The 230,686-nt window shown below is 29.6% G+C and carries 202 protein-coding genes, 1 tRNA gene, 5 pseudogenes and 2 riboswitches (2 of these 210 cut by a window edge); of the genes and pseudogenes, 164 read left to right on the top strand and 44 right to left on the bottom strand.

Translation table 11 applies throughout. The features are described 5' to 3' along the window. The 3 genes from PZA12_RS15945 to PZA12_RS15935 all read left to right on the top strand — a co-directional run. Positions 1–16, top strand: partial view of a winged helix-turn-helix transcriptional regulator gene (locus PZA12_RS15945; RefSeq protein WP_103698345.1) — the 3' portion only. 275 nt of this gene lie to the left of the window's left edge; the window shows 16 of its 291 coding nt (coding positions 276–291); its start codon lies beyond the left edge, outside the window; the stop codon is at positions 14–16. Positions 17–157: 141 nt separating this feature from the next. Then, the gene (locus PZA12_RS15940; protein ID WP_103698344.1) at positions 158–667 is read left to right on the top strand and encodes a GNAT family N-acetyltransferase; all 510 of its coding nucleotides are present in this window, start codon (positions 158–160) and stop codon (positions 665–667) included. Between the two features lie 376 nt (positions 668–1,043). After that, a complete protein-coding gene (locus PZA12_RS15935) occupies positions 1,044–1,910 on the top strand; it encodes an SDR family oxidoreductase (RefSeq protein WP_103698343.1) in 867 nt (288 codons plus the stop codon). A gap of 357 nt (positions 1,911–2,267) precedes the next feature. Here the strand turns inward: PZA12_RS15935 and PZA12_RS15930 are convergent, their stop codons facing one another. Continuing rightward, on the bottom strand, positions 2,268–2,813 hold the full coding sequence (locus tag PZA12_RS15930) for a flavodoxin family protein (RefSeq protein WP_078116157.1): 546 nt from the start codon (positions 2,811–2,813) through the stop codon (positions 2,268–2,270). Between the two features lie 117 nt (positions 2,814–2,930). On the opposite strand from PZA12_RS15930, the gene PZA12_RS15925 reads away from it, so the two are divergent. Together PZA12_RS15925 and PZA12_RS15920 are read left to right on the top strand one after the other, a co-directional pair. Then, positions 2,931–3,272: a winged helix-turn-helix transcriptional regulator gene (locus tag PZA12_RS15925; protein ID WP_103698342.1), complete on the top strand. Its 342-nt coding sequence runs from the start codon at positions 2,931–2,933 to the stop codon at positions 3,270–3,272. Positions 3,273–3,386: 114 nt separating this feature from the next. Next, a complete protein-coding gene (locus PZA12_RS15920; RefSeq protein WP_103698341.1) occupies positions 3,387–4,406 on the top strand; it encodes an aldo/keto reductase in 1,020 nt (339 codons plus the stop codon). Positions 4,407–4,494: 88 nt separating this feature from the next. Here the strand turns inward: PZA12_RS15920 and PZA12_RS15915 are convergent, their stop codons facing one another. Continuing rightward, the gene (locus PZA12_RS15915; protein ID WP_103698340.1) at positions 4,495–5,382 is read right to left on the bottom strand and encodes a LysR substrate-binding domain-containing protein; all 888 of its coding nucleotides are present in this window, start codon (positions 5,380–5,382) and stop codon (positions 4,495–4,497) included. Between the two features lie 142 nt (positions 5,383–5,524). Between PZA12_RS15915 and PZA12_RS15910 the strand changes: the two genes are divergently transcribed. Then, complete coding sequence (locus PZA12_RS15910; RefSeq protein WP_103698339.1) at positions 5,525–6,556, top strand: YeiH family protein; 1,032 nt, start codon at positions 5,525–5,527, stop codon at positions 6,554–6,556. A gap of 94 nt (positions 6,557–6,650) precedes the next feature. Here the strand turns inward: PZA12_RS15910 and PZA12_RS15905 are convergent, their stop codons facing one another. From PZA12_RS15905 to PZA12_RS15890, 4 genes and pseudogenes are all read right to left on the bottom strand, one after another. Then, entirely contained in the window at positions 6,651–7,028 is a 378-nt protein-coding gene (locus PZA12_RS15905) for a hypothetical protein (RefSeq protein WP_103698338.1), read from the bottom strand. 50 nt (positions 7,029–7,078) lie between these two features. Next, positions 7,079–7,402 (bottom strand): hypothetical protein, encoded by a 324-nt coding sequence (locus tag PZA12_RS15900; RefSeq protein ID WP_103698337.1) that lies wholly within the window; start codon positions 7,400–7,402, stop codon positions 7,079–7,081. 131 nt (positions 7,403–7,533) lie between these two features. Beyond that, a pseudogene (locus PZA12_RS15895) lies at positions 7,534–7,715 on the bottom strand (IS1595 family transposase); the annotation flags it as partial. Between the two features lie 512 nt (positions 7,716–8,227). After that, complete coding sequence (locus tag PZA12_RS15890) at positions 8,228–8,968, bottom strand: GntR family transcriptional regulator (protein WP_026888883.1); 741 nt, start codon at positions 8,966–8,968, stop codon at positions 8,228–8,230. A 384-nt stretch (positions 8,969–9,352) separates the two neighbouring features. On the opposite strand from PZA12_RS15890, the gene udp reads away from it, so the two are divergent. The 16 genes from udp to PZA12_RS15810 all read left to right on the top strand — a co-directional run bounded on the left by udp (position 9,353) and on the right by PZA12_RS15810 (position 26,587). Beyond that, positions 9,353–10,138 (top strand): uridine phosphorylase, encoded by a 786-nt coding sequence (udp, locus tag PZA12_RS15885; protein WP_026888884.1) that lies wholly within the window; start codon positions 9,353–9,355, stop codon positions 10,136–10,138. A gap of 33 nt (positions 10,139–10,171) precedes the next feature. After that, positions 10,172–10,573, top strand: a complete 402-nt coding sequence (cdd, locus tag PZA12_RS15880; RefSeq protein ID WP_012059315.1) for a cytidine deaminase — start codon at positions 10,172–10,174, stop codon at positions 10,571–10,573. Positions 10,574–10,648: 75 nt separating this feature from the next. Then, positions 10,649–11,839, top strand: a complete 1,191-nt coding sequence (locus PZA12_RS15875) for a phosphopentomutase (protein WP_103698336.1) — start codon at positions 10,649–10,651, stop codon at positions 11,837–11,839. A 24-nt stretch (positions 11,840–11,863) separates the two neighbouring features. Further along, positions 11,864–12,547 (top strand): YczE/YyaS/YitT family protein, encoded by a 684-nt coding sequence (locus PZA12_RS15870; protein ID WP_103698335.1) that lies wholly within the window; start codon positions 11,864–11,866, stop codon positions 12,545–12,547. A 25-nt stretch (positions 12,548–12,572) separates the two neighbouring features. Continuing rightward, a complete protein-coding gene (gene deoD / locus PZA12_RS15865) occupies positions 12,573–13,286 on the top strand; it encodes a purine-nucleoside phosphorylase (protein ID WP_103698334.1) in 714 nt (237 codons plus the stop codon). Between the two features lie 23 nt (positions 13,287–13,309). Continuing rightward, the gene (locus tag PZA12_RS15860; protein WP_078116166.1) at positions 13,310–14,365 is read left to right on the top strand and encodes a BMP family lipoprotein; all 1,056 of its coding nucleotides are present in this window, start codon (positions 13,310–13,312) and stop codon (positions 14,363–14,365) included. 110 nt (positions 14,366–14,475) lie between these two features. Further along, on the top strand, positions 14,476–16,026 hold the full coding sequence (locus PZA12_RS15855; protein ID WP_280634256.1) for an ABC transporter ATP-binding protein: 1,551 nt from the start codon (positions 14,476–14,478) through the stop codon (positions 16,024–16,026). Then, entirely contained in the window at positions 16,001–17,128 is a 1,128-nt protein-coding gene (locus PZA12_RS15850; RefSeq protein WP_338481367.1) for an ABC transporter permease, read from the top strand. The genes PZA12_RS15855 and PZA12_RS15850 overlap by 26 nt, the downstream gene beginning before the upstream one ends. Continuing rightward, on the top strand, positions 17,118–18,002 hold the full coding sequence (locus tag PZA12_RS15845) for an ABC transporter permease (protein WP_105410993.1): 885 nt from the start codon (positions 17,118–17,120) through the stop codon (positions 18,000–18,002). The genes PZA12_RS15850 and PZA12_RS15845 overlap by 11 nt, the downstream gene beginning before the upstream one ends. A gap of 456 nt (positions 18,003–18,458) precedes the next feature. Further along, the gene (gene deoC, locus PZA12_RS15840) at positions 18,459–19,109 is read left to right on the top strand and encodes a deoxyribose-phosphate aldolase (protein WP_103699294.1); all 651 of its coding nucleotides are present in this window, start codon (positions 18,459–18,461) and stop codon (positions 19,107–19,109) included. 320 nt (positions 19,110–19,429) lie between these two features. Continuing rightward, on the top strand, positions 19,430–19,672 hold the full coding sequence (locus tag PZA12_RS15835; RefSeq protein ID WP_103699295.1) for a hypothetical protein: 243 nt from the start codon (positions 19,430–19,432) through the stop codon (positions 19,670–19,672). 343 nt (positions 19,673–20,015) lie between these two features. Continuing rightward, positions 20,016–20,489, top strand: a complete 474-nt coding sequence (locus tag PZA12_RS15830; protein WP_103699296.1) for a DUF2691 family protein — start codon at positions 20,016–20,018, stop codon at positions 20,487–20,489. An 842-nt stretch (positions 20,490–21,331) separates the two neighbouring features. After that, on the top strand, positions 21,332–23,041 hold the full coding sequence (locus PZA12_RS15825; RefSeq protein ID WP_103699297.1) for a methyl-accepting chemotaxis protein: 1,710 nt from the start codon (positions 21,332–21,334) through the stop codon (positions 23,039–23,041). A gap of 173 nt (positions 23,042–23,214) precedes the next feature. Beyond that, the gene (locus tag PZA12_RS15820; protein ID WP_103699298.1) at positions 23,215–24,465 is read left to right on the top strand and encodes an APC family permease; all 1,251 of its coding nucleotides are present in this window, start codon (positions 23,215–23,217) and stop codon (positions 24,463–24,465) included. Positions 24,466–25,374: 909 nt separating this feature from the next. Beyond that, positions 25,375–25,638 (top strand): glutaredoxin, encoded by a 264-nt coding sequence (locus tag PZA12_RS15815; RefSeq protein WP_103699299.1) that lies wholly within the window; start codon positions 25,375–25,377, stop codon positions 25,636–25,638. A 178-nt stretch (positions 25,639–25,816) separates the two neighbouring features. Further along, a complete protein-coding gene (locus PZA12_RS15810; protein ID WP_103699300.1) occupies positions 25,817–26,587 on the top strand; it encodes a hypothetical protein in 771 nt (256 codons plus the stop codon). 125 nt (positions 26,588–26,712) lie between these two features. Here the strand turns inward: PZA12_RS15810 and PZA12_RS15805 are convergent, their stop codons facing one another. Both PZA12_RS15805 and PZA12_RS15800 read right to left on the bottom strand, forming a co-directional pair. After that, positions 26,713–26,919 carry a capping complex subunit for YIEGIA gene (locus tag PZA12_RS15805; protein WP_012059301.1) on the bottom strand — a complete coding sequence of 69 codons (207 nt, stop codon included), beginning with the start codon at positions 26,917–26,919 and terminating at the stop codon, positions 26,713–26,715. Positions 26,920–26,934: 15 nt separating this feature from the next. Next, positions 26,935–27,840, bottom strand: a complete 906-nt coding sequence (locus PZA12_RS15800; RefSeq protein WP_077840499.1) for a YIEGIA family protein — start codon at positions 27,838–27,840, stop codon at positions 26,935–26,937. Between the two features lie 757 nt (positions 27,841–28,597). On the opposite strand from PZA12_RS15800, the gene PZA12_RS15795 reads away from it, so the two are divergent. Further along, positions 28,598–28,810, top strand: coding sequence for an alpha/beta-type small acid-soluble spore protein (locus PZA12_RS15795; protein WP_077840498.1), 213 nt, complete (start codon positions 28,598–28,600; stop codon positions 28,808–28,810). A gap of 216 nt (positions 28,811–29,026) precedes the next feature. Here the strand turns inward: PZA12_RS15795 and PZA12_RS15790 are convergent, their stop codons facing one another. Then, positions 29,027–29,269, bottom strand: coding sequence for a hypothetical protein (locus PZA12_RS15790; RefSeq protein ID WP_077840497.1), 243 nt, complete (start codon positions 29,267–29,269; stop codon positions 29,027–29,029). 92 nt (positions 29,270–29,361) lie between these two features. Next, a complete protein-coding gene (locus PZA12_RS15785) occupies positions 29,362–30,618 on the bottom strand; it encodes a PucR family transcriptional regulator (protein WP_206491038.1) in 1,257 nt (418 codons plus the stop codon). A gap of 229 nt (positions 30,619–30,847) precedes the next feature. Here PZA12_RS15785 and PZA12_RS15780 point away from each other — a divergent pair, with 229 nt between their 5' ends. After that, a complete protein-coding gene (locus tag PZA12_RS15780) occupies positions 30,848–31,801 on the top strand; it encodes a flavodoxin family protein (RefSeq protein ID WP_103699260.1) in 954 nt (317 codons plus the stop codon). Between the two features lie 449 nt (positions 31,802–32,250). After that, positions 32,251–35,385, top strand: coding sequence for an MMPL family transporter (locus PZA12_RS15775; RefSeq protein WP_103699261.1), 3,135 nt, complete (start codon positions 32,251–32,253; stop codon positions 35,383–35,385). A gap of 141 nt (positions 35,386–35,526) precedes the next feature. On the opposite strand, the gene PZA12_RS15770 is transcribed toward PZA12_RS15775, so the two are convergent. After that, positions 35,527–36,069 carry a TetR/AcrR family transcriptional regulator gene (locus PZA12_RS15770; protein WP_103699262.1) on the bottom strand — a complete coding sequence of 181 codons (543 nt, stop codon included), beginning with the start codon at positions 36,067–36,069 and terminating at the stop codon, positions 35,527–35,529. A 245-nt stretch (positions 36,070–36,314) separates the two neighbouring features. On the opposite strand from PZA12_RS15770, the gene PZA12_RS15765 reads away from it, so the two are divergent. The 7 genes from PZA12_RS15765 (at position 36,315) to metH (ending at position 46,929) form a co-directional block, all read left to right on the top strand. Beyond that, the gene (locus PZA12_RS15765; RefSeq protein WP_103699263.1) at positions 36,315–37,070 is read left to right on the top strand and encodes a molecular chaperone DnaJ; all 756 of its coding nucleotides are present in this window, start codon (positions 36,315–36,317) and stop codon (positions 37,068–37,070) included. A gap of 21 nt (positions 37,071–37,091) precedes the next feature. After that, the gene (locus PZA12_RS15760) at positions 37,092–38,057 is read left to right on the top strand and encodes a tRNA dihydrouridine synthase (RefSeq protein ID WP_077840491.1); all 966 of its coding nucleotides are present in this window, start codon (positions 37,092–37,094) and stop codon (positions 38,055–38,057) included. A gap of 402 nt (positions 38,058–38,459) precedes the next feature. Continuing rightward, positions 38,460–38,834, top strand: a complete 375-nt coding sequence (locus tag PZA12_RS15755; RefSeq protein ID WP_009170362.1) for a CopY/TcrY family copper transport repressor — start codon at positions 38,460–38,462, stop codon at positions 38,832–38,834. A 3-nt stretch (positions 38,835–38,837) separates the two neighbouring features. Beyond that, a complete protein-coding gene (locus PZA12_RS15750) occupies positions 38,838–40,682 on the top strand; it encodes a M56 family metallopeptidase (protein WP_103699264.1) in 1,845 nt (614 codons plus the stop codon). A 267-nt stretch (positions 40,683–40,949) separates the two neighbouring features. Then, complete coding sequence (locus PZA12_RS15745) at positions 40,950–41,483, top strand: RNA polymerase sigma factor (RefSeq protein WP_103699265.1); 534 nt, start codon at positions 40,950–40,952, stop codon at positions 41,481–41,483. Then, on the top strand, positions 41,480–42,886 hold the full coding sequence (locus PZA12_RS15740; protein ID WP_103699266.1) for a DUF4179 domain-containing protein: 1,407 nt from the start codon (positions 41,480–41,482) through the stop codon (positions 42,884–42,886). The genes PZA12_RS15745 and PZA12_RS15740 overlap by 4 nt, the downstream gene beginning before the upstream one ends. Positions 42,887–43,287: 401 nt before the next feature. Next, positions 43,288–46,929 (top strand): methionine synthase, encoded by a 3,642-nt coding sequence (gene metH / locus PZA12_RS15735; RefSeq protein ID WP_206491036.1) that lies wholly within the window; start codon positions 43,288–43,290, stop codon positions 46,927–46,929. 384 nt (positions 46,930–47,313) lie between these two features. On the opposite strand, the gene PZA12_RS15730 is transcribed toward metH, so the two are convergent. Next, positions 47,314–48,999, bottom strand: a complete 1,686-nt coding sequence (locus PZA12_RS15730; protein ID WP_181006061.1) for an IS1634 family transposase — start codon at positions 48,997–48,999, stop codon at positions 47,314–47,316. Positions 49,000–49,742: 743 nt separating this feature from the next. Further along, positions 49,743–49,904, bottom strand: coding sequence for a hypothetical protein (locus PZA12_RS15725; RefSeq protein WP_168981005.1), 162 nt, complete (start codon positions 49,902–49,904; stop codon positions 49,743–49,745). A 474-nt stretch (positions 49,905–50,378) separates the two neighbouring features. Between PZA12_RS15725 and hisS the strand changes: the two genes are divergently transcribed. From hisS to PZA12_RS15705, 4 genes are all read left to right on the top strand, one after another. Beyond that, positions 50,379–51,674 carry a histidine--tRNA ligase gene (hisS, locus tag PZA12_RS15720; RefSeq protein WP_103698591.1) on the top strand — a complete coding sequence of 432 codons (1,296 nt, stop codon included), beginning with the start codon at positions 50,379–50,381 and terminating at the stop codon, positions 51,672–51,674. Between the two features lie 651 nt (positions 51,675–52,325). After that, positions 52,326–52,481: a zinc-ribbon domain-containing protein gene (locus PZA12_RS15715; protein ID WP_008425645.1), complete on the top strand. Its 156-nt coding sequence runs from the start codon at positions 52,326–52,328 to the stop codon at positions 52,479–52,481. A gap of 166 nt (positions 52,482–52,647) precedes the next feature. Further along, positions 52,648–52,875: a hypothetical protein gene (locus PZA12_RS15710; protein WP_103698592.1), complete on the top strand. Its 228-nt coding sequence runs from the start codon at positions 52,648–52,650 to the stop codon at positions 52,873–52,875. 717 nt (positions 52,876–53,592) lie between these two features. Continuing rightward, positions 53,593–55,071, top strand: coding sequence for an Lsa family ABC-F type ribosomal protection protein (locus PZA12_RS15705; RefSeq protein ID WP_103698593.1), 1,479 nt, complete (start codon positions 53,593–53,595; stop codon positions 55,069–55,071). A gap of 64 nt (positions 55,072–55,135) precedes the next feature. Here the strand turns inward: PZA12_RS15705 and PZA12_RS15700 are convergent, their stop codons facing one another. Then, entirely contained in the window at positions 55,136–55,504 is a 369-nt protein-coding gene (locus PZA12_RS15700; RefSeq protein WP_041897547.1) for a metal-dependent transcriptional regulator, read from the bottom strand. A 674-nt stretch (positions 55,505–56,178) separates the two neighbouring features. On the opposite strand from PZA12_RS15700, the gene PZA12_RS15695 reads away from it, so the two are divergent. The 6 genes from PZA12_RS15695 to PZA12_RS15670 all read left to right on the top strand — a co-directional run bounded on the left by PZA12_RS15695 (position 56,179) and on the right by PZA12_RS15670 (position 62,658). Continuing rightward, on the top strand, positions 56,179–56,472 hold the full coding sequence (locus PZA12_RS15695) for a DUF2325 domain-containing protein (RefSeq protein ID WP_077840804.1): 294 nt from the start codon (positions 56,179–56,181) through the stop codon (positions 56,470–56,472). Between the two features lie 216 nt (positions 56,473–56,688). Next, positions 56,689–57,639: a helix-turn-helix domain-containing protein gene (locus PZA12_RS15690; protein WP_181006007.1), complete on the top strand. Its 951-nt coding sequence runs from the start codon at positions 56,689–56,691 to the stop codon at positions 57,637–57,639. A 135-nt stretch (positions 57,640–57,774) separates the two neighbouring features. Beyond that, positions 57,775–59,625, top strand: a complete 1,851-nt coding sequence (locus PZA12_RS15685; RefSeq protein WP_103698594.1) for an ABC transporter ATP-binding protein — start codon at positions 57,775–57,777, stop codon at positions 59,623–59,625. Then, entirely contained in the window at positions 59,622–61,373 is a 1,752-nt protein-coding gene (locus tag PZA12_RS15680) for an ABC transporter ATP-binding protein (RefSeq protein WP_103698595.1), read from the top strand. Before PZA12_RS15685 ends, PZA12_RS15680 begins: the two co-directional genes overlap by 4 nt. 477 nt (positions 61,374–61,850) lie before the next feature. Next, on the top strand, positions 61,851–62,111 hold the full coding sequence (locus PZA12_RS15675; protein WP_041897537.1) for a TfoX/Sxy family protein: 261 nt from the start codon (positions 61,851–61,853) through the stop codon (positions 62,109–62,111). A gap of 25 nt (positions 62,112–62,136) precedes the next feature. After that, entirely contained in the window at positions 62,137–62,658 is a 522-nt protein-coding gene (locus PZA12_RS15670) for a cysteine hydrolase family protein (RefSeq protein WP_103698596.1), read from the top strand. A gap of 805 nt (positions 62,659–63,463) precedes the next feature. Here PZA12_RS15670 and PZA12_RS15665 read toward each other — a convergent pair. Further along, positions 63,464–64,018, bottom strand: coding sequence for a nitroreductase family protein (locus tag PZA12_RS15665; protein WP_078116194.1), 555 nt, complete (start codon positions 64,016–64,018; stop codon positions 63,464–63,466). 158 nt (positions 64,019–64,176) lie between these two features. On the opposite strand from PZA12_RS15665, the gene PZA12_RS15660 reads away from it, so the two are divergent. From PZA12_RS15660 to PZA12_RS15650, 3 genes are all read left to right on the top strand, one after another. After that, the gene (locus tag PZA12_RS15660) at positions 64,177–64,530 is read left to right on the top strand and encodes a winged helix-turn-helix transcriptional regulator (RefSeq protein WP_078116195.1); all 354 of its coding nucleotides are present in this window, start codon (positions 64,177–64,179) and stop codon (positions 64,528–64,530) included. 110 nt (positions 64,531–64,640) lie between these two features. Beyond that, a complete protein-coding gene (gene idi, locus PZA12_RS15655) occupies positions 64,641–65,156 on the top strand; it encodes an isopentenyl-diphosphate Delta-isomerase (protein WP_103698597.1) in 516 nt (171 codons plus the stop codon). 418 nt (positions 65,157–65,574) lie between these two features. Next, on the top strand, positions 65,575–66,276 hold the full coding sequence (locus PZA12_RS15650) for a DUF421 domain-containing protein (protein ID WP_078116197.1): 702 nt from the start codon (positions 65,575–65,577) through the stop codon (positions 66,274–66,276). 186 nt (positions 66,277–66,462) lie between these two features. Here PZA12_RS15650 and PZA12_RS15645 read toward each other — a convergent pair whose 3' ends face one another. Further along, positions 66,463–68,061 (bottom strand): ClC family H(+)/Cl(-) exchange transporter, encoded by a 1,599-nt coding sequence (locus PZA12_RS15645; RefSeq protein ID WP_078116198.1) that lies wholly within the window; start codon positions 68,059–68,061, stop codon positions 66,463–66,465. 701 nt (positions 68,062–68,762) lie between these two features. On the opposite strand from PZA12_RS15645, the gene PZA12_RS15640 reads away from it, so the two are divergent. From PZA12_RS15640 to PZA12_RS15610, 7 genes are all read left to right on the top strand, one after another. Beyond that, complete coding sequence (locus PZA12_RS15640; protein ID WP_077842644.1) at positions 68,763–68,972, top strand: alpha/beta-type small acid-soluble spore protein; 210 nt, start codon at positions 68,763–68,765, stop codon at positions 68,970–68,972. A gap of 274 nt (positions 68,973–69,246) precedes the next feature. Then, positions 69,247–72,321 (top strand): PAS domain-containing hybrid sensor histidine kinase/response regulator, encoded by a 3,075-nt coding sequence (locus PZA12_RS15635; RefSeq protein WP_103698598.1) that lies wholly within the window; start codon positions 69,247–69,249, stop codon positions 72,319–72,321. A gap of 46 nt (positions 72,322–72,367) precedes the next feature. Continuing rightward, the gene (locus tag PZA12_RS15630) at positions 72,368–74,632 is read left to right on the top strand and encodes a PAS domain-containing hybrid sensor histidine kinase/response regulator (RefSeq protein WP_103698599.1); all 2,265 of its coding nucleotides are present in this window, start codon (positions 72,368–72,370) and stop codon (positions 74,630–74,632) included. A gap of 363 nt (positions 74,633–74,995) precedes the next feature. After that, on the top strand, positions 74,996–75,577 hold the full coding sequence (locus tag PZA12_RS15625) for a TetR/AcrR family transcriptional regulator (protein ID WP_103698600.1): 582 nt from the start codon (positions 74,996–74,998) through the stop codon (positions 75,575–75,577). Between the two features lie 103 nt (positions 75,578–75,680). Then, a complete protein-coding gene (locus PZA12_RS15620; protein WP_103698601.1) occupies positions 75,681–76,799 on the top strand; it encodes a GGDEF domain-containing protein in 1,119 nt (372 codons plus the stop codon). Further along, the gene (locus PZA12_RS15615; protein ID WP_103698602.1) at positions 76,789–78,543 is read left to right on the top strand and encodes a sensor domain-containing protein; all 1,755 of its coding nucleotides are present in this window, start codon (positions 76,789–76,791) and stop codon (positions 78,541–78,543) included. The genes PZA12_RS15620 and PZA12_RS15615 overlap by 11 nt, the downstream gene beginning before the upstream one ends. Positions 78,544–78,645: 102 nt before the next feature. Beyond that, positions 78,646–80,655, top strand: coding sequence for a PAS domain S-box protein (locus PZA12_RS15610; protein ID WP_103698603.1), 2,010 nt, complete (start codon positions 78,646–78,648; stop codon positions 80,653–80,655). 362 nt (positions 80,656–81,017) lie between these two features. Here PZA12_RS15610 and PZA12_RS15605 read toward each other — a convergent pair whose 3' ends face one another. Then, entirely contained in the window at positions 81,018–82,085 is a 1,068-nt protein-coding gene (locus PZA12_RS15605; RefSeq protein ID WP_103698604.1) for a galactose ABC transporter substrate-binding protein, read from the bottom strand. Between the two features lie 197 nt (positions 82,086–82,282). Between PZA12_RS15605 and PZA12_RS15600 the strand changes: the two genes are divergently transcribed. Continuing rightward, positions 82,283–83,557 carry a hypothetical protein gene (locus PZA12_RS15600; protein WP_103698605.1) on the top strand — a complete coding sequence of 425 codons (1,275 nt, stop codon included), beginning with the start codon at positions 82,283–82,285 and terminating at the stop codon, positions 83,555–83,557. A gap of 137 nt (positions 83,558–83,694) precedes the next feature. Further along, entirely contained in the window at positions 83,695–84,516 is an 822-nt protein-coding gene (locus PZA12_RS15595) for a GNAT family N-acetyltransferase (protein ID WP_103698606.1), read from the top strand. Positions 84,517–84,834: 318 nt separating this feature from the next. On the opposite strand, the gene PZA12_RS15590 is transcribed toward PZA12_RS15595, so the two are convergent. Further along, a complete protein-coding gene (locus PZA12_RS15590; RefSeq protein WP_103698607.1) occupies positions 84,835–85,881 on the bottom strand; it encodes a galactose ABC transporter substrate-binding protein in 1,047 nt (348 codons plus the stop codon). Positions 85,882–86,180: 299 nt separating this feature from the next. Beyond that, positions 86,181–86,582: a ferritin-like domain-containing protein gene (locus PZA12_RS15585; protein ID WP_103698608.1), complete on the bottom strand. Its 402-nt coding sequence runs from the start codon at positions 86,580–86,582 to the stop codon at positions 86,181–86,183. 351 nt (positions 86,583–86,933) lie between these two features. Between PZA12_RS15585 and PZA12_RS15580 the strand changes: the two genes are divergently transcribed. Further along, positions 86,934–88,271 (top strand): ATP-binding protein, encoded by a 1,338-nt coding sequence (locus tag PZA12_RS15580; protein WP_103698609.1) that lies wholly within the window; start codon positions 86,934–86,936, stop codon positions 88,269–88,271. A gap of 338 nt (positions 88,272–88,609) precedes the next feature. Here the strand turns inward: PZA12_RS15580 and PZA12_RS15575 are convergent, their stop codons facing one another. After that, complete coding sequence (locus tag PZA12_RS15575) at positions 88,610–88,930, bottom strand: hypothetical protein (protein WP_103698610.1); 321 nt, start codon at positions 88,928–88,930, stop codon at positions 88,610–88,612. Between the two features lie 549 nt (positions 88,931–89,479). Between PZA12_RS15575 and PZA12_RS15570 the strand changes: the two genes are divergently transcribed. The 14 genes from PZA12_RS15570 to PZA12_RS15505 all read left to right on the top strand — a co-directional run bounded on the left by PZA12_RS15570 (position 89,480) and on the right by PZA12_RS15505 (position 104,832). Further along, entirely contained in the window at positions 89,480–90,334 is an 855-nt protein-coding gene (locus PZA12_RS15570) for a DUF2334 domain-containing protein (protein WP_338481394.1), read from the top strand. Positions 90,335–90,706: 372 nt separating this feature from the next. After that, positions 90,707–91,210, top strand: coding sequence for a GNAT family N-acetyltransferase (locus PZA12_RS15565; RefSeq protein WP_103698611.1), 504 nt, complete (start codon positions 90,707–90,709; stop codon positions 91,208–91,210). A 194-nt stretch (positions 91,211–91,404) separates the two neighbouring features. Continuing rightward, positions 91,405–91,522, top strand: a riboswitch (yybP-ykoY riboswitch). A gap of 472 nt (positions 91,523–91,994) precedes the next feature. Beyond that, a complete protein-coding gene (locus PZA12_RS15560; RefSeq protein ID WP_103698612.1) occupies positions 91,995–92,726 on the top strand; it encodes a TMEM165/GDT1 family protein in 732 nt (243 codons plus the stop codon). A gap of 270 nt (positions 92,727–92,996) precedes the next feature. Next, a complete protein-coding gene (locus tag PZA12_RS15555; protein WP_103698613.1) occupies positions 92,997–93,935 on the top strand; it encodes a DUF2935 domain-containing protein in 939 nt (312 codons plus the stop codon). 242 nt (positions 93,936–94,177) lie between these two features. Then, complete coding sequence (locus PZA12_RS15550) at positions 94,178–95,623, top strand: FAD-dependent oxidoreductase (RefSeq protein ID WP_103698614.1); 1,446 nt, start codon at positions 94,178–94,180, stop codon at positions 95,621–95,623. Positions 95,624–95,863: 240 nt separating this feature from the next. Next, positions 95,864–96,310, top strand: a complete 447-nt coding sequence (locus PZA12_RS15545) for a MarR family winged helix-turn-helix transcriptional regulator (protein ID WP_078116379.1) — start codon at positions 95,864–95,866, stop codon at positions 96,308–96,310. A 254-nt stretch (positions 96,311–96,564) separates the two neighbouring features. Further along, positions 96,565–97,266 (top strand): pirin family protein, encoded by a 702-nt coding sequence (locus tag PZA12_RS15540; protein WP_103698615.1) that lies wholly within the window; start codon positions 96,565–96,567, stop codon positions 97,264–97,266. Between the two features lie 82 nt (positions 97,267–97,348). Continuing rightward, positions 97,349–97,969, top strand: coding sequence for a nitroreductase family protein (locus tag PZA12_RS15535; RefSeq protein WP_103698616.1), 621 nt, complete (start codon positions 97,349–97,351; stop codon positions 97,967–97,969). Between the two features lie 154 nt (positions 97,970–98,123). Beyond that, positions 98,124–98,303 (top strand): (2Fe-2S)-binding protein, encoded by a 180-nt coding sequence (locus tag PZA12_RS15530; protein WP_103698617.1) that lies wholly within the window; start codon positions 98,124–98,126, stop codon positions 98,301–98,303. A gap of 251 nt (positions 98,304–98,554) precedes the next feature. Next, the gene (locus PZA12_RS15525; RefSeq protein WP_103698618.1) at positions 98,555–99,772 is read left to right on the top strand and encodes an HD-GYP domain-containing protein; all 1,218 of its coding nucleotides are present in this window, start codon (positions 98,555–98,557) and stop codon (positions 99,770–99,772) included. A gap of 274 nt (positions 99,773–100,046) precedes the next feature. Beyond that, positions 100,047–100,322: a CD3324 family protein gene (locus PZA12_RS15520; RefSeq protein ID WP_078116224.1), complete on the top strand. Its 276-nt coding sequence runs from the start codon at positions 100,047–100,049 to the stop codon at positions 100,320–100,322. A gap of 153 nt (positions 100,323–100,475) precedes the next feature. Then, entirely contained in the window at positions 100,476–102,029 is a 1,554-nt protein-coding gene (locus PZA12_RS15515; RefSeq protein WP_103698619.1) for an ABC-F family ATP-binding cassette domain-containing protein, read from the top strand. Between the two features lie 425 nt (positions 102,030–102,454). After that, a riboswitch (cyclic di-GMP riboswitch) is annotated at positions 102,455–102,538 on the top strand. A gap of 126 nt (positions 102,539–102,664) precedes the next feature. After that, the gene (locus tag PZA12_RS15510) at positions 102,665–104,386 is read left to right on the top strand and encodes a methyl-accepting chemotaxis protein (protein WP_103698620.1); all 1,722 of its coding nucleotides are present in this window, start codon (positions 102,665–102,667) and stop codon (positions 104,384–104,386) included. A 278-nt stretch (positions 104,387–104,664) separates the two neighbouring features. After that, entirely contained in the window at positions 104,665–104,832 is a 168-nt protein-coding gene (locus PZA12_RS15505) for a hypothetical protein (RefSeq protein WP_181006008.1), read from the top strand. A 208-nt stretch (positions 104,833–105,040) separates the two neighbouring features. Here the strand turns inward: PZA12_RS15505 and PZA12_RS15500 are convergent, their stop codons facing one another. Further along, the gene (locus tag PZA12_RS15500) at positions 105,041–105,181 is read right to left on the bottom strand and encodes a hypothetical protein (RefSeq protein ID WP_181006009.1); all 141 of its coding nucleotides are present in this window, start codon (positions 105,179–105,181) and stop codon (positions 105,041–105,043) included. Between the two features lie 291 nt (positions 105,182–105,472). Here PZA12_RS15500 and PZA12_RS15495 point away from each other — a divergent pair, with 291 nt between their 5' ends. The 3 genes and pseudogenes from PZA12_RS15495 to PZA12_RS15485 all read left to right on the top strand — a co-directional run. Beyond that, positions 105,473–105,643, top strand: coding sequence for a Spo0E family sporulation regulatory protein-aspartic acid phosphatase (locus PZA12_RS15495; protein ID WP_103698621.1), 171 nt, complete (start codon positions 105,473–105,475; stop codon positions 105,641–105,643). Positions 105,644–105,656: 13 nt separating this feature from the next. After that, a tRNA-Ser gene (locus PZA12_RS15490) sits at positions 105,657–105,741 on the top strand. A gap of 99 nt (positions 105,742–105,840) precedes the next feature. Then, positions 105,841–105,978 (top strand): annotated as a pseudogene (locus PZA12_RS15485) (DUF5105 domain-containing protein); the annotation flags it as partial. Positions 105,979–106,211: 233 nt separating this feature from the next. Here the strand turns inward: PZA12_RS15485 and PZA12_RS15480 are convergent. After that, positions 106,212–106,529, bottom strand: a complete 318-nt coding sequence (locus tag PZA12_RS15480; RefSeq protein ID WP_103698622.1) for a hypothetical protein — start codon at positions 106,527–106,529, stop codon at positions 106,212–106,214. A gap of 538 nt (positions 106,530–107,067) precedes the next feature. Here PZA12_RS15480 and PZA12_RS15475 point away from each other — a divergent pair. The 3 genes from PZA12_RS15475 to ftsH all read left to right on the top strand — a co-directional run bounded on the left by PZA12_RS15475 (position 107,068) and on the right by ftsH (position 110,984). After that, entirely contained in the window at positions 107,068–107,955 is an 888-nt protein-coding gene (locus PZA12_RS15475) for a fructose bisphosphate aldolase (protein WP_103698623.1), read from the top strand. A gap of 371 nt (positions 107,956–108,326) precedes the next feature. Continuing rightward, positions 108,327–109,010 carry a zinc metallopeptidase gene (locus PZA12_RS15470; protein WP_103698624.1) on the top strand — a complete coding sequence of 228 codons (684 nt, stop codon included), beginning with the start codon at positions 108,327–108,329 and terminating at the stop codon, positions 109,008–109,010. A gap of 90 nt (positions 109,011–109,100) precedes the next feature. Continuing rightward, on the top strand, positions 109,101–110,984 hold the full coding sequence (gene ftsH, locus PZA12_RS15465) for an ATP-dependent zinc metalloprotease FtsH (RefSeq protein WP_168980967.1): 1,884 nt from the start codon (positions 109,101–109,103) through the stop codon (positions 110,982–110,984). A gap of 616 nt (positions 110,985–111,600) precedes the next feature. On the opposite strand, the gene PZA12_RS15460 is transcribed toward ftsH, so the two are convergent. Then, positions 111,601–113,034, bottom strand: coding sequence for a DDE-type integrase/transposase/recombinase (locus tag PZA12_RS15460; RefSeq protein ID WP_168983577.1), 1,434 nt, complete (start codon positions 113,032–113,034; stop codon positions 111,601–111,603). Positions 113,035–113,207: 173 nt separating this feature from the next. Here PZA12_RS15460 and PZA12_RS15455 point away from each other — a divergent pair, with 173 nt between their 5' ends. Then, the gene (locus tag PZA12_RS15455; protein ID WP_103699096.1) at positions 113,208–113,885 is read left to right on the top strand and encodes a cell wall-binding protein; all 678 of its coding nucleotides are present in this window, start codon (positions 113,208–113,210) and stop codon (positions 113,883–113,885) included. Between the two features lie 199 nt (positions 113,886–114,084). On the opposite strand, the gene PZA12_RS15450 is transcribed toward PZA12_RS15455, so the two are convergent. Next, positions 114,085–114,549, bottom strand: a complete 465-nt coding sequence (locus PZA12_RS15450) for a redoxin domain-containing protein (RefSeq protein ID WP_103699097.1) — start codon at positions 114,547–114,549, stop codon at positions 114,085–114,087. A gap of 265 nt (positions 114,550–114,814) precedes the next feature. Here PZA12_RS15450 and PZA12_RS15445 point away from each other — a divergent pair, with 265 nt between their 5' ends. From PZA12_RS15445 to nhaA, 9 genes are all read left to right on the top strand, one after another. Further along, the gene (locus tag PZA12_RS15445; RefSeq protein ID WP_017209231.1) at positions 114,815–115,270 is read left to right on the top strand and encodes a LytTR family DNA-binding domain-containing protein; all 456 of its coding nucleotides are present in this window, start codon (positions 114,815–114,817) and stop codon (positions 115,268–115,270) included. A gap of 2 nt (positions 115,271–115,272) precedes the next feature. Then, complete coding sequence (locus tag PZA12_RS15440; protein ID WP_168981064.1) at positions 115,273–115,971, top strand: LiaF transmembrane domain-containing protein; 699 nt, start codon at positions 115,273–115,275, stop codon at positions 115,969–115,971. 624 nt (positions 115,972–116,595) lie between these two features. Further along, positions 116,596–117,156, top strand: a complete 561-nt coding sequence (locus PZA12_RS15435; RefSeq protein ID WP_103699099.1) for a DapH/DapD/GlmU-related protein — start codon at positions 116,596–116,598, stop codon at positions 117,154–117,156. A gap of 288 nt (positions 117,157–117,444) precedes the next feature. Then, positions 117,445–117,921: a DUF2975 domain-containing protein gene (locus PZA12_RS15430; RefSeq protein ID WP_103699100.1), complete on the top strand. Its 477-nt coding sequence runs from the start codon at positions 117,445–117,447 to the stop codon at positions 117,919–117,921. A gap of 56 nt (positions 117,922–117,977) precedes the next feature. Next, positions 117,978–118,187, top strand: coding sequence for a helix-turn-helix domain-containing protein (locus PZA12_RS15425; RefSeq protein WP_065418213.1), 210 nt, complete (start codon positions 117,978–117,980; stop codon positions 118,185–118,187). A gap of 67 nt (positions 118,188–118,254) precedes the next feature. Then, positions 118,255–118,716 carry a DUF2975 domain-containing protein gene (locus PZA12_RS15420; protein WP_103699101.1) on the top strand — a complete coding sequence of 154 codons (462 nt, stop codon included), beginning with the start codon at positions 118,255–118,257 and terminating at the stop codon, positions 118,714–118,716. 24 nt (positions 118,717–118,740) lie between these two features. After that, positions 118,741–120,087: a B12-binding domain-containing radical SAM protein gene (locus PZA12_RS15415; protein ID WP_103699102.1), complete on the top strand. Its 1,347-nt coding sequence runs from the start codon at positions 118,741–118,743 to the stop codon at positions 120,085–120,087. A 274-nt stretch (positions 120,088–120,361) separates the two neighbouring features. Next, positions 120,362–122,971 (top strand): cation-translocating P-type ATPase, encoded by a 2,610-nt coding sequence (locus tag PZA12_RS15410; RefSeq protein WP_103699103.1) that lies wholly within the window; start codon positions 120,362–120,364, stop codon positions 122,969–122,971. Between the two features lie 281 nt (positions 122,972–123,252). Further along, positions 123,253–124,458 carry a Na+/H+ antiporter NhaA gene (nhaA, locus tag PZA12_RS15405; RefSeq protein WP_103699104.1) on the top strand — a complete coding sequence of 402 codons (1,206 nt, stop codon included), beginning with the start codon at positions 123,253–123,255 and terminating at the stop codon, positions 124,456–124,458. A gap of 106 nt (positions 124,459–124,564) precedes the next feature. Here the strand turns inward: nhaA and PZA12_RS15400 are convergent, their stop codons facing one another. Both PZA12_RS15400 and PZA12_RS15395 read right to left on the bottom strand, forming a co-directional pair. After that, entirely contained in the window at positions 124,565–125,233 is a 669-nt protein-coding gene (locus PZA12_RS15400) for a potassium channel family protein (protein WP_103699105.1), read from the bottom strand. An 11-nt stretch (positions 125,234–125,244) separates the two neighbouring features. Then, the gene (locus tag PZA12_RS15395) at positions 125,245–126,591 is read right to left on the bottom strand and encodes a TrkH family potassium uptake protein (RefSeq protein ID WP_103699106.1); all 1,347 of its coding nucleotides are present in this window, start codon (positions 126,589–126,591) and stop codon (positions 125,245–125,247) included. Between the two features lie 400 nt (positions 126,592–126,991). On the opposite strand from PZA12_RS15395, the gene PZA12_RS15390 reads away from it, so the two are divergent. Then, complete coding sequence (locus PZA12_RS15390) at positions 126,992–127,342, top strand: 1,4-dihydroxy-6-naphthoate synthase (RefSeq protein ID WP_078116245.1); 351 nt, start codon at positions 126,992–126,994, stop codon at positions 127,340–127,342. Between the two features lie 230 nt (positions 127,343–127,572). Here PZA12_RS15390 and PZA12_RS15385 read toward each other — a convergent pair whose 3' ends face one another. Continuing rightward, complete coding sequence (locus PZA12_RS15385) at positions 127,573–128,937, bottom strand: MFS transporter (protein WP_103699107.1); 1,365 nt, start codon at positions 128,935–128,937, stop codon at positions 127,573–127,575. A 5-nt stretch (positions 128,938–128,942) separates the two neighbouring features. Beyond that, on the bottom strand, positions 128,943–129,470 hold the full coding sequence (locus PZA12_RS15380; RefSeq protein WP_077844289.1) for a PadR family transcriptional regulator: 528 nt from the start codon (positions 129,468–129,470) through the stop codon (positions 128,943–128,945). A 301-nt stretch (positions 129,471–129,771) separates the two neighbouring features. On the opposite strand from PZA12_RS15380, the gene PZA12_RS15375 reads away from it, so the two are divergent. Next, a complete protein-coding gene (locus tag PZA12_RS15375) occupies positions 129,772–130,533 on the top strand; it encodes a SagB/ThcOx family dehydrogenase (protein WP_077844288.1) in 762 nt (253 codons plus the stop codon). 56 nt (positions 130,534–130,589) lie between these two features. Here the strand turns inward: PZA12_RS15375 and PZA12_RS15370 are convergent, their stop codons facing one another. Both PZA12_RS15370 and PZA12_RS15365 read right to left on the bottom strand, forming a co-directional pair. After that, positions 130,590–132,179 carry a nitrite/sulfite reductase gene (locus PZA12_RS15370; RefSeq protein WP_077844287.1) on the bottom strand — a complete coding sequence of 530 codons (1,590 nt, stop codon included), beginning with the start codon at positions 132,177–132,179 and terminating at the stop codon, positions 130,590–130,592. Between the two features lie 17 nt (positions 132,180–132,196). Further along, positions 132,197–132,742 carry a flavin reductase family protein gene (locus tag PZA12_RS15365; protein WP_023975469.1) on the bottom strand — a complete coding sequence of 182 codons (546 nt, stop codon included), beginning with the start codon at positions 132,740–132,742 and terminating at the stop codon, positions 132,197–132,199. 466 nt (positions 132,743–133,208) lie between these two features. On the opposite strand from PZA12_RS15365, the gene PZA12_RS15360 reads away from it, so the two are divergent. The 3 genes from PZA12_RS15360 to PZA12_RS15350 all read left to right on the top strand — a co-directional run bounded on the left by PZA12_RS15360 (position 133,209) and on the right by PZA12_RS15350 (position 135,660). Continuing rightward, positions 133,209–134,156, top strand: coding sequence for a methyl-accepting chemotaxis protein (locus tag PZA12_RS15360; RefSeq protein WP_077844286.1), 948 nt, complete (start codon positions 133,209–133,211; stop codon positions 134,154–134,156). A gap of 119 nt (positions 134,157–134,275) precedes the next feature. Beyond that, positions 134,276–134,617 carry a cupin domain-containing protein gene (locus tag PZA12_RS15355; protein WP_077844285.1) on the top strand — a complete coding sequence of 114 codons (342 nt, stop codon included), beginning with the start codon at positions 134,276–134,278 and terminating at the stop codon, positions 134,615–134,617. A 287-nt stretch (positions 134,618–134,904) separates the two neighbouring features. Beyond that, entirely contained in the window at positions 134,905–135,660 is a 756-nt protein-coding gene (locus PZA12_RS15350) for a DUF438 domain-containing protein (protein ID WP_077844284.1), read from the top strand. Positions 135,661–135,817: 157 nt separating this feature from the next. Here PZA12_RS15350 and cooS read toward each other — a convergent pair whose 3' ends face one another. Further along, complete coding sequence (gene cooS, locus PZA12_RS15345; protein WP_077844283.1) at positions 135,818–137,746, bottom strand: anaerobic carbon-monoxide dehydrogenase catalytic subunit; 1,929 nt, start codon at positions 137,744–137,746, stop codon at positions 135,818–135,820. A 315-nt stretch (positions 137,747–138,061) separates the two neighbouring features. Here cooS and PZA12_RS15340 point away from each other — a divergent pair, with 315 nt between their 5' ends. The 3 genes from PZA12_RS15340 (at position 138,062) to PZA12_RS15330 (ending at position 141,067) form a co-directional block, all read left to right on the top strand. After that, positions 138,062–138,295: a DUF2249 domain-containing protein gene (locus tag PZA12_RS15340; RefSeq protein ID WP_077844282.1), complete on the top strand. Its 234-nt coding sequence runs from the start codon at positions 138,062–138,064 to the stop codon at positions 138,293–138,295. 117 nt (positions 138,296–138,412) lie between these two features. Continuing rightward, positions 138,413–139,636: an NAD(P)/FAD-dependent oxidoreductase gene (locus tag PZA12_RS15335; protein ID WP_077844281.1), complete on the top strand. Its 1,224-nt coding sequence runs from the start codon at positions 138,413–138,415 to the stop codon at positions 139,634–139,636. A 240-nt stretch (positions 139,637–139,876) separates the two neighbouring features. After that, positions 139,877–141,067, top strand: coding sequence for a flavodoxin domain-containing protein (locus PZA12_RS15330; RefSeq protein ID WP_077844280.1), 1,191 nt, complete (start codon positions 139,877–139,879; stop codon positions 141,065–141,067). Positions 141,068–141,263: 196 nt separating this feature from the next. Here the strand turns inward: PZA12_RS15330 and PZA12_RS15325 are convergent, their stop codons facing one another. Beyond that, the gene (locus PZA12_RS15325) at positions 141,264–142,496 is read right to left on the bottom strand and encodes an FprA family A-type flavoprotein (protein ID WP_077844279.1); all 1,233 of its coding nucleotides are present in this window, start codon (positions 142,494–142,496) and stop codon (positions 141,264–141,266) included. 270 nt (positions 142,497–142,766) lie between these two features. Here PZA12_RS15325 and PZA12_RS15320 point away from each other — a divergent pair, with 270 nt between their 5' ends. Further along, positions 142,767–143,480: a Crp/Fnr family transcriptional regulator gene (locus PZA12_RS15320; protein ID WP_077844278.1), complete on the top strand. Its 714-nt coding sequence runs from the start codon at positions 142,767–142,769 to the stop codon at positions 143,478–143,480. A gap of 147 nt (positions 143,481–143,627) precedes the next feature. On the opposite strand, the gene hcp is transcribed toward PZA12_RS15320, so the two are convergent. Next, on the bottom strand, positions 143,628–145,274 hold the full coding sequence (hcp, locus tag PZA12_RS15315; RefSeq protein WP_077844277.1) for a hydroxylamine reductase: 1,647 nt from the start codon (positions 145,272–145,274) through the stop codon (positions 143,628–143,630). A gap of 446 nt (positions 145,275–145,720) precedes the next feature. Between hcp and PZA12_RS15310 the strand changes: the two genes are divergently transcribed. From PZA12_RS15310 to PZA12_RS15140, 35 genes and pseudogenes are all read left to right on the top strand, one after another. Continuing rightward, positions 145,721–146,596, top strand: coding sequence for a hydrogenase small subunit (locus PZA12_RS15310; RefSeq protein WP_077844276.1), 876 nt, complete (start codon positions 145,721–145,723; stop codon positions 146,594–146,596). Positions 146,597–146,666: 70 nt separating this feature from the next. Beyond that, complete coding sequence (locus tag PZA12_RS15305) at positions 146,667–148,058, top strand: nickel-dependent hydrogenase large subunit (RefSeq protein WP_078116247.1); 1,392 nt, start codon at positions 146,667–146,669, stop codon at positions 148,056–148,058. A 154-nt stretch (positions 148,059–148,212) separates the two neighbouring features. Continuing rightward, complete coding sequence (locus PZA12_RS15300; RefSeq protein ID WP_161223037.1) at positions 148,213–148,359, top strand: hypothetical protein; 147 nt, start codon at positions 148,213–148,215, stop codon at positions 148,357–148,359. A gap of 20 nt (positions 148,360–148,379) precedes the next feature. Continuing rightward, positions 148,380–148,853: a hydrogenase maturation protease gene (locus PZA12_RS15295; protein ID WP_078116248.1), complete on the top strand. Its 474-nt coding sequence runs from the start codon at positions 148,380–148,382 to the stop codon at positions 148,851–148,853. Between the two features lie 16 nt (positions 148,854–148,869). Continuing rightward, positions 148,870–149,130, top strand: coding sequence for a hypothetical protein (locus tag PZA12_RS15290; RefSeq protein WP_078116249.1), 261 nt, complete (start codon positions 148,870–148,872; stop codon positions 149,128–149,130). Positions 149,131–149,329: 199 nt separating this feature from the next. Continuing rightward, entirely contained in the window at positions 149,330–151,630 is a 2,301-nt protein-coding gene (gene hypF, locus PZA12_RS15285; RefSeq protein ID WP_103698181.1) for a carbamoyltransferase HypF, read from the top strand. A 160-nt stretch (positions 151,631–151,790) separates the two neighbouring features. After that, the gene (locus PZA12_RS15280; protein WP_077837920.1) at positions 151,791–152,018 is read left to right on the top strand and encodes a HypC/HybG/HupF family hydrogenase formation chaperone; all 228 of its coding nucleotides are present in this window, start codon (positions 151,791–151,793) and stop codon (positions 152,016–152,018) included. Further along, positions 152,015–153,094: a hydrogenase formation protein HypD gene (gene hypD / locus PZA12_RS15275; RefSeq protein ID WP_103698182.1), complete on the top strand. Its 1,080-nt coding sequence runs from the start codon at positions 152,015–152,017 to the stop codon at positions 153,092–153,094. The genes PZA12_RS15280 and hypD overlap by 4 nt, the downstream gene beginning before the upstream one ends. Beyond that, positions 153,095–154,096: a hydrogenase expression/formation protein HypE gene (hypE, locus tag PZA12_RS15270; protein ID WP_103698183.1), complete on the top strand. Its 1,002-nt coding sequence runs from the start codon at positions 153,095–153,097 to the stop codon at positions 154,094–154,096. It abuts the gene before it with no gap. A 166-nt stretch (positions 154,097–154,262) separates the two neighbouring features. Continuing rightward, positions 154,263–155,396: an ROK family transcriptional regulator gene (locus tag PZA12_RS15265; RefSeq protein WP_181005987.1), complete on the top strand. Its 1,134-nt coding sequence runs from the start codon at positions 154,263–154,265 to the stop codon at positions 155,394–155,396. 19 nt (positions 155,397–155,415) lie between these two features. Continuing rightward, positions 155,416–156,198, top strand: coding sequence for a prolipoprotein diacylglyceryl transferase (gene lgt / locus PZA12_RS15260; protein ID WP_077837924.1), 783 nt, complete (start codon positions 155,416–155,418; stop codon positions 156,196–156,198). A gap of 561 nt (positions 156,199–156,759) precedes the next feature. After that, positions 156,760–157,578, top strand: coding sequence for a sulfite exporter TauE/SafE family protein (locus tag PZA12_RS15255; RefSeq protein ID WP_103698185.1), 819 nt, complete (start codon positions 156,760–156,762; stop codon positions 157,576–157,578). 121 nt (positions 157,579–157,699) lie between these two features. Next, positions 157,700–158,566, top strand: a complete 867-nt coding sequence (locus PZA12_RS15250; RefSeq protein ID WP_173713854.1) for a 4Fe-4S binding protein — start codon at positions 157,700–157,702, stop codon at positions 158,564–158,566. Between the two features lie 47 nt (positions 158,567–158,613). Next, a pseudogene (locus PZA12_RS15245) lies at positions 158,614–159,018 on the top strand (rhodanese-like domain-containing protein); the annotation flags it as partial. 40 nt (positions 159,019–159,058) lie between these two features. Then, positions 159,059–159,946, top strand: a complete 888-nt coding sequence (locus PZA12_RS15240) for a prenyltransferase (RefSeq protein ID WP_103698186.1) — start codon at positions 159,059–159,061, stop codon at positions 159,944–159,946. A gap of 287 nt (positions 159,947–160,233) precedes the next feature. Beyond that, positions 160,234–160,590 carry an NADH-quinone oxidoreductase subunit A gene (locus PZA12_RS15235; RefSeq protein ID WP_103698187.1) on the top strand — a complete coding sequence of 119 codons (357 nt, stop codon included), beginning with the start codon at positions 160,234–160,236 and terminating at the stop codon, positions 160,588–160,590. Next, complete coding sequence (locus tag PZA12_RS15230; RefSeq protein WP_206490939.1) at positions 160,587–161,090, top strand: NADH-quinone oxidoreductase subunit B; 504 nt, start codon at positions 160,587–160,589, stop codon at positions 161,088–161,090. The genes PZA12_RS15235 and PZA12_RS15230 overlap by 4 nt, the downstream gene beginning before the upstream one ends. Next, a complete protein-coding gene (locus tag PZA12_RS15225) occupies positions 161,083–161,520 on the top strand; it encodes an NADH-quinone oxidoreductase subunit C (RefSeq protein WP_103698189.1) in 438 nt (145 codons plus the stop codon). Before PZA12_RS15230 ends, PZA12_RS15225 begins: the two co-directional genes overlap by 8 nt. An 18-nt stretch (positions 161,521–161,538) precedes the next feature. Further along, positions 161,539–162,651, top strand: a complete 1,113-nt coding sequence (locus PZA12_RS15220) for an NADH-quinone oxidoreductase subunit D (protein WP_103698190.1) — start codon at positions 161,539–161,541, stop codon at positions 162,649–162,651. A 284-nt stretch (positions 162,652–162,935) separates the two neighbouring features. Further along, entirely contained in the window at positions 162,936–163,970 is a 1,035-nt protein-coding gene (gene nuoH, locus PZA12_RS15215; protein ID WP_103698191.1) for an NADH-quinone oxidoreductase subunit NuoH, read from the top strand. 172 nt (positions 163,971–164,142) lie between these two features. Continuing rightward, a complete protein-coding gene (locus PZA12_RS15210) occupies positions 164,143–164,532 on the top strand; it encodes a NuoI/complex I 23 kDa subunit family protein (RefSeq protein WP_103698192.1) in 390 nt (129 codons plus the stop codon). Beyond that, positions 164,529–165,020 carry an NADH-quinone oxidoreductase subunit J gene (locus PZA12_RS15205; RefSeq protein ID WP_103698193.1) on the top strand — a complete coding sequence of 164 codons (492 nt, stop codon included), beginning with the start codon at positions 164,529–164,531 and terminating at the stop codon, positions 165,018–165,020. Before PZA12_RS15210 ends, PZA12_RS15205 begins: the two co-directional genes overlap by 4 nt. Then, entirely contained in the window at positions 165,021–165,329 is a 309-nt protein-coding gene (gene nuoK, locus PZA12_RS15200) for an NADH-quinone oxidoreductase subunit NuoK (protein WP_078116267.1), read from the top strand. 8 nt (positions 165,330–165,337) lie between these two features. After that, positions 165,338–167,191, top strand: a complete 1,854-nt coding sequence (gene nuoL, locus PZA12_RS15195; RefSeq protein WP_242984831.1) for an NADH-quinone oxidoreductase subunit L — start codon at positions 165,338–165,340, stop codon at positions 167,189–167,191. Beyond that, the gene (locus tag PZA12_RS15190; protein ID WP_103698195.1) at positions 167,192–168,715 is read left to right on the top strand and encodes a complex I subunit 4 family protein; all 1,524 of its coding nucleotides are present in this window, start codon (positions 167,192–167,194) and stop codon (positions 168,713–168,715) included. It abuts the gene before it with no gap. 2 nt (positions 168,716–168,717) lie between these two features. Next, positions 168,718–170,136, top strand: coding sequence for an NADH-quinone oxidoreductase subunit N (locus PZA12_RS15185; RefSeq protein ID WP_181005988.1), 1,419 nt, complete (start codon positions 168,718–168,720; stop codon positions 170,134–170,136). A gap of 371 nt (positions 170,137–170,507) precedes the next feature. Then, on the top strand, positions 170,508–171,191 hold the full coding sequence (locus PZA12_RS15180) for a response regulator transcription factor (RefSeq protein WP_017209181.1): 684 nt from the start codon (positions 170,508–170,510) through the stop codon (positions 171,189–171,191). Further along, a complete protein-coding gene (locus tag PZA12_RS15175; RefSeq protein WP_078116272.1) occupies positions 171,188–172,561 on the top strand; it encodes a sensor histidine kinase in 1,374 nt (457 codons plus the stop codon). The genes PZA12_RS15180 and PZA12_RS15175 overlap by 4 nt, the downstream gene beginning before the upstream one ends. Positions 172,562–172,853: 292 nt before the next feature. After that, entirely contained in the window at positions 172,854–173,357 is a 504-nt protein-coding gene (locus tag PZA12_RS15170) for a cupredoxin domain-containing protein (protein ID WP_078116273.1), read from the top strand. 173 nt (positions 173,358–173,530) lie between these two features. Beyond that, positions 173,531–173,761, top strand: a complete 231-nt coding sequence (locus PZA12_RS15165) for a heavy-metal-associated domain-containing protein (RefSeq protein WP_103698197.1) — start codon at positions 173,531–173,533, stop codon at positions 173,759–173,761. A gap of 30 nt (positions 173,762–173,791) precedes the next feature. Continuing rightward, the gene (locus PZA12_RS15160; protein WP_078116275.1) at positions 173,792–174,076 is read left to right on the top strand and encodes a hypothetical protein; all 285 of its coding nucleotides are present in this window, start codon (positions 173,792–173,794) and stop codon (positions 174,074–174,076) included. A gap of 217 nt (positions 174,077–174,293) precedes the next feature. Next, entirely contained in the window at positions 174,294–174,503 is a 210-nt protein-coding gene (locus tag PZA12_RS15155) for a DUF378 domain-containing protein (RefSeq protein WP_061114846.1), read from the top strand. Positions 174,504–174,728: 225 nt separating this feature from the next. Continuing rightward, positions 174,729–175,277 (top strand): TVP38/TMEM64 family protein, encoded by a 549-nt coding sequence (locus PZA12_RS15150; RefSeq protein ID WP_103698198.1) that lies wholly within the window; start codon positions 174,729–174,731, stop codon positions 175,275–175,277. Between the two features lie 568 nt (positions 175,278–175,845). Then, the gene (locus PZA12_RS15145; RefSeq protein ID WP_078116278.1) at positions 175,846–177,558 is read left to right on the top strand and encodes a methyl-accepting chemotaxis protein; all 1,713 of its coding nucleotides are present in this window, start codon (positions 175,846–175,848) and stop codon (positions 177,556–177,558) included. A 70-nt stretch (positions 177,559–177,628) separates the two neighbouring features. After that, on the top strand, positions 177,629–177,904 hold the full coding sequence (locus PZA12_RS15140; protein WP_242964509.1) for a YncE family protein: 276 nt from the start codon (positions 177,629–177,631) through the stop codon (positions 177,902–177,904). Positions 177,905–178,051: 147 nt separating this feature from the next. Here the strand turns inward: PZA12_RS15140 and ftsX are convergent, their stop codons facing one another. Both ftsX and ftsE read right to left on the bottom strand, forming a co-directional pair. Continuing rightward, the gene (gene ftsX, locus PZA12_RS15135; protein ID WP_103698199.1) at positions 178,052–178,945 is read right to left on the bottom strand and encodes a permease-like cell division protein FtsX; all 894 of its coding nucleotides are present in this window, start codon (positions 178,943–178,945) and stop codon (positions 178,052–178,054) included. Then, positions 178,935–179,620, bottom strand: a pseudogene (gene ftsE / locus PZA12_RS15130) (cell division ATP-binding protein FtsE). Before ftsE ends, ftsX begins: the two are co-directional and overlap by 11 nt. A 208-nt stretch (positions 179,621–179,828) precedes the next feature. On the opposite strand from ftsE, the gene PZA12_RS15125 reads away from it, so the two are divergent. The 10 genes from PZA12_RS15125 to ubiE all read left to right on the top strand — a co-directional run bounded on the left by PZA12_RS15125 (position 179,829) and on the right by ubiE (position 188,664). Further along, positions 179,829–180,932: an NlpC/P60 family protein gene (locus PZA12_RS15125; protein ID WP_103698200.1), complete on the top strand. Its 1,104-nt coding sequence runs from the start codon at positions 179,829–179,831 to the stop codon at positions 180,930–180,932. A gap of 349 nt (positions 180,933–181,281) precedes the next feature. Continuing rightward, entirely contained in the window at positions 181,282–181,422 is a 141-nt protein-coding gene (locus tag PZA12_RS15120; protein WP_171983641.1) for a hypothetical protein, read from the top strand. 42 nt (positions 181,423–181,464) lie between these two features. Further along, positions 181,465–182,298, top strand: coding sequence for a prolipoprotein diacylglyceryl transferase (gene lgt, locus PZA12_RS15115; protein ID WP_103698201.1), 834 nt, complete (start codon positions 181,465–181,467; stop codon positions 182,296–182,298). A gap of 320 nt (positions 182,299–182,618) precedes the next feature. Beyond that, positions 182,619–183,443 (top strand): polyprenyl synthetase family protein, encoded by an 825-nt coding sequence (locus PZA12_RS15110; RefSeq protein ID WP_103698202.1) that lies wholly within the window; start codon positions 182,619–182,621, stop codon positions 183,441–183,443. A 41-nt stretch (positions 183,444–183,484) separates the two neighbouring features. Further along, on the top strand, positions 183,485–183,979 hold the full coding sequence (locus tag PZA12_RS15105; RefSeq protein ID WP_103698203.1) for a DoxX family membrane protein: 495 nt from the start codon (positions 183,485–183,487) through the stop codon (positions 183,977–183,979). Positions 183,980–184,056: 77 nt separating this feature from the next. Then, positions 184,057–184,596: a FixH family protein gene (locus PZA12_RS15100; RefSeq protein ID WP_103698204.1), complete on the top strand. Its 540-nt coding sequence runs from the start codon at positions 184,057–184,059 to the stop codon at positions 184,594–184,596. A gap of 26 nt (positions 184,597–184,622) precedes the next feature. After that, positions 184,623–186,014: a 4Fe-4S binding protein gene (locus PZA12_RS15095; RefSeq protein ID WP_103698205.1), complete on the top strand. Its 1,392-nt coding sequence runs from the start codon at positions 184,623–184,625 to the stop codon at positions 186,012–186,014. A gap of 126 nt (positions 186,015–186,140) precedes the next feature. After that, a complete protein-coding gene (menA, locus tag PZA12_RS15090; protein WP_103698206.1) occupies positions 186,141–187,040 on the top strand; it encodes a 1,4-dihydroxy-2-naphthoate octaprenyltransferase in 900 nt (299 codons plus the stop codon). A gap of 176 nt (positions 187,041–187,216) precedes the next feature. Next, entirely contained in the window at positions 187,217–187,843 is a 627-nt protein-coding gene (locus tag PZA12_RS15085; protein ID WP_103698207.1) for a CPBP family intramembrane glutamic endopeptidase, read from the top strand. 116 nt (positions 187,844–187,959) lie between these two features. After that, positions 187,960–188,664 carry a bifunctional demethylmenaquinone methyltransferase/2-methoxy-6-polyprenyl-1,4-benzoquinol methylase UbiE gene (ubiE, locus tag PZA12_RS15080; RefSeq protein ID WP_078116292.1) on the top strand — a complete coding sequence of 235 codons (705 nt, stop codon included), beginning with the start codon at positions 187,960–187,962 and terminating at the stop codon, positions 188,662–188,664. 118 nt (positions 188,665–188,782) lie between these two features. Here the strand turns inward: ubiE and PZA12_RS15075 are convergent, their stop codons facing one another. Continuing rightward, a complete protein-coding gene (locus PZA12_RS15075) occupies positions 188,783–190,051 on the bottom strand; it encodes a hypothetical protein (RefSeq protein ID WP_103698208.1) in 1,269 nt (422 codons plus the stop codon). A gap of 208 nt (positions 190,052–190,259) precedes the next feature. Between PZA12_RS15075 and PZA12_RS15070 the strand changes: the two genes are divergently transcribed. The 3 genes from PZA12_RS15070 to trxA all read left to right on the top strand — a co-directional run bounded on the left by PZA12_RS15070 (position 190,260) and on the right by trxA (position 192,009). Next, positions 190,260–190,937 (top strand): cytochrome c biogenesis CcdA family protein, encoded by a 678-nt coding sequence (locus tag PZA12_RS15070; RefSeq protein WP_103698209.1) that lies wholly within the window; start codon positions 190,260–190,262, stop codon positions 190,935–190,937. Between the two features lie 9 nt (positions 190,938–190,946). After that, complete coding sequence (locus PZA12_RS15065; protein ID WP_103698210.1) at positions 190,947–191,546, top strand: TlpA disulfide reductase family protein; 600 nt, start codon at positions 190,947–190,949, stop codon at positions 191,544–191,546. Between the two features lie 145 nt (positions 191,547–191,691). Next, positions 191,692–192,009 carry a thioredoxin gene (gene trxA / locus PZA12_RS15060; protein ID WP_103698211.1) on the top strand — a complete coding sequence of 106 codons (318 nt, stop codon included), beginning with the start codon at positions 191,692–191,694 and terminating at the stop codon, positions 192,007–192,009. Between the two features lie 206 nt (positions 192,010–192,215). On the opposite strand, the gene PZA12_RS15055 is transcribed toward trxA, so the two are convergent. Together PZA12_RS15055 and PZA12_RS15050 are read right to left on the bottom strand one after the other, a co-directional pair. Beyond that, positions 192,216–193,112, bottom strand: a complete 897-nt coding sequence (locus PZA12_RS15055; protein WP_103698212.1) for a cation diffusion facilitator family transporter — start codon at positions 193,110–193,112, stop codon at positions 192,216–192,218. 512 nt (positions 193,113–193,624) lie between these two features. Beyond that, positions 193,625–193,930, bottom strand: a complete 306-nt coding sequence (locus PZA12_RS15050; RefSeq protein WP_103698213.1) for a hypothetical protein — start codon at positions 193,928–193,930, stop codon at positions 193,625–193,627. A gap of 242 nt (positions 193,931–194,172) precedes the next feature. Between PZA12_RS15050 and PZA12_RS15045 the strand changes: the two genes are divergently transcribed. The 5 genes from PZA12_RS15045 (at position 194,173) to helD (ending at position 201,076) form a co-directional block, all read left to right on the top strand. After that, entirely contained in the window at positions 194,173–194,760 is a 588-nt protein-coding gene (locus PZA12_RS15045; RefSeq protein ID WP_078116300.1) for a cupin domain-containing protein, read from the top strand. 431 nt (positions 194,761–195,191) lie between these two features. Continuing rightward, positions 195,192–197,300 carry a methyl-accepting chemotaxis protein gene (locus PZA12_RS15040; RefSeq protein WP_103698214.1) on the top strand — a complete coding sequence of 703 codons (2,109 nt, stop codon included), beginning with the start codon at positions 195,192–195,194 and terminating at the stop codon, positions 197,298–197,300. A 195-nt stretch (positions 197,301–197,495) separates the two neighbouring features. Continuing rightward, positions 197,496–197,969 carry a spore coat protein gene (locus PZA12_RS15035; protein WP_103698215.1) on the top strand — a complete coding sequence of 158 codons (474 nt, stop codon included), beginning with the start codon at positions 197,496–197,498 and terminating at the stop codon, positions 197,967–197,969. 425 nt (positions 197,970–198,394) lie between these two features. Beyond that, positions 198,395–198,517: a hypothetical protein gene (locus tag PZA12_RS15030; RefSeq protein WP_278045907.1), complete on the top strand. Its 123-nt coding sequence runs from the start codon at positions 198,395–198,397 to the stop codon at positions 198,515–198,517. A 291-nt stretch (positions 198,518–198,808) separates the two neighbouring features. Then, the gene (helD, locus tag PZA12_RS15025; protein WP_103698216.1) at positions 198,809–201,076 is read left to right on the top strand and encodes an RNA polymerase recycling motor HelD; all 2,268 of its coding nucleotides are present in this window, start codon (positions 198,809–198,811) and stop codon (positions 201,074–201,076) included. 237 nt (positions 201,077–201,313) lie between these two features. On the opposite strand, the gene PZA12_RS15020 is transcribed toward helD, so the two are convergent. The 3 genes from PZA12_RS15020 to PZA12_RS15010 form a co-directional block, all read right to left on the bottom strand. Beyond that, a complete protein-coding gene (locus PZA12_RS15020; RefSeq protein WP_103698217.1) occupies positions 201,314–201,679 on the bottom strand; it encodes a DUF4363 family protein in 366 nt (121 codons plus the stop codon). Between the two features lie 14 nt (positions 201,680–201,693). After that, a complete protein-coding gene (locus tag PZA12_RS15015) occupies positions 201,694–202,422 on the bottom strand; it encodes a DUF421 domain-containing protein (RefSeq protein ID WP_103698218.1) in 729 nt (242 codons plus the stop codon). 340 nt (positions 202,423–202,762) lie between these two features. Then, entirely contained in the window at positions 202,763–203,554 is a 792-nt protein-coding gene (locus tag PZA12_RS15010) for an SDR family NAD(P)-dependent oxidoreductase (protein ID WP_103698219.1), read from the bottom strand. A 428-nt stretch (positions 203,555–203,982) separates the two neighbouring features. Here PZA12_RS15010 and PZA12_RS15005 point away from each other — a divergent pair, with 428 nt between their 5' ends. The 13 genes from PZA12_RS15005 (at position 203,983) to PZA12_RS14945 (ending at position 220,765) form a co-directional block, all read left to right on the top strand. Beyond that, the gene (locus PZA12_RS15005; RefSeq protein WP_103698220.1) at positions 203,983–204,681 is read left to right on the top strand and encodes a FadR/GntR family transcriptional regulator; all 699 of its coding nucleotides are present in this window, start codon (positions 203,983–203,985) and stop codon (positions 204,679–204,681) included. A gap of 613 nt (positions 204,682–205,294) precedes the next feature. After that, positions 205,295–205,558 (top strand): YciI family protein, encoded by a 264-nt coding sequence (locus PZA12_RS15000; protein ID WP_103698221.1) that lies wholly within the window; start codon positions 205,295–205,297, stop codon positions 205,556–205,558. Continuing rightward, positions 205,559–205,957 (top strand): GNAT family N-acetyltransferase, encoded by a 399-nt coding sequence (locus PZA12_RS14995; protein WP_103698222.1) that lies wholly within the window; start codon positions 205,559–205,561, stop codon positions 205,955–205,957. A gap of 1,163 nt (positions 205,958–207,120) precedes the next feature. Beyond that, complete coding sequence (locus tag PZA12_RS14990) at positions 207,121–207,312, top strand: cold-shock protein (RefSeq protein WP_012059122.1); 192 nt, start codon at positions 207,121–207,123, stop codon at positions 207,310–207,312. Positions 207,313–207,560: 248 nt separating this feature from the next. Next, on the top strand, positions 207,561–209,135 hold the full coding sequence (locus PZA12_RS14985) for a DEAD/DEAH box helicase (protein ID WP_078116364.1): 1,575 nt from the start codon (positions 207,561–207,563) through the stop codon (positions 209,133–209,135). Between the two features lie 350 nt (positions 209,136–209,485). Beyond that, on the top strand, positions 209,486–209,689 hold the full coding sequence (locus PZA12_RS14980) for a hypothetical protein (RefSeq protein WP_241407889.1): 204 nt from the start codon (positions 209,486–209,488) through the stop codon (positions 209,687–209,689). Positions 209,690–209,717: 28 nt separating this feature from the next. Then, positions 209,718–210,704: an HlyD family secretion protein gene (locus PZA12_RS14975; protein ID WP_103698223.1), complete on the top strand. Its 987-nt coding sequence runs from the start codon at positions 209,718–209,720 to the stop codon at positions 210,702–210,704. A 15-nt stretch (positions 210,705–210,719) separates the two neighbouring features. Continuing rightward, entirely contained in the window at positions 210,720–211,373 is a 654-nt protein-coding gene (locus tag PZA12_RS14970; protein WP_103698224.1) for an HlyD family secretion protein, read from the top strand. 8 nt (positions 211,374–211,381) lie between these two features. After that, positions 211,382–212,929, top strand: coding sequence for a DHA2 family efflux MFS transporter permease subunit (locus PZA12_RS14965; protein ID WP_078116367.1), 1,548 nt, complete (start codon positions 211,382–211,384; stop codon positions 212,927–212,929). Between the two features lie 470 nt (positions 212,930–213,399). Next, positions 213,400–214,854 carry a sensor histidine kinase gene (locus tag PZA12_RS14960; RefSeq protein WP_103698225.1) on the top strand — a complete coding sequence of 485 codons (1,455 nt, stop codon included), beginning with the start codon at positions 213,400–213,402 and terminating at the stop codon, positions 214,852–214,854. Between the two features lie 174 nt (positions 214,855–215,028). Next, positions 215,029–215,727, top strand: a complete 699-nt coding sequence (locus PZA12_RS14955) for a response regulator transcription factor (RefSeq protein ID WP_078116369.1) — start codon at positions 215,029–215,031, stop codon at positions 215,725–215,727. A gap of 670 nt (positions 215,728–216,397) precedes the next feature. Further along, on the top strand, positions 216,398–217,660 hold the full coding sequence (locus PZA12_RS14950) for an efflux RND transporter periplasmic adaptor subunit (protein ID WP_103698226.1): 1,263 nt from the start codon (positions 216,398–216,400) through the stop codon (positions 217,658–217,660). 12 nt (positions 217,661–217,672) lie between these two features. Further along, a complete protein-coding gene (locus PZA12_RS14945; protein WP_206490934.1) occupies positions 217,673–220,765 on the top strand; it encodes an efflux RND transporter permease subunit in 3,093 nt (1,030 codons plus the stop codon). A gap of 260 nt (positions 220,766–221,025) precedes the next feature. On the opposite strand, the gene PZA12_RS14940 is transcribed toward PZA12_RS14945, so the two are convergent. Next, positions 221,026–222,618 carry an NHL repeat-containing protein gene (locus tag PZA12_RS14940; protein WP_103698228.1) on the bottom strand — a complete coding sequence of 531 codons (1,593 nt, stop codon included), beginning with the start codon at positions 222,616–222,618 and terminating at the stop codon, positions 221,026–221,028. Between the two features lie 519 nt (positions 222,619–223,137). Here PZA12_RS14940 and PZA12_RS14935 point away from each other — a divergent pair. Continuing rightward, positions 223,138–223,191: pseudogene (locus PZA12_RS14935) on the top strand (hypothetical protein); the annotation flags it as partial. Continuing rightward, a complete protein-coding gene (locus PZA12_RS14930) occupies positions 223,168–223,308 on the top strand; it encodes a hypothetical protein (protein WP_278286280.1) in 141 nt (46 codons plus the stop codon). The pseudogene PZA12_RS14935 and the gene PZA12_RS14930, both read left to right, overlap by 24 nt. 275 nt (positions 223,309–223,583) lie before the next feature. Here the strand turns inward: PZA12_RS14930 and PZA12_RS14925 are convergent, their stop codons facing one another. Further along, a complete protein-coding gene (locus PZA12_RS14925) occupies positions 223,584–224,636 on the bottom strand; it encodes a galactose ABC transporter substrate-binding protein (RefSeq protein WP_103698229.1) in 1,053 nt (350 codons plus the stop codon). Positions 224,637–224,890: 254 nt separating this feature from the next. Then, positions 224,891–226,909: a Na+/H+ antiporter gene (locus PZA12_RS14920; protein ID WP_103698230.1), complete on the bottom strand. Its 2,019-nt coding sequence runs from the start codon at positions 226,907–226,909 to the stop codon at positions 224,891–224,893. 695 nt (positions 226,910–227,604) lie between these two features. Between PZA12_RS14920 and PZA12_RS14915 the strand changes: the two genes are divergently transcribed. Both PZA12_RS14915 and PZA12_RS14910 read left to right on the top strand, forming a co-directional pair. Beyond that, complete coding sequence (locus PZA12_RS14915) at positions 227,605–229,605, top strand: methyl-accepting chemotaxis protein (RefSeq protein ID WP_103699390.1); 2,001 nt, start codon at positions 227,605–227,607, stop codon at positions 229,603–229,605. Positions 229,606–230,358: 753 nt separating this feature from the next. Further along, on the top strand, positions 230,359–230,686 hold the 5' portion of the coding sequence (locus tag PZA12_RS14910) for a GNAT family N-acetyltransferase (RefSeq protein ID WP_023975768.1). Its footprint extends 98 nt past the window's final position; 328 of the gene's 426 nt are visible here — the first part of the coding sequence; its start codon is at positions 230,359–230,361; the stop codon falls past the right edge of the window.

The following is a 230,686-nucleotide window of genomic DNA, read 5'->3' as shown; positions in this document are numbered from 1 at the left end:
CCTTTATGAAGATTAAATTAGAGTATATACATTTTTGTAAGACAAGATGGAAGGACAATTCTACAAACTTACCATATAACAATGACATGGTAAGTTTTGTTATATATCTATATAATATGGGTATATAATAATTAAAAAACTAAAAGGGGGATTGATTATGAATAAAAATTTTGAAATTACGGAAATAACACAAATTTTAGATGATCTTTTACAGGAGCTCTCACTTCTATTGATAAACGTAGTTGAAGGGGGTGCATCAGTTGGCTTTTTACCACCATTAAGCATAGAAGATGCAAAAAAATATTGGAGAGAAGCATTGACTACAGGAGTTGTACTTTGGATTGCACAAGTAAGAGGAAGGATACTTGGTACTGTGCAATTACATTTATGTCAAAAACAAAATGGAACACATCGTGCAGAAATTGCAAAACTTATGGTACATTCTGATTCCAGAAGAGAAGGATTAGGCAAGTACTTAATGGAGACTGCAGAGAAAAAAGCAAAGGCTGAACATCGAAGTCTTATCACATTAGATACAAGAGCAGGTGATCCTTCAAACTTGTTATATAAGTCTATTGGCTATATAGAGGTAGGGCGAATACCTAAATATGCAAGATCTGATAATGGTAATTTACACGAAACTGTTTTTTATTATAAGCAAATGTAGCTTAGCTATAGTAACCCATTGCATGATATGAAAAAATAATTAGCAGGTGTGAATATCAAATTATTATTAATGAGTTTGTGATATTTTTTGGTTACATAATACTAAAATAAAACTTAATAGTAAATTAAAATCAACTATATGTTAAATTAAGAAAAGGTAAAAATATAAAATAAAGGCACATATTATAAAATCGTATTATTCAGAAATTGAATTTGCGATTTTTTTAATGAGCTATGACGAGATATTACACAGTATGTAAATAGGGCGCAGTAAATTATAAAGCTTGTTCTTTGGAAATTGAATAATGAGATTTCACAATTTATGATATAATTGATCTGGAATAATATTAAATATAGAAGTAAGTGGGGAATTAATAATGGATAAGATTTTAATTACTGGAGGTAAAGGTTTTTTTGCATCCAGATTTAATGAATATTATAAAGATAAGTATGATATTATTTCCTTATCAAAGGAGGAACTTGATATAACAGATGAAAAAAAAGTTATATCAAAAATTAAAGAAGTTAATCCAAAGTTTATAGTTCATACTGCGGCTATTGCAGATACACAAGTTTGTGAAAAAAATCCTGAGTATTCTTTTGAAATAAATGTAACAGGAAGTAAAAATATAGCAAAAGCTTCAGATTTAGTAAGAGCTAATCTAATCCATATAAGTTCAGAGCAAGTTTACAATGGAAATTTAGAAGAAGGTCCATATAACGAAAATACAATACCTGTTCCAGATACAGTATATGGAAAGCAAAAGCTTCTTGGAGAACAAGCGGTCAGCAAAATTACAGAAGATGTATGGATTTTAAGATTTAATTGGTTATTTGGTTTTCCAGAAAAGTGTGGGAGGGTAAATTCTAACATCATATGGAATATTACACGTGCACTATTAAAAGGCGAAAATATCAGAGTTTCCTCAAATGAGTATAGGGGAATGACTTATATATATGATTTACTTAAAAACTTCAATAAAATATTTGAAATACCTTTTGGAATTTACAATACTGGTAGTGAAAATAATCTAAGCACTTATGATGTAGCAAAAATTATTTTAGAAGAGATGAATTTATCACATAAAGTTAACGAGATATTAATAAAGGATGAAGAAAGATTTAAAGAAAGAAAAAGGGATTTAAGAATATCAAATTTAAAATTTAAAAATAATGGTATTGTTTTTTTAGAAACTGAAGAAGCTATTAAAAGATGTATTAAAGATTTTGGATTTAAAATTTAAGCAATATGAAAATCTACTTTAACAAAGAGGCTGGATTATTTGTTAAACTGATAGTATATAACTATAAGTAAATATACATTCTACTACAATTAGAGACGCAATTTTTGTATATAATAAATTAATAAAAATAAATAACAGATTGTAAAATCGCATTATTCAGAAGTGATTGAATTTGCGATTTTTTATTGCGCAATACTAAAATAGAATGCATGAAGAGGAGTATATTAAGATGATTAGAAATTATCTATATATACTCCGTTTATTTTTGTTTAGGAAACTATAAAACTTTTAGAATTTTAAAGCTAGTTATATTAATGGTTAAAAGGTATGTTTTTTTATATTACCATTATTAAATTTCTATATATTTCTACCCATCATTTCTGCTTGGACGATATAATTAGTAGATAAGACATCTCCTTTATTTAATACGCCTGGAACAACTAGCGTTCCAACATCTGTCCATTGTTGGTAAGCATTGATTCGCTTATATGTGCTGATAATACCATCAAATGCAGATTCATCCTTTTCTTCTCCGCAAACTATAAGCATGCTTTCTTTAATGTTTATTTTCTTTTTTCCAATGATAAATGAATACAATTTATCTATTACTCCCTTGAGATTAGAAGGGAATGTATACCAATATAATGGAGTTGCAAAAACAATCACATCTGCTTTTTCTATTTCAGGAGCGATAGCGTTAAAGTCATCATCAAATGAGCAAGGAGTTCCTTTACTGAAGCAAGTATCACAGGCAATACATCCTTTTATATTTTTCTTTCCAACTTCATATTTGACTACTTCATGACCTGATTGTATTGCTCCTTTAATAAATGCTTCAGATAATAGATAACTATTACCACCAACTCTTGCACTACCAATCAACACTAAAATATTTTTTTTCATAATTAACCACCCTTTCAAAATTAATGCTATTGACAACAATCAAAGTATAATTTAGAATTTTGTGTTAGTAAAGTACGCACATAAAGGTAATGTACTAACCTGGAGGGAAGTGTAAAGATGTCTATAGAAGACTGTTTTTTAACTGGTGTAGATATAAAAGATACTGATTTTGGATATACATTATCCATTATAAATGGTAAATATAAAATGATTATTATGTATTGGCTTGCTGAATATAAAGAAGTTATGAGGTTTAATGAGCTACAAAGAGCCATTGGAACAATCTCTTGCAAAACTTTAAGTAAAACGCTTAAAGAAATGGAGGATGCGCAATTAATAATACGTGAAGAATATCCTCAGATTCCACTAAAGGTTGAATATAGTTTGTCTGAACGCGGGAAATCACTGATTCCTATTTTAGATTTGATGTGTGCTTGGGGTGGGGAAAATCGTCTATAGACATTTACTTAGGTTTTATTCTTGACTTGAAGTTAACTTTAGGTGATATAATATCAAGTAAATAGGTTAATATAACCAATATATTTATGGAATTGCGAGAAAGGCGATGATAATATGGTAAATGTTACGCTAGGAAGAACTGGGATAGTAGTAAATAGAAATGGATTTGGTGCTCTCCCTGTTCAGCGTGTCTCTAACGAAGAAGCAGTAAAATTGTTGAGGAAAGCTTACGATAATGGTATTAATTTTTTTGACTCAGCAAGAAGTTACACTGACAGCGAGTACAAAATTGGTCTTGCTTTAAGTGATGTTAGAGATAAAATAATTATTGCAACGAAAACACCATCAACTACTGTTGAAGGTTTTTGGAGTGATTTAGAAAAGAGTCTTGCTATGCTTAAAACAGATTATATAGATATTTATCAGTTCCATAATCCAAGTTTCTGTCCTAAACCTAATGATGGGACAGGTATATATGAGGCTATGCTAGAAGCAAAAAAACAAGGAAAGATTCGTTTCATAGGAATTACAAATCATAGATTACCAGTGGCTATAGAAGCTGTTGAATCAGGTCTTTATGATACATTACAGTTCCCATTTAGCTATCTTGCTGATAAAAAGGATGAGGATCTAGTAAATTTATGTAAAGAGAAGAATGTTGGATATATCTGCATGAAGGCATTATCAGGTGGGCTTATAACAAGAAGTGATGCAGCTTACGCATACCTTTCTCAATTTGATAATACTTTACCTATCTGGGGAGTTCAAAGAGAAAATGAATTAGATGAATTTATATCATATATAGACAATCATCCTGCAATGACAGAGGAAATTAAAGAATTTATTGAAAATGAGAGAAAAGAGCTTGTAGGTGAGTTCTGTCGTGGATGTGGATATTGCATGCCATGTCCAGCAGGAATAGAAATTAATAATTGTGCAAGAATGTCCTTGCTTCTTCGTAGATCTCCAACTGAGGGGCATCTTTCAGAGGAAGGTCAAGCTAAAATGAAAAAGATTGAAGATTGTATAGAGTGTGGTAACTGTAAGGCTCATTGTCCTTATGGTCTTGATACTCCAAATCTTTTGAAAAGAAACTATGAGGATTATAAAACATTTCTAAAAAATATAGGTTAAGTAATAAAATATATTTATAGCGAATATTGAGAATAAATAGAGTCCACTTTCTTTAAATCAGAAATGTACTCTATTTATTTTTCTATTTTTATAGATTTTCTACATAGCTTTTTAGCATATCTATAAAGACCAATGTTCCTTTTGAGGGGATTATACCTTTTTGCATTACATATGAGAATGGGCGAGTGTAAGTTTGTTTGGTTTTTAAAGTGGAAATTTCATTATTTTTTAAAGAATTCTCAATTACAAGTGAAGAAATAAAGGTTATTCCTAAATTGTTTTTAACAGCTTCTTTTACAGAATAATTGCTTCCAAAAACAATGATATTTTTAGCATTAATATTATTATTTGATAAGAAAAGATTCAAATATTGTCTAGTACCAGATCCTATCTCTCTACTAATCCAAGTCTGATTTTGTAAATCCTCAGCTGAAAAATAGTTATTAACTAAGTAGTGATTGTAAGGAACAGCAACTTCCATTTTGTCAGTATAAAATTTTTCAATCGTAAAGTGGGAAGGAGGAACAGTGCCCTCAACTAGAGCAATGTCAACTTGAAAATTCTTAACTTTTTCACATATGTTATGCGTGTTTTCGATTGTCACTTCTAATTCTAACTCAGGATAGGCTTTTGCGAATTTTCCTAAAAAGGCTGGTAGTAAATATTCTCCTATAGTAAAACTAGCCCCTATATGCAGCTGACCTTTTACAACATTTCCATAACCTAACAGATCATTTTTAGTATCATTTAGCAGCTTAACCATTTGTTTTGAACGTTCATAGAGTAAATACCCAGATTGAGTTATATTTATATTTTTCTGCTTTATTGAACGTTGAATTAAAGTTGTATTAAAATACTCCTCAAGATGCTTAATATGTAAACTTACACTAGGTTGGGATAGATTAATAGATTCTGCAGCTTTAGTGAAGTTTTTACATTCAACAACTGCTATAAAAGTTTTTAATTCATCAAGCATGGGATCATCCTTTCTTAATCATTAATATTACTAATCATTATTATAGAATATATATATTTTACTTATGATTATACACCTAATATACTAAAAATAGAAAAAGAAGTACTTCATATTCAGATAAATATTTTAGAAGGTGATATGAATGAGTTTAAATATAATTAGAGATAAGAAATTATCAAGAGGAATGGATAAGGTTTTAGAAGTTTTGCCAGGAATTATAATATGTACAATAATCGCATTTATCGCAAAGTATTTAAGTAATTATGTACCTAGCATAGGGGCAGCATCTCTAGCAATATTCATTGGAATGGCAGCAGGAAATACATTTTGCAATAGAAAAATATATGAAAAGGGATCAAAATTCGCAGAAAGTGAACTATTGTCATATTCTATAGTTCTGTTAGGCGGAACATTGGGAATTCAAACTATATTAAAATTAGGTTTTTCAGGAATATCATTTATAGTATTTCAAATGAGTATTACTATAGCACTTGTAATTTTAATTGGAAAAAGACTTAAATTCTCAGAGAATTTTAGTTTTTTAATGGCAAGTGGAAATGCAGTTTGTGGTTCCTCAGCCATAGCAGCTACCGCGCCAGTAATAGGAGCGGGAGATAGTGAAAAAGGCATAGCAATAACTATAGTAAATGTTACAGGAACGGTATTAATGCTTGTTCTTCCATTTATAGCTAAAGTGATATTTTCATTAGAAACAATAAGGACCTCTGCTTTAATAGGAGGAATACTTCAATCTGTAGGACAAGTTGTTGGCAGTGGAAGCCTAGTAAATGAACAAGTTAAGGATTTATCTACAATATTTAAAATAGTAAGAATAATATTTTTAGTTGTTGTTGTATTAATATTAGGAAAAATGAAAAATAAATCTAGGAGAGAAGAAAGCGGAACATTAAATTCAAAAATAAAAATACCTTGGTATGTATTGGCTTTTTTCATTATGTGCTTAGCATTTACTGCTGGAGTTTTTCCAATGAATATTTCTAATATATTTAAATTAATAAGTAGCAACTTTGAAGTAATTGCTCTTGCGGGAATAGGGATGAGAGTGAATTTTAGACAACTTATAAAAATAGGAAAGAAAGCTGCACTTTATGCCTTAGCAATTGCCTTAATCCAAATAGTTTCAGCAATTTCACTTATCACAATATTTTTATAAAATGCTATGCTTTAATATAGTGTTGAAATGTAGCGTTATAAAAATTATAGGTGGGATTGCCCACCTGTGATACTTAATATAACAACATTGTTTATCAGTTTCTGTGAAAAGTTCTTTTTGAAATATATTCTACAGTGGCAAATACTGCAACTAATATTAAACATTCAAATTCTAATAAGGCAATACTTATAGAATAATTTAATATTAGAAATATTATAGCAAGTATCAATGTGCATACTCCTGAAATACTCCATATTAAACCACATTTTCTATTAGTCAAAGCTAATGTTTCTGAAGCTTTAGAAAAAGAAGTCTTTTTATCATCTGAAAAGCCAGTAAAAAGCATTGCCATAGGCATAATTAAACCCAATATATTGTCTATTTTTTTATATAAATTGCATTGATATAAATGTCCTACGAAAATCATTATTACTGGAATACCTATGTTGCAAGTCAATGTTAGTATATTCATATGAAACCTCCATATATCTTTTTTGCTAATTCATAAATTAATATTTCATATTAATGCTTATCTATCTTAACTATTTTAGTCATATCTTCAAATAATATCTTTTCATCTATTGGACCTATTAACGTCTTTACCCTTGCAGAAGCTACAGCACCTCTAAAACTTCCTATTGAGTAAGATTTTATTCTACTATAATATTGATTTCCTGCTTCTATAGCTCTTTTCTTTAATTCAGGATCATTAGGAGATTTACTCAATTCTAAAAGAAGTTTATAATAAATCTCTTTATAAGGATTAGATTCCCACATCGTAAAAACTACTTGAAATATAACAACTGCAATAGTTGCAATACATGCTATTAATACTTGTATTCCCATATATACTCTCCATCCTATAAATACGTAATAATTAAATATTGTTTATCAGATTACAATTTTTTAACAACACTTATTATAACATAATTTACAAAATATCACACATGCTGTACATATAACGGCTCTCTATTTTTTTAATCGTTTATTTTAATATATGAATGTTTTTCATTACTTTGAACCACTTAGTATAATTTTACTTACTATATTTTGTTGCAACACCATTAAACCTATTCACCCATTTCTTTAAATCTCTATGGAGAACATTAATATGCTCAAAATAAGTTTTTTGATTTTTAACACGATTTAAGCGCTTATTCTATAATATATAATATAGTGTAGTTGAAATATTATTTCTCCTTATTAAATAAATTTCACCACGAACTTAGAATGATTTATTAATTTTAGTAAATCATTCTTATTTTAATTCCTAAAGCATATGGCCTGTGATATTAGCATACAATAATTACAAAACAAATATGTATTGAATTTCAGATGATATCCACATAAGTTCGACTCTCATTGCGGAAACCCGTATAGATGACCCAATTATAAGCTAGATTTATACTATGAAATATATCCAAACTAGAAATAAGAATTATGCTTTTGTGAAATGTTTCATTAGAAATTGGATGGTTTTGATTCTTAGATTAAAAGTTGTTCCAAGTATGCTGGTTCAAAGCTTGCCTTTGAGGCTAGCATCTTGGGTACAACTTGTGATCTTAGAATCATCCATCATAACTTCCTTAGAAACTGGAACAACAGCATAATTCTTATTTCGGCGAGATATATCCATGAGTTCAGGTCTTGGTTGTGGTATCTATAATTAACCTATTGTTTTTTTGGATGAAACTTAATTGAACTAGTTTTTATCGGTAAATAATGCTTATTAGAAGCAATAGGAAATTCTGAATCTTTATAAAGAGTTTCCTGTATAAGATGAAATTGATTTTCTGGCGAAATTGGATACGTTTTAGCAGCAAAGTTTCCAGAAGTTGAATACTTTATTTCAACTAGTATGTCACTAGATATTTCGTAAATATCCTTTTCTAGAAATTCTAAAATCATATCCTCATTGTTTAAATCAAGATTAAATTTTGAAATAGTTTCAATTGGCAGCAAAGTAAACGTATAAGCTATAGCTTGACCTTCAGATTTATACCATCTATCTATTAATACTACAGCAGCAGTTTTCTTTACAAGAATTTGATTAAAATAGTCAGTAGATGGCTCTATCCTTAATTGAATTTTAACTTCATCAATGACATCATTTATGCACTTGTATACGGGGTGTCCCATTGTTTCTAAACCAAGATCTTTTTTAGGTTTAGATTTTACTATAAAATTTCCCTTACCTCTTATATTATTTACTAATCCATCATCTTGTAGTAGTGCAAGTGCCTGTCTTAGCGTAGTTCTACTAACACCAATTAATTTAGATAGTTCAGGTTCAGAGGGTAATCTACTTCCTTCTGGAAAAGTACCTTCATTTATCATTTTAAAAAGTTGATTATATACACTTACATATCTTAATTCTTTTGGCTTTTCAACTATATCAAATTCATCATTCATAAAAATATCACCTTTCTACAGATATAACCCTGTCTAGACAAGTATACATATTGAATTACAAATTTTCAACTGAAATATTTGTTTTATACTTAATTATAACGTCAATTAAACAATATTGGCAATTAAATTATTAGAGTTATTTTGTGCACAGCCTGTCCTTCTAAAAGCTTGTACTAACAGGCTTTTGACATAGTTTTGAAATTGAATGAATTTTCGGAATTTATCATGAATAAAATGCTTGACATGAAATAACAGACATGCTATTCTTTGAGTACAAACAATAATACAACTTAATAGACAAGTATTAAGGATGTCCAACATTTTTTAACGTAATGTTGAAACCGTATTCTGAAAGCGAATCGTGAAATAAATGGAGGTATTATAATGAATTATTCACAAGGTTCTGGGAAACAATATCATATAGATGTGAGAGAAGGAGATGTAGGTAAATACGTAATATTACCAGGGGATCCAAAGAGATGTAAAAAGATTGCTGCATACTTTGATGATCCAAAATTAATTGCTGATAATAGAGAGTATGTTACTTACACTGGATTTTTAGATGGTGTAAAAGTAAGTGTTACTTCAACAGGAATTGGTGGACCATCAGCTGCTATAGCATTAGAAGAACTAGTAAATTGCGGAGCAGATACTTTCGTAAGAGTTGGTACATGTGGCGGAATGGATATAAATGTTAAAGGTGGCGATGTAGTTATTGCTACTGGTGCAATTAGAGCAGAAGGTACTAGTAAAGAATATGCGCCAATCGAATTTCCAGCTATTGCAAACTTTGATGTTGCAAGCATACTTGTGCAAGCGTCAAAAGATTTAAATAAAAATTATCATGTTGGAGTAGTTCAATGTAAAGATTCATTTTATGGCCAACATTCGCCAGAAACTAAGCCAGTAAGTTATGATCTTTTAAACAAGTGGGATGCATGGATGAAATGTGGATGCCTTGCTTCTGAAATGGAATCAGCAGCTTTATTTGTAGTAGGAAGCTATTTAAAAGTAAGAGTAGGTTCAGTATTTTTAGTTGTTGCAAATCAAGAACGTGAAAAGGCAGGACTTGAAAATCTACAAGTGCATGATACAGAAACAGCTATAGAAGTTGCAATTGAGGGAATTAGAAAATTAATAAAAGCTGACAAAGAGAGAGAAACTAAGTAAGAAAGTGTTTGATCTTTCGGAAAGGAATATGAAATGAAAGAGTATGAAGATATTTTAGAAAGAGCTTTTAAAGCTATGGAAAATGCATATTCTCCTTATTCAAATTATAAGGTTGGCTCTTGTGTTGTTACTAAAGATAATAAATATTTTATAGGAGCAAACATTGAAAATGCATCTTATGGTTTAACAAATTGTGCAGAGAGAAATGCAATCTTTCAAGCATATTCAAATGGATATCGTAAAGAGGATGTAAAAGCAATTGCCATTGTAAGTGATGGAAATACGCTAGCAACTCCTTGTGGTGCATGCAGGCAAGTTTTAGTGGAATTATTAGAAAAACATACTCCAATAGTTTTATCTAATAAAAAAACTGAAAAAATTACAGATATCGAAGAATTATTACCAATGTCATTTACAGAAGAAGATCTAAAATAATAAAAATTTAATTTTGGAATAAGTATTAAATATAAAATGAAATATAAACTTAATTGGTTTTGAAAGGATGGAGTTATGAAGAAATATAATAGAATTTTCACAATAGTAATAGATTCACTTGGAATTGGAGAAATGAATGATTCAAAAGAGTATGGTGATGTTAATGTAGATACACTTAAGCATATATCAGAGTCAGTAGATGAATTTAAAATTCCAAACTTACAAAGATTAGGATTAGCTAATTTACATCCAATCAAACATGTTGAAGCAGTTGAAAAGCCTTTAGCTCATTTTATGAAAATGAAGGAAGCAAGTGTTGGAAAAGATACAATGACTGGTCACTGGGAAATGATGGGGTTAAAAATAGAGACACCATTCCAAACATTTACTGATACAGGTTTTCCACAAGAGCTATTAGATGAACTTGAAAAAAGAACAGGTCATAAAATAGTTGGAAATAAAAGTGCTAGTGGAACAGAAATATTAGATGAACTTGGCGAACATCAAATAAAAACAGGAGATATGATCGTTTATACTTCAGCTGATTCTGTTTTACAAATATGTGGTCATGAAGAAACTTTTGGTTTAGATGAACTTTATCGTTGCTGTGAAATTGCAAGAGAATTAACTCTTAAAGATGAATGGAAAGTTGGAAGAGTTATTGCAAGACCATATTTAGGAATGAAAAAAGGTGAATTCAAACGTACAAGTAATAGACATGATTATGCTTTAAAACCATATGGAGCAACTGCATTGAATGCATTGAAAGATAATGGATTTGCTTCAATATCAGTTGGAAAAATAAACGATATATTTGATGGTGAAGGTATAACAGAATCAAATAAATCAAAAAGTTCTGTTCATGGAATGGAACAAACTTTAGAAATAATGGATAAAGAATTTAAAGGATCGTGCTTTGTTAACTTAGTAGACTTTGATGCTTTATGGGGACACAGAAGGAACCCAGTTGGTTATGCTGAAGAATTAGAAAAGTTTGATGTTAATTTAGGAAAAGTATTAGATAAATTAAAAGAAGATGATTTATTAATAATTACAGCAGACCATGGTAATGATCCAACTTATAAAGGTACTGATCATACACGTGAACATGTTCCTTTCTTAGCTTATTCGCCATCTATGACTGAAAGTGGATTAATGGAAACAAGCGATAGTTTTGCAGCAATTGGTGCTACAATAGCAGAAAACTTTGGAGTAAAGATGCCTGAGAATACAATTGGTGAATCAGTACTAAGCAAGTTAGTATAGTATTACAGGAAGGATATTTAACTAATGATGAGTACAGTTAATACGCTAAAGGAAAAATCATTTAAAGTTCTTCTTATAAATATTTTAATAGCGTTAGTTGGAGTTGCTCTTGTAGGATTTGGAATTGCATTTAATTCAGCTGCAATGCTTGGAAATGATGCAGTTGCAATTCTATATGATGGAGTTCGTAGTGCAATTGGTCTTCCACAAAGTGAACTTGGAATGACAACAAATGTGGTAAATTACGCAATAATAATATTATCGTTATTAATTAACAGAAAGTATATAAATATAGGAACATTTATATATACTATTCCAATGGGAACCTTCGTTGGAATAGGCTCAAAGCTTTATGAATATATGAATTTGCCTAATGTTTTAGAGTGGAGAATATTAAGTTCTGTATGTGGATCCTTAATGCTGTTTACAGGATTAGGAATCTTTATAGCAATAAATATTGGATTAGATCCTTTTACAAGTTTAGCTATGATATTAAAAGACAAAATGAAATCTCAATATAGAACGGCAAAAGTAATTTGTGATGTTACATCGCTTATAATTGGTTTTATACTAGGAGGAAAAGCAGGGGCTGTAACAGTTATTGCAGCCCTAATAGGAGGGCCTTGTATACAATTTGCATCAGAGCTATTTAAAAAGTCAGTTCTAATGAAGATTAAACTAGGTGAAAAGAACATTTTACAATATTAAAAACAAGATTTTGGAGGACAGAAATATGACAAATGTACCAACTCCCCATAATGGGGCAAAGCTAGGAGAAATAGCAAAAACAGTATTAATGCCAGGAGACCCTTTAAGAGCTAAATTTATTGCAGAAAACTTTCTTGAAGATGTTACTCAATTTAATACAGTAAGAAATATGCTTGGATATACTGGAACTTATAAAGGAAAGCGTGTTTCTGTTATGGGAGGCGGCATGGGAATGCCATCTATAGGTATTTATAGCTATGAATTATTTAATTTTTACGATGTAGATAATATTATTAGAATTGGAACAGCAGGAAGTATATCTGAAAAATTGCACCTACGTGATGTTGTAATCGGTTTAGGAGCATCTACTAATTCTAACTACGCACATCAATATGGTCTGCCAGGAACTTTTGCTCCTATTGCAAGTTTTGATTTAGTTAGCAGTGCAGTTGAAGCAGCAAAAGAAAACAATATAAATGTTGTTGTAGGAAACATATTATCTTCTGATACTTTTTATAGTGCTGATAAAACAGCAACAGAAAAGTGGAAGAGTATGGGAGTCCTAGCAATAGAAATGGAAGCAGCTGCACTTTATATGAATGCTGCAGAAGCAGGAAAGAATGCATTATGTTTACTTACAATTTCAGATTCAGTATTAACAGGAGAATCACTTTCAGCAGAAGATAGACAATTAAGTTTTACAGAAATGATGAAAATTGCTCTTGAAATAGCAAAATAATAAAGTTTATAGGAGGAAGTATCATGAAAAAAGTAATTGCATTATTAATGACAACAATGATTATGGGAACTATGGCTGGTTGCGGATCAAGTGGAGGAAGCAATACAACTGATAAAGGAACTACTGGTGGTAATAAGGAATTTAAAGTTGCAATGGTAACTGATACAGGTGGTGTAAATGACCAATCTTTCAATCAATCCTCATGGGAAGGATTGCAAAATTTTGAAAAGAATAATGCTGGAGGGAAAGCAAGTTATCTAGAATCTAAGCAAGAATCAGATTATGCTACAAATCTAGATAAAGCTGTTGATGCTGGTAATAAATTAGTTTGGGGTATTGGTTTTGCAATGTCAGATGCAATAACAAAGGCAGCTAAATCAAATCCAGATGTTAGTTATGCTATAGTTGATAATTCATATGGAGATGATACTCCAGCTAATGTTACAGGCGTTATGTTTAATGCACAAGAACCTTCATTTATGGTAGGTTATGCAGCTGCTAAAACAACAAAAACAGGTAAAGTTGGATTTGTTGGTGGTATAAAAAGTGGAATTATAGATCAATTCCAATATGGATACCAAGCTGGTGTTCAATATGCAGCAAAAGAATTAGGTAAAGATATTACTGTAGATGTTCAATATGCTGAAAGTTTCTCTGATGCATCAAAAGGTAAAGCAATTGCAAACAAGATGTTCTCATCAGGATGCGATATCGTATTCCATGCAGCAGGTGGAGTAGGAGTAGGTGTAATTGAAGCAGCTAAAGAAGCAAATAAATTTGCAATAGGTGTTGACCGTGATCAAGCATATTTAGCTCCTGATAATGTATTAACATCAGCATTAAAACTTGCAAGTGTTGCAGTTGAAAATGTTTCTAAAGAAGCTATGAGTGGAAACAAAATTGGTGGTAAAACTTATACTTATGGATTAAAAGAAAATGCTGTAGGAATTCCAACTGAAAACAAAAATATGGATCCAGCAGTATATAAAGCAACTATGGAAGTTCAAGACAAGATTAAAAATGGTACAATAGTTCCACCTTACAATGAACAAACTTACAATGATTTTTTAAAAAAATAATAATTTAAACTTAAAGTAGATAATAACTATTAAGACAGTAGTGGAGGTAGGCTTTGCTGGTAACTTAACGGTTTGCCGGCAAAGCCTTATATAATAGAGGAGGATTAGGTATGGAAATTAGCAAACAATATGCAGTACAAATGCGTGGGATTACAAAAACGTTTGGCTCGTTCTGTGCTTTAGATAATATCAACCTTGATATTAAAAAAGGTACAATTCATGCACTACTAGGAGAAAATGGTGCAGGCAAAAGTACCCTTATGAATATCCTTTATGGATTGTATCAAGCTGATCAAGGTGAAATATATCTTAATGGTGAAAAGATAAATATTAAAAATCCTAATATAGCTATTGAAAATGGAATAGGAATGGTTCATCAACACTTTATGTTAGTTGAAAATTTTACAGTAACACAAAATATAGTGTTAGGTAGTGAAATTACAAAAAAATGTGGAATATTAGACATGAAAAAAGCCAGAGAAGAAATATTAAACATTGTTAAAAAGTATGGATTAGATGTAGATCCAGATGCAAAAATTGAAGATATTTCAGTAGGTATGCAGCAGCGTATTGAAATATTAAAAGCTTTATATCGTGGAGCTGATTTATTAATATTGGACGAGCCGACAGCAGTTCTTACTCCACAAGAAATTCAAGATTTAATAGGCATCATGCATAACCTTATTGCTGATGGAAAAACAATAATTATAATTACACACAAATTAAAAGAAATAAAGGAGTCTTCTGATGTTTGCACAATAATACGTAGAGGAAAATACATAGATACAGTAAATGTTAAGGAAGTAACAAGAGAAGATCTTGCAACAATGATGGTAGGTCATGCAGTCAAGTTAATCGTTGACAAAGAAGCTGCAAAACCAGATGAGGTTGTTTTTGAAATAGATAATTTAACTGTAAAAGATGAAAGAAAGTTAGATGCAGTTAAAGATTTATCACTTAAAGTACGTAAAGGTGAAATCGTTGGTATTGCAGGAATTGACGGCAATGGACAAAAAGAATTAATTGAAGCTATAACTTGTCTTGCTAAATCCGAAAAAGGTACCATTAAAATAAATGGAGTAGAGATACAAAATACTACAGTGGAAAACGTTATCAAAAATAAAGTTTCAACAATACATGAAGACAGGCAAAAACGTGGGCTTGTACTAGATTTTAGTGTTGCTGAAAATATGGTAATAGAAAAATATAAAAGTGAACCATATTGTAAGAATGGATTATTGGTTAAAGATAAAATTATGGCTCATACTAAGGAGCTTATAAAGCAGTATGATATAAGGCCTGATAACTGTGAATCATTACCTATCAGAGGTCTATCAGGAGGAAATCAGCAAAAAGTTATAATTGCCAGAGAAGTATATAATGATCCAGACTTATTAATTGCAGTGCAGCCAACTCGTGGACTTGATGTAGGAGCAATTGAATATGTTCATAAAACATTAATAAGAGAAAGAGATAAAGGAAAAGCTGTTCTTTTAATTTCATTAGAGCTTGATGAAGTTATGAATGTTTCTGATACTATAGCTGTAATTTCTGAAGGAACTATTGTAGGTACTTTTAAACAAGGTGAAGTTGATGAAAATACAATAGGCTTGCTAATGGCGGGAGGTAAACATAGTGAAGATAGTAGTAAAAATTCTTAAAAAACCAGTTACTTCAACATTCATTGCAATATTTTTTGGATTTATTGTTGCATCAATAGTACTAGGTGTTGCTGGCTATAATCCTATAGATGCTTTTAGTGCACTTTTTGGAGGTATTTTTTCAAAACCTAAATATATATCTAATACAATTATTAAGGCCACTCCTATTATTTTAACTGGTTTAAGTGTTGCATTTGCTTTCAAAACAGGATTATTTAATATTGGAGCAGAAGGTCAGTATATAGTAGGTACAATTGCATCAACTATAGTTGGAATCAAATTAAATTTGCCAGCAGTATTACAAATTCCTTTAGTAATTTTAGCTGGTGTAGCTGCTGGAGCAGTGTTTGGCGGAATTGTCGGAATTCTTAAGGCGAAATTCGGAATACATGAAGTTATAACCAGTATAATGCTGAATTGGATTGCATTATATTTATCTAATTTCGTTGTATCAACAGATGTATTTCACCAACCAGATTCAACAAGTACTTATATGATTAATGAATCTGGATTTACTACTATACTTGGTAATTGGAAGACTTCTGATGCTGGAATGGAATTTCTTTCTCATCACAAATGGTTATCAGAAGTGTTGCTAAAAACAGATGTTAATATTGGAATCATCATTGCTATTATAATGGCTGTAGTTATATCGATTTTATTATATAAATCGGCAAAAGGTTATGAATTACGTGCAGTTGGATTAAATAAAGATGCAGCAGAATTTGCTGGAATAAATGTTAATCGTAATATAATTCAATCAATGGTAATTGCAGGTGCATTATCAGGTCTTGCTGGAGCACTAGCTATTACAGGCACAGCACCTCATAAGTTATCAACTATGGCTGCTTTTGAAAATAACGGATTTAACGGATTATCAGTTGCATTAATTGCAGGAAGTTCACCTATTGGATGTATATTTGGAGGATTATTATATGGTGGATTATTATATGGAGGTCAATCTGTACAATCTGCTATAGGTGCACCATCAGAAATAATAAATATAATGATAGGTACTATTGTATTTTTCGTAGCATTAACTAAGATCGTACCTGCTTTAGCTGACAGACTTTTAAAGAGAGGTGAAAAGAATGTTAAATAGTATTGCACTATTAATAGGTATTACACTAATGTACTCAGCACCGTTAATATTTGGAGCATTAGGAGGAGTTGTTTCTGAACGTTCTGGAGTTGTAAATATCGGAATTGAAGGTATGATGACTATAGGTGCATTTACTGGTGCGGCAGTAGGATATTATTCTGGAAATGCATGGCTTGGATTTTTAGCTGCAGGAATTGCAGGTGGAATAATGGCTTTATTGCATGCAGTTGCATCTATAACATTCAATGCGGATCAGACAATATCAGGTATTGCTATAAATTTATTGGGTGCAGGTTTCTCTTTATTTACATGTAGATTATTATTTGAAGGAGCTACTATGACTAAACCAGTAGCTACTAAATTACCTAAAGTATTTGGCGTAGATATTACAGTTTTTATAGCGATTTTAATTACAGTAGTTATTTGGTTTATTTTATATAAAACTAAATGGGGATTACGTATTCGTGCTGTAGGAGAGCATCCAGCAGCTGCAGATACTCTTGGAATAAGTGTAACTGCAACTCGTTACGTGTGTGTTATGATTTCTGGAATACTTGCAGGGTTTGGTGGAGCATCTATGACACTTGCAATAATAGCGCAATTTACTCCAACAGCAATTAGCGGTCAAGGCTTTATTGCATTAGCAGCAGTTATTTTTGGCAAATGGACTCCACATGGCGCATACGGAGCTTGCTTATTATTTGGATTTGCTCAAGCATTAACAGTTGTATTAGGAGGCGGAAACTTTGCTATTCCTTCGCAAATACTTGCAATGCTACCATACATTCTAACAATTGTAGTATTAATTCTTTTTGTAGGAAAATCAGTTGCACCAAAAGCTGATGGAGTTCCATACGAAAAAGGTACTCGTTAATAGAAAGAAGAAAGATTGTTATTTCACAGGACTGCGAAAATTTCGCTGAAAGTTCTAAATTGCAGGTTGCACCACTAATGCTTGCTCCCAATTTCCTAGGGAAGCTCGACTCATTACATTCGCTGAGGAAGTTCGACAACCCAAAAGAAAATTTTGGATTCTCACTTCACAAGCGTTAATTGAACCAACCGTTAGCGGAAACTCGACTCAGATACGTTCGTTGAGTAAGTGATAAGTGAATCACTTGTCACCTGTAATTTGTCACTAGTATCAACTTGTTATTTAATCAATCTAAACCATAAACTGCATGTTATAATTCGAATAATATTACAAGAATTTCATTCGTAATTGTGAATTACGAAATGTGCATTGTTCATTGTGCATCGTGCATTGTGAATTGTGAATTATGAATTGTAAAATATATAGTTATAAAATAAATTTAAGGAGTAATGAAATATGAATATTGCTAAATATATAGATCATACAATATTAAAACCAGAAGCGACAGTAGAGGATGTAAAAAGATTATGCAGAGAAGCTAAAGAATACAATTTTGCTTCAGTTTGTGTAAATGGATGTTATGCAAAATTAGTAAGTACTGAACTTGCAGGAAGTGAAGTAAAAACTTGTGTTGTAGTAGGATTTCCACTTGGAGCTATGACAAAGGAAGCGAAAGCATTTGAAACATCTCAAGCTATTGAAAATGGTGCGAGCGAAATAGATATGGTTATAAATGTTGGGGCATTAAAAGATAAAAATTATAGTTTACTTAAAGAAGATATAGAAGCTGTAGTAAATGCAGCCAAAGGAAAAGCGTTAGTTAAAGTTATTATTGAAACATGTTTATTAACTGATGAAGAAAAAGTTAAAGTTTGTGAGATAGCTAAAGAAGCTAAGTCTGATTTTGTTAAGACATCAACAGGATTTTCTACTGCTGGAGCAACTAAAGAAGATATAGCATTGATGAGAAAAACTGTTGGACCAGATTTAGGTGTAAAGGCATCAGGTGGAGTTAGAGACTTCAAAGCAGCTATGGATATGATAAATGCAGGAGCAAGCAGAATAGGCTCAAGTAACAGTATTGCCATTGTTAATGAGAGCAAATAATTTTTAGGCTATAATCTAAAGAAAAGATAAATTATATCTAGTAGTTAAATAGAACCATGAGACAAAAAATAACTCATGGTTCTATTATTTCTATTACTCTGCAAATGAAAGAAGGTTTAGTAAAGAGAATAGTTTAATTAAAAGAATGTGCCAAAGAAGTTGGAATAAGCATACCTACATCATTCTATTGGGTGTATAAGATTTTAGACGCTTTAAGAGCATATATGGGAATTTGAAGTGTAGGTGGTGTCATAGAAGTTGACGAGGCTTTTTTTAGAGAGTCTTTTAAGGGTGACCATAAGAAAAGTACCACTTTTACAATGCCACGAAAAGCCCATTCAAAGGCGTTAAGGGTATTTATAGCAATAAAGATGAAAAAAGAAAAAAGAGGAATATCAAAGGAACAAGTGAGTGTAATTTGTGCTGTGGATAGAACAGGAAACCTCATTACGGAACTTATATGCAAAGGAAGAATGAAACATACTGATTTAGAAACACTCTTTAGAGATAGAATTGATGAAGAAGCCATACTTTGTAATTACTTACACAAGAGTTACATTTAATTTGCACAAAACTTAGGTATAGAACTTCAACAAATCAAGAGTGATAAACAATAACGAAGGAATATAGTATATACAGTACATTAACGCTTTCCATAGCAAACTAAAGAAATTGATGGATAGGTTTAACGGTGTTGCAACCAAATATCTTGCTAACTATATGTATTGGTTTAAGTGATTAGAAGTCTTTAATACAGAAAAAGACACCATTAAGAGCAAAAATTTATTAGTGCAATCTCATACTTCTCATACTGATACAAAATTAAGAGATTTTAGTGTAAGAGAAGCAACTTATGTATAACCTATATAAAATGAATATTTACCAATAAGTTTGGAGGATAACTAAATGAAAAATATGGGAGTAAGATTTGAAATTCCAAATGAATACGGAAATTATCTATCTGATATATTACAACCCTTGCCAACTAATTATTATCAATGGTTAGTTGATAATGATGAAATACACCTACTACACGATAATGAATTTACAAATGCGTTCTTATTTGATGATGATGATAGAATACTATCTGGGGAGCGACTATTTGAAAGTTCAAAAAATAATACTTATTATATGGTATTTCTGACTTTGAGGGCTTTTTTAAAAGACGGAATTATTAAGGAAGTATCGAAATATGAAGAGTTTTTAGATAGTGATTGTCAGATTATACTTGCAGTATATGACTGCTCATATGTTATGTTTTGGTGTAAAGATAGCCAATTAGTATCGGATATGTATAAGTATGCTCTATCAAGGAGTTATAAAGATGTTAAGTGTATCAGCGAAGAAGATTTAATGGCACATAAATATTATATTGAGTAAATGTATTAATGAAGAAAATTCTTAAAATGTAAATTAAGGGAACCTATAAAAAGTTCCCTTAAAAATAATATAATATTATTCTTAAACATAGCCATAAATTAAAACATAAAATAATTTAAAAATGAACCAATAAAAAAGATAACAATATAAAAAGGTGCAGTAAATAGATGCATTTTAAAAAGAGAATGAAGCAAATTTAAGTTTTTGAGAAATTTGGCTTTACTGTAGAAAATGTTGTTCAGAAGGCTATGAATGTAATATTTATATAATATGATAAAGATTCGTAAATTTGTAACATTATTGATAAATCTCTGTTACAGAACTGTAACAATAATTTCCTATAATTAAACCGAACAAGAGATATGCATTAAAAAAAGATGTGGAGGAGCAATAACAGAAGATAAGGAAACTGCTGTTATAGAAGCTTTCACTCCTTCAAAATAAAAAAACACGCTAACAAAATTTGGAGAGTGGATTAATATAAATTCTATAAATGAGTAAAATTTTAAGGTTAGTTATGCAAATGAATAACTAGCCTATTTAATTTAATTGGAAAAAAATAAAACATTGTATAACGACACTCTATGATGCACACTTTGTGTAAAAAGGAAATGTATAGGTATATATGGTTAAAAACTAAATATTTATAATCTAAATTAGCAGCATGATAATAAAATTTATATAAATAAAAAAATATAAAATTGTCATAACTAGAAAAATTTATGTCGAAATGCTATTATATTTTAACAATTTTTGATAAAATATAATTTAGTAAAGGTTTGAAATAAGCTGCAAATTATTATAAACTTTAAAATTTTATTATAAAGGGAGATGGTATACTGATGATAAAGAATGTATCCATAAAAACAAAATTATTAATTGGCTTTATGAGTATGGTTATACTAATTGGTATAACTGGTTTCTTCGGAAAGTTTGGTCTATCAAATACTGAGAGCAGTATAGAACAAATATATTCTGATGATTTAAAAAGTATTGATGAAATACATTCGGTTAAAGAGAACTTTTTAATTGAAATTAAAATTGTTAATGATGTAGTTCTAGAACAGGATAATTCCAAGGTACAAACAGCGCTACAACAACTTGATCAAATCAAAACTAAAAATTCAGCTGTAGTTGAAGCTTTTGGTAATAGCAGCATGTCAAATGATGAGAAGAAAGAGTTTGATGATCTTAATTCTATTTTAGGAGATAAGTTTGCAACTGAAAAAGACAATCTTTTTGAGTTACTTAAAAATGGGAATTATTCAGAAGCAAAAATTAAATTATCTGAAATTAACCAAACTACAGAAATTATATCAAAACATCTTGATAACTTGGTTGAAATAAACCAAAAACAAGCAGATGAAGCTTATAGCAGTGCAAAAGAAAATTATCGCAAAACAACTAATATAATGCATGCAATTCTAATAGTGGGGATTATTTTGGCTATTGCCATAGGGACAGGATTATCAATATATATATCTATGATAATTAAAAAAGTTTTATTATTTGCAGAAGCTTTAGGAAATGGAGATTTAACATACTCAATAGAAAGTGAAAATAATGATGAATTAGGATTGTTAATTAGAGCATTAAATAATGCAAAAGAAAAAATCAAATCAGTGATTGAAAATATTGTGATTCAGGCTCAGGGCGTAACAGCATCTAGTGAAGAATTATCTGCTACATTAGAAGAATTATCAAGCAATTTTGAAAGCATAGATAAGAATACATCTGGAATAGTAGAAAATATACAAGGTATAAATTCAATTACAGAGGAGTTAGCTTCAACAATGGAAGAAGTTAATTCTGGAATAACTCAGCTGGCTTCGAATTCAACTGAAAGTAGTCATCAGTCTATCGAAATTAAGGAAAGAGCTACTGAAGTAAAGGAAACTGGAATTAGCTCTATGAAAGCTACAGATGAATTGTATGAAGAAAAGCAAAATAATATACTTAATGCAATAGAGCAAGGAAAAGTAGTTAGTGAAATAGGTATAATTGCACAATCAATAGCATCAATAGCAGAACAGACAAATTTATTAGCCTTGAATGCAAATATTGAAGCTGCAAGAGCTGGAGAACAAGGAAAGGGATTTGCGGTAGTTGCAAATGAAGTAAGGATACTTGCTGAGCAATCAGCAGATTATGTTAAGAATATTCAAAATGTAGTTTCAAATGTTCAAGCTGCCTTTAATAATCTATCAGGCAACTCAAAGGAGGTACTACATTTTGTCAATGAGAATGTTAAAAAAGATTATGATTTATTAATTGAGACAGGAAATAAATATGAAAATGATGCTGCATATATTAGTGACTTATCACAAAATATTGCATCAATGTCACAGGAGTTAAATGCATCTACAGAAGAGATTTCTGAAGTTGTACAAACTATTGCTGAAAATATGAAAGATACTAAAAACAGTTCGGAGGAAATTAAAGTAGGTATAGATGAAACTAATAAAGCAATAGAACAGGTTGCTAAAGTAGCTCAACATCAAGCAGAAACAGCAGAAAAATTAACTGAATTAGTTTTAAATTTTAAAATATAGATAGATTTAACAATCCAAGTGAATCCTAGGCATAACTAAGATCACTTGGATTGTTTTATTAGATAGAAAATTTTTAATCATCAAAATTATTGATATGCTGCATTTAAAATTTCAATTTTACAAATGGATTAACCCCTCTTATAATAAGATAATCAACATCAAGGAGGGGAAAAATGAATAAAAAACTAAATACTATTTCTATAAGTGGACTAATGATAGGTCCAATTTTAGGTTCAGGTATTGTACTCTTACCACCTATTGCAATTCATATGATTGGAGATAAAGCTATTATTGCATGGATAATAACTATGCTTATGGGCATTATATTTGCTTACATATTTACAAAAATGAGTATATTAACTTTGAGTAATGAAGGGGTGAATGTGGTAATAGGTGAGAAGCTTGGACAAAATTTTAGAGAATTATCTTCGAATTATTTGACAGCAGCTGTCTGCTTTGGACCTGTAGCTGTTTTGTATACGGCTTCTGGATTTATTTGCAATATGTTTCCGGGAGCAAATAATTATAGAACACTTGTTATTTTTATACTATTATTTCTTAATATAGTTGTACTATTAATGGGAATAACTGCAATGGGAAAGGTTACTTTAATACTTTCTTCACTTACTGGACTTATTCTTATTATAGGCAGTGTTTTTAATCTTTTAAAACAGGATAGTGTAACTTTTCCTAGTGGTATGCCACCAATTACAACTCTTGGCTCTACGCTTTTGCTATTATTTTGGGCAATTATAGGGTGGGAAGTAATTGGTAGTTATGTTGAAGAGGTCATGAATCCAGAGAAAACTCTTATGCGTGCTATGAAAATAAGTTTATCAGCTGTTATTTTTATATATTTATTGACTACTTTTGCTTTGCAGAACAGTTTAGGAAATCAAATTATTACAAAAGAAGCAGACATTAATGTAAGTTTAATTCTTATTCCTTTATTCGGTAACTTATCTTATATTGTTATGGGAATTGTAGCAGCAGGATTGTGTTATGCTACATTGATCATGATATTAGGTGCTGTTACAAGACAAATGGCTGCAAGAGCAGAAAATGGAATGCTTCCTGCTTTTTTAAGAAAGAAAGAGGAAGAAAGATCTCCTAAAAGAGCTTTATTAGTATTAACTATATTTCATTGCATACTTATTGTCCTCATTCACTACAATTATATTACTGTAGAATGGACAGTGGGAATTGCAAATACCTTTTTTATATGTAACGCACTTCTTGGACTTATTGCTAGTCTCAAATGTATAGATGGTATAATTTTAAAAATATCAATAATATTGCTTATTATAATATTAGTTATATTATTAGCATTTTCATCATTAATAGGATGGATACTATTGGTTGTAGTGAGCCTAATGAGCATGTATAAGAGCATGCCACAATTTCAGAAGAAATTAAAAAATTAGATTTTTAAAATAAAGCTAAATTAGCTGTTTATCATATAGATAACCTGATTAAAACCGGGTTTATGTGGTAACTTACCGAAATCATAAATATTTTGATTCCGAAAAACTATGAAAATATCGCTGAAGGTTCTAAGCAGTAGGTTGTACCCACTTTAGCATGCTCCCACTTTCAGTGTGACAAGCTAAAATGAAACAACCTACAGCTAAGGACCTTTACCAGCTCAGTTTCAAATGTTTTCTACACAAATATATTTATGATTTCTAGAGAAGATATTAACTTAAAGTTTTAGCAGCGTTATAAATATGTTCATCTAATAATTAGAGTTATAGTATTCAGCTGATGTTTTAAATTGGTCAAATAACAAGTTGACATTATTCACAAGCTTTTTGATATTTCAAATTTGATTTATGGTATCAAAAAGTATAAATATAATTATTTTGAAAAAAATAATTATTGAAGTATTGGGATTAGATTCTTTAGCCATTACCTTAATAAATATTAGATTTTGGCTGATATCTATATAAAGTTCGACTCTGATTGAGGAACCCTATGGATAACACAATCATTAAGTATACTTAGACTATGAAATATCCTCTAACTAGAAATGAGTAATATACTTTTGTGGAATGTTTCAGTGGTAATTTTGATGGATTTGATTCTTTGGCTATAAGTTGTTCCAAATGTGCTAGTTCAAAGCTTGTTCTTTGAGGCTAGCACTTTGGGTGCAACTTTATAGCCTTAGAATCACCCATTAGAATTACCTAGAAACTGGAACAAAAGTATGTTATTCATTTCGGTGAGGTTACGCATAAGTATAGATTATAGTTGTTTTATCTATATGAAGAATCATGAACCATAGTAAAAATATTTTAAGAAAGCAAAATATACAAATGAAAGGATGTTTTATTATGAAGATTTATGGAAGTAATGTGTGTCCATCTACATTAAAGGCTATAGAGGAATTGAGAGAAAAAAATATTAGCTTTGATTATAGAGATTTTTGCGAAGATATAAAAGCTTTAAAGGAATTTGTTGCAATTCGTGATGAAAATTCATTATTTGATGATGTTAAAGATGAAAAGAGAATAGGGATACCTTGTTTTATCTTGGATAATGGAGTTATAACACTTGATAAAAATTACGCAATAGAAGAATGTATGAAAAATAGATAGAGGAGTTTATACATAGTAGAGGATTTTTTTGATTGTATTCTAGTCAAATGGATAAAAAAATAGGATTTCATTATTAATAAATAAAGTTTTTATAAATTAATTTTATAGGGCTTTTAGTGAGCATAATTTAATAGTGATTCATACTATATTATTATATTAATTGTAATTAGGGATACATATGAAGAAGTGTAAATGTAAGAAAGATAGAAAATGCAGAGGTAGTAAAAAAACAAATAAACAAAAGAAATCACAATGCAATCCTAATCCATTTGCAGATGCAGTCATTCCACCATGCGCCGAATATTTAGAAAATGATAATGTATTGGTATTAGACGGTGAATTGATTTATAGAAGTGTTAATAAAATATATGTATTTATTACTACGAGTGCTTCAAATAATGGGCCTACAGGCAATTTAGGCGAAGCACTTGAAACTAATGTTGAGATTAGCATTACAACATTTATAATTGGTCTATTTATTAATCAAGTTCAAATGGGTGTCATTGAGTATGACAAAACAAAACCAATTCATCCAGATGAAAAGATTGATTTACTAATACATCAATGTCTTCAAAATATATGTGAAGAAGATAAGGAAGAAAATCAATCTGATTTAGAAATGAATGAAAAACCCAAGGAATCCGAAAAGGATGAAATGGGTAATAAATCAGATGAAAGTGAAGGAGCTAACGAGTCTCAATCACAGAATTCAGCAGAATTTAATTATAAATTAACATTCATTATATCTAATGGTAATGCTATTGCTACTTTTGTGAAATATCAAATAAATATAACAGAACTTAATTATACTATATTATTGGCATTAAATAGGTTAGAAGGAGATCCAGGATTATATTTTCCAAATAATAATTATGCAACACCTATCCCAGTGAATTTTTATTTAGCGGGATTGAATATAAAATTTCCAATAGATAAAAATTGTTTCTAATAGAACTGTGTATATGTGAATTATATATTTCTAAATGTTAAAGTATAATCACTGCTTTCAGCATTAGGTATTCAAATATCAGTTTTAATATAAATTACTTTTAAACTTTCTATAAGTTTATTTAGTTAGTTTTTACTAATAATCATATAATCGCCGCAAGTAAGTTGAACTACTTCTGCTCTTAAAGCCTTTGAAATATCATCAGTTAACTGCTTTTGCTCCTCTTGAGTTTGGGCAACTAAAATTAAGGGGTTTCCATTTTGTGCCCTATCTTTAGATAGGGTTATATATGCTATTATTTCATAACCAGTATTATAAAAATCTGTACCCATGGTATTCCTGCCTTTCTATTTATTAAGATTAGATTTCATTAAGCTAGAACTCTTTTTTATACTCTCTAGAAGAGGTGTTTTCTTTATTGTTTCTATAAAAGAGCCTTCATTATAAATTATTGGAACTAACATAATAGCGACTCTTCCTGTTTCGTAATCACATTTAGTATAGTGATATCTTTTTAGTCCTAACATTCTGCATGCTTCAAATATTATAGCCTGCCTTTGACCGTGGTGATCAATTATTCTGTTAAAGTGTCTTTCATTAGGATAAATTATGGCTGCCATGCCGCCATCTTTAACTAAATTTCTTGCTCTATCTGTACCTAAATGATTTGTAACAAATATATCATCTACATATAGTTCGGAATTTTTTACAGTTATCTTAGCTAGCTTTACTTGAGCAATATCTCCAATGGATTTACCTTTTGAAAAATTTTTGAGTATATAAAAAATTATGCCTCCAGCTAAAATGCCGCTTAATATATTTATTAGAATGATGTTATGAGGCACAAGGTGCATGGTTAAGCTAGTTAAAAATGAAACTAACAATGATAAATAATTTCTCGCTTCAAAAGTCTTTGCAATGCCGTCAATGTAAGCTTCTCCTCTAAAAACATGTTCCACATTATCAAGATCTTGAAGACTTTCTTTTTCTATTTTTCGTACTTCTCTAAACTGCTCAGTAGCAAGAACTAGGAAGGTTATTGCTTCAAAGTTCCTTTCGAGAATAGCTGGAATTGCAATAGCGCCTATTCCAGAAGATATGAATCCAGCTACTAAATGAATTAAATATCCATTTGGATAGCTGGGATACTGCCTGTAATCAACTACTAGGGTAATATATCTAGCAGCAGTACCACATAGTATTGGTATTAAGATTAGAAATATATAATACTGAGAAAGCATTTCTTTTTCCATATGAGCCTCCGAATATTTAGTAGTTAGAATATAAATAACCAATTTTATATATTAATTTTCTGCATTATATATAAAAAATATACAGTTATCTTGAAATTTGAAATCTATATAGATAACCCAACTAATACATGAACTTATGCATATAACTCACCGAAATCATAAATATTTTGTTCCGAAAAGCTATGAAAATATCGCTGAAGGTTCTAAGCAGCAGGTTGTATCCAATTTAGCATGCTCCAACTTTCAGTTTGACAAGCTAAATTGGAACAACCTACAGCTAAGAACCTTTAACAGCTCATTTTCAAATGTTTTCTACACAAATATATTTATGATTTCTAGTAAAGATATGAGCTTAAAATTCTAGCAATTTTGTAAATCTGTTCATCTAATAAGTCGGATTCTTAAATTGTTTATCTATATAAGTTTCAAATTTCTTTGGTAACTTACCAAAGAAATCATAAATATTTTGTTCCAAAAATCTATGAAAATATCCCTGAAGATTCTAATTGGTATGGAAATATTTCTATATTAGGATAAAAAATATGATCATAAACATCTATTAAAAAATTAATATTTAGAGGGCGAACTAATAGGAGATTATGGACTTAAATGAAATATAATTCTTAAACAAGGAAAAGTATGTAATACAAGCTATCGATGCTACTTTTACTAGTATTTTTATGGGTTATAATTTATCATACTGGTTAATATATTACTGCCAAGCAAAATTTATATTAATTAAGGGAGGTAGATGCATATGTCATCAAATAATAATAGTGGAAGAAATAGAACATTAGTACCAGAAGCAAAACAAGGATTAAACAGATTAAAAACTGAGGTTGCTTCAGAAGTTGGATTAAGCGATTATGAAAACATGGATAAAGGAAACCTTTCTTCAAGACAAAATGGATATGTTGGCGGATATATGGTAAAACATATGATCGAAAATTACGAACAAGGTCTTAAGTAATAAGCATAAGACTAAGAGAATAAAAATAGTTGTTTAAGATATAAAGCAAAATTTTATATCTTAAACAACAAGACCTAAAAGATTTAATTAATAAATCTTTTAGGTCTATTTTTTACTATAATATACTTGCCTTTATTTAAATTAATACAGAATTTAAATTGAATATACTTATGAGCGTATTAATAATATTGAGGATAAAATAATTATTAATATATTTTAAAGAAATAAAAATGGCCATAAATTCCAAGCATTAAAGCCGTTTCCGTAATATCCACCGTAATTACCGTAATTCATTCCATAGTTGCCGTAGTTCATGCCACAATTTCCGAAGTTTAAACCACAGTTTCCACCGCAATTACCATAGTTCATACCGTAATTTCCATAATTCATACCATAATTACCATATCCGTAATTGTTATTATAGCAAGGCTTGCAAGATTTTTTGCAACACTTTTTCATAGCCCATTTCTCCTTTGTTAATCAAAATCATTTGTTATACTAACAATATATTAGGCAGTATTAAAAGTTGTTACATAATATTTAGGTAAAGCTTAAGAAAATTTATTATAATTTAAAATCTTAATTGATAACTCTAATTTAAATAAGTTATTGCTGTCTTCCAAGGAAATATCAAGTAAGCTTTGAATCTTATTAAAGCGATAAAATAATGTACTTCTATGTATATTTAGTTTATTTGAAGTATAGTTGGCATTTCTATTACATTCTAAGTAGGTTTTCAGAGTTGTAAATAATTCAGTTTTATTCTTCTCGTCGTATTTAATAAGCTTTTTTATTAGAGGGTTAACTAAGGTTGTTATATCAATTCTAGGTAAATCATTATTTTCTTTTGAACTTGCAGATATATGAATAAGATAATATTCAATGTAATCTTCAAAATAACTTATATCACTATGGATTTTCATATATAATGATAGCTTTAAAGCGCATATTGATTGCTTAAAGTAATCTTTTATATCCAATAAATTATTAAAATTAATACTAGCTCCACATCTTAAATTGTTTAGTTTTAAAAATTCTAATAGATTTTCTTTTATGTACTCACTTATAATTTGTTCATTATCACTGCTAATAAGAAAAATAATTGTATCTTTATAATAGGTTGAAATACAATTTCCAAGTATACCTTTAAGTCTTTGAATTAAGTCTCTTAATCCAAAGTTATGTCTATAATCCTCATATTTCTGCTTGAAGGGTATTGAAAGGATTAAATTGTATTTGCTTAAAGTAAAGCTACTATATTTTAATCGTTCACTGGCATATTCTAAATTATCTATATCATTAACCAATAAATCCATCAAATAATATTCTTCATCTAGACCTGAGTTACTTATAAATAGATTATCTTTTTGTATTTGAATAGAAAGCAAATTGGATAATATATTTGTAAGTTCTAAATCTTCATCTTCAAAATCACGATTACGTTGAAGAACACTTATATATCCTATTGAAATTCCATTAACTTTAATAGAGCAAAATATTAAATTTTCATCGGAATAATGAAAAAATGAATTATTTGTTTTGTAAATAGTGTCCATACATTTATTTTCTTTCATTAAACTAATAATACCTGACAATAAATAATCTTCACCATTATGGGTTTCGATGCTTGAATTTTCACACTTAGCTAGATGAGAACGAGTGATGAGTCGATAGCTTGTATCTAAAATAAAAATAGGATTTCCTAAAAAGTTTTCAGCTATGCTAAGAATATCATCAATATTATTTTGAACAAATAAACTATCATAAAGTTCATATCTTTTCTTATATAAATCGTATTCCTTTTCCATTAAATTCTCCTTATTTCGCTTAAATTGAAAAAATGTCTAAACATTATAAACTTAAGAGCATTATTTTAAGACTTATTTTTGATGAATGACATTTTCTATAATGCTAAAATTATGATAAATCGTTTGTTTTTGCAATTCAAAACTAATTATCTTATTAAATTATAATTAGAAAATGCAAAAGTATAAACTAATTTTAACAAAATATTGAGCTATTAAAGGAGAAGTATTAATGAGTTTTACAGTATTAGGTATTACAGCAGGAAGAAAAGATTCAAATTCAGAAATCTTATTAAAGGAAGCATTACTTGCATGTCAGGAACAAGGTGCAGATGTTAAAATGATTAATTTAAGAGATTATAATATTATGGAATGTTCAGGATGTACAGCTTGTACACATGGAATGAGTAATGGAAAAAATGTTGGATGTACGTTAAGTAAAAAAGATGATAAGGAAGAAATTATGAAAGTGATGCTAAATGTAGATGCTATAATTGCAACTGCACCAACATATGACTTAATGCCAACAGCAACATTTTCAAAATTTATGCATAGAAATCTAGCATATGAATCAGCATTCTTAGAATTTATTGGCGCAATTGAACATAAGGATAGAGTTGCAGGTTTAATTGCAGTTGGGGGATCTACTCGTTCTTGGCAGTCAATGGCACTTGAAAGCATGCAGGCTACATGTTTTACAAATGATTTTAAAGTAGTTGATATGTATTTAGCAACAAGAGTTCCGGCACCAAAACAATGCTTATTACACGATGATATGATAGAACGTGCTCATAAAATGGGTGAAAATATAATGAAATCATTAAATACTCCAGTAGAAGAAAGAACTTGGCTTGGAGATGAAGGTATGGGATGGTGCCCACATTGCCATTCAAATGCATTAATTCTTGGAGAAGTGCAATGGGACGGGCTACATTATCCAGTTGAATGTCAAGTTTGCGGTGCTGGTGGAAACTTAGAGAAGACAGAAGAAGGAAAATGGAAATTTGTTATCCAAGAAGATGGATTAATTCGTGATCGTACATCTGTTGAAGGTAGAGGACATCATGTAAAGGAAATTATGCATACACAGGGCGGTTTCTATACAGACGAGAATTTGGCAGTTGTTAAAGAAAAATTTGCAAAATATAAGGAATTAAAATTTCCTACAATTGAAATTAATAAATAATTAATGCCGTATTACTAGAGATATATATTTTAAAAAGGTTATAGTATTAGAAAATGAATGATGTCATTTAATGGCGTTGTTCATTTTTTTATTTCGTAGAAAGCTGAATTAAAGTCAAGTACGAGTATAGTGTGGTCTGCTTACATAAATTATAAAGAATGCTGATTAAGAGAAAATATAGTCACATTTTTGAAAAAAATATATTAGGTTTTAAGTAGAAATTTATCATATAAATTTTCCTAAACAGGATATTCAATATTATTGATTCTATTCTTTTCATAAATTACTTAAATTATTATACATAGTCCTTCATAAGTTATTCGACAGTTTTTATTAATGTGTCTTATATCCAACAAGCTTTTATAATATTGATGATTGAAATGAGGAATCCATCAAAATATAATAAACACATGTCGACAAAACAATGACTATTAACGGAGGATGAATTTATGAGAAAAATATTAAAGCATCGTTTTAGTATATTGCTTATATGGATTATAGCTACAATAGTATTCGTAATTAATCAACCAAATTTTAATGCGGTACTAAGTCAAAAGGGTGGAGCGACCATAAGCGAAAACTCACCATCTGTAGTTGCTCAAGAAATGATAAATAAAATGGGTGATTCTAAGGGCGATTCATTGCTATTAGTATTTAACAGCGATAAGGAACTATCAGATGGTGATATGAATGATATTGAACAAGGTATAGATAAATTAAATGAAAATAAAGAAAAATTGCAGATAAATGATATTATAGATCCATTCAGTAAGCCTGAAGCAAAAGATCAAATGATATCAAAAGATAATACAACTGTACTCGTATCAATTTCCTTTGATAAAGGTGAAAGAGATAGTAATGCTGTAATAAAAGATTTTAATAATGAAATCAAAGATGTTAAGGTAAATCATTATATCACAGGCTCGCTTGCCATAAATAATGATTATCAAAATGAAGTCGGAAAGAGTGTTGATAAAAGTGCTTTAATAACTGTAGGATTTATATTAGTTGTGCTAGTGCTTATGTTCCGTTCAGTTGTTACACCTTTAGTAACGCTTCTAGCAGTAGGGTTATCCTATGTATCATCAATGGGGATTATAGGTGTGCTAGTTAATAAATTTAATTTTCCTATTACAAGTTTTACTCAAATGTTCATATGTTTAGTACTTTTTGGAATTGGAACAGATTATCATATACTCTTACTTAATAGATTTAAAGAAGAGTTATCTAATGGGCTAACTATAGATGAAGCTATTATAAACAGCTATAAAACTTCAGGTAAGACGATATTATATAGCGGCTTAACAGTTTTAATGGCTTTTGCAAGTTTAACTTTTGTACAATTTTCTATATATAGATCAGCTAATGCTGTTGCTATAGGCATAGCTATTCTTTTAATAGAAATGTTTACTTTTACTCCTATAGCTATGAAATTATTAGGACGTAAGTTGTTTTGGCCTTCTAAACAAGCAAGTGGTCATAAAGAAAGTGGTTTATGGGGAAGAATAACTTCAATGTCAGTAAAGCATCCAGTAGTTTCTTTGTTAGTTGTTGCAGCAATACTCACTCCTGTAATAACATTTAATGCAAATAAATTATCCTTTGATAATATTAAAGATTTAAGTGATTCAAATGAATCGGTAAAAGGCTTTAATATTATTACAGACAAGTTTAGTGCAGGAAAGGTTATGCAGACTACTGTTGTTTTAGAAAGTGATGAGCCTTTAGATAATAATGAAGATTTAGCGGTTATAGATAATCTTACTGAAAAGCTTAAAGGAGTAAAGGGAATAAAAGAAGTATCAGGACCAACTCAGCCTATGGGAACTATAATAGATAATTTTTATACAAATAAGCAGACAGATACTGTAGTGAATGGATTATCTAGTGCAAATGATGGAATTGGAAAGGTTAAGGATGGATTAAACAAGATGGATAATAGCCTATCAGCTCCAGATTTTTCATCCGTTAAAAATCTATCTGAAGGTACTGGTAATCTTGAAGGTGGAATGGATGCAATAACTAATGGATTGGTAAAAATCAATGATGGAATTGCACAAGGAGCAAATGGTGCAGATAATCTAGCATCAGGTATAGGGCAGCTTAAATCTGGCTTAGCTCAAATAAATGGTGGACTTAGTAATATTTCAAGCAAAATCACAGAAATAAATAATGGATATAGCACACTTGGAGATGGATATAAATCCTTAGATACATCTATAAGTCAATTAAAGCAGATTTCATCAATGATGCAGGGAAGCATCTCAAAAGTTGATGCGAAATTACCAAATGATCCAGATGTAGCAGCACTTAAAGAGATGATTAATAAATTAGGTTCTTCATTAGATAGTATTACTTCAGCTATGAATACTGCTAACAATAACTACGATAAACTTACTTCTGGCTTAAATCAAGTCAATGATGGTTTAAAAACAGTTATTGCTAGTACAAGTTCAGATTCAGAGTTTGCAAAAGGTATTAATGAACTTGAGAATGGTGCTAAAGCACTTTCTAATGGATTAAAGCAAGGTAGTGCTGGACAAGAACAAGTTATTTCAAGTATGTCACAACTAAGAAATGGTGCTGATAAAATTAAAACAGGACAAGATTCCTTATACAATGGATTAAATAATCTTAGTGGAGGAATGACAAAACTAAAGGATGGATTAAACGGAAGCAGTAATGGATTGTCTAGTATATCAAATGGAATTGATAAGAGTAACGATTTTTTAAATCAGCTTACTAATACAAAAAGTTTTTATATACCAGATGAAGCTTTTAGTAATTCAGATATAAGTAAAATGTTTGATGCATATATGTCTAAAGATAGAAAAATAGCGAAGTTAACTATAACTTTAGATTCAGAGCCATATTCTGATTCTTCAATTAATCTTATAGATAATATAAGTACTGTAGTTCAAAATAATCTTAGTGGTACAAAGCTTTCTAATGTAAAATATGGAGTTGCAGGGGCAACAGCTAATTCTAATGATTTAAGTAATGTTGCAACACATGATATAACTTTTACTCAGATAATAGTATTAGGAGCTATATTTATATTATTAGTTATCGTAATAAAATCATTTTGGATTCCAGTTTATATAGTAGGTTCACTTGGAGTGGCTTATTATGCAGCTTTATCATCAACAGCCTTTATATCAAAAATGTTATTTAGCAGTGCATCAGAAGGGTTGTCTTGGAATGTTCCTTTCTTCTCATTTATAATGATAGCTGCACTTGGTGTTGATTATAGTATATTCTTGATGATGCGCTTTAAGGAATATCCAAGTATTTCTGCAAAAGAAGCTATAGTTTTAGCATCAAGAAAAATAGGTGGAGTAGTAATGTCAGCAGCTATTATTTTAGCTGGAACTTTCGCTACTTTATATCCTTCGAATATTGTTATATTAATGGAACTTGCAATAGCTGTTGTCATAGGATTATTCCTATTAGCTTTTGTTCTACTTCCAATAGCAATACCAGCACTTATGTCACTATCAGAAGATATCTCAAAAAAATCGAATACTAAAATGAAAGAACTTGCACAAGCAATGAAAAATAATAATTATATAGAAGAAATGTAGAGTTAATCAAAATAAAGGTGCCGAAAAAATTGTGGCACCTTTATTTTTTGCATTACAACAAGTATATACTATATAGATATAGATATAGGTATAGGTATAATTCGATGATTGGAATATAGAGATTATACAGATAATATTAAGTTAGAACATTTCTATTATAGTAGCAGCTAAATCTTTAGGTGGAACATTCATATCATCATTAAGCCACTGTTGTACAACTCCAATAAACCCTGAGATTGTATAAGGGATGTAATAATGGGCTTTTGTATTAGAAAATGAACTGTTTACTGGTAAATTAGCATATTTTATAAAGTTCTTAAATTTTTCTATAAAAGCATAGTCTCCATCATTGCCAAGTAATATTTTGAACATATCTGCATTGGTTTTTATGAATTCAAGTAAATAAGTTAAAAATGATAATAAATTATCATAGGAGACTGTTTCTTCTGAAAATTTATCATAAGCCTCAATAAAATCATTGAATAATCCTGTCTCAATTTTTTCTAACATATCATATATATCATTGTAATAAAGATAGAAAGTTGATCTGTTAACATCAGCTAAGTCAGTAAGTTCTTTAACAGTAATTTTATTTATTTTCTTTTCAGACATAAGTTTTGTTAAGGCTTCTATTAAAACTTTCTTAGTTCTTCGTATACGTCTATCTACTTTATTTTGTTCCATAATAAAAAACCTCCAAGTAAGCAGTTATGATTAGCGAATATTAAATAAATTAATCATTATATATTAAGTAGTTTGGCTATAATTACAAAAAGTATTAATAAATCCTAATTGAAATAGATAATTGTAATAGAATTGTATAAAGTCAGTGCTTTAAATTGATTATAATTTTAAGTATAATACTTTAAGGAGTACTAAGGTTAAAATTAAAATAGGATTATCCTAATTTAAAGAAATGGAGAGAAGTAATGACAGATTACCATAAGTTATTAGGCGTAGAAAAGAATGCATCGAAAGAAGAGATAAAAAAAGCCTATGAAATGCAAGTAGAGAAAATGAAAAAAGAAGTGGTTAATGAAAAAAGACTTAATCAATTCTTAAAGATATTTGATGAGGCCTATGAAGCTTTAATCAGTTTAGAGGAAAATCAATCGGTTAAAGAAAATTTAACAGTAGCTATAAATCCAAAAGAAATACAAAAAGAAAAAGATTATAGTAATGAAGATGAAGCTTCTAAAAGTAGGCGTAATTCTAGAAGTAAAGCAAAGGGTTCTGGAGGGAAAAGTAATAATCTAAAGAGAAAAGAAACTTCAAGAAATAAAGAGAGAAAAAATAGCTTAAACGATGATAAAGAGGAAAAAGGAAGAAAACAAAGAGCAGCCGAAAAGAAATCGCAAAATGATACTAAAAAGGCATTTAATTTGATTATGCTGCCATTTAAGATATTGGTGTTCCCATTTATAGTTGTATTATCAGTAATAATATCAGTATTACAGGTTATAAACATAATTTCATGGATAGCAACTAAAATATTAATCGTTGGATCTATATCTGTGGGAGCCATACACTTATACCAGGTTAAAATGGGACAAGCGATAAATTATAATATATTAATTTTGGCTGGTGCAGTATTATTAGCATCATTTTTCTTACCATACATCTTAAAGTTATTATTAAAAGTTTTAAAAACAATAAATGATGTATTAAAAGGCTTTGTTTTTTAGGATACATAAAGGAGTTATTAAATGAAATACTATTTAGCGCCCATGGAGGGAATTACTGAATATATATATAGAAATTCTTATGAAAAGTTTTTTGGAAACGTGGATAAATACTTTACACCTTTTATTGTTCCAAATGAAAGTAGAAGTCTTAAGACTAAGGAGCTTGTAGATGTCTTACCTGAAAACAATAAAGGCATGAATATAGTACCTCAAATACTTACTAACGATGCAGAAGGCTTCATTAATACTTCTAGAAAGTTGCAACAATTAGGGTATAGCGAAGTTAACTTAAATTTAGGATGTCCTGCTAAGACTGTTATTTCAAAGAATAGGGGCTCAGGATTTTTGGCAAAAAGGGAAGAACTAGATTCATTTCTAGAGGAAATATTCAAGAAGGATGATATTAAGATTTCTATAAAAACTAGAATAGGAAAAGATAATCCAGAAGAATTTTATGAGCTAATAAAAATTTACAATAAATATCCTTTGGAAGAGTTAATTATTCATCCTAGAACACAAAAAGATTTTTATGGAAACAAGCCTAATTTAAATGTGTTTAGAGATGCACTATCTCTAAGCAATAACCCAATATGCTACAATGGAGATATTTTCACAATTAATGATTATAATAAATTATTAGCTGATTTTCCTGAAATAGATACAGTAATGCTAGGAAGAGGCATACTTGCTAATCCAGGGCTGATTAACATAATAAAAAATGATATTAATATAAACAAAAATATATTAAAAGATTTCCATGATGAAATTTTAAATAGATATATAGAGGTGTTTCCAGAAGATATATATGCAATAAATAGAATGAAAGAGCTATTTGGATATATGATTTACATATTTTCAGATAATAAAGAATACGCTAAAAAAATAAGAAGTGCACAAAAGTTAAGCGATTATACTGAGGCTGTTCAAAGTTTATTTACAGAGCAAGAAATTATAAAAGAAGCTGGATTGTTTTATAATAAGCAATAAAAAAGTCGCAGGCTACTGTGGTTAAATTCTACATTGGGATTAGTAGTCTTTTAATTTAAGTTTCATATTGTTCTTCGAACTCTTTTTATTTAAGTTCCGTATGTGCTTCGCGCACTTTTCATCTAAGTTCCGAATTGTGCTTCGCACTCTTTTAATAGGTGTAGATTTTTTTACGCATCTTCATTTTTTAACAAATAAAAAATAAGACCTGATTTTAATATTAATATTGAAATCAGGTCTATTTAATTGGGCAGAAAATTAAAAGATATTCTAAAATAGATACGTATATAGTATTGATATTTAATCTGAAATTTATTCAAAAACATATATTGACAATTAAGGATTACAGTTGTATTCTAATTATAGATTACAATTGTAATACAAAAAAGAGGAGTGAAAGTTATGGGAGAAATACCTAAGATATCTGAGGCAGAATGGGAAGTTATGAAAATTGTCTGGACAGATTCACCACGCACATCAAATCAAATTATTGAGGCATTAGAAGATACAAAAGATTGGAAGCCTAAAACAATAAAGACATTAATAAGCAGACTAGTTAGCAAAAATGCACTTGGATTTAAAGAAGAAGGCAGAAAATACTTATATTATCCAATTGTAAATGAAAATGAATGTATACGTGCAGAGAATCAAACATTTTTAAGTAAAGTTTATAATGGAGCTATCAAAAATATGCTAGTAAGTTTTATAAAAGAAAGTGATTTAAGCAAAGAAGATATAGATGATCTTAAAAGGATATTAGATGAGAGGAATAAGTAGTGTATGTACGAGTTTTTTAATTATCTTGATCAGCTATTTAAAATAATATTTCAAACATCTATTACTGGCAGCATATTGATTTGTTTAATTTTAATTTTTAGAAGATTTTACAAAGAGAGAATAGGTATAAAGTTTCAGTATGCATTATGGTTTTTAGTAATACTACGTTTAACCATATTTAAGCTTCCTGAGAGCACTTTAAGCATGTTTAATCTTATAAATAAATTAGGAAAAAATATATTGTTATTAATTCCTAATAAGGAAGTACATTTTGGAAGTATGTTAGAAAAGGGGAGCAGCCAAGCTAGTTCTATGTCTAATCATGATGTTATCCTAGGAACTATAAATGCTATTGATTTTAGCAATAACGAAATTAATAGGTATAGTTTATCAAGTTTAACTACATTCAGTCTTGTATGGCTTATGGGAGTAGTGTTTATATTCACATATATTCTATTTGCATATAAAAAACTGAGAAATAAAATAAGTAGCGAGTGCATGCAAAGTAACATCGAATTTTTAGATGTTTTAAAATACTGCCAAAATAAAATGAAAATTAAAAGAGATATACTACTAGTCGAGACTTCTAGCGTAAAGACACCAGCGCTGCTGGGTTACTTTAATCCAATGATTCTAATTCCAACAGATATTCATAAGATAATATCTGTTGATAAATTAAGATATGTATTTCTTCATGAATTATCTCACTTTAAACGTAAAGATATAGTTATTAACTGGATAATAATTTTTTTAAAGACCATTTATTGGTTTAATCCAATTATTCATTATGGTCTTAGAAAGATGAAAGAGGATATGGAAATATGCTGTGATTCACTTGCACTTTCTTATACGGAAGATGAAGAAGTTGCGGAATATGGATTTACAATCATAAATTTGATAGAACATTTTTCAAAGTCAGTTCATTTAGTTGGGGCAACTTCCATAGTAAATAATAAATCTGAAGTAAAAAGGAGAATTGTTATGATAAAAGTTTTTAATAAAAAGGCCTATAGATTTTCTGCAATGGCAGTTGCATCTTTGCTTGTAATTAGCGGTATTGCACTTACTGATGCAAAGGCATCTGCAAATATAAATGGAGTAAGTAATGCAGTAAATGTGGATAAAATTGATTATGCTTTTGTTAATGATCCTAATATAATAGGTGAGTGGCAAAGTGTAGATTTTGTTGAAAACATAGAAGATTTCAATATAAATGATAAGAAATTTAAAGGTGATTTATTTGTTAAAGAGTTAAACTTTACAGAGGATGGAAAGGTAGCAAGAACTGTATTTACATGGACTAAGGATCACATTCTTAATGATGTTGATAAAACTGACAGTAGTTATGTAATCAAAGATATTGATGGTTCAACTTATATGTTCTTTCAATGGAAGAGTGGGGATTATACAATTAGAGGAGAGAAACCTTGCTACTACGTATTGAAAAAAGTTAGTTCTACTCCATCACTCAATACTAATATGTCTGGTAATGAAGTTGAAACGAGAGCTGATAAAGTTGACTACCCTTTTATTAATGATCCTGAAGTAATTGGAAAATGGGATAGCGTTGACTTTGTGGAGGATATAAATAACTTTAATCCTGAGAAAAAATCATGGAATGGAGATTTGTATTTAAATAATTTAATCTTTGATGAAAATGGTAAAATACAGAATAAAAATATAACTTGGACAAAGGACTTAGTTTTAAATACTAGTGATAAAACTGCTTCTAAATATATAATAAAAGAAATAAACGGTTCAAAGTATATGTTCTTTGAATGGAAAAATGGTGATTATATAGAAAGAGGAGCAACTCCTTGGTACTATGTTTTGAAGCAAGCTAAATAATAAAACAGAATAACATTAAAAATATTTAAAAAAATAGTCGTTCGTATAGAATGGCTATTTTTTATGTAAAAATTTCTTACTATTTACAATGTAAAAATGTAGTATCATATTATTAGAATTTATGGAAAAGTTACAGGAATGGAAGAGTAATAGAGTATTATGGAAAAGATTTATTGGTTTTTTAAAATTCACGGGAACATTTTTGTTTTCTGCCCCATCTAATAATTGTAATACTTAGCTAGGTAGTATAAATTAAGGAGGAAAAAGATGGAGTTGATATCATTTTTTGATTATAGGAAAAAGTCAACAGTATCTAAAGCGAAGAAAGGCGATAAAGAAGCTTTTTTAGCTCTTATAGATGAAAATAGATTGAATATTTACAGAGTAGCAAGAGGCATTTTAAAGGATAAAGAAGATATTGAAGATGCCATTCAAAATACAATAATAAAATCATTTCAAAAGATAAATTCTCTAAAACAAGATGAGTACTTTAGAACTTGGTTGATTAAAATTTTAATTAATGAATGTACTCAAATATTAAGAAAAGGTAAGAAAGTTACTTATTTATCTGAAAACAGCGATACAGAGATCTATAATGATAGTTATGAAAACATTGATCTAACAAAAGCAATAAATTCATTAAGTGAAGAGTTAAGAGTGACAACAGTACTATTTTATTTTGAGGATATGAGTACTAAAGATATTGCAAAATTGCTGAAAATTTCAGATGGAACAATTAGGTCTAGACTCACAAGGGCAAGAACAAAACTTAGAGAAATAATTGGTGAGGTGGAGATATGATAGAATTAAATGATGATTTATTTGATGATAAAATAAGAAAAAAGCTAAAGGATGAAATTAACTGTGTACCAAATGATATTAATCAAAAGATTGATAGTACACTTAACAAAATAAATAAGAAAAGATTTACTATAAAGAAAGCTTGCTGCATATTGGTAAGTTGTATAGGGGTAACACTATTACTTGGAATGGCCATGCCAACATATGCAAGCAATATTCCTATCATAGGGAATATATTTAAAATGTTTACCAACAAAACTTATGAAAATTATGATGAATATGCTTCTGATTTAAACATAACTAAGGAAAGTAGCGGCTTAAAGATGACTATTGATAAAGTGGTTTACGATGAAGTTCAATTATCAATATTCTATACTATTGAAAGTGAAAAGGAAATACAAGATACTCCAAGATTTCCAGGAGCAAAACTAAGAATAAATGGCAAAGAAACTACTTTTAGTGCAGGTGGAACTGGAAAGCTTATGAATGATAATAAAACCTTTGTGGGTTCTATAGAGTACAATGTGTCAAAGCATAATTCAATGCCTAAGGAGTTCCAAAATGAACATTTCTTGGGTGGATATGTAGATATACCAGATAAATTTGTATTAAATCTAGATATAGATGAAATAGGACTAGAGAATCCTATTAAAGGAACTTGGAACTTTAATATTCCTGTAAGTAGTGAAAAGGTTAATGGGAAAGTGAATGAAAAGGAGTGTGATATAGATTTAAGCAATATAGTTAGTGGATATCATATAAACAAAATTATTACAACACCACTAAATACAGTGATACAAGGAACACGTATGGATGATGAAGAAAATGCTGATAGATTATCTTTTGCTGTATTTGATAATAAAGGAAGATATATTACAAACAAGTCAGAAGAAGCAGTAGGTGATAAAGATAAAGATGGAAATTATATAATGTATTTCAGTAATGGTTTTAAAGAAATTTATGATGATACTGATTACCTGACATTTATACCGTGGAAATATAAAAATAATGATAGCCATGAAACTGAGAATAATATTACTGAAAAACTAAATTTAAAAGGAGAAACAAAGTTATATTCCAGTGATGGAAAAGAATATATTACTATTACTAAAGTGAATACTGAAGATGGAAAAACAAAGATTTATTATAAATCAAGATATGGAGTTAATGCAGCCCCGATTGAAATAGTAGATAATAAAACTGGTGAAAATATAATTTCATTTAGTGATGATTATAATTTTGAAGAACAAAAAGAAGCTACTACTTATAATGGAGATACTGATGAGTATACAATTACTTGCGATAAAGAAATTAAAGATGGAGATTATTCTGTTAAGACTGTAGACAAATCAAAATCTATTGAAGTTTATGGTGATGAAAAATTCACAATAAAAATTAAATAGTAGATTATATATTTTTTGTGAAAATAATTCTTCATCATAATTCGAAAATATCGCAAGAATTTTAGCCGTAATTGAGAATTGTGAAATGTGCATTGTGAATTGTGAATTGGAAACATATTTTTGAAGGTGCCTCTTAGCCTTATAGAAGAGGCACCTTCATTTTTTTAAGATAAAGCATTTAGGATTACCATAGATAATATTTATTTTATTTTAATAAAATATTAAAATAATTGGACTCTTTATGGTAAATCATTTAAAATTGATATAAGAAAATATAGGTTTATTTTTATTAGTGTGTATTTTAGGGATTACTTAAGGATAAAAGAGAATTACATAAATTTTTTGATACTAATAAAAACCTATTAGACTATTTATATAAAACAATTTGGGGAGGAAACTTGATGAATTTACAAATTAAAGAGCTATTAGAAAAAAGAATACTAGTACTAGATGGGGCTATGGGGACTTGTATTCAAAATTATAAATTAGAGGAAAAAGATTATAGGGGGAATTTAAATATCTCTTGTAATCAAAAGGGAAATAATGACATCTTAAATCTCACTAATCCTAATATAATAAGAGAAATTCATGAAGCCTATTTGGAGTCTGGTGCAGATATAATTGAAACTAACACATTTAATAGTACGAGTATCTCTCAAAAAGACTACGAAATGGAAGATAAAATATATGAACTTAATTTTGAAGGTGCAAAGCTTGCTAGAGCTGCTGCAGATAAATTTACAGGAGAAAATCCAGATAAACCGCGTTTTGTAGCAGGATCACTTGGGCCTACAAATAAAACGGCATCTTTATCACCTGATGTTGAAAATCCAGGTTATAGAAATATAAGTTTTGATGAATTAGTTGAAGCTTATAAAGAACAAGTTTTAGGCCTTATAGATGGAGGAGTAGATTTAATTCTTATAGAAACAATTTTTGATGCATTAAATGCAAGAGCAGCACTTATGGGAGCAAAGTCTGCTTTTTTAGAAAAAGGCAAGGACTTACCTGTAATAATATCTGGTACTATTGCGGATAAAAGTGGAAGAATTCTTTCAGGTCAGACTTTAGAAGCTTTTGCAAATACTATGGTAGATGAAAGCATAATTGCAATAGGACTTAATTGTTCTTTTGGAGCAAAAGATTTGATACCATTTGTAAAATATCTTTCAAGAAGTCAAAATAGATACATAAGTGTTTACCCTAATGCAGGACTTCCAAATTCTTTTGGGGAATATGATGAAAAGCCAGAAGAAACTGCAGCTTTAATAAAAAGTTTAGCTGAGGATGGATGTCTTAATATTGTAGGTGGATGTTGTGGTACAACACCAGATCATATAAAAGCAGTAAGTGAAGCTATAAAAGATATTCCACCTAGAAAGATACCAGACATTGAAACTGAAACTGTATATTGTGGTTTAGAAGCTCTTAGAGCAAATAAGGAAAATAACTTTATTAATATTGGTGAAAGAACAAACGTTGCAGGTTCAGCAAAATTTGCAAGATTAATTAGAGAAAAGAATTATGAAGAAGCTTTATCTATAGCTAAAGATCAAGTTGAAAATGGAGCACAAATAGTTGATATTAACTTCGATGATGCTCTCTTAGATGCAAAAGAAGAGATGGATAAATTCTTAAAGCTTTTAGCAAGTGAGCCTGAAATTTCAAAGGTTCCAGTAATGATAGATTCTTCTAAGTTTGAGGTTCTTGTAACTGGACTTAAAGCTATTCAAGGAAAGCCAATAGTAAATTCCATAAGTCTTAAGGTAGGGGAAGAAGAATTTAAGAGACAGGCGTCCATTATAAAAGATTTTGGAGCAGCTGTTGTAGTTATGGCTTTTGATGAAAACGGGCAGGCAGATTCCTATGAAAAGAAGATAAGTATTTGTAAAAGAGCTTATGATATTTTAGTAAATGAAGTTAATTTCTCTCCGGAAAATATAGTATTTGACCCAAATATCTTAACAATTGCTACAGGAATAGAAGAGCATAATAATTATGCTGTAGACTTTATTAATGCAACTAAATGGATAAAAGAGAATTTACCTTATGCAAAAGTAAGCGGTGGTGTAAGTAATCTTTCATTTGCATTTAGAGGTAATAATGTAATAAGAGAAGCTATGCATTCAGTATTTTTATATCATTCCATAAAGAATGGTATGGATATGGGGATAGTAAACCCTGGAATGATACAAATTTATGATGAAATTGATAAAGCTTTACTTGAAAAAGTTGAAGCAGTTATTTTCAATAAAAGTGAAAATGCAGCAGATGAGCTTTTAGAATTCGCAGCAACCTATAATAAAGTAGATAATAAAGCTGAAGAAAATAAGGAAGCTTGGAGAGATGAAAATGTCAAAGAGAGATTAAAGACTGCCCTTGTAAAAGGTATAGATAAATATATTAAAGAAGATGTAGAAGAAGTAAGAACAGAATATAGTAAATCCTTAGAAGTAATAGAAGGACCTCTTATGGATGGAATGAATGAAGTTGGTAAGCTTTTTGGTGATGGTAAGATGTTTTTACCTCAAGTTGTTAAAAGCGCAAGAGTAATGAAAAAAGCTGTTGAAGTCTTGATGCCATATCTTGAAGAAGAGAAAAGCAGCAGTGGAAGCATTAGCGCTGGAAAAGTAGTTTTTGCTACTGTAAAAGGTGATGTCCATGATATAGGTAAAAATATTGTTTCAGTAGTTCTTTCATGTAATAACTTTGAAGTTATTGATCTTGGAGTAATGGTTCCTACAGAAGTTATTTTAGAAACAGCTAAAAAAGAAAATGCAGATATTATCGCTTTAAGTGGCCTTATAACACCGTCTTTAGAAGAAATGTCAAATGTGGCAGAAGAGATGGAAAAGCAAGGCTTTAAAATTCCACTAATGGTAGGTGGAGCTACAACATCAAAGGCCCATACAGCAATTAAAATTGCACCCAAGTATTCTGGTGGAGTAATTCATACAACTGATGCATCAAAAGCCGTTGAAGCTGCTAAACTTCTTTTAAATAAGGATAAAAAAGCTGAATATCTTAATAAGATAGAATCAGAATATGAAACTTTAAGAGAAACATTTAACAAAGTACCTAGAAAATTTGTCACTTTAGATTATGCAAGGGAAAATAATTTCAAGAAAGAATGGGATAAAGAAGAAATAGCTAAACCTAAAATGTTAGGGATAAAGAAATTTATTGATTTCCCTATAGGAAAATTAAGAAAATATATAGATTGGAGCTTTTTCTTCATTGCTTGGGATATGGGAATGACATATCCACAAATCCTTGAAGATGCAAAATACGGTGAGGAAGCTAAAAAGTTATTAGCTGATGCTGAGAAAATGCTTGATAAAATGGAAAGTGAAAATATTTTAAAAGCAAATGCAGCCTTTGGTCTCTTCGAAGCTAATTCTGTAGGGGATAATATTGAAGTTTATAACGATTCTGAAGTGATTAACTTTAATCTTTTAAGACAGCAAGAAGAGAAAAAAGATAATACATATATGTGTTTATCCGATTTCATAGCTCCTAAAGATACTGGGATAAAGGATTATATAGGTGCATTCATAACAACAGGAGGAATAGGTGCAAAAGAATACGCAGATAAGCTTAAAGCCTCTGGTGATGATTATGGTGCAACAATGGTTATTTTACTTGCAGATAGACTTGCAGAAGCTTTTGCAGAATATGTTCATGAAAAAGTGAGAAAAGAATATTGGGCATATTCGCCAGATGAGAATTTATCCATTGAAGAAATATTTAAAGGTAAATATAGAGGAATAAGACCTGCAATTGGTTATCCTTCACTTAGAGATCATTCAGAAAAAGTTAAATTATTTAACTTACTCGATAAAGAAGGAGAGCTTAATGTAAAACTTACTGAAAGCTATATGATGTCACCAACTGCAAGTACCTGTGGTCTTTACTTTGGAAATAAAGATGCTAAATACTTTGACATTAATAAAATAAATCAGGATCAGTTTGATGATTATGCTCAAAGAAATGGCAGAGATAATGGTGAGCTTAAAAAGCTTATGTATACAATTATAGATTAGAGTTTTTTTGATAAGAAACAGAAGACAGTTTAATTGAAAAATAAAACTATATAGATTTTTATTTTATAACAGCAGTTTAGTGTGTCAGCATGAGATGACATGTTAAACTGCTTTTTCCAGTATGTACATAAGTATAACTTATTTTAAAATTCTACATGAAGTAAATATTATCATATGGTTGCCAATTATTCTAAATTTGAAAGTGAGATCTTATAAGTTGTTTTATTATATCTCATATTTCGCTGAATGCTATGCATTTCAGTGAAATATCTTTTCTTTATTTAAAGTTTGGAATAATATATATCTATATGTGAATTATTCCATAGTAAATTTCTAAACTATCCCTAATGGAATCATTATTAAATTTTTTGAAATATATACTTGTTAAATAGCATGTCCAACAAAAATACTTTCATCCAAACCTAAATAATTCAATATCTGCCGTTGATTATCTTTTAGTGGTTTTTGAAACTTTCTTATACAATTGTTATTAACTTTAATTACTTGTATAGGCACATACTCAAAGATACCCATTATAGCTTTTAAACTCGGCTTGGACATTTTTATTTTTCCAGGTCCAAGTATAATCGTATTATCTTTCTTCATCTCACGTCTGACTACATGTTCCATTACTGATAAAATCATTAAACCAATAAGTATCATGTATGTTAAGGCTTCAACTCTTTTGGGAGTTTTTACAAAAAGGTCATCTATAAACTCTGGTGCTTTTAGCTGCTGAAACTTTTTCTCTACGCTGCTTTGAGTTTTGTATTCTTTCAGCATTTCTTCACATGAAATATCAGAATCATTACTTGCTAAGATGAAAGTACACTCTCTTTCAATTGCTGCTTCAATTTTTGAATCTTCACGGTTAATTTCTAAATTAATAGTATATTCATATTCCTTTTGTGAATCCTTATTATCAGCTTTTTTACGCTTACGTTTTTCATTCATTTCAATATTCAAATTAACAGAATGGTATTTTAATTTTTTCCCTTTAGTCTTTAAAAACTCTTCTATTTCTTTTTGTGAATCTGCTTCGCACGCGAAGCTACGCTTGGAAAATACTTTGATTTTTTTCTCTAATTCGGCATATTCTTTTTCTGCATGCCTAGAAATAGTTTTCCTTTTGGTTTCTTCAAGAGTGAAGGAATAACAGACTGCCAGTTTAACTGGAATCCCCTTATATTCTGATTTATAATCTAATACTTGATATTTAACTTTTTTACCTTGGGCATTTTCAAAAATAACATCTTTTGTTAACTGTCTTTCACTAAAAAATTTACCAATATAGATTTTAGACATATTTGTTGTTTCAGGAGCTCTTGTTATAAATTTTATATCTCTACCATTTGCTTTATTAATATTTTCTTCTGTAAAAAATGCACTATCTGCAACATAGTAGAATGAATCTTTACTAGTTTTGGATTTTTTTAAAATTTCATCAACATCATCTATAGCGTCATTATTATAAGTTTTATCATCTGTATTACCCGAAAGAACTTTTGCGTCTACAACTATACCGTTAGCTGTTCCAATTCCAATTTTTATTTGTTTCTTATCATTTCTTTTATCTTTACTATATCCATAATCAATTGATATTTCATCTATTTTACCTTCTTCTGTTTCATACTGGCCCCACATTACCTTTGAGGTAGTATCGTAATTAATATTCTTTATACTCAATCCATACGTAGCGAAAGCAGTCATACTTATTTCAGAAAAAATTTTTCTTGGACCAGCTTCATGAAAATTATCAAGAAAACAGCCAAATCTATCATCTGTAAGATTATGAGGCTTCGCATCGCTGTTAAATGTCCCTTCAATATCAATATGTTCAAAATACTCATCCATAAGATATAATGGTCGTCTTGAATGACAAAGATTTGCTAACATCATTTGAGCCATTATCCCATAAGCTATATCAGGCTTTCTCCCATTTTGTTTAGTCAAATATTGATCAAAGATGTTGATAACTCCTAGTTTCTTACACATACCTGCTACAAGCGTCGCTTTTCCATGGCTATATGCTTCCATTTCAATATTTTCCAATAACAACTCTTTATCCATTCCAATCCCCCCATTAAATATTATTTGCATACCGTAATCATAATAATTTTTAGTCAAATAATATAGTGAATAGTTGAGGTTAAATAGGAAAAATTAGTTAGGCGGAATATGAGTTATATGACCAAAATCTTATTCAGTAAGCATATTAAGCTCACATTATATATAACACTATATAAGCTTCATTTGATAAATTGTTATATTATCCAAATGAAGCTTATATGGGTTATTCTTATGGAGTGGAATTTTATTTGAATTATTATAGATACACAACTTAAGATTTCAACTTATTAAATAAATTCACAGAGTTTATAAAACTTTAAATTTATATCTTCACTAGAAATCATAAATATATTTTCATAGCTTTTCGGAATCAAAATATTTATGATTTCGGTAAGTTACCACATAAATCTAGTTATAAAGTTTGATGTTTATCTATATATAGATATCCAATTTAAGAATTTGGCTTATACTTTGCAATAAATACAATACTAGAAAGTAGAAACATTTTTATGCAGCAGGCATTGAAAATGAGCTGTTAAAAGCTCTTAATTGCAGGTTGTTCAACTAATGCTTGTCACAATGAAGTTGGGAGCAAGCATTAGTGGTGCAACCTGCAATTTAGCACTTTCAGCGAAATTTTCATAGTCCTGTGAAATAACAATGTTTTTACTTTCGGTGGATTATTGCATAAGTTCGGGTCTTAGTTGAATTATCTATATGCTTGCACTTTAATACAATTAGTTTTACTTTGAACTATCTGATGAATCTGAAGAACTTGTCATATTGCCTTTTTTAGAAGCAGACTTTTTAGCACTGCCAGAGTAAACGCTACTAACAGAATTTTGCACTGAATCATCTGAATTTAGTATTTTTAGACCTTTAACGTCGTATGCATTTCTAACCATAATTTATGTTCCCCTTTCACTTTTTATAAACTAGTAAAATTTAGATAAACTTAATTTACCTAACAAATATATTTTGTCTTGATTTCTTTAGTTTATGACAGGAAGTTTATCACTTTGAATGATTATTATAGTATTAAAAACCAGTTGGAAACGGTAAAATTACTATTGAAAATAAGATTAGCATATTGTATAATGATAGAAATTAAAATTTAGGAGAAAATATTATGAAAGCATTTAATATGAAAAAAATAAATTTCATACATCATCACCAGTAAGACTTGGTCTGTTAAAGCGGCAGATACAAGTCTATAATTCGTAGGCTTGTATCTGCTGGTGATGATAAATTAAATGTCAGTAATAATTTGTTAAGCCATGCAGGATATATGCCTGCATGGCTTTTTGTCATTTAAAGCAAAATATAAAACAATTTATTTGTCAAATATAAAAATTAATATTTAAAAGGAGATTAAGATTATGAAGAACAATAAAATACAACCAAGTATATTACCAGGATTTATGGAGCTATTGCCTAAGGAGCAACAAATATTTAAAGACATAGTAAGAAAAATAACTAAAGTATATGAAGAAAATGGATTTCTGGAAATTGATACTCCAGTTATTGAAAAGTCTGAGGTATTATTAGCTAAAAGTGCAGGAGAGACAGAAAAACAAGTTTATAGATTCAACAAGGGAAGTAATGATTTATCTTTGAGATTTGATTTGACAGTGCCGTTTGCAAGATATTCATCACAGTATTTTAATGAACTAACATTCCCATTTAAAAGATATCAAATTGGAAAGGTATATAGAGGCGAAAGAAACCAGAGAGGAAGATACAGAGAATTTTATCAGTGTGATATTGATATTATAGGTAATAACAAGCTCAGTATTAATAATGATGCATTTGTAATCAGTATGGTTTCTAAAGGATTTAAGGCTATCGGTTTAAAAAAATATAAATTTCAAATAAGCAATAGAAAGATATTATCAGCTATTTTAAATAGTTTAGGGATTGGTAATGTAACTGAAGTTCTAATATTAATTGATAAATACGACAAAATAGGAGATGAGGAGTTTAAGAAATCATTAAATGAATTAATTGGAGTGGAAAAGGCAGATGTTATTAATAAAATCATAAATTTAGATGGAAGCAATGAAAGTATATTAGAACAACTAAAGAAGTTAAATTTCAATTCAGAGGAGTTTCAAAAAGGTTTGGAAGAACTTGAATCAGTTAAAAAAATGCTTAGGCTTTTTGGTGTAGAAGATAATGAATATGCAATTAACTTAAAAATAATAAGAGGACTTGATTATTATACAGGGACAGTATTTGAAACATTTTTAATGGAGAATGAAAAATATGGCTCTATATGTTCAGGTGGAAGATATGATAACTTAGCACAAAACTACACAGATAAAGTATTACCTGGAGTAGGTATATCCATCGGTATTACGAGATTATTTTTTGTATTAAAAGAAATAGGATTTCTTAATAGCTACAAGGTAGAAAAATCAATGGAATATTTAATAATACCAATTGGTGATACGCTTGAATATTGCGCTGAGATATATAAAAAATTAATTGATAAAGAAAAATATGTAGAAATATATCTTGAAGATGATAAATTAAAGAAAAAACTTAACTATGCAAATAAATTAGGGATACAGAAAGTGATATTAATAGGTGAAGATGAAGTAATAAGCAAACAAGTTAAACTAAAAGATATGATTAGTGGTGAAGAAAAAGTGATTAGTATCGAAGAAATTTAAAATTTAGGATTCGCTATATTAAGAAAACAAATTAAATTTTTCATGGTATAGATATCCAACTTAAAAGATATACTTATACTTTATTATTTGTGAATCATACTAGAAATTAGATACATGTTTGTGAAAGCGGCATTTGAAATTGAGGTGAGATGGTTCTTAGTTGAAGGTTGTTCCATTTTCTGCTTGTCCTAAACTTGCTTTTGGAGCATGCAGAAATGGGGGCAACCTTCCACTTAGAACTATCCAGCGAAAATTTCATTAGTCCGCTGGAACAAATTTGTATCTAATTTCGGTTTTACCACACATAAATCTAGTTTTAAAGTTGGATATCTGTATTTCCATATAAAAACACTATACTTTAAGTAAAATGTAGTGTATACTACAGTAGATTTATGAATGTTTAAAGTGCTAGTTTTGATGTTTATATTAAGAGTTATCTTACAATCTTTTTTTATAATTTAACCATTCATAAATTACAAATATAAAAAAATAAGCAATTAATGAAATAAAAGGTTGCTATTTAAAATTAAAGCTGTTATAATAAATTTTGTAAGAAAAAGAAAAAGGTTTTTTATAGATAGTATGGATTTCTCCTTTTAGAGAATTATATGAATCGATATTAATCTTTAATTTTAGAAGGAGGAATTGAATATGCAAGATAAAACTTTAGTATGTAAAGATTGTGGAAATGAATTTGTTTTCACAACTGGAGAACAAGAATTCTACAAAGAAAAAGGATTTGACAACGAACCAGTTAGATGTCCTGATTGTAGAAGAGCTAGAAAGCAACAAAATAATAGAAGATAGTTTTGATTATTTTAGGAGTTATAAGATTTTCTTGTAACTCTTTTTTGATTCTTTATGAAGTGCCCATGAAGGCAGACGTATTCAGAAAAGTATAATAAAAATAGTTTAATTTTCGCAGGAAATTACAATTAAATCAGTGGCATTGTATCCATTGTAGGTATAAATTATGGAAAAAGCTGATTTAGAAGATCATGTTTTAGAGGAGAATAAAAAAGAAAATGTATTCGCCTATCAGAGGTTGATATGTAAGAAATCTCCAGATCCAAAGTGGTCTGCGATTTTGTTCTATAGTCTGAAAATATTAAAAAATATGTATATTGCAAAAATAATTCTTCATCATAATTCTAAAAATATCACAAGAATTATAGATGTAATTGTGAATTGTGAATTGTGAATTGTGAAATGTGGATTGTGAATTGCAACATATATATATAAAAACAGGTGAGAAAAATGATAAAATAGTTGCTACATTTTAAAGTTTATAGTAATGAATTTTTGCTATAGAGGTTTTTATAATGTGAGGGTTCTTGAGTGGTTAATCCCTAAAAAGCTACTTTCCAAAAATCAGTTAATTTAAAGCGATAATAGAACAAGAAATTTACTTTGTATTTTTGAGAAGTCCTTGAACTTATAAAAAATATATAGGAATATCTTATATTGATTTTTTTTATTTATGGTGGTACAATATCATTAAATTTGAAATTTGAGGTGAAATGATGATTAAATTTTCTTGCTAATTTTTAAAGTGCAATATAATAGAGGAGTGAACGAGTGGACTCTGTTTATTTTGTTGTACATATGCAAGAAAGTTATTCTATTTTCTCTTAATATATATTTTTATGTTATGCTATATAAATTAGCTAAACTATGTGTATTTATGAGCTGTAAGGATAATAATTTCTTGCAGCTCTTATTTTTTTCTAAACTACGATGCGAGGAGGTGAAAAGTATCATGGAAAATAAAGATACAAACCTAACACATGACAATCTTCATATAAAGCCGGATACTTCAAGCGACGTTTATATTTATATGAAGTAGAAGCAGTCGCCTAATTTTCCGACTTTGTTATTTTAGATTAATAATAAACTAATTTCAAAGGAGGACAAATGCATGTCTTTAATAAATGTTACAAACCTTACCTTCTCTTATGATGGTAATTACGATACTATTTTTGAAAATGTTAGTTTCCAGATTGATACTGATTGGAAATTGGGATTTACGGGAAGGAATGGACGAGGAAAGACTACTTTTTTTAATCTTTTACTTGGAAAATACGAATATACTGGAAATATATCAACCAATGTTAATTTTGAATACTTTCCATATGAGGTAGAAGAACAAGAAAATTTTACAATAGATATTATAAAGGAAATTAGCCCAAATTCAATGGATTGGGAAATAATGAAAGAACTATCGATGCTAGATATAGATGGCGATGTTCTATATAGACAATTTAACACTCTATCAAAAGGAGAACAGACCAAGGCATTGTTAGCAGCTATGTTTTTGAAGGAAAATTCATTTCTACTTATTGATGAACCTACAAATCATCTGGATGCTGAAGCTAGAAAAAAACTTAGTAATTATTTAAGAAAAAAGAAAGGATTTATTTTAATTTCACATGATAGGGCCTTTCTAGACAATTGTATTGATCATATTCTCTCAATAAATAAGACCAATATAGAAATACAGAAAGGTGATTTCTCAAGTTGGTGGGAAAATAAAAAGAGACAGGATGGATATGAACTAGCAGAAAATGAAAAACTTAGGAAAGACATTAATCGTTTATCGGAATCTGCTAAGCGAACCAGTGGTTGGTCAAATGAAGTGGAAAAATCGAAAAAAGGAACAACTAACTCTGGCTCTAAGCTTGATAAAGGATATGTTGGTCATAAATCTGCTAAAATGATGAAGCGTTCCAAATCAATTGAAAATAGACGAGAAGCTTCAATTGAAGAAAAATCTAAGCTTTTGAAAAATATTGAAAGCTCAGACAGCTTGAAGATCTCTCAGCTTGCTTATCATAAAAATAAGCTTTTGGAATTCGAAAATGTGTCAATATTTTATGGAGACACAATGGTTTGTAAAGATATAAGCTTTAGTATTGAACAAGGTGAAAGAATATCACTTAAAGGTAAAAACGGAAGTGGAAAATCAAGCATTATCAAGCTTATTTGTGATGAGAATATAAAATATACAGGTACTTTTAGAAAAGGCAGCGGACTAAAAATATCATACGTATCACAGGATACATCTTATCTTAAGGGAAATTTGACTAACTATGCTCTTGAAAACAGCATTGATGAAAGTCTTTTTAAAGCAATTTTGAGAAAGCTAGATTTTTCAAGAGAGCAATTTGAGAAGGATATATCATCCTTTAGTGGTGGGCAAAAGAAAAAAGTACTGATTGCAAAAAGTCTTTGTGAAAAAGCTCACTTGCATATTTGGGATGAACCCCTTAATTTCATTGATGTTATCTCTCGTATGCAGATAGAAGAGTTGTTACTTGAATATTCACCAACACTATTATTTGTAGAGCATGACAGTGAGTTTTGTAAAAATGTTGCAACAAAGATTGTGGAGCTTTAATTAAATCAATTTAAATTTATTAAAGTGGGGAGCAAGGGCTCTCCACTTTTTGCTTATCTATTATTTAAGTATTTTTATTTACATATTTCTTCATAGCCTCAAAACTCTCATTGCTTATAACATGTTCAATTCTACATGCATCTTCAACAGCAATTTTCTCATCTACACCAATAGATTTTAACCAGTTAGAAAGAAAAGTATGCTTTTCATAGACCATATTTGCTATTTCTTTACCCGCGTCAGTAAGAACTATATTTCCATCATCTGTTATAGATATATATTCTTTTTCGCGAAGATTTTTCATAGCAACGCTTACACTGGATTTTTTAAAATTAAGCTCTGTAGCAACATCAATAGAACGGACTGCATGTGATTTTTGGCTTAAAATTAAAATTGTTTCTAAATAGTTTTCGACTGATTCATTTATAGCCATATAAAGACCCTCTTTCAATAAAATCTATATAATGAAATTTAAATTTTAATGAAGTAAGTATATCATAATGCATATTTAACATCAAATTTAGAGGAAGAATAGCATATATGAAAATCATTGTGATGAGAATATAAAATATGCAGGTATTTTTAGAAAAGGCAGCGGACTTAAGATATAATACGCATCACAGGATATATATCATCTGTAATTTTATGAGAAAAGTAATTAATGCACTGGACAATCTTACTAGAATATATTAAACTGATATTAGTTAGTTAAGACTAACTGAAGCTGTTTTATTATCCAGTAGTGCAATTGTTTTGAATTTCTGTGATGATTTTATCATGCATGTTATTGTGAAATAGGGGCACTATATAAATATAATATTGAGTTAGTTGAGACTAACTGTAAATAGAATATTAAGTAATTATAAAATATATGAACTTTAAGATTTTTTAATATATATGTTGAAAAAATAATGCTTCATCACAATTCCAAAAATATTGCAAGAATTTTAGCCGTAATTGCGAATTGTGAAGTGTGTGTTGTGAATTGCAATATATATCATCAAATAAAACATAATAGTTAAATGAAATTATATCTGTGAATTTCTAAAAAGTAAATTCGCTTAAAAATATTATTCTATAGTTATATAAGAGAGGTGGAGAAGAGAAATGAGTATTGTTATAATTGGTGGCCATGATAGAATGGTTTGTGAATACAAAAAAATATGTAAGAATTATAATTGTAAAGCGAAGGTCTTTACTCAAATGCAAAGTAATCTGAAAAAGCAAATTGGAAAGCCTGACCTACTTGTATTGTTCACAAATACTGTATCTCATAAAATGATACAATGCGTGTTATCTAATACTGATACAAATGAAGCTGAATTAATACGATGTCATCAGAGCAGTGGAACTGCCTTAAAAAAAATACTAGAATACAAGTGTTCTAATATTAATAATTAAAGTTTAAAATTTATTTAAAGGAATTGAGAAATATTGTACAACTATTTTAAGTAGCCGTACAATATTTCTTTTTTTATAAAATTCAATTGTGTTTTGGAGCTAAATATAATGTTTTGGGCTTGTAAGAAAAAAATGGAATATAGTATAATTCAGTATAGTTAGTTAAGACTAACTGAGCTGAATTCTTTAAATTATAAAGATAAGAGGTGAATTACTTTGGAGAGAATAGATATCCCAGGGTGTGGTAGTATTTGCATGCATGAAATATTCCCCGGAATTGTACTAAACTATGAAGAGTTTAAGTGTAAAGAGTTATCATTATTCGCAAATGAACAAGTCATGCCAAAAATAAGTGGGGAAATGATTGAAATCGGATATTGCCATGAAGGGCGTATTCAATGTGAATTTGAGGGAGGTGTATGTGTATATATGGGAAGTGGCGATTTGTATGCAGGGCTTATGGGAAAGTATCCTCCAGTTAATACTTTTCCAATGGCAGAGTATAAGGGAATTTCCATATACATTTATATTGATGAAATTTCTAAGTGTTTACCCGAAATTTTAAAAGGGGCCATGATTGACATAAAGACTTTTCAGAAGAGGTTGTTTTCTTCAGAAAAATATTTTGTAAAGGTTGGAAACTGCATTAATTGGGTAGGGGGGAAGATAGAAAGAATTTTTCTTGATTTATTTAGTTTACCCGATTTGCCAGAAGCAGTTATAGAAAGCTATTTAAAGATTAAAGTGTTAGAACTTATTTTGCTTTTAAATGAGAACTGTGCCAATGAAAATGAAACTAAAAATAAATATTATTTAAAAGCACAAACTGAAATTGTAAAAAATGTTCATGATGAGCTTATTAAAAATCCATCAAACAATCTTACACTTAAACAGTTATCAGAAAAATATAATATAAGTCAATCAGGGCTTAGCAATTGTTTTAAGGCTATTTATGGTAAAAGTATTGCAAAATATATAAAGGACTATCGAATAGAGTATGCTGCATCTTTGCTTAGAAAAACTGATGAAACTGTTATGAATATATCAGCAACAGTTGGATATGAAAACCAAAGTAAATTTGCAGCAGCTTTTAAGGAAGTAATTGGGGTAAATCCAACAGAATATAGAAAAGGAGATATGGATGCATTTGAAAATTTAACTTTATAGATTTAAATGGCACAGAAATAATAATCTAAATCACTATTTTATAAAGGAGTGCTGATTTACAGTAAATTGTAAAATGGTACGTATCATAATCAATGTTATTTTGAAGAAATTATGTAGCAGAAAAGAGGAATTTAAATGATTGAAAAGAAAGAAGGACTTTCCAGAATGATGGAGTTCGCTGGAAAGTATAAATTTTTAACTTTGCTGGCATTTGTTTTGTCCGCTATAAGTGCTGTTCTAGCATTAGGACCATTTGTCTGTTTATGGTTTGTAGCAAGAGAGATTATTACGTCACTTCCGAAAGCACCTAATGTTATGGAACTTTCATTTTATGGATGGTGTGCTGTATTTTTAGCTGTAGTAAGTATGTTAATATATTTTATAGCACTTATGTGTTCACATGTTTCTGCATTTAGGATTGCAAGGAACATGAGAATTAAGGCTATTCATCATATAGTAAAACTTCCATTAGGATTTTTTTCAAGCAACAATACTGGGAAGCTCCGAAAGGTTATTGATGATAATGCAGGCTTAACAGAGACATTTTTAGCTCATCAGCTTCCAGATTTAGCAGGAGCGATAGTATCACCAATTGCAATATTTGTTTTACTGTTTATTTTTGATTGGAGACTTGGAGCAGTTTGCCTAATTCCTACAGTAATAGGTGTTCTTTGCTTGAAAAAATTAATGGGGGGAGAAAAAGCAGATTCTATAGAAAAATATCAAAATGCTCTTGAGGAAATGTCCAATGAAGCTGTGGAATATATAAGAGGAATTCCAGTAGTAAAAGTATTTCAACAAACTGTATTTTCTTTTAAGAGTTTCCACGATTCAATTAATAAATATAGTAAATTTGCATCTAGTTATGCTGCTGAGTGTCAGATTCCTATGACTATATTTACAGTAGCTGTCAATGGGGCTTTTGCATTTTTGATACCAGTTGGAATTCTCGTTATTAAAAATACATCAGATTATAAAGGTTTTTTACTTGATTTTATATTTTATGTATTATTTACACCAGTAAGTGTTAATATGTTAACTAAGATAATGAAGATAATGGAAAACATTATGGTGGCTAAGGAGGCAGTTAAAAGGATTGATGCTATTTTGGATGAAAAGCCTTTAAAAGAGCCAGAAGATCCACAAAAAATAAATGGAAGAAGAGTTTCATTTGAACATGTTACGTTCACTTATCCAGGAAATACGTCGCCTACAGTAGATGATATAAGTTTTACTATTAATGAAGGTGAAACTATAGCATTAGTAGGGGCATCAGGTGGTGGAAAAAGTACGGTAGCAAGCTTAATACCAAGATTTTTCGATGTTAATAATGGGAATGTTAAAATAGATGGTGTTGATGTTCGTGATGTTTTAAAAAAGGATTTAATGGACAAAGTTTCTTTTGTATTTCAAAATACAAGGCTCTTAAAAGCAAGTATCTTAGAAAATATTAGAATAGCCAAACCAAAATCAACCATAGATGAGGTGCTTGAAGCAGTTAGACAAGCACAATGTACAGATATTATAGAAAAATTTCCAGAAGGCATTAATACGGTAATTGGTGGAAAAGGAATATATTTATCTGGTGGAGAGTGTCAGAGAATAGCTTTGGCTAGGGCTATATTAAAAGATTCACCTATTGTAATACTAGACGAGGCCACAGCATTTGCAGATCCTGAGAATGAGAGTCAAATACAAAAGGCTTTCGAAAAACTTACTAAAGGAAAAACAGTGCTTATGATAGCTCATAGATTATCTACTATATGTGGAGCAGATAAAATATTAGTTATGTCAGATGGAAGGATAAAAGAACAAGGAAAGCATGAAGAATTATTAAAAAATGGCGGTATGTATGCTCATATGTGGAAAGAGTACTGCAAATCTATTTCATGGAAAGTAACAAAGAAATTAGATGAGAATAACGATAGCTCTTTTAAGAAAAGCAAGAGGTTAGGTAAAGGTAATGATAAGGAGGTTCTTATATGATTAATATTCTATGTGATAAATTTGCATTGACCAAGCAAGGCGCAAAAGATTTGCTACAAGGAATACTTTTTAGTACACTGGCAGATATCGCTTTGATGATTCCAGTGGGACTAGTTGTTATGGTTATTAGAGATATGTTAGCTCCAATTACAGATGGTATAAACATTAATTTACAACTGTCCAAATATATTATAATGATTCTTATAACATTAGTTATATTGTTTGCTGTAAATTGGATGCAATATAAATCTTCATTTATTGCAGTTTATGGTGAAAGTGCTAACAGAAGAATAAATTTAGCCGAAAGATTAAGAAAGCTTCCTCTATCTTTTTTTGGAAGGAGAGACTTATCTGATTTAACAAATTCAATTATGGTAGATTGTACAGATTTAGAGCATGTATTCTCGCATGCAATACCGCAGTTTATTGGTGCTATTGTATCTACAATACTTGTTGGAATAGGAATGTTGATTTTTGATTGGCGTATTGGAATTGCACTTTTGTGGGTAGCGCCTATATCGTTTTTAATCGTCATTTGCTCGAAGAAACTGCAAAATAAATTTAGCATAAAAAACATCGCTGCGAAACGAAAAGTTGCTGATGGAATACAGGAATGCCTAGAGACTATAAAGGATTTAAAAGCTTATAATCAAGAAAAAGAATATCTTTTAAAGTTAGATGATATTATAGATAATGCTGAAAAGATACAAGTTAGAAATGAGCTTACTACAGGAATTATGGTAGTTAGCGGACAGATGCTTCTAAAAGTTGGCTTTGCCACAGTAATTTTAATAGGTGGAAATCTTCTTGCAAAAGGAAAGACGGATTTATTTATATATTTAGTATTTTTGATTGCTGCTTCAAGATTTTATGATCCAATTTGCGATTCCTTAATGAATCTTGCAGATATATTTTCATCAAGCCTTAAAATAGAAAGAATGCAGAAGATGCAAGATCATCCAGTTCAACTTGGATCAGAGATATGCAAAACAAATGGGTATGATATAATTTTCAATCACGTAGCATTTTCATATGACAATAAAAACAACGAAAAAGTTTTAAAAGACGTATCCTTTACTGCGAAGCAGGGACAAATAACTGCTTTAGTAGGTTTATCAGGGGGTGGAAAAAGTACAGCAGCAAAGTTGGCTGCAAGATTTTGGGATGTCACTGAAGGAAGCATAACTCTTGGTGGAGTAAATATAAATTCTGTGGATCCAGAAGTGCTTCTTAAAAATTATTCTATAGTATTTCAAGATGTCATACTATTTAATGATACAATTATGAACAATATTCGTTTAGGAAAACGTAATGCAACAGATAAAGAAGTAATAGCAGCAGCTAAGGCGGCATGCTGTGATGAGTTTATAAAAAGGATGCCAGAGGGATATAATACGGTGATAGGAGAAAATGGTTCAACTTTATCAGGAGGAGAGCGTCAAAGAATTTCTATTGCAAGAGCCTTGTTAAAAAATGCTCCTGTAAGTTTATTAGATGAAGCAACAGCCTCTCTTGATGTGGAAAATGAGACAAAGATACAAGAGGCACTTTCAAACCTTATTAAAGATAAAACAGTACTTGTTATTGCTCATAGAATGCGAACAATATCAGGTGCAGATAAGATAGTTGTATTAAACGATGGATATGTAACAGAGCAAGGAACCCCATCAGAATTATTAAAACAAAATGGAATTTATGCCAAGATGGTAGAATTGCAGCAGGAAAGTTCAAAGTGGAAGATAAAATAAAATTCTTTTAAGGTAGTTATTAATATAGATATCCGTGATAGTTTACAGAAATTATAAATATGGTAATATTCTAAACAATATACATTCTTAAGAATATTAGAATTTATATTCTAATACATGGGATAAATTGATAATTTACTTAATTGATGAAGGGGAATCGAGCTGTAACAGGTAAAATTCTCTTTCTTTTTTATTCTCTAGGAGTCTATATTGAAGTGAAATCAGCAGATATTGTGGTGAGTGTATAAATTACGAAAAGAAGGAACTAGAAGGTTACATCTTAAGAGAAAATATATTTAGTTTCTAAATTTTTCTAATGTGGTTCAAAAAAGCAGATTCAAAAAATATGTGAGGCCGGTTATAAAATCAGATGAAATATGTTAAGCTTTTTGATATACTTAAAAATAGAAAAAATCACCTAGGTTTCTTTAAAATGTATTTGATTTTTATTAATCAGATTTGAGAGGAAGTTTTATCATGGGAGAATTATCAAAGCTACCTAATATCGGCAAAGAAGTGGAAAGGCAATTGAATCAAGTAGGGATATTTACTTATGATGAATTAAAAGCAATTGGAGCAGAGCAGGCATGGCTTAAGATACAAGAAATTGATCCTTCTGCATGTATCCATAGGTTGCTGGCACTGGAAGGTGCAATTCATTGTATTAAGAAAACAGAGCTATCACAGAAACGTAAAGAAGATCTAAAAGATTTTTATAATTGGAATAAAGGAAAGTAGTAATTTATAAAAGGAGAATAAAAAAATGGTTTTATTAGTAGTTGATACACAAAAATTAATAACAAACGAAAGATTATATAACTTTAATGCATTTGTATCGAATGTAGAAAAAATAATTAGTGAAGCAAGGAAAAATGATATTGAAGTAATATATATACGTCATGATGATGGACCTGGGAGCGAGTTAACAAAAGGAACTGACGGATTTGAAGTGTATGAGAAATTTCAGCCAATTAATGACGAAAAAATATTTGATAAAAAAGTAAATAGTGCTTTTAAAGGGACAGGCTTATTAGAATATTTAATGGATAAAGACGAAAAAGATATAATAATTGTAGGAATTCAAACAGATCTATGTGTCGACGCAACTATAAAATGTGGATTTGAGCATGGCTTCAATATGATAGTCCCTGCTTATGCAAACACAACTGTTGACAATAAATTCATGTCAGCAGAACAAACATATAAATACTACAATGAATTTATATGGGATGGAAGATATGCAGAATATATTTCGATGGATGAAACTATTAGAAGAATGAGCTAAATGCAAATCTTATTATTCTTGAATCAGGAAAGCATTTTATCGATCGTGATGGGTATACTAAATTTCCTGTTTTATTAAATGAAATTAAGAAATTAATTGACGTATAGAATATACCTTATTAGAAAGAAGAAACATTTTTATGCAGCAGGCATTGAAAATGAGCTGTTAAAGGCTCTTAATTGTAGGTTGTTAAACTAATGCTTGTTACAATGAAATTGGGAGCAAGCTTTAGTGGGGAAACCTGCAATTTAGAACTTTCAGTGAAATTTTCATAGTCCTGTGAAATAACAATGTTTCTTCTTTCTGTAAAGTATTGCATAAGTCCAAGTTAGATAAATAATCTAAGAATTAGACTTATTATATGAATATATTTACAAAGTTGCTAAAACTTTAATTTAATATCTTCACTAGAAATCATAAATATATTTGTGGAGAAAACATTTGAAAATGAGCTGCTAAAGGTTCTTAAGAAGAGAACCCAAATCTTTGATTTGGTGAGAATCGCTTACTCAGTAAACGAACGTGAGTCGAGTTTCCGCTAACGGTTGTTCCATTTTAGCTTGTGAAGTGAGAGTCCAAAATTTTATTTTGGGTTCTCGAACTTCCTCAGCGAATGTAATGAGTCGAGCTTCCCTTGGAAAGTTGGAGCATGCTAAATTGGATACAACCTGCTGCTTAGAACCTTCAGCGATATTTTCATAGCTTTTCGGAACAAAATATTTATGATTTCGGTGAGTTATATGCATAAGTTCAGGTATTAGGTGGGTTATCTATAAATACAGATATTTATGGAATGATTTAACCATTATCGTATATAATTCACTACATTTAATTTTCTCTTAGGAGCAATTAATTCTTTGTTTAATGACTTGTATCCTAGAGCAACACCATAATAGGCTTCATATCCTTCTGGAATACCGAGTTTTTTGGCTTCATCTTCTGATTTTAAGAAAAATGTTATGAGGCCAATCCAAACAGAGCCAATGTTTAAGCTTTCTGCTGCTAAAAGCATATTTTGTATTGCTGCGGAGCAATCAACTTTTGGAGAAAGTGCATTTTTATTACCAGATACAATTATTAAGGTTGGAGCATCGTATATTAAATTAACCTTGGGATTTGCCCCCATATTTTTAATCCAGCTGATTTCTGATTGAGCCATTAACTCTTTTGATTTATCATTGATATGTTTTAATATTTCTTTGTTTTGAATAACAGTAAAATGCCATGGCTGATCATTATGACCAGAAGGCGCATATATCCCAGATTCGATAATTAAATCCAAATCTTCTTGTGTTATTTGTGTAGGTAAATATGTTCTTACACTTCTTCTATTTCTTATAGTTTTCAAAACTTCATTCATATAATATCTTCCTTCCTTATTGGTTTTATAAAATAATAGCATTAATAGAATTATCATAAAAGTACGCACAAATTTGATATGTGATATCAAAAATGATACCATTAAGGTAATTAAATAGAAGATAGATTGTTACAAAAATGTGTTAGGAGAATAAATTAATGTCAAAATCAATTGATTTAGAGTCGGATTGCCCTATGAATTTAACTATAAATATACTTAGCGGGAAGTGGAAAATAGCAATTCTTTGGCATTTGTCGAGAGGAACTATTAGATTCAATGAATTACAAAGATTATTAACTAATATTACTCAGAAAACATTGACAATGCAGTTAAGAGAATTAGAAAGAGATGGGATAATTTACAGAGAAGTTTATCCAGAATCACCACCAAGAGTAGAATATGGACTTACATGCATTGGAGAAAGCATGAAGCCAATTCTAAGTGCAATGTGTGAATGGGGAAAAGGCTATAAAAAATTAATAAATGAAGACAATAGTGTTAGCTTATTATAGCAAATTCATATATTGGTTAATGGAAGATGCTTTTTTACCTATATTGCGAATACAATTATTTTAATGATGTAAGTTTTGATTATATTAGTTTAAATGGAAGGGGAAATTAAATGGCAGAATATATAATAGCTGTAGATGAGTTTGATAAAGAAATAGGTTCGATTGAAAAAATGGAGGCTCACCTCAAAGGAACATTGCATAGAGCTTTTTCTATATTAGTATTTAATTCCAAAAATCAATTGTTATTACAGAAAAGGAATTTGGAAAAATATCATTCGCCTGGCCTCTGGACAAATACGTGCTGTAGTCATCCAAGATACGGTGAAAGTTTACATGATGCGATTTATAGAAGGCTTAGGGAAGAAATGGGATTTACATGTGAACTTGAAGAAGTATTTAGTTTTATTTATAAAGTAAAACTTGAATATGATCTTTTTGAAAATGAATATGATCATGTATTTATCGGGAAATATGATGGAGAAGTGATTGTAAATAAAGATGAAGTAGATGATTTTAAGTGGGTTGATATTAATGAGGTTAAAAAGGATGTTATAGAAAAGCCAGAATTATATACTTATTGGTTTAGATACTTAGTTAATAAGGCAGAAAACAAAATATTTAAATAAGTAAGAATTTGATCTAAATAAAGATTTAGAAATTAATAGTTTAAAATATCTAAGCATATATTTTAAAGTTAATCTAGAGAGTGTAGAAAAGTGCAACAGTTAATTAATTATAAGTAAAGAGGATGTCTCAAAATGATTAAAAATCATCTTGGATGTCCTTTTCTTGTTGTAATTTAAAAGAGTTTAATAAAAGTCTTTTAAATTACTTTTTTTCATATTAAAGAAAAATATTATATCAATACAATTTACAGATTAAAGATTAAGCTAGTATCAAACCTTAAATGTTAATTTTAAAGAGGATTTTTAAGTGATAGATTCTATTTTTTAACACATACTAACTTAGTATTACTATGGATTACAAAGCTTCTATAAGAATGCAAATGAATCATATTTAGACTATTGTTAGGAGGAAATAAAAATGGACTATTCTATAGTTAATGTAATTTTGAGAAGTATTGCTGTTTATGCACTAGCACTGATATTAGCAAGGATCATGGGAAGGAAAATTATTTCTCACATGACACTTTTTGATTTCATTGTAGGTATGTCAATGGGATCATTAGTTGCAAATGCTATGATAGGATCAGAAAGTACATTTTTATCATCAATTATAGCACTAATAGTTATATCAACATTAAGTATTGGAAGTGCATATCTAGATACTAAAAGTTTTAAAATAAGAAAGCTAGCTAATTCAGAACCAGTAACTGTAGTTGAAAATGGAAATATTGTTGAGGAAAATATGAAAAATATGAAGTTAACAGTCAATGAATTAATGATGAAGATGAGAGAAAAGAATGCATTCAGTTTAGCAGATGTGGAATTTGCGATAATGGAAACTGATGGGGAGTTATCTGTGCTCCCCAAAGCCGATAAAAAGCCTCTTACTCCATCCCAAATGAACATTAAAACTACAAGTGAAGGACTTATGAAAGATGTAATAATTGATGGAGAAATAATAAGAGAAAATTTAAAAAGTGCAGGAGTGAATGAAAATTGGATTCATAAGGAGTTGAAAAAGCAAAAGATTGAAGATATTAATGATGTATTTTATGCAGGGATATATGCTAATGAAAAGCTTCATGTATCAAAGAGAAATAAGAATGAAAACCATGGGTAATATGGAATTGAATAATTTAAGGAATAAATAAGTTGAGATTTTTATATTTAAAAAACCTCAACTTATTGTGTTTTTGATTTAAATAAGACGACATTGTTAATAGTATTTAATAATTAATTTAAAAGAAATAATTATCTTATTGACTTGAACTTCTAAATAAAACATAGTGTAGATTAAAAATAAATTTTATTGATTAATGGACTTTTGTATTTCGTTACATTCAGTCATGGTTATTAAGGTATCACTTATTTTAGTAACTTTATCTTCGTTTGTAAGTACAATTAGATAGTCACCAGGTAAAATAGTAGTGTCTCCCTTAGGTATTATCTCATCTTCACCACGTTTAACTGCAACTAGCAAGCAATAAGAGGGCCATTTTACTTCTTTAATCTGCTTGCTATCTAAATTTGATCCCATACATACTGGGAATTCTAATATAGATTTATTCTTCTTGTTACCTATAGAAATATGTTCACCTATATCTTGCAGAAATTTTTCGAGCAATGCTTCATAAACAGGTTTTGATGCTAAAATATCAGCAACTATATATGCAGCAATAGAGACTACAGCTAAAGAAAGCAAATGATTAAAAGAACCTGTCATCTCAGTAATTAATATGATTCCAGTTAAAGGTGATTTTACTACAGCTGTGAAATACCCAGCCATTGCAAGAATTACAAACTGAGAGATATAAATATCATTAACATGTGCAAAATGTACTAATATAATCCCATATATATTACCTATTAAAGCTCCAATAGTAAGTAGTGGAAGAAAAATTCCGCCAGGGGCTCCTGATCCGAAACTTGCCATTGTAAATAAAAACTTTACTATAAGGATAATGATTAAAATCATCAAGGGTGATTTTTCAGTAATAAGTGAGCTTATAAGTTCATGTCCGCCACCTAAAACTTGTGGCAATAAAAGTCCTAGGAAAACTGAAATTAATAGAGGTATTATTACTCGAAATTCTTTTTTAAGCCATCTTTGTTTTATATATAGACTTTGAGTTTTTAAAAGGAGTTTATTAAAAAGAACACCTAGGAGTCCTAAAATAATACCCAATAATATTATATAAAAATAAAATTTCAGAGGTATTGAATCTAATTTCTTAAAGTCAAAAACAGGTTTTAATCCAAAGAATTCACTAGCTATAAAATCAGCTGATAATGCAGAAGATAGAGCTGAAAGTAAAACTAAAGGTGAAAAGTTTTTATGAACTTCTTCTAATGCAAACATTGCTCCTGCTAAAGGTGCATTAAATGCAGCAGCTAATCCAGCACTAGCTCCACTTGTAATAAGGTATTTTTCTTCAATCTTTATTCGCCTAAATACTTTACTAAAGCCTTGTCCAACTGCAGCTCCTAATTGAACAGATGGACCTTCTCTTCCTAATGAGAGACCAGAACCTATGGAAAGAACTCCACCTAAAAATTTTCCAAGTATAACTTTCCACCATGTCATATCAAGTTCTCTAAGCAAAACTCCTTCTACCTGAGGTATACCGCTTCCACTGATCATTGGCTCATATTTAACCATCAATCCAACAATATAGCCTATAACTATTAGTGCTAAAATCCATGGAAGTGCAAGTATATAATTTGATGATATACTTTTATAAATATAATTTAAAAGAATTCCTGCTTTTTCAAGTGCATATCGATATAGTACAATCAATAGGCCAGCAGTAATACCTATCCCAATACCTTCAACAACAAGTCTTAATCTAAAACTATGCCAATGAAATAAAGTTTTATAGGTATTTGTTTTATGTTTTAATTCCATTATTATGCCTCCAATATTGTCATGTCTCAAAAGTATATTGTATTAAAGTATTTAATACTACAACGTATATTATGTTAGCATATATATACTAATATGTTAATAGGAAAACCTTATTTATGGATTTTGTTATATATATATTGGATATATATTGATACTAGTCTAATTAAGATTAGTTTATATTAAGTTTTGAAAAAGAAGAATTTAAGATGACCTAATTATAGATAAACAATTTAAGAATTTCATTTACACTTTGCAATAAATACAATACTAGAAAGCAGAAACATTTTTATGCAACAGGCATTGAATATGAGCTGTTAAAGGCCCTTAAGTAGTGAACCCGAATCTTTGATTCGGTGTGAATCACTTACTCAGCGAACGTATGTGAGTCGAGTTTCCGCTAACGGTTGTTCCATTAATGCTTGTCACAATGAAATTGGGAGCAAGCATTAGTGGTGAAACCTGCAATTTAGAGCCTTCAGCGATATTTTCATAGCTTTTCGGAATCAAAATATTTATGATTTCGGTGGATTATTGCATAAATCTAAGTTATAAATATCAATTTAATTCTTCAATAGGGAAAAATATTTAATACAAGCTATCAGTACTATTTTTACTAGTATTTTAATAGATTATAATTTGTCATAATGGTTAATATATTAATGCCAAACAAAATTTATATTAATTAAGGGAGGTTGATGCATATGTCATCAAATAACAGTGGAAGAAATAGAACATTAGTACCAGAAGCAAAGGCAGGATTAAACAGATTAAAAGCTGAGGTTGCTTCAGAAGTTGGATTAAATAATTATGAAAACATTGATAAAGGAAACCTTTCTTCAAGACAAAATGGATATGTTGGTGGTTATATGGTAAAGCATATGATCGAAGATTACGAACAAGGTCTTAAGTAATAACTATAAGACTAAGATCGTGAAAATAACTCTTTAGAAATTTAATAAGATTACGAAAAGCTAGTAGAACTATTTATATAATTAATTGTTCTACTGGCTTTTTTGTGATTTCAGAGTTATTAACGTGTTAAATGGGTTATTGTTATTATTTTATTAATAATAGTATAGATGATATAATGAATTAAATGTATTCTATTTGAAGAATTTATATTTTATATGCATTATGGAAATTTCATACATGTTATAAGAATTTATATTTACGGAGGAAGAATCAATGCCACTTAATAGTAAAAGAAATCCAAAACCATCTATTACTATTTCAAATGAGATAGTGATTAAAGTAAGCGAAGAATTTGTTGATTTAACAGGGTATTACAAGGAAGAACTATTAGGAAAATCATATAAAGAACTTAGTAAAACATTGAAAACTAATTTTTTTGATAAATTTGAAAGTATTAGTGATGAAATGAGTGTCTACATATTCACTAAGTCACTTGAACCAAGAGAAGTGATTATTTCTAAGAAGATAGATCACGACAAAACGGATATATTATATTTTTTCCATGAAAAAGAGAATTCACGTATTGAAAATAAGTTCCTATATGCAGAACAGTTATGTTTTGATAATAAATATGGAATTGCAATTTATTCTGCGCCAGATATAACTTTGTTAAAAGCTAATGAAAAATATATTAACTATATGGATGAACCATTTAATATGAAAGAGAATTGCATTGGTAAATCAATAGAAGAAATAGCTAAAGATTTTAAGGAAGATAAAATAAGGGAAAAATGGATAAGTGTTATAAAAACAGGTAAGACGTGCTATGTAAAATATTTTATGAGTGATAGACATGGAACAGGAGTAACATATTTTGATTCAGCAATAGTACCAATATATGAAGAGGGGAAAGTAAAATATTATATTGAGAATCGTATTGATGTAACAGATAGAATAAGAAATAAGATGGTTATTGAAGCTCAAGCTGCTGAAATTGAGAGAAGGGATAAAAAAATCGAGGCTATAATGGATTTAGCAGATGAGCAGATAAGCATCTTTGATAAAAGTGGAAGGTTAATTAAAATAAGCAAAGTTATCTTGGAATTATTTCAAGCAAATAAAATAAGCAATATAAATGATATAAAAGATGAAATAATGATTTTTGATGTAAATAAAAATAGAATTGAATTTGAAAAGAGTAAGTTTAGTTATATAGAAAAAGGAAAGGAAATAAATAATTATAGAGTAATAATAGGAACTAGAAATTTCGAGAAACATGTTGTTATTAGTGGCAAGCCTATATTTGATAGAAAAGGAAATTTTGAAAGATATGTTTTAATAATTGACGATATAACGGAAGAGGTACAAGCAAAGATTATAGAAGAGCAAAAGAATAAATTAGAAGCTATAATTAGAAATATGTCCGAGGGATTGTTTACAATTGACAAAGAAGGTAATATTAATATTCTAAATTCCAGTGCAAAAGACTTTTTTTATAATATTGGATTAGCAAACAAAATTAGTGAAAATTTGTTAAAAGTGAAATTCTACGATTCCAATGATAATATAATCAAACCAGAAAATTTGCCTAGCTATCGAGTACTAAAGGGTGAAAAGATTAATGAATATAGAATGACGCTTAAGAGAAAGGGATTAGAATATCACTTTAATGTAAGTGGCAGTCCTCTATATGATGAAGATGGAGATATAGTAAAGGCGCTATTATGCACTCGAAATGTTACTGAACAGGTTAATAGCAATACAATTATAAAGATGCAAAAAAAGCAATTAGAAGCTGTCATTGAAAATATTTCTGATGCAATTTACATTGCAGATAAGGAAGGTAAAATAATTTTGATGAATGCAGAAGGAAGAAGTCTTCTTTCTGATTATTATGCCGTAAAGAATGCAGAAGATTTTAACATAACTAAGCAAGCTTTTGATACATCAGGGAATGAAATCCATGTAGAGAATTTGTCTTTAAAATGCGCATTACGAGGCGAAAAAATAAAAAATAAAACAGTTATAATTAAGCGCTTAGATAAAGAACTAACTATTAGAGTAAATTCTACTCCTATATATGACACAAGTGGAAATTTAATTATGGCTTTAGCTTGTTATCATGATATTACAGATCTAGCTGAAAAAGAAAAAATCATTGTTGAAAAATATAGACAATTGGAAGTATTAAAGGAAGAAGCTGAAATTGCTAATAAAATAAAGTCATTATTCTTAGACAATATGAGCCATGAAATACGGACTCCGATGAATGGCATTTTTGGAACAATTCAGCTTCTTGAAAAAACACCTATGAGTGAGGAGCAAAGTAAGTATATAAAACTGCTAAAAAACTCTGGAAATAAACTATTAACAATTATAAATAATATTTTAGATATTTCAAAAATAGAGGCCGGTATACATAAATTAAATGATGGTAAATTTGCTTTAAAAAAAATAACAGATGATATTTATACAAATCTATTGGAATCAGGAAATTCTAAAGGATTAGAAATAAGATATTATTTTGATCCAAATGCAGAATTTATAGCAATTGGAGATGAACTAAAGTTAAAACAAATATTAGATAATTTAATTAGTAATGCGGTAAAATTTACGGAAAAAGGATATATATCCTTTAGGGTAACGAAAGTATCTTCAGATAATGACTATGTAAAAATTAAATTTACAATAGCAGATACAGGGATAGGAATAGACGAAAGATTTAAGAGTAAAATTTTTGGCATATTTAGTCAAGGTGATATATCTGTAAATAAGAAATATACAGGAACTGGTCTAGGATTATCTATATCTAAGCAGCTTGCTATGATGATGAATGGAAATATAAGCTTTGAAAGCACACTAGGAGAAGGGTCTACATTTATGTTTACATGTAGTTTTAAAAAAAGTGATTATTATGAAAAGAATATAGAGGTAATGAACGATAATAAAATTAGCGAAGATGATAAGATAAATAATTTATGGATGAATAAAGCTATACTTTGTATTGAAACTAATTCAATTGACAAAGAAGTTATGGAGAGTATAGTGGAGAGAAGAGGCTGTAAATATATCCATGCACATAATATAAGCGAGGCGTTGAAAATCCTAAATTGTAACTATGTAGACTTAATATTGCTAGATATGAAATTAAATAAATTAGAAGATTTTGAAAAAATTAAGGAAATGAGAATATCAAGAGTAAAAGGAAAAAATATTCCTATAATCGGAATGTCTTCATATACCATTATTGAAAATAGAGAGATACTTATGAATCTAGGGATTGATCATTGCATATCAAAACCATTTAATGTTGAAGAAATTTATAACATCTTCGAAATTTATTTATGAGAATGAAAGAGTGTGTTATAAAAATAATAAGGGGATGGTGTAAATTATGGTTAGCTCAGTATTAGAGGGAATATCATATTTAAATAATATTAATAACATAATATCTATATACGAACCATTAACTGATTCAAATCAAGTTATTTATGATTTCAGTGTTAAATTTATAAATGAAAGTTTCACAAAGGAATTTGACTGCGAAGACTTAACCCATAACTCTGTTGATGAAATTAAAATGTATTTAAGAGAGTCTTTATTTAGTTATTTAAAAGGAATTGATAATAATATTTATACATTAGTCATTAGAGATACTGTTTATGAAGTTAGTTTCAGTAAATTTGCTGAAAAGTATATATTTTGTACATTCATAAAAAGTAAAGGCATATTATCAAATGAAAAGTTGTTTATGGAAGGAAAAGATTTTATAGATAATGCATTAGATAGTATTCTTGTAGTAAGCAGAAGCGGGGAAATACTTTATGGAAATAAAAAGGCTATTGAAACGTACGGGTATTCTTTTGATGAACTTGTAAATTTAAATATCTTTGCTCTTAGGAATGAGGATAGCAGGGAATTCACCCAAGATCAATTAAATAAAGCTTTAGATAGGGGAATAAAGTTTAAAAGTTATCATCACAAAAAAGATGGGACAAGATTTCCGGTTGAAGTAAGATCCGTTTGTAGTAATAAGAAATCAAGAGATGTGGCAGTCAGTATTATAAGAGATATTTCGGATATGGAAAGGTTATTTAAAGATTCAAAGATATTTTCAATATCTTTAGATATACTTGATGATCCATTTGTGATTTTTGACAAAGAAATGAATATATCTCGTTGGAGTAAAGGCGCTGAGACAAAGTTTGGATTTAAGGAAACGGACATAGTAGGAAATGATATGAGACGGCTAATTCCAAAAGATAAATTAAATGAATCACAAAAATTAATAGATATGATTACCAAAGGAAAGGTAATTAAAGATTATGAAACTGTCAGATTGGACAAAGATGGAAACTTGGTTAATGTTTTAATGAGCGCATCTCCGATTTATGATGATAATAATCTCTTTTCTGGAGTAGTAGCAATGTATAAAGATATTACAGACAGGAAACTAATAGAAAGGGATCTGCGAGAAAAGTGTGAACAATTAGAATTGTTAAAACAGAAAGCAGAAGAAGCCAATAAAGCAAAATCAATTTTTTTGGCTAATATAAGCCATGAAATAAGAACTCCAATGAATGGAATTACAGCAGCTATACAATTACTAAAGTTAGAAGATATTAATGAAAAGCAAAAAAAATATATTAGAATATTAAATGATTCAGCAAATACTATGCTTAGGCTTATCAATAACTTATTAGATATGTCAAAAATAGAGTCAGGTACATTTAGAATTAATAGGGAACCGTTTAATTTAAAAGAGACTATAAATAGTATTTATAATAGCCTCTTAGTCACTGGAAATTCTAAGGGATTAGAAGTAAGTTATTATTTAGACCCTAACATAGATTTTGAAGTTATTGGTGATGAGCTGAGGTTAAAAGAGATATTATCCAATCTAATTAGCAATGCAGTAAAGTTTACAGATGAAGGATACATATCATTTAGAGTAAGTATGATTTCAGAAGATAGTAATAGTGAAAGAATTCAATTTACGATCAAAGACTCAGGAATTGGTATAGATGACGAGTTTAAAGATAAAATATTTAATAATTTTACTCAAGGAAATATATCATCAATGAAAAAGTACATAGGAACGGGATTGGGCTTATCAATTTCAAAACAGTTTGCTAATTTGATGAATGGAGAAATAAGTTTTGAAAGTTCTTTGGGTAAGGGCTCAACATTTATTTTTACATGTGAATTTAAAAAAACAAATGATAAAAAGCAAGTTATGGAAAGAAAAAACATTGAAAGTGATAAGCTTAATCAATATAATGATCGCCAAGATAAAGTTATTTTATATGTTGAAGATAACTTAATAAGTCAAGAAGTAATGGAAAATATAATTAAAAGTAACGGTTACAAATATATTTCAGCGTATAACGGGAATGAGGCTATAAATATATTAAAAAATAATAAAGTTGATTTAATATTAATGGATATACAGATGCCAGAATTAAATGGTTTTGAAACAACACAGGCTATAAGAGTTGAGGAATTAGAAGGAAAACATATACCAATAATTGCAATAACCGCATATGCTATGCGGGAAGACAAAGAAAAATGCATAAAAGCAAAAATGGATGATTACATATCTAAACCATTTGAAATTGAAAACTTGTTAAATATTATAGAATTCAACTTAAGAACATAGAGGTTTATAAAGCAGCACTAATAATTGGTGCTGCTTTTTTTATTATTCGTAAATTTATATTGAAGCCAAGTCTGTAAATAAATTATGAAAAAGTTCAATCAGGAAGATTGAGTTCTATAAAGAAAATATAATTGTTAGATATATGTATTTGAATAGTAATATGATTACATTACTAAAGAAATAGTTTTCATTCAAAATGAGTCGAATTATGAGCAAAAATAGAATACAAAATAAATTGAATGGAGAAAAATACATTGATATGATTTATGTAACGAACGTTATATATATAATTTTGTAATTTATGAGAATAATAACAAAGTTATTAAAAAACTTTCAGTAAATTTGTAAATGGAGGTAAGTATTTTGGAAAATTCAACAAGAGATAAAATATTTTATACTTCTTTTAGACTTTTTCTGGAGAATGGATATGAGGCCACTAATATTAGAGATATTTGTAAAGAAGTTGGAGTTAAAGCATCAACTATATATTTTTACTATAAGTCGAAGCAGGATCTGTTTTTCTATATTTATGATTATATTTATAAAGATTATATTGATTATATGCAGAGTATTGAAACAATGGACAAGAATATTCCTCTTAAGGAAAAGCTGTATACTCTATTAAAAAAGAAGATAGAGTACTATATATCAGATATATCTAAAAGAAAGTTTATTCTTAGATGTCACATGTTTCCGCCAGAAGAGATAGCAAGTGTAATACGGGAAAGATATAAATTCTATATAGCTGAAGAAAATAAAATAATTCTAGATATCATGGGTAATCCTCAATATAATGATAAATTTATAACTAAAAATATAAATAGTTATTTGATTAAATGTAAAAAGCTAGAAGATTATTTACTTTATGAAATGATAACATCAAATATAAGAATAAACGATAAAGTCATTTCAAGGCTATGGGATATATTTTTTGAATTAATGTAATACAAATAAAAGTTTTAAAAGAGGTTTTAAGAAGTACATATGAATTTAATAAGCAAGTTTTGGGGAATTGAGAGAATTTTAAATTTAAAAGGGAGGGAATCTTATGGAAGTAATAGACCAAGTAAAAGAAAGACTATCTATTTTTAAAAAATTATATGATGTTATAAGAATAGTTGATCCAGTAAATAAAAAAGCGGCTCTTGTTAAGGACAATGAGCTACAAGGGTTGAATGGTACATGCTATTTGTTATGGAAGAAACATACATTTTGCGAAAACTGTATTTCTATGCGAGCATATAATAACAATGATACATTTGTAAAAATAGAATATGATAAAGAAAAAATTGTCTTAATCACAGCAACACCAGTAGAATTAAATGGCAAGATATATATCGTGGAAATATTAAAGGATATTACCAATATCGGAAGCGTATTTCATAAGATGACTGAGGATTCTGACTTTGTGGAAGAATTGATTATCTCAATGAATGAAAAGGTGATTAAAGATGAATTGACAGGATTATATAATAGAAGGTATATAAATGAGAGACTCCCTGTAGATATTAACTACATGAAAATTAGCAAAATGCCTTTATCGATAATTATGGCAGATATAGATTTCTTTAAAAAAGTAAATGATCAATATGGGCACATTATAGGTGATAAAATACTCATTGATTTTTCAGAGCTAATATTAAAATCGGTCCGAGGTAAGTCAGACTGGGTAGGTAGATTTGGTGGAGAAGAGTTTATTATAATATTAAATTATACTGAGGCTAAAAATGCGTATAAAGTTGCTGAGAAGATAAGAAAATTATTAGAAAATACATCTTTTAATTATGATGGTATTGAGATAAGAATAACAGCAAGTTTTGGCGTGTATGAAGCTTCTGATGAAGATGTAAATATTTATGATTTATTATCAAAAGTAGATAAGAATCTCTATAAAGCTAAAGCTAGTGGAAGAAATAGGACAATTGTAAATCAAGAAAGTACTTATGAATTTGATTCAACGAATATTAAAGAAAAAACAATCAAATTATCAGAGTTAAATCAAAATATAAATTCTGTAAGAGAAATTTTGAATGAAGTTTGCTGTACACTTGATGGAGACGTAGATATAGACAATGGATTAACTATAAGCCAGCATTTAGATGATCTGATAGTAGAGTATATGAAAGAATTGAACAACCATAAAGAAGGTTATAATCATGAAAGATAATCAAATGAACTTATTTTTAAGGAGAGCAAAGAAATCTGTTATGGAGATAGAAAAAAGTGATTTGGATTATGAAGAAATATTAAAAAAATATAAACAAGCAATAGATGAAGCTAATATAGCAGTTTGGGAGTGGAATATTAAGGAAGATAGTTTCTTTATTTCTGATGCATGGAAAAAAATTACGGGCTATAGCTCGAAAAATTTTAACAGTTTAATTGATTGTATTGAAAAGGTAGCTATAAACAAGGATAGAGAAAGTGCATTGACTGATTTAAACTTTTTTGTAGCAGATAAAGTAACTTCCTATATAAGTGAGTTTAGAATTATTACTAAAGATAATAAATTGAAGTGGGTATTGTTTAAGGGAAATGGCATAAAAGAGAAAAATGAAGGTGTAGCTCGCATGTTTGGGTTAGTGAGTGATATAACTGAAGAAAAGGAAAGAGAAAAAGGAATTTCAGACAATTTATATCATGATTCTCTTACAAAGCTTCCTAATAGGGATATGTTTTTAATGGATATAAAGAATGTCTTAGATAAAAATATTCAACTCAGTCAGGAGGGCGCTATAGTTTTCATAGACCTAGATAATTTTAAATCGATTAATGATACCCTAGGACACGACTATGGAGATCTTATGTTAAAAGTATTCTCACAATTATTGCATGTGTGTATAAAGGACTATGGAAAGTTGTACAGAGTTGGTGGAGATGAATTTATTGTAATTATAGAAAGAATTAATTCTATAGAAAAAGTTAAAGAGATGTGCAATACAATTTTAAAATATTGCAAGAATCCATTCGAACTTAATGAAAACCAGCTGTATATTACAACAAGCATGGGAATAGCAATATTCCCAAGAGATAGTAATAATATGAATGATCTATTAAAATTTGCAGATCTAGCAATGTATAAGTCTAAGACAGATGGAAAAAACACATATACCTTTTTCGAACAAGCTTTAAGTAGGTTATATACAAGAAGAATAATAATTGAAAATGAATTAAAAGATGCAATTAAGAAAAATGAATTTTCCATTGTATACCAACCACAAATTGATGCGTTGGATAACAAGATAGTTGCATTTGAAGCGTTATTGAGATGGAATAGTAAAAAGCTCGGGTTTGTATCTCCAGCTGAATTTATACCAATAGCTGAAAGGATTGGAATAATTGTAGACATAGGAGATTGGGTATTTGAGAAAGCATGCCGTAAAATTAGAGAGCTTAAAGAGAGGGAATATGAATTTAATAATATCTGTATAAATGTTTCACCTGTTCAAATAAAAGAAAGAGATTTTAAAGACAAAATAATAAAAACTTGTGAAGAAAACAAAATTCCTCTAAGTTTAATTGAAATAGAAATAACTGAAAGTACTTTAATTGAATTAGACGATGAGAAAATTGCTGATTTACATGAACTAATAAAAAAAGGTATAAATATTTCAATTGATGACTTTGGAACTGGATATTCATCTTTAAGTTATTTAACAATCTTACCTATAAATACTTTGAAAATAGATAAATCTTTTATCGATAATATTGAGAACGATAAGAACAGAGCAGTAATAGAGTGTATTTTGAGCTTATCGAAAAGTTTAAAGTATAAGGTTATAGCAGAAGGCGTTGAAGTTAAAGAGCAACTTAATGAATTAATGAATTTAGGATGTAATATAATTCAGGGATATTATTTCAGTAAACCAGTTTGTGAAGAGGAACTTGAGAAAATGTTAAAAAATGATTAAATGAACTATTAAGCCTGCTTATGCTATACGGATGACAATTATATTTTATGCTATCTTATTCGTTTGTTATTTTAATTTACGAAATTTAAGGAGGGGTGATAGATGAGTAGTGAAACCAATGAAAATATTAATAAAAGGAAATATAATTATTTACAAATATATGAAGCTGCTATACGTAATGCTAACGACATAATAATTTTATTTTCAAGCCAAGGTAATATATTGGAAGTTAATAGGAAGGCAGTGTATACTTATGGATATACTGAAGAAGAACTACTTTCAAAGAATATATTTGAATTAAGAAATAGAGAAAGAATTGAACTTGCAATCATGCAGTTTGAAAAAGCTAAATCAGGTGATATTGAGTTTGAAACTATTCACTTTAAAAGCGATGGAACTAGTTTTCCTGTAGAAGTTAAGTCAATAGGAATAGAAATTAATAATGAAAGATTTGTTTTAAGCATAATAAGAGATATATCAAACCGAATTAAAAATGAAGCGGAAATTAGGGGACTTGCTTCTTTAGTTGAAAATACTGAGGATGCAATTATAGGAAAAACTTTAGATGGAATTATAACAAGTTGGAATATAGGTGCTGAAAAGATTTATGGATACAAAAAAGAAGAAGTGATTGGAAAGCATATATCTATCATAATTCCTGATGAGAAAATTAATGATTTCTATGAAATAATTAACAAGATAAAAAATAAAGAAAAAATTAGAGGATTCGAATCTAAGAGAAGAAAGAAAAATGGTCAGTTAATTGATGTTTCAATAACAGTTTCACCTATTTACGATTTTGAAGGAAATTTAATTGGAGCATCTAATATCACTAGAGATATAACAGAAAATAAAAAAGTGGAAAAAGAGTTAAGAGATAAATATGAAGAGATATCAGCTCTATATGAAGAACTTATAGCAATAGAAGAAGAGCTAAGAAGTAATTATCAGGAACTAGAAAAAGCAAAGGAAGAAGCGGATAAAGCAAACAAAGCTAAAAGTGAATTTCTTGCAAATATTAGCCATGAGATAAGAACTCCTATGAATGGAATAATAGGAATTATAGACTTATTGAAGGTAACTGAACTTAACAATAATCAAAAAGAATATCTAGAAATGCTCAGTAATTCATCAAGATTGTTACTAGGAATATTAAATACTATCTTAGATATTTCTAAAATAGAGTCAGGGAAATTTGAACTTACATTAAAGCCGTTTAATCTGAAAAAAACTCTAGATCGGATTACTAAAGAATTATCTATAGCATGTAGTAAAAAAAACTTAGAAGTATTTTACTATATTGATCCATATATAAACTTTGATTTAATAGGAGATGAAATTAGATTAAATCAAGTGCTTATAAATATTATTAATAATGCTATTAAATTCACTGAAATGGGTCAAATAATGTTTAAGGTAAGGAAATTAAATAATACAAATAATAAGATAACATTAGAATTTTCGGTGAAAGATACAGGTATTGGGATTAAAGAAGAATTTAAAAATGATATCTTTAAAAAATTTGTCCAACAAGATATGACTTACACTAAAAAATATGATGGAACGGGGCTAGGGCTTGCTATTTCAAAAGATATTGCAAAGCTAATGAATGGGGACATATGGTTTGAAAGTATTGAAAATAAAGGAAGCACCTTTTATTTTACAGCAGAATTTTTATTGAATTATGCAGAAGATATGAATAATGATAATTTAAATGCAGAAGATGATGAGATAGTCTCAAGCAAAAATAAAAGGATATTATTAGTTGAGGATAACGAAATAAATATTAAGATAACTTGTGAAATGCTAAATAGATTGGGATATGAATATGAGTATGTATATGATGGGAAGCAGGCGTTAGAAAAGCTAAAAGAAAAGACATTTGATTTAATACTCATGGATATTCAAATGCCAGAATTAAATGGATATGATACCACTAGAATAATTAGAGAAAAAGAAATAAAGACAAAAGAACATGCTAATATAATAGCTATGACAGCTTATTCTATGAATGGAGATAGAGAAAGATGTATTGAGGTTGGAATGGATGACTATATTTCTAAACCATTTGATATGAATACATTAAAGAATGTTATCTTAAGATTTATATAATATTTGTGAAAGAGAAATAATGGCATTCGATTTATAATTTAATCAACGATTAATGAAAACATTGCTTTCGATGAGTAAATCGTGATATATTTTTAAATATGTTATAGTCAATTATAAATAGGAGTTTGAAGGAGAATTTTAATGAGTAATTCTATTTTAATTGCAGTAGGTGCTGCTATTGTATGTGCTTTGGTTGCTATAAGCAAAAAAGATAGGAAAAAATGAATTTTAAATCTAATGTTAAGTTTTATATATAGTAGTTTGTAGAATGCTGTTTAGGCAACGTCTTTAAGTATTTAAGTTAAGAAAATAGTGAGTTTACTTATAAAGTATACTCACTATTTTTAAATTCTTTAGACTGCTTAGGAATTACTAACTGGACCTGTATATGGCTTATAAGATTCTGGAATCGTAATTACTCCATTATCTAGTTTGTAAGGTGTATTTGCTATAGGACTTTCATTTTTAATTAAATTCATTCCAATATTATAAAATGCCTCAGATACCAGTTTTGTATCTTGAATAAGGGTACCAGTCATTAATCCTTTGTCTATTAAATTTTTGGCTTCTTCTAGACCATCAATTCCAACAACGGCTATATTCTTGTTTTTATCACCTTTGTTATATCCATATTTTTGTAGTGCCTCAATAGAGCCTAAAGCCATTGCATCATTATTAGCAATTATTGCTTCAATTCCACCATCATATTTGAGAAATAGATTATCAACTGAAGTTTTAGCTAATTCTCTAAACCAATTGGCATTTACTAGAGCAAGCTGTTCTGTTTGTATTCCGGCTCCATTAATTGTTGAAATAGCATCATTTGTTCTTTCAATAGCGTATGGGTTACTAGCTTCACCTTTTAGCAAAATGTATTGCAAAATATTATCATTGTTCTTGTCTAAAAATTTCTTATCAGTATTCCATTTATCTACAAGAATTTTACCTTGCAAAACACCTTCATGGCTTGAAGTTGAATACAGAAAAACAGCTTTGCTATAAAGTTTGGAAACTTTTGATACAACTTCTGGAGTAACTTCCATAAAAATAATTGGAACATTTTTTAGATTAAGCATGATATTTTTTATGTTTTCTTCTTTTGTATCAACTAGCTTTAATATAAATAAATCAATATTACTCTTACGAAGAGAATCTATTGTTTCATTTTGTATAGCCATATTATTTTTTCCATCATAAAAAGTAAAGTGAATTTTATCTTTATATTGATTTTCAATGTCCTCTAAACTCTTTTTAATTTCTAACATATAGGGATCATCAAAACTATATAGTAATACTGCAACATTAGCTACTTTGCCATTGCTAACATCTATACTTGAGCTAGCAAATGTATTAACATGAGCTATATTTATTAGTATGAGTATAATTAACACAATTTGAATAAATACTATTGTTTTTAGAAATGTCTTCATTAAATAATCCTCCAACTCATGTAACTGTTTTAAATCATAATACTCTTCATTAGGTTTGGTATAAATATAAAATTTATTCTAATATTATAAAATAAAAATACAGTAAAAATTAGATGATATATAAATGAGCAAGCATGTTATAATTATATATAAATGGTAAAATAATACTGGAGCATATTTTATGATAGAGGTGTAAAATGCTAAATAGTTATTATAAAAATTATAAAGCAGAAGCATGGGATATTTTGCAATACCTTTTTAAAGTTAAAAGGATTAATGATCATACTCTCCATTTTATAGCAGAATTTTCTGGAAAACTTGATTTAGATAAATTGAGCAAGACTATTGATATGTCTATTAATTTTTTTCCTTTGATTAGATGTAGATATAATGAATCCAAAAGACAGCCTTATTGGGAAGAAGCAGGATATACTGCAAGTGACATAATTGAATTTGTAGAAATACGAAATGGAAACGAAGAATGTGTCAAACAGTATCTTTATCAACAAATAGATGCATTTAATGGCCCGCAATTAAATATAAAATTAATTAGAGTGGAAGAAAAAGATACATTATGTATATTAATGAGTCATATGTTGTGTGATGCCGCAGGATTTAAAGAATATCTATATATGCTTAGTAATATTTATTCAAATATAGAAAATAATCAAGACTATCAAGTTATACCAAGAAAAAATCGTAAAATTAAACAAATACTTAAGAATGTATCAATTACGGAGAAAGCAAAAATAATGTTTAGTAAAGTTGATATATTTACATATGATGATGTGAAATTTGAGTTAGAGGGAGATCTCAGCAATCCATTTATTGAAATTCGCACTATTAATAAAGAAAAATTTAGTATGCTTAAAGTTTATGCTAAAGAGCACGATGCTACAATAAATGATATTATGCTTACTGCCTATATACGAGTTTTGTTTGAATTGTTTGGAAGATGTGTGACTATACCGTGTACTGTAGATTTAAGAAAATATCTTCCAAATCACAGAGGAGAATGCTTCTGTAATTTATGTACAAACCTTATCTGTAATATAGGTAATGAGACTGGTAAAACTTTTGAAGAAACACTTTATAAAGTAAAAAAAGAAATGAATAAACAGAAATCTAATATAGCTTGTATTAAAAGTATAGCTATGCTAGAAAAAGTTTTTGATATTTTTCCTTACAAAATTGCAAGAGGAATAGTTGAGAAAAAATTTGTGAATCCACCAATTGCTTTTACTAATATAGGTATAATTGATGAAAAACAGCTTACATTTGGTGAGACTAATATTATTGAAGCTTATATGACAGGATCAATCAAATATGATCCATACTTTCAGTTAGCTATATCAACATTTAACAATGTGGCAACACTTAGCGTTAATCTATACGGAACTCAATCCGACAAAAATAAAGTCAATATCTTTTTAGATAAGTTTATTAATGAGTTACAAGCCAGCGTGTACTAGTAAAATTTTATCGGTGTCTATATTGATTTGCTAATTAGCAGATAGTATCAAACTAAAAAAATATTATACGTAATATATATATTATCAATAATTAAAATTAGGCAGTAATTTATAAGAATTTTATGGGGGGGATATTAGTGTTAATTAGATTTCAAGGAAATGATAGTATATTGGATTCTAAACCATTTACTGATGACGAAGTTCGGTTTAATTTACTACATTTAGTAAGAGAAAGTGAATCTCCATATTTGTTTACAAATAAGAATAGAAGTATAATAATTGGACAGTCAGCGCTTAAACATCCAGCTTGGATATGGACAGAAAATAATATCACAAATGATGATATTAAGGAATTAAAAGATGATTTCGCAGAATTATATAAAGATGTGGATATACTGACGTTTGTAGCTAAACCAGATATAGCAATCTTGTTAGCTGAACATTATTCTAAAGTTAAGCATAAAAATTATTCTGTTTCTTTGCAAATGGAGTCGTTTCAGTGTTCATCTGTAATTGAAGCAAAACAGATTAATGGACAGCTTAGACAAGCTACGATAAATGATATTAATATTATTTCAGAATTTTTATCTGGATTTGTTTATGATTGCTTTGGGAAAGAAACTACATCAGAAGAGCAGTTAGAAACTGCAAAAATGTATATTGAAAGTAAGAACTTATATATTTGGGAATGTGATAGCAAAATAATTTCTATGGCAAATATCGCTCATCGTTCACAGCGAAATGTTAGAATTAATGGGGTATATACCATACCAAATATGAGAGGTAAGGGATTTGGAGCAAAGATTGTATCTGAATTATGCAAAATTATTCTTAGTGAACATAAAACTCCTGTTCTTTACACAGATTTAAGAAATCCAGCTTCTAATAAAGCATACAAGAATGTTGGATTTACTGAATGTGGAAAAGTTACTCAAATATCATTTACTTTGAGAAATTAGTTTAATATTTTCTTATTGAAATGAAATAGTGAGTCGTTTATATTAGATGAGGTAATTAGTTATAAGTGTAGAATTTAATGTAACAACAGTTAGGAGGAATCATTAATTGAATTCAAAGGAACAAAAGGATAACTTATTAGAATCAAAGACATTACTAAAAGTTATTTTTAATTGGTGGGATAGAATATTATGAATTGGTAAAAGTAATCGAAAAATAAGCCCCTAAAGATTAGGGACTTATAAAAATATTATTTTATAATATTCCAGTATATAGATAAATGATAAAGATTTATATGTTTGTAATTAAGGAAGTTATTATTATTTAACATATTCAGAATAAGGCAGCTCAATTGCGACTCCAGTTTCATCAAATTTATAATTAGTACCGCTGAGAGGAGGAGCACCAGAAACTAAATTCATTCCTATAGAATAAATTGCATTTGCATGTTCGCGTGGATCTTGCTTAACAGTACCTGTCATAAATCCTTTTGCAATTAGTTCTTGTGCCTCTGGCAAGGCATCAACTCCAACAACTGGAATATACTTAGAGGGATCACCTTTATTGTATCCATATTTTTGAAGTCCTTTAACAGCACCTATTGCCATGGAATCACTATTAGCAATTATTGCTTCAATTTTATTACTATAATTTAAAAATAGTGATTCCACAGAAGTTCTTGCGCATTCTTCTAGAAAATCACACGTAACCGATGAAATTTCCTGAGTCTTTATTCCAGATTCATTTATTGCCTGAATTGAATATTTGTTTCTTATAGCTGTTATATTGCTATCAGATGGACCTTTTATAAGAACATATTGCATTATATTATCTTTATTTTTATCTAAAACCCCTTTAGTTGAATTCCAAGCATTGGCTAGAATTTTACCTTCAAGAGTACCAGATTGAGCAAGATCTGTATTAATGATAATAGATCTGTTGCGGTAAGGTCTAAGTAAGTTTACTATCGATGGAGTTTTTTCGTATAGGATAATTAATGGAATATTCTTTTGTTGTATTTTATTAAAAGTACCTTCGATATCGCTTAGGTTTTTACTAACAGGACGTATTACAAAAAGGTTAAAGTCTTGATTAAGTGCATTTTCAATACTCTCATTTTGAATACTTTGATTTTCTTTTGCATCAAAAAAAGTAAATTGAACTTTACCTGCATTTTCAGTTTGGATATCTTCTAAATTTTTCTTTACTTCATAAAGAAATAAGTCTTCGAAATTATTTATAAATACAGCTACCTTAAGCTGAGGTTGATTGTTGCCGTTTTGTAAAGCATATGTATTATTTGGAATTATATTTGATAATAATAAAACAATTATAATAAATAACTTAAGCTTTTTTAATACATTCATTTTAATCCTCCATATGTTTTAATTTAACTATATACTCATAGGCTTTCTTTATTTATAAAATTTATTCGAACCTGTACATATGGAAGAAAATTTATAACTATGCTTGTAGTTAGACTTTAGAAGGATTAAAGTGACTTAATAAAAACAATAAGAATTAAATTAAAATTTTAAATTTTCAGTGCGAAAACTATATAAGACTATAATCATAGATATTAATAATGAAAATAAGATTTTTGAAATATTTTTTAAGAATGTTAGATAGTCATGAACGAAAAGTCTAATTTATATTATTTCATCCACTATAAATATTTTTTAACTAGCTCTTTTAAAATTTCACCATGTCTACACTCATCTTCGCCAGCAGTATGTACAGCTTGAGCTGCTTCTATAAGACCTAATTTATCAAGAATTTTAGATAATTCTTTTATTTTTTCTCCTGCAGAGATTTCACCAATAGACATTGAACTCAAAGCATCACGTAAATTTTCATTTGTATGACCATTTAGCGCTGCATATAATCCACCATGACGAGCTTCATCAGCAGAAATCTTTTTTAGTTCATCTGCTAATTCAGATAGACCCTTTTCTTGAGCAACTATTGCAAAAGCTTGATAAGTTGCAGCACCTATTGCTTCTGCCTTCCACATTTCATTAATTTTTTCTTCTAAATCTGTACCTTTAGTTAGACCTATTAAACCCATAATAAACCTCCGTATTAAAATTGATTAAAATAATATATAGTATAATTTAATTGAATAAAACTAGATTAACATTTTAATAAATCAATGTCAATAGGATTTTATCTCTATTAAATATATATTCCCATAATATTTCAAGTTACTCTTAATTAAAAAATGTAGTTAATAATTTAGATGCATATTTACTTTAATATCAATGAAAAGACATATTCAGTTATTTTTTAGATAAATTATATACAATTAAAAATTATAATATTTGGTATAAAGGTGGAAAAAGAGGAATATTAGACCAAATATCGAATACTATAATATAGTTATTTAAAATTCAAAAACAAATATTAGGGTGGTGTAGGAATGGAATGTCTACGAGAAACAAATGATAGCTTAGAGGAGTGGGAGAGTTTTATATCAATTGTAAATAGTAATCCTACTGCAAGAAAGATTACATTAGAATCATGGAAACGATGCAGTGAATTAGGAATAAAGCCTGAAAAAATAAAATTTAAGTTTTTATCAGATAAAGATTTAAATAAAAGGATAAAAGAAAACTCACAACTTATTGAGGTTTCAAAATTATATATGGATTCTTTATCCATGAGCCTGACTGGAATACCTCATATTGTAGCTTTATCAGATAAAGATGGGTGGATTATTGATTATAGAGGTACTCCGGAAGAGCTGGGAGGTAGAAAGGCAGGGCTATGCATTGGAGCAAGTTGGTCAGAAGAGAATATAGGAAATAATGGTGCAGGTACAGCATTGGCAATAGGAGAACCAGTTCTTGTTTATGGAGTAGAACATTATGGTATTGCTTATGGTGGATGTGCATGTATTGGTGTTCCTATAAAGTATGATAATAAAATTATTGGTGCAATGGATATAAGTGTACCAGTTAAATATGCAAGACCAGAAAGACTTCATATACTAATAGCCTGTGTAAATTCAATTGAATCAACAGTTATGTACATAAATAATAGTAACGATAAGTCCCCAGCACAGTATATAAATTTACAAGCGACAAGTGAATTAATTGCAACAGCTGTTCATGATCTTAAAAACCCATTGTCAGTAATTAGAGGTTTAGGACAATTAGGAATGATAACTTCTGATAAAGATAGGATTGATAACTATTTAAGCAGAATAATAACACAAGCTGATGAGATGAATGATATGATTATTGAACTTTTGAGTATATTTAAACCAGAAAAACTTATACCTCAGAAAGTTATGCATATAATAGAAAATATTATAGGCTACTTTGATCCTATTTGTGAACATAAAAAAATTAAATTATCACTTAAAAGTAATTTAGATGAACACATAAATATGTCTGAAAAGCTTCTAAAGAGAGCAATTGAAAATATTATAAATAACGCAGTACAAGCAATGGATGAAGGTGGAGAAATTAAGATTTTAACAGAAAAAGATGAGGATTTCATGATAATTAAAATCAAAGATACAGCAGGAGGAATACCAGAAGATTTAAGTGAAACTTTATTTGAACCATTTTCTTTTAGAAGAAGTGGTGGTACTGGGTTAGGATTATTTATGGCATATCATACTATTACTAATATTCATAAGGGGCAAATATGGTTTGAAACAGAATTAGGTATAGGAACTACGTTTTTTATTAAATTGCCAATAGCTAGAAATATTGAAAATTCAATACTTGAATCTCATAAATTCATATAAAATATAAATTGAGAAATAGAACTATATGTAATGTTTTAGGGGTGTAGGCATTAATCTTTATATAATTATATTGAAAAATAATATGAATGCTTTAGAATTATAGACGGAGATATTAGGAAATTGGAGGGTTTTCATTTCTAATAATACATATAAGAAGTAATTGTATAGGATATAGTAATTTGAACTAAAAAATAAATAGAAATAGAGATAGCATTTAAACTAGGTAGATAATAATAAAGCTATCTCTTTTTTGTTATATGAAATTGCATTTTAATTATGTACAGTATTTAAAGAAAATATACTCTTAATTACAAATGATAATTGAGAAACGGATTTTTTTAAGAAAAAGTTAACGCTCCTTGACCCAATATTACAATTCTATCACTATTTCTAATGGGTTTAAGTGGAAACTTTTGAGAGCGTGGATCTAAGGAAATAGCTTGCTGTATTTTCTGTTCAGAATCAAATACAACCATAAAGCCCTTATATTCAGATAAATTCTGAACGCTGTAAGAAACATTTTCCATAAGACCTAAATCTCGTATGCCATAAAATCCTTCTTTAAAAGTTCGTGGTTGATTTATATCAGCTACTGTAGTAGTAGTAATACTAAATGACAGAAATAACAAAATAGAAAATATTGAAATAAACTTCTTCAATTTAAGAACCCCTTTCATTAATCTTATGTCAAATTTATTATGTGAAGGTAGAAAAAAAATATTCTCTTTATATTATCTTTAAAAGATTGTATAAGTGGCATTATAAGTTTGTAAACACACTTTATATTTATGGAGTAATATTGTAATAAGTGAAAAAAATATTTTATGATAAAAAAATGTTTTTAGTTGAAGATGATTTGAAGATAAATTTTGAAGGTAAGTCAATAAATTTTAATAGTCCTATATAAAAATATTAATTGCTATTTTATACCTATGTTGGGGTTTATTAAAAAAATAGGAGGCAAAATTAATATTAAAGGAAGTAAAATAAATGTAATGTTTAAAGAGAAGTCAACTATATGTATAGATTATTGCATTGATGATTATAAATTTACTATAATTGATAATGTATTGTACATATCGTTATTTGATATGTGCAGAATATTAAGCATAAGATCTAAGTGGGATTATAGAAGGAGTACTATTTCACTTTACTGAGATAAAAGCAATTATAAGAGTTGCAGAGCTGTTTGTCGAAGAGCTGCTTTAATTCGATTTGAAGATATAACAGCAGGCGGTGAATATTTAGATTCTGATAACCTAGAAAAGCTTAGAGTAGTTGCAGATTACATGTTTTTAGCTGGTATACCATTCCATATAGCATGGATACCAAGGTTCTTTGATCCTCAAAATGGAATTGATAATGATATATCAAAAGATTATAGTATGCCTAATGCTAACTTTCTATTTACAATGGAGTATTTATTAAATAGAAATGGAATAATTAGTCTACACGGCTATACTCACCAGTATTGTGATGAAGTAGGCGCAATTGGTACCGAGTTTAATGAAGGAAGAAATAATGATGAAAAGAGTATAAGAAGAGTTGAAGCGGCTATTAATACTGCAAAGAGATTAGACTTACCTGTTAAGTTTTTTGAGACACCTCATTATGCGGCTACTGCATTTCAACAAAGCATATTTGAAGAATATTTTAATATTATTTATGAACCATTTGTAGGTATATGGGGAGAGAGAATAGTTAAAAGCCCTAGAAATTATAGAACTTTGTATATACCTACACCGTTAGGCTATGTAGAGGGAAAATATGGTATCAATAAAATGATTGATAGAATAAACAATTTAGATGAAACTACACTCGCTAGTTTGTTTTATCATCCATATATTGATTTTGAATATATAACCCTTAAAAGTGGTGTTAATAGATATCCAATAAGTAATTACTTGGAAAATTCACCTCTTCATCAAATAGTAAAAGCACTATACTATAAAGGTTGTAACTTTACAAAAATTACGGATTTAAACCTAGGTAGTAAGAAGGCGGAATTCAAAGAATTATTCTATAGTTTTTTTAATTTACACAAATATTTTAAGTTGAGATAATATTTTAAAATTCAAAATAAAGTCAAACAAATAAATTAAATAGGTGCTAAATGAGCAATAATTTAATATGATTTTGTATTATCTAAATGCAAATATTACTAAATGATTTTGGGTAGTATTTACGCTTATTTTTTATCGTACGATTTCATGATGGTGAGTATTACAAAAGAATAGTGAATACTTTAGCAAGTTTATATGAAAATATAATTGAGCTTTCAAGTGAATTGGGATACACTAATGATAATTGAAAGTTTAAAGATTTTAAATTTAGGTGAGCTTTAAGGATTTTGATGAAGAGAAAAAACTTAATTTTAGTATGTATTTTTGTGTTTATTGAATACAAATGAATTTTGTTGTATGAGGAGAATAGAAATGGAATTTAGAAAAGCACTTGAAACAGATATAAATGATATAATGAACATTATTAAGCAAGCACAAGCTTACTTTAAAGAACAAGGAATTGATCAATGGCAGAATAATTATCCTAATCCTGAAACAATAAGAAATGATATTGCTAATAAACATAGCTATATTTTATTAAAAGACAATAATATTGTTGCTACAGCAGCAGTTTCTTTTGATGGAGAAAAAACATATGATTCTATTTATGAAGGTGAATGGATTACTAATAGCCAATATGCAGTTATTCATAGAATAGCTGTAGATAATACTTATAAAGGATTAGGCTTATCATCTAAAATTATTAAAAATGTGGAAGAGCTTTGTTTAAGTAAAGGGGTACATAGCATAAAAATAGATACACATGAAGAGAATATATCTATGCAAAGGTTGCTTAAGAAAAACAAATTCCAATACTGTGGAGTAATCTATTTAGAAGATGGAAATAAAAGAATAGCATTTGAAAGAACACTGTAATATTGAAGAGAGTTCTGCCCTTTCTTTAAATAATATGGACAAGTACAACAGGAAATTAGTAGTATTAGATAACAAGATTATTTTATAGGTGGAAGATTATAGCCTTAAATCCTAGCAGTGTAGAAATAGATAAATTTATGGATTTATTGACAGTCAATGGAACTTGCTATAAAATTAGTTTAATGAAAATTTGATTTAAAGTTAAGAGGGAGTAGCTGCCTTAAAAAAGGTGATGAAGTCAACATACTGACCTTAGGTCTGGCTTTATCGTAACTAATCTTAGTTAAGTGAGACTTTTAGCGCAATATTTGTGTTTTGATATAAGAGTTTTGATCTAGCTCATTAAAATTCTTATATCAGGATACGTTATTGTGCTGAAGGTCTTTATTTTTTTATTCTTTAGGAATTTATATTACAATAAAATCTGTGGATAATTAAAAAAAAGGTTTATTGACTAGTTTTTGTATTTTAAAAAGAATAAAAAAGAAATCTTATTCGCCTGCATAAAATGTTCTTATATGCAGCAGAGCTGCCATTTCTGATGTGCAGATTTTTCTCACATGCGTTCGAAAAGGCAGATGCGTGAAAAAATCTCCGGCTCCACAGTCGCCTGCGATTTTGTTCTTTAATAATTAGTATATTTGATCTTTATGGCTGGGAATATACTTTTGGACAAGTTTAGCTAGGAATTTAAAAACTAAACTAAAACAAGTTTGAATTGATGAAAAAGTACACAAATGGGGAGAGTTCGGTTTAATAAATAATATAATTTGGAGGTATTAAAATGGCATCATTTATTAAGGCATTATTATTAGTGGTAGTTGCAGAAATGGGCGATAAGACGCAGCTTCTGGCAATGGCAATGGTAAGTAAATACAAAGCTAAACAAGTATTACTTGGAGTACTAATTGCAACTATTTTAAATCATGCATTAGCAGTTGCAGTTGGAAGTTACTTAAGCTCTGTAATTCCTATGGATTTAGTAAAAATTATAGCAGCAGTATCTTTTCTAGCCTTTGGTATTTGGACGATACGTGGAGATAAATTAGATGATGAAGAAAACAAGAAAGTAAAATTTGGTCCTATTGTTACAGTAGCCATTGCATTTTTCTTAGCAGAAATGGGAGATAAGACTCAGCTTATGACAATAACTATAGCGGCAGAAAATAAACAGCCACTTTTTATCTTAATGGGAACCACAGTAGGAATGCTTATTGCAGATGGTATAGGGATTTTAGGTGGGGCATGGATGTGTAAGCATGTACCAGATATATATATAAAATGGGTAGCTGGCGCAATCTTCATGTTCTTTGGAACATTAACTTTGTATAATTCAGTTCCAGCAGCGTTTTTAGGACCGATATATATTGTTTTATACTTAGCTCTTATGGGATTACTGATTTATCTTTTTGGGGTAAAGCTTGCATACTTCGGTCAATCATGTGATATAGTATTAAATAAGAAAGATGATTTGGTAGATGAGGAAAGCGAAGAAGAAATTAAGAAAAGAGCTTAATATTAAATTAAGCAACAATTAATGTAAAACATAATTAAGAGAAGTTTTTAATAGAGTTATGGATAGTTATCATAGCTCTATTTATTTTATAAAGACCACTCTTCAATATATTTTTATGCATATTTTATTAAAACCATCTTCTAATTGGTTATAGATAAATTCATTATGTACAAACGGTTTTAAATCAAAAAGTGTTATAAAAAGTAACAGTTAATGAGGGAAACTAATATAATATAGTTGATATTGAATTATTGTACGGGAGAAATTAAAGTGTTATCAACTGGTAATTATATACGACAATCTTTGGAGTTGCATCTATATTTTACAAGAACTATGAAGGAACATTCTTTCTTTTTAGAGGCAGGTTTCACTCCAAAGGATAAAAACTATATAGATGAGGCAGATGCTTTTAGGTTGGCTTTTGACAATCTTTTATTTGATGTTATTTCAATTTCTGATGGTGTTGTAAGCAGAGACTTATTAGAAGCTGGCGAAGCTATAACACCGTATACTCTTGATGCTGAAAAGGCATCAGCATATTATACAGGAGTAAAAATTGCCACTAATCTTACTAAATTAGAGGAAGAATTAATGGGTGATTCTTTCAGTAGGCATAGTCACGAAGAACTTGAAAGAAAAGTAGCAGCTATTAATAATAGAGCATTGGAATTGACTGCAGGTTTAATAAGATATAAATCCAGACTACTATCAGATGTATTATCTTGTAAAGTATTCACAGTAAATTATCCTTTGCTTATTGATCACATTATGAGGGAAGCAAAATTATATTTTACATTAGTTAAAAGGCTTCAAGAGCGTGAAAATATTGATTTAGAGAGAGAAGCTTATGAGCAGGAATATTTCTGGAATAGAATTATGGCTGAACACGCAAAATTCCTTCGCGGACTTATTGATCCAACAGAAGATGAATTAATAAATATGTCAAATAACTTTGGACGTGAATTTGATAAGTTAACAATGGAAGCAAGGGAAGCTATGAACCAATCAGTTCCACTTTCTAAAGTTACAGATGATAGTTATAAAGCGACTTTAGCAATAGGTAAATTTAAAGAGCAAGGTACAGTAGGATTATTAGAGTGTAAAATTAAATCCATAATAGTACCATTATTAGGTGACCATATTTTGCGTGAGGCTAATCATTATTTGCGATTACTAAAAATATTCAAAAGGGCTGGGGAGTTAGAATAACAAATTATTTGCGGTAAGACTTTTAGCATGATACTTATTGTTATGTTAGAAGCCTTTTATTATATTAGAGTGAAATATGTTAACATGTTTCAACTTGTTGATATAAATTATGAAAAGGCCGATTCAGAAGGTTTGATGCTTCCTTTTTCGCAATTCTGAGGTTTTTAGATTATTTGTAGGAACTAATAGAAATTCGTGTATAGTATCTAAAAAAATGGAATACTAAGCATGAGGTGATTTACATGGAAAGTGTATGGAGTTCCGAGGTTAATTTTAGAAAAAGAGAAACTTTAAATCAAGACATTCAATGTGACATTCTTGTAATAGGTGCTGGAATGGCAGGACTGCTCACAGCATATATGCTGAATAAAAGCGGGAGAGATGTTGTTGTAATTGATGCTAGAAGTATAGCAGGAGGAGTTACTAAAAATACAACTGCTAAAATAACATCTCAGCATGAATTAATTTACGATAAATTAATTAAAGAATTTGGTGAAGATGGCGCCAGTCAATATGCAAGAGCTAATGAGTTTGCTATAAGGAGATACAAGGAAATAATTGATGCAGAAAAAATTGATTGTGATTTTGAGCATAAAGATGCATACTTGTATACTTCCGATAACATTAAAGATCTTGAAGATGAATATAATGCAGCGAAAAGATTAGGGATTGATGCAGAACTTGTAGATGAGGTAAATATTCCGATAGACGTTAAAAAGGCATTGAAATTTAAGAATCAAGCACAGTTTCATCCACTAAAATTCTTAAGACCAATTTCAGAACAATTAACTATTTATGAAAATACAGTAGCTCTTGATATTACTGAAGATAATACTGTAGTTACAAAGAATGATATGAAAATTAAAGCAAATAAAATAGTGGTAGCATCGCATTACCCATTTTTGAATACTCCAGGCTACTATTTTATGAGAATGCATCAAGAAAGAGCATATGCTATAGCTTTAGAAAATGCGCAAGATGTTAATGGAATGTATAAAGGTATTGATCAAAATACATATTCATTTAGAAATTATAAGAATCTATTAATACTTGATGGTGCGGCTCGAAGAACCGGTGAAAATGAAGAAGGTGGGGCATACGAAGAATTAAGAAAGGTTGCAAAAGAATTTTATCCAAATGCAACAGAGAAATATCATTGGTCAACTCAAGATTGTATAACATTAGACAATATACCTTACATAGGTCATTACTCATCTAAAACTCCTAATATTTATGTTGAAACAGGATTTAAAAAATGGGGAATGACAACTTCAATGGTTGCAGCAATGATAATAAGTGATATGATTCTTGAAAAAGAAAATGACTTCTCTGAAATATTCTCACCAAGAAGATTTGACATGTCAGCATCTATGAAAAATGCTGCAAAGGATCTTGTTATAACCGCAAAAAATTTTATTGCAGAGAGGATAAATATTCCAGAGGAGACCTTAAATAGTATTGAAAATGGTCATGGAGGCATTATAGAATATAAAGGTCAAAAGGCTGGTGTCTATAAGGATAATGAAGGCAAAGTATATACAGTGTCAACAAAGTGTGCTCATTTAGGCTGCGAACTTAAATGGAATGCTGATGATTTGACTTGGGACTGTCCTTGTCATGGTTCAAGATACAATTATGAGGGAATCTGGATAGAAAGTCCTACTAATAAATGTCTTCATGAAGTGTAATGATATAATTATTGAAGTGCGGATTACTATTACATAAACACAATATTGTTACTAGATAGCCGTATTGCATAAAACCAATATGGCTTTATTTATTTTTTTATTTATTATATGTGTTGCAATAATAAATTTGTATTTAAAACTCTAGTAATCTAAGAGCTCAATTAAGGTCATGATGTACAAATCTAATCGAAATATATATTACTCTTGACATTATTACTAATTAGTAATAATATTATATTCATGAATAAGAAGAAAATAACTTATGGAGAACTAAATGATTTAAATTTAAAAGCTATTATAGCATTAAGTCGATGTATGCAAAGTGTTAACAAAAGAGAACTTAGAATTATCAAAGAGGGAGGATTAACTTATTCACAATTTGGAGTACTTGAAGTACTGTATCATAAGGGTGATTTAAGAGTCAGCGAAATATTAGAAAAAACTCTTTCAACCGGTGGCAATATGACTGTTGTTATAGATAACTTAGCTAAGGATAATTTAATCGAAAGACGTCCTGATCCTAAGGATAGACGTGCGAGCTTAATAAGCATATCTGAAAAAGGAAGAAAGCTTATGAGCGAACTCTTTCCTAAGCATGTAGATAATTTAAGTGAAATTTTTAGTGCTTTGAGTGTTGAAGAGAAGAAGAATCTAATAAATATGTTAAAGAAATTATCAGGTGTATAAAGTAAACTTACACCTTAATTTTTAAATAAATAGTACTAATTAGTAATTAACTAATTAGTATTGAATTGTTAGTTATATTCTATAATAGAGTTAAAAGACAAGAGTGAGGAAGTAGGAGTATTAGATAAAACTCTTCGAGTTTGTTAGTAATACTTTTTAAATATTCTCTCATATCTATTACTTATTGATAAAGTAAATTTTGTGAATATGATTTGAAATTTGATAGAGTTAGATAAAATAGAGGAGGATAAAAAATGTTAAGAAGAATTGATAGCGGAAATATGGGAAGTAGTAATTTAGGATGGTTAAGAAGCAAATTTCATTTTTCATTTGCAGAATACTATAATCCACATAATATAAAGTTTGGAGTTCTAAGGGTTATAAATGATGATTTAGTTGAACCTAACACTGGATTCGATACTCATCCACATAGAAATATGGAAATAATATCATATGTAGTTAACGGTGAGCTTACACATGGAGACAGCATGGGAAATAAGAATGCAATAACCCGTGCTCATGTTCAATATATGAGTGCTGGTACAGGAGTATATCATAGTGAGCATAATTTAGGAAAAGATGAGTTGAGATTTTTACAGATATGGATATTCCCAGATAAGGAAGATTATAAGCCTAATTATGGAGATTATAGATTTGACTGGAGCGATAGACAAAATAAATGGCTTCATATGGTTTCAAGTAGAAATGGAAATGCACCAATAAAAATAAATCAAGATATAAATGTCTATTCTTTAGAACTTGATAAAGGAAAAGAAATTAATTTTCAAGTTAATGAAGGAAGACAGGCTTATTTGGTTCAAATAGAAGGTGGCGCTATAATAAATGACATTGAATTAAATAATAGAGATGGAATGGAAATAGTTGAGGAAGATATTTTAATTAAAGCTAAAGAGACATCTCATATTTTAATTTTAGAAATGAAGAAAGAAAATTAAGAATGGTATAAGTTCAACTAATCTTCAGAGGGAGATTGGTTGAACTTTATAGAGAAAATAAGAATAAAAAGAGGGATTAATAATGAATGATTTTTTAAAAATTGTAAGAGAAAGAAGATCAGCCAATAAATTTATTGAAAATATTAAAATACCTAGAGAAGATTTTAATGACATATTTAGAGAACTTTCACTTGCACCTTCTGCTTTTAATTTGCAACATGCTAAGTATTATGTTGTAGAAGATAAAGAACTTATGGAGAAAGTTTATGATGCATCATTTAAACAGTACAAAATAAAAACTGCTTCGGCAACTATAATTGTTACAGGAGATAAAAACGCATACTTATCAGCAGATAAAATTTATGAAGGCTCAATGATGCTTGGAATGATTGATAAAACTGATTATGAAATCATGCTTAATACTATTAATAGTCTTTATGAAGGCTGGGGAGAAGAATTTAAGCATGATGAAGCTATAAGAAATGGATCATTGTCAGCAATGCTATTTATGTTATTAGCTAAAAATAAAGGCTGGGATACATGCCCAATGATATATTTTGAAAAGGAGAAGATTGGTAAGTTATTAAATATACCAGAGAATGAAGTCCCAGTTTTAATGATTACTATGGGGAAGATGGACAAGAGTAGTAATAAAATTAGAGGATATAGAAAGCCTCCTGCTGAATTTGTGAAATTTTATTAATCAAAGCTTTTACACCAAAAATATTAATATTGAATTTTGGGTTACGTATGCTTTGAATTTCAATATTAGTATACATAATAAAAATAAAAGTGTTAAAACTATTCTGTGTAAAAAGCTTTATATTTAAGCTAATAATAACTAAGGAGGCAATATAATGGATGATGATAAAGTAATATGCGGATGTAAAAATGTTAAAGTAAAAGACATAAAGAATGCTATTGCTAATGGCGCAAAATCATTTGAAGAAGTTCAAGAAAAAACTGAAGTTGGAACTGGCTGTGGGCATTGCGTAGAAAACAATAGGGCACTAGTTGATGAATTATTAGGAAAATAGAAATTCATAACTACGTACAGCACATTAGAAATAAAAAATGCTATATATACTATAAGACTACTTGTATAAGGTGTTTAATGCATACTTATAGAGGTAGTCTTATATTTTTTAAAAATATAGTGAAACTGGGACAAAAATATAACAATAGATATCATAATTGGTAAAGGTACTAATTTTGTGGTAAAAGTACCGGAAATAGTATAAAATATTTTTATACGAAAGATAAAGTTAGTGTAATAAGGAGGAGAATTATGTTATTTAGGTTAAATGAGTTTTTAATGGCTGTTTCATTTGCTTTAGACTTTGTGGAGATGGATATTCTCGGGATGCCATCTAATCATGGAAAAAGAACTGCATATATTTCAATTAGTATCGCTAAGGAAATGGGGCTAAGTTCTGAAGAGCTACACGATGTAGCTGCACTTGCAATGCTTCATGACAATGGATTAAGTGAATATAGCCTGCATGAAAAATTGGCTACAAAAGAATTAAAAAATGCAGCATTATTAGAAGGTGTAAAAGAACATTGTACAATTGGCGAAAGAAATATTAAAAATTATCCATTGCTTACTAATGTGAAAAACATAATTAAGTATCATCATGAAAGGTATGATGGTACAGGATTCTTTAACTTAAAGGGAGAAGAGATTCCATTAATGTCGCAAATTATAGCAATTGCAGATGCTTTAGAAAAAACTTTTGATTTACAGAATAATAATCACGATATGCAAAATAAAGTTTGTGAATTTGTAAGAAATCAAGAAAATGTATCATTTCCTTCAAGAATTGTTAAGGCATTTTTAAAAGTTGCTGGGGATGGGGAGTTTTGGGAGAACTTAGAAAAAAGTTTTATTAGTATAGCGTTAAAAAAAGAAATTCCAAAGCATAGCTTAGAGTTATCTTTTGAAGAAATTCATAGTATAACTAATGTGTTGTCAAAAATTATTGACTCTAAATCTAGCTATACCCAAAGACATTCTCAAGGCTTATCAGAAAAGGTTGCTATTATGTCAGATTTTTATAATTTAGAGAAGGAAGAAAAGATGAAGTTAATTATTGCAGCCGATCTTCATGATATTGGTAAACTAGCAGTGCCTAATGATGTATTAGACAAGCCTGATAAACTTTCTGATGAGGAATTTAAAATTATAATGAAACATCCGGAGTATACCAGATTAGCCCTTCAAGAAATAAAAGGATTTGAGGATATTACTGAATGGGCTTCAAATCATCATGAAAAGTTAAATGGAAAAGGATATCCTCGTGGTATGACAGAAAAAGAATTAGATTTTAATTCACGCCTTATGACTTGTCTTGATATCTATCAGGCACTTACGGAGGAAAGACCATATAGAGAGGGATTATGCCACAAAAAGGCTATGGAAATACTAAAGAGTATGATGGATAATGGATTTATAGATAGTAAAATAACCAGAGATATTGATTATGTTTTTAGTAAGTTGAGTTAAATTATAATGAAGTATTTTCTGATGATTTAGGAATACGAATTACATTTGAGGCTCAAAGCGTCAAAATTGACACAAGTTATTGTGATATAATATTATAGAATGAAAAGGAAGTGAATTCATTATGTTTTTAGTAATAGTAGTTAGCTCCATGCAAAGATTATAATATGTGAAAAACTTTTGCCTGGAGCCAATATATCAACATTAAGTTTTTCATATTATAATAGGTCTTTGCATTCTCATTTAGATATTAAATGTAGAGTGGAGCGAAGAAATTATGAAATATGAAAAAGCACAAAATATACTGCCATATAATATAATTGAACTAATTCAAAAATATACAGATGGTGGATATATCTATATACCAAGAAAAAATGAAAATAAAAAATCATGGGGAGAAAATACTGAGACTAAAAGATACCTTAGTGTAAGAGATAAAGAAATTTTTAATAAGTATTCATCTGGAATGTCCGTTAAAATTTTATCTGAACAGTATTTTTTAACTGAAGGTAGTATTAGAAGAATAATAAGGAAACAAAAAAATTCTACTTAAATATAAAAGAAAAGGCATATTTTTCACAGTCATTGCTATGGAGAATGTGCCTTTTTTCAGAATGATTATAAACATTACAGATTTATTCTTAAACTTGGTCTTCATATTACATGATGATATCATTTATTATGAGGACACAAGGAGATGTAAAATATGAGTATTTTAACAATTGAAAACATGAGTCATTCATTTGGGGATAGGATATTATTTAATGATGTATCTTTTAGATTATTAAAAGGAGAGCATATTGGACTTATTGGTGCTAATGGGGAAGGAAAATCGACTTTTATGAAAATCATTACGGATCAAATATTGCCAGATAAAGGTACCATTGAATGGAATAATAAATTCAGCATTGGTTATATGGATCAACTGGTTGATTTGAAAGTAGGAATTAATGCATTAAATTTCCTAAAAGAAGCATTTGCTAATTTATTTAATATAGAAAGCAAAATTAATAGTTTATATATTGATCTTGAAAATATGAGTGAGAAAAATATGGAAAAGTCTTTAAATAAAATTGCTATCATGCAAGAAATATTAGATAAAAATGATTTTTACAGCATTAATTCTAAAATACAGGCAACTGCGGTAGGTCTTGGAATTAAGGAACTTCTGGATAAAGATGTTTCAACTTTAAGTGGCGGGCAAAGAACTAAAATTTTACTTGCTAAATTACTTTTGCAAAAGCCAGATATTTTATTACTGGATGAGCCGACTAATCATTTAGATGAAGAACATATTGAATGGCTAAAAAATTACTTAATTAATTATGAAAATGCATTTATATTAGTATCACATGATAATGTTTTTTTAAATAATGTGGTAAACGTAGTTTATCATCTTGAGCACAAAACACTAACAAGATATGAAGGAAATTATGACTATTTTATTAAACTATACGAAATACGTAAAGAGCAGAGATTGATTGAATATAAGGAACAACAAAATGAAATAGCGAAGCTTGAAGATTATATAAGAAAAAATAAAGTAAGAGCCTCAACTTCAAAGCAAGCTAAATCAAGAGAAAAGAAACTTAATAAGATTGAAAGAATAGAAATAAAAAAAGAAATTATAAAACCTCATTTTAATTTTAAAACTGTAAAAATGCCAGAGAGTATAATCTTTGAAGTAAGCAACTTGATTATCGGATATAACAGACCTTTAAGCAAACCTTTAAACTTAAAAATGAAAAGAGGACAAAAAATTGCAGTAACAGGAGCTAATGGCTTAGGGAAGACAACTCTGCTAAAAACCTTACTTGGAATGCTAAAACCTATAAATGGTGAAATTACTTTAAGTGAGCATAGAAAAATAGGATATTTTGAGCAGGAAATTGCATGGAATAGCACTAATTCAGTTTTATATGATGTTTGGAGTGATTTTCCTCACCTAACTCAAACTGAGGTAAGGAGAGAATTGGCTAGGTGTGGATTAACAAGGCAGCATATAGATAGCCCTATCAATATATTAAGCGGAGGAGAGCAGGCTAAAGTCAGATTATGTAAACTTATTAATGAATATACAAATGTATTAGTGCTAGATGAACCAACAAATCACCTGGATACTAATGCTAAAAATGAATTAAAGCGTGCGTTAAAGGAATATGAAGGAAGCATGATTTTAGTATGTCATGAACCGGAATTTTATAAAGATATTACTACAGATATATGGGACTGCGAAGAATGGGTGTGCTTTAATAAATGATATCATATTACTCAAAAATTTTATAAGAATGTATGAAAAGAAACATTAAAAAATAGAGTTTTTAGTATTCATTTTTAAGGTTCTTCATATTTATATATAGCTTTTATAGATGATTTACTTAGTGAATAAAATTATGAAGAGGAGATCCTGAGTAGAATTAATTTTGATTCTGCATAGGATTTTTTCATTGTTCAATCCCTGAAGACTACATACAAGGTAATTGATATTAATTAAAGGAACACTAGTGAATTAATTTTATTGAATAGGGAATGTTTATTCTGTTAAAAATTACCATTATAAAAAAATAATGGTAAAGCATCATGAAATTCATGGAATAAATTTCGACAATTTATGTTAAGAATCATTGATTTTTTTACATGAATATGATAATATTTCTATATATTAGGTAAATGTATTTATAAAACAGAACAATTGGAAGCAATGAAAAATTCTCTATATTTGGGAACTTTGAGAATTTGGAGCTAGTTGTGCAACCGACCAATTAAAACTTAGTAATACATAAATATATTAAGTTTTTGTTGGTTTTTTTATTTTTAATTAATCATTCTAATAAATATATTATAATAATGAAATTATATTTAAGATTCTAGTATGAAGATAAGGGGGACAATAAAATGACGTGGCTTAATAATTTAAAGGTAGGTAAAAAATTAACTTTGCTTATAATTTGCTCTTTAGTAGGGTTATTTGCAGTTGGAATAACTGGTTACTATTTTTTACAAACGTCTAGTAAAAGCATGGAGGTTATGTATAGTGAAAGACTGCTATCTAGTGAATGGCTTAGTGAGTCTAGAGTAAATGCAAGGGCTATTTCAGCTGACATTTTTAGAATTATGGTAACTACTGATAAAAATGAAAATAGTGAGTTAACAAAAGATGTAAATACTCGTGCTGAAGAATTTAACAACTATATGGCTCTTTATAAAAAAATGAAATTAGATGATTTTGAGGCTGATAAGATCAGTAAGATTGATAGTAATTTAGATAAATATAGGGAAGGAAGAAAAGTTGCACTAAACTTAGCTGGTGAAAACAAAAATCAAGAAGCTTACGAATATTACGAGAAAAACGTTGAATCATATGCTGATGCTTTCTTAGATGATTTAGTAGAACTTGGAGAACACAATAGACAAATTGCTGAAAAAATAAACACCCAAAATAAAACAAATTTAAAAATTGCAACAGTAGCATTTTTAAGTATTGTGATTATAGCTTCAATCTTAATAATTTTATTAGGAATACTAATAACAAAACGTATCACAAAGAGATTAAATGATTTTGTAATATATATAGGTTCTTTATCTCAAGGTGATTTTTCTGTAAGGATAAAAGAAGAAAGTCTTAATGATAAGAGTGAATTTGGTGTTGTAAGTAATGCGATAGATAAGATGACCAAAAACATTATTGAATTAATAAAACAATTAGGTAATACATCTGAACAATTAGTATTATCATCTGAAGAGCTTACAGCAAGTGCTGAACAATCAGCAGATGCATCAAATTTAGTTGCATCCGCAGTAACAACAATGGCAAATGGAGCAGATGAGCAATTTTCTTTTGCTAATAGCACAAACAAAGTGGTTGAAAACATATCTAATAAGATAAATGTAGCATCTGAAAATACAAAATCCGTTTCATCTTTAACAGATAAGGCGAAAATATCAGCAAATGCTGGTGAAGATGCTGTAGAGAAGGCAATGAACCAAATGGAAATAATAGAGAAAAAGACCAGTGAAACATCGCTTATTATAAGCGAGCTTGAAGAGAAATCAGTGAAAATTGGACAAATACTTGATACAATCCAAGGTATATCAGAGCAAACAAATCTTCTAGCATTAAATGCGGCAATAGAATCTGCAAGGGCTGGGGAAGCAGGGAAAGGTTTTAGTGTTGTAGCAGAAGAAATCAGAAAGTTAGCAGAACAATCACAAGAGGCAACTAAAGAAATAGCTGGAATTATTAATGATGTACAAAATAAAACAAATAGTGCAGTTGCAGTTATGAATGAAAATTCAAAAGAAGTTAAAACAGGAGCAGATGTTGTTGATGTTGCAGGAACAAGTTTTAAGGAAATCCTTCAAATGATAATAGAAATATCTAGGCAGATTCATGAAATATCAGACTCTATCACTGAAATAACTGTTGGAACCAAAGAATCTGTTGATTCGGTAAATAATATTAAAAACATAAGTAGTAATATAGCTGATGAGACTCAAACAATATCAGCAGCTGCTGAGGAACAACTAGCATCTGTTGAGGAGATAGCTTCATCTAGTAAACTTCTATCTCAAATGTCTGAAGAGTTAAGAAGTATTATAGCTAAATTTAAAATATAAGATATTTAAAAATTACTTATTTATAAGAGAAATAATGCTGATATATATCGAAGATGTACAAACTAGAGATGTGATAAGGAATCAATTTAAATATAAAATTTAAATAATCTAATGATTATAGTTAATTTATTTTTTAGAGTAATTCAATATTTTAAATGCTAATTATAAATAATTTAGGCACTTACGTATAACTTGTAAGTGTCTATTTTATTGCAGTTTTTATACTAGAGTATATTAATCATACAAAAGAAAACAATAAAAATGGAGGTGATACAAGTATGAAGAATTTAACCGACAAAGAAAAAGTATATTATGAAAAACATTTAAGACAAGATATGGTGGCAGAATTTGAAGAAGAAAAAGATTCAGGAAATCAACCAGAAAATCCAGGCAGATATCATTTTACCCAAGATTATAATTATCCAATATCATCAAGAAAAAGATAATTGTTAGGATATCTATTAATTGTAAATAAGAAAATATGTTTTTGCAGTATTTCATTAAATTTAGAAGTAATACTTTTTATTATAAAATAGCAGGTAGTAAAATAAATGATTCTGTAATTAACTAAGATAAAATTCTAATTATATATGGATCGACTTTTGGAAGAAAAAAGCGTTTAGAATTATTCTAAGCGCTTTTTCTGCATATTAATCATAGTATTTTATGGTGCTTTATAGATTCATTGAACTTTAAATTAATATTTATTTGTCTTACAATCTCTGGCACATTAACTAATATAGTAAGTATAGCGCCAACGATATAAAAAATTTCATTTTCATTATTTGGCATCATAAACACCTCATTTACTTTTAATATATTAGATACACTTAAGAAATGTTAAACAATATGCACAGAGAACAATAGAAAATTAGGTTATAAAACAGATGTGGAATTATTAATCCAGAAATATATAACTTTCATGCGTTCATCATATTAAGTAATTACATTTGAAGTTCTGAGGTTATACATAGAATATATGTAAATAATATGAATATTTTAGCCACAACCTATTTATGTAACAAGTGATACATAAATTTTACCATTTAGAGGTTATACTAATAAAAAAGTAAAGGTGGTAAATATTTGGAACATTTAAAAGAAAAAGAGATGATGATTAGTAGAATGAGACAAGCCTTATGCAAAATTATGGGCGATGAAGAAAATTCATTAGATGTGGAGGTGATTAGAGCGTGTAGAAGATTAAACTTTGCACTGAATGAGTACAATGAATTACTAAGGAGAACAATTAAATAATATGCTCTTATATGGAAAATTGTCAGAGTGGTTTAATGGGCTGGCTTACTAAGCTAGTGAGTGTAAAAGCTCCACAGGTTCGAGTCCTGTATTTTCCAACAACTTATATTATAGTTTATAATGTATGCTTATAGCAAAAAGTGAGTAAAGCAAGTGAGGCGCTCTAGTTAAGAATTTCTACATTATTGTTAGCTGTTATGATGGTAACAATAATGCTAGTAGGTTGCGGAACGAAAGCAACTCCAGAAGAAAGTGCTAAAATATTTTTAGATCTACTTTTAAAAGATGATAAAACTAATATGGACAAGATAGGGATGAAGGAAGAAGATTATAGTTGAATTATCTTCAATTTTTACCTTAGATCCCATTAAGTGCAGTCATTAACTTGGCTGCATTATCTTATGCTCTATTTCACTTATAACATGAGTATGTGAAATAAATATAAAATTCACTGTCGAGTAAATACATTTAAAAGCAGTAGATTAAAAGTTAAACTACTGCTTTTTGTTTTGAAATTATATTGCTGCTATTGTAGAAAAAATTTAAAGTATATGAATCGAGAAAGTTTTTAGGAGAAAGTAACAGGAGTATTCCCAAAAATTATAACTGAATAGCCATAGTTGAAAGGTTTAAGAGTTTGTTCGTTTGATTGGGAATCTAGCCTTGCAAGTTCTCTTATGTATTGATTATTGTCAATAACAAAAATAATAACTCTGCCGTTAGGATCATTAAGTTTAACTGTCATAGGAGATCCAATTGTTAAGTTAGAATCTCTTACATTATAAATGCCTTGATTTAGAACTATGGGAGCAGCACTGACATTTTGGGCTAAATTAGTAAATGATAATAATAAAAATATAAAAAGCACTATAGTAGATTTTTTCATAAGATATTTCCCCTTCCATAGTATATTTAAAGCAAAATTTACTAGTGAAATAAGTTCCTTTGAAGGAGCTGAATTAAGTAATTTACTCAATAGAATTAATCATTTTAATATATTCCAACATTAGTTATGCGTAATTCATAAAAAAGTATTCAATTACTCATTAGTTTCGATAATAATTGATCACCTATATGTGAATTTATAAATAATAATAAAGCTCAAAGAAATTATATAAGTCCTTTGAGCTTTATTTATAGTGATTGCAGATTATGTTAAATTTTTAGTCTTTTTATATTTTATTAAGTTATTTCAATTTAGATATGAATATTTCTGCATGAAATTATTGGATATAAATGGATACGGATTATATTATGATAATTTATTCGTGCGATAAAATATAAGGACCATAGCTAAAAGTGATAATTATTAGAGAAGCACTTAAATTTATGATATTAGCAAACGCATAATTAATAGAGAAAGACACTATAATAAAAAGTAAGACATGATTCTAATCTAAGATAAGGAGAAGGAGGAGAATTAGATGAATGAAAATCAAATAAACCGAATACATACAGGTAAAGGGTTTATTGCAGCTTTAGATCAAAGTGGTGGCAGTACTCCAAAAGCATTACTTGAGTATGGGATTAAGGAAGACAGTTATTCCAATGAAGAAGAAATGTTTGACTTAGTGCATGAAATGAGAAAACGCATAATAAAGAGTCCGGCATTTACTTCAGAATATATTTTGGGTGCTATATTATTTGAAGACACAATGTATCGTACTATTGATAATCAATATACACCTGATTACCTTTGGAAGGAAAAAAATATTGTCCCTTTCTTAAAGGTTGATAAAGGCTTAGCTGAAATTAACAATGGTGTTCAGCTTATGAAACCAATAAGTAGCTTAGATGACCTTTTAAAGCAAGCAGTAGAAAAAAATATTTTTGGAACAAAAATGCGCTCAGTTATTAAGGAAGCAAATGCTAAAGGAATTAAAATGTTAGTTGAGCAGCAATTTGAAATTGGTAAACAGATTGTAGAAGCAGGTCTTGTTCCTATTATTGAGCCAGAAGTTGACATCCATAGTACCGATAAGGAAGAATCTGAAAAACTTTTGAAACTTGAAATTTTAGAGCAGCTATCAAAACTTGATAAAGAAACAAAAGTGATGCTTAAACTTTCAATACCAACTAAAGATAATTTCTACATTGATTTAATAGATGAGCCACATGTTGTCAGAGTAGTAGCTTTGTCAGGTGGTTATAGTCAAGCAGAAGCAAACGAAAGACTCGGACGCAATCATGGATTAATCGCCAGTTTTTCAAGAGCTTTATCCCAAGGGCTCACTGCTCAGCAAACTGAAGAAGAATTTAATGGGACAATATCAAAATCAATTAAGGAAATCTATGAGGCATCAATAAAATAATTTAATAATATATATTGTGATTAATTAGTGTTATAAAACTATGTGACTATTTATTGAGGAGTGAACACTTTCTCTAGTGCCTAAATAATTAGTTACATTTATAAAATGTCGGAATGTAGTGAAAATTAAAATAAAATAGAAGATTGTGAATTAATATGTATTGACACCATATAATAAGGTATGATATACTTCATATAACTTAGGGGAGTAGCTTATAAGCTATAGAGCCAACAATCGGTAATTAAAACTGCCTGGTTCTATACTCCAAATGGAAAGCAAGACCTTTGATACGATTTAGTTGTTACTGAATCAGATCAAAGGTCTTTTTTGTTTAATTAAAACCATGAAATAAATATATTGGAGGGATAAACATGGACATTTATTATATCATTTTAGTTTTACCGGCATTGGCTTTTTCGCTTTATTGTCAATTTAAAGTAAAAGGAACCTTTGACAAATATAGCAATTATGGCAATGCTAGAGGATTTACTGGTGCAGATGTTGCAAGGAGAATTCTTGATAGAAATGGACTTTATGATGTAGCTGTAGTTCCGACAGCAGGTAGTTTAACTGATCACTATGAATCTGGAAAAAGGGTAGTAAGATTATCTGAATCAGTATATTATAGTAATTCTGTTGCAGCAATAGGTGTTGCAGCCCATGAAACAGGACATGCAATACAACATAAAGTACAATATGCACCACTTTCTTTAAGAAGTGGACTTGTACCAATTGCAAATATAGGTTCTATGGCAGGTCCATATATGGCGATTTTTGGATTAATATTTCAAATTCCTTTGCTTGCACAACTAGGTATAGTGTTTTTTACTGGTGCGGTAGCATTTTATTTTGTAACTCTACCAGTAGAATTTAATGCAAGTAAAAGAGCAATATCAGAATTAGAATCTCAAGGAATACTTAGTTTCAATGAAATGGCTCCTGCAAAAAAGGTGCTAAATGCAGCAGCTATGACTTATGTTGCTTCTGCAATAACTGCTGTTGCAAATTTGCTTCACCTTGTATTTTTGTTCATGGGAAGCGGTGATAGAGAATAATAGATTATCATGCATTGAGCGTATTAAAGTCATACAATACAGGATATTTAGTTAAGAATGTAATTTTCTAATATTAAAGGAGGAAAGTTAATGTTTAAAAATAGAAAAGGGACGCCTAATAAAAAGGGATTGCCTGATAAAAAGGATTTACCCAAATACATTACAGCAGCGCTTATAATTACATTAGTAATAAATATAGTTATAAATTTGATTTCTCAGTCAAATCATAAACAAATTGATTATAGTGAATTTCTTACAATGGTAAATAATAAACAAGTAGAATCAGTTGAGATTTATAGTGACAAGCTTGTTATAACACCAAAAAGTGATGAGGATGCTTCAGTTGTAAATAAAAAATTATATTATACTGGCAACTTAGACTATCCTCAACTTGTAGACAAACTATATAATGCAGATGTAAAGTTTACTACACCCGTAAAAAATACTCAGTCTCCAATTATCGGTTTCATACTTTCATGGATTATACCTTTTGCTATATTTTATATGTTAGGTAATTGGTTCATGAAGTCTTTAAGTAATAAAATTGGAGGAGGCGGAGGAGGATTTATGTCCGTCGGAAAAAGTAATGCGAAGGTATATGTTGAAAAGACTACAGGAGTATATTTTAAAGACGTAGCAGGTCAGGAAGAAGCTAAAGAATCTCTTAAGGAGATAGTTGATTTTCTTCACAAGCCTGAAAGATATACGAAGATAGGAGCTAAGCTTCCTAAAGGTGCACTTTTAGTAGGACCTCCAGGTACAGGTAAGACATTACTTGCAAAAGCTGTAGCAGGAGAAGCAAAGGTACCATTTTTCTCACTTTCAGGGTCAGGTTTTGTAGAGATGTTTGTAGGTGTTGGAGCTTCAAGAGTCAGAGATTTGTTTGCTCAGGCAGAAAAGCAAGCACCATGTATTATTTTTATTGATGAAATTGATGCAATAGGTAAGAGTAGAGAAGGTAATATAAGTGGAAATGATGAAAGAGAGCAGACATTAAACCAGTTACTTGCTGAAATGGATGGCTTCGATTCTTCAAAGGGAGTTGTTATTCTTGCAGCAACCAATAGACCAGAAGTCCTTGATAAGGCGCTATTAAGACCTGGACGTTTTGATCGTAGAGTTATAGTAGATAAACCAGATCTTAAAGGAAGAGAGAATATATTAAAGGTTCATTCCAAGAATATAATAATGGATGAAAGTGTTAATCTAAAAGAGATAGCACTTGCTACTGCTGGTGCTGTTGGGGCTGATCTTGCAAACATGGTTAATGAAGCTGCTTTAAGAGCTGTAAGAATGGGAAGAGATGAGGTTAGGCAGGATGATTTATTTGAGGCAGTCGAAACTGTAATTGCAGGTAAAGAGAAAAAGGATAGAGTAATGACTGAGAATGAGAAAAGTCTTGTTGCATTTCATGAAGTTGGACATGCATTAGCTTCAGCGCTGCAGAAAAAGACTCAGCCAGTTCATAAGATTACCATTGTTCCAAGAACAATGGGAGCACTTGGATATACTATGCAGATGCCAGAAGAAGAAAAGTACCTTATGTCTAAAGATGAATTGCTAGAACAGATAGTTGTTCTGCTTGCAGGAAGAGCAGCTGAAGATCTTGTGTTTAATGAAATAACTACAGGTGCTTCAAATGATATTGAGAGAGCTACTAGTATTGCAAGACAAATGGTAACAATGTATGGAATGTCAGAAAAATTTGGTATGATAGGGCTTGAATCAATTCAAAACAGATATCTTGACGGCAGACCAGTAAGAAATTGTTCAGATGAAATATCTGCTGAAGTTGATCGTGAGGTTATGAATATAATCAATGAATCCTACGAAAAGGCCAAAAATCTTCTAAAGGCTAATATGGAAGCTTTGGGCAAAATATCATCGCATCTTATTTTCAAAGAAACCATAATGGGTGATGAATTTATGAAAATTCTAAACTCAATCCAAATAGACGAGCCGGTTAACGTTTAAAGCTTAGAAAGTTTTATTATAAAAATTTTTACAATATATACATTGCAAAAATAATTCTTTATTATAATCTTAAAAATATTGCAAGAATTTTAGCCGTAATTGTGAAATGTGCATTGTGAATTGTAACAGATATATGTGTCTCAAAAAATAAATATTCTTCAGAATATTAGAATTTATATTCTGAAGAATACTAGAATATATATTCTAAACCATATATATTCTTAAGAATATGCTGCAATAATCCCAATCATAGAGGAATGCATAATGAAATCAAAATAAAGCAACGATAATTATCTTAATAACCAGTTTAAGCTCATAAATTTCACTCTATATTCATAAAATATAATTAGTAGTATTTTATAAATATAAATAACATAAAATCATGTTATAAATAAAGGTAGTGTAAAAAATATATGAAAAATCAATCCAACTACCATTTAATGTTAAATTATGTTTGCTAGTTGCCCTTGACACACCTAAAGATAAATGGTCTTAGGCAGTTAAGGACGGGTGAATGATAATTTTGAACATGACTAATAGACCCGCCTATTGAGATATTTTACCATTTATCTTTGTGGGCGTGTCAAGGGTGCGTTTCACCAACTGCTTTAGATCATTAGGCAGTTATTGTACAGTTATTTAGAACAAAGTCTTGAGATAGTTCAATAAATTTGCACCATCTAGTAGGCATGTTGGACATTGACTCTAACTCTTCAAGGATTACAGGAGTTTTGCCTTCAAGGGCAGAATGTGGTCTTAGAAAGTTAAAGTATGCCACAAACATAGTTACAAATGCAACCGACCCGTTAGGACTTCCGAAGCCAGTAGTAGCTCTATAATTGCCTTTAAAGGTTCGGTTAAGACGTTCAATAATTTGCTTCAATGGCCTATATTCTTTTGAAACTTCATCTTTATTGGTTAAGCCTATAACTTGAGTAACATCGAATTTTATACTATGGCTTGCAAAGAAGTGCTGTGCAAGAAGATATATAGGGTTACCATCAGTTATAAGATTAAGATCTTCAGGTATTTCTTTTAACTTACTTAGAACATCATCGATGGCTTTTACAGCCGTTTCGGTATCTCTATGTGGTGATACTCTGTAAGATAGAATAATCTTTTTAACAGCATCAAAAAAGAAGAAAATATAGTTCCACTTACCGTTAACTTTTATGTAGGTTTCATCGCCGCAGAAAGAGTCAGAAAGTTTATAATCGTAGTTATCTATAAATGGCTTAACTACAATTGAAACGGCATTAACATAGTTTAAAATTGCTTGATGAGATATTTTAATATCATGAATATCTTTAAGCAATGCAGCTGTCTTTCTGGAAGATAAACCGTAGTTAACGTAGTAAGTTAGAATGAGTCCTAAGGTGTAAGAAGAAATCATAATGTTTGGAAGAGAAACCTTTGATTTTACCGGACTTTCTTTAGAAAGTGGCTTAAAGTCAAAAGTGAAATCTCTAAATATGTATCTAACTTTGAACTTACCAGGATTCTTCTTAAAATCTTGTTTTTCAGATTTTGTCATTGATTTAAGATTATTTTGGTAAAAAGAGCAATTATCATTCTTACACTTATAAACGTAGAAATCCTTACGCGCCTTGATTCTTTCAAGTGTTTTACTGCAGTGAGGACATCTTAACACTATGGATTTCTGATAGTAATTTTTAGGATTGAATGTGGTATCACAGACTTTGCAAAGATATTGTCCTCGGCCTCCGTTATTATCGTAAAGATAGGTATGTGGAGCACCACACTTAGGACAGATAACATCCTTAGGAGCTAACGCTTTGTTTTTGCGAGGTTTCACAGGAGCAAATTCTTTGCCGTGCTTAAACTCATATTCAGCTATTAGAAGCTTATAGTTAAGTTTTTCGGGAACATCAAAGATTGGTTGATCATCTACTTGAAGCTTTCGGTATTCTTTCTTAACAGGTTCGTCCGAAATGCTTTTAAGCAAGTTTTTGCCAACCAGCAAAGTCATGAGATACTTTATAATTTCAATAAGATAAATTACAGTTTCAAGAAGAAACTTATTAATCATGGTAATAGCTTGCCTCCTTTTTTAGTTCAGTGTTTTTGTTTTGCAAGTATAAAATATCTTAACTTTTTGGGGGTGGCAAGTTATTTATATAAAAAATAAGAAAAATTAAAGGGTTGCTGCCTTAGTTAGATAAAAAACTTTGACAGTACCTAAATAAATATGGGGGAAATAAAATGAGAAAGTTAATATCTGGTGCGTTAGTAGTAATTTCAGTATTAGTTTTAAGCCCAATCGGAGCCAGTGCTGAATGGAGACAAGATAATAGTGGATGGTGGTACTCAGAAGGAAATTCATATGCTAAGGGATGGAGAGACATTAATGGAAAGACGTATTATTTTGATTCAAATGGATATATGAAAACTGGATGGGTGCAAGATAATTATTATGAGACTTGGCATTATTTTTATCAAGATGGAGCTATGGCACATGGTACTGTAATTGATGGATATGAATTAGATGAAGATGGAACTTGGATTAAACCATCTAAGGAAGCTGAAGAAGCAAGAAATTTAATATTAAAAGAAGACAGTAATTATATTTCAAAAATGAATGCTGCATATGGTGCTAAGCTGACAAAAAGATATTTTGAAGGGAATATTAATAAGTTCATAGCCAGCGATAAATGGAATCTACCAGTAGAGGATGTATATGTGTTTAGCCTTACAGGCTCTTATAATGATGAATACTGTGGATACATGGTTGGTAAGACAACTAAAAATGTATATTGCGTGCCACATCAAGGAGGACTTTCAATATATCAAATAAAGGATAATGAAATAATAAAAACTTATAAGTGGCTCGATAGCTATGGATATGATGGTAACTGGCGTAATTTAGACAAAGATAAATAATTTTAAGTAAAGTTGATTTTTTCATTAAAGAGTTTAGAAATATATTTATATTATGAAAATCCAAGGTTCATTAGCCTTGGATTTTTAGTATGTGCAATTTTATAATTCATGCTTAGAAAGTATGCTAAGCAATAATAAATAAATGAAATTACAAAATTATTAAATCATAAGCAAGCAATTTAATCATTCCGTTAATATGTTATTGGTTATTAGATAAAACCTGTAAAACTTCATTTATATCTGGAAGTTGTTCTGATGGGTAAACTTTTACCCATTGTACTTTACCATCTTCATTTATGATTATGTTGGCACGTCCTGATATTCCAGTAGTTTCATCAAATATTCCATAGTCAGAAGCTATCTTACCATGAGGCCAAAAATCTGATGGAAGACTAACATTTTTAATTTGGAGAACGGTTGCCCATGCTTCTTTGCAAGGTTGAGAATCTACACTGAATCCTAGTGGAACAGTGTTAAGATTTTGAAATTTTTCAAAATTAGTTTCTAATGCTCGCATTTGATCTGTACATACTGGTGTCCAAGCTAGAGGATGCCAAGAAAGAAGTACTTTTTTTCCTTTATAATCAGATAACTTTATATCCTGTTTTTTATTATCCTTTGCTTTAAAATCTGGTGCATCTGCACCTATTGTAATTGGAGTCATTATAATCTTCCTTTCTCTTTAAATTCTCTTAATATAGAATTCCCTAAACGATAGTTTTTATGAAAATTAAGAAGAAAAAGTATAAAAGAGTTATTTTTTCTAAAGATTATTATAGATAAATAATAAGTAAAGCTTTAGAAAAATCAAAGATTTTGCACAAAGTATATAAAAATGTACCACTTACAAGTGATAACTAACCACTTACTGCTATCGTGTTTACAACGTAAAAGTCAGCAAATATAATAAAGATGTGGGGAGTGAAAATATGAAAATACGGGTTGAACTTGATAATGAAATTAAAGAAAATGAAGTTATTATTAAATGTAATGAATTAAATGAAGAGGTTAGAAATATTCAAATTGTGCTTGGTGAGCTGCTATCGCAAAAAAAGCATATAACCTTTTACAAAGGAGAAACAGAGTATTATCTTTCATTGGAAGAAATTTTGTTTTTTGAAACTGAAGAAAGCGGTATTTGTGCACATACCATTAATAATATATATAACGTAAAGTATAAGCTATATGAACTCGAGGAATTATTGCCAGGATATTTTATGAGAGTTTCAAAATCAACAATACTAAATACAAATCATATTTACTCCATAACAAAAAGTATATCATCATCAAGCAGGGTTGAATTTCAAAACACTCACAAACAAGTGTATGTTTCAAGATACTATTACAAGCCATTAAAAATTAAATTATTAGAAAAGAGGAAATAATGATGAAAAAAGAAAGAGTCTTCTGGGGAATTTTATTTATACTAGCAGGTATTTTTATGGTTATAAGCAAACTTGGATACTTCCCAGGTGTAAATGCATTTAGTTTAATATTAACAGTTTTTTTAGTAGTGATCATAGCAAAAAGTATACCTCATCTTAACTTTTCAGGTATTCTATTCCCAATTGCATTTATTTGTATAATCTATGCTAAACAATTAGGAATTACAGCTATTACTCCTTGGACTGTGCTTATGGCAGCGTTATTTGGTAGCATCGGTCTTTCAATGATTTTTCATAAACATGTTAGCTGGATTCATCATAAGCATGTTCATGAGGATTATAAATTCGAAAAAATCGACATAGAAGATGAAGGTAATATTATATTTAGAAATTCATTTGGAGCTTGTATTAAATATATAAATACAAATGAATTTGAACAAGCTGATCTTAACTGCTCATTTGGAGCTATGAAGGTGTATTTTGATAATGCAGTTATGAGCAGCGAAAATGCTATAGTAAGAGTTAACGCTTCTTTTTCAGGAGTAGAGTTATATATACCAAGAACTTGGAAGGTTGATAATAAGACTAATGTATTTTTAGGTTCTGTCGATGAAAAAAACAGGAATAATGAGAGATCGACAAATACATTAACGCTAGTTGGAGATGTTAGTTTTTCAGGAGTAGAAATAATTTATATATAAATAAGAAAAATCTATTATGGGAAAAGTGCTAAATATCATGAGATATAGCACTTTTTTTGTTTAGGAAAAATAAAATTTTGGAATTTTGAAGTCATGTGTCCTGCTATACCAATAGTCGAAAGTTTGCTTGTAAAAATATAATTAAGAAAAAGCGTGTCGTAGACACTTTGTTAGCACATGAAATAAGCGAAATGAATTATTAATAAATAATCTGTATATAAATGAGATATATTTAAGGAAGCATAATTAACAATTATAAATTTGGATCTTGAAAATTAAGAACAAAATCGCAGGCGACTTTGGAGCTGGAGATTTTTTTACGCATCTGCCTTTTCGAACGCATGTGAGAAAAATTTGGCAGGCGAATATATTTTCTTTTTTATTCTATTTAGAAACCATAACTTTCTGAATTAGTCTTTTCTATAACTTATTCACAGATTTAACTTGAATATAAATTCCAAGAGAATAAAAAAGTACTTGAATTAGAGTTAACTTTAGCATGTATAATGAATTCTATAATATTAGAGTTTATTGGATAAGAAAAAATATGCTCTAAATGAAAAGGAATGGAAGCTATTAAAATTGAGTTTTTGTACAATAAAATAAGTTTTTAAGGAGGAGACAATGAATAAAGAATTATTAGAGAAAATACAAAAAAATGAGTTTATTTCGTATAAAGATATTATATTTACTGAAATTAATGAAGTAGTTGAGAATACTTTAAGGTTGACATCTGAATTAAATACAGGGTATAAAACACCTGAAGAAGTCAGAAATATTTTAGCAAAAATTATAGACAAGGAAATTGATGGTTCTGTACAAATATTAACACCATTCAACACAGATTTTGGAGCTAATATTAGATTGGGGAAAGATATATTTATTAATAAATCGTGTATGTTTGTTGATTTAGGTGGGATTGAATTAGAGGATAATGTTCTTATTGGGCCTGATGTAAAAATATTATCAGTTAATCACCCATTAGATCCTAAAAATAGACGTGGAGTTATTCTTAGAAGCGTAAAAATTAAACGTAATGCGTGGCTTGGAGCTGGAGTAACAGTTTGCCCAGGGGTAACAATTGGAGAAAATTCTGTTATTGGAGCAGGTTCAGTTGTTACTAAAGATGTTTCAGATAATACAGTTTATGCTGGAGTTCCAGCCAAGTTTATTAAGAATATATAAGAAAAATAAAATTTTGATTGAAGAGCTGTCAGTTGGCAGTTCTTTTTTGCATAGAAGATAATAAAAATTTGGAATGTCGAAAACCTTATTGTATCTAGTATAAATATAAATTTTAGTCTTACAAGGTGTCATGTTTTCGATTAACCTTTCCTTCAACTAACATTAATTTGGCAGAATGGTTTTTTCTTGTTTTTAAATAAATAAACAGTGAAATATAATGAAAATTTATTGATAAACGATAAAATATGTGATATCTTATATATAGAATTTAAAAGTGAGGTGCTTTTTATGAAACGATATTCAACGATTTTTTTAAAGATAGCTGTTATTCTTATTGGAGTTCCAGTTCTTGCTTTATGCATATTTGGAGCAGTTCGGTTAACTAATAATCCAGTGAATCCAGACTATGCAAATATGATATATCCAATTTTAATAGGGATGTTTGTATCAGTTGTTCCGTTCTTTGTTGCATTGTATCAGGCTTTAAAGCTTTTAGGCTATATTGACAAAAACATAGCGTTTTCTGAGTTATCTGTAAAGGCTTTAAGGAATATAAAATACTGTGCAGTTATAATATCTGTATTATATGTGGTAGTAATTCCATTTGTTTACTTGTTAGCAGAGAAAGACGATGCTCCAGGTTTAATAATAATTGGAATGATACCTATCTTTGCTTCATTGGTAATCGCAGTTTTCTCTGCTGTTCTTCAAAGGCTCTTAAAAGAAGCCATAGACATAAAATCAGAAAATGATTTAACAGTGTAAGGCGTAAAAATCAATAATCTTAATGTACAGAATGAAGAATACAGGAGGAAAATAATATGGCGATTATAATTAATATTGATGTTATGCTAGCTAAAAGGAAAATGAGTGTGACCGAGCTTACTGAGAAAGTTGGAATAACAATGGCAAATCTTTCTATACTCAAAAATGGTAAAGCAAAAGCTATTAGATTCTCAACTTTAGAGGCAATATGCAAAGCTCTAGATTGCCAACCGGGCGATATTTTAGAATACAAAAATGATATATAAAAATCAAAAGTTAAGCAAAATAATTAATGGTTTTGCACAAATAATAATTAATATAGGAGGGATTTTTATGAAACGAAGTTCAACAATTTTATTAAAGGTATCTGTTTTTATTGGAGGTCCAATTGTTGCTTTACTTATATTTTTGTTGCCTATGGTAACAACAGGATTATCACGAGTAATTTCGGTGTCAGCATATTTGCAATATCTTGGCTTTATCGGACTGTATGGGGCGGTGCCGCCATTCTTATTTGCACTTTATCAGACCATAAAATTCATAAGCTATGCTAATAAGAATGAAGCCTTGTCGGAATTATCTGTAAAGACTTTGAAGAATATAAGATACTGTGGAATTACAATCAGTCTTTTATATGTGATAGCCATGCCACTTCTATTTATCATAGCAGATGGAGACGACGCTCCAGGAATCATATTATTTGCATTAATAGTTATTTTGTCAACTAGTATTAGTGTAGTATTTGCTAATATTTTTGAAAAAAGACGCCATAGTAATAAATTAGTTAAGTGTTAAGTGGATTTTACTTGAGGAGGCAATATGAAGATTAAGTTAATTCAACCTGCAATGATGCCAAGGCCTATGGATACAAAATTAAAGACGAGAATGTCTCCTTCATTAGCTTTACTGACAATAGCAAACCTTACGCCTAAAGAACATGAGGTTATTATTGAAAATGAAAATGTTGAGAATATAGATTTTGATGAAAACGTTGATTTAGTTGCAATAACTGTTACTGTAGACGTTATGAATAGGGCAGTAGAAATATCAAAGGAATTTCAAAAACGTGGAGTAAAAGTAATTGCAGGAGGAATACATATAACGGCAGATCCAGAAGGAGCACCAAACAGCTTTGATGCAATAATTATAGGAATGGCTGAGAGAGTTTGGGAGAAAGTTCTTAAGGATGTAGAAAATAATTCAATTAAAAAGATATATTATGATATGGAAAACATTCGAGGAAATGAAATAGTGTCCCCTGACTATGGCATGATAGATAATAAGAAATATTTATATACTAATATAATCAGTACAAGCAGGGGATGCCCTTTTAAATGTGATTTTTGCTATAATAGCTGCGCTAAGTCTATAAAAACCTATGTTAATAGGCCTATAGAAGATGTAATTAAAGACATTAAAGTACTAAAAACAAAACATATTATGTTTATTGATGACAACTTTATTGGCAATCCTAAATGGACAAAAGAACTATTAAAGGAAATAAAACCTCTAAAGTTAAAATGGAATGCAGCAGTTACGTCTAATATAGTGGACATGCCTGAATTATTAGATGAGATGAAAGGGTCAGGATGCCAAAGCCTTTTCATAGGTTTTGAAAGTATAAATGGTAAATCAATAGAGAGCGTACATAAAATTCAAAATAGTGTAAGTAGATATGAGAAGCTTGTCGATGAAATTCATAAAAGAGGAATAATGATAAATGCAAGCTTTGTTTTTGGATTAGATGAAGATGATGCAGAAATATTTAATAGCACATTAGAGTGGATAGTTAAAAATAAAATAGAAACAGTAACGTCTCATATAATGACTCCTTATCCTGGCACAAAGTTATACGCATCATTATTAAAGGAAAATAGAATAGTAGATCATAATTTATCTAATTATAATACTTCCCATGTTGTATACAAACCAAAGAATATGACAGCAGAAGAATTATATAATGGCTATCTATGGATATATAAAGAAGTGTATACGTTTAAGAATATAATGAAGAGACTACCTAAATCTAAAAAACAATGGATTCCATTTTTAGCTTTTAATTTGCTTTATAGGAAGTTTGGAAAGCTAACTGAGTTGGTATGTAATATTGTTTCCTTTGAAGTTATAGGAAGGCTTTCTAGATGGGTTGCTTATAGAATAAAGTAAGTGGCAGACTTTGAATGTAAATGCGTTTACTTTATTGCGCGTGTAGTAATTTGTAACTTTATAATTGTTTTAACATGATATCTTATAAGTTATAATTAGAGTAAGTTCATATGATGAATGAATAATGTAATATTTTGTGTTTTTATTATTATTTTTTTTAGTATATTTTTATTAATTTATAATAAATTAATAAATAGAAAATCAAATAATTAGAAGGGAGTCTATATGAATAATGAAAAAACGAAAAATATTTGAAGTTTAAGGAGGACAGTTTATGAGAGGGTATTATGAGAAAACACCAGAAGAGTCACTGGAAATGTTAGGAGTTACTAGCAATGGCTTAAATGATGAAGAAATTACAAAAAGACGAGAGGAATATGGTTTTAATGAATTAGAGGAAGCAGCAAGGAAAAGTCCATTTCAGGTTTTTCTTGAGCAGTTCAAGGACTTTTTAGTAATTATATTATTAGTAGCAGCAATCATTTCAGCTTTTCTAGGAAAGCTTGAAAGTACTATTGTTATAATGGTTGTAGTTATTATCAATGCAATACTTGGCACAATACAACATATTAAAGCAGAACAATCATTAAAGGGACTTAAGGCCCTTTCATCACCTGTAGCAAAGGTTTTTAGAAATGGTCAAAAGCTTGAGATTCCTTCAAGAGAACTTTTAGTAGGAGATATTTTATATCTTGATGCCGGAGATTATGTTAGTGCAGATGGTAGAATTCTTGAAAGTTTTAGTCTTCAAGTGAATGAGAGTTCTTTAACAGGTGAGTCAGAAAGTGTTTTAAAATTTATAGATGTAATAAATAAAGATGATGTATCTATTGGTGACAGAAAAAACATGGTATTTTCCGGAAGCTTTGTAACTTACGGAAGAGGAGTTGTTTTAGTTACAAGTATAGGGATGGATACCGAAATTGGGAAAATAGCGAACTTGTTAGAAAGTGCAAAGGAAAAGAAAACACCGCTTCAAGTTGGTTTAGATAACTTCGGTAAAAAACTTGCTTTTGTCATTTTAATAATTTCAGCAATTATTTTTGGTTTAGATATATTTAGAGGACGTAATATTATAGATTCCTTTATGTTTGCAGTATCTTTAGCGGTGGCAGCTATACCAGAAGCGCTAAGTTCAATAGTAACAATTGTTCTTGCACTTGGAACTCAAAAGATGGCTAAGAAAAATGCTATTGTAAGAAAACTTCATGCAGTTGAAAGTCTTGGAAGTATATCGGTTATATGTTCAGATAAAACAGGTACGTTAACACAAAACAAAATGACAGTGCAGAAAGTTTTTGTAGATGGGAAGATACTTGATCATGATAGCTTGGATCATGATAAGACTTTAGAGAAAAATTTAGTTTTAATGGCATTATTGTGTAATGATGCTGTTACAGTAGAAAATAAGGAAATTGGTGATCCAACTGAAGTTGCATTAGTTAATCTAGGTGAAATATATGAACTAGATGAATTGATCATAAGAGATCAATATCCAAGACTTGGAGAAGTACCTTTTGATTCAGATAGAAAATTAATGAGTACTATTCACCAGTTTAATGATAAATACATAATGTTAACTAAAGGTGCATTAGATGTACTTTTATCAAGAACAGTAAAAGTTGAAACTTCAGAAGGAATAATGGATTTTACAGAAGAGCACAAAAAAGAAATTGAAGAGATAAATAGAAAATTTTCAATGGATGGGCTTAGAGTTTTGTCTTTTGCTTATAAGGAGATTTCAGAAGGAAAAGAAATTACTCTTGAAGATGAATATGATTTAATATTTGTTGGTCTTATAGCGATGATGGACCCACCAAGAAATGAATCGAAAGAAGCTGTTGAAAAATGCATTAAAGCAGGAATAAAACCTGTAATGATAACTGGTGATCATAAAATTACTGCATCTGCTATAGCTAAGCAAATAGGAATACTTAAAGATGAATCAGAGGCAATGGAAGGCTTTGAATTGGAGAAAATTAGTGATGAAGAGTTAAAAAACAAAGTAGATAAGATTTCAGTTTATGCTAGAGTATCTCCAGAACATAAAATCAGAATAGTAAGAGCATGGCAGGAAAAAGGAAATATTGTTGCAATGACCGGAGATGGTGTAAATGATGCCCCAGCTTTAAAGCAGGCGGATATAGGAATTGCAATGGGAATAACGGGGACAGAAGTTGCTAAAGATGCTGCTTCAATTGTACTTGCTGATGACAATTTTTCAACTATAGTAAAATCCATCTCAAATGGGAGAAGCATATATGCAAATATTAAAAATTCAATTAAATTTCTCTTATCAGGTAATACTGCAGGAATATTATCAGTATTGTATGCGTCAATAGGAGCATTACCAATACCTTTTGCAGCAGTTCACCTATTGTTTATTAATTTGGTTACAGATAGCTTACCAGCAATAGCAATAGGACTTGAACCTCATAATGAGAACATAATGAAAGAAAAACCAAGAAATATAAATGTTCCAATACTTAATAAATCTTTTGCAATTGAAGTTATAATGGAAGGGTTACTCATTGCAATAGTTACTATGGCGGCTTTTCACATAGGATTATATACAGGTGGTGCTGAGGTTGCAAGTACAATGGCTTTTGCAACTTTATGTTTATCAAGGCTGCTTCATGGATTTAATTGTAGATCTAAAGAATCGATTTTTAAAATAGGATTATTTACAAACAAAACTATATGGATTGCAGCAATAATTGGCTATTTGCTATTACTATTAGTTCTGACTTTTAGACCTTTAAGTGGAATCTTTGAAGTTAGTGCATTAAATTCAATGGAATTTAGTTATATTTATGGACTATCAGTTATTCCACTTATTATAGTTCAAATTTATAAATTATTATTTGTTAGAGATAAAGCATAAAAAAATGTTAAATTTATAGTTTAACTGTTTTGCCTATCTAAGGTATTATGAAGAATTTTATTGAAATAGTAATATAGAATATACTAAGAATATAAAAATTTTTATAAATAGATTGTTTAAGCGAAATATTATGATTTATATTCAATCAATTAGTTTAGAAGGTGGGAAACTCTAGTTTAGGGTATTCTCACCTTTTTTATAATTAGGAACATGCACTTGCATATTAATGCATTAAGTTTTCATTTTAGGTTATATATAAGATAGAAAGGTGGAAAGCAAGTATGAAGAATAAAATTTTAAATCCATTTATATACTTTTTTAAAAATGAATCTTCAAGTGGCATAATATTATTAATTTCTGCACTTTTGGCTATGATAATTGCAAATTCTAAATTTGCGTCAGTATATGAGAATACATTACATACTTATATAACCATAGGATATATGAATCTTTCTTTGTCGATGTCAGTTCTTCATTGGATTAATGATGGATTAATGGCTATATTCTTCTTAGTTGTTGGTATGGAGATAAAGAGGGAAGTTGTGTTTGGAGAACTTAAATCTTTTAATAAGACAATACTTCCAATATCAGCGGCAGTAGGAGGGATGATTGTACCAGCAATTATATACGCTTTAGTTAATTATAAAGCAGTGACAATTTCCGGATGGGGAATACCAATGGCAACAGACATTGCATTTGCGTTAGGGATTCTTTCTTTAGTAGCTAAAAATGCACCAAAAGGAATAGTAGTTTTTCTTACAGCGTTAGCAATAGTTGATGATCTAGGAGCTATTATAGTAATAGCAATATTCTATAGCAATCAAATTTCATGGCTTTCACTTGCCATAGGCTTGATAGTTTTTGCAATACTTCTAATAGCTAATAAATTACAAGTTAAACATAAATCATTTTACATTATTATGGGGTTAGCCTTATGGATTTTTATTTTGAAATCAGGTATACATGCAACAATTGCTGGAGTTTTACTTGGGATAGCATTACCTACGGGAAAAAATGTTAATGAGTTTAAAACATCAGTTTTATATAAATTTGAACATGCGTTAACACCTATATCAAGCTTTATTATTATGCCGATATTCTCTATTGCAAATTTTGGTGTGGTGATTAGTACGGATAGTTTATCAAATATAATATTTTCACCAGTTAGCATAGGAATTATAGCTGGGCTTTTTGTTGGTAAACAAGTTGGAATATTTGGAATTTCCTATGTTTTGGTAAAATTAAAGTTGGCTGAGTTACCATCTAATGTGACTAAAAGACATTTATATGGTGCGAGTATTCTTGCAGGCATTGGATTCACGATGTCGTTATTTATATCTTCTTTATCATTTACTGATGAAGGGACATTATCTTTGGCTAAGATGAGTGTTATGATTGTTTCAATCTTATCTGCTATATTTGGTGCAATAATTTTTAAATTAATAAACTTAAAGGATAACTATAAAGAGGAGAAGATTACAAATTAAATTACATTAAAATAAAGTGAAACTTAAGCTTCAGATAAGATTCTTTATTACAAAATGGAAGCTATTGTTTCACTTAAATTGTTTCTATTTTAAATAAACATAAAAATTAATTTTTTTTACCAATCAAGGTTTCAAACTTATTTAGGTCTTTATTGGAGCCAAGAGCTACTAAAATATCGGTACGTTTAATAATATAATTTGCAGAAGGAGAAACATCTATGCTTTTGTCATTTTTTATTGCAACTATATTTATACCGTATTTACCTCTTATCTCAATATCTCTTATAGATTTGTTAAGCCATTCATCCAGTGGTTCAAGCTCTATCATGCTATAGTCTGAAGGCAGCTCTATATAGTCTAGTATATTAGATGATACCAAATGATGAGCTACTCTAATTCCCATATCTTGTTCAGGTAAAATAACTCTATCTGCCCCGATCTTATATAGAATCTTAGCATGTAAGTCACTAGTAGCTTTTCCTACTATATATTTAATTCCCATTTCTTTAACTAATAGGGTTACCATAGTACTAGCTTGAATATTAGTTCCAATTGTTACTATTGCTACATCAAAGTTTCTAAGACCTAAAGTTTTTAATACATTTTCATCGGTTGCATCCAATTGAATAGCATGAGTAACATTATCTGCGATTTCTTGAATTCTATCTTCATTAATATCAATAGCCAATACATGTTGACCTAAATTATATAATGTTGTAGCTATTGAAGTGCCAAATCTTCCAAGTCCAATTATAACAAAATGCTTATTTTTCAAGTTATGACCTCCTATCCAATTAATATTTTTCCTTCAGGATATTTAAGTTTATTTTTTTTCTTTTTATTAATAACAGCTAATAGGACTGTTAAAGGACCAACTCTGCCAAGATACATAGTTATAATAAGAGTTACTTTAGAAATAGAACCTATATTTTGAGTAACTCCAGTAGTCAGTCCAACAGTTGCAAAAGCTGATGTAGCTTCATACAGTAAATTTATGAAAAGTTCCTTTGGTTCCGTAATAGTAAGAATTATAGTTACTATTAACACTAATATCGTAGCAATAGATAATAGAGTAAAAGCTTTATATACAGTTCCCTTGGAAAATCTTCTGCCAAATGCTTCAGTGTCTTCTCTTCCATTTAGCACTGACACTAAAGTAAATAGAAGTACACCAAAAGTAGTTACCTTAAGTCCTCCAGCTGTTGAACCAGACGCGCCGCCAATAAACATTAATATAATAGTTATAAATTTACCAGCCATAGTCATTCCATCAGTTGAAATACTATTGAATCCTGCAGTTCTTGGGGTAATAGAAGCAAAAAAAGCATTAAGAACTTTATCTCTAAAATTCATGGATCCAAGAGTTTTTTGATTTTCATACTCAATAAAAAATATAAGTAAAAAACCAAAAATAATTAAAGCTACTGTTATGTAAAGTACAATTTTTGAATGAATCGAAAGTTTTCTGTTTTTTTTATAATTATATATTTCGAGTGAAACGGTAAATCCAAGCCCGCCAATAATTATAAGTGCACTTATAGTTAATAAAACAATAGGGTTGCTAGAATAACTAACTAAACTAGTATAATTTCCAAATAAATCAAAGCCAGCATTACAAAATGCAGATATTGAATGGAATATGCTGTAGAATATTCCGACTTTTAATCCAAACTGTTGTATAAATTGTGTTGACAATAATACTGCACCTAGGCTTTGTATAATTATTGTGAACCACAAAATATATTTAACCATCTTTACAAGCCCCTGTATGCTAAAAGTATTCATTGATTCCTGCATTATAAGTCTATCTTTAAGAGTAATTTTTTTCCCTAAAATTATTGCTATAAAAACAGTAAAAGACATGAATCCAAGTCCACCAGTTTCAATTAAAAGCATTATTACTGTCTTACCAAAATTACTCCAATAAGTACCTGTATCTAAAGTTACAAGTCCTGTGACGCATACAGCTGAGGTTGATGTAAATAGTGAATCTAGAAAATTAGTATATTCGTTATTTGCTGATGAAATTGGTAAACTAAGTAGGACCGCACCAATTGAAATAACTAGCACAAAGCCTACTGCAAGCACTTGAACGGCATTAAGTTTTGGCCTTTTCATTAAAGCTTCTGTCATGTATACCTCCTTAAGATTAATAAACTTGTAATTCATATCATATATATATTTCCCCATATTCATATTGGAAATATACAAAAATCTTTTTATTCTCTAGGAATTTATATTGAAGCCAATAAGATAAATATCCGATTTTATAGTCATATATGCTAAGTATTTATTTGTATTTTAGCATTTTTTGAGTTTATTTCAATGTAATTATTTGTAATGTTAATAATATTAGGATTCAAATTTGACGGAAATATTATCGAAACATGATAGTGTTATGAAACGTTGGATAATGATAAGATTTTTATGGATAATTAGAGACTTATTTCAAAATATTTACGTATTCCATCTATTAATGTATACTTGTATTGAGTACATATTAGATAATATTTTGTTATGAGGGAGTGATAATATGAGTAAATATAGAAGTTCGTACTGTAAAATTTTCATCAACACTGATGAAGAAGAAGAAGTTATATTGAGTTTAATTGAAAAAATAACAATGGGTAGTAAAAAAAGATGGACAATCATCTCAGATTTAATGAAAATAGAATTGATAAATAATGAAGATTTTAGTGAAGAAAAAAGCGTTAAAGAAGAAGACGGTTTTCTATACTCAAAATATTATCTTGGTATTGAGCCTGGAGAAGGTATAAAGGAAGAACAGTATATTACAGGAGTAATAATCTTGCTGGAAAATCTAAGATCATTAGGATATAAGGTTGTTGCTTCTTGTGATTTTCAAAATGAACTTTCCAAATAAAGATATATGTAAATTAATTTAACTAGTTCTTTTAGTGAAATAGAAAGAGATAGCAGAAATATCAGGTTAATGATAATAGTGCTATCTCTTTATTTATTGAAAATAGGAAATCGTATTTTAATTATTGACACAATTTTTGAAAAACATACATTCTAACGGCCTATTTTATGATGTAATAGCAAGTTTACTTAAAGTCCGAGTTTTTCTTAATGGGAAGACTGTAAATAAAACTAGCTGATTGTAGCATGTCCAATGTTTTTAGGTAAAAATATTACTTCAATTATTGGATATAACATCAATAGACCAAGGAAAACAAAGCCTAATTTATAAGAGATAGTAATTGAAAAGAAAATTTGTAGTAAATTAACAACAACTGTAATAATTGATATCCCCATCCCTTGTGCTAATGTTGAAACGACAGCATTCAAAGTATTTGCGCTATTCCGATCTTGAGGGGCTATTTCAGAAAAGCTTAGTCCATTGTAAGCAGTTAAGGCTAATGAACGTCCTACACCTGAAACTAGCGCAAGAAACATTATCCAAGCAGGAAAAGTATTAATTTGAATGAATGCTAAACCAATTGATGTAACAAACACCATTCCAAATGATGATAATAGTGCACCGCGATAGCCTAATTTACGAATAATTATATTTGTAAAAGGTTTAATTCCAATGTTTCCAACAAAAATAAATAGCACATAACTACCTGCTTTTACTGCTGACCATTGAAAGACTGTTTGTAAAAAAATTGTTAATATGTACGGTAATGCTCCAACACATAGCCATAGAACAGATCCACTTGTTTGGAATATTCTAAAAGAAGTTATTTTTAGTGAATCAAGTGAAAATAGTGGATTATCTGATTTTTTTAAGTGCCTGAAAACTATAAATCCAAGTATTATTCCCAAAATTACTAATCCTAGCGCGCTAAGCCAATAATCTTTTCCGTGAGTGGCTATTTCTGCTCCAACCAAAATTATGCCAGATGAAAGTGCAATTTCTATAAATCCTATAAGATCAAATAAAGTTTTATTTTTTTCTTTATCAGGATCTATTAATTTTGCTCCTATTAATGCTGTAATTAAACCTATTGGTACATTAATTAAGAAAATCCATTGCCAGTTCCAGTAGGTAACAATAAATCCACCAACTAAAGGTGCTATTGCTGGTGCGATGAGTGCAGGCCAAATTAAGTAACTAATCATTTTTAATAGCTGTGAAGCTGGTGTTTTTTCTAACACAATCAGTCTTGCGGTAGGTGTCATCAATGCACCAGAGATCCCTTGTATAATTCTCATTATCAAAAGTAAAGAGAAATTAGGCGCTAGTGCACTGCTTAAGGAGCTAATGGTAAAGAGGATGACAGCAATAATCCAAATTTTCTTTTTCCCAAATTGATTAGCCATCCATCCACTTAGGGGAATAAAAATCGCAACTGTGATCAAATACACACTAACGAGTAAAGCAATTGTTGATGAACCTGTATGAAAATATTGGGACATTTTAGGTAGTGCAGTTGTTACGATTGTTCCATCTAAAATCTCCATAAAGAGACTAGCAGCCATTAATAAAGCCACTTTTATTTCTTTTGTCATTCTTATCACCATTCTTTCTTTAGTTCATGTTTAAACTCTTTAATCCAATCAATTGCAACATTTGCCTGCTGTAGTCGTAATTCAAACCTTTTACTTGCATACCAGTGATCTCTTGAATTTTCCTCAGCTAATTTTTTTAGTGCAAATTGCGTATCTTCAATTATATCTCTTTGTTCTTGATCGAATTGATCCAATAGTTGCATTTGTTGGTCTAGTGTAAGGTGCTGCATTACATCAAGTTTAATTAAATATATATCAGCAGTATGGGCTCCACTTGGAACAGGCATTTTCATTAGTTCAAAAAAACGTTCTTCCCCTTTTTCTGTAATTGTTGCCATTTTCTTATTTTTTCCGTGTGATTCTACGTTAGTTATTTCTAAAAAACCATCATTCTGTAATTTTTCAAGCAATGGATAAATTACTCCATAGCTGACTTTACGATGACGTCCTAAAGAAGCTTGTAAGGCATTACGTAGATCATAACCACTTTGTGGTTCTTCCATTAATTCGCCTAGAATAAAAAGTTCATTCATTATTTTTATTTCCTCCAATATATCTTTTAGATATATCTAATATATATCTAAAAGATATATGTTGCAAGTCATTTTTATAAAAAACTTTCAAAATTAGAAAGAATTAAATTCCGGAGCTTGTTTAGGAAGATGCTAATATGATTTAAATAGTAAAGAATGTTTTGTATAAAATGATTTGGTAAATAACATTACAATATAGAAATAATTGTGTCTTATAGAACAATAAACGTAACTGATGATACATACTATTTTTCAGTATTATGATATTATATTTTCCAAAAGATAGGATAGGAGAATTTTTATGACAAGATATGAAAAGCAGAGAAATTTTTTGAAATCTAATTTTGACGAATTCAAAAATATAAAAACTGATAAAATGAAAGGTATACCTCAGCCAGATAGTATAAAATCTTATGATTCGCAATCTAGAATTGTTGCTTTACCAAGGGTAAGTGAAGAAACTGTAACGAATTCTAATATTTATAAGTGTATAGGTAATAGAAGAAGTACAAGGCTTTATGCTGAAAAGTCTATGAATCTTGAAGAATTGTCGTATCTATTATGGGCTACTCAAGGAATTACTGAAACTAATAAAGCAGGTCTAACTTTAAGGACAGTTCCCTGTAGTGGGGCAACGCATTCTTTTGAAACATATTTATTTATTATGAATGTTGATGGGATACAAAAAGGTATTTATAGATATCTACCAGTAGAGCATAAACTTTTATTCATGTTTGAATTAGATGAAATTGACAATAAAATAGATGAAATTACTTTAGACCAGCCTTTTGTACCTAACTTTGCAAAGAAAGCTGCTGTGTTATTTGCTTGGAGCACGACTCCATATCGTTCAGAATGGAAGTTTGATATTACGGCACATAAAAAGATTTTAATAGATGTTGGCCATGTATGCCAAAATCTTTATTTAGCCAGTGAATCAATCAAAGCAGGTGCATGTGCTATAGGAATTTATGATCAAAAGATGATAGATACTCTTTTGGGGCTGGATGGAGATGAAGAATTTATTATATATCTTGCAGCTGTTGGAAAAAAGAAAGAATAAAATATTAAACCAGTGGGACATAAAAATATCTCACTGGTTATGTTTTAATTAGGTTTTTATATGTTTTCTGTGATTTTACTAATTCCTACTCTTGCGATAAATTCATTAAAAGTCTCATTCTCTAACTTACTTTTTTCAAAGAAAGTTATTATTTTCTCAAGAACTATATGAACCTCAGTAGATTTTACACGGTAGTTTAGATTTTCTGCAAACTGCCCACCATTGTTTAGTGTACCACCAAGCCATATGGTAAAGGCTTCCTCACAGCTATCTTCAGTTTTTATTAGTGCACCTTGAAGGCTGATATCAGCTATATGTTTTTGTCCGCAAGAATTAGGACAACCTGTAAAATGGATACGCAACGGTGTATCTAGTTTGAGTTTAGAATCAAGATATTCGATAACTTCTTTAGCACGTTTTTTTGTTTCAACAATGGCTAAATTACAGAATTCTTTACCTGTACAAGAAACTGTGTATCCTGTAAAAATACTTGGATTTGGAGAAAGTTGTTTAAATACATCTTTTTTTAATAGAGAAGGCATCTCTTCATCATTTATACCTGTAATAATTAAATTTTGTGATAGTGTAGTTCTAATTTTTCTATCTCCGTATTTTTCTGAAATATGGGCAAGTTCTAAAAGTTGATCACAAGTGATTTCTCCAAGTGGTAAACTAACACCAATATAGCTTTTGCCATCTTCATTTTGGGAATGTACTCCAAAATAATAAGATGCATTCCATGAAGCTAATTTATCATCACCTGAGCTTGGCATATCCCCAGTGAATTCTAATAATTTATTCTTGAATTTTTCTGATCCCCAGTCAGCTACTAAAAATTTTAAGCGGGCACGAGTACGTTTTTCCCTATATCCATAATCTCTAAAAATAGTACATACACCTTCAGCAACCTTTAGTACATCTTCAGGTTTAACAAATATATCTAGTTTTTGTGCTAAATGAGGGCTTGCTGAAAGTCCTCCTCCAACCCATACGTGGAAACCAATTACGTCCTGATTATCAATTTTTTTTGTTGCTGGAGTAAAGGCAAGATCATTAATTTGTGCATGAGCTGCATTATGTATACTGGCTGATATTGATATTTTAAATTTTCTTGGTAGATTAGAAAAATCCTTGTTTAATAAGAAGAAATTATTAACTTGTTCTACAAGTTCAGTTGTATCCATAAGTTCATCTTTATCAATTCCAGCAAGAGGATTTCCAACTATTGTTCTAGGGCAATCGCCACAAGCCTCAAAAGGACTTAGGCCACAAGCTTCTAATCTTTCATAAATAGAAGGTAAATCTTCTACCTGAACCCAGTGAAACTGTATAGCTCCTCTTGTAGAGACGTTTGCAATTCCACGTCCATAATCTTTAGCAATCCCTGCTAAAACTTTTGCTTGCTCTGAAGTCATTATTCCAGAATTAATACGAACTCTCATCATAAAGTATCCCTCTCTTGGCTTTTGTTCGTAAACGCCAGCCCATTTAAATCTATTCATATCTTTAGGCGTTATTGAATCATAACCTTCCTTCGAGTATTTGTCAATTATAGTTTCAATTACATCTAAGCCATCCTTTTCAAGTTTTATAATTTCTACGTCATTTAGTCTTTGATTTTTAGCCCAAATAGCTTCGTAAGACATATAGCTCCCTCCTTATCTTATTGCTCATTTTTAATATATCTATATCCTTTGTTTATTCCATCCCCAAAATATAAAAGGTTATCAAATTTTGAAATATTTAATCTGTTTTCATCATCTAAATATTCCTTTGAAATAAGCCTGCCCTTTATAATTCCAAGAATATTAGTAATACCTGCATAGGCATCTTTTTCGATAACATCAGTTAAAGTACATTCTATAGTAATTGGGCATTCTTCAATGATTGGTGCGTTTACAATTTTAGATTTAGAATAAGTTAATTTGGTAGCGTCAAACTTTTGAACTTCATGACCAGATTTAGTTCCGCAAAAGCTAATTTCTTTCCTAAGTGAACTGTCAGGGATATTAATTACAAAATCACGAACTTCTTTAATTTGATTAATTGCATATCCTTTGCTACTAAAGCCAAGAACTACCATATCCTTAAGGCTATAGGAAGATGAAAGAGTAGTTACATTTGGAAGCCCATTTTTATCAAAAAAACTTATAAGAATTACAGGAAATCCGTAATACATTTTTTCATAGTTAACATTTATTTTTTCCATTTCTATATTCCTCCTAAAAACTTTGTTTTATATAACTTTATAACATAAATGATAATAGTGCCGTGATATAAATCACTTAACTATTAACTAGAGAGACTGTTTTATAACTTTGAATATCTATAGCAACATTAAGATTAACATATAAATGAACAAGAACAGTGCTAGCTTCAAGAGATGACTTTTCTGAATTATAAGCTGAAACAGTTGCAACAAAACTTACAACAACTAAATTAGAATATCTTACAACCTATGGATTTACAATTACAGAAAATTTAGCGAAATATGATTTAAATCACATTCTTTTTGAACATTTTAGCTTAAAATTGTATTAAGAAACAGATTTGGTGATTGTTACTATAAGTTTCTATCTAGCTAATGTCATGAACGAAGAAGCAGGATATAAAAATAATACAATATATAATTTAAGAAAAATTTATATATTTGAAAGAATTTAGGAGTGAGCTGAATGAACCTATTTAGAAATAAGAAAATTAAAGATTTAGAAAATAAGCAATCAATTGATGGTGAAGAAACTATAATGAAGGCAAAAAAATTGCACGATGATACTAGTAATTTTTTTCAGAAAATGAGTGGATTATTAGCGGGGATTGTAAAACAACATCATAGAGTAGATGATCAACATGATGTTTTAGGAAAGCTTGCTGATGAAGTGAAGGGACATATGAATGCGATTTCTAGTTTGACAGAAAATACTAATGACTTGACAGATAAATTATATTTTGAAGGGAATAATCTTATCGAAATTACAAAAGATACAGTTAATAAATCATATGAAGGCAAAAGTGCTATTGAGGAAATTGTCAAAGTAGTAAGATTTCTAGAAGGTGAGAATAGGAATAATACTGAAAATATAAATGAATTGGCAAGACGGTTTAGTAAAGTCAATGAGGTTGTAAAGTTAATAACTAATATAGCCAATCAAACTAATTTACTAGCTTTGAATGCTGCAATAGAAGCAGCAAGGGCTGGAGAACAAGGGAAAGGATTTGCGATAGTTGCGGGTGAAATAAGAAATCTAGCAGAAATGACTAAGCAAAGCACTAAGGATATTTCAGTGTTAATTGGTAATATAGAAGATGAAACAAATATCGTTATAAATAATTCAGATAAATCTAAAGAAGTTATTGCTAAAGGGGTTAATGCATCAGTGAATGCGGCAGAAAAGATAGAAGAAAGCTTATCTTCTATAGGAAAAGTTGAGCAGGAAGTAAGGAAAGTAATAGAAATTTTAACAAATCAAAAACGACATATCGAAAATATGAGTAAAGAAATAATAAATGTGGATGAAATTTTAAGAGTGACATCAAAAACTATAACAAATCACATAGAAGAGGCAAGTATTGTAGATAGGCAATTAGAAGAAATGAAAATGCAATTAGAATCTTATAGTTAAGAAAGGAATTTCAAGTATATTTATTTATCTTACTGAGTATGAACTGACTACATAATATGAAGAATCATATTATAAAAATAGGAAATATTAAATATAAGTTAGGAAAGGGAGTGAATAGTATGAAAATAGAAAAAATATCGGAAAAAATTGAATATAGTGAAGAAAAATTTACTAAGAGAGTTCTTTTTAATGAGAACAGAGTACTTAACTTTGTCTTAAATTTTAAGCCAGGTCAAGGAGTACCACCTCACAACCATGAACAAAGCGATTTAATTGTTCATGTTCTTGTAGGAGAAGGCGAACTGGGGGTAGATGGAAGTTCACATAAGATTATTCAAGGAGATGTAATACACTGCAAAGGAACTGAAATCTTTAGTTTAAAAAATACTGGAGAGAAAGATATGTCTTGCTTTGTAATACTCGCTCCAAATCCATCAGCAATTTATTCAAAAGAGGTATAACAAATAAATCATAAGGATGTCATAATAAAGTGAATTTTCACCTCAAACGCAATTTAAAAGTGTTTAACCACATTTTATTAACTTTTACAGCGTTTGAGGTGAAATTTATATAAATAAGCTTTTTAACAAACTTAATAAGTTTAGTACTGATGTTTATGTATAGATATTTCAGCATAATTCAGTCATTATTAAAATATTTTTGAATTTTGATTTGAATCACATGTTTATAAATGAAATTCTTATAGAATGAACATATAAATAATAAAGGTATGTAGGAGGAATTTAAAATGAATACTACAAAAATTAAAGAGTTAACAGATGTTTTGGAAAAATTAAACAAACATGGAGTTTCAGATGAACTAAGAAAAGAAGCTTTAGAAATTGTTTCAGATATAAATCCAATTGAGTTATCAATTGCAGAACAAAATTTAATAGAAAAAGGAATGAATCCGCAAGATCTAAGGCATCTTTGTGATATTCACATGGAAGTCTTAAAGGATGAACTTGATAAAATTAAAACAAAAATTAAACCAGGACATGTTGTTGATACATTTATTATTGAGCATGAGAAAATCCTTGGATTTTTAACAGAACTTGAGGAGATTAATTCGAGAATTCAAAAATCAGATAATTATGATAGCTGCGCAAAAGAATTCGATTCATTGAAAACTGTTATTGATAACATTTTGGATGCAGAAAAGCATCATTTAAGAGAAGAGCAAGTTTTATTTTCAGAGATGGAAGAGAGAAAGATTACTGGTCCAACTAGAATAATGAGAATGGAACATGATGATTTAAGAGGGAAGAAGAAGTCCTTAAAAGCAATAGCTGAAAATGCTTCTAAATCTGAGTTTAAGGAAGTAAAAGAAAAAGTAGATGATACATCAAAGTATATAGTATTTAACTTAAGAGATCACATATTTAAGGAAAATTATATTTTATACCCTACAGCAATAGAAGCTATAAAAGATAATGAAATATGGGATGATATGAAAAGTAGATGTGATGAAATAGGATATTGCAGTTTTACTCCTAAAGAGTAATGTTTTATGCGATATTTCAGAATGTAGATTTTATTAATAATGAAAATCTTAATAAGTAGAACTTTCTTTGAATATTTTAAATAGTTAAAGGAAGTTCTACTTATTGTTAGTTTAGAGGATTAATTATTAATTTAATGAATCTTATTTACAAAATATATTAGCTTAATCCCATACCTTTTCTTTTTGCAATAATATGAGCTTCGATATTTTCAGCTACTTCAACAGGATTATCACCTAGGGCTATCTTACCACCAGTTACATCTTCTGCTTTTTCTGTTAAAAGTTCTACTAATTCAGGAGCGCCAGTCATAAAAGGAGTAGGAGATAGATGAGTATAAGTACCATAAGCTAGTGCAAAAATTCCATCTATAGTTGCTTTTTGTTCCATCCATTCTGGAGCAGTAACGGCTATTGGAAGTTCTGATACATCAACATCTAAGTGATCTGCAAGAGCAGTAACTAGCATTGAAATTCTGCCAGTATCAGTACAAGTTCCGAAACTTAATACTGGAGGTATTTTTAGCATATTACATACTTCTTTTAAACCTTCTCCTGCCATTTCATTTGCGGCTTCAACAGTACATAGACCCGCTACTTCAAGAGCATGATTTCCGCATCCACCACTAACAACTAATATATCCCTTTTTATAAGCTCTTTTGTAAGATTTATAGTCATGGAATCTTGAGGTCCATTTCTTAAAGTTGAGCAATTTGCAAGAGCTACAACTCCTTTGATCTTTCCGGCAGCAATAACATCCACTAAAGGTTCAATTTTATTTCCAAGTGCACCTAAAACAGCTTCAGTTGAAAAACCAGCTATAGCTTTTTGAGTTTTCTTTGGAACTAAAGGTTCAATTTTTCTTTCTTTTCTCTTTTTAAAGTTTTCAATGGCAAGTTCAATTAATTTATCTGCCATCTTATCAACTTCTGAAGGTTCATAAGGAATCTTATGTTCAATACCAGGTAAATCAATTATAGTACTTACAGACACTAAAGTGACTTGGTATTTTTCTGCGTACATATCTATGGCTGGAGGTGAACAATTTTCTTCCATTGCAAACACGTCAACAGTACCAGTAGCAAGTAATGGTTCTATAGTAAGCCAATTACCCATGTGACCTACAAAAACTTCATCCATCTCAAATCTTTGAAGTAATTCTTGACCTGTTTCTATAGAACCAACTATTCTAAGTCCTTTTGCACCTGCAGCTTTTGCCATGTTTTGAACTTCAGCAGATCTTGCTTTTAAAAGAGTTGCAACTCCAGGCCAAGGTTGATGCCCGTTAAATACTACATTTACATAGTCTGGGTCCATAATTCCTAAATCCATATTGACTTCATGTGGTTTTGGAGTTCCAAATAGTATATCTTGAACCATTTCAAGCCCTATTTGAGTATTGTAAATTGTAGCGATTCCAAGTCTAAGTGACTTCATGGCTAGAGAAACATGACTTCCATCTACGTTTGTAAGGCAGCTAGCCACACAGTTTTGCTCTTCATGTACTGTACCAGCTGGATATATAGCTAACTTTTTCCATATTTCTTTTCTTTTCTTAGGTGCGAAAGCCTCAACCATAATATTTTTATCTTCCGCATCTATCTTTTGCTGATCTTCAAGCAATACTGCTAAGTCGATTGCCATTTTGTTAACTTCTTGATTTGTATCGATTCCTACTTTTTCACACATCCATTTAAGTTTATCTACATCAGTAATTTTAAATGGAGTTTTTCCTTCTCCAGTAGCTTTTAAGGTTCTAAAAGCTTCATAAGCATGATGACTATATGTACCAGCCCCCATTATATTTTTTAGGAGAAAGTTTCTCATAGCCATAGCATTAGGGTCTATTCCGCAGACACCTTTTTCTTGGCCACCTTTTTCATTAATTCTACATGGACCATTTGAACAGAGTTGACAGCTTACCCCTTTAAGACAAAACGAACATCTTATCTTTTCTTGAGAAGCATATCTATCAAATACATTTGATAATTTATCATCTCTTATTCTTTTTACCATTTCCTCTACAGAATCATGATAACTTACTCTTCCGTTAAATCCTTCTAATTCTTCTAGCATTTTTTCACTCACTAAAATTTCACTCCTTTAACTTTCCTATATGAAAGAAAATTAATAGAAATACAAGCATATTATTTTCTTTCATGCGTCTATTAATATCGATATTAACTTTTCCTATTTAGGAATTAATTATGTATATAATTTTTTTGTTTACGGAGATATATTGATTGGGGAACTAATGAAAGGATACAATTAGCAAACGTATTTTTAGATATTTAAAATCTTATTTGATTCTAATCACATTTTATTTGAATAAATAAAGCTATAATGGATTAAAGAGTGAAATAAATCTTATTAACAAATAAACAAATTTAGGAGGAATTAATTATGTTAAATTATACTGCAACTGTAGATGCTAGAATATATGAACCGAAGGATAAACACCCAATGATTTTTAAAACTTTTGAGGGGCTAATTCATGGTGAGAAGATGGAACTTATAAATGATCATGACCCTAGACCACTTCATTATCAGTTTATAATTGAACTTCCGGAGCAATTTGAGTGGAAATATATTGAACAAGGGCCTGAGGTGTGGAGAGTTGCTATTACAAAGAAATAGGTTTTATATATAATTACATAGACTTAGGAGTATAATATAGCGAGCTGATAGGTATAATAAAAGGAACCTAATTAGGACATTCATATATTTTTTATGAACAAAAAAGAGGTGTTTTTCTTGGAAGAAAAGATAGTTATTATTGGTAGTGGTATTGCAGCCATTTCAGCAGCTAAAGCAATACGAGAAATAGATAAGCAAAGTGAAATTGTTATATTTGGTGAGGAAAAGTTTTATCCATACTATCGAATTAAGATTTCTAAAGGGCTTTTAGGCAATTTGGAGGAAGATAAGCTCTTAATTCAAAAAAAGAAATGGTATACGGATAATAATATTCAGGTTTATTCTGATAATAAGGTTACAGGCGTAGATACAAAAAATAAAGAAGCAATTCTTGAAAATGGAACCCGTGTGCCTTATACTAAACTGCTTTTAGCAAATGGAGCAAGTAATCTTACGCCCCCAATTAAAGGCATAGATAAGCCAGGTGTATTTAACTTAAGAACATTAGATGGAGCTTTAAAAATTTTAGAGTATTTAAATAATGTTAAGAGAGTACTTCTTATTGGAGGGGGAGTTCAGAACTTAGAAATTGCTAATATATTATCTGAATGTGGGAAAAAAGTTATTATTGCAGAATTTGCTTCACGTTTAATGCCTCGTCAGTTAGATGAATTTGCGTCAGATAAATTAAAGAAATCAATTGAAGCTCAAAATATTGAAGTAATGCTGGATACTCAAGTACAAGAAATATTTGGGGAAGAAAAGGTCAAAGGGTTTATAACTAAGTCTGGAGCGCAAGGTGCTTGTGACATGGTTATTTATTCCACTGGAATTATGCCCAATGTTTCAATTGCCCAAAATACTGATTTAGAGGTGAATAAGGGGATAGTAGTAAATAACAAAATGCAGACTAATATGAAAGATATATTTGCTGCAGGAGATGTTTCGGAATTTAACGGTAGAGTCTATGGATTATGGAGTATGGCAATGCAGCAAGGTAAAGTTGCAGGAGCGAATATATGTAATCAAGATTTAATTTTTGAACATTCAGCACCAGTAACTTCATTAAGCGCTTTTGGAATATCTGTGTTTTCAATGGGATATATTGAAGGAGATCAAGATATAGATTTATTGGTTGAAGGATCGGATAATGAACATAAGTATTATAAAATACTTATAAGTAATAATCATATAGTTGGAACTATCGTATTAGGTGACAATAAGAAATTCATGGTGATTAAAAGTCTTATAGAAAATAAAATAGAAGTTAATATTAATGAAGCAGCTAAATATTCAATAGACGAATTTATTGAGATTATTAGCAACAAAAAAGGCAATTAGAAATTTAGTTGCCTTTTGTTCTCTTTAGAATAAAGTGAAACTTTTCAGGTGGGAGGGTAACTCCACCTGAATTTTGTTGAATTTATACACACAGGGTGAGCATCATTATAATACTATATTTTTAAATTTTAGTACTGCAAGTTCTAAGTATAATCTATCAGAAAATTACGTATATTAAGAGTTGAATTATACATTTTATAGAACTTATGAAGTAGAATTTAACAAATGGGAGGAATTAGTATGAAGGAACTTAGAGATGGAGTATATTGGGTTGGCGCCACCGATTGGAAAGTAAGGCATATTCATGGAAATGAATTATCTACCCATAGAGGAAGTACATATAATTCATACCTTATTAAAGATGAAAAAACGGTTCTTATAGATACTGTATGGGAGCCTTTAACAGAGATGTTTCTTGAAAATTTGAGAGAGGTAACTGATATATCTAAGATTGATTATGTTGTTATGAACCATGGGGAACCTGATCATTCAGGAGCGTTACCTGCATTAATGGAGTATATTCCTAATGCAACAGTTTTTGTTTCGAAAAAAGGTTTAGAGTCAATACAGAAGCATTATCATAAGGAGTGGAATTTTAAGGTCGTTTCAACAGGGGAGAAAATAAATATAGGTAAAAATAATCTTGTATTTATAGAAGCTCCTATGCTTCACTGGCCTGATAGTATGTTTACATATCTTACTGGAGAAAATATATTGTTTTCTAATGATGCATTTGGACAGCATTATGCATCTTCGAGCATTTTTAATGATGAAGTAGATGAAACAGAAGTTAATCAGGAAGCTCTTAAATATTACGCAAACATACTTACTCCTTTTAGTAAACTGGTTACAAAAAAAATAGATGAACTTAAAAAACTTGGAGTACCTGTAGATATGATAGCTCCAGCTCATGGCATCATTTGGAGAAAAGATCCAATGATGATAGTGGAGAAATATTATGAGTGGGCAGCCGGAAAATCAAATAAAAGTGTAGTGGTTGCATATAACTCAATGTGGGGGGCTACTCATAAAATGGCTGAATTTATAGGCAAAGGCCTAGGAGAAGCAGGGGTAGAATATAAAATATTTAATGTCGCTACTTCAGATAAAAGCGATATATTAGCCGAAGTTTTTAAATCAAAGGGAATAATACTAGGATCATCAACAGTTAATAATGGAATTTTAACTTCTTTATTACCTCTTATTGAAGACTTAATTGGATTGAAGTTTAATGAGAAAGTAGGTGCAGCTTTTGGAAGTTATGGATGGGGGGGAGAATCAACAGATATTCTTACAAACTATTTAACAAAGGCTAAAATTAAAGTTGTTGAAGATGGATTAAAGTTTAAATATATGCCAAATGATGACGAACTTGAAGCGTGCATAGCCTTTGGAAAGAATTTTGGTCAGAAAGTGTTAGAAGAATTTTAAATATTAATAATAGTTTGCTTAAATAGTTGGTGAGACACATATGCTAAGCAAATAAATGTTATATTTAATATCAAAAGGATCTTAGGAAAGAAAGGCTGTTTTGTGCCTAATCTCACAAGATCCTTTTGATGTAGATTATAGATGAAAAATATCTACGGCAACTTTGGGCACTTTATTTCTTTTCAGGTGCATTATTTTAAATTGTACTAAACAATAAATCACTAGTATAAGTAACTATTCTATCAATGCTCTTTAGGTTGTCTTCTTTTGATGAAAATCTAATTCTTAGAGGTAATTCTATATCAGTCATACCAGTAGATTTAATTATATCAGAAGTATTTAATGATCTTAAATTAGTTTTATTTAAATAGTCTTGTATAACCTCTATAGCCTCTCCACTCCAGCCATAAGAACCAAATGCTGCGCCTAGCTTGTTTTCTAAGTTTAGAGTTTTAAGATTTTTTAGTACCTCTTCCATATTTCCAATCATGTCACCATATTTAGTTGAGCTGCCAAAGAAGATTGCGTCAGCTTCATTAATAGCATTCATTATATTATCCATTGGATCTTTATTTACATCAATAAGCTCTGAAGTTATATTTTGCTCTTCAAACTTTTCTTTAAAAATATTTGCAATCTTTTTTGTATTCCCTGTCATAGTAGAGTATAGAATAAGTGCTTTTTTATCTAGCTCTGTATTTTTGCTCATATTATCATAAATATCTATAAAGCTTTGGACTTCATCTCTAATAATAAATCCATGAGAAGGAGCTATCATCTTTATATCTAAATCTTTGATTTTTTCAATCATTTCTTGAACATATCTTCTGTGAGGATGCATTATCAATTTATAATAAGTAATAAAGTCTTCCTTTATGTCTACTTGAGCTAAGTCATTGAAGTATTCATAATTGGCTACATGAGTACTGAAAATATCACAAGGGAATAAAATTTTATTATCTTCGCAATAAGTTATCATAGTTTCTTCAGTATGAAGATATGGTGTTTGTATAAATTTAAGAATTTTACCTCCTATATCTAAAGTATCACCATCACTTACAACTAAAAATTCTCTATTATGAAGCCTGTACATCTCTTTAAGTTCATTTACAGCTGGCTCTGTGCATACAATTACAGCATTTTTTGCTTTGGCTGCTAAGCTTCCAAGGGCACCAGAATGATCAGGTTCTGTATGATTAATTACAATATATTTAATTTTATCAAGTTCAATCTTATTATTTAAGTTTTGTACAAATTCTCTTCCAAAACTCATATCAACAGTATCAATTACTGTAGGCTTTTCTGTCATTAATAAATAACTGTTATAAGTAGTTCCTTTAGTTAAAGTCAATCTATGAAAAGGCACATCTCTATCATCTACCTTACCAACCCAAAATATATTTTTACCTAGCATAATGTTTTGTTCCATAATATAAAACCTCCATAATTTTTATTTATTTTTATATTTCAATTAATTTTCTATGTTGTTGTCTTTCGATGTTTTTATTGTATACCTATCTCAATTATAAAAATATGATTCAAATCAAAATATTAAGATTAAGTTTTTATGAGTTTTTCATTATAATAATACTAAGGAGGATATTGTTTAAGTGGTTTTAGTTAGGATTAAATATACAAGTGACACAACTTAAAGTAAGATATTATTTGGAGATATATCTTATATGTAGGAGGATTTGTTATGAATATTCACTGTGGTAATTGCTGCAATAATTGCAGAGGAGGACTTTGTGCTAGTAAGGTTCCAATATTTGAAAATTTAAATAGAGACGAATTAGTGGAGATTGTAAATAGAATTAATCATAAAGAATTTAGTAAAGGCGGTGTTATTTTTAATGAAGGTAATATAGCTAATACACTTTATTTTATAAATGAAGGAAAAATAAAATTATATAAATATACTAAGGATGGTAAGGAACAGATACTACATATACTTTCAGAAGGAGATTTCTTTGGGGAATTAGAACTTATAAAACCATCTAAATATGGATTTAATTCTAAAGCTATAGAGGATGCTAAAATATGTACTCTTACTAAGGAGGAAATGAAAGATATAATGATGAAGAATCCTGAGATTGGAATAAAGGTATTAGAAACAGTAGGGGAAAGATTATCAAAAGTTGAAAATCTTGTTCAGAATTTAGCAACTAACGATGTTGACTCAAGAATGGCTTATTTAATTATAGAGCTTATGGAGAAGTATGGAGAAAATGTTGACGGTAATATTTCTGTAAAACTACCCATATCAAGGGAAGATATGGCTAATTATATTGGGGTGACGAGGGAAACCATAAGCAGGAAATTAAAAAAATTAGAAGATGAAAATTTAATAAAAATAATAGGAACAAAAACAATAATCATTATAGATGAAGAAGGTTTGAGGAATTATATATAACATAAGTTGTTGGAAAACTAATTGCAAAGTCCGAATAACAAAAACCATGCAATAAGATGATTTATATCACTTATTGCATGGTTTTTAATTTTATACAGTGGTTTCATGCATTTTACAATAGAACAATTTATTGTCCAAATTTAAAGTTTAGCCTAATATTTGTTTTAAATCCTCATCAGGAGTACTGATTGGTTTAAGATCGAAATTATCAACTAAGAAATTTAATACATTAGGAGTTAAGAAAGCAGGTAAGCTTGGCCCGATATACATTCCTTTTACGCCTAAAGAAAGTAGCGCTAGTAAATCACATACAGCTTTTTGTTCATACCAAGACAATACTATTGATAAAGGTAGATCATTAACTGTGCAGTTAAATGCATCAGCTAAAGCTAAAGCTATTCTAACTGCTGAGTATGCATCATTACATTGTCCAACATCAAGCAATCTTGGAAGTCCTGCAACTTCACCAAATTGTAATTTGTTGAAACGATATTTTCCACACGCTAAAGTAAGAATAATACAGTCCTTTGGAATTTTTTCAGCAAACTCTGTATAATAATTTCTTCCAGGCTTTGCACCATCACATCCACCAATTAAGAAGAAGTGCTTAACTTTTCCGTCTTTAACTGCATTAATAATTGTTTCAGCATGACTTAATGTAGCTTTATGCCCAAAGCCTACTAAGATTTCTTTGACTTCTTCGTCTTCTGTGAAACCACCAAGTTCAAGAGCTTTATTTATTATTTCAGAGAAATCCTTATATCCATTTTCATCTTTTTCAATATGTTTAATACCATCAAATCCAACAACACTTGTTGAGAATATTCTATCTATATAAGAATCTTTTGGTCTCATTAAGCAGTTTGTTGTCATTAAAATACAACCAGGTATATTATCAAATTCTTTTTGTTGATTTTGCCATGCACTTCCGAAATTACCTACTAAATGAGGATATTTATTTAATTCAGGATATCCATGTGAAGGTAACATTTCTCCATGAGTATAAATATTTATTCCTTTACCCTCAGTCTGCTCAAGTAACATTTCTAGATCTCTTAAATCATGTCCAGATACTACTATGAATGGACCTTTTTTAATATTTACATTAACTTTTGTAGGTAATGGAGAGCTATAAGTAGTATTATTAGCAGTATCTAAAACTTCCATAATCTTAACACTCATAGTACCTGTTTCCATTGCAAGTTTAATCAAATCTTCAAGAGTTAAACTATCATCAGCTAAAGCTGCTAAAGCCTTAAAATAGAAGTCATTTACTTCATCGCTAGTATATTTTATAAATCTAGCTTGATGAGAATAAGCAGCAATTCCTTTTAAACCATATTTTATAGTTTCTCTAAGAGAACGAATATCTGGATCTAAGTTTTCATCGTACATTATTCCAGCCTTTTCAGCATCTTCAAGTATAGATTCTTTAGAATCACTTAGGTTGTACAATGCTTCAGGAGAGGTGATATTTTCAGATTTAACCTTTGCTCTTAAAGACTCTTTAATTTCTTGAGACTTTTTAAGTTGAATAAGGTGAGACTTAGGATCAAAATTAACATTAGTTAATGTCATAAATAAAGAATCTTCAACAAAAGAGGCTACTGATGTGTCAACCTTTTCACTTTTGCTTAAAAGTTCTTTTGCATACACACTTATTCCTTTTAATTGATAAATTAATAAATCTTGCATTGCTGCAATTTCAGGTGTTTTACCACACACACCTATTTTAGTACATCCCTTACCCCCAGCAGTTTGTTCACACTGATAACAAAACATTTTTTCTACCATAATAAAAACTCCTCTCATATTTACATAATATAATACTACGGATATATTATACAATAAATTGGATAAAAATAAAACATAATAATAAAATTTTCGAAAAAATGTAGAAATAACCATAATAAATAACAAAATTTTGTAAAAACATTGATTATAATTTAAAAAATATGGCTAATATTTTGTTGATTCTTATAGGAGAAATTCCGAAGTGATTTATTTTAATAATAATACTATCTAAAGGAATTAAATCTTATAAAGTTAAGAAGTGGGAATAGAGTGTAGCATTTTTAAATCATTACAATCATATACTTTAGCTGTAGAAATGATTGAACGTATTTGGAATCTAAAACCAGTACATAATTTAGCTTATATTAATGATAATTATTAGAGAAAATGAAAAGTTCTAATTTTTTAATAAGAGAAAGGAAGTAATAAATGATGGAGGAATTAGGTTGACAAGTGGAAAAGCATGTCCACTTACAAAAGCTAAGATTCATACGTCAAAGAGACTTGCAAATGATGTTGTAGGAATGCTAAAAGATAAAAAGACTAAAAAGATGAATGCTATATGGCTTGAGGTGACAGGATGCTCAGGAAATATAATTTCCTTACTTAATAGTGAAAATCCTGGGCTTTATGATATTTTAACTGACATGGTGAATTTTACTTATAACAACACACTTATGGGATTAGAAGGGCAGCTTGCTTTTGAAAAGTTTTTAGAAACGCTAGATACAGAGTTTATATTATTAGTGGATGGGGCAGTTTCAACAAGAGAAAAGGGGCGTTATAACATTGTAGCAAATTATAATGGGACAAATATCACAGCGTTAGAGGCAATACAACTAGCAGGCGGAAAAGCAAAGTATGTTGTGGCTGTAGGTACTTGCGCTTCCCATGGAGGAATATCGGCTGCAAAACCAAACCCTTCAGAAAGTAAAAGTGTACAGGAAGTTTTAAATCGACAAGTAATTAAACTGCCAGGTTGCCCTTGCCATCCAGATTGGATAGTAGGAACTTTAGCACATTTGATTGGTTATGGCGTACCTGAATTAGATAGTGAGGGAAGACCATTACTTTTCTATGGAGTTACAATTCATGATAATTGTACAAGGCGAGGATTTTTCGATAAAGGTATATTTGCACAAAAATTTGGAGACGAAGGCTGCATGATAAAACTAGGATGTAGAGGGCCTGTTACAAAAACTGATTGCCCAAGGAGAAAATGGAATGGATACGTTAACTGGCCTATTGGAGATAATACAAATTGTATTGGGTGTGCAAATGCACAATTCCCAGATGGAATGGAACCTTTCGTAAAGTATTAGGCACATGAAATAAAATGATGAACAATCATACTGATAAATTATTTTATTAATTATGCCATAAGGAGGAGTTATGGGCAAAACAATAACTATAGATCCAGTAACGAGAATCAGTGGCTTTTTGGAAATAAAAGCAGAAGTAGAAGGAAATACAATTGCTAAAGCAAATGCCAGTGGACTACTTTTCAGGGGATTTGAAAAAATGTTAATAGGAAGGTCACCTTTAGATGCTGTATATTTTACAGAGAGAATTTGTGGAATATGCTCTACAGCTCATTCAATGGCTTCTACTTTAGCATTAGAAGATGCATTAAAAGTAACTGTTAGCCTAAATGATAATTATATTCGAGATATTTTACATGGTTTTGAGTTTATACAAAATCATTTAAGACATTTTTACCTTTTGTCTATGCCAAGCTATGTAAAGATATCAAACATAAAACTAATAGAAGAACAACAATATACTGATTACAGATTACCAGATAAAATAAACAAAAAAATAGAAGAGGATTATGTAAAAAGTATTGAACTCAGCAGATTAGCTCATGAAGGATTAGCACTTCTAGGAGGAAAAGCTCCTCATAACCATGGGATTTTTGTAGGTGGAGTTACTGTGAATATAGACGCATATAAGCTAGAAAAGGTAAAAAGTATTATTAGAAAAATAGAATCTTTTGTAAAGAATATAATGATAGAAGATGTAGAGATTATTTCGAAATATTACTCTGACTATTTTAAAAAAGGACAATCTTATCCATATTTTATGACTTATGGAGTATTTGATAAATATGAAGATCCTGAGATTACTTATGTTAAGCCAGGAGTAATGAAGGATAATGTAAAATATCCTTTAGAGCCAGATAAAATCACAGAGCAAATCCATTATTCGTGGTATAAAAGGGACGAAGGATTGGAAGAAGTAGATTTATCTAAGTTAGATGCGTACACTTTTATAAAAGCTCCTCGTTATTTAGGACTTCCTATGGAGGCTGGTCCTTTAGCAAGATTAATAGTAAGTGGACAATACACAAATGGACATTCATGTATGGATAGAAATATTGCAAGGGTATTGGAAACAGAGAAGATTATAGGGATAATGAATAAGCTCATTGAAAGGGTAGAACTAAAACCTAACAATCAAAAAACTTATAATATTCCAGAAAAAGCTTATGGTGTAGGTTTAACTGATACTACTAGAGGTGCTCTTGGTCATTGGATCGAAATAGATAAAAATGTTATTAATCATTATAATATCATAACACCAACCGTATGGAATTTATCACCTAAGGATGAGTCAAATCTTCCTGGAACTATAGAAAGAGCCTTGATTGGAACTAAGCTAAACAATATTAAAGAGCCTATAGAAATTGGTCGTATTGTTAGATCATTTGATCCATGTGTATCTTGTGCAACTCATTTGATTGGATCATCAGGTGATACAGAAATAGTAGAGGTTTTGGTTTAAAAATATATGCATAGATAAACAAGTTAAAAAGCATACTTATGTGATAACTCGCCGAAAGAATGAATACTCTGTTGTTTCGGTTGCTGGAGAATACAGCTGTGGATTTCTAATAGCAGAAGTTGCACCCACTGTTGCATGCTCCTGAGGGAAGCTCATGACAAGCAACAGTGGAACAACTTCTGCTAAAGAAATACCTACAGCTATATTCTCAGATGCAACACTACACAAAAGAGTATTCATTCTTTCTAGTGTGGAATACATTTTAAAGTATAAATTTGGATTGAAATTCGTTTATTTATAGAAAGTGGAGAAATATATATTATGGTAAACTCTAATATTAAAGTGATTGCTATTGGAAATGTTTTAATGAGGGATGATGGTATAGGAATTGAAGTGGCAAAAAAGATAGAAAAAAAGCTTTTAGAAAAGAATATTAAAGTTATTTATGGAGAAACCGATGTTCAATACAGTATTGCCAGTGTAAAAGAAGATGACTATATATTTATTTTGGATGCTGCATATTATGGAAAAAGTCCAGGTGAAATCACTTGTTTGCAGTTAGATAATTTTGTTTCTAAGAAAAAGGGATATTCCCAGCATAGTTATAATTTCTTGGATTTATTAAAACTTTTTTATCCAGGTACTAAAGGGCAAATTTATGGAATCGAAGTTAATGATGTTGGAATTGGCTTGGGATTGAGCGAAGAATTACAAGAGAAATTAGAAGGGATTTCTAAAAAGATTTTAGATGAAATAGAATTATATGTACTTAAGTTACAGTCAAAAAATAAATGAAGGGGTAGTGAAAAATATGCATGATACTATTTTATTAAGTAAGATTTCAGAAGAATTAAAGAATATATGTGAAACTAATAATATTAATAAAGTTAAAACATTCACTGTTATTGTAAATCACAGAAGTCATGTTAATGAGGAGAATCTTTATGAACATCTTCAGAATTTTGATTCAAAGTTAGTTGGAAAATGGACAAAAATTAATGTACAGAGGGAAGATATACAGGATCAAACTGCAATTCTTAAAAGTATTCAAGGCGAACAAAATGAAAATTAGAAGTCTATATTGGAAACTCGATATTATCCCAATACATCGTTAGATATGATCAGGGTGAAAATTAGAACAAGTGGCTATCACTTTAGTAGTGCATTATACAATATATTGAGTTTGCCTTTTTGTATACAAAACAATATATAGAATGAAAATTACTTAGTGCGATAGCTCATAACATATAAATAGAGAAGGTCTTTAATATATGAGATATATAGTAAAAATTTACGGAATTGTTCAGGGGGTTGGATTCCGTCCCTTTGTATATGAAAAAGCAAAAGATTTTAAAATTCGTGGATCTGTTCAAAATATAGGTGGTGCCGTAGTAATTGACTGTTTAGGTGAGAGGGAAAATATAAAACAGTTTATTTTTAATGTTATAAAAAGACCTCCCAGTATTGCAAAAATAGAAAGAGTTGAGTGCACTTTAATTAAAAAAGATTTTAGTACTATTTCATGTTTAGATGAAAATAAATTCGTAATTAAAGAAAATATTTATAAAAAATTTGTTATTAAGGAGAGTACTAAACAAAAGAATGAAATGAGATTTATTTCACCTGATATAGCAGTTTGTGATGAATGTCTAGAAGATATCCGAAGTAAAGGAAATCTTCGTTATAAATATGCTTTCACAAATTGCACTCAGTGTGGACCTAGGTATTCAATTATAAAGGCTTTGCCATATGACAGACAGAATACTACTATGAAAGACTTCTCTATGTGCGATGAATGCAAAGAGGAATATGAGAATCCACTCAGTAGAAGATTTCATGCGCAGCCAAATTGTTGTGGAAATTGTGGACCGAAGTTCTTTTTAACAAATAATCGTGGAGATCAGATTAAGTGCGAAGATCCTATTAAAGAAACTGTTTCACTTATTGAAGAAGGAAAAATATTGGCGATTAAGGGGATTGGAGGCTTTCATCTAGTTTGTGATGGAAGAAATGAGCAAGCTATTAATTTGCTTAGAAGTAGAAAACAAAGGAAAGATAAACCATTAGCTTTGATGGCTAAAGATATTGGAGTTATCAAAGAGATTTGCTATGTATCAGATAAAGAAGAGGAAGTAATAAGCAGTAATAAGAGACCCATTGTAATTTTAAAGAAGAAATATCCTTTCATATTGCCAGAGGCTATATCACCAAAGCAAAATAGTCTAGGAGTAATGCTTCCGTATACACCCCTTCATTATCTATTATTTAATGAAAAGTTAGATCTTTTAGTTATGACTAGTGGAAATATAAGCAGTATGCCAATGGAACATAAAAATGAAGAAGCACTAAAACATTTAAATGCAGTGGCAGATTATTTTCTGATGAATGACAGGGAGATTTACGTTAAGGTTGATGATTCTGTTGTAAAAGTCATAGGTGAAGTAGAAAAGGTTGTTCGTGGTGCAAGAGGATATAGACCTTATTCATTAAAAACAGGAGTTAAAAATGAAATTATAGCGATTGGAGGGCAGCAGAAAAGTACTATTTGTGTTTCTAAAAATGGATACGCATATTTAAGTCAGTATTTAGGTGATTTAGGAGAATTTAATTGTTATAAGAATTTTAAATATGTGCTAAAACATTTTTGCAATTTATTTGATATTAATGAAGAAGTATTGGCATGCGATATGCATCCAGCATACTCAAGTACTAAATATGCAAATGAAAAGAAAATGAGAAAAATAGAAGTACAGCATCATCATGCCCATATGGTTAGCTGCATGGCTGAACATTCTATTTATGATTCTGTAATTGGAATTATATTTGATGGTACTGGATTTGGACTTGATGGATCAATATGGGGTGGCGAATTTTTGGTTGGAAATCGAAGAGTATTTAAAAGAGCAGGGCAATTGAAATATGTAAATCTCCAAGGAGGAGAACAAGCTATAAAAGAACCTTGGAGATGTGCTTTAAGTTATTTATATGCTTTGGGTTATGATCCAGAAAAAATAATTCAAGGAGTAGATAATGAAAAAATTAAAGTAGTTAAACAAGCTTTAGATTCAAAAATAAATTGTTTTTTATCTTCAAGTGTTGGAAGATTGTTTGATGCAGTAACAGCCTTATGTGGAATCAGAAATAGTATATCTTATGACGGACAGGCAGCAATAGAATTAGAAAATATTATTGATTATAAAATTAAAGAAAGTTATTCATGGGATATTAAAGAGGAAAATGGTATTTTTAATATTCAATATAAAAGCATTATTGAAGGAATCTTGAGAGATATTCAGAAAAAGGAATTGATTTCTAAGATATCGTCTAAATTTCACAACTCACTTATTAAAGCTTCATGTGATTTAGTTTGTAAGCTTAGAGAAAAGGAGCATATAGATAAAGTTGTTCTTAGTGGTGGTGTTTTTGAAAATAACTATCTTTTAAAAGGAATATATATAAATCTAATTAAGCAAGGATTTAAAGTGTTTTATAATGAACAAATTCCAACTAATGATGAAGGAATTTCTTTTGGTCAGCTTCATGTTGCAAATGCAATTCTTAAAAAGAAATGATGTATTCAAATTTGTCGTGTATATTTTTCATAAGACTAAGAAGCAAAGTGAACTCATATTGTATTTACTAAGCTAATCTACTGATGCTGTGTTATGAAAAATAGGTTGTCATATTGATTTACGATTTTTGTAAGTGTAAATAAAGAAGGAAGGTAAGTTTATGTGTCTTGCAATTCCAGCACAAGTTAGAAATATAGATAACTATAGTGCAATAATAGATATTATGGGGTTAGAGAGCAGAATTAATATTCAGCTTATTGAAGAACTAAAAGTGGGAGATTATGTTTTAGTTCATGCAGGCTGTGCTATTCAAAAGATTGACAAGGATTATTTTGAAGAATTACAAAGGATATTTCAATCAATACTTAATAGCGAGGAAAAAGTATGAATAAAGAAATCTTGATTAAAAATATTCTTAACGAAATTCAAAAGTCTCAAGTCAAAAAGTTTAATGTCATGGAAGTTTGTGGAACTCATACTCAGGCACTTTCAAAACTTGGAATTAGACAGTTGGTTAATTCTAATATAAATTTATTGTCAGGACCAGGATGTCCAGTTTGTGTTACTCCAGAAGGTTATATAGATGCAGCTATAGAATTACTTAAGAATTCAAATGTGATTTTAAGTACTTTTGGTGATATGATGAGAGTAAATGGAAGTAGAGAGAATTTAATTAAGCAAAGAGAAAAAGGAAAAGATATTAAAGTATTATATTCACCTTTAGATTCAATAGCACTTGCAGAAGAAAATAAAGATAAAGAAATAGTTTTTCTTGGAGTAGGCTTTGAAACTACTACTCCTATAATTGCTTTAGCTGTAAAGATAGCAAAGGAAAAAAATATAAGAAATATTTCATTTTTAATAGGAATGAAAAGAATGGAGCCAATACTCCATTACATACTTAAGCAGCCTAATCATAATATAAATGGATTAATGTGTCCAGGACATGTAGCAGCAGTAAAGGGAGCAGATTATTTTAAATTTATTGTAGAGGAATATAATATTCCAGCAGTAATTGCAGGTTTTGAAGCTTTAGATATTGCTACTGCTTTATATTTTTTAACGAAACAACAAAATAAAACTGAAAAAAGTTTTGAAAATTTGTATAAAACTTGTGTAAGCCAAGAAGGAAACAAAAGGGCAAATGAATTAATGAGTGAAGTATTCACATATTGCGAACATGAATGGAGAGGAATAGGAGTTATTAAAGATTCTGGATTTACTTTGAGGGAGAAATATAAAAAGTATGATGCTTCTGAAAGATTTGGAATAAATTTAAGTAAGACTTCTGAGAAAAACTATATTAGAACTTGTGCATGCAGTGAGATTTTATTGGGGAAGAAATTACCTAATAAATGTGAGCTTTTTGGAAAAGGTTGTACACCAGAGCATCCAATAGGACCTTGTATGGTATCTATGGAGGGATCTTGCTCTATTTTTTATAAGTATAGGGGAGTGGAATAAATGAATGAAATGATTAAGCTTATTCATGGTGATGGAGGAAAGCATACAAAAATATTAATTGAGCAGCTTTTTTACCAATATTTTAATAACAATATTCTTTTACAAGAGCAAGACTCAGCAACATTTACAGCAGTACAAGGAAAAATGGCTTTCACCACAGATTCTTTTGTGGTAAAGCCACTGTTTTTTTCTGGGGGAAACATAGGAAAGCTTGCAGTTTGTGGTACTATTAATGATTTAGCTGTATCTGGAGCAAAGCCATTTTATTTAAGTTCGAGTTTTATAATTGAAGAAGGATTTTCAATGCGAAGCCTTGAAGAAATTGTTAAGTCTATGGGGCAAACATGTTTAGAATGTGGAGCTAAGATAGTAACAGGAGATACAAAGGTAGTTGAAAAAGGAAGTGTAGATGGAATATTCATTAATACAAGTGGAATCGGATATATAATTAACGGATATGAAGTAAAACCTATTGAAGAAGGAGATAAAATTATAGTAACTGGGGAAATTGGTGAGCATGGAACAACAATTGCAGTAGAGAGATATAACTTAAAGGTCAAAGGAGACTATAAAAGTGATTGTGCACCACTATTTCCTTTTATAGAAGAACTTAAGGAACAGTTTCCTTCAATAAAAATAATGAGGGATCCAACTCGAGGCGGATTAGCCACTGTATTGCATGAATTTTCATCACTTTGCAAGCTTGGGATACACCTAATAGAAAAGGAAATTCCAATTAGTGAAAGTGTTAAGTCTATAAATAATCTTTTAGGATTAGATCCATTATATATGGCTTGTGAGGGAAGAATGGTACTAGTTGTTAAAGAAACCGAGTCCCAAAAAGTACTTGATATAATTCGCTCACTTGATCAAGGGAAAGGAGCGAGAATTATAGGTGAATTTGTTAAAGAGTCTAATCAGAATATATTTATAGAAAACGGATTTGGTGGAAAGAGATTATTATCGCCTTTAGAGGGAAGTATGCTGCCTAGAATATGCTAAGGGAAGGTGCGTAGAGAATTGAAATTGCCATTTATTTATCATCAAGGAATTAATAGTCAAATGAAATAAAGCGAGTTAAAATTACACATATATTTGAAGTAAATTAAAACTTATATCCATAATGGCTAAAAGATGATATACTAATATGAGAAAGGGAGCGAGTTTCTTGGAAGCATATAAAAGTTTTGAATCGTTAAATGATAGGTGCAGATATATCTTTCGCGTTATACAAGAAAATGGTCCTATCGCTAAAAATGAATTGGCAAACATAACTAAGATAAAATTAACTACATTAAATAGAGATCTTAAAATATTAATTGACGAAAAAATCATTGTGGAAAGTGACATTGGAGAATCTACAGGAGGAAGAAAGCCTAGTTTATATGATGTAAATCATAGTGAATTTTATATTATGGGAATTGATATTTCAAGAATTTACACTAGAATAGTCATAACAAATTTGAAATTAAAAATACTAGAAGAAAAATTATTAAGCCATGAATATGATATGAATACAATATCTGAAATTATACCTAATGTTATAAAAGAATGTTGTATGAAATTAAAAATACAAAAATCAGCAATTATTGGAATTGGAATAGGAATAGTTGGTGGATTTAATTCTGATCAATTAAAAGATGAACTAAAAAGAGAATTTGATACAATAATATGCATAGATAATGGTGCTAATGCAGCTGTTATAGGCGAATATAACTTTGGAATTGGGAAAGGTAAAAAGAATATAGCATATATTAACTGTGGTGTAGGAATAAGAACTGGGATCATATCATCTGGAGTTCTAATTCGAACTATTAACAATGTAGAAGATGCATTTGGACATATGGTTGTTGATGCTGATGGAGAGTTGTGTTCCTGTGGAAATTATGGATGTATAGAAAGTTATGTATCAATATCCAATATAACAAAAAAGTTTATAGATGAAATAAAAGAAAATAGAGTATCTTGGTTAAATAAAAATTTAAATGATATTAATTATACAGATGTTTGTAGCCTTGGAGAAAGAGAAAATGAAGTGGCCATGAGTATTATCAAAGATACGGCTTTATATTTTGGTATAGGACTTTCAAATTATATTAAGTTATTTAATCCAGAGCTTATAATTTTAAGTGGTCCATTAATACAACAATCAAAGTTGTTTTATGAAACTACAAAAGAAATAGCTCTTCAGAAGTGTCACATAAAAAATAATAATATTCAATTTATTAGGGGTGGATATTTTGAAGATAAATCTATAGCTGTAGGAGCTTGTGCTATGGTTATACAAAAAATACAAAATTAGAAGATAAGGAAGTGAAATTATGAATCCAGTGGCATTTTCAATTGGAGGATTTGATATTAGGTGGTATGGAATATTAATTGCAACGGGTATTATGCTTGGAATATTAATATCTCAATATAATTGTAAGTGGAGAGAAGTTGATTATGATAATTTGCTAAACATTGTATTATTATCTATTCCAATTGGTATAATAGGTGCAAGGCTATATTATGTAATATTTGAATTTGATAACTATAAAGATAATATTATTAATGCTTTTAATATAAGGAATGGTGGACTTGCAATACATGGTGGGCTAATTTTTGCATTAGGAACAGCATTAATTTATACAAGAATTAAAAAATTAAGCTTTATTAAGTTTGCAGATGTGGCAGCACCTTCAATTATTTTAGCTCAGGCTCTAGGAAGATGGGGGAATTTCTTTAATCAAGAGGCACATGGTGATGTAGTTAGTTATGAATTTATTAAGCATTTTCCTATGTTCATTCAAAAGGGGATGAATATAAATGGATTGTATTATAATCCTACTTTTTTATATGAATCTCTCTGGAATTTAACTATATTTATAATTCTGATGATTATGCTCAGAAAATGCAAAAAAAATGGAATAGTATTTTTTACATATATAGGATTGTATTCTATAGGTAGATTCATAATTGAAGGAATGAGAACAGATAGTTTAATGATAGGAAGTTTTAGAATGGCTCAGTTAATAAGTTTAACAGGAGTTATTGCCTGGATAATATTTATAGCTGCAAGTTATTATAATAGCAAATCTAAAGGGAATACTTATAAAGAGTAAATTTTATAATTTTATCTATAATAAAGGAGCTCAATTTAAGAGTTCCTTTTGTTAATAATATTTTAAAATAGCATTTGTTTAATAACTGAAATTTTGCAAATAACTTAATGAGGTTAGAACAATGTTAAGTAAAAGGTAAGCTGATATTTTAACGATATATCGGCTTATTTTTTTGCCCTAATATATTATTTTGTAGTGTGATAAAGTTACTGGTAATAGAAGAGCAATTTTATAAGATAAAAAAGAGCCAAACAAGTAAGGTTAGAAGTTTAGTTGGAAAGTGATTAGTTGCCTTTTAAACTAAGCCATCCGGATTGTATTCAATGTTGAAAGTGTGTTATTGAATGCCCTAAAAAAGCAATTGGATATAATAAAATTACTATAAAGTAAGGAACTAAGCACAAAATTGTGTTTTGAAATATAAAATTTAAAACTTATATCCAAAATGGTTAAAAGGTAGTGTATAATATAGGAGAGTTATATTAATATAATTAATAGTTTTTAAATTTTAGAAACTTGTTTAATTATAATGCATAATTGTTATGGAAGAAGGTTTTAAATTTGATACAATTTTTATGGTTAACTCCTTTAGGATTTTTAGTTGGAGCATTTGGAACTCTAATAGGTGCAGGAGGAGGATTTATACTGGTACCTATTTTATTATTGTTATATCCAGATAAGAGTCCAGATACAATAACTAGTATTTCTCTAGCAGTTGTATTTTTTAATGCATTATCTGGCTCTTTTGCTTATTCGAGGATGAAACGTATTGATTATAAATCAGGAATAATTTTTGCAATAGCAACACTGCCTGGATCAATATTAGGATCAGTAATAACATCATACGTACCAAGGCAGCTTTTTAATGGGATATTTGGTGTGTTACTGGTTATTATATCTATATTCTTGATATTAAGAACCAAGGAGGAGAAAGCAGAAAATAGATTAGTAGTTAAGAATGGCTATATTACAAGAACAGTGGTAGATATTGAAGGGGTAGAACATACATTTTCATATAATCCTGTAACTGGAATAGTTGTAAGTATTTTTGTCGGCTTTATGTCTAGTTTTTTAGGTATAGGAGGAGGAATAATACATGTTCCAGTACTTGTCAATATATTAAATTACCCCGTTCATATTGCAACTGCTACTTCGCATTTTGTTCTAGCAGTAATGTCATTATCAGGAACTATGGTTCATATAGTCAATGGAGTGCTTCAGTCAAGCTTTATCCAAACAGCTGCCTTATCTATAGGTGTATTATTTGGAGCGCAGTTAGGTGCGAAGCTTTCAAAAAAGATTCACGGAGTAGATATAATTAGAAGTCTTGCAGTTGCATTAGCTATTGTAGGGGTAAGAATATTCATTATGGCATTTTAGATCTCGAATCATTAAATATTTTAATGGTTATCATTAGGTATTTATATTTTATTTATTATCATATATCTATTATACTGAAACAAAATGAGAAAGAATTAGTAATTCATAGTTAGGGAGATGTATGATTATTATGGTTAATGAGAAGAGACAAAAAGAAATGAAGGCATTAGGTTTTTTATTACAAAATGATAGGGAACATTATGCAGTAAGGTTTTTAAGTAGAGCAGGAAATTTTACAGTTGAAGAATTAAACAACATAAATGGGATTGCTAAAAAATATGGACGAGGGTATTCAGGACTTACAACAAGACTTCAAATTGAAGTTCCTTGGATTAAAGATGAAGATGCAGAAAAAGTAATGGAAGAAGCAAAATCTTTGGGGCTACGTCATGGTGGAACAGGTCAGAAAATAAGGCCATTAGTTGCATGCAAAGGAACTGTATGTCTGCATGGTAACATTGATACTCAGGCAATTTGCAGAGAACTAGAGGAAAAATATTTTGCTACAGATACTCCTCATAAGTGCAAAATAGGAATAGTTGGTTGTGCAAATAATTGTGCAAAAGCTAATATAAATGATATTGGAATAATGGGAAAGACAATCCCAGAATTTAATTTGGACAACTGTGTTGGATGTGGAATTTGTGTTAAAGGCTGCAGGCAAAAAGCATTAGAGGTAGTAAATAGAAAAGTAGTATATCATGAAGAATTATGTGTAAGTTGCGGTGAATGTTCTAGACTATGTAGAACCAATGCAGTTGGTATTAAAGAAAAAGGTGCAGAAATTTTTGTTGGTGGAAGATTTGGACGAGGAATAAGAATAGGGGATTCTTTAGGAAAAATATTCGAAGAAAAAGATATAGTATTTGTAGTTGATAAGATTATGGAATGCTATAGAGAAATTGGAGTAAAGGGAGAAAGAATCTCGACAGTAATGGATAGAGTAGGAAAAGAAAAATTTATATCTGAAGTACTAAGCAGACAATAATACATTTTTTGACCAAATATTAAGAACTTTTGATTATTATAATGGTTGACTTTAAGCAGGTTAATATAGATCTAGTCAGAGGACTTGTTGAATGTAATGCTTATATAATAGATGTTAGAGAAAGAGGAGAATATGCTAATGGACATATTAAAAACGCAATTAATATTCCATTAAGTGAGCTTAGACAAAGGATAAATGATATGTCAAAAGACAAACCAGTATGTTTACATTGTAGAACTGGTCAAAAAAGTTATAATGCAACATTAGCACTACAAAACTTAGGTTTTAATAATGTTTATAATATTACAGGTAGCTTCTTAGCACTATCATTTTACGAATATTTTAACGACCAAACTAAGAATAGAGAAAGCATAGTTACTGAATATAATTTGTATTACTATGATCGATTTCTTCATAAAATCTTTATAAATATTTTGTATTATGAAATATAAAATAAAAAAGATTAAAGGTCTTGATGAGGAGAAGGGAAAGATGGGATTTAAAACAATAATAAAACTTATGGATATAAAAACTCTTGTTGCAGGATTAGTTCCTGTACTCTTAGGGTCAGTTTATTCAAGGTATGCTTTTGGAAAATTAAATGTCTTGTATATTATATTATTAGCAATTGCTATGATATTAATTCAAAGTGCTACTAATATGATTAATGACTACTTTGACTATAAACGTGGAGCAGACAATAATAAGAGTGAAGATGAAAAAGCTCTAGTTAGCGGTGAAACTACATCTACGCAAGTATTATTTATAATAGTCTTATACCAATTTATTGCTCTTATGATTGGTATTTTTTTAGCTAGTCAAACAAGCTATTACATTTTACTAGTTGCTGCAATAGGAGGTCTTATTTCAATTTTATATGCATTTGGTCCTTTACCTATTTCATATACGCCATTTGGAGAGATTATATCTGGAGTTACGATGGGAATTGGTATAACTACTACAGTGATTTATATTCAATCAGGTATATTTAATATAAATACAATTTTAGTTGCAGTCCCTACAGTATTATTTATTAGTACTATATTACTAACAAATAATTTAAGTGATATAGAAGAGGATAGGGAAGCTGGAAGAAAAACACTGCCTATTATGATAGGTAAAAAAAATTCAAATAAGCTTTGGGTTTTTAATGTAATAATGTTACTTGTACTAACAGTCTGTTTAGTGTTAATGAGCATTTATCCAATTGTCGTGTTATTACCTGTAATTTTAATATATCCCTATAAATCAATTAGGAGTTTTCTTTCATATGAAAAAAGTGCTCAAACAAAAGGTAGGAGTATGGGACTTATAGGACAGGTTGGTCTAAAATATCATTTGGCTGTAGTTATTGGATTAATAATTGCAATTATATTTTAATAAATCATCAGAAGTTTATGTTAAATAGGCTTCTGTTTTTTTTATTTAAACAGATTATTTTTAACGAATATTTCTTATAGATTTATATATTGTGATTTTTTTACGTGTTTTAAAAGAAAATATTAAAGCTTTCATATAGGTTTTCTACATAATAACTACATAAAAACTTGATAATATTTGAACAAGAAAAAAATGCTAATTACTTGATAGTTTTTAAAGAGTATACCTCGTCTGAGAGGATCAAAGAAATTATTTTACACTAAAGGTTAATTTGAAAGGAGATAAAAATGATACAGGATTATTTGATTATTGGAGTTTTTCTTATCGCTTCATTTATTTTTGGTATGGTTGTTTTATTAACAGCTTCCTTAGTAAGACCGAAGAAGCCAAATAAAGAAAAATTATCTACTTATGAGTGTGGTGTTGAAACAACTGGACCAACTTGGATTAGATTCAAGGTAAGTTACTTTATGTACGGTTTAGTATTTCTACTCTTTGATGTTGAAACAGTATTTTTATTACCATGGGCAGTAAAATTTAAATCATTAGGATTATTCGCACTTTTTGAGATGGTTATTTTTGTAGGAATTTTAATTATTGGCTTATGGTATGCGTGGAAAGAGGGGGCATTAGAGTGGAAATAAATTTTATACAAGATAAAAATATTCAAGAAAAAATAGAAAAAAATATTATTTTAACCAAATTAGATGATACTTTAAATTATTTCCGTGCACATTCTTTTTGGCCGTTAACATTTGGACTCGCATGCTGTGCTATTGAAATGATGGCAGCAGGAGGTGCTCGTTATGATATTGCACGTTTTGGATATGAAGTTTTCCGTGCTTCACCAAGACAAGCAGATTTGATGATTGTTGCAGGAACAATTACTGAAAAAATGGCACCTATAGTTAAAAAGATTTATGACCAAATGCCAGAACCTAAATGGGTAATTGCAATGGGAAGCTGTGCAACTAGTGGGGGACCATTTGTAGATTCCTATAATGTTGTTCCAGGTGCTGACACATTTTTACCAGTAGATGTTTATATTCCAGGATGTCCTCCACGGCCAGAAGCATTAATCCATGGGCTTTTAACTTTAAAAGAAAAAATTATTCATCAGAAAGAGGTGTGCAAAGGTGAGTAAAACTAGTAAAAATCTGATTTCAGGATTAAAAACAGGGTATAAGCAAGATATTGAAATTATAGAACACACTCAGATTGTTATCCATATAGAATTAGATATTTTTATGGATGTTATAAAAAAGGTAAAAGATTATGGATTTAATTTTTTAGTTGATTTAACAGCGATTGAAGAAGAAAGACTAAGCTGTGTTTATCATTTTATGTCGTTAACAACCAATGAACTAATTAGAATTAAGGTAAAACTTGATGAGAAACTTGAAGTTCCTTCATTAACTAAATATTGGCTTGCAGCAAATGTTCAGGAAAGAGAAGCTTATGATTTATTCGGAATCAATTTTATTGGTCATCCAGATTTAAAAAGGATATTATGCCAAGATGATTTTGTAGGACATCCGCTTAGAAAAGATTTTAAGGTTGAAAAGCGAAGGTAGGAAGGAGGAAGTTTTATAATGGAACATAACAGAGATTTGCATACTGAAGAAATGACTTTAAATTTTGGACCGCAGCATCCTAGTACTCATGGTGTATATAGAGCAATTTTTACTTTAGATGGTGAGCACATTGTCAATGTAGAAAATGTTATAGGCTATTTGCACAGAGGTATAGAAAAGTTAGCTGAATCCAGAACTTATAATCAATTTATACCTTATACTGATAGATTAGATTATTTATCTGGAATGTTAAATGAGTTAGGTTACGTTCAAACAGTAGAGAAGCTTGCTGGGATTGAAGTTCCAGAAAGAGCAGAATACATTCGTATAATAATGGCTGAATTGCAGAGAATAGCAAGTCATCAAGTTTTTTTAGGAAGTATGGCTCTTGATCTAAATGGACATACACCTTGGATGTACTTTTTTAGAGATAGAGAAAAAGTTTTAGATTTATTAGAGATGGTTTGTGGTTCTAGAATGACTACAAATTATATGCGTATCGGTGGAGTAAGCTACGATGTACCTGAAGAGCTCATCGCAAGTTTAGAAAATTTTCTTAATGACATGGATAAGAGTTTTGTTGAATATGAACGTATCATTACTGGTAATGAAATATTTCAAGCAAGAACTAAAGGTGTTGGAATAATTAGTGGAGAAAAAGCTTTAGCTTACGGTTTAACAGGTCCAAACCTTAGGGCTTCGGGAATTGATTTAGATTTAAGGCGTGATTCACCATATGGTATTTATGAGCGTTTTAACTTTAAAGTAATTGTCGGAAAAGATGGCGATTGCTACGAAAGATGGATAATGCGTATTGGAGAAATGGAAGAGAGTATAAAAATAATTAAGCAAGCACTAGAACAAATTGAAGAAGGTCCGGTTTTAGCTAAAGTTCCAAGGCTGATAAAACCGCCCAAAGGAGATATTTATCATCAAATAGAAGGTTCTAAAGGTACACTCGGATATTACTTAGTAAGTGATGGATCAGATAAACCGTATAGAATTCACATACATGGCCCATCTTTTGTTAATATAGGTGCCTTTCCTGAAATGGCGAGTGGAAGCACTATTCAGGATGCTGTTGCAATACTCGCATCACTCGATCCTATATTAGGCGAAATTGATAGGTAGTTCAGGCGCATTCAAAAAATAACAAGTCCATTTGCCAGAAAAGTTCTTATATGCAGCATAGCTGCTTTTTTCTAAGGTGCCCATTTTCCATCATGGGAAGCTCGATTCGCATACGCTCACTGAGTAAGCGATTCACACCAAATCATAGATTTGGGTTCACTGCTCACGTCGGCAAATTGACCTAATAGGGCCACTATAAGGGCAATTTGTCTCCTTGCCTGATGAAAAATAATCATGGCAACTTTGAACTTGTTATTTATTTTCATGTGCCTTAGGAGGTAGAAATGGAGAATATATTTTTAAATATATCTAATTGGATTAAAAGTTTAACTTTGGCATTGGGAATACCAAATGCCTTTGTAAGTATTATTATGAGCTTAGTTTATTTTATTGGGATTGTAGCTTTTGTTTTATTAAATGCTATGTTTTTGATTTATTTAGAAAGAAAATTTTGTGGTTATCTTCAGCAGCGTCCAGGGCCTAATAGATTTGGGCCACAAGGAATATTTCAAAGTGTAGCTGACGTTGTTAAGCTTCTCGGTAAAGAAGATATTATTCCAGAAAAGACAGATAAATTAGTTTTCGTAATGGCATCATTGTTAGTTATGGTTCCTGCTTTATTAATATATGCTGTGTTACCTTTTGGAAAAAATATGGTCGCTGTAAATTTAAATTTAGGATTGCTTTATTTCTTAGCTATATCTGGAGTTTCTTCAATACCTGTATTAATGGCAGGATGGGGATCTAATAATAAGTATTCCCTTTTAGGTGGGATGAGAGTAGTTGCTCAAATGATAAGTTATGAAATACCTATGATTTTTTCTCTTCTCGGAGTAGTTATGATAAGTGGTTCTTTAAAGTTAACAGAAATTATTACAGCTCAAAATAAAGTGTGGTTCATTTTTTTACAGCCTGTTGCATTTATTATTTATCTTATTGCCGCGACTGCAGAGTTAAATAGAGCTCCTTTTGACTTAGCTGAAGGAGAGCAGGAAATAGTAGCTGGTCCATTCACAGAATATAGCGGAATGAGATATGCACTTTTTTATCTTGCTGAGTATACAAATATGTTTGCTGTTTCAGCACTTACAGCTACTTTATTCTTAGGAGGAGCTAGTGGTCCGTTATTACCTTCTTGGATTTGGTTTATCCTAAAAACTTACGTAATAGTGTTACTGCTTATGTTAGTTCGTTGGACTTTTCCTAGGTTTAGGTTAGATCATATGATGTCTTTAAACTGGAAATATCTTATTCCTATTTCTCTAATAAACATTTTACTAACTGGAATAGGCATTAAAATATTTCAGTTAGGTATATGAAAGAAAACAATAAGTCCATGATGCGATGTATATTTTCAGTCAGACAAGGAAGTATTTTTATCTCATAGTGGGCCTATTAGGTAAAAATGCTGACGTAGTATGACTAGAAATAGACTAGCATGATGACTTATTATTTCTTGAATATGCCACAATTAGTTAAGAGGTGAATTTAATGTTTGGTAAAGGATTATTAAATGGTCTTAGAGTAACACTTGGACATTTATTTGAAAAAAATATTACTCAGCAGTATCCAGAAGAACATCCAAAGCTTCCATTACGTTCTCGTTGTTCTTTTAAACTGGATTCAGAAAAATGTATTTCATGTAGCATTTGTGCTTTGAGCTGCCCAAATAGAGTTATCAATGTAGAGAGTTATAAAGATGAAAATAATAAAAAGCATTTAACCAAATATGATATGCAATTAGAATATTGCCTTTTTTGTGGACTCTGCGTTGAAAGCTGTCCAAGTAAGGCTCTGCAGGTTACTTCAGATTTTGAATTAAGTGCGTATAGTAGGGCTGAAACAAAGTTAACCCTATTTAATAAGGAGGAATTGCTATGATATCAGCTTTTGTTTTTTGGCCTATAGCATTTTTAATTATAGCTTTTGCTATAGGTGTCGTTCATTCAAAAAATATTATCCATAGTGCTTTATCAATGATTTTAACATTCATAGGTATAGCAGTGGTTTTCATCTTGCTTCGAGCTGATTTTTTAGCATTAGCACAGATTTTAATTTATGCTGGAGCTATTTCAATCTTAATTGTGTTTGCAATAATGCTTTCTCGCAAAAGTGATATGAAAAATAGTAATCCATTTAATAAATTAAGATGGACAGGTTTAGTATTTTGTTTAGGATTCTTTGGGATTATTACACGTTTAATTTTACGTAGTAACTTTACGTATAAGAATTTAAATATAGAAAATACCATTGGTGCTATTGCAGATGGATTCTTTGGAAATTATATAATTCCATTTGAAGTTTCTGCATTACTATTATTAGTAGCTTTGGTAGGCGCTATTATTTTAGCAAAAGGAGTGAAGAATTAAATGGTTGGTTTAGAAGGTTATCTAATACTCGCATCTGCTTTATTTTGCATCGGTCTTTACGGAGCTATTACAAAAAGAAACGTTATTAGTGTATTAATGTCTGTGGAACTTATGATGAATGCAGTCAATATTAATTTAGTAGCTTTTAATAAATTTTTAGCACCAGAAAAGGTGACAGGACACATTTTTGCAATATTTGTTATTGTTGTTGCAGCAGCTGAAATTGCTGTAGGTCTAGCTATTATCTTAAATATTTATCGCAGTCATACTACATCTAATGTAGAAGATTTCAATATTTTAAAATGGTAGGTGTTATGATGAGATTTATAGATTTAGCGTGGATGATTCCCATATTTTCTGCAATTGCATTTTTAATTATTGGGTTTATTACAAAAAAATCTAAAGGAATTAGTTCAGCAATTGCAATAGGTGGGATGGTTCTCTCTTTTATATTTTCTTTAGGTGTTTTTTATGAGGTTATTACTTCGAAAGTTAGCATAAATAAACCTGTTGAATATGCTGTTTCGTGGCTATCAGCTCCAATTAAGATTGAAGTAGGAGTATTAATTGATCCACTTACAGCAACTATGCTTATAATCGTGACTTTTATAGGTTTATTGGTTGAAATATATTCCTTGGGTTACATGAAAGGAGAAAAAGGTTTTTCAAGATTTTTTGCGAATTTATCTCTATTTACTAGCTCAATGTTAGGACTCGTAATTTCTAATAACTATTTTCAAATGTTCTTTTTCTGGGAACTCGTAGGGTTATGTTCTTATCTTCTAATTGGTTTTTACTATGACAGGCCTTCAGCTGTAAAGGCTAATAAAAAGGCGTTTGTCGCAAACAGAGTTGGAGATTTCGGATTTTTAGTTGGAATGCTTTGCCTTTTCATGGCTTTTGGAACTTTTAACTTTAGAGAACTAGCTGCGAGTATTCCAGCATATCAAGATGTTGTTTATTTAACTATAATAGCATTATTAATTTTTGCAGGACCAGTAGCAAAGTCAGCTCAATTTCCACTTCATGTTTGGCTTCCAGATGCCATGGAAGGGCCAACACCAGTAAGTGCATTGATTCATGCAGCTACTATGGTTGCAGCTGGAGTATATCTTTTAGCGCGTGGTTATATATTATTTTCTTCTTTAAATGAAGTAAGTTTAGTAATTGCGTACATTGGTGGAATAACTGCATTCATGGCAGGTACAATTGCAATAGTTCAAAGAGATTTAAAAAGAATATTGGCTTTTTCAACTATGAGTCAATTGGGATATATGGTTATGGCAATGGGAGTAGGCGGATTTACTTCTGGAATGTTTCATCTTACAAGCCATGCATTTTTTAAGGCATTATTATTTTTAGGTGCAGGTAGTATTATTCATGCTATTGGTGTACAAGACATTTTTAAAATGGGTGGTTTAATTAAAAAGATGAAAATCACCAGTATTACTTTTATTATTGCATCTTTATCATTAGCTGGGGTTCCACCTCTATCAGGTTTCTTTAGTAAGGATGAAATTCTAACTGTAACTTACGAACATGGTTATATATTTTTATATTATTTAGGTTTGATCACAGCATTCTTAACAGCATTTTATATGGCGCGTTTAGTTTTTATAGTTTTCTTTGGAGAAGAAAGAGAAAAACATTCTGTCCATAAAATTCCTTGGTGTATGACTGTACCATTAATCATATTATCAGTTTTTTCAGTAATTTATGGTTTTATAAATGAAACATTTGCTTCATATATATACTTTCAAACATCTCAAATTCCTGAAGAAAATTTAATGGTTATGGGTGAATCAGTAGCAGCAGCATCTGGAGGAATACTACTTGGATGGCTTATCTATGGTAAAAAAGTAATATCAAGTGAAGCTCTAAGTGTGAAGTTTAGATCAATTCATCAATTTCTTTTTAATCAATATTATATAAATGAACTTTATCAATGGATATATGAAAAAGTAGTTTTAAATATTTCTTATCTTTTCAATTGGTGCGATCGTAACGTAGTAGATGGAATTTTTGATAACACGACTTCTTTCATAATCAGAATAGGAGATAAGCTTAGACTTATTCATTCGGGCAGAGTGCAAAATTATGCTCTAATCTTTTTCATAGCAATTGCTTTGATAATTCTTTGGCTCGCAGCACCGATTTTAGGAGGGATGTAGATGCAATTTCCGATATTAACATCAATATTATTAGCACCCATTTTGGGTATAATCATAATACTTTTGCTTCCAGAAAGTAGGGAAAAGGAAATAAAAGTTACAGCAGCAATTGTCACGTTTATTTCATTGTTGCTTTCGATTATAGCTTTTGTTACTTACAATAAGGAAATGGGAGAACTTCAATTTCAAGAAACCTATTCTTGGATACCTGCCTTTGGAATTAATTATTCTGTTGGTGCGGATGGTTTAAGCATACCTTTAATATTGCTTACTGCTATCGTTATTTTTGCAGGTGTTTTTTCATCATGGAAAATGGAAAAAAGAATAAAGGAATTTTTCATTTTCCTGCTTTTACTAGTTGCAGGTGTTTTTGGGGTATTCATTTCAAGAGATTTATTTTTATTCTACGTATTTTTTGAAATAGCTGTTATTCCAATGTATATCTTAATTGGAGTTTGGGGAAGTACAAGAAAAAATTATGCTGCAATGAAACTTACTTTATATTTATTAGTAGGAAGTGCATTTATTCTAATTGGAATTATTGCGACCTTTGTATATGCTAATAATTTAGGAATAAGAAGTTTTGACATACAAACCCTAAGTACTATTGAATATAGCGCCAGCTTTCAAAAATTTACTTTTTTCCTAATGTTAATAGGTTTTGGTATATTAGTTCCTATGTGGCCTTTTCATACATGGTCTCCAGATGGACACGTAGCTGCGCCAACAGCTGTAAGTATGCTTCATGCAGGTGTTTTAATGAAACTAGGTGGTTATGGAATTATCCGCGCGGGGGTGTTTTTATTTCCAGAAGGTGCAAAATACTGGGTTCCTTTAATTGCAGCGCTATCAATAGCTAATGTAGTATATGGTGCTATGGTTGCTATGGCTCAAAAGGATTTGAAATTTGTAATTGGTTATTCTAGTGTAAGCCATATGGGGTACGTACTACTCGGAATTGCTTCATTAAACTTTGAAGGAATAGATGGAGCAGTAGCTCAGATGTTTGCCCATGGTATTATGACAGCATTATTCTTTACGCTAATAGGAAATATTTATCATCAGGCTCATACAAGAGAAATAGCTAAGTTTGGTGGTTTAATACATCAAATGCCAAGAGTAGCCATTGGTTTTATAATTGCTGGTTTTGCATCTTTGGGACTTCCAGGGCTAAACAATTTTGTTGCTGAATTTCTAATATTTTTAGGATCTCATGATGAACCAAGAACATTATTTTCAGTAATACCTTTTAAAGCAATCTCAATAATGGCTATTCTAGGAATTGTTATTACTGCGGCTTATATATTAAAGGTAATTCAAAGCACTTTTCTTGGTCCAAGAAAAGAAGAATGGGATCATTTAGAGGATGCAAAAGGAGTGGAAATGATACCTATAGTGATGCTCGCAGGTGTATTAATATTTTTTGGTTTATTCCCTTCACCACTAATTGACCTTATTCATAGTGGAGCAATGTCACTTATGGGTAAGATATCAGACATAGGAATGATAATGGGAGGATTTTAATTATGAGTTATATAGTTGAACTTTTAACTGCAGTTTTATGTCTTGTACTTTTGATAGCAAGTTTATTACTGCAAAGGTATAAAGAAAAGCTTAGTTTATTTACAGGAATATGTCTATTTATAATTTTAATAGTATCATTATTTAGTGGGGCACTATTGAATGGAAGTCAGTCACAATCTCTTTTTGGTGGAGCTTATATTAATGATCCTTTTAGTACTTTTTTTAAACAGCTTTTCTTGATAGCTGCAGTATTAACAGTGCTAATTTCTAGAGATCATCTGGTTTCAAAACAAGGAGAGTTCTATGCATTAATTGTGTCTGCGCTACTTGGAATGATGATTATGGTATCATCGGGAGAGCTCATTGCAATATATATAGGGCTAGAATTAATGACTATATCCTTTTGCGTTTTAATTGCTTATAAAGGTGATGATAAATCAAAAGAAGCAAGTTTAAAATACCTTATCTTAAGTGCAATGTCTTCAGCAATTTTCTTGTATGGATTAAGTTTAATATATGGGATTACTCAAACAACGGCTATTAAAGAAATTGCAGAAGCACTGGTCACAGGACAGATAGCACCATTAGAAATACTAGGCATGATATTTTTAATTGCAGGTTTTGCTTTTAAAATAGCCATTGTTCCTTTTCATATGTGGGCTCCAGACATTTATGAAGGAGCACTTACTTCGATTACAGTATTTTTAGCGGTAGCATCTAAAACAGCAGGTTTAGCAGTTTTATTAAGATTATTTATGACTGGTATGCCCTCTGTGTCAAGCTACTGGATCGAATTAATTGTTGTTTTAGCTGTTATAACTTTAGTACTTGGAAATCTAGTTGCTATTCCTCAAACTAATATTAAAAGGTTGCTTGCTTACTCAAGCATTTCCCAAGCAGGTTATTTCTTGCTAGGGATTATTGCTAACTCAAACCTTGGTGTAGCATCAATTTTACTTTATAGTTTGTTTTATCTGTTTGCAAACATGGGAGCCTTTGGAGTTGTAATTGCTGTCTCAAAGGCAACAGGAAGCGATGAAATTAAAGATTATGCTTATTTAGCTAAGAGATCACCTTTCTTAGCAGCTGTTATGCTTATATCGTTACTTTCTTTAGCAGGAATTCCACCTTTAGCAGGATTTATAGGTAAGTTTTATTTATTTTTATCTATAATAGAAAAGGGACAGATATGGTTAGCATTTTTAAGTATTGGTATGAGCGTTATATCAGTATATTACTATCTTAAAGTTGTTAAGGTTATGTATTTTGGAGAAAGTCCTACTAAACTTGAATCAATTCCGGTATCCATAAGTACAAAATTAGCACTAACTATATCTATGACAGTACTTGTTATTCTTGGAATTTATCCTAGCCAAGTAGCAAATGTAGTTTTGTCAGTATCTAAAGCATTTTTATCCTAATATAAGAATTACTAAAAATTCTATTTTGTAATAATCATTATCTTCATAATTTCTACATAATTTTAATATATAATAAGAATCATTTTCAAGTGATAGATAGCAGGAAGGATGAGGAAAATGGTTGCCACAATATTAATAATTGCAGTTGTTGCTTTTATAGTTTTTAGAGTATTCAAAGGCGGTGGAGGATGCTGCCATTAAGGATGTACTTCAAAATGATTTTCAATCATTTTGAAGTACTTTCTTTTATTAAGTGTAACAGAATTTGAAATTTAAAATAATAAGAGAACTTATTGGAGGAATAATTTTTAGTTAAATTATTAAATATATGATAAAGTAATATTAAAATTAACTATATGGGGGGAAATGTTATGAACAACATTTTAATAATTGAAGATGAAAAAAGCGTATCAGACGTTGTAAAAGCATATTTGGAAAGAGAAGGATATGGGGTGTATTCCACTGAAAATGGATTAGATGGAATTGAAGTTTTTAGAAAGGAAAGAATTGATCTTGTAATTTTAGATTTAATGCTTCCAGATATTGATGGTGAAGAAGTTTGTAAGATATTAAGAAAAATATCAGATGTATATATTTTTATGCTAACTGCTAAAAGTACATTAAGCGATAAAATTGAAGGCTTAAATATTGGAGCAGATGAATACCTAACAAAACCATTAAGTCCAAGAGAACTTACTGCGCGTGTAAATGCATTGTTTAGAAGAGTAAGAACAAGAAAAGAAAATGTACTTTCTTTTAATGATAACAAATTAATAATTGATTTTGATAAGAGATTAGTTAAATTGAATGGAGAAGAAATAAGTTTAACTCCAAATGAATTTGATATATTATATATTTTAGCTTCAAATCAAGGAAAAGTATTTACACGAGAAGCAATAATAGAGAGAGCTTTTGGGATCGAATTTGATGGCTCAGATAGAAGTATAGATGTTCATATCAAAAATTTACGTAAGAAAATTGAGGAAGATACCAAGTCTCCTCAATATATAGTTACTGTTACAAAAATTGGTTATAAATTTGGTGATGAAGTATGAAGCAAAGTATTAGGGGAAGATTGAGTTTTATTATAATATTTTGCGCAGTAGCTACTGTATTATTATCAGCTTTAATTGTAAATAAAACTATAACTGATACATTTAATAGGTATATGGAAAATATACAAACTCAAAGAAATACAAGGTTAGTAGAATACTTTCAACAAGTTTATAAAAGTGATGGTGGATGGAATAGTACTTCAGGGGAAGAAATGATGCATGAAGCGTATATGAGTAATTACTGTTTAAGTCTTTTAGATGATAATAGAAAAGTTGTATGGGAAATGAATCATGAAGATATAAGAGAAAAAAATCATATCACAGTTAATGGTATGCAGGAAACGGGAGTTTATACCGCTAATACTTTTGATATAAATGTAAATAATAAAACGGTAGGATATATCATTGTAGGTCAATATTCTCCTGTATTACTTTCTCAGGAAGATATCAATTTCAAGACACAAATTAATAAGAGTATTGTATTTAGTGGAATATTAACATTATTAGTGGTAGCATTGATAAGTCTTATTATATCAAAGCAATTTTCTGAACCAATAAAAGAAGTTTCAAAAACTTCTGTAAGTTTATCAAAAGGAAATTATAATTCTAGATCAAATATAAAAAGTAATATTGAAGAAATTCGGAATTTAACAGAGAGCATAAATGATTTAGGTGAGAAATTAAATAGTCAGGATTTATTAAGAAAGCGTCTTATTTCAGATATATCACATGAAATTAGAACTCCACTAAATGTGTTACAAAATAATTTAGAGGCAATGATAGATGGAATTATACCTGTAACTACTGATAAACTTAATAGCTTAAATGATGAAGTAATAAGATTTGGCAAGCTTTTAAATAATTTGAATTCACTAAAACAAATAGAGTCAGATGAAATAGTGCTTAAATTAGGAAGGGTTAATATAGAGGAGCTTATTTCAAATGTAATTAGTGATTTTAATATTGCTGCTGATGAAAAAAATATAAAGTTAATTATTAATAAAGAAGAAGGTGAAAATTTTATTGTAGTAGGCGATTACGATAAATTGAAACAAGTATTTATAAATCTTATATCTAATGCAATTAAATTTAACAATATAAATGGAACTGTATGGGTCAATATTAGTAGCGATATAAACTCAGTTATCACTAAAATTAAGGATAATGGAATTGGAATTAAAAAAGAAGATTTACCTTATGTTTTTGAAAGAATGTATCGTGGAGATAAAAGCAGACATAAAATTGAGGGGAGCGGAATAGGTCTTACACTTGTAAAGAAGATATTAACTTTACATTCTGGAACAATAGATGTAGAAAGTAAGGAAAATAAGGAAACTGTATTTACAGTATGCATAAACAAAAGTAATTAATAGATAAATTTTTATCACAAACTACACAAAAAAAGGAGGTATCTATAACCACTTTAGAAAGTGATTTTAAGATACCTTTTTTGTTTTTAGAGAATCATTTTGTTGATTTTTTATTTCCTTAGAATATAGATAATTTATTATGTTTTAATAATAGCATATAACCACCAATATAATTTGACAGAAATTTCATATATCATTCTTATAGAATCTTCATAACTTTTTATTATACTTTACTATATAATAAGTGACTTTTTTCTGAAATAAAATATTTATAATTATAGGGGTGACAAGCATGAATATTATAAGAAAAGTTAATAAATCAATATATAAATGTTTAAATAACAGAAAATATGTAAGATTATTTGCTATAGGTGCAGTTATTCTATTACTTAGTACTTTTGTATCAAGTTTTTATATGAGTGAAAAACTAAAACATAACTTATCAGTAAATAAAGCTAATGCCTCTTACTTAAATATAGCTAAGGCATCTATTGAAAATGGGGTTCAGGTGGTAAGAATAACAGTAGATAATAATGGTTATACGCCTGATGTTATTTATGTTCAAAAAGATATTCCTGTTAAGTTGATATTTGAAGGAAATCAACTTAATTCGTGTAATAATGGAATAGTAGTACCATATTTCAATATAGATAAAGATTTCAAATCAGGAGAAAATATAATAGAATTTATCCCCAAAGATGAAGATATAGAGTTTAGTTGCTGGATGGGAATGATAAAAGGAATAATTAAAGTTACAGATAGCATTGAGTCCATAAATGAGCCCGAAAAAATTTAATAGAAATTCAGGTTTTATTGTGAAAGTTATGTAATATAATTTAAGCACTAATTATATAGAGGATTACATTTATCCTGATAATTAGAATTTTAATTAATGTTTAAAATTTATTTTTATCTACACAATATCTTCATAACATTTATTTATAATGTATTTACAGGGAGGCGATAGTGATGAAAAGCTATAGTTTAAGTTTTAAACAAGAAAATATGCTTTGTCATAGGTGTCTAATGAATGTTGTAAAAACATTAAGCTCCCTTCAAGGTTTATTAGGAGTTGATGTTAGTTTAGAATCAAAGAAAATTAAAGTAATCTATAGAGATAAAGAGGTATCAAGAGATGATATTAAAGAAATAGTAAATAGATCAATTTTAAGTGGTAAGGTAATTAAGCTTGAATATTAATTCTAATGAGAATATGAGGGGGAATTTATTATGAATTGTCATGGAAATAATAAAAATGGAGAAAATAAAAAACACAATCCAATAAAGCATATCTTAATGATGGTGCTTTGTTGTGGATTACCGTTTATAATTGTAGCAGCACTTCCTCTTTTAAATGTCGGAACAGGATTTAAAGCAGCTATAGGTGGGATAGCACCTTTCATATGTCCAATAATGATGGTACTTATGATGGGAATGATGTTTAAAGGCAAACATGGAAGCTGTTGCAGTGAGAAGAAAGAAGTTAATGAAAATCAAAACAAAATAGAGCAATAGGCTAATGAAAAAGAAGTTAACTAGTATCGTATGTTACTATTAACTTCTTTTTTTAGTTAGACAAAGAAATAAAAAATGAACAGTTATTAGTTTGTTTTTTTGTATAATAAAAGGTGATTTACAAATAATAGATTAGATATTTAAAATATCTAAATATTATTTGTAATTTAAATTTAACATAATATAAAATATATTTAATAAAAGGGAGTTAAAGAAAATGAGAACAATAACATGGGTATTGGTTGTTGCAGCCGCTATAAGATTGGGAATAATAGGTTTTTTGGGTGATGATTTCATAGGGCTTGCCTTTGGTTCTGCACCTGTAACAATGTCTTGGGTAGATAGAGTAGTTTGCGGCATTGTTGGTATAGCAGGGATATATGCAATTTATTTATTATTCAAAGGAACTAATAGTGAAGTAGCCTAGAAGGATAAGAAAAGTTATACAATCATTTTAAATATGTTTAAGCAAAAGTACCATAGATATGTAAAAGGCTCAAGAGCCGTAAAAGCTAAAATTTGAGTCTTATTTTATTTGAATTGATTATAAGAATGTTGTAGAATAGCAGATAGTAATCAAGATAGTACGTGATAAAGATATAGTATTGGGAAATTAAAATTTTAAATTAGAATATTAATAAAGGAGAAATCCATGTTTAATATAAATGATGTAATAGAGATCTTTAGAAATAATAGCTCTATTGCGATACCTATAAGTCTAATAATAAGTATAGGCATTTCCCTTGTTGGTATATTGCCGTCAGTATTTATAACAGGAGCGAACATAGTTTTCTTTGGTCCTATTAATGGTTTTTTCATATCTCTGTTAGGTGAAACAATAGGGGCATATATTACATTTATTATATATAGATTAGGTTTTAAAAGAAAGATTGAAAAATTCACAGATAGAAATAGGTTAATTTCTAGAATAGTTAAAAGTGATGGAAGAGAGGCGGGGCTACTAATATTTCAAGGAAGAATAATTCCATTTATACCATCAGGAATTATAACACTTGCAGCATCAATAAGTAATGTTGATAGTACAATATTCACTGTTGCAACATTGATTGGAAAGGTTCCATCTATAGCTTTAGAGACACTTGTTAGCTATGACATAATTAATATTTATGACAATTGGATAAGGCTAGTCATAACAGTTATTGGCCTAATATTTATAAAGATTACAATTACAAAAAAATGATTAAGTAAAAAAATGAATTAGAATAATCTCAGATTAGAGACTTCTAATTCATTTTTTATTAAAGCCGGTTATTTATCTAGAGTTTTCATATAGGCTTTCATTTGAGTTCAAATCTTTTAATTTAAAATCAATGGCTTTGGTTTTAATATTATTAGGAGTTACTTCAATAGTTTGATTTGAAGCATTATTTTTGTCGCTTGTAATTGATATGGATGAGTTAGTTTTTGAATTGTTCGGCAAATCCATCTATAACCAGAGCTATTAGAATAAATGGAACAGCAAGTCCAATGAGGAGTCCATCCAGCAGCAAACTCCATTCCAATAATTATTGAACTAAAAGGAGATTTAATTTTATTTACGTGGTGTGAAATTTATTATATTAGACAGCGTAAAATTAGGAGATTAGAAATTGAATATATTATTATAAATTGGAATATTCTTCATAAGTTCTTCATAATAGAATGCTATTATTTGAGTTGTTAAAAGTTAATATTTTAAGAATCATTTAGAAAACAAAATCATGTGTGTATTCAATTAGGAGATAACATATAGACTGAGGAGGAACAATATGAAAATATTAAATAATTTAAAACTTGCGCAAAAACTTATATTTTGCTTCTTATTAATTTCATTCCTTATAGGAATTATTGGATTTAGAGGGATATCGGAAATAAAAAAAATAAATGCAAATTCAACATCTATGTATGAAGATAATTTGAAACATTTAAAAACAGTTGAGGAGTTAAAAGCAAACTTTTTACAGATACACTCAGATTTATTAGCACTTTTAACAACAAAAGATGCAACTAAAAAACAGGATATTGAAAGTGAAATAGAAAAATTAACAAATGAAGATATGATGATTTCTGAAGAATTTAAAAATTCAGGTGAAGCAGGTGAAGAAGAAAAATTATTAACAAATTTTATAAAGCTTCACGAAGAATATATGATGTCACGTAAAGATTTTATGGATTTAATAAATGCCAATAGATATGATGAAGCACAAACAGCTTTTCAAAAGGTAACTGAGGCTAGGGATAAAACTTTTGATAGTATTAATAAAATAATTGATTCAAATATAAAAGAAGCTGAAAATGCAAATAGTGCTAATAATTTAATATTTAAAAATTCATTCGATTTAATGATTGGTATAGTTATATTCGGTTTCATATTTGCAATTTTACTTGGAGTTTTGATTTCAACATTAATATCAAAACAAATAAATAAGGTTTTAGTATTTGCGGATGCTCTAGGTAGAGGTGATTTAACTCAGAGAATAGATTTCTATTCAAAAGATGAAATAGGAAAAATATCAAATGCTTTAAATAAAGCTGCTGAAAACACTAGAAGTCTTATATCAACAATAATTTCAAATTCTAGCATTATAAAAGAATCAAGTGAAGAAATCTATAGCACTATAGAAGGAATTTCTACAAAAATGAACAATATTAATGAAGCTACAAAGGAAATAACAACTGGTACAGAAGAATTGAGCGCAACATCACAAGAAGTAAATGCATCAATTGAAGAAATAACTTCAAATTCTATTGAGTTATCAAATAAGGCAAAGGATTGCGATCAAGCTTCTAATGATATTCAGATACGTGCCTCAGAAATAAAAGATAAGGGATTAAAATCAATAAATATTTCTAAGAAAATATATAAAGAAAAGCAAGAAAATATATTAAAAGCAATAGAAGAAGGAAAAGTTGTTGAAAAAATTAAAGTAATGGCTGATTCTATAGCAAATATAGCATCGCAAACAAATCTTTTAGCATTAAATGCGGCCATTGAATCGGCAAGAGCTGGTGAAATGGGAAAAGGTTTTGCTGTAGTAGCAGATGAGATACGCAAGCTTGCAGAACAGTCAGCAGAGAATGTTTCAAACATACAAGAAGTTATTACTCAGGTAAACAATGCCTTCAATAATCTTTCGAATAACACTCAAGAGATATTGGCGCATATTGATAATAATGTAAATCCAGATTATGAGCTTTTTTTAGAAACTGCTTTTAAATATGAAAAGGATGCAGTCTTTATTAAAGCTATGGCAAAAGAAATTGCAAATGGTACAAATCAAATACTTAGTTCAATAGAGCAAACTAGTGCTGCAATAGAAACAGTTTCGTCTACTGCTCAGCAATCGGCAGAAAGTTCAGAAGGGATATTAAATAGTGTAGATGAAACAACTATCGCAACTCAAGAAGTTGCGAGTTCAGCACAAAGACAAGCTGAATTATCTGAAGAACTTAATTTCTTAGTGCAAAAATTTAAAATATAGCTAATATGTTGTATAAAAATATAAAGGGAATGGTACTATCGTAGTAGGAAAAGGACCTACTTAAGTTTACATTGGATCAGATGATAAATATGCATTTGTAGCAAATCAAGGAACAGAAGATGCACCATCAAATACTGTTTCAAAGATAGATATGTCAACTAAGAAAGTAGTTGCAGCAATAGAAACTGGAAAAGGAGCTCACGGAGTAGTAGTTAGTCCTGATAATAAATATGTTTATGTTACTAATATGTATGATGGAACTGTAAGTGTTATTGACAATAGCACAGATAAGGTTATTAAAACCACAAAAGTAGAAGGAGAACCAAATGGAATAAGCTACAGGTAATTAATATTCTAATGAGAATAAATTTAATTTAAGTTATTAAAATTTAGTAGTTTATGTAATCATAATTCATAGTTCTTAATATATAGAAAAGTGTATTGAATTCTAAAATAATTAGTTTTCAATACACTTTTTAGTATCTTTTATGATTTATACTTTTAAAAATTTAATTAAAGACCAGGAGCTTCCTACACTTCCGATTAAAACCCCAACTAATATAAACTGCCATTGGAGGGTTTGCGTAATATAAGATGGTGATAATAAGTTTATTAAAAGTAAATTTTCATTTATCTTTATAAAAACTAGTTTATAGAGATAGTATATTAAGATATTGGAACATACGGCCCCAAACAAACCAATAAGTGCACCTTCGATAATAAGCGGCCATCTTATAAACCAATCAGTTGCTCCAACAAATTTCATTATTCCAATTTCTCTACGTCTTGAGTAAATCGTTAATTTTATAGTATTACTAATAAGGAATATAGAAACTGATACCATTAATATGAATAAAGCAATTCCAATCCATTTCACGTTTTTAGATATTGAAATTATTTTATTTGTAAATTCCTGATCATTGCCAATGGATTCTATACCAGGCATATTTTCGATTGTACTTATCACTTGATGTGATACTTCAGGATTTTCTAGATCTATTATAAATGAATTAGGTAAAGGATTATTGGAAGAATCATAATTATTTAATAAAGAACTATTATCTTCAGAAACCTGTTTATTAAACTTTTCTAAAGCCTTTGATTTATCTTCAAATTTAACACTTTTGATACCAGAAATATTATTTAACTTTTGCTCTAAGTTTTCTTGATCTTTATTAGTAATGTTATTATTTAAAAATACTTGTATTTGAACCTGCGATTCAACATTACTCATTCCTATATTTATATTTTGCATTAATAGTATTGAAACTCCCATTATAAATAAAGTTACGGTCACTGTAATAACTGATGCTAGACTAATGGTTCTATTTCTATTTAAACTCTTTAATGCATCAATAATATAATATTTGAAGGTATTAATATTCATTATCGTAAGTCCCCCTAATTTCATCTCTTATTATAGTTCCATTCTCAATAGCAATAACTCGCTTTCTCATTGAATCAACGATATCCTTGCATGAGTAGCCATAAGTATTGTAGTACCGTTTTTATTAACATTGTCGAGCGTGTCCATAATTCCCATTGCAGTTTCAGGATCGAGATTTCCTGTTGGTTCATCAGCAATTAAAATATTAGGATTATTCACTATAGCTCGAGCAATTGAAACTCTTTGCTGTTCACCGCCTGACAATTGGCTTGGAAATGACTTGAATTTATCAGATAATCCAACTACTGATAAAGCCATAGGTGCCTTCTTTTTTATATCTTTAGTACTGACACCAATAACCCTTAATGCAAAAGCAACATTTTCATAGACATTAAGAGTTGGAATTAGTTTGAAATCTTGAGATATTACACCTATATTTCTTCTGTAAAACGGTATTTGATTCTTATTTAGATTGGTTACATCAGTATTATTTAATATTAACTTACCCTGCGTCGGCTCAATTTCTTTAAAAAGCATTTTTATTATTGTTGATTTGCCAGCACCGCTTGAGCCTACTAAAAAAGCAAAATCACCTTTTTCTATAGTTAAGTTAACATTTTTAAGAGCCAAGGTGTTATTATCATATACTTTAGTAACGTCTACAAATTTAATCATTAGTAATCCTCCAATTAGATGTTAGTTAAATATACTTGTGTGTTTTTGTAATATTATAACTTATTATTATGAAGAAATTATGTGTTTCCTTATGGTAATGTATTCCTTTATATGAATCTACATAATTTCTACACAATTTTAGTGTAGTATAGGATTGAATTTACAAAAGAGAGACAAGTATTACTCTATAAATAAGGGAGCGATATAAGTGAAAAAAACAATTAAAACGATTATGCTTGCAACAGTATTAGTGATGATTACTCAAATTTCAGCATTTGCTGCACCAACATCTAATCAAGCACAAACTCAATTAGAACAAAATAAAAATTCTTTAAAGGAAGTACAAGATAAACGACACCAGCTTGAAGCAAGCATTGAAGAGTTGGATAATCAAATTGAAGATTATATGATGAAGATTGAAGCAAATAAGAAGAACATAACTGGGGCAGAAAACGATATCCAAATAACAAAAAAGCAAATTACTCAGGTTGAAAAAGAAGTAGAAGCTAAGCAAGATGTATTAGATCAAAGAGTAAGAGCTATGTACATAAATGGGCAGTCTAACTATCTAAAAATCTTATTGGAATCTGAAAGTTTCAGTGATTTAATAACAAGAGCTGAAGTAATTAGAAAAATAATTGGACTTGATAAACAAGTAATAAGTGATTTAAATGATAAGAAGTCAGAAGTAGAAAGTAAAAAAACATCTCTTGAAGTTAAGTATAATGATTTGCTTGCATTAAAAAGCGAAAATGAAGACAAGCTTACAAGTCTAAATACAAATATAGCAGATCAAAAGAAGCTTATTCAAGAGGCTAAAGATCAGGAAAAATTATTTGCATCAAAAGTAGATGAATCTCAAGTGCAAGTAAATGCAACTATGAATCAAGTAAATAAAATAAGAAATGAAGCACCTAGAGTTACTAATGCATCGAGAGGAGCAAAATCTGCACCCGTTTCTGATAATAACATAATAGCATATGCTTCAAATTTCTTAGGAACTCCTTACCTGTGGGGAGGAACAAGTCCTTCTACAGGATTTGATTGTTCTGGTTTTACACAATATGTATATGCACACTTTGGGATTAGCCTTGGAAGAACAACTTATGACCAAATAAATGATGGTTATGGAGTTTCAAGAGATGCACTGCAACCTGGTGATCTTGTATTCTTTGGTAAGAATGGTGATCCTACTCACATGGGTATGTATGTTGGTAATAATACATATATTCATGCGCCGAGAACAGGTGATGTGATAAAAATATCATCAATGAGCAGACCAGATTATATCACAGCTAGAAGAGTTAAATAATTTTTTAATAGTAGAATTATATATACTAAAAAAACCGCATCTGATGCGGTTTTTTTATGGAGTAATTTGAATTCAAAATTATATATAGGGGACAATCTAGTTTTATTATTTTAAAATTAAATTATATTATATCGTGAGTTATTATCCGTTATAACTTGTAATGACAATAGGATTAAAATGAAAGGAGCAGTTGTTAGGTAAAATATATTTATGATAAATAATAAATATAATTCTTCATATAATCTACACATTACATTATTATAATGTTTAACTAGATAAGCTAATATTTTTAGCCATTAGAATAGACAATATAAAATTTTAAATTAAGATATTGTAGTTGGAGGTATGAATGATGGTCATTGAAGTAGCAATAACGGTAGTAGTGGTTTTATTTGTTGCGCATATTCTTTATCACAAAGTAATAAAAAAAGCTTCAGTGGTATGTTGTTGTAATAAAGATAGAAAGTCTAAGAAAAAGTGTAGTAAATAGTTTTATAGTTATTTTAAATTTGTAGGAAGGAAGTTAATATTTATGAAGGAACTTTTTAGTTTTGGCCCAATACATATATACTTTTTTGGATTAATGATAGCAATAGCTGCAATTACAGGCGGAGCATTTGCAATTAAGCAAGGGGAAAAAAGAGGAATAAATGAAGACATAATATTTAATCTAATTTTTATTGTTGTTATAGCGGGTGTATTAGGAGCTAGATTATTTTATATTCTTTTTTATAATCCATCATTTTATTTTAGTAATCCAGGAGAAATATTTAAAATAAATGAAGGTGGGTTATCTATTCATGGAGGAATTGTTTCAGCCGTGCTTGCAGGATACCTTTACTCAATTAAGAGTAAGATATCATTTTTAAAACTTGCAGATATTGCAGTGGTGGGTATCGCATTGGCTCAAGGTATAGGAAGAGTAGGTTGTGACGTATTTGGTAAACCAATGACAAATATAATGCTATGGGGAATTAACTATAATGGCCAAATACTTCATCCTGCACAAGTATATGAATTTATTTTAGATTACATACTATTTATAGTTCTATGGAGAAGAAACTATAAGAAAAAGTTTGAAGGTGAGTTGTTTGTGATTTACTTAATTGCTTTTGCCTTAATAAGAGGTATTGTAGAATTCTTTAGAATAAATCCTGTTATCTGGGGACCATTTTCAATTTCGCATTTATTAAGTCTTGCTTTAGTTATTATTGGGTTAGCTATTTATATATTGTTAGCCAAGAGAAATACAGAAAGTCAAAGGATTTATGTGGAAGATAATAAATTAAAAGTAACAACTTCAATAATTATTTTAGCTGCGTTAATACTAATATCTATATTTGTATTTTATTTTGTACAAGGGTAGCTAGGGGAATTAACAAATTGTGTGAGTAACTGAATTAAAAAAGAGTAAAATATTATAAATTTAAAGAGCTCTAATAAAACTTTGGTTTTTATTGGAGCTCTTATTATATTTTTAATACTATCTACTACATATGGCAATGATTAAGTTTGGATTAAATCTAACAAGTAAGGAATCAATTAACATTTTGGTTTTTAAAAAATTATCTTCATAATTTCTACACATGTTCTTTGTATACTCTCTAAAGAACAGTAATTCAATTATATAAAGATTAAAATAAATAATTATACTAAAAGATTAGATTATTGAGAGGTGGTGAGGTCATGTCAAATTTTATAAAAGCTAAAAATGCTGTGAGTAAAGAGCTTTATGAAGCTGAGATGATTTTAAAAAATATTGGAAAAGATTTTAGTTCGGGCTCAACTCAAGAGATATTTGAATATTTCTTTAAGGTTCCAGGAAAATATCTTCGTCCAAGCCTTGTAATACTTTCAGCTAAAGCTATAAATCCCAAAATGACTATAGATGAGAGAATGCAATTAATTAATTTATGTGTAGCAATTGAGCTAATACATAGTGCTAGTTTGGTACATGACGATATAATTGACAATGATTTATTTCGCCGTGGTCAAAAGACGTTAAATAATATATATGGTAGAAAGGTAGCGGTTCTCGCAGGGGATGCCTTTTATGCTAAAGCATTTTCAATATTATTAAAACTACCAACAAATGATGCAGAAGAAATAATTACACAAGTTATTGAAAAAATGTGCGTTGCAGAAATTGAACAAGCTCAAAATCATGAAATTACAAAGCAGGATTACTTTAACATAATAGAAGGTAAAACTGCATCATTTATGGCTGCCTGCTGTAAGCTTGGAGCAAAAATAGTTAATGCAAAAGAAGAAATTGAAGCTTTGGAAAATTACGGCCTAAATTTAGGAATGTTATATCAAATCATTGATGATTGCACAGATGGTGATTCTAACGCTACTAAAAATAATATAACTGTTGAAGATGCTAAAGAGTTTGCTTTAAAAGCTGAACAAGCAATTAAGAATTTAGAACCTTCAGTTTATAAGGATAACTTGAATAGTCTTTTAAATTATGTACTTGAATCTTCAAACAAGAAAACAAAAAATGCTTAATATTAAATTCATAATAAATATCATAAGGGAGATGACATTAAATGAGGATTTTTAGAAATAAATATTTAGTTCCTGTATGGACAATTTTACGTATATGGCTAGGTTATCAATGGATAGTTCCAGCAATAGAAAAGCTTGAGGATCCAACATGGGTTGGTAGTCAATCAGGTGTAGCAATAACAGGATTTTTAAAAGGAGCTTTAGCTAAAGCAACTGGAGATCATCCATCAGTACAGTGGTGGTATGCAAGATTTGTTGAAAGTGTTGCTCTGCCAAATGCAGGAGTATTCACGTATGTAGTTCCAGTCGGAGAACTTCTTGTTGGTATTAGTTTAATCCTTGGAGCTTTTACTATAGCAGGTTTGATTGGTGGAGCATTTATGAATTTAAATTACTTATTAGCAGGAACTACTAGTACGAATCCAATTTTATATACTGCAGCTATAATTTTAATGGCAGCTGGAGCAAGCACTTATAAAATTGGGATTGATCAGTTAATCGTATCATTTTGGAAAAAGAAATATGGCAAACAATAAATATAGCATAGAAAATTAAAATATAACAAAGAAAAAATTAAGTCTTTAGACGTGATAAAGAAGGGAGCAAAAAAACAATGAAAAAGAAAACAATTAGAGGTGCAATATTAAGTTTAATTCTTACGTTAGGTCTTTCAACAGCAGCTTTTGCTGATGGAATGGGTAACATGGATATGGGAAAAGGAACAGAAAAAAGTGTAAATGGTATAAATGCAGAATTAACGTTTAATAAAGATAACAAAGTAAAAACAGGTGACAATGATGTAATGATCACATTACATGATGATAATGATAAAGAAATTGAAAATGCCGATATTAAGATAAGTGCAGAAATGGATAAGAACTCTGATATGGGAATGGATATGAATGGGAAAAAACCAATTGAAGTATCATTGGAAAATAGTAAAAATGGTGAATACATGGGAAAAATTAATTTCACTGATAAAGGTAAATGGGTTATTACAGCTAACATTATGGTAAATGGAGAACAGAAGGATGTACAGTTTGATGCTGATGTGGTTAGTAGCGGACCAAACTGGATAGTTATAGGTGGATTCGTAGGAATAGTGGCAGTAATAATCATAGTAGCTGCAGTAAAGAAAAAAAGTAGCAAATAAAGATAAAGAATAGAGGTGATAGTCTAATGTCAAAGTTGGACAAGAAACTTAGTGATGAAACAAAGTCATCACAAGAGCAAAGAGGAAATAATTTATTAAATAATAAAATGCTTAAGAGCTTCATTAAAAGTAAGTGGTATCCAGGAATATTTCAGTTATTTGTAGGAATAGTATTTGCATTCATCGTGTTTGAATTACTAACTGGACCTGACGAAGCTCACGATAACTTTGGTACAGCAGGAACTTGGGTATTATGGTGGCCTATACTTCCTATACTATTATTTTTAACAGGTAGATTTTGGTGCTCAATATGTCCATTTGGCGCATTAAGTGATGTGGTACAAAAATTTGTAGGAAGCAAAAAGCCAGTACCTAAGTTTTTGAAAAAATATGGAGTATGGCTTATAGATGCAATGTTCTTAGCGATTACATGGAGTGATCACGTTTTTGGAGTTGTTGAATCACCTAGAGGTTCAGGAACATTACTCCTACTTATTACAATTGGTGTAATATTCTCAGGTGCTTTTTGGGAGCGTAGAACCTGGTGTAGATATCTATGTTTCTTAGGCGGATTATCTGGAAATTACTCTAGAGCAGGGATGCTACAATTGCGTGGAACAAAAGATATTTGTGCTAAATGTACAGCGGCACATTGTTATAAGGGAACTGAAAGGGCAGAAGGATGTCCAATGTTTGAATTCCCAAAAACTATGGAAGATAATTCAGAATGTAATTTCTGTGGTAATTGTGTAAAGAATTGTCCTAACAATTCAATTAACATATCATTGCGTGTACCTACAAAAGAATTGTGGTTTATAAGAAAACCAAGATTAGATGCAGCATTTTTAGCTGTTGTAATTATGGGTATAGTATTTGTACAAAACATTACAATGTTAGAAATATGGGATGGAATGCTCAAATGGCTTGAGAATGTAACTGGAACACAAAATTATGCTATTACTTTTACTATAACATTTATTATAGCTATGGCTATACCTGTAGCATTATTATCTATAACAGGATTAGTTGCAAAAATATTTAATAAAGCTTTATTAAAAGAAAATTTCACGAAGTATGGATATGCGCTCATACCATTAGATATGGCTGCACATATAGCACATAATTTATTCCATTTATTAGCAGAAGGGAAATCTGTATTTTACACATTTATAGAATTATTTGGAGTTGAAGTTCAACATACATCTTCAGCTATTTTAGATGATCCGACAATTCAAGCGCTTCAATTCATATTGATAGGAATAGGAACTCTTGGTTCAATCTATACTGTATACAAAATATCTAAGAATAATTATGAAGCTAAGGCATTCAGTACAACGATAGTATATTCTGCTCTTTTAATATTACTTGCAGTAGTTAATATAATGTTATTCTCATTACCTATGGCAATGCGTATGTAATGATTCTTTATAGCTTATCTAAAAATTATTTTAGATAAGCTATAATATTATTTTTCTTGCATCTTGTAAGAAGAATAAATTAATACTAATGAATAAAGATTAGTTTATAGAGGTGGTTAAAAGAAAATGACAATTGAAAAAATTAAGTTATTTATCAGAGCTTCAAGGCCTTTTTCTTTAACAGCTTCAGCAATTCCAGTTGTTCTTGGGGGAATATTAGCATTAAAAGAGCCTAATTTTAATCTTGAATATTTTATACTTTCAATCATAGCAATTGTTTTTCAGCAGGCTTCAGTTAATTTGTTAAATGATCATGATGATTTTATAAATAAAGTTGATACAAAGGAGTCTCATAGTTCTAGCGGAGTAGTTGTTGAAGGTTTGCTGACTTTAAAAGAAGTTTATAGAAGTGGTATTCTATTACTTATTTTAGGATGTTTAATTGGTTTATTTTTAGCTTACAATGTAGGCATTATGATTCTCATTTTAGGGATTGTTGGAGCTTTATGTGGATATTTTTATACAGGAAAACCGTTAATGCTCAAATATAGGGGATTAGGTGCACCTTTAGTATTTATAATTTTTGGACCATTGATGACACTTGGAGGTTATTACTTGCAGATGCAGGAGTTTACCGTGCAGTCGTTTTTAATATCAATCCCAACAGCACTTCTTACTACTGCAATATTGCATGCTAATGATATTAGGGATATAAATCATGATAAGAAAGCTGGTATTAAAACACTGTCAATAAGTATAGGTTATAAGAAGGCACAAAAAGTATATTCAAGCTTGATTATACTTTCATATATTTCTCTTATCATAATGATTATTTTTAAATATACTCCTTATCTAAGTTTAATTTGTTTATTAACAGTGCCAGCTGCTATTAAAAACATTAATAAATTAAAAAAGGATGGAGATTCAAGTGGGAATATTGCAGAACTTGATAAAGAGAGTGGTAAGCTTCAAGGTCAATTTGGAATTCTTTTAATTCTATCTATACTTTTATCTTATATCCTATAGCTAACTGACAATAATTCACAATCCATTTTCAATGGGGTGGCACTAGGCTCATGGACTAGATAGCTCTTTAGGATATATTGTGACCCTTGTGGTTATAAGTTCAACTAAGATTTGGCTAAGGTTTAAACTTCATCCGAATCAAGTTTTACTTAATTTTATAGAAAGGTGGAAAAGTTTTGGAGAGACAGAAAAGTAAGAATAAGGTCATTATATCTTCGTTAATTATAGCTACAATATTGTGGTTTGTAATATTCGTATTAAAACCATTTAATTTTTGGATTGAAATGGGAGTATCAATATTAGCGTTAGTAATGGTAGCTTTGTTTTCTGAAAAGAACTTAATTTCATTCAGAAATATAAAGTTAAGACACATATTAATCGGAATTATTTCAGCAATAATATTGTACTTTGTTTTTTATGCTGGAAATATAATTTCGGGATATTTATTTCCATTTAAAGATGCCCAAATTGCATCAGTTTATAGCAATAGAGCACAAGGAAATTCATTACTTATTGGAGCTCTACTATTATTTATAATAGGGCCAGGAGAAGAAATATATTGGCGTGGATTTATACAAAACAATCTTGCAAAAAAATTTGGAGAAGATAAAGGATATATATTTGCAACGCTATTGTACGCTGGTGTTCATATAATTACATTGAACTTTATGCTTGTGGTAGCTGCTTTAGTATGTGGAATATATTGGGGATGGATTTATAAGAAAGAAAAAAGCCTTGTTCCAATAATAATATCTCATGCAATTTGGGATTTTACTGTATTTGTTTTGTTTCCACTAATGTAATAAGATATATGGAAATTAAAAATAGTAATTAAAAAGCTTAATTTAAAGAAATATAACTAATTTAAATACTTATTAGGTTTTATAAGCGTAAAATAAAAGAATGTGTGGTGGTTATAATGGCTGAAATTAATGTAACAGATGTGGAAAAGATTTTTTCTGTTATTGCAAAGAGATATGATATGTTAAATTCAATATTAACTTTAAACATCGATAGATTATGGAGAAGAAAAGCAATAAAGATATGTAATATTAAGGAGGGGCATCAAGTATTAGATCTGTGCTGTGGTACAGGACAAATGATTAATTATGAATGTAAGGCGGTTGGAAAAAATACAACAGTTATCGGTGTAGATTTTAGCCAAGAAATGCTTAACGTTGGGGCGAAAAGGCTAAATCAATCATTAAAGGATTATACGTATGAATTAATTAAAGGCAGTATTTTAGAATTGCCCTTTAAAGAAAATACCTTTGACTGTATCACAATTGCTTTTGGGTTAAGAAATATTCCAGATAAAAATAAAGCATTATCAGAAATGTATAGAGTTTTAAAACCAGGAGGGAAAGTGGTATGCTTAGAGCTTTCTAAACCTAATATACCTATTTTAAAAAATATATACGACTTATATTTTAATCATGTGTTACCAGCAGTAGGTTCAATAGGTACAGGTGATAAAAAAGCGTATTATTATCTTAGAGATTCAGTAAATAATTTTATGAATAAAAAGCAGCTTAAGGATGCACTTGAGAAGATAGGTTTTAAAAATTCAGAATATGAATCTTTAACTTTTGGAATTGCATCTATACATTATGGGACTAAATAAGTAAAAGTTATATCTAATATATTTATTATAGAATAGAATGTTAAACTATAGTAATATTAAATAGCAGAAATAATATAAAGGCAGCTAGCTATTAGCCGCCTTTATTTATTTTGATGAATTAAATACAAGTATTAACTTCATTAGCAATCTTAAAAAGTATTTTATAATCATCACCAAACGTGCTTAATGAATTAGAGTTCTCATATAGTTTAGAAAATAACATATATCTTAAAGTAATACATTCTAAGTTTCTAAATGATGGTCGATTTAATTGAGCAATTATTTCTTTTTCGCGTGAGTCAGGTGCAACTAAGAAAAAGTTATATTGTTTAGAGCCTAGTGATGATGCTAAGTCAACTAAACGCAATATTCCTGAATATATGGAGGTGCTTTTTTCAACTTCAAAAGCACATTCAATCTCATTAGTATTTTTATTTATCCAAATAACATCAATAAGAGAAATTGTTCTCAAAACATCTTTTGGAAGATCTAATGGCGGAAGTTCAGATAGAGTGATAAATTCTAAGCTCTTTCCATTAAGAGATTTTGTCCTATCATTGATAGCAACAAAGACATTATAACCTAGGCTTCTACCTATCTCAGTTAATAAAAATTGTACCTTTAAATGTTCTGATTCTTCTTTAACTTCATTTTCTATTTCAAGGCGGCGCTTATTTAAAGCTTTTTCTAATTTACTTTTCTCAAAGTTTAGAGAAGTTTCCCAATTTTCACTTAAAGAAATTTTCCCAATGCCTACATCAAATAATAAACCTGATATTGCACCTAAGTCTTTTGATAATAAAGGATTTAGTTCTTCATTAGTTTTTATAATTACTTCTCTCATATGCAAATAATCAGTCCAAGATCCGAGTTTCTTTTTATCAGAAAAAATAGCATTAAATCCATTTACCATGGCAGTATTAAAAGGAGGCATTAGTGTAGGATGTAAGAAATAAAGTATATTTGCCACAGATGGACCTAAGCCTTTTATCTTATAACTATCTAATTTTATAATTTCTTTTATTAACTTGTCCTCATTATTAGCTGATAAACAAGATTCTAAAAATTGACCAAAAATTTTCTTGTTTTCTTCATTTTCATAGATATCAGGTATTCTAAGTTTTGGTTTCCAGAAGAATGGATGTGCTGCGCCTTCAAAAATTTGCTTCTGTTCTGTTATACACTTAAGTACAAATTCTAATGGAGAACCTTTAAAGTCATTTCCAAAAGAATTATTTTTAATAGAATTAATTATATCTATTGCTCCACATCTTATTGATCTAAATGCTTTAAGTCTAGTTTCGTTATATGTGAACCATGTGTTATAAACAGATTCTGAATCACTTTTATATCGATTAACGAGTTTAATCATATTTGAATTATCCATGAGTATGCCTCCATAATATGTTTTTATAATATTTAGGATAGCATAAAATAACAAAAATATATATAATATGTAAACTGAGAAAGAATAATTTAGATGAGTGAAAGTTCACTCAATATTTATCAAAGCTAAAAACTTTAGTAAATCATTTATAATGTATAATAAAGGTAATATATAATAAAATATCATGTTTATTAAGAAAGGACAAACTATGGAATATTTTCTATTATTTTTAGAAGGAATTATAACATTTATATCACCATGCATTTTGCCTATGATACCTCTTTACATATCGTATTTTGCAGGAGACAATATAACAAATGATAAGAATAAGTATAATGCATTAGTAAATTCTTTAGGATTTGTATTAGGATTTACAGTGATATTTACGCTGCTTGGAAGTTTTGCAGGGTCTTTTGGAAGCTTAATAAAAACTGAAAATAATATTATTAATATAATAAGTGGATTAATATTAATTGTTTTTGGAATCAATTATATTGGGTTATTTAAAATATCATTTTTAGAAAAAAGTTCAAAGATAAATGTGCAAATAAAAACTTTTAAGTTTTTATCATCAATTTTATTTGGAATGATTTTTGCAATAGGATGGACACCTTGCGTAGGCACATTCTTAAGTGCAGCTTTAATGATTGCAGTTAACTCTCACGATATATTAAAAGGGACACTAATGCTTTTAATATACAGTATAGGGCTTGGAATACCTTTTATAATATGCGCTATTTTAATAGATGGTTTAAAAGATACTTTTAACTTAATAAAACGAAATTACAAAATTATAAATATGTTATCTGGGTTAATCATTATAATTGTAGGAATTGCAATTATTACTGGATACCTAAATAAATTAATTTCATTCCTTACAATTTAGGAGGTTTTTATGGAAAATAAAAAATTAATATTAACAGTAGTAGCAATAGGTTTTGCAGGATTTTTAGCTATATCTTATTTGGCATATAACTCATTAGGTTCAAAATATCATAAGAAAGATATAAACATAAGTAAAGATACTTCTAAGGATAAAGAAGAGCCTAACAATACTAATGAACAAGACAAAAAAATGGAGAAGGACTTTGTTGTATATGATGAAAAGCTTAATAAAGTGAAGTTATCAGATTATAAAGGAAGACCTGTTATAGTAAATTTTTGGGCTAGCTGGTGTCCTCCTTGTAAAGAAGAAATGCCTTTATTTAATAAGCTTTCAAGTAAATATAAAGCAGAAGAATTAACGGTTTTAATGGTGGATTTAACAGATGGTCAAAGAGAAACAATGGATAAAGCTAAAAAATTTATATTAGATAATGATTATGATATGAAAATTTTATTTGATAATGATGGAACTGCTTCAATAAATTATAATATTATATCTATACCTAGAACTTTATTCATTGATAAAGATGGAAATGTAATTGAAGATCATTCAGGAGAAATAACTGAAGATAAATTAAAAAGTCAAGTGCAGCTATTATTGAGTAAATAAGATAAACATTAAATTAAAATTAAAGTATTGATTAATCAAAGAAGTAAAATATATGGTGATTAAGTCACAGAATTAAGTTGAAAATAAGACTATACTTAAAGTATAGGAAAACAAAAATTTAGATTATAAATTGGAGGAGTTAATTATGGCTAGAATAATAAGCAGTAATGAATTTATTGAAAATGTTGAGAACTCAAAAGGAATAGCAGTTGTTGATTTTTTCGCAACTTGGTGTGGACCATGTAAAATGTTAGCTCCAGTATTTGAAGAAGCTAGTATGGAAGCTAGGGGGAAAGCTAAATTCTTTAAAGTTGATATAGATGCAAGTGAAAGAATAGCAGAAAAGTATGGAATATATGCAGTACCGACTATGATTGTATTTAAAGATGGGAAACCAGTAGAAAATTTATCAGGCTTTATGCCAAAACAAAATATACTAAATAAAATTAATGCACATTTATAAATAATAGGATATAGGTTTAAATTCAGGCGAATTGCAAAAATCCACTTTTAAAAGTGGATGAAGGCAGATTTGCAAATAAAGCGGTGAAATATGTTTAATCCATCGCTTTATTTAGCATAACTGTGTATGGGTTATTATGATTTCGGTAAGTTATCACATAAATTTAGTTTTAGAGTTGGATATCTATATTTTGCATAATTATGGATTTAATCACACTTATTCTTACATTTATCGCAATTAGGATTAGATTCTGAAGATTCTAAGTGAATCATAATTTCGGAGTAATTTAGAGAGTTTTTTATATCATTTTCAATTCTATCACATACGTCGTGAGCATCTTTAATTCGCATATTTTCAGGAAATACTAAATGTAATTCGATATACCTAACTCGTCCGGATTTTCTTGTTTTAAAGTTATGGTAGTTGCAATAGATACTCGAAAACTTATTTATGCTGTTTTGAATAATTTTGATTTCATCATTAGATAACTTAGTATCTAAAAGTGGATTGAATGCAGATATTAATAGTTCAATAGCTTCTTTTAATATAAATATAGCAACTAAAATAGCCACAACTGGGTCTAAAAAATCCAATTTAGTTATCCATATAAGAAACAAACCAATTCCTACACCTAATGATGTATAAACATCAGCTTTTAGATGAAGAGCATCTGCTTCAAGAGCTATAGAGTCTTCTTGTTTAGCAACCTTATATATTTTTCTGGAAACCATAAAATTTATAGCAGAGGAAATAAACATAACTATAAATCCAAGGCCAATTGATTCCACAGATCCAGGAATTGTTAATTTTTTTACTGCTTCAATTATTATCCAAATAGAAGCTGACAGTATAAGAATTGCTTCAATTACGCCAGAAACATTTTCTATTTTTCCATGTCCATAGGGATGTATGTCATCAGCTGGTTTATCAGATATTTTAACTGAAAAAAACGCTATTACAGCGGCTAACAAATCCATAGTCGAATGTATAGCTTCAGATATTATGCTTACTGAACCAGTAGCAAGTCCAACAATTAATTTTAGAGTTATTAGGATGCTATTTGATAATAGAGATAATCTTGCAATTTTAACTTTTGCATTCATATAAAACGCCTCCATAATTTAACATAAGTTTTATCATTTGATAAAACAAATTAACACTATAATATATTTATATGCGTGAAAAGTCAAGAGATTAACGTTGAAGAGTATTATCAATTGATAATGATAGCTATTGTGCTAAGAGTTAGTATTGGAGTTGAGATTATTATGGCTGAATTTATCATTACCTATGGAATAGGATGTAAGAATTATGCTAGATTTAAAATGTATAAAAAAATATATTAATATGCAGGCCCATACGGTCCTTTTGAAAAAGGATTAGTAAATTTAAAGCCTGGAGATATGGGTTCAGATGTTTTGGAGGTACAAAGAAAAATGAAGGAAAAAGGTTATTAGCCTAGGAAATTAGATGGCATATATGGAGAAGGAATTAATCAATATGTAATAGAATTTAGGAAAGACAATAACCTTAAAGAATGCCATGATATTAATAAGGAATTCTATGAAAAGCTTGGGATAACCCTAGTAGATTAAATATATTTAATCTACTAAAGCTAACCAATTATTACATCATCAGCCGCAGCTGATTCTGCATTATTATTATTATTATTATTGGCATTGTTGTTATTAGTGTTATTTGCATTGTCGTTATTTTGTGTAGAATTAGAATTCCTAGATTCCTGTAATACAGTTAAATACTGTTGTTGTGAGGCTATTGTTAGTAGTAAACAACCTATACCTACAAGGAAATTTCCAATAACATTTATTTCATCAGCATTTTTACCTTTTGCAAGTGAAATAGCAATTGCATTTGTTAAAATTAAAGAATCTTCAGGAGTTAAGTTTTCAAAACCTGTCATGACTTACACCCACTTATATGTAGCTTATAATTAATAACTATGATATTTATTTAAATAATATGAGTATAGGATGTATTATTTAAATAATTATAATCTTCATAAGGCGTCTCTAAATGTTTATGTTTTAAAGTAGATATTAAAAATTAAGAAATATCTTTTAATATGAATATTTACTAAAAAATGGAACATCCGTGAAATTATAACATATTATATTTTTGAAATAATAAACAAGGAAGAAAAGTATGAATAATGATAGTATGTATTCAGTAGATTATTCAACTGAAACATCAGATTATAACTTAGAGAACGGATACAATAATAATTGGACATACCAGAATTCTAATTTTAGGTCTGTCCCATATTCTATGCTATTTGATGAAATGGAGTACGATTATAGGGCTGATATTCCACAATCAGCAACTGGAAATAGCAAAATGGATCTTAAAGACTATGGACCACAGCCTTTGGTAGTTAATATTGATAAAGCTACCAAGCAAAATACTAATTTTCGTACTGCTTTATGGACAGGAGAGCATTTTCAAGTTACATTAATGAGCATCAATGTAGGCGATGATATAGGCCTAGAAATCCACCCAGACACTGATCAATTCATACGTATTGAAGACGGACAAGGAATTGTTAAAATGGGAAGAAGTAAAGATAATCTAGAGTTTCAAGCAAATGCTCGTGATGACTTTGCAATCATTATCCCTGCTGGCACTTGGCACAATGTTATTAACACAGGGAACAAACCACTTAAAGTATACTCTATTTATGCCCCACCTAAGCATCCATATGGAACAGTACATGTAACTAAACCTTCTGAATAAATTATTGAAGAAAATTAAGATCAAACTAATATGAGTCTAACCTAGTAATTTATAGTCTTAAGGTTAGACTTTTTTTAGTTCCTATGAAATTATATAGTTAGAGAATTTGTGGTCATTGTGTCACTGTGTGTATAAATTATGAAAATAGCTGATTCAGAACGTTATGTTTTGATAGAGAATAAAAAAATAGAGTATATCCGCTTGCATAAAATGTTCTTATATGCAGCATAGCTGCCATTTCTGATGTGCAGATTTTTTACACATGCTTTCGAAAAGATAGATGCGTAAAAAATATCAGGACACACAGCATAATTATACTGATTAGTATAAAACTGTTAGAATTGCGTTAAGAAACTACAAGATATGACAAATTAATGCTATAATTACTTATATTGTTGCAATAGATTAGAACATAAAGGGGGACACGTAGCATGATTAAAAAGTTTAATTTAGGGACAAAAATAAGTATAATAATAGGATCAATAATCCTTGTGTGTTATATAGCAGTGTTTGCAAGTATATTAGTACAAATAAAGTCTAAAAGCATAATGGATAGTGAAACTTTAGCAAAAGAAATATCTTCATCTTATGCAGAACAGATTACATCTAACTTTGAAAAGTTAGAAACAATAGGTAAGGATTTAAGGGGTTCACTAACCAACGAAATTAAGCTTAATTCACAGAACAGGGATTTGGTTATTGAAATGCAAAAAGAAATATTAAAGACAGATTCTGAAATTTTTGGTGTTACAGTTGCATTTGAGGCTAATGCATTTGATGGAAAAGATGATTACTATAAAGGCAGAAAAGAGTTTGCAGAGGATGGAAAGTTCATACCTTATGCAAGTAGAGATGGAGATCAAACAGTAGTATTACCAGCGTATGATGATCAGACAGATATGACATGGTACAATAAGCCAAAGGAATTAAAAGGTACTTATATTACAGAACCGACAGTTTATACTGTTAATGGACAAGATATTTCAATGGTATCTTTAGCTATGCCTATATTGGATGATAGTGGAAAGTTCTTAGGAGTAATATCTATAGATTATAAGCTCGATACATTAGAAAAACTTGTATTGGAAAAAACACCACTCGGAGGCACAGTTGAACTAATATCTAATCAAGGTATTTATGTAGCAAGTGGTGAAGATCCAAGCCTAAAGATGAAAGATGCAAAACAAAATAATGCAGCTTGGGCGAAAGTTATAAGTGAAACTTCACAAGGTAAAGAATTTTATACTTATGGAGCTTCGGTAAAAAAAGGACAGGAAGTTTTAATGGTAGCAGATCCGGTTAACTTAGAAAATACAAAGACTAATTGGATACTATGCAGCCAAATTCCAAAAGAGAAAACATTAGAAAGCTATAATAAAATATTTAATGTTATTTTAATTTCAGCAGTTTTATCATTATTAATTGTTATTGCTGTAATACATATTGTAATTAAAAGAATGACAAAAGGAATAAGATATGCAGAAGAACAAATGGAGTTACTGTCTAAAGGAGATCTTACAGCAGAGGTTGACAAAAAATATGTGGACAGAGAAGACGAAATAGGAAAAATGTTTAAGTCTATAAATGAAATGCAAAAATCATTAAGGAATATAATATCTGGTGTTAAAGGTGAATGTAATGTGGTTTTAGATTCAATAAACTTTACACAAGATAATATAGTAGACTTAAATAACCAAATTTCAGATGTATCCGCTACAACTGAGGAGTTATCTGCAAGTATGGAGGAAACGGCAGCATCTACAGAGGAAGTAAATGCTTCATCAGCAAATATGAAATCCATAATAAAGACTATGGAATCAAGTGTTGGAAGCGGAGAGGTAACTGCAAAGGAAATTGAGGAAAGAGCTAAAAAACTTAAATCTGATGCATTGCAATCAAGGGAGCAATCTAGCAGCATAACTTTGAAAATGCAAGAAAGCTTAAGAGTTGCAGTGGAGAAATCTAAGGCGGTAGATAAAATAAATGAATTAACAGCCAGGATATTAGAAATAACAGAGCAAACAAATCTATTAGCACTAAATGCAGCTATAGAATCAGCAAGGGCAGGAGAAGCTGGTAGAGGATTTGCTGTTGTTGCGGATGAAATAAGGAAACTTGCGGAAAACTCAAAAGAAACGACAATGGAAATACAGCAGATAAATAAAGAGGTTGTTATGGCTGTGAATGACCTTAAAGGAACATCAAATGAAGTTATTAATTTTATTGGAACTCAAGTGATGAAAGACTATGACAAACTTGTAGACACAGGGGAACAATATAGAAATGATGCTATTGTATTTAATGAATTAGTTAGCACTATAGGTGAAATATCAGATGAACTTATTAATTCTACAGAAGACATTATAACAGCAATAAATGAAGTTGCGGAGGCAACTAACGAAGGTGCTACAGGAACAACTTTAATCGCTAATAAGTCAAATGAGGTAGTTAATTTAACAGAAGAAGTTGTAGAACAAACACATAAGACAAAAGAATGTGCAGATAAATTATTAGAAGCAGTATCCATATTTAAGATATAGGGAATTAACATAAGGTGAATTTAGTAGATTTGTTTTACAAAAAGCAACTATATTCACCTTTTTTGCTTAATAAGACCCGTATGTTAAAATAAAAAGGATTTCATAACAAGGCTTTCTTACTTAAGGAAAAAAATTAATTTATAAATGAATAAAAAATAGAGCACCTTCAAAGAATAAAAATGGAGGTGTTTTATTATGCAAGTAAATTTGACACAAAAAGAAAAAATGCTACTAGAAGACCAAAAAAGTCATGAAGAAATTTGTATACAAAAATATTCGAATTATGCTAATCAGGTACAAGATCCACAATTGAAACAAATTTGTAAGAATAACGAGCAAATTGAAAGAAGCCATCTTAATACAATTAATCAGTTACTAAGTGGTAATGTTCCTCAGATGAATCAACAACAAGGTGGACAAAAAAACCAAGGTGTTGATCAAAATGCAAATAAATCTCAAACTACTACAAGTAATTTGTCAGATAAGGAAATATGCTCAGATTTATTAATGACAGAAAAATATGTGTCAGGAGCTTATGATACTGCAATTTTTGAATTTAAGGATACTGAAGTACGAGATGTATTAAATCATATACAAAAAGAAGAACAAAAGCATGGAGAATCTATATTTAAGTATATGGAGAGTAAAGGCATGTATAATGTTCAATAATTAAAAAACATTATTAAAAGTATAAGAAAGTTTAGCTTTTTTCAGGCTGAATTTTTTTGTACTTTTAATAATTTATAGCTATGTTTTATAGGGTAAAATTGATTAAATAAGAGTCTTAGTGATAAAATTTAATGAAAAGTTATTTGGTTAAATTTTATTATTGTCATCGCTAGTTATCTTCATTTAGTATCAGATAGCATGTGGTTATATCCTAATATATTGTTTTGGCCATACTTGGGATGAAAGTTTCCTGCAAGACCAGAAGGTAATTGGGTAAATAGTGATATTGTTAGACTTATTACAGATACAACTTATTATTTACCTGAATTAATAGGCTTTGCTATTATTGCATATTTCTTTATAAGACTTTTTAGGAGAAGGCAAATAAAATGTTTTTTAAATAAAGGAAAGTTATAGAGTTAATCATGATAGGGATATATGTAGGGCAAGGAATGACTTTTAGTGAAGCCATTAATGAGATAAAAGATTGGGAAACATCTGGTATATCTAAAATTTTAGATAAGAGTAAAATGACTCAAGGTAAATGAAAAAGATAATATTATATATATATACAAAACGTTAAAAACTCAAGTGATTCTAATAACAAATTACTTGAGTTTTTAATTTTATGTTTTGGTGTTCAAAAAACTAACTGCCAAGCGGGCATTTCTGGCTGCATTTAGTAAAATAATATACATTGATCTAGAAGTGTAAAATTATTAGAAAATTTGAATTATTAATTCGAGATATTATGGTATAATACCTAATTATAGTAATTTATCTTAATGGAAGGAAAAGTATAATGAATTTTGCTACCTGTCATTATATAGTGTGTAAATATGGATACAATTTTGAACGAAGAAAGAGACGTATTACTGCAGAAGAAAGATATAATAAAACAAGAATTAAAAGAAAAGAAACAAAAATTTGAAGAAGTAGGGGAAAAAATTAAGACTTTAAATAAACAAGTAAAAAGCTTTAGTGAAGAAAAGCAAGCTAATGAAAGAATATTTAGTTATTTATCTCAAGATATTGAGAAATATGAAGAATCTTTAATAGAGCCTTATTTTGGTAGAGTAGACTTTAGAGAAAATATGGGGTTTACTGAAAGTATATACATTGGGAAAAAAGGTATAAGTAACAGCAAAGATGGAGAAGAAATTGTTGTTGATTGGAGAGCGCCAGTTGCGGATCTTTATTACAGCGGAACTGGTGGAGATGCGTATTACAAAGCACCACAAGGAATAGTTGAAGGAAAGCTAGAACTAAAAAGAAAATTTTTATATAAGAATAGTGATATAGAAAAGGTATTTGATGAAGGAATAAATAACATCATTATAAATGAAGAAGAAGGACAAAATTTAGTTGATGAGTTTTTAAAGATAAATCTTGAAGAAAGCAGTGGGAAAAAGCTAAAAGAAGTTGTTGCAACAATTCAGAAAGAACAAAATGAAATAATAAGATGGCCTAAAAATCTGCCTATAATAGTACAGGGGTCAGCAGGTTCAGGTAAGACAACAATAGCGTTACACAGGTTAGCTTATCTCATTTATAGATATAAAGAAAGCATGAGTGGAGATGAAATTTTAGTTTTAGCTCCTAATAAACTATTTCTAAGTTACATTTCAGATATTTTACCTAGCCTAGGAGCGGAAGAAGTAAATCAAAGTACTTTTGAGGAAATGGTATTATCAAAGTTAAAACTAAAAGGAAAAGTTTATAATAAGGATGAAAAATTATTAAGGATAATAGAAGAAAATGATGAAAATCTAAAAAAGCTTGTTGTAAATTCAAGCAAAGTTAAAGGAACCATGCTATTTAAAACAATGCTTGATAGATATATAGCATTAATGGAAAAAGATGCAATTCATATTGAAGATATTAAAGTTGGAAATGAGATATTATTTCATAAAAAAGAAATAATGAGGTTATATATAAAAGATTTAAAAGCTTATCCAATTAACAAAAGAAAAAAGGAGATAAAAAGATATTTAAATTTAAAAATAAAAGAAAGAATAGAAAGCCTATTAATAGAAATAGATAATGAATGGGAAAAGAAAATAAGAGAAATAAGAAGAGAAAATGAAGATTCACCGGAAAGAAGAAAATTACTTATAAGTCTATATGAAGAGAGAGATAAAATAAAGGAAAATGTAAAAGCTAACAGTAAAAAGCAATTTAATAATTACTTTAAAGATTGGAAGGATATAAATTCTAGAGATATCTATTATAATTTTTATAATGATGAATTATTTGAAACAGCAACTGGAGGTAAGATTCCTAAGGTATTGGCAGATTATATGAAGGAAGAATTCAATAGTAATTTTGAGAAGAATATAATCGATGAAGATGATTTGCCAGCTCTTGCATATATAAGAATTTTACTTGAAGGAATTGATGAGGAAGAAAAATTTAAATATATTATAGTGGATGAAGCTCAGGATTATAGCCCATTCCAAGTATATTTAGTTAATAGTTTTGCTAAAGGTAATGCGTTAACCTTAGTAGGGGATCTAGCTCAAGGAATTTATTATTATAAAGGTCTAAAGACATGGGAAGATATAACCAAACAAGTCTTTGATGGAAATGCAACCTATATTCAATTGACACAAAGCTATAGATCAACAGTAGAAATAATTGATTTTGCAAAGAAAACATTACAATCTCAAAACTTAGGGCTTAAGGATGCCAAACCAGTTTTAAGACATGGTGAAAAGCCTAGAATAGTAAAGATTTCTAGTGAACATGAATATACTTCAGCTATAGAGAAAATCATTAGCGAAGTGCAGAACTACGGAAAGAGAACAATAGCAATAATTACAAAAAATATGTTACAAGGTGAAGAAATATACAGGCTTCTAAAAGGAGAGAGCAAATATAATTTTGAATTAATATTAGGCAAGGAAAAAGAAATAGCAGAAGATCTAATAATAATTCCATCATATTTAACAAAAGGATTGGAGTTTGATTGTACAATAATATTGAATCCAAGTGAAAACAACTATAAAGAAAATATTTTAGATGAAAGGTTATTATATGTTTCACTAACTAGGGCATTACATTTAGAATATATAATAATAAAAGATGAAGCTACAAATTTAATTTAAAGAGAAATTATTTGCTATAAAAGTTAGTGGAAAGGAAAGAACATATAGGCTAATACATTACCTAAAGTTATAGAAGTTTAAGTTGATTATATAATAAAAGATTATTAACATATGCCGTTTATATATCATGATAATATTATTAATGGCATATGTTAATAATATTTAATAAGTAAAAAAGGAAAATATATATTTTAATACAGTGGTCCTTTAATTTTAGAATTTAAAATGCATTAATATTTATTTACCTAGATCAATCCAATGTTCATAAGCTTCATTTAAAGCAATAAGTGAATTAGATTTATCTCTAGCCATTATAGCTCCACGAAGATGTGAGACACATATATCAAATTGATTTAGTTCATCTCTTTCAGAGCTAAATTGGACTCGTTTGACAACTTTTTTCCATGATTTAGATAGGTTATCTGTTTTAATATCAGCATTTTCCCAATTTCCTGATTCTATATCCTGCATAAGTAGTTGTATTGATTCGGGAATGTTATCATCATCGCCCATAGGTTCCTTCAAAATATTGCCACTAAGCATGATTAATACAAAAAAAATCAGTGCAACTATAGGTATCGATATTACTAAAAATTTTCTCATGATAAATTCCTCCTTTAATATGGTCCTTTATAATCACCAATATCAGTTACTTTTACCATATGATCATCATATTTGTCTATATATAAGGAGCCAGAAGGAGTTAAGGTCGCAAGAAATACTTCTGAAACATCCTTAACTTTATGAATTTTTAGTTGATTAATAAGCCATTTTTCAGTTTTATTAAGTTGTTTCAAATTTTCATTTATAAGAATTCCATCATATATGAGTTCAGTACTTATACCGCTTGGTTCTTTTTGAATACTCATATCTTTAGGTGTTAAAGGTTCATACTCTGGTTTCTTTAGAACAGATAATTGGCCATTTGGCTCAATAATTGCAAAATCTACTTTAGACAAATCAAAAATATCTTTAACTCTTAATAGTCCCATGAGATCTGATGCTGTATATTTCATTTTTTTTAATGCACTTTCCATTATCTTGCCATTCATAATTACAATTGTAGGTTCGCCTTCGATATATTTTGCAGCGTATCTCCATTTCTCGGTAATGCATTCCATTAAATATCCAAGTAAACACCAAGTGAGCAATCCGATAAAATGGGGCCATGCCCTGCTTGATAAGTCCGTAGTAAGAGTTGCAGCAATTGATCCAATTGTTATTCCAAGGGCATAATCAAAGAATGTCAGTTGACTGATTTGCTGTTTTCCAAGTATCTTTGCAAAAATAAGTAAAGAAAAGAATGCAATAATAGCACGCACAAAAACTACTAATCCTTCATTCAATTATTGGTACCTCCAATCTTTACAAGATACATTTATTATTCTACTTGAATAATATTTTATACTGTTAAATTAATTTTTATATAGCAATGAATGTTAGAAGTATAATTTTTAAATATTAAAGGTAATAGATATAATTTTATTGTTTTTTTGGAACGTTTAGTAAAATAATCAAGTTATCTAGTGGAAAAGAAATGATGCCCAATCATTTCTATAATAATTTATGCTTTAAATTTTTGGTACTTGTATATATAAATATAATATAGCATAAGGGTTATTTTTGCTTGGTAAAAACCAATATAACTGATGTGATACATTGATAAGTTATATTAGTCTTTTATAATTATTTTTTTAGGATGTTTTTAATTTTAATGAAAGCACCTTGAATTGAAGGCGACACATATCTTTCCCTTGGATATTTGTCTTCGACTGCTATTATGTATTTATCCATAATAGAATCAAAATTAGTAGATTCTGTCAGCTTAAAGTATGCATATTGCTTGCTTTCTAGGGAATGTATATTGTTTTTGAAATAAGAATGAATTTTCATCCAATTAAATTGCTTTGCTATATTTTTTTGATTAAATCCCGTAGAGTAGCCTCCGGGTTCTATTAAAATAACAGGAATATTAACATCATTAAGTTCTTTAAGCTCTTCGTTTAAAGACGGACCTATGGCTTCCAATGCAAATTTAGTTGCGCAGTATGGAGATAAAAATGGAATTGGAGAGCGTCCAGCCAAAGATGATACAAAAATTATCCTTCCTTTTTTTCGAGGAATCATTTGTTTTAATACAAGTTGAGTCAATTCAATTGGACAAAAAACGTTTGTTTCAAAAGTTTCCCGATATATATCGGAATCCACTTCAGCCACTGAACCTGAATTTCCAATGGCTGCATTATTTATTAAAACATCAATTTCAAGATTAGTTACCCTAGCTCTATCATTACTATGTAAAATATCCAATTTAAAGCTTTCAATAGGAAGATTATATTTTTTATTTATGGCGTTAATTCTAGCGGCTTGTTCTTCAGTGTGGGTTGTTGCATAGACATAATGACCTCTATTTGCTAGAGCAAATGAGGCTTCGCGTCCAAGACCAGAACCACAACCTGTGATTAGTATTTTTTTCATGATATCACCTTAATTTCTTTAAGCATAATTAAGAATAGTTGTGAAGAGATTTATAAACTATATTTTGAGAAAAATGTTACAGCATAGTTTTATTTAAATACATTCATACAAATTAATATTAATATTATCTCTATATTTAACAAAAATATTAATGGATCCTATGTATATATAGATGAAAATGTTTGCTTTTTATCAGAGCTTTTGTGCTCTATTCTAGGATATTGGTGCCGTTTGCAGTACGTTTATTAATTATAGTCATCAGTTTATTGGAGATATGTTTAAATAGTGTAGATTCTCATATGGTAAAGAATAAATATTGTGAAGAATATTACCATGGAAGAATATATATTCTTCAGAATATTAGAATTTAGAAAATTGATGTATAATGTATTAAGAAATATCAATAAGAAAAGGAGGGGACATAACATATGCTTGTACTTAATAAAAATCCAAAAGTATATGATCAAGTTATAGAGAAAATTAAGGATAAAATAAAATATGGAGAAATAAAAAAGGGAGATAAATTGCCGACAGAAAGAGAGATGGCAGAATCTCTCGGGGTATCGCGTGCATCTGTTAGGGAAGCGATGAGGGCTTTAGAAGTCATAGGATTAATAGAAAGCAGACATGGAGCCGGAAATTATATACGAACGAATTTTAATAACTCTTTGCTTGAACCTCTTTCAATAATGTTTATGTTACAGGAGAGTTCGCCCAAAGAAATGTATGATTTAAGAGAAACGCTAGAACTTCAATGTTCTAAATTAGCAGCTAAAAATATAGAAGATAGCGAGCTTGAACTTTTAGCAGAATTATTAGATAAGATGTATATTGCTAGTAGTGAAGAGGAAAGTGTTGAATTAGATATTAAGTTTCATCAATTAATTGCAAAGGCATCGAGAAATGTATTATTAATTAATGTACTTAATGTTATATCTCAACTTGTAGACGAATTTATTCGAAAAGCTAGAATGCAAATTTTTCATGAGGGAAATACAAAAGAAAGCTTATTATGGATACATGAGAATTTATTAAGAAATTTAAAGAAAAGGGATGAATCACTAGCTTACAATGCTATGCAAGAACATTTCGATCTAATTAGGAAATCTTATGGATACGAAAATTAGAATTGCTTTGTAAATGAAAATATAAAATCTTATAAGAGTGAGCTTGAAAAATTTAATAGAATGCTACTTGCTAAGATTTCATAACTATTGAAGAAGGTATTATATATTTTAGACAAGCCGATCAGGGAAGTGAATTCTTAAAAAAGCATTTTTAAACAATGCTATAATAAATTAATATCCGCAAATAGAATGCATAATATCTGATAAAGTAAAGATCCAAGTCATTAATTAACTTTGGATCTTTAAACATTTGTACTTTTATAATAGTATAGAATATAATTGGAAATTTTCTTTCTAATGCATTATTTTTTGAAGAAGAAAAAACCTGCAAGTTCCATTTCATATTTTGTTAGGTTATTTAAAGCTGATCTTAATTCGTAATAATCACATCTGTCGCACAGCAAATCTCGCAAGGGAACTTCCTGTATTGAATGTCTTTTTAATATTGGGTTATACTGTATTTACAATAATAGCCATATATGTTATTCTGGGTAAAAACATATTCAATAAAGAAAATAATTAAAGAGGACTATATAAGACCTGTACAGGATTTTACATGGATAATTAAGAAGACGGAGGAAGAAGAAGTGTAAAAAAAGGAGACAAGTTATTTGTGAGAATTGATTATAAGAATAATGGATTAGAAACTACAGAAAAAGATTTCCAAGATCATGTAAAGTATCTAAATGGTATTGCTAGTGAAAGATACTTTGTTGGAGGAGGATTCGCTAATGCCAGAGGTGGCATGATTATATTTAAAGCTAAGGATTTACAGGAGGCAAGAATGATTGCTGAAAAAGACCCGATAATTAAAAGTGGTCTATATAGAGTAGAGGTTTATGAATGGGATTTGTTGATATCATCAGATGATAATTAGCTGCGCAGTAGAAAGGTATATTTTATAAATAAGAAAAAATGTATATTTCTTGGCATATGTCTAAATGATGAACCTGAGAAGGTTGTTGGAATAGCAGAGATATTTGACTATTCTAACGAGGTAAATATGATAACTATAGGCTACAGGTTGAACGATAAGTTTTGGGGTAACGGAATTGCTACTAAAGCTGTAAAGGTGATGGTAGACTATTTATTTAATGATATTGGAATAAATCGAATACAAGCATTTGTCATGCCAGAAAATATTAAATCTCAGAATGTATTAGAAAGAAATGGTTTTATTAAAGAGGGGACAATTAGGCAGGGATATACTTGGAAGGGACAAGGTGTTGTTGATTTGAATCTATATTCTTTATTAAAATCTGAAGCTGAAAAATAGATATTTTTATTTTCTAAACTTCTCATTTTGGATACCAACAATCAAATCACAATTATATAGTAGATGTTTCATAGTTGTAGATCAATTATAAATAACTGCATTAAAAATAGACTATATTATAGAATTTATTTTTATAATATAGTCTATTTTAATGTACATTGCTTAATTCCGTTGTTTCTAAGAACAAGAACTTTTTTGTGTGTAAATTGAATAGTCTTTATTTTTCATATTTAATTTATTATTATTCTCATTTTCTTTAAATGTATATTTTGGTTTATATTGCATTTTTTAGAGATAATAATGGCTGTTGATGTTCCTCAAATGTTACAGGTCAAAAATACAAAAATTATTTTTTAATAAATGATGTTAGCTTGTTATATAGCATATCATCCATTTTGCTTATGACCTCTGGGTCTCTAGGTGGTGACCATTTAGTATAGTAGAATTCAAGGTAAGTGCTACAATTACCTTTTTCTCTTCCTTTTGTATGGAAATGATTTTCTGGATCATTAACAGTTTTTATTATTTCTTCTTTTTCTTCTGTTGTCAGTTTTTTATATGTATCGTAATGTATAATTCCAGAATCTTTAAGTCTTCCACTTTTGTGGTGAAGTGCTTTGGTTTTGTCTTCATAACCAAGTAATAAAGCAGTAATTCATTATAAATTTAACTTTGTTAGACCAATTTTCTATCGATAACTTTCTTTATTATCATTCATTAATTGTGGATAGATTATAGCATAAGTTGTAAATATTAAATTATTATTAGCCTGTAAATTAAATGTTTATGGAAAGAAAATCCTAATTAATATAGATTCTTTTCTAATAATATGTTACAATAATTATATCCATAATATTACTAGAAAACACCAATAAAGGTAGGCCGAGTAGAGATATACTTGGCCTAATTTTGTTTTTATAACTTTTCCATAATTTTATATGAAAAAATCAATTAAGCGGATGAATTAACCAAGTTAATTAATAGGCAAATAAAAATTGATAAAAATGTATATTTTACTTTGTGATTCCCAAAGTATTGTTTTATGAAAGGATGGGAATACTCAATAATGGGAAAAGTCTAGTAAAGATAAATCATAACTTGCTTTCACAAGTGATGACATGCTTGACAAATCAAAATACAATATTTTTACAAGGAGGATATTTATGAAAACAGGTACAGTAAAGTTTTTTAATTCAGAAAAAGGATTTGGTTTTATCGAGGTAGAGGGAGAAAAAGATGTTTTTGTACATTCATCTTCTCTTTCAGGATTTAGTATACAAGAAGGAGATAAAGTTCAGTTCGATGTTGAAAAAGGTACAAAAGGTCCTCAAGCAACCAATATTCAAAGAGTATAAAATAGCATCTTGATGTTCATTAACAACATATTAGGTGATTTTTGCCACCTTGTCTAAGGTGGCTTTTCATTGAAATCAAGTGAAACTAGATTAAGGTGGGAGATAGGGATATCCCCATCTGAATCTTAGTTGAACTAATCTTTGAGCGTGGCGCTGTTATCTACAACCTAAAAAGAGGTGGGAGTGTTACAGTAGCTATAGATAAGATAAATGTATAAATTCTATAAAAAAAGAAAGAAGGGATTAATTTGGAAAATAAGGTATTTAGCGAATTAGGTCTTGATGAGAGTATTCTTAAAGCCATTGATGCAATGGGATTTGAAGAACCTTCTAAGATTCAAGCTGAGGTAATACCAGTTCTTTTAGAAGGTCATGATGTTATTGGGCAGGCACAAACAGGAACAGGAAAGACACTGGCATTTGGTGCACCAATATTAAGCAGAATTGGAAAGCAAGATGGTAAGGTAAATAGTATAATACTAACGCCTACAAGAGAACTGGCTATACAGGTAAATGATGAATTGAATCGTATAGCTAAATTTACTAAGATTAAGTTGCTGCCTGTATACGGTGGGCAACCTATTGACAGACAGATTTCAGCTTTACGTAGAGGGATAGATATAGTAGTAGGAACTCCGGGGAGAGTGCTGGATTTAATAAGAAGAAAAGTTTTAAACTTGAGCTCTATTAGATTTCTTGTATTGGATGAAGCCGACGAAATGTTAAACATGGGATTTATTGACGATATAGAAGAAATAATAAAAAATTCAAATCAAGACAGACAAACAATGTTGTTTTCAGCTACTATGCCTGAAGAGATCAAAAGGCTTGCTAAAAGATATATGAAGTCTGAAACGAAACACATAGCCATTTTAAAAAATGCAATGACTGTAGCTACAGTGGATCAATACTATTATGAAATTAAAAACAAGGATAGATTTGAAACACTATGTAGGATACTGGATGTTGATGAACCTGCATCTGCAATAATCTTTTGTAAGACCAAAAGGAACGTTGATGAACTGGTAGAAGGTCTTCAAGGGAGAGGTTATACTGCTGAAGGAATGCATGGAGATATGAATCAAAATCAGAGAATAAATACCTTAAGAAAATTTAAAGAAGGAAATTTAGAATTTTTAATAGCAACTGATGTTGCAGCAAGAGGTATAGATGTTGAAAATGTAACTCACGTTATAAATTACGATTTGCCTCAGGACGTAGAATCCTATGTTCACAGAATAGGCAGAACAGGTAGAGCAAATAGAAAAGGTGTTGCTTACACACTAGTTACTGCAAGGGAATATATGTCTCTTAAGCATATTGAAAAGGTGACAAAAAGCAAGATAAGAAGAAGAGAAATTCCTACTGTCGATGAAATATTTGTTTCAAAGTACAAAAATATGTTTTCAAAGATAAAGGAAACCTTGGAGCAGGATAGCTATAAGAAATTTATACCGATGGCAACAGAACTTGATGAAGAGTTTAACCTCGTAGAAGTGGCAGCGGCATTGATGGATATGGTATATAGCAAGGAAGTGAATTATGACTATACTGAAAATGAAATAGGTTCAAAGACAGATTACAAGAGATTATTTTTGAATGTAGGACGCTTGGATAAAATTAATCCAAGGAAGCTAGTGGATTTCTTTAATGAGAATGCAAAGGTAAAAAGAGAAGATGTCGGAGATATTGATATTCTTGAAAAGTTTTCATTTGTAAATGTAACAGAGGATGCAGCGGAATCTATAATGAAGCATTGCATTGGAAAGAAATTTGCTGGAAGAAAGCTAAATGTCGAAATTTCAACAAAATCAAAAAGATAATTTAAACTATACCTATGAACAAGACACATGAACAAAGTGTTTGGTCTATAGGTATTTTTTTATTGTTCTTGGCATAGGGGCAGAATACTAGAACCAATATGGTAATATTCTAAAAAATATATATTCTTGAGAATATGCACATAAAAAGAAAAAATGGTGGAACTTGCATCTATTAAGGATTCTTAGGCTTCAGAGATATTTATGATTTATTAATGCAAATATTTAGTATTGCATTTTATAATTTCCAATGTTATACTTCCTATAAGGTACCTGAGTACCTTATAGGAAGTATAACATTCGTAGCCTTTAGGTTTTGTAAATTCCAGATTATTAATTGGATTATTGGAGGGGTGATTTATCTCCGATGGCCACAAAAGTATTTTCTTATACTTGCTGCTATAAGCCGGCAAGCACCATCAATAGAATTAGAAATAGCTGATTATGGTTCATTAAGAAAAGATTTAATAGTACTATTAAAGGTTTTAGATCCAATCTTTGAAATTATAAGAACTGAAGATATACGAGATGTAATTTCAAATGAAGGCATAAAATGAATTAGTTTGTTAAAGGAGTAATTAATTTATGAAGAAATATGTATTGCTAATTATATTACCAACGCTTATAGGAACCTCTCTTTTTACGGGATGCGCTGCAAAAAATAATAGGAATGAAAATGCTGTTCAAGTAGAAGAGGTTAATAAGCAAAATTCCATATATCTTATGGCTGGAAAGATTGAGACTGATAATCAAGTTAATGTATCTTCAAAAATTTCTGCTAGAGTTTCAGATGTATTAGTTAATGTAGGATCAACTGTAAATCAAGGTGATGCTGTGATTAAATTAGATACTCAGGATCTTCAGGCACAGGTAGATCAAGCACAGGCAGCAGTAAATACTGCAAATGCAAATTTAAATAATGCTATGAATAGCACTCGGCCTGAACAAATATCACAAGCGCAAGCAACTTTGGATAGCGCTAAAGCAACCTATGATGTTGCTAAAAAGAATTATGATCGTACAAAAGCTTTAGTTGATGCTAGCGCAGCTACAGAGGTGCAGCTTGAAACTGCACAGCAACAGCTTACATCAGCTGAGTCAGGACAAAAGTCTGCAGAAGAACAATTAGAAATGCTTAAAAATGGTGCTACAGAAACAAGTATAGATGTTTACAAGGCTCAAGTACATCAAGCTGAAGAAGCAGTGAAAACAGCGCAGGTGGCATTAAGTAATGGAACCATTACAGCACCTATTTCAGGTAATGTTACTGTTAAGAATATAAGTAAAGGCGAAATGGCAGCACCTGGCAGCACACTTATTTCAATATCTAATCCAGATGCTTTGTGTGTGAATGCATATGCACCTCTAAGGATTGTAAAAGATTTGAAAGAAGGACAAGCTGTAGCAGTTAAAGTATCAGAAATAGAAGATTCAGAATTTGAAGGAACCATATCAGTAATAAATTCAACATTAAACTCTCAAAACTCCAATGTTTTAGTTAAAATTCTTTTAACAGATTCAAAGGGGCAATTGAAACCAGGTATGTTTGCTGAAGTTGGTATAAAAGGCTAAGAAAGGATGACCGTGATGAAAGAAAAACGTAAAACAATAATTTTATTAATATTATGTGCAATGTTAATTACTCTTGGTGGAGTAGGGTTTTATTACTGGTATAACAATGAAAACTTTGTTTCAACAGAAGATGCAAAGGTTGATGGAGATTTTATCAGCATAACTCCACAAGTATCAGGTAAACTTCTTGAATTTAATGTAAAAGAGGGGGACAAAGATGTAAAAAATCAAATTTTAGGTCGTGTAGATGCTAATGGTTTAGCAGATGCTAATATTGATTCAGCCTTACTTAGAGCACCAACTAATGGGATAATTATTAAAAAGGAAGCTGAGGAGGGACAATATGTTTCGGCTGGATCGACACTTGCTGTAATGACTGATCCAGAAAAGCTTTATATAACTGCTAATATAGAAGAAATCAAGGTTGAAAAATTACATGAAGGACAAAGTGTAGATATAAAAATTGATCAATTTGAAGGGAAATCATTTAAAGGTAAAGTTGAGTATATAGGAAAAGCTTCAAATTCAGCATTTTCACTTCTACCATCCTCTTCTGGTGGAACTTTCACTAAGGTTGTTCAAAAGGTACCTGTAAAAATTGAATTTGAGAAAAATGATGCTAATCTTCTACCTGGTACAAATGCAGATATAAAAATACATATAAAGTAGGTGGAAGTATGGAAAATAAAAAAGAATCTTCATCTAAATGGCTTATTATGAGTGTTGTAATCATGGCAATTTTTATGGCAAATCTTGATACAAGCATTATTAATATCTCTATTACAAAAATGATGCAGACATTTAATGCATCTATAGATCAAATACAATGGGTTGTTAGTGCATATACTCTAACTTTGGGAGTTACAATTCCGTCAACAAGTTATTTTGGAGATAGATTTGGAACTAAAAATGTATTTGTTACTGCGTTGATTTTATTTACTTTAGGTTCATTACTATGTGGTATTTCATGGAATGAAACTATAATGATAATTGCAAGAGTAATTCAAGGAATTGGAGGAGCTTGTATAATATCGCTTGGTATGACAATATTAATGACTACTTTTGATAAAAGTGAGCTAGGAATGGCAATAGGGGTAATGGGAATGTGCGTAATGGCGGCACCTGCCCTAGGACCAAGTTTAGGTGGATATATCATTCAAAATTTCAATTGGAGATTTCTCTTTTTTATAAACCTTCCAGTTGGAATAGCAGCTACAATAATGGCTATACTTATATTTAAGAAATCGGAACATAAGTCCTCAAAGAAATTCGACATTATTGGATTTTTAACTTCAAGTATCGGAATGTCATGCGTTCTCTATGTACTTGGGAAAAGTGATTTGGACTGGAACGACATAAAAAATATCATTCTTATGATTGTTGGATGTTACAGCCTTTTAATATTTGTTGTAAATGAATTACTTATTGAAGAACCCTTGCTTGATTTAAAACTTTTAAAGAATTATACATTCTGTATGAGTAATATTATAATGAATGTTGCGATGTTAGCGCTTTATGGTGGTGTGTTTCTGATGCCAATATTTCTTCAACAAATAAAGGGTCTTGATTCGATGAGTACAGGCTTGATTTTATTTCCAGAAGCAATAGCGACAGCTATATCAATGATTTTATATGGAAAAATTGGTAATAAATTTGACGTTAGGTTATTTGCTGTATTTGCGTTGATTTTGATAGGCATTAACAGTTATAGTATGTCGAAAATTACGTTGGATACTGCTAATATAGATATCACAATCCTATTAATGATTAGAGGTTTTGGCGTAGGATTTCTTATGGCACCAGTTCAGACCGTAGGTTTTAGTGGATTACCAAAGACAGCAATGTCAAATGCATCTGCTTTGACTAATACAGTTAAGCAAGTAGGGACTTCCATAGGTGTCACAATTATTACAAGTATTATGCAACATAGAAATGTGGTTGATTATTCTAACTTAGCTTCGCAAGTGACATCTTTTAATAAAAATAGCATGAAGCTATTTGAAATGCTTCAAGGTGCACTTATTAAGGGCGGGATATCAAGCAGTGATGCTAAAGGAATTGCTTTAAGTAAGATTTTTGGGGAAGTTGCAAGTCAGGCACAGCTTCAAGCACTTAATGAGACAATGTTTATAATTTCAATCATAACTGCTATTGTAATAATTCCAACACTTTTATTAAAACAAGGCAAACAAGAAGAAACAGATGCAGTAGTGGCAGAAGGATAAAAACGACTTAATAAGGTATTTTACGAATAAAATCATTAATTGTCAGAATGATATAAAATTAACAAATATGCAGTTACAATTGTAAGAATATTTTTCATGAAATTTATTAATACATTAATAATAACAGCTCTAAGGTAAAGATTGACCTTGGAGCTGTTATACTTTCATCTCATGCCTAGATAAAGTAAAAATTTATAGATATAAGGAGCAGATGTGTAAAAATGAGTAGTTTTATAATAGAAGTAGGTCATATTATTATAAGTGTCGTATTGGTTGTGAAGTTATTGATAGATTAGTTTAGAATGATCGAATTATTGAAACACTAGCATTGATTAACGATGAATAAAGTGGTATTTTATATTATAATTATGTTAATTTATGAGAGTAAGCTAAAAATTAGCCATTTTAGAGGGGCATACTTTAATGAAAGTATTTGATTAACAGGGAAATTAGAAGGAGATATTGTAATTATGATGATAAAAAAACGGCTGGCTATGTCAAATCTTTTTATGTTGATAGTTCCAGCAATATTGATAGTGGTTATTGCAGTTGGAGTTCTAGAAGGATTTACAGAGATATATGGTAAGAAAATAAAAGTTTTTGAAGAGGATAGTGGAATATCATTTATTCAGAAAACTTTATTTATGTATAATAAAGAAATTAGGAATAATTATGATAAAATTAATGATTATAACAAGACGAAGGAAGATCTTAAAAATGCCGGTTATGACTTTATAATTACGAGTGACGGTGATACGATATTTTCTAATATAACTGATGCTGATAAAAATGCTATGTCCAAGCTTGAACGAGACGTTCTTACATCTTCAGATTCTATAGTTCTTGAGGTTAATTCTATTAGTTTAGTTAAAAATAGTTTAACTAAAGATGGAAAAAATATTAATATGCTTGCTGTAAAATCAAATAATAATTTAATGAGCAGACAGCAAATGAAAGCAGAAGCAAGAACTTTTCTATTAAGTTACATGGGGGTTGTATTCATAGTAGCGCTGCTTATAATTATGTTAACTAATGGTATATTATCATCAAGAGTATCTAAAAGTTTGATTAAACCTTTAGAGTTACTAAGCTATGGCGCAGGGCAAATAGAAGAAGGAAACCTTGATTTTAAGCTGAGTTATAAAGGGACAGATGAATTTGCAAAAGTTTGTAGGGATTTTGATAAGATGAGAGTAAGGCTTAAAGAATCAATTGATATGCAGCTAAAATATGAGCAAAATAGAAAGGAATTGGTCGCAGGAATATCTCATGATTTACGTACACCATTAACAACAATTAAAGGATATTCAAAAGGATTAAAGGATGGAATTGCAAATACAGATGAAAAACGTGAAAGGTATTATGAAATTATATATAGTAAAACTTGTGATATGGACAATCTTGTAGATAAATTATTTTTCTTTTCCAAATTAGATACTGGAAAATTTCCTTTTAACTTTGAAAATATAAATTGCAATGAGTTCTTTTTAGATTTTTTTAGTAATGCTATACCAGAATTTAGAGGCAAGGGTATTGATTTAACTTATAAAAATAATTGTAAAGATAATATTTTTATTAGAATGGATTTTGAAGAAATTCGAAGAGTGCTTACAAATATACTCGAGAATAGTGTAAAATACAAAGTGCAAGAATATGGTAAGGTAGATATTACCATAGAAGAAATGGAAGGCAGCGTTGTTTTAAAAATAAAGGATGATGGGCCAGGAGTTTTAGAAGAAAATTTATCAAAACTATTTGCTAGTTTTTATAGGGAAGACCAATCGAGAGCCAATTCAAGTGAAGGAAGTGGACTTGGGCTTTCAATTTGCGAATATATAATAAAAGCTCATAATGGTACAATTACTGCTAAAAATGACAATGGATTAGCTATTATTATAACTTTGCCGATTAATAAGAAAATTTAACATATATATTCTAAAAAGGTTAATTTATAAAAATATATCTTAAGCTAGAAGGAATTGTGGACTAAACGATAAAAAAAGAATTACATTATTTAGAGTTTATATATTTATTGCGGTAAGAAAAATTATATTGCTTATTAAGCTTAATTACATATAAACATAATGGGAGAAAAGAAGATGCGAAGAATATTGATAATAGAAGATGATAAATTGATTGCAGAACTAGAAAGGGATTATCTTGAGGCAAGCGGATTTAAAACTGAAATTGCCTTTAATGGAGAAGACGGATTAAATTTTGCATTGAATAAGGAATTTGATTTAATACTGCTTGATTTAATGCTTCCAAGTAAAGATGGGTTTCAGCTTTGCAAAGAGATAAGAAGTAATAAGGAGATACCTATACTGATGGTTACAGCTAAAAAGGATTCGGTAGATAAAATAAAAGGTTTTAATATTGGAGCAGATGATTATATTGTTAAGCCTTTTGATCCAAGTGAGCTTGTCGCTAGAGTAAATGCACATCTTTCACGCTATGATAGACTAACTTCAATTGGTAAAAAAGACAATATAGGTAATGGAGTCATGGTATTTAAAAGGTTAAAAATATTAAAAAGGGAACGAAGGGTATATGTAGCTGATAAAGAAGTTAAATTGGCTAACAAAGAATTTGAATTGCTGTTATTTTTAGCAACAAATCCTAATATCGTATTTTCAAAAACAATTCTTTTAGACAGAATTTGGGGTATGGATTCCTTTGCAGATGTTGCAACTGTTACTGTGCATATTAATAGAATAAGAGATAAAATTGAGGAAGATAGCAGCAATCCTCAATTCATTGAGACTGTGTGGGGCGCGGGATATAGATTTAAATTATAGTTCATTATTAAAAATATAGCAAATGAGATAAGAAGTATTACTTACATTTAAGTTATAATTTTTAATGAATATGTAATGTTGAAGTTTTGGAAAATTTGTAAATATGTTTATTTAAAAAGTTAAATGTTTAAACTGTATATCTATAAAATTAAGAAAAGATCTTAGACTAATAATAAATTTATTAATCTAAGATCTTTTTATTTTCTAGTATTTATAATACTAGAATGGAATAAAACTTTTGAGTTTTCAAAGGCGGTTATATAAATAAGATGAGGCTGAGGTTAACTTGTAAAAAAGTAATCAAAAGAGAGCGTGGGGTAGCCATTTCTGTTTTTATCTTGAAAATTATATCGTTAGTTTTAGATTATATTTTAAAATCTAAAAAAGTTTAGAAATTGTTTATAAAGATATGAAAAAATATACATAGATGCCCAGATTGATAGTATTCTACATAATGTGAAAATATGACTAATGACAATGGGATTATATAAAATTATGCTTCTAAGAATTATAGATAAGTTGAATGTTAAATTCTCAGAAGTTTAATAAACATGAGCAAAAATGAAAATTATCCATAGGAGTGTTTTAAGAGGAGTGGAAGCAAAAGAAGATATAGAAGTAATTATATAAGAAAAGCAATATATGATGTTACAAATAGAGGAGGATCACAATGAAAAACGTAAAAAAAATAGTTGTGTATGCTGTGATTATTGCAGTTGTGGTAGGGGGAGCAATTGCACTTAAAAGTAGGTTATCAGCAAGTGCAAAAGGCAAATCAACTCAAGCAGTTGCAAGCAAAACATCAGTAGAAGTACAGACAGCTAAAACAGTAGAAAAAAATGCAGGAGATGCATACAAGGCTAGTTTAGAGGCTGTTCAACAAGGTACAGTAACAAGTAAAATAGCAGCGAAAATTGTTTCCGTATCAGTTGAAAATGGACAATATGTAAATGCAGGTGATACAATAGCAACTTTAGATGATCAAGATATACAAAATAGTATAAAAACTGCACAAGCTCAAATAGCTGTGAATGAGAAACAAGTAGAAGTAGCAGAGCAATCATTAAATGTATCGCAGGCAGCCCTGCAAAAGTATAAAATTAATTTAGATGATGCTCAGCGTAATTACGAAAGACAAAAATCACTATTTGATGGTGGAGCAATATCACAAACAGATCTTCAAGCAGCTGAAAAAGCTTTAAATTCAGCTAAGGCAGATTATGATTCAGGAAATGCAAGTATTCAAAGTTCACAGGCAAGTATTGAAACATCAAAAGCAAATTTAGAAGCACAGAAGGTAGCTTTAGCTAAAAACCAAAGTGATTTAGCTAACACAGTAATTAAAGCACCAATAAGTGGAGTAATAAGTGGTAAAAGTATGAATATTGGGCAAATGGCATCTACAGGTACAGCCCTTGCAATTGTTAATGATGTATCATCTGTATATGCAACAATACAGGTACCACAAGAAAAAATAAGTGGAGTAAAAATAGGACAGGCAGCTACCGTTATAGTTGAAGGAAGTGACCAAACTCATAATGGAACAATACAAACTATTGATGCAGCAGCTGATCCAACTTCAAGGGTATTTAACTGCAAAGTTAAAATAGATAACAGTGATAAGTCTTTATTGCCAGGTATTTATGGAAAGGTGACGCTTGTAAGTGATCAAAACAATGAAATAATCACTGTACCAGTTAATGCTTTGGTAGGAAATGAAGGCGACTATTATGTTTTTATTAATGATAATGGAACGGCTAAGAAAACTAAAGTTACTATTGGGGAAACTAATGGTAATAATGTAGAAATAGCATCTGGCATTAAAGATGGAGATCAAATAATCTGTTCAAATACAAGTACACTGCAAGACGGTAGTGAAGTAGATGCAGTAGTAAAGCAAGATGACAGCACAGAAGACACAACTTCTAAGTAGGAGGGACCATAGGTGAATATAGCAAATATTAGTATTAAAAGACCAGTATTTATCACAGTTATCATGTTAGTTTTTGCGATTGTGGGTATGGTATGTTATGAAAGATTAGTTGTTAATGACATGCCAGAAGCTGAGAATGCATCAGTTTCAGTTTCCATTACAGAAACAGGAGGATCTCCAACAGATATAGAGACAAATGTTACAAAACCTGTAGAAGATGCAGTTGGGAAAATTTCGGGAGTTAGTCATATAACATCAACTGTAACAGAAGGAAGTTCAAGGACTAATATACAATTCGATTTAGATAAAGATCCAGAAGTTGCAGCCCAAGAAGTGAGAGATAAAGTTTCAAGTATTAGGGGGCTACCAAATGACATAGATACACCGATTATTTCTAAATTTGATTCATCAGCAACATCAATTTTATCTGTTGCTGTTTACGGATTAGATGATAACCAACAATTATCAGATGTTGTTGATACCATTGAAAAGAAACTATACACAGTGTCTGGTATTGGATCAGTAAATATATCTGGTGAAGATACAAGGGAAATCCATATAAAATTAGATAATAATAAGCTTTTAAAGTATGGACTTGCAACAACTGATGTATCAAATGCAATTAAAAAGGATAATGTAGACCAATCTACGGGGAAAATCACCGATAAAGATAATGAGATTTCTGTTAAAATAAGCAGTAAGATAAAAAAAGTAGATGATTTTAAAAATATCTTAATAGCTAATAAAAATGGTACGGAAATCAGAGTAAAAGATATTGCAGAAGTAGAAGATGGAGTTGCAGATAGAAGCAGTTATGCATATTACGATGGAAAGCCAGCAATTGGTATTGATATAGTTAAGCAATCTGGTTCAAATACTGTTCAATTGGCAGACGATGTAAAAAAGACATTGACTAAGCTTAAATCATCTTTACCAAAAGGGGTGCATGTTGATATTGTAAGTGATGATTCAGTATCAATACAAAGCACAATAGATAGTGTTTTAGAAACTATGAGGGATGGTTGTATACTAGCAGTTGTCATAGTATTCTTATTTTTAAATGAATGGGAAAGTACCCTTATAAGTGCAACAACACTTCCAATTTCAATAATAACAACTTTTGTTTGCATGAAGGTAAAAGCTTTTTCTCTAAATACAATGACTTTAATGGCATTATCAGTTGCTGTAGGACTTTTGATAGATGATGCTATAGTTGTTATAGAAAATATTGTGCGGCATTTGCATATGGGAAAATCTCCAAGAGAGGCAGCTAGAGAAGCGACTTCTGAAATAGGCTTTGCCGTAATAGCTACAACATCAGCTGTTATCTCTGTATTCTTACCAGTATCAATGGTAAGTGGAACAATTGGAAGATACTTCTTTCAATTTGGCCTAACAGTTGTATTTAGTATGGCAGTCTCATTGTTTATATCCTTTACTCTTGTGCCTATGCTATCATCTAAAATGTTAAGAATAAAAAGAAATAAAAAAGAAAATATTCTTAGCAAATTCTTTAAGGGATTTAATAGTAAGTTTGATATCTTAGCGCATAAGTATTCAAGGCTTTTAGTTATGTCTCTTCATCATAGACTAATAATTATAATAGTTGCAGGAGTTATGTTTGCAGGAAGTCTTACACTTATTTCATCTCTTGGATTTACTATGATGCCATCAACAGATAATAATCAAGTGACTGTAAGTGCAAATTTTGATTCAGGTATAACATTAGATAATGCATCAGAAAAAGCTAAACAAATTGAAAGTATTATTAAGAAATATCCAGAGGTCAGTGGTATGTATACTACTGTTTCAAAAAATAGTTCATCAATTAAAATAGAACTAACAGACAAAAACAAACGTAAAGAAAATTCAAGAGATTTTGCTAGAAAACTTAGTGGAAATCTACAGAACATACCAGGAGCACAAGTGTCAGTAGCAGCTGCCTCTATGGCAAGTGGTGGAAGATCATCAAAAGATGCAACTTTTGAACTTGTTGGAGACAATAGGGAAGAGCTTCAAGCTTTTGGACAAAAAGTAAAAGAAGAATTGGCTAAAGAGTCTGGGGTAAGAGAAATAAGTAGTAATGATAAATCAGGTCTTCCAGAAATAGCTTTAGAAGTTAATCGCGATAAAGCGGCAGATTTAGGAGTAAGCAGTTCGGATGCTGCGACTACGTTAAAGACTTTATTTAGTGGTACGACTGTAACTAAGTATGATGATGGAAAAAATAGAGATAACGTAGTATTATATTTACAAAAAGATCAACGTGCAAGCCTTGATAATCTTAAACAAGTTTATGTTTCAGGTTCAAATAATAAGCTCGTTCCTCTATCAGAAGTAACAGATGAGGTTTTTGAAACAGCGTCAGCACAGTTGACTAGATATGATAGACTTGCAGAAATGCAGATATCTTGTAATATTTCAGGTTCAGCTTCAGGAACTTTCATGAATTCATTCATGAAAAAGATTCAAACTCAAATGAATATGCCAGAAGGTATTTCGGTATCTTTAGGAGGAGCTGGGGGATCTATGACAAGCAGCCTCGGAAGTTTAGAGCAGGCAATGGCTATGGCTGCATTATTCTTATATTTAGTTATGGCAGCACAGTTTGAAAGCTTCGTTGATCCTATATCTATATTATTCTCTTTGCCACTTGCAATAATTGGAGCTGTTTTAGGTTTATTTGTTTGCAAAACTCAATTAAGTTTAATGTCTATTATAGGTATAATAATGCTTATGGGGTTAGTTGCAAAGAATGGAATATTGCTTATAGATGCAGCTAAGCAAAGAATTAACGAAGGCATGGAAAGAGAAGAAGCTATCAAGCAATCGGGTTTAATAAGATTGCGACCAATAGTTATGACTACTTTAGCTATGATCTTTGGAATGATTCCTCTTGCTATATCTAATGGCATGGGATCTGAAATGCGTGCACCAATGGCAGAAGCTGTAATTGGTGGATTAGTTACTTCTACAATTTTAACATTATTTGTAGTACCAATCATGTATACAGTTTTTGATGATTTGAAAAGAAAGTTTAGAAAAAAGATTCATTCTAGAGAATCACAAAGAACAGAAGATATGAATGGAAATATAAGTTTATAAAATGAAAGATAAAAGAGATTATTCAAATTATAAAATTATTCAAATGCATTTAATAGAAAGCAAAGCTTTGAATTGTTTAAAGAATTAAGATAAAAAATAGAATTTAATATATAGAAAAGAGATAGCAGGGAGAATGGGGGAATTGCTATCTCTTTTTGTGTTTGAGTCTGAACAATTATATTATCTGCAGAACATTGAGAAATATTCATTAAAGATAATCAAAAATTACATAAAGAGCATTGTGGCCAGTCAATCCTTTATTACTGTGTAGGACCATTTAGATTATATTCAAATATATCATCATTATCAGACATATAAATATTGTTGTTTGAATCCACATCAGTACTATAGTAATTTTTATCAGGTAAAATGTTAAGTAAATTGCCATTAAGGTCAAATTTATAATTTCCATTAAAATTTTTTACATATAAATTATCGCTATTATCTATAGAAATTGTCTCAATGTTGATATCTTGATTATTAAGCTTTAAATCTAAATATTTAACGAAATCTCCATTAGAATTATATACATATATCTTTTTGCTATATTCACTAAAGATATAGATATTACCAGAACTATCTAATGCCAAGTCAGCATTCATACCTGGATCATCTTGATTAGCTTTTTTTATAATATTATTAAAACGAGCAAGTACTGCTCCATCAGAGTTTAACTTAAATAATGTGTTTTCTGTTGCTGAAGAAGTTAGCAAATATATATTATTATCCTTATCAACTGCTAAAGGACCATAATAATCATTTCCCTTAAAAGTTGCTGATAAACTACCATCAGCTATTTTATATTTTTGAATCGTGCTACCAGAAGAGATATATAAATTTCCGTTCATATCTGCAGCTAGTCCTTTAATTAGTTTAGAGTCATTTTTATCTCCATTTATTTGAATCATCTTAATGAATTCACCAGAGTTATTAAACTGCTGAATTCGCCCATCAGTATAATCTGCTATCCAAACATTATTATCAGAATCTACTGTAATATATCTTGCATCATTCAGTTTCCCAGAATCTGTACCTTTCCCGCCGAATATAGCGACTAATTCTCCAGAAAAATTACTGTTATTAATAGAAAGAATTTTTATGTTTAACTCTTCAAGTTTTTTCTTGAGAGTAGAGTTTTCAGGATCAAGTTTTAATTGATCTTCTATATTAGATTTTTCTGATAAATAATTGTTAAGCTGAAGTTTTTTTGCATTCTCACTAGTATTACCACTATTGCTATCAATAATAGATTGAATTTTATTATCCAATTCCTTAAGCTTTTCTTTAAGATCGGAGTTTTCAGGGTCCATTTTTAATTGATTTTCTATTTTAGATTTCTCTGATGAATACTTATTAATCTGAACTTGTCTACCATATTCACTATCATCATTGGCTATAATAACAAAAGCTTTTGGATAAGCTTTTATATACTTTACATTGAATTTGACTCCAGTTGAAGGATAGGAGTATCTATTAAGTGAATCATTATGAACAATATTAAAATCAGATGATAAAAAGTAAGTTGAAATAGCATTGCTATCATTGTCGGGTCTAATCATAACATTATAACGATAAACTCTTTCATTATTATATTGGTCTGATGTTGGTGAATTATCTAAGATCATAGCTTCTCCTTTTTCACCAAAATTGTCAATAATAATATTAGTTAAAAAATGTCCTACAAAAATATTAGCAATAATAATCACAAAAAATATTATAGAAAATTTTGCTAAATGAAATCTGGCTTTTTTGGGGAAAGCAGACTGACTAATGATACCAAAAAGAATACATCCGCAAATACTCAGCACTGGGTGAGATTTTAATACAACCAAAAGAATAGCTATATATGTCATTTTATTACCTCCATAATGTTAGAAAATCTTCAATACACATAACTTCTATTTTTAAGCACGCTTTTTTATATATATTCATGATATGGCTTTTTAGATATATTGAGCAGGTATAAAGTTATTCTACCTTCAAAAAATTAACTTTAGACATATGAAATAGAATAACAAGTACAAATAGACAGACCGATTGACTAGTTAATTTTTTGATAATGCCTTATTATACCAATAATAAAATTATCGATCAAGAAATAATTAGATGGTATGTTATATTATGACAAAAAGTATATGTTTTTTGTAAAATTTAGTTTTGAACTTTTAATGTATTCTATATTTGAAAAGCATATGAATATATTTTCATGATCTGATGGAAACAGATAATTCTGGCTGAAGTATAGAAAGGTGAATTCAAAGAATTAGAAGCTGGATTAAATATAATATAGCCTTTTAAGCTCCACAGAAAAATGTTGGCACAGTATGTAAGGAAAAGGTACATTTAATTACGCAAATGGTGCAAAGTACGAAGGTGAGTGTAAGGCTGGAGAAATGAATGGAATAGGAACATTAGTTTATGCCAATGGTAATAAATATGAAGGGGAATTTAAACATGGTAGAGAAGATGGGACAGGCACATTGATTTTGATAAATGGAACAAAAAAGCAAGGGCAGTTTTTAAATGGCGAATTCCAAGGATAAGATACATAAAAAGATAGTTTCAAATCTAAAGATATATTATATATAGTAATTTTGTAAAGCAAAAATTTAAACTGTATGCAATTCTTAACCCCTTAACAGACATGGTTCAGAATATATATTCTAAAGAATATGCACTCAGAATGCGGGCTTAGAGTTATTTTGTATAAAATAGAATTTATATTTAGTATTTTTTTGTTTATTATGTGCTTCAATTATAGAATTGATGTAGGAAAAAACTAGGGAATAATTTTATAAGCAGTAGCTAGGTGATTCAGCTACTGCTTTTGTGGTTTGTATTCCTGATAAGGGATGTTAATTGTAACTCCACTTTCATCAAATTTATAATTGGTACCATTAAGAGGATTGTTGCCAGAAATTAGATTCATTCCTATTGTGTAAATTGCATTGGCATGAGCTTGTGAATCTTGTACAACAGTACCTGTCATAATTCCTTGATTAATTAATTCTTGAGCTTTTGGCAAACCATCAATACCAACAATCGGAATGTTTCTTGAGTTATAACCTTTATTATAACCATATTTTTGGAGTGTTTTAATGGCACCTATTGCCATGGCGTCATTATTAGAAATTATTGCTTCAATTTTACCATCAAGTGTTAATAAAGTTGATTCCATTGAAGTTCTACCACATTCCTCTTCCCAATTATAAGGTATTGATAAAAGCTCTTGAGTTTTTATTCCTGCTTCATTAATTGTTAATATAGAATATTTAGTTCTTTCAATTGTTTCTGGACTATTAGATGGGCCCTTTAACATGATATATTGAATTATATTATCTTTATTTTTATCTAATTTTTCTTTATTAGTATTCCATGTATCTACTATGATTTTGCCTTGAATAATTCCAGACTGATCAACATCTGTATCAATAACAACAGAATTATGATAATTTTTTATAAAATTTACTATTGGTTTAGTTTTTGCATAGTATAAAATTAATGGAATATCCTTTTGTGCTATTTTATTGAGAGTATCTTGAAGCTGATCCATATTGGTGCTGACTGGATTTAATACAAGAAGATTAAAGTTCTCATTGAGTGCTTTGTCAACATCTTCATTTTGAACAACTTGGTTTCCATTGGCATTAAAAAAAGTAAATTGGACTTTATTTTCATTTTGTTTTTGAATATCCTCTAAGTTTTTCTTTACATTAGAAATAAATAGATCATTAAAACTATTTAAGAATACACCTACTTTAAGTGGAGTTTGAGAACTAATATCCGGGCTGGCATATGAAGTTTGGCTAATACTATATAATAAAAATATAGATATGAAAGTAAGAGATAGTACCTTTTTTAATATCTTCATTTTAATCCTCCGTGCATACTTGTCAAATTATAATATTCAATATTAGATTATCTCTCAATAAAAAATTTATACTATATGGAAATCATTTTTTTAGAATTAGAAGTGCAACACTAAATGTAAAATAACATAAAAAAACCGTAGGTGATTCTGGAACTGTAGATTTCAGAATTAGTCTCTCCAATAACTTCTCATAGATTTAACTTAAATATGAATTTCTAGAAAATAAAAAATAGGCTTATAAAAATAAAAGCCTATTATCTTAAAACATCACTTTCAATATAATTTAGATTTTTTCTTAGTTCAGATGCTATATTCCAAGTTATATCTCCATTTTCAAATAAAGATTGTATAGTATTTCTTTCTAGTTGCATTGCTTTAATTTGAATTTTTTTCTTTTCATACTTGCTAGCTTTTCCTAAGATTGGTTTGCTTGCAACCCAATAGACACCTTGATAATATAAAATTATTTTCTTTAGCGTTTCTTCATTTTCAGGAGTGATGATAGATTTAACATATTGAATTAAGTATTTTGCATTAGTAAAATAAAGGTCTTTCATGGCTAAATCTTTTAATTGTTGTTCACTTCTTTTTTTGTTTTCAATTCCTCTTAATATATACCTAAGTTTTTTAATATTAAAAATTAAAGAAGAAATCCGCATTAAAGCCTCTTTGAAAATCAACGAAAAACCTTCAACTGATGACATTAATTTGATTTTATTTCTAACTGATTTTTCATAAAAGTATGCAGTTGATTCATCTATCTTATTTTCTTGTAACATCTTTCTGGTATTTTCAATTTCTTTTTTAAAACATATAAGCATCCATTTCTTTTCCTCTTTGCTGCTCCTGTTCCAGTTCTTATAATAAGAATTTCCACGTTTTAATTGATGAATACGATATTTATACTCGCTTATAATCATATTAATGTACTTTTTATTATCAATTTCTAATTTTAATTTATTTATAGTGTTATCCCAAACTTTTATCTGTGCTTTATTCATTATCTGTAAATAATCGGTCTCTTTAGGGATATTTTTATTAGCAAATAGGGGTAATATGAAAGTTGTAATAAGAAGTGTAGTTAGAATTACCCCAACGGACAAAAATAAAATTAATGTTCTCTCAGGAAAGGGTTCACCATTTTCTAATGCCAAAGGAATCGAAAGAACTGTAGCTAATGTGACAGCTCCTCTTACTCCTGAAAGGGAAGTTAAAAGTGCAGCGTGAAATTTAACACTTCTTTTTTCTGCTTTGCAGGCATTATCTCCAAACCTATACATAAATAAAACCCATAGATATCTAAGTGTAAGTAAAGATAATGTTATTAATAAAACATCAATGATAGCTTCAAAATTATTGATTGTAACTTCATAAAAAGCAATTTTAATTATATTTGGCAGTTGCAATCCAACTATTATAAATATAAGACCATTTAGAACGTAGGCCAAAACTGACCAAGTATTTTCTGATACAGCATTTAGTCTAGCATTTCTAAACTTCAGTTTTTTAGATGATAGTGAATATACCATTCCAGCTACAACCACAGCTAATATACCTGAGACTTTAAATACTTCCTCTGATACAAGATATATTATAAATGGTGTTAGAATTTGAAGTAGTATTTCAACTGTAATATCTTCCATTCCAAGACTTCTTATCCAAAGCTCGAACTTAATTAGAATATGCTCTAAAACTAATCCTGCAATGATTCCCCCAATAGAGACTATAAAAAAACTTATAGTTGCATCGAATAATGAGAATGTTCCAGTTAGTACTGCAGCTAATGCGAATTTAAAAGATACTAGGCCTGATGCGTCATTCATAAGTCCTTCGCCTTCGATAAGATGAAGTACTTTCCTTGGAAGTGAGATTTTTTTTGAAAGTACGCTGACAGCAACATAATCAGTTGGAGATAAAGCAGCTGCAAGTGCAAAAGCTGAAGGCAATGAAATAGATGGAATTAACTTATTTATAATTAATCCAACTAATATTACAGTTGCGATAACTAAAGCTAGTGCCATTAAAAGGATATTTCTTCTCTGTTTCCATAGAGATCTTTTATCTGCATTTTTCCCATCACGGAAAAGAAGGGGAGCAATAAACATTACTAGAAATGTATGAGGATCCAGCTCAATACTAAATTCTGAATGTATTATTGTAATTAGTGATCCAATTGCAATTTGTACAATAGGAACTGATAAGGAAGGTATAAATCTACTTATTATAGTTGACAGTAAAATGCAAATTAATAATATTAAGATATAAGTAAACATATATAATCCTCCTTATTTAATATTTATGTGAAAGCATATAATTAATACTTAATGTGAAAATTAATAGGCTGACAGAAAATACACTAATTATAGTATATTAAATTGCTGAGAGTTTATGTAACAGATTTATTTCTGAAATTTAATGATGCAATTTTATATTGTACCTATATATTTTTTAGCATTAATAAATTGATGAAAACTTTGTGTACTGAGATTTAATAAGTTCTTTTGAAGAAACAGATAATTAACTTGCATTGATTTATAGATTGAGATGGCTTTTGATGAATTAATTTTTTTAGAATATATATTGCAAAAATAATCATTTATGATAATTCTAAAAATATTACAAGAATTTTAGCTGTAATTGTGAAATGTGCATTGTGAATTAAAATATATATTAAAAAATATTTCCTAATTTACAGTAAAACATTTATCGGTAATCAAATAGTATGAATTCTAACGATTTTCGATAAAAATAATAAGTATTGACAATAAAAGACACTACATATATAATGGCAATATGATTAAATGATGGTAAAAGTTAATATAATTTAAATTATAATGAGTCTTATTTTGTGAAATTTATGAAATGAGACTTTTTTGTTTTTATAACACAGTAATACTACTTTACAATAAAATTTTGTACAACAATATTTATAAATATTTAATATACTTGCGATAAAGGGGAAATAATAATGAAGTTAAAGAAAATTAAACTAAAAAGTATTAGAACCAAGCTTGTTATGAGTTTATTAGGAATATGCTTAATTCCTTTGATAATTCTTGGATTTGGTGCCAATGAACAAGCTAAATCGATTCTTAATCAAAAATTGAAACTTACAAGTCAACAAACTCTTTTAGAATTAAATGATGGAATTGATAACTATTTTAGTGGGTTTGTAAGCATGACTAAAGCATTATCAACTAATTATAATTTTGTTAATTCTGATAAAGATGAATCATACTTAGCTATAGCTAGTATGTTAAAAGATGTCAAGGAAAGTGATAACGATATCTTTAGTACATATTTTGCAAGTGTAGATGATAAATTTGAAATATATCCTAGTGAGAAAATGCCAGATGGATATAAGGCTAGTGATAGGGATTGGTATAAGCAAGCAATAGAACATAAAGACCAAGTTATAATAACTTTACCATTTAAAAGTGCTCAAACTGGAAAAAATGTTGTAGCTATAGCTAAGGCAGTGGAAAAGGATGGAAAATTAGTTGGTGTATGTGCAATGAACGTGTCTTTAGATACAATTACAGAAAAGATATCAACTAAGAAAATAGGTAATACCGGATATATATTTGTTTCAGATATAGATGGTAAAAATATGATAGCGCATAAGAATAAAGATTTAATTGGAACAGATGTAGCATCTAAGCAATCATTTTGGGAAGATGTAAAAAATAATAATGCGGGATTCTTAACATATGAATTTAATAATACAAAGAAATTTGGAGTATATGGGACAAACCCTACTACTGGATGGAAGGTCGTAGCTACTCTTGATGAGAAAGAAGTAACTAATGATACCAATTCAATACTCGCGACAACAGTATACATATCTTTAGTTATATTAATAATTTGTATAATGCTATCATTATTTTTAAGTAAAGGTATAGCACAAAATATTAAAAAGTTAAAAGAAGTATTTGAAAAAACTTCAAAGGGAGATTTAACTGCATCGATAAATTTATCTACAAAAGATGAATTTATGGAACTTTCACAATCTTTTAATGATATGATATCTAATATATCAAAGCTTATAGAAAATGTTACAGAATCATCTAAAACAGTATTAGAGACATCATCAAACCTAGCAAATATGTCAGAAGAGGTAACAGCATCAATAGAAGAAGTATCAAAATCAATAGAAGACGTTTCACATGGTGCAGTTAATCAGTCTCAGAATGCTCAGCATGGGGTTTTAGAAATGAATGAGCTATCAGGTAAATTAGATGAAATTAATGAAAACTCACATGAAATGGACAAACTTTCTGCAAATACTAAGGAATTAGGAGCAAAAGGACTATCTATGATTGACACTTTGATAGAAAAATCAGATAAGACGAAAAATGCTACAGATGAAGTTAATGGAATTGTTCAAGAAATGGCTGAAAATACTAAAACGATAGATACTATATCTGAAAAAATATCTCAAATAACAGAACAGACAAACCTTTTAGCATTAAATGCAAGCATAGAGTCAGCACGTGCTGGTGAAGCAGGAAAAGGCTTTGCTGTTGTGGCTGAAGAAATAAGAAAACTTGCAGAACAATCTAAAGTATCTACTGAAGAGATAAAGGAGATTATTGTAAATATAAGAAATAAGTCAGATAAAGCAACAGGTGCCATTGTAACTGCTGAGAATATGGTAAAAGAACAGGAATTAGCAGTAGGTAAGACACTGGAAATATTTAAAGAGATAATAGAATCAATTGGGGTAATGAGTGCTAAGGTTAATGAGGTAAAAGCATCTGTAGTTGATATAAATAGAAGTAAACAAAGTGTAATAGCTGAAATTGAAAATATTTCATCAATATCACAAGAAACTGCAGCTGCATCAGAGGAAGTTAGTGCATCAACAGAAGAAATAGATTCTGCTATGGTTAGATTCACTAAGCATGCAGAGGAACTTCAATCACTTTCAGAAAAATTGGGAGAGGAATTAGCTAGATTTAAGATATAGATAAACCAACTATAATCTATACTTATGCGTATATCTCGCCGGAATGAATAATGTACTTTTGTTCCAGTTTCTAGGTAATTCTGATGGGTGATTCTAAGGCTATAAAGTTGCACCCAAAGTGCTAGCCTCAAAGAACAAGCTTTGAACTAGCACATTTGGAACAACTTATAGCCAAAGAATCACATCCATCATAATTACCAATGAAACATTCCACAAAAGTATATTACCCATTTCTAGTTAGGATATATTTCATAGTATAAATCTAACTTATAATTGAATTATCTATAAATTAAGTATAATAATTACAGTTTTAGGGCTCTAAATATCTGTAGATATATAGTTCAGATATTAAACTATATAAATTAATTCAACATAATAAAAATACTTTTTACGTGGTGATTAGACTATGTAAAAAGTATTTTTTAGTTTTAAATTATATAAGTTCTAGTGATATTGTATTAGATAAATCTGCTCAAAATATTATTTGGATTTAAACCCTTGCTTATTTATAGTTGAGAGATATCATCTAACTTATAATTTATCTATATTAAATATATAACAATATTTAATATATTTATGTATCCAATAAAATAATAGAGTGTTACTATTAAATATATGTTGCAGTTTACAATGCATATTTCACAATTCACAATTATGGCTGAAATTCTAGCAATATTTTTAGAATTATGATGAAGAAGTATTTTTGCAATATAATAATATATAATACTTAAGAATAGGAATGGAGTGGGATAAATGAATAATACTATAGTGGTGAAGGCTATGAAGGAATCTGATATAGACCAAGTAATTAAACTGTGGAGAGATATTTTTGGCTCATCATTTTTAGAAGAATCTGTGACTAAAGAACAATTAATTACATATTTAAAAAAGAATCCAAAAGCCAGCTCTGTAGCATGTAACGAAGATGGAAAGGTAATTGGAGCTTTATTATGTGGCAGCGATGGTATAAGAGGATTTATATATCATATTGCTATATATAGTGAATATAGAGTTAATGAAATCGAAAAAAGAATGTTAGATCGTTCTTTAGCAAAATTGAAGGAAATTGGAATAAAAACTG

The sequence above is a fragment of the Clostridium beijerinckii genome (assembly GCF_036699995.1).
GTDB lineage: Bacteria > Bacillota > Clostridia > Clostridiales > Clostridiaceae > Clostridium > Clostridium helianthi.
This window is presented reverse-complemented; position numbering and strand designations above follow the sequence as displayed.

What these genes read in the sequence shown, in the direction of transcription:
- PZA12_RS15820 (WP_103699298.1), top strand. Translation starts at nt 23,215, where the DNA reads ATGAATAAAAAACTAAATACTATTTCTATAAGTGGACTAATGATAGGT.
- PZA12_RS15940 (WP_103698344.1), top strand. Translation starts at nt 158, where the DNA reads ATGAATAAAAATTTTGAAATTACGGAAATAACACAAATTTTAGATGAT.
- PZA12_RS15935 (WP_103698343.1), top strand. Translation starts at nt 1,044, where the DNA reads ATGGATAAGATTTTAATTACTGGAGGTAAAGGTTTTTTTGCATCCAGA.
- PZA12_RS15705 (WP_103698593.1), top strand. Translation starts at nt 53,593, where the DNA reads ATGTCTTTAATAAATGTTACAAACCTTACCTTCTCTTATGATGGTAAT.
- PZA12_RS15030 (WP_278045907.1), top strand. Translation starts at nt 198,395, where the DNA reads ATGATAGGGATATATGTAGGGCAAGGAATGACTTTTAGTGAAGCCATT.
- PZA12_RS15320 (WP_077844278.1), top strand. Translation starts at nt 142,767, where the DNA reads ATGAATATTCACTGTGGTAATTGCTGCAATAATTGCAGAGGAGGACTT.
- PZA12_RS15830 (WP_103699296.1), top strand. Translation starts at nt 20,016, where the DNA reads ATGAAAAATATGGGAGTAAGATTTGAAATTCCAAATGAATACGGAAAT.
- deoC (WP_103699294.1), top strand. Translation starts at nt 18,459, where the DNA reads ATGAATATTGCTAAATATATAGATCATACAATATTAAAACCAGAAGCG.
- PZA12_RS15750 (WP_103699264.1), top strand. Translation starts at nt 38,838, where the DNA reads ATGTACGAGTTTTTTAATTATCTTGATCAGCTATTTAAAATAATATTT.
- PZA12_RS15520 (WP_078116224.1), top strand. Translation starts at nt 100,047, where the DNA reads ATGAAATATGAAAAAGCACAAAATATACTGCCATATAATATAATTGAA.
- PZA12_RS15530 (WP_103698617.1), top strand. Translation starts at nt 98,124, where the DNA reads ATGGATGATGATAAAGTAATATGCGGATGTAAAAATGTTAAAGTAAAA.
- deoD (WP_103698334.1), top strand. Translation starts at nt 12,573, where the DNA reads ATGACAAATGTACCAACTCCCCATAATGGGGCAAAGCTAGGAGAAATA.
- PZA12_RS15535 (WP_103698616.1), top strand. Translation starts at nt 97,349, where the DNA reads ATGAATGATTTTTTAAAAATTGTAAGAGAAAGAAGATCAGCCAATAAA.
- hypF (WP_103698181.1), top strand. Translation starts at nt 149,330, where the DNA reads ATGAGATATATAGTAAAAATTTACGGAATTGTTCAGGGGGTTGGATTC.
- PZA12_RS15540 (WP_103698615.1), top strand. Translation starts at nt 96,565, where the DNA reads ATGTTAAGAAGAATTGATAGCGGAAATATGGGAAGTAGTAATTTAGGA.
- PZA12_RS15475 (WP_103698623.1), top strand. Translation starts at nt 107,068, where the DNA reads ATGAATGAAAATCAAATAAACCGAATACATACAGGTAAAGGGTTTATT.
- PZA12_RS15145 (WP_078116278.1), top strand. Translation starts at nt 175,846, where the DNA reads ATGAAAATATTAAATAATTTAAAACTTGCGCAAAAACTTATATTTTGC.
- PZA12_RS14965 (WP_078116367.1), top strand. Translation starts at nt 211,382, where the DNA reads ATGGAAAATAAAAAAGAATCTTCATCTAAATGGCTTATTATGAGTGTT.
- PZA12_RS15425 (WP_065418213.1), top strand. Translation starts at nt 117,978, where the DNA reads ATGGCGATTATAATTAATATTGATGTTATGCTAGCTAAAAGGAAAATG.
- PZA12_RS15770 (WP_103699262.1), bottom strand. Translation starts at nt 36,069, where the DNA reads ATGGAACAAAATAAAGTAGATAGACGTATACGAAGAACTAAGAAAGTT.
- PZA12_RS15070 (WP_103698209.1), top strand. Translation starts at nt 190,260, where the DNA reads ATGGAATATTTTCTATTATTTTTAGAAGGAATTATAACATTTATATCA.
- PZA12_RS15790 (WP_077840497.1), bottom strand. Translation starts at nt 29,269, where the DNA reads ATGAAAAAGTGTTGCAAAAAATCTTGCAAGCCTTGCTATAATAACAAT.
- PZA12_RS15725 (WP_168981005.1), bottom strand. Translation starts at nt 49,904, where the DNA reads ATGGTTAGAAATGCATACGACGTTAAAGGTCTAAAAATACTAAATTCA.
- PZA12_RS15350 (WP_077844284.1), top strand. Translation starts at nt 134,905, where the DNA reads ATGAATACTACAAAAATTAAAGAGTTAACAGATGTTTTGGAAAAATTA.
- PZA12_RS15370 (WP_077844287.1), bottom strand. Translation starts at nt 132,179, where the DNA reads ATGTCTTACGAAGCTATTTGGGCTAAAAATCAAAGACTAAATGACGTA.
- PZA12_RS15325 (WP_077844279.1), bottom strand. Translation starts at nt 142,496, where the DNA reads ATGGAACAAAACATTATGCTAGGTAAAAATATATTTTGGGTTGGTAAG.
- PZA12_RS14955 (WP_078116369.1), top strand. Translation starts at nt 215,029, where the DNA reads ATGCGAAGAATATTGATAATAGAAGATGATAAATTGATTGCAGAACTA.
- PZA12_RS15040 (WP_103698214.1), top strand. Translation starts at nt 195,192, where the DNA reads ATGATTAAAAAGTTTAATTTAGGGACAAAAATAAGTATAATAATAGGA.
- PZA12_RS15190 (WP_103698195.1), top strand. Translation starts at nt 167,192, where the DNA reads ATGCAATTTCCGATATTAACATCAATATTATTAGCACCCATTTTGGGT.
- ftsX (WP_103698199.1), bottom strand. Translation starts at nt 178,945, where the DNA reads ATGAATATTAATACCTTCAAATATTATATTATTGATGCATTAAAGAGT.
- PZA12_RS15870 (WP_103698335.1), top strand. Translation starts at nt 11,864, where the DNA reads ATGATGAGTACAGTTAATACGCTAAAGGAAAAATCATTTAAAGTTCTT.
- PZA12_RS15105 (WP_103698203.1), top strand. Translation starts at nt 183,485, where the DNA reads ATGAGGATTTTTAGAAATAAATATTTAGTTCCTGTATGGACAATTTTA.
- PZA12_RS15235 (WP_103698187.1), top strand. Translation starts at nt 160,234, where the DNA reads ATGATACAGGATTATTTGATTATTGGAGTTTTTCTTATCGCTTCATTT.
- PZA12_RS15905 (WP_103698338.1), bottom strand. Translation starts at nt 7,028, where the DNA reads ATGAATATACTAACATTGACTTGCAACATAGGTATTCCAGTAATAATG.
- PZA12_RS15480 (WP_103698622.1), bottom strand. Translation starts at nt 106,529, where the DNA reads ATGAAAAAATCTACTATAGTGCTTTTTATATTTTTATTATTATCATTT.
- PZA12_RS15925 (WP_103698342.1), top strand. Translation starts at nt 2,931, where the DNA reads ATGTCTATAGAAGACTGTTTTTTAACTGGTGTAGATATAAAAGATACT.
- PZA12_RS14990 (WP_012059122.1), top strand. Translation starts at nt 207,121, where the DNA reads ATGAAAACAGGTACAGTAAAGTTTTTTAATTCAGAAAAAGGATTTGGT.
- PZA12_RS15005 (WP_103698220.1), top strand. Translation starts at nt 203,983, where the DNA reads ATGCTTGTACTTAATAAAAATCCAAAAGTATATGATCAAGTTATAGAG.
- PZA12_RS15365 (WP_023975469.1), bottom strand. Translation starts at nt 132,742, where the DNA reads ATGGAAAAAATAAATGTTAACTATGAAAAAATGTATTACGGATTTCCT.
- cdd (WP_012059315.1), top strand. Translation starts at nt 10,172, where the DNA reads ATGAAAGAGTATGAAGATATTTTAGAAAGAGCTTTTAAAGCTATGGAA.
- PZA12_RS15695 (WP_077840804.1), top strand. Translation starts at nt 56,179, where the DNA reads ATGAGTATTGTTATAATTGGTGGCCATGATAGAATGGTTTGTGAATAC.
- PZA12_RS15035 (WP_103698215.1), top strand. Translation starts at nt 197,496, where the DNA reads ATGCAAGTAAATTTGACACAAAAAGAAAAAATGCTACTAGAAGACCAA.
- PZA12_RS15910 (WP_103698339.1), top strand. Translation starts at nt 5,525, where the DNA reads ATGAGTTTAAATATAATTAGAGATAAGAAATTATCAAGAGGAATGGAT.
- lgt (WP_103698201.1), top strand. Translation starts at nt 181,465, where the DNA reads ATGAAGGAACTTTTTAGTTTTGGCCCAATACATATATACTTTTTTGGA.
- PZA12_RS15915 (WP_103698340.1), bottom strand. Translation starts at nt 5,382, where the DNA reads ATGCTTGATGAATTAAAAACTTTTATAGCAGTTGTTGAATGTAAAAAC.
- PZA12_RS15010 (WP_103698219.1), bottom strand. Translation starts at nt 203,554, where the DNA reads ATGAAAAAAATACTAATCACAGGTTGTGGTTCTGGTCTTGGACGCGAA.
- PZA12_RS15410 (WP_103699103.1), top strand. Translation starts at nt 120,362, where the DNA reads ATGAGAGGGTATTATGAGAAAACACCAGAAGAGTCACTGGAAATGTTA.
- PZA12_RS15055 (WP_103698212.1), bottom strand. Translation starts at nt 193,112, where the DNA reads ATGAATGCAAAAGTTAAAATTGCAAGATTATCTCTATTATCAAATAGC.
- PZA12_RS15375 (WP_077844288.1), top strand. Translation starts at nt 129,772, where the DNA reads ATGACAAGATATGAAAAGCAGAGAAATTTTTTGAAATCTAATTTTGAC.
- PZA12_RS15635 (WP_103698598.1), top strand. Translation starts at nt 69,247, where the DNA reads ATGCCACTTAATAGTAAAAGAAATCCAAAACCATCTATTACTATTTCA.
- PZA12_RS15745 (WP_103699265.1), top strand. Translation starts at nt 40,950, where the DNA reads ATGGAGTTGATATCATTTTTTGATTATAGGAAAAAGTCAACAGTATCT.
- PZA12_RS15815 (WP_103699299.1), top strand. Translation starts at nt 25,375, where the DNA reads ATGAAGATTTATGGAAGTAATGTGTGTCCATCTACATTAAAGGCTATA.
- PZA12_RS15835 (WP_103699295.1), top strand. Translation starts at nt 19,430, where the DNA reads ATGCCACGAAAAGCCCATTCAAAGGCGTTAAGGGTATTTATAGCAATA.
- PZA12_RS15825 (WP_103699297.1), top strand. Translation starts at nt 21,332, where the DNA reads ATGATAAAGAATGTATCCATAAAAACAAAATTATTAATTGGCTTTATG.
- PZA12_RS15280 (WP_077837920.1), top strand. Translation starts at nt 151,791, where the DNA reads ATGTGTCTTGCAATTCCAGCACAAGTTAGAAATATAGATAACTATAGT.
- PZA12_RS15385 (WP_103699107.1), bottom strand. Translation starts at nt 128,937, where the DNA reads ATGACAAAAGAAATAAAAGTGGCTTTATTAATGGCTGCTAGTCTCTTT.
- hisS (WP_103698591.1), top strand. Translation starts at nt 50,379, where the DNA reads ATGAAGAACAATAAAATACAACCAAGTATATTACCAGGATTTATGGAG.
- PZA12_RS15805 (WP_012059301.1), bottom strand. Translation starts at nt 26,919, where the DNA reads ATGGGTACAGATTTTTATAATACTGGTTATGAAATAATAGCATATATA.
- PZA12_RS15680 (WP_103698595.1), top strand. Translation starts at nt 59,622, where the DNA reads ATGATTAATATTCTATGTGATAAATTTGCATTGACCAAGCAAGGCGCA.
- menA (WP_103698206.1), top strand. Translation starts at nt 186,141, where the DNA reads ATGACAATTGAAAAAATTAAGTTATTTATCAGAGCTTCAAGGCCTTTT.
- PZA12_RS15515 (WP_103698619.1), top strand. Translation starts at nt 100,476, where the DNA reads ATGAGTATTTTAACAATTGAAAACATGAGTCATTCATTTGGGGATAGG.
- PZA12_RS15775 (WP_103699261.1), top strand. Translation starts at nt 32,251, where the DNA reads ATGAGAAAAATATTAAAGCATCGTTTTAGTATATTGCTTATATGGATT.
- PZA12_RS15685 (WP_103698594.1), top strand. Translation starts at nt 57,775, where the DNA reads ATGATTGAAAAGAAAGAAGGACTTTCCAGAATGATGGAGTTCGCTGGA.
- PZA12_RS15180 (WP_017209181.1), top strand. Translation starts at nt 170,508, where the DNA reads ATGAACAACATTTTAATAATTGAAGATGAAAAAAGCGTATCAGACGTT.
- PZA12_RS15095 (WP_103698205.1), top strand. Translation starts at nt 184,623, where the DNA reads ATGTCAAAGTTGGACAAGAAACTTAGTGATGAAACAAAGTCATCACAA.
- PZA12_RS15065 (WP_103698210.1), top strand. Translation starts at nt 190,947, where the DNA reads ATGGAAAATAAAAAATTAATATTAACAGTAGTAGCAATAGGTTTTGCA.
- PZA12_RS15565 (WP_103698611.1), top strand. Translation starts at nt 90,707, where the DNA reads ATGGAATTTAGAAAAGCACTTGAAACAGATATAAATGATATAATGAAC.
- PZA12_RS15165 (WP_103698197.1), top strand. Translation starts at nt 173,531, where the DNA reads ATGAAAAGCTATAGTTTAAGTTTTAAACAAGAAAATATGCTTTGTCAT.
- PZA12_RS15630 (WP_103698599.1), top strand. Translation starts at nt 72,368, where the DNA reads ATGGTTAGCTCAGTATTAGAGGGAATATCATATTTAAATAATATTAAT.
- PZA12_RS15890 (WP_026888883.1), bottom strand. Translation starts at nt 8,968, where the DNA reads ATGAATGATGAATTTGATATAGTTGAAAAGCCAAAAGAATTAAGATAT.
- PZA12_RS15305 (WP_078116247.1), top strand. Translation starts at nt 146,667, where the DNA reads ATGGGCAAAACAATAACTATAGATCCAGTAACGAGAATCAGTGGCTTT.
- PZA12_RS15620 (WP_103698601.1), top strand. Translation starts at nt 75,681, where the DNA reads ATGGAAGTAATAGACCAAGTAAAAGAAAGACTATCTATTTTTAAAAAA.
- PZA12_RS15665 (WP_078116194.1), bottom strand. Translation starts at nt 64,018, where the DNA reads ATGAATGAAGTTTTGAAAACTATAAGAAATAGAAGAAGTGTAAGAACA.
- PZA12_RS15440 (WP_168981064.1), top strand. Translation starts at nt 115,273, where the DNA reads ATGAAAAAAGAAAGAGTCTTCTGGGGAATTTTATTTATACTAGCAGGT.
- PZA12_RS15045 (WP_078116300.1), top strand. Translation starts at nt 194,173, where the DNA reads ATGAATAATGATAGTATGTATTCAGTAGATTATTCAACTGAAACATCA.
- trxA (WP_103698211.1), top strand. Translation starts at nt 191,692, where the DNA reads ATGGCTAGAATAATAAGCAGTAATGAATTTATTGAAAATGTTGAGAAC.
- PZA12_RS15640 (WP_077842644.1), top strand. Translation starts at nt 68,763, where the DNA reads ATGTCATCAAATAACAGTGGAAGAAATAGAACATTAGTACCAGAAGCA.
- PZA12_RS15600 (WP_103698605.1), top strand. Translation starts at nt 82,283, where the DNA reads ATGCTAAATAGTTATTATAAAAATTATAAAGCAGAAGCATGGGATATT.
- PZA12_RS15660 (WP_078116195.1), top strand. Translation starts at nt 64,177, where the DNA reads ATGTCAAAATCAATTGATTTAGAGTCGGATTGCCCTATGAATTTAACT.
- PZA12_RS15470 (WP_103698624.1), top strand. Translation starts at nt 108,327, where the DNA reads ATGGACATTTATTATATCATTTTAGTTTTACCGGCATTGGCTTTTTCG.
- PZA12_RS15765 (WP_103699263.1), top strand. Translation starts at nt 36,315, where the DNA reads ATGACAGATTACCATAAGTTATTAGGCGTAGAAAAGAATGCATCGAAA.
- PZA12_RS15020 (WP_103698217.1), bottom strand. Translation starts at nt 201,679, where the DNA reads ATGAGAAAATTTTTAGTAATATCGATACCTATAGTTGCACTGATTTTT.
- PZA12_RS14975 (WP_103698223.1), top strand. Translation starts at nt 209,718, where the DNA reads ATGAAGAAATATGTATTGCTAATTATATTACCAACGCTTATAGGAACC.
- PZA12_RS14970 (WP_103698224.1), top strand. Translation starts at nt 210,720, where the DNA reads ATGAAAGAAAAACGTAAAACAATAATTTTATTAATATTATGTGCAATG.
- PZA12_RS15800 (WP_077840499.1), bottom strand. Translation starts at nt 27,840, where the DNA reads ATGGAAAAAGAAATGCTTTCTCAGTATTATATATTTCTAATCTTAATA.
- PZA12_RS15550 (WP_103698614.1), top strand. Translation starts at nt 94,178, where the DNA reads ATGGAAAGTGTATGGAGTTCCGAGGTTAATTTTAGAAAAAGAGAAACT.
- PZA12_RS15875 (WP_103698336.1), top strand. Translation starts at nt 10,649, where the DNA reads ATGAAGAAATATAATAGAATTTTCACAATAGTAATAGATTCACTTGGA.
- PZA12_RS15670 (WP_103698596.1), top strand. Translation starts at nt 62,137, where the DNA reads ATGGTTTTATTAGTAGTTGATACACAAAAATTAATAACAAACGAAAGA.
- PZA12_RS15845 (WP_105410993.1), top strand. Translation starts at nt 17,118, where the DNA reads ATGTTAAATAGTATTGCACTATTAATAGGTATTACACTAATGTACTCA.
- ubiE (WP_078116292.1), top strand. Translation starts at nt 187,960, where the DNA reads ATGGCTGAAATTAATGTAACAGATGTGGAAAAGATTTTTTCTGTTATT.
- PZA12_RS15590 (WP_103698607.1), bottom strand. Translation starts at nt 85,881, where the DNA reads ATGAATGTATTAAAAAAGCTTAAGTTATTTATTATAATTGTTTTATTA.
- PZA12_RS15450 (WP_103699097.1), bottom strand. Translation starts at nt 114,549, where the DNA reads ATGACTCCAATTACAATAGGTGCAGATGCACCAGATTTTAAAGCAAAG.
- metH (WP_206491036.1), top strand. Translation starts at nt 43,288, where the DNA reads ATGAATTTACAAATTAAAGAGCTATTAGAAAAAAGAATACTAGTACTA.
- PZA12_RS15075 (WP_103698208.1), bottom strand. Translation starts at nt 190,051, where the DNA reads ATGGATAATTCAAATATGATTAAACTCGTTAATCGATATAAAAGTGAT.
- PZA12_RS15160 (WP_078116275.1), top strand. Translation starts at nt 173,792, where the DNA reads ATGAATTGTCATGGAAATAATAAAAATGGAGAAAATAAAAAACACAAT.
- PZA12_RS15155 (WP_061114846.1), top strand. Translation starts at nt 174,294, where the DNA reads ATGAGAACAATAACATGGGTATTGGTTGTTGCAGCCGCTATAAGATTG.
- PZA12_RS15395 (WP_103699106.1), bottom strand. Translation starts at nt 126,591, where the DNA reads ATGACAGAAGCTTTAATGAAAAGGCCAAAACTTAATGCCGTTCAAGTG.
- PZA12_RS15250 (WP_173713854.1), top strand. Translation starts at nt 157,700, where the DNA reads ATGATTATTATGGTTAATGAGAAGAGACAAAAAGAAATGAAGGCATTA.
- idi (WP_103698597.1), top strand. Translation starts at nt 64,641, where the DNA reads ATGGCAGAATATATAATAGCTGTAGATGAGTTTGATAAAGAAATAGGT.
- PZA12_RS15785 (WP_206491038.1), bottom strand. Translation starts at nt 30,618, where the DNA reads ATGGAAAAGGAATACGATTTATATAAGAAAAGATATGAACTTTATGAT.
- PZA12_RS15330 (WP_077844280.1), top strand. Translation starts at nt 139,877, where the DNA reads ATGAAGGAACTTAGAGATGGAGTATATTGGGTTGGCGCCACCGATTGG.
- PZA12_RS15710 (WP_103698592.1), top strand. Translation starts at nt 52,648, where the DNA reads ATGGAAAAAGCTGATTTAGAAGATCATGTTTTAGAGGAGAATAAAAAA.
- PZA12_RS15605 (WP_103698604.1), bottom strand. Translation starts at nt 82,085, where the DNA reads ATGAAGACATTTCTAAAAACAATAGTATTTATTCAAATTGTGTTAATT.
- PZA12_RS15360 (WP_077844286.1), top strand. Translation starts at nt 133,209, where the DNA reads ATGAACCTATTTAGAAATAAGAAAATTAAAGATTTAGAAAATAAGCAA.
- PZA12_RS15525 (WP_103698618.1), top strand. Translation starts at nt 98,555, where the DNA reads ATGTTATTTAGGTTAAATGAGTTTTTAATGGCTGTTTCATTTGCTTTA.
- PZA12_RS15150 (WP_103698198.1), top strand. Translation starts at nt 174,729, where the DNA reads ATGTTTAATATAAATGATGTAATAGAGATCTTTAGAAATAATAGCTCT.
- PZA12_RS15675 (WP_041897537.1), top strand. Translation starts at nt 61,851, where the DNA reads ATGGGAGAATTATCAAAGCTACCTAATATCGGCAAAGAAGTGGAAAGG.
- PZA12_RS15390 (WP_078116245.1), top strand. Translation starts at nt 126,992, where the DNA reads ATGAGTAAATATAGAAGTTCGTACTGTAAAATTTTCATCAACACTGAT.
- PZA12_RS15810 (WP_103699300.1), top strand. Translation starts at nt 25,817, where the DNA reads ATGAAGAAGTGTAAATGTAAGAAAGATAGAAAATGCAGAGGTAGTAAA.
- PZA12_RS15100 (WP_103698204.1), top strand. Translation starts at nt 184,057, where the DNA reads ATGAAAAAGAAAACAATTAGAGGTGCAATATTAAGTTTAATTCTTACG.
- PZA12_RS15780 (WP_103699260.1), top strand. Translation starts at nt 30,848, where the DNA reads ATGAGTTTTACAGTATTAGGTATTACAGCAGGAAGAAAAGATTCAAAT.
- PZA12_RS15505 (WP_181006008.1), top strand. Translation starts at nt 104,665, where the DNA reads ATGAAGAATTTAACCGACAAAGAAAAAGTATATTATGAAAAACATTTA.
- PZA12_RS15210 (WP_103698192.1), top strand. Translation starts at nt 164,143, where the DNA reads ATGTTTGGTAAAGGATTATTAAATGGTCTTAGAGTAACACTTGGACAT.
- PZA12_RS15340 (WP_077844282.1), top strand. Translation starts at nt 138,062, where the DNA reads ATGTTAAATTATACTGCAACTGTAGATGCTAGAATATATGAACCGAAG.
- PZA12_RS15920 (WP_103698341.1), top strand. Translation starts at nt 3,387, where the DNA reads ATGGTAAATGTTACGCTAGGAAGAACTGGGATAGTAGTAAATAGAAAT.
- PZA12_RS15415 (WP_103699102.1), top strand. Translation starts at nt 118,741, where the DNA reads ATGAAGATTAAGTTAATTCAACCTGCAATGATGCCAAGGCCTATGGAT.
- PZA12_RS15610 (WP_103698603.1), top strand. Translation starts at nt 78,646, where the DNA reads ATGAGTAGTGAAACCAATGAAAATATTAATAAAAGGAAATATAATTAT.
- PZA12_RS15050 (WP_103698213.1), bottom strand. Translation starts at nt 193,930, where the DNA reads ATGACAGGTTTTGAAAACTTAACTCCTGAAGATTCTTTAATTTTAACA.
- PZA12_RS15110 (WP_103698202.1), top strand. Translation starts at nt 182,619, where the DNA reads ATGTCAAATTTTATAAAAGCTAAAAATGCTGTGAGTAAAGAGCTTTAT.
- hypE (WP_103698183.1), top strand. Translation starts at nt 153,095, where the DNA reads ATGAATGAAATGATTAAGCTTATTCATGGTGATGGAGGAAAGCATACA.
- PZA12_RS15430 (WP_103699100.1), top strand. Translation starts at nt 117,445, where the DNA reads ATGAAACGATATTCAACGATTTTTTTAAAGATAGCTGTTATTCTTATT.
- nuoL (WP_242984831.1), top strand. Translation starts at nt 165,338, where the DNA reads ATGAGATTTATAGATTTAGCGTGGATGATTCCCATATTTTCTGCAATT.
- PZA12_RS15435 (WP_103699099.1), top strand. Translation starts at nt 116,596, where the DNA reads ATGAATAAAGAATTATTAGAGAAAATACAAAAAAATGAGTTTATTTCG.
- nhaA (WP_103699104.1), top strand. Translation starts at nt 123,253, where the DNA reads ATGAAGAATAAAATTTTAAATCCATTTATATACTTTTTTAAAAATGAA.
- PZA12_RS15855 (WP_280634256.1), top strand. Translation starts at nt 14,476, where the DNA reads ATGGAAATTAGCAAACAATATGCAGTACAAATGCGTGGGATTACAAAA.
- PZA12_RS15380 (WP_077844289.1), bottom strand. Translation starts at nt 129,470, where the DNA reads ATGAATGAACTTTTTATTCTAGGCGAATTAATGGAAGAACCACAAAGT.
- PZA12_RS15355 (WP_077844285.1), top strand. Translation starts at nt 134,276, where the DNA reads ATGAAAATAGAAAAAATATCGGAAAAAATTGAATATAGTGAAGAAAAA.
- PZA12_RS15510 (WP_103698620.1), top strand. Translation starts at nt 102,665, where the DNA reads ATGACGTGGCTTAATAATTTAAAGGTAGGTAAAAAATTAACTTTGCTT.
- PZA12_RS15445 (WP_017209231.1), top strand. Translation starts at nt 114,815, where the DNA reads ATGAAAATACGGGTTGAACTTGATAATGAAATTAAAGAAAATGAAGTT.
- PZA12_RS15455 (WP_103699096.1), top strand. Translation starts at nt 113,208, where the DNA reads ATGAGAAAGTTAATATCTGGTGCGTTAGTAGTAATTTCAGTATTAGTT.
- PZA12_RS14950 (WP_103698226.1), top strand. Translation starts at nt 216,398, where the DNA reads ATGAAAAACGTAAAAAAAATAGTTGTGTATGCTGTGATTATTGCAGTT.
- PZA12_RS15545 (WP_078116379.1), top strand. Translation starts at nt 95,864, where the DNA reads ATGAATAAGAAGAAAATAACTTATGGAGAACTAAATGATTTAAATTTA.
- PZA12_RS15715 (WP_008425645.1), top strand. Translation starts at nt 52,326, where the DNA reads ATGCAAGATAAAACTTTAGTATGTAAAGATTGTGGAAATGAATTTGTT.
- PZA12_RS14940 (WP_103698228.1), bottom strand. Translation starts at nt 222,618, where the DNA reads ATGACATATATAGCTATTCTTTTGGTTGTATTAAAATCTCACCCAGTG.
- PZA12_RS15420 (WP_103699101.1), top strand. Translation starts at nt 118,255, where the DNA reads ATGAAACGAAGTTCAACAATTTTATTAAAGGTATCTGTTTTTATTGGA.
- PZA12_RS15220 (WP_103698190.1), top strand. Translation starts at nt 161,539, where the DNA reads ATGGAACATAACAGAGATTTGCATACTGAAGAAATGACTTTAAATTTT.
- ftsH (WP_168980967.1), top strand. Translation starts at nt 109,101, where the DNA reads ATGTTTAAAAATAGAAAAGGGACGCCTAATAAAAAGGGATTGCCTGAT.
- hypD (WP_103698182.1), top strand. Translation starts at nt 152,015, where the DNA reads ATGAATAAAGAAATCTTGATTAAAAATATTCTTAACGAAATTCAAAAG.
- PZA12_RS15295 (WP_078116248.1), top strand. Translation starts at nt 148,380, where the DNA reads ATGGTAAACTCTAATATTAAAGTGATTGCTATTGGAAATGTTTTAATG.
- PZA12_RS15795 (WP_077840498.1), top strand. Translation starts at nt 28,598, where the DNA reads ATGTCATCAAATAATAATAGTGGAAGAAATAGAACATTAGTACCAGAA.
- PZA12_RS15300 (WP_161223037.1), top strand. Translation starts at nt 148,213, where the DNA reads ATGACAAGCAACAGTGGAACAACTTCTGCTAAAGAAATACCTACAGCT.
- PZA12_RS15740 (WP_103699266.1), top strand. Translation starts at nt 41,480, where the DNA reads ATGATAGAATTAAATGATGATTTATTTGATGATAAAATAAGAAAAAAG.
- PZA12_RS14960 (WP_103698225.1), top strand. Translation starts at nt 213,400, where the DNA reads ATGATGATAAAAAAACGGCTGGCTATGTCAAATCTTTTTATGTTGATA.
- PZA12_RS15175 (WP_078116272.1), top strand. Translation starts at nt 171,188, where the DNA reads ATGAAGCAAAGTATTAGGGGAAGATTGAGTTTTATTATAATATTTTGC.
- PZA12_RS15645 (WP_078116198.1), bottom strand. Translation starts at nt 68,061, where the DNA reads ATGGAATTAAAACATAAAACAAATACCTATAAAACTTTATTTCATTGG.
- nuoK (WP_078116267.1), top strand. Translation starts at nt 165,021, where the DNA reads ATGGTTGGTTTAGAAGGTTATCTAATACTCGCATCTGCTTTATTTTGC.
- helD (WP_103698216.1), top strand. Translation starts at nt 198,809, where the DNA reads ATGGATACAATTTTGAACGAAGAAAGAGACGTATTACTGCAGAAGAAA.
- lgt (WP_077837924.1), top strand. Translation starts at nt 155,416, where the DNA reads ATGAATCCAGTGGCATTTTCAATTGGAGGATTTGATATTAGGTGGTAT.
- PZA12_RS15240 (WP_103698186.1), top strand. Translation starts at nt 159,059, where the DNA reads ATGGGATTTAAAACAATAATAAAACTTATGGATATAAAAACTCTTGTT.
- PZA12_RS15760 (WP_077840491.1), top strand. Translation starts at nt 37,092, where the DNA reads ATGAAATACTATTTAGCGCCCATGGAGGGAATTACTGAATATATATAT.
- PZA12_RS15205 (WP_103698193.1), top strand. Translation starts at nt 164,529, where the DNA reads ATGATATCAGCTTTTGTTTTTTGGCCTATAGCATTTTTAATTATAGCT.
- PZA12_RS15170 (WP_078116273.1), top strand. Translation starts at nt 172,854, where the DNA reads ATGAATATTATAAGAAAAGTTAATAAATCAATATATAAATGTTTAAAT.
- PZA12_RS15700 (WP_041897547.1), bottom strand. Translation starts at nt 55,504, where the DNA reads ATGGCTATAAATGAATCAGTCGAAAACTATTTAGAAACAATTTTAATT.
- PZA12_RS15730 (WP_181006061.1), bottom strand. Translation starts at nt 48,999, where the DNA reads ATGGATAAAGAGTTGTTATTGGAAAATATTGAAATGGAAGCATATAGC.
- PZA12_RS15500 (WP_181006009.1), bottom strand. Translation starts at nt 105,181, where the DNA reads ATGATGCCAAATAATGAAAATGAAATTTTTTATATCGTTGGCGCTATA.
- PZA12_RS14920 (WP_103698230.1), bottom strand. Translation starts at nt 226,909, where the DNA reads ATGTTTACTTATATCTTAATATTATTAATTTGCATTTTACTGTCAACT.
- nuoH (WP_103698191.1), top strand. Translation starts at nt 162,936, where the DNA reads ATGGAGAATATATTTTTAAATATATCTAATTGGATTAAAAGTTTAACT.
- PZA12_RS15650 (WP_078116197.1), top strand. Translation starts at nt 65,575, where the DNA reads ATGGACTATTCTATAGTTAATGTAATTTTGAGAAGTATTGCTGTTTAT.
- PZA12_RS15860 (WP_078116166.1), top strand. Translation starts at nt 13,310, where the DNA reads ATGAAAAAAGTAATTGCATTATTAATGACAACAATGATTATGGGAACT.
- PZA12_RS15560 (WP_103698612.1), top strand. Translation starts at nt 91,995, where the DNA reads ATGGCATCATTTATTAAGGCATTATTATTAGTGGTAGTTGCAGAAATG.
- PZA12_RS15615 (WP_103698602.1), top strand. Translation starts at nt 76,789, where the DNA reads ATGAAAGATAATCAAATGAACTTATTTTTAAGGAGAGCAAAGAAATCT.
- PZA12_RS15930 (WP_078116157.1), bottom strand. Translation starts at nt 2,813, where the DNA reads ATGAAAAAAAATATTTTAGTGTTGATTGGTAGTGCAAGAGTTGGTGGT.
- PZA12_RS15755 (WP_009170362.1), top strand. Translation starts at nt 38,460, where the DNA reads ATGGGAGAAATACCTAAGATATCTGAGGCAGAATGGGAAGTTATGAAA.
- PZA12_RS15900 (WP_103698337.1), bottom strand. Translation starts at nt 7,402, where the DNA reads ATGGGAATACAAGTATTAATAGCATGTATTGCAACTATTGCAGTTGTT.
- PZA12_RS14915 (WP_103699390.1), top strand. Translation starts at nt 227,605, where the DNA reads ATGAAGTTAAAGAAAATTAAACTAAAAAGTATTAGAACCAAGCTTGTT.
- PZA12_RS15185 (WP_181005988.1), top strand. Translation starts at nt 168,718, where the DNA reads ATGAGTTATATAGTTGAACTTTTAACTGCAGTTTTATGTCTTGTACTT.
- PZA12_RS15120 (WP_171983641.1), top strand. Translation starts at nt 181,282, where the DNA reads ATGATGGTCATTGAAGTAGCAATAACGGTAGTAGTGGTTTTATTTGTT.
- udp (WP_026888884.1), top strand. Translation starts at nt 9,353, where the DNA reads ATGAATTATTCACAAGGTTCTGGGAAACAATATCATATAGATGTGAGA.
- PZA12_RS15290 (WP_078116249.1), top strand. Translation starts at nt 148,870, where the DNA reads ATGCATGATACTATTTTATTAAGTAAGATTTCAGAAGAATTAAAGAAT.
- PZA12_RS15580 (WP_103698609.1), top strand. Translation starts at nt 86,934, where the DNA reads ATGGAATGTCTACGAGAAACAAATGATAGCTTAGAGGAGTGGGAGAGT.
- PZA12_RS15585 (WP_103698608.1), bottom strand. Translation starts at nt 86,582, where the DNA reads ATGGGTTTAATAGGTCTAACTAAAGGTACAGATTTAGAAGAAAAAATT.
- PZA12_RS14925 (WP_103698229.1), bottom strand. Translation starts at nt 224,636, where the DNA reads ATGAAGATATTAAAAAAGGTACTATCTCTTACTTTCATATCTATATTT.
- PZA12_RS15460 (WP_168983577.1), bottom strand. Translation starts at nt 113,034, where the DNA reads ATGATTAATAAGTTTCTTCTTGAAACTGTAATTTATCTTATTGAAATT.
- hcp (WP_077844277.1), bottom strand. Translation starts at nt 145,274, where the DNA reads ATGGTAGAAAAAATGTTTTGTTATCAGTGTGAACAAACTGCTGGGGGT.